Origin of the sequence: Serratia sp. CY71090 (assembly GCF_052166845.1) — a bacterium.
In the GTDB taxonomy this organism is placed as follows: Bacteria; Pseudomonadota; Gammaproteobacteria; order Enterobacterales; family Enterobacteriaceae; genus Serratia; species Serratia nematodiphila.
The window spans coordinates 1-222604 of the sequence record NZ_JBJNOA010000006.1 but is presented as its reverse complement, the minus strand read 5'-3'; the positions used below and the strand labels follow the sequence as shown (position 1 = coordinate 222604).

Sequence of the window (222604 nt, the reverse complement as noted above, 5' to 3'; positions counted from 1 at the left end):
GACCTATTTATGTTCGAGTTTAGAGTTAAGCAGTTCCTCCAAAAACGTTATCATCCGATTCCGCTTCAAAGACGAACCTTCTAAGTACCTCCCATAAGTAATGTTTCTGAAATGGCCGCAATTGCCTCTTATGGCAGGTTTTGTAAATATATTTAAAGGTAAAAGTAATGTCTAAGAAGACGGGTCAAGTTAAGTGGTTCAACGAAAGCAAAGGTTTTGGTTTCATTGAGCAGCACGACGGCGGCAAAGATGTATTCGTACACTTCTCCGCAATCATGACCGACGGTTTCAAGACCCTGGCTGAAGGCCAGCGCGTTGAGTACACCATCCAGGACAGCCCGCGCGGGCCGGCTGCCGCCAACGTAGTTGCTCTGTAAGAAGACAGGGAACGCGTATAAAGAGATCTTAATACAACCATGGTGACGCTTCAGCGCTGAGTCATGCGGAAGATATTAAGTTCAACAAGCCCGCCTTAGTGCGGGTTTTTTATTTTTTTGCTCACGAGAGGTTTGTTACGAAAAACTTTAGGATGGGCTGGTAGCGTCCAGACAATATAAAAAATGACGTTGTCAAGGATGCTCAAGTAAAAGGATATAAGTTATGTTTAAAAATACTGTGTTAAAAATGGGTCGTGTGAAATGGTTTAATCAGGCCGAAGGCTATGGTTTTATTTCACCGGTAGATGGCAGCGACGAAATCTATGTCAACCGCAACGCTATCGCCAACACCAAAAATAAGTCGTTGAACGAAGGTCAGAACGTTGAGTTCTCGATCTATCGCAGCTCGCATGGGCTGTCCGCGGCAGACGTTATCGCGTTCTGATCGCATCCTCCTTCCTCGCCAGTGCCGGTGTCGCCACCCGCAAGCACTGGCGAAGATAAATCCCGCGATATCCACTATTATCAGGCCATTGCCTACTCGCCACGGATATCAGGATGACCACCCCGACCATTTCCCTTACCGCCGCTCGCGCGCTGCACCTTGCCGCCCAGGGGCTGCTTTCTCCGCTTAAACGCCAGGCTCGGCCCGATGATGTCGTGAGCGCGATCCAGCGCATGGGGCTGTTACAAATCGATACCATTAGCGTCGTCGCCCGCAGCCCGTATCTGGTGCTGTTCAGCCGTTTGGGGGCCTATCAGCCGGAGTGGCTGGAGCAGGCGCTCGCCGGCCGCAAGTTGTTCGAGTATTGGGCGCACGAGGCCTGTTTCCTGCCGATCGAAGATTTTGGTCTGCTGCGGCATCGCATGCTGGCGCCGCATGATATGGGCTGGAAATACTCCGCCGACTGGGTGCAGCAGCACCAGGCGGCGATGGACAACCTGCTGCGGCACATCGAACAACAGGGGCCGGTGCGTTCCGCCGATTTCAGCGCCGAGAAGAAAGGCAACAGCGGGTGGTGGGACTGGAAACCGGAGAAACGGCACCTGGAGATCCTGTTTACCGCCGGCAAGCTGATGGTGGCCGAGCGTCGCAACTTCCACCGGGTTTACGATCTGACCGAAAGGCTGCTGCCGGCCTGGGACGATGCGCGTCATGCGCTGCCTGCGGAGCGGGCGCGCCGGCAGATGTTGCATCGCACCTGCCGCTATCTGGGCATTTTCCGCGCCGAGTGGTTGGCGGATTATTATCGGCTGAAACGCGTGGCGCCAAAAGCCTTGCTGGCAGAGCTGCAGGCGCAGGGGGAAATTTCGCCGGTGCAGGTAGAGGGGCTGGAAGGGCAGTTCTATGTGCATGAATCACTGGCGGAACTGCTGCCGCTGGCGGAGCAGGGCAAACTGAAATCGACGGTCACCAGCCTGCTGTCGCCTTTTGATCCGGTGGTGTGGGATCGCCGCCGGGCGCTCGAACTGTTCAACTTTGACTATCGGCTGGAGTGTTACACGCCGAAAGAAAAACGTCGCTATGGTTACTTCACGTTGCCGGTGCTGCATCGGGGCGAGCTGGTGGGGCGGATTGACGCCAAGGCGCACCGTCGCCAGGGCATCTTCGAGATCATCAGTTTCCATGCTGAGGTGCAAGTACGCTTCGGTAAACAGCGAACGCAGGATATCCGGCAGGCCATCGCGCGCACGGCCAAATGGCACGGTGCGCAACGCGTCGCGCTGGGCGACATTCCGGCCGCGTTGGCCGCGGAATGGGGTGCCGGCTGGGAAGTGGGATAACGAGCGACGCCGTCGGTGGGGTAAAACGAAGTGAAGCGTCGCTCGTTACAAAGGGGCTCAGTGGCTGAAGTTTGCGAACAGAGCGATGATTTTATGCAGACGTTTGATCATGTATCACGGCCTTCTTTTGTGATTTGTATCACAAAATTCTACGCCGGGATGCGCCGCAGTTCAAGCTGTCGCGCCGACGCAGTGAGGAAATATCGGCGCCTTGGCGCCGCCGATGATTAACCTGAGGCCGGGCGTTATGCTATCCTCACTGCCTTTCCCAGATGACCTATCCCCTAGCGGAGGATGCATGGACCACCGTTTACTCGAAATCGTTGCCTGCCCGGTATGCAACGGCAAACTCTATTTCAATAAAGAAAACCAGGAACTGGTGTGCAAAGCGGACGGGTTGGCTTACCCGCTGCGCGACGGCATTCCGGTGCTGTTGGAAAATGAAGCGCGTGCGCTGTCGCTGGATGAGAAGCACGCATGAGTTTTATCGCTATTATTCCCGCCCGCTACGCCTCAACCCGTTTGCCGGGCAAACCGCTGGCCGATATTCACGGCAAGCCGATGGTGGTGCATGTGATGGAGCGCGCCCGTGAGTCCGGCGCCAGCCGCGTCATCGTGGCGACCGATCATCCTGAAGTCGCCAAAGCGGTGGAAGCCGCCGGCGGCGAAGTATGCATGACCAGCCCGGATCACCATTCCGGCACCGAGCGTTTGGCGGAAGTGATCGCGCACTACGGCTTTGCCGACGACCAGATCATCGTTAACGTGCAGGGCGATGAGCCGCTGATCCCACCCGTTATCGTGCGGCAGGTGGCGGAAAACCTGGCGGGCAGCCAGGCCGGCATGGCGACGTTGGCGGTGCCGATCGAGAGCGCCGAAGAGGCTTTCAACCCCAACGCGGTGAAGGTGGTGATGGACGCGCAGGGCTACGCGCTCTATTTCTCACGCGCCACCATTCCGTGGGATCGCGAGCGTTTCGCCGCGTCGAAAGAGAGCATCGGCGACAGCCTGCTGCGTCATATCGGCATCTACGCATACCGCGCGGGCTTCGTGCGCCGCTACGTCAGCTGGGCGCCGAGCCAACTGGAGCAGATCGAGCTGTTGGAACAGCTGCGCGTGCTGTGGTACGGTGAAAAGATCCACGTGGCGGTCGCGAAAGCGATCCCGAGCGTGGGGGTCGATACGCCGGAAGACCTCCAGCGCGTGCGCGACAGCATTCAACCCTGAGCCTGATTTCGTCGGCGCGCCGCGCAACGCGCCGATGATGCAATACCCCCATTATTGATCCCCGTTTTGTTGATCTGCGTTGAAGAATTTTTCCGCTCGCCGTTCGATGATGTTACGCATCTCCCCAAATTAGCCTGAGGTGAATGCCTTATGGAGCAGTTACGCGCCGAACTGAGCACTGTGCTGGGTGAGTCCATCAGCCGGCTGGAGCGGGTGAGCGAACAGCCTTATGCGCATATGTATTCGCTGTACGATCGGCAGGGCAACGCGATCCCGCTGATGGCGAAAAGCTTTATCTGTCGGGGCATCGCCCAGCAGGAGGCGTACAAGCTGTCGATGCTGGCGCGCGACGGGGATATTCGCCTGCCTACGGTGTATGGCGTGGTGTGTACCCTCCAGGCGCCGTATACGGAAATCCTGCTGATCGAGCGCCTGCGCGGCGTGTCGGCTGAGGCGCCGACGCGCTCGCCGGATCGCTGGAATATGCTGATGGAGCAGATCGTTGACGGGATATTGGCCTGGCACCGCATCGACAGCCACGGCAGCGTCGGCAGCGTTGACAGCACGCAGGAGAATGATTGGTTCTGCTGGTATCAACAGCGGGTCGAAGTGCTGTGGGCGACGGTGGTCAATCTCACCACCCCGCAGTTGACCATGGCGGATCGGCGTTTGCTGTACCGCACGCGCGAAGCGCTGACCCATTTCTTCGTCGGCTTCGATGATCCCTGTGTTCTGGTGCATGGTAACTTATCGCTGCGCAACATGCTGAAAGATCCCAAAAGCGATCAACTGCTGGCGATGCTCAATCCCGGCGTAGTGCTGTGGGCGCCGCGTGAATACGATCTTTTCCGCCTCTGCGAGGCGGGCATGCCCAGCCAGCTGCTGTTCAGCTATCTGCAGCGGGCGCCGGTCGCCGACGCTTTCCTGGCGCGGCGCTGGCTATATGTGGTGTGGGAAGCGGTAGGGCGTTTGATCCATACCGGCAAGCTGGAGCGGCGGCCGTTCGACTATGCATCGCAACAGCTGCTGCCCTGGCTGGCCGGTTGAACGAGCTTTACTCTGCGCCGGCGCTATCTGCGCCCTTCAGCCATTGCCACAGACTACCCAGCGTTTCATACCAGGCGCGCTCGGTATGGCCGAGGAACATTGACGACGGTGTGGCGCGATCCCAGATATTCAGCGGCGAGTCGATCGCCAACTGGTTGGCCGGCGCCGGGATCGGGTGCAGCCCCTTAGCCTTGAAGAAACGCATGGCGCGCGGCAGATGGTTGGCGGAGGTCACCAGAATGAACGGTTGCTCGCCGACCAACTTGGCGACCTGAGCGGCCTCTTGCTCGGTATCGCGCGGTTCCCCCAAGATCACCATATCACTGCGCGGCACGCCCAGGCTTTCGGCCACCAGCGCCGCAGTGGCGGCGTTGCTTTGCATGGGGCCGGCGGACGCGCCGGTGAACACCATCCTGGCGCCGGGATGTGCAAGGTAGAGCCGCACGCCTTCCGTCACGCGCGGCAAACTGTTGCCGAGCAGGTTTGAACTGGGCGCCCAATCGGGATTGTAGGTATAACCCCCGCCCAACACGACGATGTAGCTGACCGGATCGTTACCGCGATAAGTCTGGTATTCGGCTTCGATCGGCCGCAGCAGTCGGTCGGCCACCGGTTGCAGGCTGAAAAGCAGTAAAAACAACCAGCTCAGCGTGAAAATCGTCTTACCGCTTTTTTGCCAGCGGGTGAACCACAGCAGCAGCAGCGCCAGCCCCATCAGCAGCATCAACAGCGGCAGTGGCATCAGCAGGGCGCCAAAGAACTTTTTCAGGTTGAACAGCATCGAAAATCAGATCCTTTTGGGTGAAAAAGCGGCATCCAGGTATAAACAGGCCGCAAGAAGATACATTCTAAGTCAGTCTGTGCCAAAATAGCAGGTTTGAATGGGCGTGCGCTTTGCCGCCGACAAGAATGAGATCAGCGGAGCCGTTGTCCATGCAGGATCGCAATTTTGACGATATTGCTGAAAAATTTGCGCGTAATATTTACGGCACCACGAAAGGAAAAATCCGCCAGGCGGTGGTTTGGCAGGATCTGACCGGGCTGCTGGCGCAGTTGCCGCAGCGGCCGCTGCGCATTCTCGACGCCGGGGGCGGTGAAGGCCATATGGCCTGCCAACTGGCAGAATTAGGACATCAGGTGTTGTTGTGCGATCTTTCTGGTGAGATGATCCAGCGCGCCGCGCTGCTGGCGGAGCAGAAAGGTGTGAGCCAGAACATGCAATTCGTACAAAGTTCTGCGCAGGATATCGCTCAACATTTGGAACAGCCGGTTGATCTGATATTGTTTCATGCAGTGCTTGAATGGATCGCCGAGCCCGAAGCGGCGCTGCAGGCGTTGTATGACTGCCTGACGCCGGGCGGCGCGCTGTCGCTGATGTTCTTCAACGCCAACGGCCTCTTGATGCGCAACGTGGTGTTGGGTAATTTCCAACTGGTGGATCCCGAGGTCAGACGGCGCCGCAAGCGTTCGCTGTCGCCGCAATATCCGCACGATCCGCTATTGGTCTACGGTTGGTTGGAACAACTGGGCATGCGCATCGGCGGCAAAACCGGCGTGCGGGTGTTCCACGACTATCTGCAGAGCAGACAGCTGCAAACACAAAAATTTGAAGAGTTACTGGCGCTTGAACAGCACTATTGCCGGCAGGAGCCGTACGTGAGTTTGGGGCGCTATATTCACGTCATGGCGCATAAACCAAACCTGAAGGACGAACTATGAGTGAATTTTCCCAGACAGTACCCGAACTGGTCGCCTGGGCACGGAAAAATGATTTCTCTATTTCGCTCCCTACGGAGCGTCTCGCATTTCTGCTCGCCATTGCTACCCTGAACGGCGAACGGCTGGACGGCGAGATGAGCGAAGGTGAGCTGGTTGATGCATTTCGCCATGTCAGCAAGGGTTTTGAACAGACGCATGAAACGGTGGCGATGCGCGCCAACAATGCGATTAACGACATGGTGCGCCAGCGCCTGTTGAACCGTTTTACCAGCGAGCTGGCGGACGGCAACGCGATTTACCGCCTGACGCCGCTGGGTATCGGCATTACCGATTACTATATTCGCCAACGCGAATTCTCCACGCTGCGTTTGTCGATGCAGCTGTCTATCGTGGCGCAGGAACTCAAACGCGCCGCCGATGCCGCCGACGAGGGCGGCGACGATTTCCATTGGCACCGCAACGTGTTCGCGCCGTTGAAATATTCGGTGGCGGAAATCTTCGACAGCATCGACATGACCCAACGCGTGATGGATGAGCAGCAGCAGAGCGTGAAGAACGACATCGCGGCGCTGCTGAGCAAAGATTGGCGGGCGGCGATCTCCAGCTGCGAGATGCTGCTGTCGGAAACCTCGGGCACCCTGCGCGAGCTGCAGGATACGCTGGATGCGGCGGGCGATAAGCTGCAGGCCAACCTGCTGCGCATCCAGGACGCAACCCTCGGCAACGTGGAGCTGGGTTTCGTCGATAAGCTGGTGTTCGATCTGCAAAGCAAGCTGGATCGCATCATCAGCTGGGGGCAGCAGGCGATCGATCTGTGGATCGGCTACGATCGCCACGTGCATAAATTTATCCGTACCGCTATCGATATGGACAAAAACCGCGTGTTCGCCCAGCGCCTGCGCCAGTCGGTGCAAACCTACTTCGACCACCCATGGGCGCTGACCCATGCCAATGCCGATCGTCTGCTGGACATGCGCGACGAAGAACTGGCGCTGCGCAGCGATGAAGTGACCGGGGAACTGCCACCGGATCTGGAGTTTGAAGAGTTCAGCGAGATTCGCGAACAGCTGGCGGCGATGATCGAAGAGGCGCTGAAGGTGTACCAGGAACAGCAGATGCCGCTCAACCTTGCGGCGGTGATGCGCGATTATCTGGCGCAATATCCGCGTGCGCGTCATTTCGACGTGGCACGTTTAGTGGTCGACCAGGCAGTGCGCCTCGGTGTGGCTGAAGCAGATTTCTCAGGGTTGCCGGCTGAATGGCAGGCAATCAATGATTACGGAGCCAAGGTCCAGGCCCATGTCATCGACAAATATTGAACAAGTAATGCCAGTCAAGCTGGCCAAGGCGCTGTCCAACTCGCTGTTTCCGGCATTGGATAGCCAACTGCGCGCGGGTCGTCACATCGGTATCGATGAGCTGGACAACCACGCCTTTTTAATGGATTTCCAGGATGAGCTGGAAGAATTTTACAACCGTTACAGCGTCGAGCTGATTCGGGCGCCGGAAGGTTTCTTCTATTTGCGCCCTCGCTCCACCACGCTGATCCCGCGTTCGGTGCTGTCCGAGCTGGATATGATGGTGGGTAAGATCTTGTGCTACCTGTATCTCAGCCCCGAGCGCCTGGCGCACGAGGGCATTTTCAGCCATCAGGAGCTGTACGACGAGCTGCTGAGCCTGGCCGATGAGAACAAGCTGCTGAAGTTCGTCAACCAGCGATCTACCGGTTCGGATCTCGATCGGCAGAAGCTGCACGAGAAGGTGCGCACCTCGCTGAACCGTCTGCGCCGCCTCGGCATGGTCTATTTCATGGGCAATGACAGCAGCAAGTTCCGCATTACCGAGGCGGTGTTCCGCTTCGGCGCCGACGTGCGCAGCGGCGACGATCCGCGTGAAGCGCAACTGCGCATGATTCGCGACGGCGAGGCGATGCCGGTTGAAACCAGCCTGTCGCTGAACGATGAGAATGACGCTGAGGATCAGCAGGTTGATAACGCTCCTGACGGTGCAGAGGATGAACAGGAATGATTGAACGCGGTAAATTTCGCTCGTTGACGCTGGTTAACTGGAACGGCTTCTTCGCCCGCACCTTTGATCTGGATGAGCTGGTGACCACGCTGTCCGGCGGTAACGGGGCGGGGAAATCCACCACCATGGCGGCCTTCGTCACCGCACTGATCCCCGACCTGACGCTGCTGCACTTCCGTAACACCACCGAAGCGGGCGCCACCAGCGGCTCGCGCGACAAAGGCCTGCACGGCAAGCTGCGCGCCGGCGTGTGTTACTCCACCCTTGACGTCGTCAATTCACGCCACCAGCGCGTGGTGGTTGGCGTGCGTCTGCAGCAGGTGGCGGGGCGCGACCGCAAGGTCGATATCAAACCGTTCACCATTCAGGGGCTGCCGACCGCGGTACAGCCGACTGAATTGCTGACCCAGACCGTGGGTGAGCGCCAGGCGCGCGTGCTGTCGCTGCAAGAGTTGAAAGAGCGCGTGGAAGAGATGGAGGGCGTGCAGTTCAAGCAGTTCAACTCCATCACCGATTACCACTCGCTGATGTTCGATCTGGGCGTGATCCCGAAACGCCTGCGTTCGTCCGCCGATCGCAGCAAGTTCTACCGTCTGATTGAAGCGTCGCTGTACGGCGGCATCTCCAGCGCCATCACCCGCTCGCTGCGCGATTACCTGCTGCCGGAGAACAGCGGCGTACGCAAGGCGTTCCAGGACATGGAAGCGGCGCTGCGCGAGAACCGCATGACGCTGGAAGCGATCCGCGTCACCCAGTCAGATCGCGACCTGTTCAAGCATCTGATCTCCGAGGCCACCTCCTATGTGGCGGCGGACTATATGCGTCATGCCAATGAACGCCGCATCCATCTGGACGGTGCGCTGGCGCTGCGCAGCGATCTGTTGGGCAGCCGCAAGCAGCTGGCCGCCGAACAGTATCGCCATGTGGAAATGGCGCGCGAGCTGAGCGAACAGAGCGGCGCCGAATCCGATCTGGAAACCGATTACCAGGCCGCCAGCGACCACCTGAATCTGGTGCAGACGGCCATGCGTCAGCAGGAGAAGATCGAACGCTATGAAGCCGATCTGGAAGAGCTGACCTACCGTCTGGAAGAGCAGAACGAAGTGGTGGCCGAGGCGAGCGAGCAGCAGGCCGAAAACGAAGCGCGCGCCGAAGCGGCCGAGCTGGAAGTGGATGAGCTGAAGAGCCAGCTGGCCGACTACCAGCAGGCGCTCGATGTGCAGCAGACCCGCGCCATTCAGTACCAGCAGGCGCTGCAGGCGTTGGAGCGCGCACGCGCGCTGTGCCAACTGCCGGACCTGACCGCCGATAATGCCGAACAGTGGCTGGATACCTTCCAGGCCCGCGAGCAGGAGGCGACCGAAGCGCTGCTGATGCTGGAACAGAAGCTGAGCGTGGCCGACGCCGCGCACGGCCAGTTCGAGCAGGCCTATCAGCTGGTGGGTAAAATCGCCGGCCAGGTCAGCCGCAGCGAAGCCTGGCAGTGCGCGCGCGAATTGCTGCGCGACTGGCCTTCGCAGCAACACCTCGCCGAGCGCGTTCAGCCGCTGCGTCTGCGCCTGAGCGAACTGGAACAGCGCCTGCGCTCGCAGCAGGACGCCGAGCGCCTGCTGCAAGAATTTTGCAAACGCCATGGTCAGGAGTACCAGCCGGACGATCTCGACATGCTGCAGCAGGAGCTGGAAGAGCGCCTGGAAGCGCTGTCGCAGAACGTCAGCGAAGCCGGCGAACGCCGCATGGAGATGCGCCAGGAGCTGGAGCAGATCCAGCAGCGCATCCGTGAGCTGACGGCGCGCGCCCCGGTGTGGCTGGCGGCGCAGGACGCCCTGAGCCAGCTCAGCGATCAGAGCGGAGAGCCGCTGGAAAACAGCCAGCAGGTGACCGAATACATGCAGCAGCTGCTGGAGCGCGAGCGTGAAACCACCGTCGAGCGCGACGAAGTGGCGGCCCGCAAGCGCGAAGTGGAAGCGCAGATCGAACGTCTCAGCCAACCGGGCGGCGCGGAAGATCAACGCCTGGTCACTTTGGCCGAACGTTTCGGCGGCGTGCTGCTGTCGGAAATTTACGATGACGTCACCATCGACGACGCACCTTACTTCTCGGCGCTGTACGGCCCTTCGCGCCACGCCATCGTGGTGCCGGATCTGTCGCTGGTGCGCGAGATGCTGGAAGGGCTGGAAGATTGCCCGGAAGACCTTTACCTGATCGAAGGGGATCCGCAGTCGTTTGATGACAGCGTGTTCGCCGTCGAAGAACAGGACAAAGCGGTGGTGGTGAAAATCGCCGATCGCCAGTGGCGTTATTCCCGCTACCCGGAAGTGCCGCTGTTCGGCCGCGCGGCGCGCGAAAACCGCCTGGAAGTGCTGCATGCCGAGCGTGAAACGCTGGCGGAGCGCTATGCCACGCTGTCGTTCGACGTGCAGAAAACTCAGCGCTCGCACCAGGCCTTCAGCCGCTTTATCGGCACCCATCTGGCGGTGGCGTTCGACGCCGATCCGGAAGCGGAGATCCGCGGCCTGAACGCCCGTCGTGGCGAGATCGAGCGTGCGCTGAACAATCACGAAGCGCAGAATCAGCAGCAGCGCCAGCAGTACGATCAGGCCAAAGAGGGCATTTCCGCGCTCAACCGCCTGATGCCGCTGGTGTCGTTGCTGAACGATGAAACGTTGCAGGATCGCGTCGACGAGATCCGCGAAGAGCTGGAAGAAGCGCAGGACGCCGCGCGCCACATTCAACAGCACGGGGTGTCACTGACCAAACTGGAGCCGCTGCTGTCGGTGCTGCAGAGCGATCCGCAGCAGCATGAACAGCTGCAGCAGGACTACGCGCAGGCGCAAAGCGTGCAGCGTCAGGCCAAACAGCAGGCGTTCGCGTTGACAGAAGTGGTGCAGCGTCGCGCACACTTCAGCTATACCGACTCCGCCGGCATGCAGAATGCCAACAACGATCTCAACGACAAGCTGCGCCAGCGTCTGGAACAGGCGGAAGCCGAACGCGCCCGCGCCCGTGAGCAGCTGCGTCAATATCAAACCCAGTTCACCCAATACAGCCAGGTGCTGGCCTCGCTGAAAAGCTCGTATGACGCCAAGCGCGACATGCTGAAAGAGCTGAGCCAGGAGCTGGTGGATATCGGCGTGCAGGCCGACGCCAACGCCGAAGCGCGCGCGCGTCAGCGCCGCGACGAGCTGCATGCGGCGCTGAGCAACAACCGCGCTCGCCGCAATCAGCTGGAGAAACAGCTGACCTTCTGCGAAGCCGAAATGGATGGCCTGCAGAAGAAACTGCGCAAGCTGGAACGCGACTACCATCAGCTGCGCGAGCAGGTGGTGACCGCCAAGGCGGGCTGGTGCGCGGTGATGCGTCTGGTGAAAGACAACGGCGTGGAACGCCGCCTGCATCGCCGCGAGCTGGCGTATATGGATGGGGACGAGCTGCGCTCGATGTCGGATAAGGCGCTCGGCGCGCTGCGTCTGGCGGTGGCGGACAACGAACACCTGCGCGACGTGCTGCGTCTGTCGGAAGATCCGAAGCGGCCGGAGCGTAAGATTCAGTTCTATATCGCGGTGTACCAACACCTGCGCGAGCGTATCCGCCAGGACATCATCCGCACCGACGATCCGGTCGAGGCCATCGAGCAGATGGAGATTGAGCTGGGCCGTCTGACCGAAGAACTGACCGCGCGCGAGCAGAAGCTGGCGATCAGTTCGAAAAGCGTGGCCAACATCATTCGCAAAACCATTCAGCGTGAGCAGAACCGCATTCGCATGCTGAACCAGGGGTTGCAGGCCGTGGCTTTCGGCCAGGTGAAGAGCGTCCGTCTGAACGTCAATGTGCGCGAAGCGCACGCCACTCTGCTGGACGTGCTCTCCGAGCAGCAGGAACAGCATCAGGATCTGTTCAACAGCAACCGCCTGACCTTCTCCGAAGCGTTGGCCAAGCTGTATCAGCGCCTGAATCCGCAGATCGATATGGGGCAGCGCACGCCGCAGACCATCGGTGAGGAGTTGCTGGACTACCGCAACTACCTGGAGATGGAAGTGGAAGTGTACCGTGGCTCTGACGGCTGGCTGCGTGCGGAAAGCGGCGCCTTGTCTACCGGTGAAGCCATCGGTACCGGGATGTCAATTCTGGTGATGGTGGTGCAGAGCTGGGAAGAAGAATCCCGTCGTCTGCGCGGTAAAGACATCTCGCCATGTCGCTTGCTGTTCCTCGATGAAGCGGCGCGTCTGGATGCCAAATCGATCGCCACGCTGTTCGAGTTGTGTGACCGTCTGGAGATGCAGCTGATCATCGCGGCGCCGGAAAACATCAGTCCGGAGAAGGGCACCACCTATAAACTGGTGCGTAAAGTGTTCCAGAACCACGAGCATGTGCACGTGGTGGGGCTGCGCGGTTTCGCTGGCGAGCCGCCGGCGCTGGGCACTGCGCCGGTTGAGACGCCGTAACGCAGAAAAACGCCCTAAAAATCCGAAAATAGCCGCCGCAGGGTGGCTATTTTTTTGTGCGCGTGGATGATAGTCCTGCTTTTTTATCCGTTGAAAAGCGGTTAGTTTAATCAGATAAACAGTAATTCGACGTCCTCAGGGCGAAACGGCCTTTCTGTTTGTATACTGAAACTATATGCAATTTTTGACGTTTTTTTTGTGAGCATACAGGGGGCAAGGGATGTTGCTTAAAAAGGGAAACTCTCTACGACGTTTGGCGCTGAGTGGCGCTATCGCCTGTAGTCTTGTGTCGTCGTTTTCCGCCTTGGCCACCGTAACGGCGTTACCGGTGGCATCAGCAGGCATGTCCGTTGCGCAGAGTCGTTCTGAACTGCTGGCCGCGTTGCCGCGCGGTATGGATCTGCACTACCTTTCCACGCTGGCGCCGCTGTATGCGGCGAATCATATGCAGCCGATGTGGCAGGATCGCGAGGCCGTTCAGCAATTTCAACAGCAGCTGGCCGAACTGGCGATGTCCGGCGTACAGCCGCAGTTCACCCAGTGGGTGAAGATGTTGACCGATCCGGCGCTCAGTGAAGCGGGCCGCGATGCGGTGTTGTCCGATGCGATGCTGGGCTATTTGCAGTTTGTATCCGCCATCGGCGCCAACGGCAACAACTGGCTGTACAGCAATATTCCTTACAAGCTTGGTTTGCCACCCACGGCGGTGATCAATCAATGGCAGCTGGCGGTGCGCCAGGCGCGAACCCTGAGCTACGTGAATTCGCTTGCGCCGCAGCATCCGCAATACGCCAAGATGCATCAGGCGCTGCGTGACATGCTGGCGGACAACCGCCCCTGGCCGCAGGTGGGCAGTGGCCCGAGCCTGCGCCCAGGCCAAATGAGCAACGATATCCCGGCGCTGCGTGAGATCCTGACGCGCACCGGCATGCTGGCCGCCTCGGCGCCGGAAGCGGAGCCGGAACCGGCGGTGGTTTCGGCGAAGAGCAATGAACCCGACGACGGCGGGCTGACGGTAGACGAAGAGAAAAGCCGCGTGACGGTCAGCCCATCGGCGGCGCCGGTGACGGAGTTGACCGCGGAACAGACGCCGCCGCAGATCGGCAGCGTGGTGAGCGACAACCTCTATACCAACGAGCTGGTGGAGGGCGTCAAGCGTTTCCAGAAATGGCAGGGGTTGACGGCGGACGGCGTGATCGGCGTGCGCACCCGCGAGTGGCTCAACGTGTCACCGAAAACCCGCGCCGCGCTGTTGGCGCTGAATATCCAGCGCTTGCGCATCTTGCCGGGGCATGTCGGCACCGGCATTATGGTGAACATTCCCAACTACTCGCTGACCTACTATCAGAACGGCAACGAAGTGTTGTCCTCCCGCGTTATCGTCGGGCGGCCGAGCCGCAAGACGCCGTTGATGAGCAGCGCGTTAAACAACGTGGTGGTCAACCCGCCTTGGAACGTGCCGACTACGCTGGTGCGTGAGGATATCGTGCCGAAGGCGATGCGCGACGGTAACTATTTCCAGAAACACGGCTATACCGTGCTGTCAGGCTGGAGCAACGATGCGGAAGTGATCAACCCGGCGATGATCGACTGGAGCATGGTTTCTGCGCGCAACTTCCCGTATCGCGTCCGTCAGGCGCCGGGGGCCACCAACTCGCTGGGGCGTTTCAAGTTCAATATGCCGAGCTCGGATGCCATCTACCTGCACGATACCCCGAACCACAGCCTGTTCCAGAAAGACATCCGCGCGCTCAGCTCCGGCTGCGTGCGGGTGAACAAGGCTTCCGATTTGGCGAATATGCTGCTGCAGGATGCCGGCTGGAACAATAGCCGCGTTTCCTCCACGCTGAAAGAAGGCAATACCACTTATGTGAATATTCGCCAGCGTATTCCCGTAAAACTGTATTATCTAACCGCCTGGGTTTCGGATGATGGCCAACCGCAATTCCGTACAGATATTTACAATTATGATAATACGGTGAGATCGGGCGCACAAATTTTGGCTCAGGCCAAAAAATTAATGCAGTAAATGCAGTAATTATAAATAAATAACGGTCAGAATGTTTGGCTATACCGCAGGCCCTCGTAGGCGGGGGCCTGTAAACCTAGGCGTATCGCGGGTTGACTCAGCATACGCAGGCGGTTATGGTTCGGACAGTGCGCTGCTTTGTGCATTTATTTTGACATTCTTGCCGGGTTTAACAGAGTCATGGACAAAATTGATCATCATCGCCGTAAATGGCTGGCGCTAGGTGGCGCCGCTATGGGCATAGCGCTGCTTCCAGGGCAGGCATTTGCCAGTCTTTCCACCGCTCGACCGCGTATTTTAGTGCTGAATAACCTGAATACCGGTGAATCTATTAAAGCCGAGTTCTTTGACGGCAAAGGCTACAATAAAGAAGAGTTGGTTCGGCTAAATCATCTGTTCCGCGATTATCGCGCCAACAAGGTTAAATCGATCGATCCCAGCTTGTTTGATCACCTCTATCGCCTGCAGGGGCTGCTGGGTACCAGCAAGCCGGTGCAGCTGATCTCCGGTTACCGTTCCGTAGATACCAATAACGAATTGCGCGCGCACAGCCGTGGTGTGGCCAAGCACAGCTACCATACCAAGGGCCAGGCGATGGATTTCCATATTGAAGGTATCCAATTGAGTAATATCCGTAAAGCGGCGTTAAAAATGCGCGCTGGTGGTGTAGGATATTACCCACGTAGCAACTTCGTGCACATCGATACCGGCCCGGTTCGGAGCTGGTAATCGCGGTGCCCTCAGTGAATAACGCCGCTCCTTGCGGAGGCGGTGTTATTGTCGTTGGAGCCTTATGAAATACCATCTTATTCCCGTTACCGCCTTTAGCCAGAATTGCAGCCTGATCTGGTGTGAAAACACGCAGCAGGCGGCGTTGGTCGATCCCGGCGGCGAAGCGGAAAAAATCAAAGCGGAAGTGGCGAAACAGGGTGTGACAATCACGCAGATTTTGCTGACGCACGGCCATTTGGATCACGTCGGTGCGGCGGCGGAGCTGGCGGAACATTATCAGGTGCCGATTTACGGCCCGGATAAAGAGGACGCTTTTTGGCTGGATGGTTTGCCGGCGCAGAGCCGGATGTTCGGGCTGGAAGAGTGTGCGCCGCTGACCCCGACCCGTTGGTTGTCGGAAGGCGATGAGATGCAGGTGGGCGAGATGACGCTCAAGGTGTTGCATTGCCCTGGGCACACACCGGGCCACATCGTCTTTATCAATGAGCAGGCGCGTTTGGCGCTGGTGGGTGACGTGCTGTTTAACGGCGGCGTGGGACGCAGCGACTTCCCGCGCGGTGATCATCAGGCGCTGATCGCCTCTATTCGCACCAAGCTGCTGCCATTGGGCGACGATATGCGCTTTATTCCCGGCCACGGCCCGATGTCGACCTTTGGCCACGAGCGCCAGACCAATCCGTTCCTGCGCGAAGAGCCGGCGGTGTGGTAACGATTATTTCCCGGCCGAAATAATCAAGGGCGCATAGAGCGCCCTTTTTTTATGATTTATGACCTGCGTCGATGCTTTTAGAGCACGGCGACGATGGCTTCACACAGCGGTGCCATGTTGTCCGGCGTCATGCCGGCCACGTTCACCCGGCCCGAGTTTACGGCGTATACGCCGAACTCTTCACGCAGACGCAGCACCTGTTCTTTGGTCAGGCCGCTGAATGAGAACATGCCGTTCTGCTGGATGATAAAGCTGAAGTCCTGTTGTGCGCCTTTCTCCTGCAGGGTGTTCACGAACAGCTGACGCATGCGGTGAATGCGCTGGCGCATGTCGGTCAGCTCCTGCTCCCACATCGCGCGCAGGGCGTCGTTGCCCAGAATGGTGGCGACAACGGCCGCGCCGTGCGACGGCGGGTTAGAGTAGTTGGCACGAATGGCCGCCTTCACCTGGCTGAAGGCGCGATCGGCGGTTTCGGCATCGGCAGCTACAATGGTGCAAGCGCCGACGCGCTCATTGTACAGGCCGAAGTTTTTCGAGTAGGAGCTGGCGACGATCAGCTCTTGATGTTTGGCGGCGAAAATACGCAGACCCTGCGCATCCTCTTCCAGACCGTTGGCGAAGCCCTGGTAGGCGAAGTCGAACAGCGGCAGCCAGCCATTGGCGGCGGAAAGCTCAGCCAGCTGTGCCCACTGTTCCGCCGTTGGATCGATACCGGTTGGGTTATGGCAGCAGCCGTGGAACAGCACAACATCACCGGCCTGAGCCTGTTTCAGGCTGTTCAGCAGGCCGTCAAAATCCAGCGCGTGGTTGGCAGCGTCGTAGTAGGCGTACTCCAGCACTTCCAGACCAACGGCGCTAAAGACGTTCTTGTGGTTCGGCCAGCTTGGGTTGCTGATCCAGATGCGCTTGGCGCTGGTCTGGTTGGCGATAAAGTCTGCCGCCACGCGCAGGCCGCCGGTGCCGCCTGGCGTCTGTGCGGTGCGCGCGCGACGATCGGTGACGATCGGGCTCTCTTTACCGAACAGCAGCTCTTGCGTGCAGCTGGCAAACGCCGGGATGCCTTCAATGCCGAGATAGTTTTTGGTGGTCTCGTTTTCCAGCAGATACTGTTCAGCTTTTTTTACGCTGGTCAGCACCGGGGTTTTGCCGGTTTCATCTTTATAAACGCCAATGCCTAAATTGATTTTATTCGGGCGGGCGTCGGCGCGGAAAATGTCGGTCAGGCCCAGGATCGGGTCGGCGGGTGCGGCGGTGATTTTTTCAAACATGTCAGGTGCTTCCAAATCTCGGAGTTAAGCAGACAGAAGCATCAGGGTAGCGCCAGTTATCGGCTTTGCCAACCGTTTGCGATAAAAACACCGCGATCTTGTGAACGGGAAGGATTCGACAGAAAAAATGAGGGATAAGGGGAAATCTGCAGGATAAAACGTTACCGGCAGACACAAATAAAAACAGGGCCGAAGCCCTGTTTTTTTAACTTAGCCGACGGTGAACCGCCGTTAAGCGAGACAACTTAGAACTGGTATACCAGACCAACAGCTACGATATCGTCGGTAGCGGTGCCGGTTGCTTTGGTGAACTCGTTGTCATCCAGCAGGTTGATTTTGTAATCAACGTAGGTGGACATGTTCTTGTTGAAGTAATAGGTGGTACCAACAGAAACATATTTAACCAGATCCTGGTCAGAACCCACGCCTGGGACGTTCAGGTTTTTACCTTTAGATTGCAGGTAAGACACTTCTGGACGCAGACCGAAGTCGAACTGGTACTGAGCAGTCACTTCGAAGTTCTGAGTTTTGCTCGCGAAGCCGCCGCACTTGTCATCGGTAGCTGCACAGCCTGCACCGAAGTTACCGCCGCCGAACGGAGTCATGTTACGGGTTTCTGCGTACATCGCCGCCAGGTAAACGTTGTTGGCGTCGTATTTCGCACCCACGGTCCATGCGTCAGCCTTGTCGCCACGCTCGTTGGAACGCAGTTTTTGGTCGTCGGTACGGTTAGAGGATGCGTATGCAGCGCCGAAGCTTATGCCTTCGCCGATGTCATAAGTAGAGGAGATGCCCCAGCCGTCGCCGTTTTGTTTCTTGACGTTACGGCCGTCGTTCTGGTTTTTGCCCTGGTACTGAACGGCGAAGTTCAGACCGTCAACCAGACCGAAGAAGTTGTTGTTACGATAGGTCGCAACGCCGTTGGTACGGCCGGTCATGAAGTTGTCGGTGTAGGTGTAAGTATCGCCACCGAACTCTGGCAGCATATCGGTCCAGCCTTCCACGTCGTACAGTACGCCGTAGTTACGGCCGTAGTCGAAGGAGCCGTAGTCAGCGAATTTCAGACCCGCGAAGCCCAGACGGGTTTTGGTGCCTTCGGTGCCCTGAGATTCGGAGTGGTTAGCCTGGACGTTGTATTCCCACTGGCCGTAACCGGTCAGTTGGTCAGTAATCTGAGTTTCACCTTTGAAGCCGAAACGAACATAGGTCTGATCGCCGTCATTACCTTTGTCGTCGGAGAAGTAGTGCAGACCGTCAACTTTGCCGTACAGATCCAGCTTGTTGCCGTCTTTGTTGTAGATTTCAGCTGCGTTTGCTGCACCAGCAGCCAACAGAGCCGGGATAACCACTGCAAGAATGTTGCGCTTCATCATTATTACCCTCATTGGTGTTATTCGGACACCTTTGCCACTGCCGCCAATAATTCCTTGGGAACTATTGTTGATAGATTGGTGTCGTCCTGTGTCTGAACGCAGTGTTCCATTCACAGGCGGGTTAATCTAGGACGAAAATGATACCAATGTCGCAATGAGGTTGCAAAAGGAAAGTATGTGTAACCAAATGTAATTTTTCGGGAACTTTGTGACGTGCGTCAATATTAAAAAATGCGAAAGGCCAGCGAGGCTGGCCTTTGTTTTGTAACGAAATCGTTTAAAAAACGTGTGATCGTATAAATTAGAAGCTTGCGTTACGTGGGGTGCGTGGGAACGGGATCACATCGCGCACGTTTTGCACGCCGGTGACATAGGCGATTAAACGTTCAAAGCCCAGGCCGAAACCGGAGTGCGGCACGGTGCCGTAACGACGCAGATCGCGATACCACCAGTAGTCTTCCTTATTCAGGCCCATCTCTTCCAGACGCTGATCGAGCACGTCGAGACGTTCTTCACGCTGAGAACCCCCGATGATTTCACCGATGCCCGGCGCCAGCACGTCCATGGCCGCGACGGTTTTGCCGTCTTCGTTCATGCGCATATAGAACGCTTTGATGTCTTTCGGGTAGTTTTTCACCACTACCGGCGCTTGGAAGTGTTTCTCCGCCAGATAACGCTCATGTTCGGAAGAGAGATCGATACCCCAGGAGACCGGGTTTTCGAAGGTTTGGCCAGAGGCCAGCAGGATCTCAATGGCGTCGGTGTAGTCTACCTGGGCGAAATCGGAAGAGACGAAGCGCTCCAGACGCGCGATAGCGTCTTTATCCACGCGCTCGGCGAAGAATTTCAGATCGTCTGCACGCTCATCCAGCACCGCCTGGAACACATACTTCAGCATGCTTTCGGCCAGGCCGGCGACATCGTCCAGCGTCGCGAAGGCCACTTCCGGCTCGATCATCCAGAATTCAGCCAGATGGCGGCTGGTGTTGGAGTTTTCAGCGCGGAAAGTTGGGCCGAAGGTGTATACCTTGGACAGCGCACAGGCGTAGGTTTCGCCGTTCAGCTGGCCGGAAACGGTGAGGAAGGCTTCCTTACCGAAGAAGTCCTGGCTGAAATCGACGGCGCCCTTGTCGGTGCGCGGCAGGTTTTCCAGATCCAGCGTGGATACGCGGAACATCTCGCCGGCGCCTTCGGTGTCGGAGGCGGTGATCAGCGGGGTAGATACCCAGAAATAGCCATTTTCATGGAAGAAGCGGTGGATCGCCTGCGCCAGGGTATGACGCACGCGCGCCACGGCGCCGATCAGGTTGGTGCGCGGGCGCAGGTGGGCCACTTCGCGCAGGTATTCGATGCTGTGACGTTTGGCCGCCATCGGGTAAGTATCCGGATCGTCGACCCAGCCGACCACTTTGATCGCGGTGGCCTGCAGCTCGAAGCTCTGGCCTTCGCCCGGTGAGGCGACGACCTTGCCGGTAACTTCAACCGAACAGCCGGTGGTCAGGTGCAGCACTTCATCTTGATAATTCGGCAGAGAATTATTAACGACGGCCTGTAACGGATCAAAGCAGGAACCGTCATAGACGGCCAGGAAGGAGATACCAGCTTTTGAATCTCTCCGGGTACGTACCCAGCCGCGTACGGTGACTTCACTGTCAACCGCAGCACGACCTTGCAGTACGTCGACTACAGGCACTACGCTCATAGATTTCTCTCTTTAATAATTTGGTTTAGAAATAGCTTACAACCCAAGAATATGGGGGTAATGGCTATGTTACTTGCCGCGGTGCAGAGCACAAGCAGAAATCATCGGATTGGCGCAACATTTATCGCGGCTGACTGAAAAGAGGGCGTTCGGGATAAAAACAAAAAAGCCGGCGCGTGAACCGGGCCGGCTTTCTCTCTTTATATAAAGAAGGCTCAGCTGGCTTTTTTCACCAGCGGCAGATCGAAGGCCTTGCGCAGGGCCCTGACGAACGCCTGGTCCTGGCAGATGGTCTTGCCGGGGCTGTCGGAGAGTTTGGCCACCGGCTTGCCTTTGCACTCGACCAGCTTGATCACGATATTTAACGGCTTAACGCCGGGAATATCGCAGGTCAGGCGCGTGCCGATGCCGAAGCCGAGATTAATGCGCTGATAGAAATGGCGATAGAGCGCCAGCGCTTTTTCCAGATCCAGGTTGTCCGAGAACACCAGCGTTTTGCTCAGTGGGTCGATGCCCAGTTTCTGATAGTGGGCAATGGCCTTTTCACCCCACTCGACGGGATCGCCCGAATCGTGGCGAAGCCCCTGATAACGCTCGGCGAACTGCGGGCCGAAGTCGCGCAGGAAGGCATCCATGGTGATGCAGTCGGTGAGCGCGATGCCAAGCTGGTCCGGATATTCATCCAGCCAGGCCTGCAATGCGGCGCGCTGGCTGTTGGCCAGCACCGGGCTTATCTGCTGATGCGCCTGGAACCACTCATGCGCCTGCGTGCCGATCGGCGCCAGACCCAGCTGGTGCGCCAGATCGTAATTGCTGGTGCCCGACAGGTACGGGAATTCGGCCTGCAAGGTGCTGACGATGGCCTGTTGCACGCCCTGAGAGAAACGGCGGCGGGTGCCGAAGTCCATCAACTTGAAGCGCGAAAGATCCAGATCGCCCGCCAGCGTCTTGAACTGCGCCAGCTTGGTTTGCAGATGCGCCACCGCCTGTTCCGGCGTCGCCAGCGGCGAGCGCCGGCGGTGCACCACTTCGCTGATCACCGCCAGCAATGGGACTTCCCACATGATCACTTCACGCCAGGGGCCGGCGATGCGGATTTGCAGCTTGCCGTCGCGGTTGTCGATGGTGACCTGCTGCGGATCGTAGCGGAACGTTCGCAGCCAGTTCAGGTAATCTTGACGGAAGAAGGGCAGGCCCGAAAGATAAGCGAATTCGGCGTCGGTTAGCGCCAGCCGGCTCATCAGCGCCACCTGCGCGCGGATTTCGTCGGCATATTCGCCCAGCAGTTCGTCGCCGCGGCAGCGGAATTCCGCCGCCACGCTGATCGCGGGATAGCGATGGAACACTGCTTGCTGCATATGAAGCTTATAAGCATCGGTATCAAGCAGTGATGTCAAAATCGGGGAAGCGTATTGAGTCATAGCGCGTTACAGCATCCTCGTCAGGCGCGTGTCCAAATCCGGATAATCATAAAAGTGGGGGTGGAGTATACCCGGATTATCCTGTTATTGAAGCTGCATCACACCATAAATCACCGAAGCGGGTCGAGGATTAAACGTGCCTTTATGGCAGCCGGATAGCGGCGGGGAGGAAAAAAAGCCAGATATGCCTGTAAGGTGAATGACTTAGCCTAATTAGTCATAAAAATTATAATGTTAATTATTTTAAACAGCGAATCAGATAAAGCCGGCCTGGGTATGCACGCTGACCCGATCCTTGCCGTTCTTTTTGCAAAAGTAGAGCGCTTCGTCCGCCTGTTTGATCGCCGCCTGCAGCGCGGTGAACGCGCTGACTGGCGCAATGCCGCAGCTGGTGGTGAAACGCACTTGCCGTCCGTCGGCCAGATTTAGCGTCAGGCGATGAGTACGGGCGCGCAATTGCTCCATGATGTCCCGCGCGTTGTCCAACGAACAGTTGCCCAGCAGCACCGCGAACTCTTCGCCGCCATAGCGGCAGAAGATGTCGCTGGCGCGGAACGCGCGTTGCAGCAGGTGGCCGAAGGCCACCAGCGCCCGGTCACCCACGTCGTGGCCGTAGCTGTCGTTGAGTTGTTTGAAATTATCGATGTCGATCAGGCAAAAGGCCTGTGGGTAGCTGGCGTTGCCCAGCAGTTGACATTCAAGGAAGAATTTACGGCGGTTGTAGATATTGGTGAGCGGATCGAGGAAGGAAGAGGCCTCGAGCTCTTTAATCAGCAGTTGTTTCTCGCTCTCCAGCGAGACCTTGTCCAGCTGGTATTGCCTGAGCTGCTGAATGGCGTCGCTGATGGCGATCAATTCCTGGCTGTAGAAGGCGTCGTTGCGATCGATATTCATCTCACCGCGCGACAGCCGCACGATATTGTTGTGGGTCTTGGTCAGCCAGCGGTTGATGCTGGTGCAGAACACCAACGCCGGCAAAATGAACAGCAAAACCACCAGGCCGGCGAGTGCGATCATGCCGTAAATGGTCGTCTGGCTGTCGTAAATCTTGTGGCGCGAGGCGAGGGTTTCCAATTCGAAACTGCGTTGATACAGCGCCTGCGAAAGCCCGCTCACATCGTCGACATAGCGCGAAATAAGCGCTGTGGGGTAGGGCTTATGGGTATCGATAGCGGTATACAGCCCATTGGTAATCTGCTGGAGGCGTTCAGCGGACACCTGGGCGAGCAACGCATTGACGATGTTGGTGATTTGTCCATCGTCGTAGTTGATCTTCATGAAGATCAATCGGGTGCTCAGCGCGTTCAGCACGCCGGTTAGCTGAATGGACTTCAGATAGGCGTCTTTGCGAACGAGCTGGCTGACGTTGACGTCGATAATCTGATCGCTCAATTCCGTCAATGACATATTTAGCCGGTTATTGAGGCGGATGGCCTCGAGAAACATAAAGGAGTCGGTATCCACCATCCGGGTATCGTAGGTGTAGCGGTAATAACTCTTGCTGGTTTGCGAGATGTAATAGGCGCTGTTGATGTTGAACAGATTGGCGTTGGTGTTATTGACCTGCGAAAGCTGCAGGTTGTCATTATCCAGCAGCTGTTCCATTAAAGCGATCATCGACAGCGCGGCGATTTTTTGCCGAACCCCGAGCTGTCTGGCGACCTCATCGTCCAGATGTTCGCGGATCCGGGTGATTCTCTCACGCGCCACCCGATCGGCGGCCAAACATTGCGCACGGGTGATTTGCGGATCGATCAGGCTCAATCGTTTGAGGCGATGAGCCAGCAACGCAGCCTGAAAAGCTTCGGAAATTTCTTTGGCGCGATCAATTTTGTACAGGTTTAGCTGGTTGTCGCGGTAGTCGGTATGGGCTTCGAGCAGCTCATCGACGATGAACAGAGAGAAGGAAGTCATCAGGCACAGGGTAAAAAAATAGATTGCGTATTTAATTTTCATAGTGCGAGTCATCCCTGAGCCTGATGCCGCAATTATACCACCATGCCGTCGGTGTCGCCTCAACTATGCCGGCGCGCCGCGATGGCGGTTTTTTAGCATTAAATGCTGATTTTTATTTGGCCATTGGTCACCCGCACTGCCGCCTGCCGGGCGATTTATGATTTGCCTCTGATTTCTCTCTCCTGGTCGCCCTGTGGCTCTGGGCTTTTCGGCCAGCTGTGATACAGTTTATTCACAATTCAGGCTCACCGCGCGCCGCAGGGGAACATACCGGCTGCGGTACGAAGGAGAAGAGCGGCCTGGCACCTATAACTCACTGAGACGTTTAAGGGTTTTTATGACACAACAGCCACAGGCAAAATACCGCCACGATTATCGCGCGCCCGATTACACCACGACCGATATCGATTTGGACTTCAGTCTGGACGCGGAAACCACGCGCGTGACCGCCGTCAGCAAAATCAAACGTCAGGGGGCGGCCGGCGCACCGCTGGTGCTGGATGGCGAAGATTTGACGCTGGTGAGCATTCAGGTGGACGGCCAACCGTGGAGCGCCTACCGTCAGCAGGATAACCAGCTGATCATCGAAGAGTTGCCGGCACAATTCACTCTTACCATTGTCAACGATATTCACCCGGCGAAGAACACCGCGCTGGAAGGGCTGTACCTGTCCGGCGATGCGCTGTGCACGCAATGCGAAGCCGAAGGCTTCCACCACATTACCTATTACCAGGATCGCCCGGACGTGCTGGCGCGCTTTACCACCCGCATCGTGGCCGACAAGACGCGCTATCCGTTCCTGCTGTCGAACGGCAACCGCATCGGCCAGGGCGAATTGGCCGATGGCCGCCACTGGGTGCAATGGCAGGATCCGTTCCCGAAACCTTGCTACCTGTTCGCGCTGGTGGCGGGGGATTTCGACGTGCTGCGCGACAGCTTCACCACCCGTTCCGGCCGTAAGGTCGCACTGGAGCTGTTCGTCGATCGCGGCAACCTGGATCGCGCCGATTGGGCAATGACTTCGTTGAAGAACTCGATGAAGTGGGACGAGACCCGCTTCGGCCTGGAATATGATCTCGACATTTATATGATTGTGGCGGTCGATTTCTTCAATATGGGCGCGATGGAGAACAAAGGGTTAAATATCTTTAACTCCAAATATGTGCTGGCGAAGGCGGAAACCGCGACCGACAAGGATTACCTGAACATCGAAGCGGTGATCGGCCACGAATACTTCCACAACTGGACCGGTAACCGCGTGACCTGCCGCGACTGGTTCCAGCTCAGTCTGAAAGAGGGGCTGACGGTGTTCCGCGATCAGGAATTCAGTTCCGACCTGGGATCGCGTTCGGTCAACCGCATCGACAATGTGCGCGTGATGCGCGGCGCGCAGTTTGCCGAAGACGCCAGCCCGATGGCGCACGCCATCCGCCCGGACAAAGTCATCGAGATGAACAACTTCTACACCCTCACGGTGTATGAAAAGGGTTCCGAGGTGATCCGCATGATGCATACCCTGTTGGGGGAGGAGAACTTCCAGAAAGGGATGCAGCTCTATTTCGAACGCCACGACGGCAGCGCCGCTACCTGCGACGATTTCGTTCAGGCGATGGAGGATGCGTCTAACGTCGATCTGTCGCGCTTCCGCCGTTGGTATAGCCAGTCCGGTACGCCGCTGTTGACGGTGCGCGACGAGTACGATGCGGAAACTCAGCAATATCGCCTGCATGTCAGCCAGAAAACCGCGCCGACCGCCGATCAGCCGGAGAAGTTGCCGCTGCATATTCCGCTGGATATCGAACTGTACGACAGCGAAGGCAATGTCATTCCATTGCAAAAAGGCGGCCTGCCGGTCAACAACGTGCTGAACGTCACCGAAGCGGAGCAGACCTTCGTGTTCGACGGCGTGGCGCACAAGCCGGTACCGTCGCTGCTGCGCGAATTCTCCGCGCCGGTGAAACTGGACTATCCGTACAGCGATCAGCAACTGACCTTCCTGATGCAGCACGCACGCAATGAATTTGCACGTTGGGATGCGGCGCAGAGCCTGCTGGCGACCTATATCAAGCTGAACGTGGCGCGGCACCAGCAGAAGCAGCCACTGTCGCTGCCGCTGCACGTGGCCGATGCGTTCCGTGCGGTGCTGCTGGACGAAAAACTGGATCCGGCGCTGGCGGCGCAGATCCTGACGCTGCCGTCGGAGAACGAAATCGCCGAGCTGTTCGCCACTATCGATCCGGAAGCGATCGCCGCGGTGCACGAAGCGATCGTACGCTGCCTGGCGCGGGAGTTGGCCGATGAGTGGCTGGCGGTGTATCACGCCAACAAGACCGACGGCTACCGCGTGGAGCATGCCGAGATCGCCAAGCGCGCCTTGCGCAATGTGTGCCTGGGCTATCTGGCGTTCGGCGAAGATGTGGCGCTGGCGGATCAGCTGGTGAGCGAACAGTATCGCCAGGCGGACAACATGACAGACGCGCTGGCGGCGCTGTCTGCTGCGGTCGCGGCCCAGCTGCCGTGCCGCGATGCGCTGCTGGCGGCGTTCGACGAACGCTGGCATCAGGATGGCCTGGTGATGGACAAATGGTTCGTGCTGCAGGGCAGCAGCCCGGCGGCAGACGTGTTGAGCAAGGTGCGTGCGCTGCTGCAACACCGCTCGTTCAGCCTGAGCAACCCGAACCGCACCCGCTCGCTGATCGGCGGCTTCGCTTCCGGCAACCCGGCGGCGTTCCATGCCGCGGACGGCAGCGGCTATCAGTTCCTGGCGGAGATCCTCAGCGATCTCAACCAGCGCAACCCGCAGATCGCCGCGCGCCTGATTGAACCGCTGATTCGCCTTAAGCGTTACGACGCGGGCCGTCAGGCGCTGATGCGCAAGGCGTTGGAACAGCTGAAAGGGTTGGAAAACCTGTCCGGCGATCTGTACGAGAAGATCAGCAAGGCGCTCGACGCCTGATCTTTTCGCGCTGAATAGATAAGGGGGACGGCCTGCGCCGTCCCCTTTTTCATCCGTTCAGTTCACCGCCCGGCGGGGACTGGCCGCTGCGGCCGGCGGCGATAACACCCGTTCCAGCACTTCGGCCTCCAGTTCCGCCAGCCTGGCCGAGCCTTTGCGGCGCGGCCGCGGCAGATCGATGCTCAGATCCAGCCCGATATGCCCCTCTTCGATCAGGATCACCCGATCCGCCAGCGCGATGGCTTCGCTGACGTCATGTGTGACCAGCAGTACGGTAAAACCGTGTTGTAGCCACAGCGTTTCTATCAGCCCTTGCATCTCGATGCGCGTCAGGGCATCCAGCGCTCCGAGCGGTTCGTCCAGCAGCAGCAGGCGGGGGCGGTGGATCAGCGCGCGCGCCAGGGCGACCCGCTGTTTTTGTCCGCCGGACAGCGCCGCCGGCCAATCGCGGGCGCGATCCGCCAAACCGACCGCTTCCAGCGCCTGCAGCGCCGCATCGCGCCACTGGCCGCGCAGCCCCAGACCCACGTTGTCGATCACCGTTTTCCACGGCAACAGGCGCGCATCCTGAAACATCAACCGGGTATCCTCTTTAGCGGCGGTAAGCGGCGCGTTGCCGCTGAGCAGCGCGCCGCTGCTGGCCTGTTCCAGGCCGGCCAACAGGCGCAGCAGGGTGCTCTTGCCGCAGCCGCTGCGGCCAACCACCGCCACGAACTGCCCGGCGGAAATGCGCAGTTGAATGTTATCCAACACAGTGCGGTTGCCGTAACGTTTGCCGATAGACTCCAGCGTCACCGGCGTGCCTTGCGCAAGGCGAGCGGGAAGGGTCATAGCGCTTCTCCCTGTTTCAGTTGATAGGCCGGATGCCAGCGCAACCAGACGCGCTCCAGCAGTTGCGCGCCCACGTCCGCCAGCTTGCCGAGCAGGGCGTACAGTACGATCGCCACCACCACCACGTCGGTTTGCAGAAATTCACGCGCGTTCATCGCCAGGTAGCCGATGCCCGAATTGGCCGAGATGGTTTCGGCGACGATCAGCGTCAGCCACATGAAGCCGAGAGCGAAACGCACGCCGACCATAATCGACGGCAGCGCGCCCGGCAGCACCACCTGCGTGAACAGGCGGAAACCGCTCAGGCCGTAGCTGCGCGCCATCTCCAGCAGGCCGCGATCGATGTTTTTGATGCCGTGATAGGTATTGAGATAAATCGGGAACAGCGTGCCGAGCGCCACCAGAAAGATCTTGGCGGATTCATCGATGCCGAACCACAGGATCACCAACGGGATCAGCGCCAGGTGCGGCACGTTGCGGATCATTTGCACTGAACTGTCCAGCAGGCGTTCGCCCCAGCGTGACAGCCCGGTAATAAAGCCGAGTATCAGTCCGATGCTGCCGCCGATGCCAAAGCCTAACAACGCGCGCTGGCTGCTGATGCTCAGGTGCTGCCACAGTTCGCCGCTTTGGCTCAGGCGCCAGAAGGCGGCCAGCACCGCACTCGGCGCCGGCAAAATGCGGTTGGAGAGCCAGCCGGTTTCGACGGCGATTTGCCAGATGATCACCAGCGCCAACGGCAGCGCCCAGGGGGCCAGCCGATACAGGATGCGTTGTACGTTATTTGCCATCGGGGCGCTCCTCAGCTCTGCGATACTTTTTGCGGAACATAGATGTTGGCCACCACTTCGCCCTGCGGACGCACCGGCTGAAGGCGAGCGGGCGTTTCCTCCTGCGCCAGATCGAGGTGCGGGAACAGCAGTTCGCCGACGCGGTAGGCCTCTTCCAGATGCGGATAGCCGGAGAGAATAAAGGTGTCGATGCCCAGATCGGCATATTCCTGCATGCGCGCCGCGACCGTCGGGCCATCGCCCACCAGCGCGGTGCCGGCGCCGCCGCGCACCAGGCCGATGCCGGCCCACAGGTTAGGGCTGATCTCCAGGTTATCCTTTTTGCCGCCGTGCAGCGCCGCCATGCGCCGTTGGCCGACGGAGTCGAAGCGCGCAAAGGCCTGCTGCGCGTTGGCGATGGTTTCCTCATCGAGGTGGGCGATCAGCCGGTCAGCGGCGCGCCAGGCTTCTTCGGTGGTTTCCCGCACGATGACGTGCAGCCGGATGCCGAAACGCACCTGGCGGCCTTTCGCCGCCGCTTTGGCGCGCACCTCTTCGATCTTCTCTTTGACCTGCGCCGGCGGCTCTCCCCAGGTGAGGTACATTTCTACCTGCTCGGCGGCCAGATCCTGCGCGGCGGCGGAGGATCCGCCGAAATAGAGCGGCGGGCGCGGTTGCTGCACCGGCGGGAACAGCAGTTTGGCGCCTTTCACCTGAATATGCTTGCCGTGGAAATCGACGGTTTCCCCTTCCAGCACCCGGCGCCAGATGTGGGTGAACTCGGTCGAGGCTTCGTAACGCTCTTCATGACTGAGATGTAACCCCTCGGCCGCCAGCTCTTCCGGATCGCCGCCGGTGACCAGATTGAACAGCGCGCGCCCGTTGGACAGGCGATCCAGCGTCGCCGCCTGGCGCGCCGCAAGCGTAGGGGAGATGATGCCCGGCCGCAGCGCGACCAAAAATTTCAGCCGCTGGGTGACCGGGATCAGCGAGGCGGCCACCAGCCAGGAGTCTTCGCAGGAGCGGCCGGTGGGGATCAGCACGCCGCCGAATCCCAGCCGATCCGCCGCCTGGGCGATCTGCTGCAAGTAACCGTGATCGACGCTGCGCGCCCCTTGTGCGCTGCCAAGATAGTGGCCGTCGCCGTGGGTGGGTAAAAACCAGAAAACGTTCAGGCTCATCGTCAATGCTCTCCCGTATTTATTGCGCGCTTGGGCGCCAGATGCGTTGCGAGATGTCGACCTTCACCGGCACCAGCCGGTTGGCGTAAAACAGGTCGGCGGTTTGCTGCTGCGCGGCGATCGTATGCGCATCGAGCGGTGTGATGGCGGTCGGGGGGCGGTGATCCAGATAGCTGGCGATCACCGGTTCCGGCAGCCCCATGGCGTTGGCCAGCAAGGTCACGCTTTGCGCCCGGTCGCTGCGGGTGAGCGCATCGGCCTGGGTCAGCACCGTCAGGACCTGGCTGATAAAGTCGCCGTTGGCTTCGACATAAGGGCGCGCCGCCAGATAGAAGGAGCCGGTCTGGTTCAGATCGGTGCCGTCGCCGAGCACCCGCACGCCGCCCTGCAGCAGCGCGGCGGAATAATAAGGATCCCAGATAGCCCAGGCATCGACGTTGCCTTGCTGGAATGCGGCGCGCGCATCGGCGGGGGTCAGGTAGGCGGGATGGATATCCGTAAATTTCAGGCCGGCCTTTTGCAGCGATCGCAGCAGCAGGTTGTGTGAGCTGGATCCTTTCTGAAATGCGACCTTATGGCCTTTCAGATCGGCGACGGTTTTGATCGGGCTGTTTTCCGGCACCAGGATCACTTCCGCCTTCGGTTTGGGCGGCTCAACGCCGACATACAGCAGGTCCGCCCCGGCGGCCTGCGCGAAGATCGGCGGAATATCACCGGTGCTGCCCAGATCGATGCTGCCGACGTTCAAGGCTTCCAGCATCTGCGGGCCGGCGGGAAATTCAATCCAGCTGATGCGGGTGGCGGGGAAGCGCTCCTCCAGCAACCGGTGGCTTTTCGCCAGCACCAGACTCACCGATCCTTTCTGGTAACCGATGCGAAATTGCGCCGGATCCTGCGCGACGGCGGCGTTGGCCCAGACCAGCGACAGCAGGCCAGTGAAGGCGGCGGCGCTCAGCCAACGCCGCAAAGCGTTGCGTTGTTTCATTCAGGCTCTCCTTTTCCAGGCGTTTCAGGCGGTTTGACGCGCCGTCAGCGGCGAGGCGACGCGCAGCGCGGGCGGTTTGCGGCGCCCAAGCGCCAGATAGAAACTGGCGAGCGCTTCTTCCAACCGGGCGGCCACGGCATCGGTGAGCGTGGCGCTTTCGCCGGTCAGCTGGATCTGACTGTCGTCGGCGAACACGCCGTGCAGCACCTCTTGCGCTTTGAGCGCCGCCAGCACCGGTTTCAGCGCATAGTCCACCGCCAGCATGTGACCGGCAGAACCGCCGGTCGCCAGCGGCAGCACCACTTTATGGTCCAGCGCGCGTTCCGGCAGCAGGTCCAGCAGGGTTTTCAGCGCGCCGGAGAACGACGCTTTATAAACCGGTGTGGAAATCAGCAGGCCGTCGGCCTGCGCCAGCTGGTCGGCAAACGCCTTGATCGCCGGACTGTTGAAGTTGGCGTACAGCAGATCTTCGGCATCGAAGTCGTGCAGGGTATAGGCCGTCACCTCCACCCCTTGTTGCCGCAGCCAGTTCTGACTCAGCGAGAGCAGCGCGGCGGAACGTGATGGGATGCGTGGGCTACCGGCCAGTGATATAACGCGCATTGCCACTCCTTATAACTAAAAGTTAGGTTTAATTAGAAAATTAATGGGAAGTGTTTTAAACCTACCAGCAACCGGGCGCGTTTTTTAAATCTCATTTTTTGATTTGGATATGCGTAAAAGCGGATTGGCGCCGATTTGGCGATGAAGAGGGAAAACGATTGCGTAAAAACGGCTTTTTTTGCCTTTAATCAATTCCAATTAGGCGGGGGATACCGGATAATACGCCCCCGGTTTGCAACCGGGAAATCAGGAGAGTCCATGTACTACCCCCTCATCAGGAAAGCGTTGTTCCAGCTCGATCCGGAGCGCGCGCACGAAGTGACCTTTCGTCAGCTCAGCCGTATTACCGGCACCCCATTAGCGTTTCTTGTCCGTCAGTCCGTGCCGACCAAACCGGTCAACTGCATGGGGCTGTCGTTTAAAAACCCGCTGGGATTGGCCGCCGGTCTGGATAAAAACGGCGAATGCATCGATGCGTTCGGCGCGATGGGCTTCGGCCATGTGGAGGTCGGCACCGTGACGCCGCGTCCGCAACCGGGCAACGACAAGCCGCGCTTGTTCCGCGTGGTTGAGGCGGAAGGCCTGATTAACCGCATGGGGTTCAATAACCATGGCGTGGACAATCTGGTTGAAAACGTTAAGAAATCCCATTTCGGCGGCATTCTTGGGATCAATATCGGCAAGAATAAAGACACGCCGGTCGAGCAGGGCAAAGACGATTATTTGATCTGCATGGATAAAGTTTATCCGTATGCCGGATATATCGCGATTAACATCTCTTCACCGAATACGCCGGGGTTACGATCCTTACAGTATGGCGAAGCGCTGGACGATCTTTTGGCTGCGATTAAAAATAAGCAGCAGGAATTACATGCGCGTCATCACAAATATGTGCCGGTGGCGGTAAAGATCGCGCCGGATCTTTCAGAAGAAGAATTGATCCAAATTGCCGATAGCCTGGTGCGACATAATATCGATGGCGTGATCGCCACCAATACCACGTTGGATCGAAAATTGATCCAAGGGCTGAATTACTGCGAACAAGCGGGCGGGTTAAGCGGGCGTCCGTTGCAATCACGCAGCACCGAAGTTATCCGTCGTCTCTCCACCGAACTGCAGGGGCGCCTGCCGATTATCGGCGTAGGCGGCATCGATTCGCTGACTGCGGCGCGCGAAAAAATGGAGGCCGGCGCGAGCCTGCTGCAAATTTATTCCGGATTTATCTATCACGGCCCGCGTTTGATTAAAGATATCGTTACCCATATCTAATATTTTTCCTCTCATTTTATTCCGGGGGTTTATTTCTGCCCCCGGCTCGTCTATATTTTGTTCGTTAGCTTAAATATCGTTCGCGGAATTATCCGATGTTTAAGCGATTTCATCGGTGATAAAATCGCCTTTTAGGGTGAGTGCGGCGTTGGCATAGGCAGCGAGAAGGATACGAAATGAAGATAAAACCTGACGATAATTGGCGTTGGTATTTTGATGCCGAACACGATCGGCTAATGCTGGATTTAGCTAATGGTATGATCTTTCGTTCACGTTTCCCGGCCAAAATGTTAACGCCGGACGCCTTTGATGAATGTGCTTTTTGCGTGGATGACGCCGCCCTTTATTTCACCTATGAAGAACAGTGCAAGCAGGTCAAGCTTAGCCATGAACAGCGCGCCGAGCTGGTGCTGAATGCGCTGGTCGCCTATCGCTTCCTGAAACCGCTGATGCCGAAGAGCTGGCATTTCTCGCAGCAGCATTACCCGCTGCAGCCGAAAAACGGCGAGCTGGCGGCGGTGAAAGTGATGGAGAGCGGCGCGGAAGCGCGCTTGCTGGTGGTGGAGGCCGGGGATAACGCCAGCCTGTGCCTGCTGGCGCAAAATCAGCTGACGGTCGCTGGCCGTACCATGGTCTTGGGCGACGCCATCAAGGTGATGCACGATCGGCTGAAACCCTGCGCGCAGGATGAAAGCGCCGCCCCGGCTTACGACAGGGCGGTATAAGGCGGATTACGCCAGGGTCAAATCACTTTTCGGGATGCAGCTGCAGCACAGGATGGTGCCGTTGTCGCCCAGCGCGCTTTTCTTCAGGGGCGCGACCTCACCGCTCAGCAACGTAATGCGGCAACTGCCGCAAATCCCGGCGCGGCAGGAGTAAGGTACGCGGATGCCTTGCTGTTCCAACTGTTCGAGCAAGATCTGCTGGTTGTTGCCGGTAAACACCTTTCCTTCATATTCGATCGTGACGCTGTGCGCGCTGTCTTGCGGCGCCTGCACGCTCTCCACCACTTTGCCTGCGCCATAAGGGCGCGGCGGCTTGGTCGACAGCACTTCCACCGTATCGCCCACGCGGATGATGCCGCTGTTGCGGGCGATCATATTCTGGCCGAAATCGATATCGCCGTTGTCGGCGGAGCGGAATTTTTGCAGCGTGCTGAGCGGCTCGCCGCTCGGGTGCTTGCGGCCGCGCTCGGTGCTTACGGTGGTGAGCACGCAGCGGCTGCAGGGTTTCACCAGATCGAACATCACGTCGCCGACGCGGATCACCTGCCAGCCGTCCTCGGCCCAGGCGGTGGCGCCGCTCACCACCAGATTGGGGCGGAACTGCTCCAGCTTGATGCTGCCGGGGCAACGCTGCTGCAGATCGTTAAACGAAGCCTGGTTAATCAGCAGATAAGGATAGCCGTCGGCAAACGTCAGCGGGATTTCGGGGTGCTTCTTCACCCGGCGGGTCAGCTCCGGCCCCAGCCAGCGCAGCTGCACGTCGCGCTGGAAATAGCCGCTCAGCCAGCGGTTGATCTCATCCGGCGCGATCAGCGCGGTGAAATGGTTGCCCCACACCTCAGTCGGCTGCGGCGCGGCGGCGAAGTCGCTGAAGCGAATGGCGGCGCTTTCGCCGTCCGGCGCGGTCAGAAACAGCCCGTCCGGCAACAGCGCCGGCGTGAACAGCACCATCTGCGGATATTGGCGCGCGGTAATAAAGGTGCCGTCCGGTTCGGTGATCATAAAGTTGCGGTCGAAGGCCAGACCGCTGCTGCCGACCTGGGCGTAGGAAAGCTGCAGGCCGCGCAGTGATTTAACCGGATGGACGTAGAGTCTGGAAAGCGTGATCACCCTTATCTCCGTGCGATGATTAAATAGAAGGGAGCAACTTTATGACAAGCGGTGCGGATTAGCTATAATGCGCAACAATTTTCTTTTTGGTGATAAGTACGATATGAACTCTCTGTTTGCCAGCACGGCGCGTGGATTGGAAGAACTGTTAAAAAGCGAGCTGGAAACGCTTGGCGCTCACGACTGCAAAGTGGTGCAGGGCGGGGTACATTTTCAGGGTGACGATCGTGTTCTGTACCAAAGCCTGCTGTGGAGCCGCCTGGCTTCGCGCATTCTGTTGCCGCTGAACGAATTCCGCGTGCACAGCGATCTGGATCTGTACCTCGGGGTGCAGGCGATCGACTGGCCGAGCATTTTTGGCGTGGATAAAACCTTTGCCGTGCATTTCAGCGGTGTGAACGAAGAGATCCGCAACAGCCAATATGGCGCGCTGAAGGTGAAAGACGCCATCGTTGACAGCTTCACCCGTAAGCTCGACCAACGCCCGACGGTTGCCAAACAGCAGCCGGACATTCGCGTTAACGTCTTCCTGCAACGCGATATGGCCAGCGTGGCGCTCGATCTGAGCGGCGAAGGCCTGCACCAGCGCGGCTACCGCGATCTCACCGGCCAGGCGCCGCTGAAGGAAAACCTGGCGGCCGCCATCGTGTTGCGTTCCGGCTGGCAGCCGGGCACGCCGATGCTTGATCCGATGTGCGGCTCCGGCACGCTGTTGATCGAAGCGGCGATGATCGCCGCCGATCGCGCGCCGGGCCTGCACCGTCAACACTGGGGCTTCAGCGCCTGGAATGGCCACAACGCCGACCTGTGGCGTGAAGTCACCACCGAAGCGCAGGTGCGCGCGCGCCGCGGCCTGCAGGAAACCGCCTCTCGCTTCTTCGGCTCCGATATCGATCGCCGGGTGATTGAGATGGCGCGCGGCAACGCCCGCCGCGCCGGCGTCGCCGAGCTGATTACCTTCAACGTCGGCGACGTGGCGCGCTTGACCAACCCGCTGCCGGAAGGCCCGCACGGCACGGTGATCAGCAACCCGCCGTACGGCGAGCGTCTGGAAAGCGAACCGGCGCTGATCGCGCTGCACAACATGCTGGGCCGCGTGATGAAAAGCGCCTTCGGCGGCTGGCAGCTGTCGCTGTTCAGCGCCTCGCCGGAGCTGTTGAGCTGCCTGCAGCTGCGCGCCGAGCGCCAGTTCAAGGCGAAGAACGGCCCGCTGGAGTGCGTGCAGAAAAACTATCAGCTGGCGGCAAGCCCGGCCGGCACCGCTACCGGCGGCGTGCAGGTGGCGGAAGATTTCGCCAACCGTCTGCGCAAGAATTTGAAGAAGCTCGATAAGTGGGCGAAGCAGCAGGGCATTGAATGCTACCGCCTGTACGATGCCGATCTGCCAGAATATAACGTCGCGGTGGACCGTTACGGCAGCAAGGTGGTGGTGCAGGAGTATGCGCCGCCGAAAACCGTCGATGCGCAGAAGGCGCGTCAGCGCCTGTTCGATGTGATCAACGCGACGCTGGCGGTGCTGGAATTGCCGTCGAATCAGCTGATCCTGAAAACCCGCGAGCGGCAGAAGGGCAAAAACCAGTACGAGAAGCTGGCGCAGAAGGGCGAGTTCCTGCTGGTGGAAGAGTATAACGCCAAACTGTGGGTCAACCTGACCGACTATCTCGATACCGGCCTGTTCCTCGATCACCGCATCGCGCGCCGTATGCTGGGCGAGATGAGCGGCGGCAAGGACTTCCTCAACCTGTTCGCCTATACCGGCACCGCCAGCGTGCACGCCGGGCTGGGCGGCGCGCGCAGCACCACCACGGTGGACATGTCGCGCACCTACCTGGAATGGGCGGAGAAGAACCTGCGCGCCAACGGCCTGACCGGCCGTCAGCATCGGCTGATCCAGGCCGACTGCCTGTCGTGGCTGAGCAATGCCAATGAACAGTTCGACGTGATCTTCATCGATCCGCCGACGTTCTCCAACTCCAAGCGGATGGAGAACACCTTTGACGTGCAGCGCGATCATCTGGCGCTGATGAAAGATTTGAAACGGTTGCTGCGCCGCAACGGGACCATCATGTTCTCGAACAACAAGCGCGGTTTCCAAATGGATATGGCAGGGCTGAGCGCGTTGGGTCTGGAGGCGAAAGAGATCACCGCCAAGACGCTGTCGCAGGATTTTGCCCGTAACCGTCAGATCCACAACTGCTGGCTGGTGACTCACGCCGGCGAAGGAAAATAATTACTATGTCGTTAATCAGCATGTCCGGCGCCTGGCTCTCTTTCAGCGATGCGCCACTGTTAGACAACACCGAAATTCATATTGAAGACAACGAGCGCGTGTGTCTGGTCGGGCGCAATGGCGCCGGCAAATCCACGCTGCTGAAGATCCTCGGCAAAGAGATCCCGCTGGACGACGGCCGGGTGATCTACGAACAGGATCTGATCGTGGCGCGTCTGCAACAGGATCCGCCGCGCAATATCGGCGGCAGCGTGTTCGACTTCGTGGCGGAAGGCGTTGCGGAGCAGGCAGAACACCTGAAGGCCTATCACGCGATCTCCCACCTGGTGGAAAGCGACCCGAGCGAGAAAAACCTGGCGCGCATGGCGCAAATCATGGAGATCCTCGATCACCAGGGGCTGTGGCAGCTCGACAGCCGCATCAGCGAAGTGCTGCTGCAGCTGGGGCTGAACGGCGACGCCGAGCTTTCCTCACTGTCCGGCGGCTGGCTGCGTAAAGCGGCGCTGGGCCGCGCGCTGGTGAGCTCGCCGCGCGTGTTGTTGCTCGACGAACCGACCAACCACCTGGATATCGAAACCATCGACTGGCTCGAAGGTTTCCTGAAAGAGTTCGACGGCAGCATCGTCTTCATCTCGCACGACCGTTCGTTTATCCGCAACATGGCGACGCGCATCGTCGATCTGGATCGCGGCAAGCTGGTTTCCTGGCCGGGCAACTACGATCTCTATCTGCAGAGCAAAGAAGAAGCGCTGCGGGTGGAAGAGCTGCAAAACGCCGAGTTCGACCGCAAGCTGGCGCAGGAAGAGGTCTGGATCCGGCAGGGCATCAAGGCGCGCCGCACCCGCAACGAGGGCCGCGTGCGCGCGCTGAAGGCGCTGCGCGTCGAGCGCTCGCAGCGCCGCGAAGTGATGGGTACCGCCAAGATGCAGGTGGAAGAGGCGACCCGCTCAGGCAAAATCGTGTTCGAGCTGGAAGACGTCAATTATCAGGTTGGCGAAAAAGTGCTGGTGCGCGGTTTCTCCGCCCAGGTGCAGCGCGGCGACAAGATTGCGCTGGTGGGGCCGAACGGCTGCGGTAAAACCACGCTGCTGAAACTGATGCTCGGTCAGCTGAAAGCCGACAGCGGCCGCGTGCACTGCGGCACCAAGCTGGAAGTGGCCTATTTCGACCAGCACCGCGCCGATCTCGATCCTGAACGCACGGTGATGGACAACCTGGCGGAAGGCAAGCAGGAAGTGATGGTCAACGGCCGTCCTCGCCACGTATTGGGCTATCTGCAGGACTTCCTGTTCCACCCGAAACGCGCGATGACGCCGGTGAAGGCGCTGTCGGGCGGTGAGCGTAACCGCCTGCTGTTGGCTAAGCTGTTTCTGAAACCGAGCAATCTGCTGATCCTCGATGAACCAACCAACGATCTCGACGTCGAAACGCTGGAGCTGCTGGAAGAGCTGATCGACGGCTATCAGGGCACCGTGCTGCTGGTCAGCCACGATCGTCAGTTCGTTGACAACTCGGTGACCGAGTGCTGGATCTTCGAAGGCAACGGCGTGATCAATGCCTTCGTCGGCGGTTACTACGATGCGCATCATCAGCGCGCGACGGCGAAACCGATTCGTCAGGCGGCGCCGAGCGCGAGCAAACCGGCGGCGGAGAAAAAGGCCGAACAGCCGAAGAAAACGGCGGCCAAGCTGAGTTACAACCTGCTGCGTGAGCTGGAACAGTTGCCGCAGCGGCTCGAACAGCTGGAAGCGGAAATCGAAGCGCTGCAGGCGCAGATGAGCGACGCCGACTTCTTCACGCGGCCGCACAGCGAAACGCAAGAAGTGCTGAAGGCGCTGGCTGATGCCGAGCAAGCGCTGGAACAGGCTTTCGCCCGTTGGGAAGAGCTGGAAGCGATGAAAAACGGCTGACCGTTGCGATGCCGCCCGCGCGCTGCTGCGGGCGGCATCGACGTGCCGGTGAGCGACGTTATTTAGGAGGAATATGGTGTGTTCCCACAACAATCATCAGCAGCATAGTCATTCCGCACCCTCGGCGGCGCAGCAGGATAACCTGATGCTGTGTCCGCAGTGCGACATGCTGGTAGCGCTGCCGCCGCTGGCCTATGGCAGCAAAGCGGTATGCCCGCGCTGCAAAACCACGCTCAGCGCCCGCTGGGACGAGCCGCGCAAGCGGCCGATCGGTTACGCGCTCAGCGCCTTGTTCATGCTGGTGCTGGCCAACATTTTCCCGTTTATCAACATGCGCGTCGCCGGCCTCGGCAACGAAATCCGGCTGATCCAAATCCCGGAAGTGATGGTGGCGGAAGACTACGCCAGCATGGCCACCTTGTTTATGGTGTTCGTGCAGCTAATCCCGGCGTTTTGCATGGTGGCGATTATCCTGCTGTGCGCCAGAGTGCGCTTGCCGCTGGGGCTCAAAGAGTGGATGGCCCGGGTGCTGTTCCAGTTCAAGACCTGGTGCATGGTGGAAATTTTCCTCGCCGGGGTGCTGGTCAGCTTCGTCAAGCTGATGGCCTACGGCGATATCGGCATCGGCAGTAGCTTCGTGCCTTACTGCCTGTTCTGCCTGCTGCAGGTGCGCGCCTTCCAGTGCGTGGATCGGCGCTGGTTGTGGCAGGATATCGAACCGGCGCCGCGACTTCATCGCCCGCTGACGGTGGGGCGCACCGGCATGCGCCAGGGCGTGCGATCTTGCGCGTGCTGCACGGCGATCCTGCCGGCCGACCAGGTGCGCTGTCCGCGCTGTCACACCAAGGGCTACGTGCGGCGTCGTCACAGCCTGCAGTGGACGCTGGCGCTGCTGGTGACCTCTGTCATGCTGTATATTCCGGCCAACCTGATGCCGATCATGGTGACCGAGGCGCTGGGCAACAAGATGAACTCCACCATCATGGCGGGGGTGATCCTGCTGTGGGGGGACGGCTCTTATCCGGTGGCGATGGTGATTTTCATCGCCAGTATCATGGTGCCGTCGCTGAAAATGTTGGCGATCGGCTGGCTGTGCTGGGATGCGAACGGCAGGAAGAAACCGCGCGCCGACAGCGAGCGTATGCATCTGATTTATGAAGTGGTCGAATTCGTTGGTCGTTGGTCAATGATCGACGTCTTTGTGATCGCCGTGCTGTCGGCGCTGGTGCGAATGGGGCAGTTGATGAGCATTTATCCCGCGACGGGCGCCGTGCTGTTCGCATTGGTGGTGATCCTCACCATGTTCGCCGCCATGACATTTGATCCCCGGCTGACCTGGGATCGCGCAAGTGAAACAATCAACAAGGAGCCGCAAGGTGACGGAAAATAATCATAGCGTCGCGGACGTCGAGAAGATCAAACGCTGGTCGCCGGTGTGGATCATTCCCATCGTGACCGCGCTGATCGGCGCCTGGATCCTGTTTTACCACTTCAGCCATCAGGGGCCGGTGGTGACGCTGGTGACCACGACGGCGGAAGGGCTGGAAGCGGGTAAAACCAAAATCAAAAGCCGCAGCGTTGACGTCGGGGTGGTGGAAACCGTCACGCTGAGCGATGACCTGAGCAAGGTAATGGTACAGGCGCGTCTCAATTCCGGCATGGAGAAATTGCTGCGCCAGGATTCCGCCTTCTGGGTGGTGAAGCCGCAGATCGGCCGTGAAGGCGTCTCCGGGCTGGGCACGCTGCTCTCCGGCGCCTATATCGAACTGCAGCCGGGCAACAAAGGCAAAGACGGCAAAGACAACTATCAGCTGCTCGATGCGCCGCCGCTGGCTTCCCCGGATGCCAAAGGGTTGCGCATCGTGCTGGACAGCGAGAAATCAGGCCAGCTCAACGCCGGCGATCCGGTGCTGTTCCGCGGTTATCGCGTCGGGTCGGTGGAAACCAGCTACTTCGATCCTAAAGAACGCGCCATGCGCTATCAGCTGTTCATCACCGCGCCTTACGATCAGTTGGTCACCACCAACGTGCGCTTCTGGAAAGACAGCGGCGTGGCGTTCGATATGTCGGCACAGGGCATGCGGGTGGAGATGGGCTCGTTGACCACGCTGTTCAGCGGCGGGGTCAGTTTTGACGTGCCGGACGGCTGGGATCGCGGCGATCAGGCGAAAGAGAAGGCGGAATATCAGCTGTTCGACAACCAGCGCAGCACGCAGGATTCACTGTATACCGTGCATAAGGATTACCTGCTGTTCTTCTCCGACTCGGTACGCGGCCTGCAGCCGGGCGCGCCGGTCGAGTTCCGCGGCATCCGTCTGGGTACGGTGGCGCAGGTGCCGTTCTATAAAGACGGCATGGCGCAGCGTCTGGATAACGATTACCGCATTCCGGTGCTGATCCGCATCGAGCCGGATCGCTTCCAGAAACAGCTGGGCGGCAACTTCGATATTGAAGGGCACCTGAAAGATGCGGAGTCTCGCGGCATGCGCGCCTCGATGAAGTCCGCCAACCTGCTGACCGGTTCGCTGTACATCGATCTCGACTTCTATCCGCAGGAAAAACCGTGGAAAGGGCCGCGCGAGCTGTTCGGTTATCCGCTGATGCCGACCACCAGCGGCGGTCTGGCGCAGATCCAGCAGAAACTGATGCAGACGTTGGATAAGATTAATTCGATGCCGATCAATCCGATGATCAACGAAGCGACTAAGACGCTGGCGGAAAGTCAGAAAACCATGAAGTCGACGCAGCAGACCATGAAGTCGCTGAACGACATCATCGCCAGCAAAGAGATGCAGGCGCTGCCGCAGGACATGCAGAAAACGCTGCTTGAGCTGAACCGCAGCATGAAAGGGTTCCAGCCTGGTTCACCGGCTTACAACAAGATGGTGGGCGACATGCAGCGCCTCGATCAGGTATTGCGTGAGCTGCAACCGGTGCTGCGCACCCTGAATGAGAAGAGCAACGCGCTGGTGTTTGAAGCCGCCGGCAGCACTGACCCTCAGCCGAAGAAGGCCACGAAATGATGAAATGGATCCCGGTAGCCCTGGCGCTGTTGCTCAGCGCCTGCAGCAGTTCACCACAGAAGACTTACTATCAGTTGCCGGCGCTGGGTGCGCCTGCTGCGGCCAGCAGCAGCGGCGCTTCCACGCGCCAGCTGTGGCTGGAACACGTGAGCGTGGCGGATTATCTGGCGCAGAGCGGCGTGGTGTATCAGACCAACGACGTACAGTATGTGATAGCCCAGAACAACCTGTGGGCCAGCCCGCTCGACCAGCAGCTGCAGCAAACGCTGGTCACCAACCTGAGCAGCGCGCTGCCGGGCTGGGTGGTCTCTTCACAGCCGATGAGCAGCGATCAGGATGTGCTGAACGTGACCATCAGCGGCTTCCACGGCCGTTTTGACGGCAAGGCGATCATTCGCGGCGAGTGGGTGCTGAACCGCCAGGGACATTTGATCAAAAGGCCTTTCAACCTGGAGCTGAAACAGGGTGAAGACGGCTATGATGCCCTGGTGCGCACTCTGGCGCAGGGATGGCAGCAGGAAGCTCAGGCTATCGCAGCACAGATGGGCGGCATTTAGTCATAATTTGGTCTAAAATCGTCTAATCCCTGTCGGCGTGAAAATCCGTTTTTTCTCGCTGGCAGGGATTTATATTTCATTTCAAACAGTTAACCCCTTTTCCAGCAGATCAGCCACTTAGCACTTTCCTCGGGCGTAGCTCACAAATATGACATTGGCGTGAATTTTGCGCATTGATCTTCTCTTCTTTTAGCGCTATTGATTACTCGTGGCTGCGCAAAAAGCAGCCATTGTTTTCTTTCCACCAGACCAAAATGAGGGAAACGAGGCATGAAGAGACAGAAACGCGATCGTCTGGAAAGGGCGCATTCGAGAGGGTATCAGGCAGGTATTTTAGGGCGTTCCAGGGAACATTGTCCCTACCAATCATCGGTGGACGCCCGGTCTCAATGGCTGGGAGGTTGGCGAGAAGCCATGGAAGACAGGGCTGTGACCGCTTAAGCGGCTCCCTGTCAAATAAAAGGAATAACCTCCGCCCTTGGCGGAGGTTTTTGTTTGTGCCGTTTACTCGTCCTGCCAGCGTTTCAGTAGAATACTCGCATTCACGCCGCCAAAGCCGAAGCCGTTCGATAAGGCGTAGGTTATGCTCATCGGTTCAGCCCGTTTCGCGACCAGGTGTAAACCTGCCGCCGCCGGATCGGGATTGTCCAGATTCAGCGTCGCGGGGGCGATCTGATCGCGCAGCGCCAAGGCGGCAAAGATGGTTTCCAGCCCGCCGGCGGCGCCGAGCAGGTGCCCGGTGGCGGATTTTGTCGAGGTTACCGCGACGCTTCCTGTCGTGCCAAACAGGTGTTTGATGGCATTGATTTCGCCCAGATCGCCCACGGGCGTTGAGGTCGCGTGTGCGTTTAAATGCTGAACCTCTTCTGGGGCGACGTTCGCCTGCTTCAACGCGATTTTCATCGCCCGATAAGCACCGTTGCCGTCTTCGGCACCGGAGGTCATGTGGTAGGCGTCGGCGCTGGTGCCATAACCGACGATTTCCGCGAGCGGTGTGGCACCGCGCGCCCGCGCGTGTTCCAGCGTTTCAATCACCAGCATGCCGGCACCTTCCCCCATGACAAATCCGTCCCGCGCACTGTCGAAAGGCCGGGAAGCCTGCCTTGCCAACTCGGCCGGTACGGTGGACATAGCGCGCGCGGCGGCGAATCCGCCCAGGCTGACGGTGTCGATAGCGGCTTCGGTACCGCCGCACAGCGCGATATCGGCCTCATCATTGCGGATCAGACGCACAGCGTCGCCAATGGCTTGCACGCCGGCCGCACAGGCGGTGACCGGTGCGCCAATCGGGCCTTTGAAGTGATGCTTGATGGAAACATGGCCGGCCGCCAGATTGACCAGAAAAGAGGGGATGGTGAAGGGCGACAGGCGCTTGGCGCCGCGGTTGTCGGTGGTGCGTACCGCCTGGGCAATCGCCGGGAAGCCGCCAATGCCCGAGGCGATGACGGTGGCGGTGCGCTCTTGTTTTTCCTCCGTATCGGCTATCCAGCCGGCCTGACGAACGGCTTCATCCGCCGCCGCCATGGCAAACAGGATAAAGCGATCCATTTTCTTTTGGTCCTTGGGGGCGACGGAAGCGTCGGGGTTGAAGCCCGCTTCAGCATCCTGCGCCAGCGCCGGAACCTGACCTCCGACCTTGATCGGTAAATCTGCAACGATCTCGTCAGGCAAAGCCCGAATGCCGGACTCTCCTTTTAACAAACGTTGCCAGATGGTCTCCACGCCGCACCCTAACGGTGAAACGGCGCCCATGCCGGTAATAACGATACGACGATTGCTCATGACTACTCCTTGGTAAGTTCGGATAAATCGGCGAGGCGCCGTTGCCGCATCAGTGCGGCGCGTTGATGTATGCCTTCATTTGCCGCAGGCCCTGGTGCCAGCGTAATAAACTGCGGCGGCACCTGCTGTTGGGTATCGACATTGACCAATTGGACCTGGATCGGCCGATCGGTGCGGCCGTCGACTAACAAGGCGCTGATGTCACCGTCGATCAAATGGCGATTGCCCCATTCTGAGAGAGCTGCCAGCACGGGGAGAAAATCGTTGCCGCGTTCGGTGAGCAGATACTGATAGCGAACCGGCCGCGTTTGATAACGTTGCTTATGCAGAATGCCGTGGGCTACCAAATCCTTCAGTCGCCGAGCCAGGAGAGTCGGTGACATCCCCAGACTTTGTTGGAATTCGTCGAATTTGGATAACCCCTGAAAGGCATCACGCAGGATCAGGATGCTCCACCATTCTCCGACACGATCTAATGAACGTGCGACGGGGCAAGGTGCATCGCTAAAGCGGGTTTTTTGCATATCGGCCCTTGGTTGGTACATTTATTGTAGTTACATGGGTGGCTATACTAGGTGATTTTAAGGGGCAAGAAAATAACCGGATGCAAAAAACGCTATCGTGTCGATAGCTGGCTGTGGGGAGGGTGCGCTCAAACTGGCCTGTGGCTTTGACCGTTTCGGGTAGGAAAAGGGTAGAGACAGGAGGGATAAATCGGTTCGGTAGCGGGCGATTAAAGGAGGTGGGTAGTCTTTAAACGGTAAGAGAAAGAAATGCCATCACGCTGGGCGTGATGGCATGCGAAGAGCATTAGCAAAGAAGACGATGGCCGCCCTCTCGTCTGCGTGATTAGAACGCAGTGGTATCCTTGAACAGACCCACTTTCAGATCGGTGGCGGTATAGATCACTTCGCCGTCAACCAGTACTTCGCCATCGGCGACGCCCATGATCAGCTTACGGGTGATGACGCGTTTGAAGTTAATACGGTAGGTCACTTTTTTCGCGGTTGGCAGCACCTGGCCGGTAAACTTGACTTCACCAACGCCCAGCGCGCGGCCTTTGCCTTCGCCACCCAGCCAACCGAGGTAGAAACCGACCAACTGCCACATCGCATCCAGGCCCAGACAGCCTGGCATGACCGGATCGCCGATAAAGTGGCAACCGAAGAACCATAGGTCCGGATTAATATCCAGCTCCGCTTCCACATAACCTTTGTTGTGAGTCCCGCCGTCTTCGGTCATCTTGACCACGCGGTCCATCATCAACATGTTACCTGCCGGCAACGGTGGGCCACCGGCGCCGAACAGCTCGCCACGGCCGGATGCTTCGAGGTCTTCTTTCGTATAGGAATCGCGTTTATCTACCATGTTCTCAGTAAGCCTTATTTTAATGAAGGACGCAGGTTAGCTAACACGTGTACGCTGAACAAGTCCGATCAGCCGTGGTTGAACCAGTTGAGCCAGCGCAGCGGCCACGGACGACGGCGTTCCTGCAGGCTCACCTGCGCAATCCGTTCCTGAATGGCCGCCAACAAATTCGGCTGTTGTTCGTCAGAGTAGAGGCAACCTGTGAGCAAAGGCAAGGCTTCCGCCGCGCTCTCTACCGCCCACAGATGGAACTGCCCCTCTCGCACCGCATCGACGATATCCTGGCGCAGACACAGATGGCGCACGTTGGTCACGGGCAATACGACACCCTGTTTGCCGGTCAGGCCGCGGCGTACGCAAACCTCGAAGAAGCCTTCGATCTTTTCGTTAACGCCACCTATCGGCTGTACGTTGCCGAATTGGTCGACGGAGCCGGTGACGGCGATCTGCTGGGTGATAGGTTGCTGTGACAGGGCGCTGACCAATGCGCATAGCTCAGCCAGCGAGGCGCTGTCACCATCCACTTCACCATAAGATTGCTCAAAGACGATGGAAGCGGAGAAGGGCAGCTGCTGATCAAGATCCAGTTCGGCGATCAGAAACGCCTGCATGATCATCATGCCTTTAGCGTGCAGGTTGCCGCCCAGTTCGGCTTTGCGCTCGACGTCGGTGAACTCGCCGTCGCCGAGATGCACAACGCAACTAATGCGCGACGGTTCGCCAAAGCTGCGTGGATGACCGGGATAATCCAGGACTGACAGACCGTTGATCTGTCCGACCACTTCACCCTCGGTCTCAATCAGGATCTGACCCAACTCAATCTCATCCTGCATACGCTCGGCCAGATAGCTTTCGCGCCATTCTCGGGCATTTAACGCCGCCTCGAACGCTTTGGCCGTAATGCGATCTTCTTCGGCATACAGTGCGGCTTCGGATAGCTGCTGGCCAAGCCAAACCGGCGAGAGTGGCAGAATGCCCTGATCGCCACTGTAACGCACAGCCTGGACGATCAGCGGCGGCCAGGCGTCGTTCGCCAGCATCGGCAATTGCTGGTCGGCAATCACGCCGTTGACGTAACCGCACCACTGCGCCATATCATCAACTTCAGTCAGCTGCAGATCGTCTTCGAATTCACCGTAGATCGCTTGTTCACTCAGTTCCGGCTCGATATCGTGAAAATCGGCCAGGCCGTGACGGTCGCCGACTACAATCAGCCGCAGATCCAGCGGCATCGGTGGAATGGCTACCGGCAGCGGGCGGGTTTCGTCAGGCGAAACCCAGTGGAACTGGCGCTGGCCGATCATTTGCTTCAGCCGCAGCCATAGCAACGGCTGAGCAAGCAGCGCCCGCGCCGACAGAATCAGAATGCCGCCGTTGGCCTGGTGCACCAGACCCGGTTGCAGGGTAATGTCGCCATTGTGGATCCGTACGCAGCCAAACAGCTGTTCCGGCTCAATCCACTCCTGGAACAGACAAGCGCCGCCGGCGGCAAAAGGTTCATCGCCACGGCTGGCAGGCTCGACGCTGACCTTGCCATCCTGAATGACATAGTGGCTGCCGCGGCATGCCGTATTTTTCGGCAGCAGTGGTTTGACGGCGTGAGCGATCAGTTCCAGATACTCACGCGTTTCTTGCGCTTTCAACAGCATGAAACGCGGTGGCGATTGGGGGTGGCAAAATAGCGTCAGGGCATTTTCCAGCCGAGGCTGAATGGCGGAAAAGGGCACGGGTGCCAACTGAGCGGCGGTATCAAATATCGCCTTATAAGGCGTTACGTCCGGCAATAAAGATTGCCATTCAAGTCGGTTATTGGTCAAAGTGTTAGATGCAATCGTTAAAAAGGGAAAGGGCGATTATACAAGAATAACGGCGGCTTGATACATGCGGAGTGCCAGTTGGCATCAGGGAGTTTGACATCGCGCGGTGACTGTGCAAAAAACAGTCTAAAAGACGGTTTAATTGCCGGGGAAATTCGGCGCAAAGCTGTTATGCTTATTTGAAGTTACGCGGTCACTGAAGAGCTCAAGATGAAATATCAGCAACTGGAAAATCTGGAGAGCGGTTGGAAATGGAAGTACCTGGTGAAAAAGCATCGGGAAGGGGAACTCATTACCCGCTACATTGAAAACAGCGCTGCTCAGGAGGCGGTTAACGAGCTGCTGAAGCTGGAAAATGAGCCGGTAAGGGTACTTGCATGGATTGCCGCTCATATGAATCCGGAACTGGATAACCGGATGAAACAAACGATCCGCGCCCGCCGCAAACGTCATTTTAACGCAGAACATCAGCATACGCGTAAAAAATCTATCGATCTGGAGTTTTTGGTTTGGCAACGATTGGCTGCCCTGGCGCGCCGCCGTGGCGTTACGCTGTCGGAAACCGTCGTGCAGCTTATCGAAGACGCTGAACGCAAAGAAAAGTATGCGAACCAGATGTCGTCGTTGAAAGAAGACTTGAAGGCGATTCTTGGCAAAGATCCCAAGTAAGCGCGTGAGAACGCCCCTATGGCGCCAGGCATTGAATGTTCTGGCAACAAGAGGACGAAAAAAAACCCCGCATTGGCGGGGTTTTTTATTAGGCGAGTAAACTTAGCCCTGAGGCTGAGTTACAACGTCTTTGATACCTTTAACTTCGATCTCTACGCGACGATCTGGTGCCAGGCAAGCGATCTGAGCTTTGGTAGCGCGGCCAGATTTGTAGCCACAGGTGTTGCCTGTAACTGCATCTGCTTCACCCATACCACGTGCAGAGATTTTGTCTGACGGGATGCCTTTGGAGACCAGGTAGTCAACAACGCTCTGTGCGCGTTGTTCAGACAGTTTCTGGTTGTACTGGTCAGAACCAACGGCGTCGGTGTAACCCAGAACAACTACGGAGCCGTCTTTAGGATCCATGGAGCTCAGCTGGGTGTACAGCTGATCCAGAGCCTGCTGGCCTTCTGCTTTCAGAGTAGATTTGTTGAAGTTGAACAGCACGTCAGACTTCAGAGTGAAACGCTTGGTTTCAACAACTGGAGCTGGAGCCGGAGCTGGTGCTGGAGCAACTACGTCATCCTGACCAAAGCGGTAAGAAACGCCCAGGCTCAGCATGGTGTTGTCTGGACGTGCGCCAACGGTACCTGCGTCACCGATGTTGCTTACGAACTGGTAATCCAGGCGAGTAGCCCAGTTTTTGGTCAGTGCGTATTCAACACCAACAGCAGCCAGCGGAGAAACGCCGGTGTCGTGGTCGCTCAGACGCTGACCAGTACGGCCGTAGTTAGCTTTGGAGTCTGCACGCCATACCATACCACCCAGACGAGTGTAGATGTCCAGATCGTCAGCAATTGGGTAGCTCAGTTTAGCGGCCAGTTGAACGCCCTGCGCTTTGAAAGCACCGTTGTTCACGCTGCCTTTGTAAGGCATGCGGCCGAGCCAGTCATAGCCCAGCTCGAAGCCCAGGTATTGGTTTGCCTGGTAGCCCAGGAACGCGCCGGCACCCAGCTGATCTTTATGGGTTGGGCCGTTGCCGATACCGTTCTGGTAACCGTTGCCGTAGAAACCAGTGTCATGGTACTGGGACCAGCCCAGTTTAGCACCGGTGTACCAGGTGTTATCTTTTGGAGCGGCTTGCGCTACGGTAGCGAAACCTGCCAGTGCCACTGCTAATGCGATAGCTGTCTTTTTCATTTTGCGCCTCGTTATCATCCAAATAGGCAATGAGCTTTAAAGCTGTTTAAGCCCTTGGTTAAATTCCTTCGCCAAGGTTTAAGCCCTCGTTTGTTACTCGCCAGTTTTTCTGACGTTATAGAGCAACCTTGGCGATGTAAAGTCTACAACGTGGCGCGAAAGTTACAAGTGTGATGTGATAAGGCTCTAAAAAAAAACGCGGAATCGTACATATTTGCTAACATTCTTAGCCTAAAAAAGCGGCGATCCATCGAGCGTTTTTACCTGCCAAACCGCAGCCGGACTCGCTTTTTGCCTTCCCCCGCAAAGGTTCCGCTTAGGGGGTGCGAAAATGATGGGAAAAATCCTAAATTTACTTAATGATACAAAGAAGAGTGAATTTTTAGGGTGGAACAGTGTCCGGGAGTCGGGCTAATGTCACGTTGAGGGCGCATGATAAACCCATAGGCATTACCCAATTCTGCCGCACGTCTTAATTTTAGACGATCCTCCTCCGTTAGCTCGGGCAACCAGCCGAGAACTACGCTGTAATTTCCCGTTTGCAGCGCTTTTTCCATAGCCTCGACCGTATTCACCGGGCTGATCTGGCTCAATTGCACCATTTTATCTACAGGCAGGCCGGATTGCTGCAGCCATTGCTTGCTTAATTTTTGCTGCGGCGTCAGCCACAGAAGCCAGCGAGACTGCTTGCCCAATTGCAGCAGCAGGGGCAACAGTAATTGGGCCACTGCGGGCTGGCGCTCGTTGTAAACAAGTTCACTGATCAAGCCATTCTCTTTGCCGATATCCGTGTTCTTCGCAACATTGCGCGTTGTATAAGAGCCATGGCCGAAATGAGGTTGGTAGAGTGATTGAGTACGCATAAAGTTCCCGCCCGTCGTGTTACTGTATGTTTATACAGTATCTCTGATTTAGGATAAGATCAACCCAAATTTTCGTAGCGGCTCGCATAATTGCGATCATTTTTTGTACTGGCGGTTTTTGTGATTGGCAGGCGGGCGGATAGTGCGTATTTTTCTAATTAGTTGTTCACGTTACTTTTTTCATTGATGAGAGAAATAATACGGCCAGAACCTAAAAAGGAGGAACGCTATGAAAAGGATGTCGACGAGAAGGATCGCGCAGGCTAAAAATTGCTTTGCGGCGCTGGGCGCTATCACAACACGATCACAGTTTGGCGGCTATGGGCTGCTGGCTGAAGGGATAATGTTTGCGGTAGTAGCGGAAGGGGAATTGTACTTGCGGGCTACGGCGAGCATGGAACCGGCCTTTCGCGCCCGGGGCATGGTCAATATGGTCTATTCCAAGCGCGGTGTGCCCATCACCTTGCGCTATTACTGGGTTGACGAGTCGCTGTGGCGGGAACGCAACGAGCTGGTAGGGTTGGCCTGGCAGGCCATCAGGGAAGCGCGCCGAGAGCAGCGGCTCAAGGCCGGCGATCACGGCAGATTGAAGGCGTTGCCAAATATAGATGTCAACATGGAGCGCTTGCTATGGCGAGCGGGTATCCGCAATGCCTATGACCTGCGGCTGCATGGCGCCAAACGTAGCTATCTTCGCCTGCTGCAACAGCAGACCAATCTGGGGTTGCGCGTGCTGCTGTCGCTGGGCGGCGCGCTAGCCGGCTATCATCAGGCGGCATTGCCGACCGAATTGCGCAACGAACTGGTACGCTGGTTCGATCATACGATGGCTATGCGCCGCCATGGGCATGAGCCAGTAGTTCAGGGCCCATCGAGCGGGCCCTGAATAATTAGGTTGCCTTATTGATTTGGGTATGGAGTGCGGTGAGTTCCGGCAGCAGCTCGAGCATTAGCCCCACCTGCTGCAAAACCAACTGTTCTTTGCTTTCAGGTTCCGGAACGGCTGCGCGAATGCGCTCCGCCAGCTGTTCCAGCGCTTGCGCAATACGCTGGCTGTTCCGTTCTTCCTGATGCAAGGCGCCGTCCACGTAACACACGGCATCATTGAGCAGATCGAGTGTGGCAGGGGTATTCAACCGCTCGCGGTGCGCCCCCAACGCCGAGATATAACTCAGGAGAGTGTGGTTCAGGCAGAGCAGACGGAAGGCGGCTTCCTGCAACTCCTTGTCGGCCTTGGGATCGGCGGACATGTTGGAGATGACCGAAGCCAGTTCTGCATCGCTGTTGTGGGCATCTCGCCGCGCGATGCGGTAAGCGAGCCCGTTATCCTTACCCTGATGATATTGCACCAGAATGGCGTCCAGATAGCGACAGTTGGCATTCAGCGTTTTGTCCACCACCGCCGGCAGCTGGCGGAATTTCCAGTCCGGCCAGATAAAGCTGACCGCCGCCCAGGCGATGGCGCAACCCAACAAGGTATCGTAAACGCGCGGGGCTGCTACTTCGAAACCTTCACCCAACAGGTTAAAGCACAGCAATACAAGCAGCGTGATGAACATCGTTGCATGGGCATACTGTACGGTGCGAAAAGCGAAGAACAGGACACCGGTGATGACGATCAACACCAGTTGTCCTTCTACGGAAGGCACGAAATAGAGGATTGGCAGGCCGATCAGGATACCGGCCAGAGTGCCGATGATGCGCAGCGCCAGGCGCCGGCGGGTCGCGTTGTAGTTCGGTTGGCAGACGAACAGGCTGGTCAACAGGATCCAGTAACCGTGTTGCATGCCGGTGAACTGGATGAAGGCGTAACCCACGCACAGCACTACCGACATGCGGATCGCATGGCGGAACAGGGCAGACTGCGGCGTCAAATGGCGGCTGATGCGCAGTCGGATGTCGCTCCAGCCGGTTAAGCGATCGTCGGCCAGGCTGTTCTCTTCCGCCTGCCCGCTGGCCAGCGTCTGCTCTGACTCGATATTGGCCAGCTGCGCATCGATCGCATGCAGGTTTTTCAGCAGGTGCGCCAGCGCTTTGGTTTGCTCTGAATTGCCCTGGGTTTCGGTTATGCGTGCCAAGGCCTCCTGAATGCGGCTGAAGGCTGGCTCAAAACGCGGGTTGTGCTGGTATTTTTGCCGCAGCAGGATCGATTGTGCCAGCTGGCGGCAGGCGCGCGCCTGCATGCTCAGCAAACGCTGGAAGCGGAATAAAATATCGCTGTGACGGAATTGCCGGCTGAGCGCGTGGTACTGAACATGGGAAGAGCTGGCGCGTTCGTGGATATCCTGCGCGACAAAATAGTAGTGCAAGGTGCGGCGGGTGCCGCGTTGGCCGCGATCGCCTTTCAGGCGCGTCAGCAGCGAGGCTTTGGTCTGGTTCAGCAACGCGACCAACGCGCTGTTGGCCATCGCGACATCCATCCATGGCAGGTCGGCGTCGCGTTCGGCGTCGGGATCGAACAGGTTGGCCTTGGCATCCAGATAGTTGGCCAGTTGCTCGTAGCAGCGCGCCAGGTTCTCTTGCAGCGGGCGGATAGGGAACAGCAGGTGGCCCGCCAGCGTCAGCAGGTTATACCACAGCGCGCCGATCACCAACAGCAGCGGTTGCTGATACCAGGCATCGTACATGGCGGTGCCGAGCATGGTGTAAACCGCGATCAGCAGCGCGCCGAAGGCGATGGTGGCGTAACGTTGCCCTAAGGCGCCCAGCAGGATAAAACCGCAGGTTGAGGTGGTTAAGCCAAGGGCGAACAACCAGGGATAGGGAAACAGCAGCTCGATTGAAGCGGAGGCGACAAAGAAGCACACCAACGTGATCAGCAGGTTGCGTAACCTGCCGGCCAGGCGGTCGTCCAAATCGGTCAGTGCCGCCGCCACCACGCCCAGCGTCAGCGGGATAGTCAGCTTGGGAATGCCCAGCCACCAGGGAACGGCGGTGGTGCCGATCAGCGCAATAAGAATGCGCAGGTGGTACAGCAGATTGCTGTTGTAGGTATAACGACGTACTGCGGGTGCAAAAGAGAGCACAAACAACTCCTCAAACGGAGAAAAAATTAACGCTGATGATAGTGGCGGCGAGCATTCTCAATACGCGCTTGCTGAGCCATTTCTACCGAGACGACGCGGCGCCCCACCGGCCATAGCGCGATGGCGGCTATTTTGAAATTGGCGATACCGACCGGAATGCCGATGATTGAAACGCATTGCACGATACCGGCGGCGATGTGTGACAGGCACAGCCACCAGCCGAACAGCACCAGCCAGATAATGTTGAGCAGTGAGCCGCCGGCGGAGAGCAGCGCATTGCTTTTCTCCGGGTACAGTTCATCGACATGTATCGCCTCGTTGCCGAACGGCACCAGCGACAGCTTGGTGATTTCCCAGCAGGAGCGAGTGAGCGGCAGCGTGATGACCAGCAGCACGCTGAACACCGTAGCAATGAGCCAGCCTAGCGTGGTGAAGAAACCGCCCAACACAAAATTAAGAATATTCAGTACAGTACGCATAGACGTCATTCTGCTCTAATGATAGCCAAACCGCGATGCGGGCGTATTCACGATAAAAACGCAAAATCTATTCTACCCTTTTTTTAGCGCTAGAGTGCCACTGCTTATCGCAGGTAAACTGGCAGATATCCGTTATTTACTCTCAACATAGTCATGGCGCGACGATATGGAACTTAAAGCGACATCGCTGGGGAAACACCTGGCTCAGCACCCTTATAACCGCGTGCGGTTGCTGCACGCCGGCGTTGAGGTGAGCGGGGAAAAACATGAATACCTGATCCCCTTCAATCAACTGATTCAGGTCAGGTGCAAGCGCGGCATCGTCTGGGGCGAGCTGGAATTTGAATTGCCGGACGAAAAAGTGGTGCGGCTGCACGGCACTGAATGGCAGGAAACGCAGCGTTTTTATCACTATCTGCAGCAGGCGTGGCAGCACTGGAGCGCCGAAATGAGTGAGGTCAGCGCCGGCGTGCTGCAACAGCAGGTGGCGCAGATTCAGCGCATTGAGCAGCAAGATAAATGGTTCAAAAAGTCTGAGCTGGGCAAGCTGCAGCAGCAAATTCGTGAGGCTTTCTCCGCGCTGCCGATGCCGGTAGCGCGCCTGGATGAATTCGATAACTGCCGGGCCGATTACCATCTGTGTCTGCAATGGCTGCAGCAGGGGCAACGCAGCGTTGAACAACGCAACCGGCAGTGGACCGATCGCATGCTGGAGCAACATCACGACTTCTTCCAGACCGTCGAGAGCTCGCCGCTCAACGACGCCCAGAGCCGGGCGGTGGTCAATGGCGAGGATTCCGTGCTGGTGTTGGCCGGCGCCGGCAGCGGCAAAACGTCGGTGCTGGTGGCGCGCGCCGGCTGGCTGCTGCGCCGTCAGGAGGCGGAGCCGGGGCAAATCTTGCTGTTGGCGTTCGGCCGCCAGGCCGCCGGCGAGATGAACGACCGCATCAAAGAACGTTTGGGCGATGTCGGTATTCAGGCCAAGACCTTCCATGCCTTGGCGCTGCAAATCATTCAACAAGGCAGCCGCAAAGCGCCGGCCATCAGCCGGTTGGAAACCGATGCCAACGCGCGCAAAGCGCTGCTGATCACCCATTGGCGCCAACAGTGCTCGGAGAAGAAAGCCCAGGCCAAGGGGTGGCGTCAATGGTTGACCGAAGAGCTGGAATGGGAAGTGCCGGAAGGCGACTTCTGGCAGGATAAGCGCCTGGCGGATCGCATGGCAAGCCGGTTGGAACGCTGGTTGGGGCTGATGCGCATGCACGGCGGCAGCCAGGCGGAAATGATTGAGCAGGCGGATGAAGACATCCGCGATCTATTTTCGAAACGCATCCGGCTGATGGCGCCGCTGCTGAAAGCCTGGAAAAGCGCCTTGAAAGAGGAAGGGGCGGTAGACTTCTCCGGCCTGATCCATCAGGCAGTCAACATTCTCGACAAGGGGCGCTTCGTCAGCCCGTGGAAACATATTCTGGTCGACGAATTTCAGGATATCTCACCGCAGCGTGCGTTATTGCTGGCGGCATTGCGCCGACAGAACAAGCAGACCTGCCTGTTTGCGGTGGGGGATGACTGGCAGGCGATTTATCGCTTCAGTGGCGCAGAGTTGACGTTAACCACGGCTTTTGCCACCCACTTCGGCGAAGGGGCGCAGTGCGCGCTGGACACGACTTATCGCTTCAACGAACGTATCGGCGAGGTGGCCAACCGGTTCGTGCAGCAGAATCCGCACCAGCTGAAAAAACCGCTCAACAGCCTGAGCAAGGGCAATAAAAAGTCGGTGGCGATCCTGCCGCACGAGCAGTTGGAACCCTTACTGGACAAGCTGAGCGGCTACGCCAAGCCGGATGAACGCATTCTGGTGCTGGCGCGTTACCATCATCTGAAACCGGAAGCGTTGGCGAAAGCGGCCACCCGCTGGCCTAAACTGAATCTGGAGTTTATGACCATCCACGCCAGCAAGGGGCAACAGGCGGAATACGTCATCATTGCCGGTTTGCATGAGGGGCGTGACGGTTTCCCCGCCGTGGCGCGCGAGTCGGTGTTGGAAGAGGTGCTACTGCCGCGGCCGGAGGATTTCCCGGATGCCGAAGAACGCCGTCTGCTGTATGTCGCGTTAACTCGCTCTAAACATCAGGTATGGCTGTTGCAGGATCGTGAGCACCCTTCGGTATTCGTTGAACACCTGCAGGATCTTGGCGTACCGGTGCAGAAAAAACCGTGAGCTCGGGCCTGGCGGCAGCCAGGCCGTGAGGACTACTGCAGGCGGTCTTGCAGGTAGCGCTGATAGTCGGGAATAGCGATCTCCACCTCGCTTTTGAACAGCGGAGAGTCGATCAGAAAGTCCGCGGTCGAGCGGTTGGTGGCCACCGGAATATTCCATACGGTCGCCAGCCGTAGCAGCGCCTTCACGTCCGGATCGTGCGGCACCGCGTTCAACGGATCCCAGAAGAAGATCAGCATGTCTATCTTGCCTTCCGCAATCAGTGCGCCAACCTGCTGATCGCCGCCCATCGGGCCACTCAGCATGCTGGTGACGGGAATGCCGCTGGCGCGCTGGATCAGGTTGCCGGTCGTACCGGTGGCGTAAAGCTGATGCTGCGTCAGAATAGCCTTGTGGCTTTCTACCCACTCCAACAGGGCCTGTTTGCGGTGATCGTGCGCCACCAGCGCAATGTGTTTGCGCGCGGCGATAGTGCGGGTAGTCAATTCCATCTCGGTGTCCTTCGCTAATCGGGGGGATGTGCGACAGATTACTGAAACTGTTTTTCACTGCCTAGCGTTTGCGCCTGAAAATGCGAAGAAAAGGCGCCTTTGCGGGGAAAGACGCCGGGAGGGATCAGCGAATCGGTTGTTTATTGGCCCAGCGCAGGAAGCGCTTCTGTGTTTCCTTGTCGGCCTGTTGGAACCAGTATTGCAACATCTGTTCCGACACGTTTTCACCTTTCAACGTCACCGTCGGGGCATTCAGCGGCGCGCCGGCCAACGCGGGGGTTGAGGGATTGCCTGCGTTCGCCTGCACAAAGGCCGGAACGGAGGCCGGGCGGTTCTGGCGGTTGTAATCGGTCATCACCTTTTCCAAATCGGTATTGAAGGTGACGCTGTCGGGATGCAGCGCATCATGCCGGAATGGCAAGGCGTTGCCGTCTTTATCGACCACCAGATAATTTAACGTTCTGTCAAAGCGTTGCGCATCACGATCGTTCTCGATGCGCGGCAGCTCGATCGCCACTTGGCTGATCTTTTGCGTATTGAAGCTGGCAACCAGCGGCAGGGAGGTATAGGCCTGTGTATGCTGGCCGGAACGTACGGTTTTGGTCACTTTAAACAGCAACTGGTGCTGCCCGCCATCCAGTTCAAGGCTGTCGGCACCTTTTAACAACGAACCTGTCATTTTCTTGCCGTCGACCACCAGCAGGTCGATGTCCGGGGAGAGTTTCAGGGTCGTAGCCGCGGCAGGCATACTGATGCTGAGCAACGCCGCAACCACCAGACCAAATTTCATCATTATCTCCTTATAAAGTGACGTCGCTCTAAGTGTTGAACACGGCATAGGTTGTGTCAAAATTTTTCAATCGGGTATTTTGTTTACATTTTTACATATTTTATCGCGATTAGACACGACCGTGCGCAGCTGAACCGCGACAGCCTCTGACCATAAGATTGCGGTGAAGTTTCCTTCGCATTAGCGTTTAACCGAGCGAATGCCGATCGGTTACACTCGAAATGGAAAGTGACGCAGTGATAAACGGGAGTTGAAGATGCAAGATCAAGAGATTGTTGAGCTGTTGCAGCAGGTGAAAACCATCGCGCTGGTCGGCGCCAGCGATAACCCGTCGCGGCCCAGCTATGGTGTGATGGCATATCTGTTGGCACAAGGGTATCAGGTGATCCCGGTCAGCCCAAAACTGGCGGGGCAGACGCTGCTGGGGCAGCAGGTTTACCCTACGCTGGCCGCTATCCCACAGCCGGTGGATATGGTTGATGTGTTTCGCAATTCGGAGGCGGCTTACGGCGTGGCGCAAGAGGCGATAGCGATCGGCGCCAGGGCGCTGTGGTTGCAGATAGGGGTGATCAACGATCAGGCGGCAGCGCTGGCGCAACAGGCTGGGCTGCGCGTAGTGATGGATCGCTGCCCAAAAATAGAAATCCCGCGTTTAGGGCTGGAGCGCTAAATAAAAAAAGGGCCTGGCGCGATGCCGGGCCCTCTCGGGGTTTCTCAGGTCTTGGCGCGGTCAATTGCGCAAACGTGGCGCCTGTAACTGGTGACGGATGGATTCCGCCAGTTCATCCAGCGATGGCTGCTCGGGATGTGCTTCCTGGGGCTCACCATCCAGCTGCGCTTCCGCCAGATAGGTGTGCACCGGTTGGCCTTCCTCGTCTTCCATCACCACGTGGTACCAAGGGGCGGAACGCAGTTCGTCGTTCGCCGCTATCTCGTCAGCTTTGGGTTGTTCTAAAGAGTATTCCGGGTCGATATCGATAACGACCCCCAAATACCCCAGCAGTTTATGCCTAACCTGTTGTCCGATACCGAATTTGCTGGCAATCATGATGACCTCCTGAGAAACAATGCCTTGCTCATATATGGGGGCAAGGCAGCGCATTTCAAGTTACATCACCCGACAAGCGAAGCCTTTCAGATACAGCCCCTCAGGATACGTGGCGATCACCGGGTGATCGGCAGCCTGGCGGAACTGCTCTATAAATTGTACATCACGTCCGGCATCTACAGCGGCATCGGCCAAAATTTTCTGGAATAGGTCGGTCGGCATCAGGCCGGAGCAGGAGAAGCTGAGCAGAATGCCGCCTGGATTCAGCAACTGCAGCGCCAGCATGTTGATGTCTTTGTAGCCGCGGCAGGCGCTGGCCAGCTGATTCTTGTTCTCGACGAACTTAGGCGGATCCATGATGATCAGATCGAATTTTTCGCCTTGAGCGCGGTAGTTGCGCAGCAGCTGGAACACGTCATCGCGAACGAACTCCGCCTTGTTCAGATCCAGCTTGTTGAGTTCGACGTTCTGTTTGGCGATGTCCAGCGCCGCCTGCGAGGTATCCACGCTGATCACCTGCGCGCAGCCGCCCATCAGAGCGGAAACGGCGAAGGCGCCGGTGTAGGAGAAGCAGTTCAGCACTCGGCGGCCGGCAGAGTAGTTCCGCGCCGCCAGGCGGCTGTCGCGTTGGTCGAGGTAGAAACCGGTCTTGTGCCCTTGCTGAATGTCCACCAGCAGCTTCATGCCGTGCTCGGTAATAGGCAGCAGTTCCGGCGGCAGATCGCCCAGCACCGGGCCCTGCGCCAGCGGCAGGCCTTCTTTTTTACGCACCGCAACGTCGGAGCGATCGTAAATCGAACATTCCGGGTAGCAATGCTGCAGGGCGGAAAGCAGGGCCGGGCGCTGGTATTCGGCACCGGCGGACAGCAGCTGCAGCACCAGGAAATTCTGGAAGCGATCGATAGTGATGCCCGGCAGGCCGTCGGACTCGCCGGCGATCAGGCGGTATCCGTCCAGACCGTCACGCTGCGCGACCCAGTCACGCCAGCTTTGCGCTTGCTGCAGGCGGCGAATGAAGAAATCGATGTTAATCTCTTCATCCTGTTGGAAAGTCCAGACGCGTGCGCGGATCTGCGACTCGGGCGAATAGGCGCCGCGCGCCAGCCACTTGCCCTGGCTGTCGAGGATATCGATGGTTTCACCGGAGAGGGCTTTACCCTCAACACGTTGAACGGCGCCGGAGAACACCCAAGGGTGGCGACGGAGTAAGGACTTTTCACGTCCTTTGGCGAGAAACAGGCGTACGGTCATAATTAATAATGCTGCCAGCTAGGATAGAAAGAGTGACATGGCGGTGCAAAGGCACGGCAATGCCATAATGAAAACTGAATTAAGGGGGCGATTATGACACAAGTTTGTATTGCTGCGTATGTGTATGGCGTGGTACAGGGGGTAGGGTTCCGCTATTCCACTCAGCGGCAGGCCGAGGCGTTGGGGGTGACCGGCTATGCGCGCAATCTCGATGACGGCAGCGTTCAGGTGGTGGCCTGCGGCACACAGGCGCAGGTGGATAAGCTGGTGGAGTGGTTGAAACAGGGCGGCCCGCGCAGCGCGCGCGTTGAACGCGTGCTGGTGGAGCCGCAGGGGGGGGCCGATTACGCCGGGTTTGGCATTCGCTATTGAATGCTCGCCTGCAGCGACGCTGCGGGCAGAACGGTCAGATGCATTTCACCGGTTTCGGCAAGCCGGCGATTTTGGTGGCTTGTTTGGCCGGCCCTTTCGGGAACAGGCGATACAGATAGCGGCTGTTGCCTTTTTCTTCGCCGTATTTCTGCGCCATGGCTTTGACCAGCATGCGAATAGCCGGCGACGTATTGAATTCCTGATAGAAGTCGCGCACGAAGCGCACCACTTCCCAGTGTGCTTCGGTGAGCACGATCTCTTCCTGCGCGGCCAGCAGCGGCGCCAGGCCCTCATGCCAGTCGGCGCTGTTTTTCAGATAGCCCTGCGCGTCAGTGTCGATAACCTGACCTTCAAACTCCAACATACTGCCTCGATAACGGATAATTCGGAACGGCCGCCAGTTTAGCAAATTTTTTCGGCCGCAAAAAACAAAGCCCCGCCGGAGCGGGGCCTGGAAGGCATGCGTAACGCGCGATCAGTTGCTGCGGGCGAAGCCCAGAATGCTCAACAGGCTGATGAACATGTTATAGAGCGACACGTACAGGCTAACGGTGGCGCGAATGTAGTTGGTCTCGCCGCCGTGAATGATGTTGCTGGTTTCCCACAGGATCGCGCCGGCGGAGAACAGGATGAACAGCGCGCTGATAGCCAGGTGCAGAGCAGGGATCTGCAGGAACAGGTTGGCGATCACCGCCACCAGCAGCACCACAAAACCGGCCATCATCATGCCGGACAGGAACGACATGTCTTTACGGGTGGTCAGCACATACGCCGAGCAGCAGAAGAACACCGCGGCGGTGCCGCCCAGCGCCAGCATGATCAGATCGCCCGCGCCGGCGTTCAGGAACGAACTGAGGATCGGGCCGAGGGCGTATCCCATGAAACCGGTCAGCGCGAAAGCCGCCAGAATGCCCGCCGGGCTGTTGGCCAGTTTATGGGTCAGGAACATCAGGCCGTAGAAACCGACCAGCATCAGCAGCAAGCCTGGCGCAGGCAGACCCAACATTGTACTGGCGGTCGCGGTCAGGGCTGAGAAAGCCAGGGTCAGGGATAACAGGAAATAGGTGTTGCGCAGGACTTTATGCGTGCTGAGCAGCGAGTCGCGCGAAGAAGATGAGACGACAATGCGGTCCATAATGCTCTCTCTTATCAGGCCATCACAAAATAATCCCGATGATAGGCAGCGCAAGGGCTTGATTAAAGTTTGTTTACCAATCTTTACCCTTAGTTATCATTATGGCAACAGCGGGGCGGGTGTTCGTTTGATCGCCGCTTGCTTTGCCTGCGGCGATTTTTCGCGCGGTTGAACGCGTTCGGGCTTTACAAGCGAATAAGGTCTGTTTATAGTGCGCGTCGTTGCGGAGGGGTGGCCGAGTGGCTGAAGGCAACGGTCTTGAAAACCGTCGACGGGAAACCGTTCCAGAGTTCGAATCTCTGCTCCTCCGCCATACATTCTGACCCCGTGCTCTCTGAGCACGGGGTTTTTTGCTTTTGCGTGCGGATAAACCGGGGCGCTTCTGCAGGAAACGCGATCGGCTATTGATAAGGGCCATGCGTCGGTGAGATTATGCACCTATCAAGGCCGGCCGCTCGGATGCCTGCTGTTGCCAGGCGTTACCGCTGCGACAAGCAACGCCGCCTTATCAATTTTGCTTAATGCTCTTATGGAGACAGAGATGAACTGGTATCAAGTCGCCTTATGGACCATGATCTTTTTGAAGTCCGGCGCTTTCCTGGTGTTCGTATGGTGGTGGATGTTCAAACGCGCGACCAAACCTTATGTCCGCCCGCAAGACGTCGTGGTGGACGATACGCCGTACGATGAGAACCTCACCATGGAAGAGGTGATGAAAAACCATGGCATCGTCCGCACGGATATGTCGGTAAAATAGTCCTCCCGCCTCCCCAACCGCCATCTGGGGCGTGTTTGCCAAGAGCGCGCCCCCTTATGCTTCTTCGCTGTCTCTCTATAGCATTCTGCTATGGCATATCGTGATCGGGAAAAGCACGCCATGAACGATGTACGCATCCTGTCGCACTTTACGCATCGAAAAAACGCCATTCTTAATGAGGAGAGAGAGCATGGGGATTTCTTTGATCAGTTCATGCGGCGCGTTATCGTCGGGATCTTTGCTGATTTCTCGGTGGGTGGTCATGTAAAACCCGTGATCCAACCTCTTTATATCAAAGTTTATTTTTCTATCCAGTTTGTAGGTTTTTCCTTCCAAGGTAATGTCCCCACGTTGAGCGATCATGGCGTGATGTTCGTCATAGATGAATAAACTGCCCGTCATTTTTAGTTCCAGGTCATCGCCTGAAGCTAATCGTTTTTTTGCGATCGTTTCGGCTTGGCAATTGATATATACAGGTGCGGCGGGTGTTAAAACACGAAGCAGGATAATGAAGAGGATCACTGCCAAAAATCCGATAATCAGTATTTTTGGGTTGCGCAATGCGGCCATTTATTTTCCATTGAGAATTTTGTAGGTAACACAGTGGTTATATCGATCTTGCGAGCCGAGATAACACACACCGAGGAAGGTGTTAGAAGTCAACGTATATTTTTCGGAAGAAAAATAGATATCCACCTTACTGGCTAGACAATCCACACCGCTGCCTTCTAATGCCTGGTTGACCATGCGCTTTTCCAGTTCGTCATCAATATGTTTATCTGCATCCAGAGAATATAAGGTGCAATTGTCTTTTTTTCCTAACGCAACTAAATTTTCCCAAGGTTGATCAGCAGGTTCGATAGGATAAAGCGTCGCTACGATCAACAGAGGAATAAATACGCAGCAGACAGTGGCAACAGCGCTAACCTTTACCTTTTTCTGCGGCGGCACGTGGTGTGGTTCGGCAACAGGAGCCAGGGGCGAAAGCGGCTCTGAAGCATAAGAAGGCGGCGTTTCGCTGACGGTTACCTGCGGTGGCGGATAAATTTCAATCATAGCGGTGAAACAAAACCCGACTTTCGCCAGGGTCTTTATTGGGGAAGTTTCTCTACCCAGAAGTTTGAATGCTTTTCTTATTTCACTGACGGCTACATTTAGACTGATCGATGAGCCTGAAAAACCATACTCTTCCCATACCTTTTTTATCAACATCTCACGTTTCAATGGGATATTGGGATGAGTCAGCATTTCAATTAACAGGCGCGAAGCCGGGTTGGATATCCGTATTGATGACTCATCATTATCAATGAGTTGGAGACTACACGCGTTTGCGTCATAGATCACGCAGAGATCGATAATATATTTCATGTATTCAGGTTTTTATAATGATATAGGCCTGTAGTTCACTGCTAGTATTTATTGAAACTTCAGATAGGTCAAGATTCTGGGCGAAAAAATAAATAATCAAGGGCGTTTTTTATTCCTGGTTTAAAACCATGTCCTGTGGGCGTGGTTATCGGCTCGGTCTTGGCTCTGCCTGTAAAAATCTACTCATGCCAAAATCCCCATCCATTGTCCATATAAATTATAAGGAAATTAAACATGAGCAGGTTTCAAAGAGCCTCTCACGTACTGCGGCATCGTCAATATCATATAGTCTGGACGCCTAAGTGCCGTTCAGAATTTTCAAAGGCAATGTTGGGAAAGAAGTGTACCGACAGATATGGATACTCAGTGAGCAACTGAAGATCCAAATTATTGAATTAAATGTTCAGTTAGAGCATGTGCATCTTTTGGTGAAGATACCGCCGAAGTTGCCAGTATCAGAGGTGATGGGTTACTTGAAGGGTAGGACAGCAATAAGGCCCTTCAGCAAATTTCCCTATTTACGCAAGCATAGGCTATGAGGAAATACCTTCTGGGCAAAGGGATACGGCGTAGACACCGTAGGTGTGAATACAAAAATGATCCGTAAATACGTCAAGTATCAAGAAAAGCATGAAGCGGATGATAAACAGTTATCGCTACATGAAGTGTGAAGAGAGGGCTCTATGAGTCCGAACTTAGAACGCTCCTCTGGGGCGTAGCCAAAGCCGCCTTCAATGAAGGCGGCTTTTTACTTTCTCGGCTAACTTAAAATGCATTCCATTGCCGTTTTTTATGTTATTTTTGGTGTTAAATTCTTAAAAAATTTGTTTTTTTAGATTATTATAATTATTAATTTGGTTAATAAAAACAATGTTTCTGTATTTTATGGTTTGATGCAGAATTATCTTCGTGTTTACGGCGCTTGTTTATGTGCCAATCGCTTATTGTTCGCTCACGAACGGTAATGTGAACTTTCCAAGAAAAGATAGGTATTAAGTGCAAAGTATCGACGTTGTCCTTGGCTATGGATGGAGTAAGTATGCTCAGTATCGGTATCGTATCTGAAAACATTTTTTTCAGAGAGGCGATAAAAAGAATAATATTGATGCCAAGTGTTTTTCATAAAGATCACGTTATTGCCTACTATGACGATCTGCCTTTGGCTATGGGGCGAAATTGCCACGATATTCTGATCGTCGATGATGCGGTAAAAAGCATGTCGCGCTTCAGTATGGCTGTGGCATTATTGTCGGCTATTCATGGCGTAAAGATTTTTTTGACGACGGAAGAGAAACGCCGTCTGTTATTTCGCTCTGTCTCGCATGATGTCGTCGTGCTCGATAAAAAAGGCAGTGTCCCCGGCATCAGTAAAGAGCTGTCTTTTCTGGTGGATAATATCTCGCAGCGCCCTGCAGTGAATGGAAGCGTTGAGAGAGGCGTGGGCCGCCATACGAAAAGTTGTGTGACGAAAAGTGAAGTGGAAACGCTCCTTTTGCTTTCCTTCGGCTATACGGTGACTCAGGTTTCCAGGATTCTTGATAAAAGCGTAAAAACGGTCAGTACGCAGAAATGCAGTGCATTACGCAAAATAGGATTGAAGAATCGGGTGCACAACTTACTGGAAATCTCATCCGGTTTCTCGGAGGTTCTCTAGAGATTCGTTATTTTCATCGTTTTTATTTTCGGGTGATTAATAACGCTATTGCTTGATCTTATAAAAACAGGAATGTGTTCATCCTTTTGCCTCTGTATTACGGGGAGGGATTATTTTATCCCGCCGGCAGCGGCTGATTTTTATTTATTCTTTTAAACCAAACTGTTATGGAGTTTTATCTCATGATGAAGAAGATGTTTTCTGTTGCAATCATGGCGGCAGCGGTCGCTGCCCCTACGGCTTTTGCTGAAAACAATGCCGCCGGTGGCATCATTAACTTTACCGGTGCCATTACCGACACCACCTGTACGATTAACGGCGGAAAAAGCGCGGATTTCACCGTCGCGCTGAGCCCGATCTCGGTGACCGACGCGGGTAACGCCGTTGGGCCAATCACCAAGAACAAGAAGTCCTTCTCGCTGACCTTCTCCGGCTGTTCGCCGGCGGCCGGCACTGCAGGCACCCCGCTGAAAATCTACTTCTCCTCCGCGGATAACATCTCCACCGACGGCAAATATTTGCTGAACAACTCGGTCAACGAGAACGACGCTTCCGTTGCGAAGAACGTGGGCTTCTCTCTGGCTAAAACCGGTTCTTCCACCCCGATCCAGCTGAACGTGCCTTATGTCACCGACATCATGGGCGATAAAGCGGCACCGGATTCAGAAACCCTGACGCTGGACGCGTACTACTACAAAACCAACGCCGAAGCGGCAAAAGTGGGCGCTCTGAGCTCCAACGTGACTTACACCATTTCTTACCTGTAATCGCGCTGAAAGCCAGGCCCTTGATGGGCCTGGCTACCCGGGGGAACGATGAAAAAATATATGATGATAGCGGCGCTGTTGCTCGGTGCCGTTGGCGCGCAGGCCAATGTGGTGGTTAACGGTACGCGGGTGATCTACCCGGCAAACAACAAGGATGTGATTGTCCAACTGCTGAATAACGGTGCCGATCCCTCATTGGTTCAGGCCTGGATCGACGACGGCGACATCAATTCCACCCCGGAAACCGCCAACGTACCGTTTTTGCTGTCGCCACCGGTGGTGAAAGTGAACGGCAACAGCGGGCAGCAGCTGCGCATTCAGAAAGTCGGCGCCGCGTTGGCGGCGGATCGTGAATCGGTGTTCTATCTCAACGTGCTGGATATCCCGCCGACGCCGGAAAACCTGCAGGGTACCAATACGCTGCAACTGGCGATCAAATCGCGCATCAAGCTGTTCTACCGCCCGCAGGCTTTAATCCGCGGCGTAGAAAACGCATTGGAAAAACTGACGCTGCAAGCCAATGGCAAGGGGTTCAACGTCATCAACAACAGCCCGTATTTCATCACGGTAGCGAATATCGGCCAGGGTGAGGACAAGCATCTGCTGGTTGATTCGCTGATGGTTGCGCCGTTTTCCACCCAGTTTGCCGCCAGCAAACGATCGGTCAGTAAAAACGCGCGTTATGACCTGATGTATATCGACGATCTGGGGGCTTACAAGTCTAAAGCCATCACCGCACACTAACCTGAAAGAACAACAATGAAGCTGAATAAAAAAGTCCTCTCGCTGCTGACCGCCTCTTCATTCTTGTTGCCGGATGCGGCCTGGGCGGTGACGTTCGATACTTCGCTGTTGGCCGGCGAATCGCGCGATTCCGATCTTTCGCGTTTTTACCTCAACAATGACATGCCGGCCGGCCGGCAGGAGATCGATGTGTATGTCAATCATGACTGGAAAGGGCGCTACGCGCTGCTGTTTGGCACGCAACGCGACGATATTCAAATTGCCTACCAGGATGCGCAGCGGTTGGGCATCGATCTGAGTCAATTGCCGACACCTCAGGCGCCCCAGACGACGCTGTCGATCGCCGCGCTGGTACAGGGCGGGCGGTTCGATATGGACGTTGGCGCGCTGAGCCTGCGGTTGACGGTGCCGCAGGCGCGGGTCAACCGATCGGAAGCAGGGTACGTGGATCCGGCTTTCTGGAATCGTGGCATCTCCGCGTTGACGCTGGCCTACAACGCGACCTACTACCACGCCGAGGCGCGCGGCGAAGGCAATCGCAGCAACAATGACGATTTTTATACCGGGCTGGAGTCCGGGATCAATCTGGCCGGCTGGCAATTTCGCGACAGCAGCAGCTTTCGCCACGGCAGCGGGCGGGGGAGCCAGTGGCAGAACAACACGCGTTATCTGCAGCGCGGGTTCGCCGACATCAAATCCAACCTGACCGCCGGTGATTTTTATTCGCCGGGGGAGCTGTTCGACTCGGTACGCATTCGCGGGGTGGCGCTGGCGTCGGATATCAGCATGCGGCCCAACTCGCAGCAGGGTTTTTCACCGATTGTGCGTGGCGTGGCGCAATCCAACGCCTTGGTGAAAGTGGTGCAGAACGGCAACGTGATCTACCAGGAAAACGTGCCGCCGGGCGCCTTTACCCTCGACAGCATTCAGCCGACCGGTTCGGCGGGCGATCTGTGGGTGACGGTCAAAGAGGCTGACGGGCGCGAGCAGTCGTTCAGCGTGCCGTTTTCAGCCGTACCCAACATGTTGAAACAGGGTGTCAGCCAATACAGTGTACTGGCCGGCAAGGTAAACGAAAGCAATACCGATTATGAACCCGGCTTTGTACAGGGCACCCTGCAGTACGGTTTCAACAATCTGGTAACGGGGTATGCCGGCAGCATTTTGAGCGACGACTATCAGGCCTGGCTGCTCGGCAGCGGCTGGAACCTGCCGATAGGGGCGGTGTCCATTGATCTGACGCATGCCGATACTCGCCTGAAAAACCGCCGTGAAAGCGGGCAGAGCTTCCGTATCGCCTACAGTAAATTTCTCGATGTCACCGCGACCAACTTCACGCTGGCTGCCTATCGCTACTCCACCCGCGGTTACTACAGCTTTACCGACGCCATTTACTCCAATGACGGCTATCGCCAGCTGGAGCGTCAGTTTGATCGCTGGCGCGACGAGGAGGGCGTGTCCGAACTGGATATGAACACCTGGGATGCGCTGCGTTCGGCTCGGCCGAAAAATACCTTTACGCTCAACCTGAACCAGCGTCTTAACGAAGGGGGGGGCACGCTGTTCTTCTCCGGCTCCCAGCGTGATTACTGGACGGCCAATGCGAAAAGCCACGAATACCAGCTGGGGTACTCCAACAATCTGGGGCGCGTCAGCTACTCCGTTTCAGCCAGCCGGGTGCGCAACAGCCAGCATGAGGAAGAGACGCGCTATTACCTGTCGTTCAGCCTGCCGCTGTCGGTGTTCGATAACAACGCCTACCTCAGCACCGGCCTGTCTGCGACAGACTCCCACTATCAGCAAAGCACGGTCAGCCTGAGCGGCAATGCGCTGGAGTCCAACCGCCTGAGCTACTCGCTGAGCGGCAGCAATCGCAGCGGCGGTGACAATATGGCCAGCGTCAATGCGGCCTATCGCGCTCGCGCCTCGACGCTGGGCGTCTCCTACAGCGAAGGCAACGATTATCGTCAGAGCGGCCTCAGCGCGCGCGGCAGCCTGGTGGCGATCCCCTGGCATCTGCTGGCGTCGAACGAGATCGGCAACACCATGACGGTGGTCGAGGCGCCGCAGGCCGAAGGGCTGATGGTCAACGGCGACGAAAGCATCGTGACCAATGCGCAGGGTTTGGCGCTGGTGCCTTATGCCACGCCGTACCGGCAAAACTCGGTCACGCTATCGGATACCGGCCACAGCAGCGGGGCGGAAATCAGCGGCAACGTCGCCAACCATGTGCCTTACTACGGCGCGGTCAGCTACCTGAAATTCGAGACCGATCAACGTCGGCCATTCCAGCTGCGGGCGCAGCGCGCCGATGGTGCGCCGCTGCCGTTCGGCGCCGAAGTGATGGATGAAAACGATCGGTCGGTAGGTTTTGTCGGCCAGGCCAGCGTGTTGTACCTGCGCGCCGAACAGCCGCCAACGGCGTTGACGGTGCAATTGCGCGACGGCAGTTGCCACATCGCTAAACCAACTCTGGCGCTGGATGCGTCGCCCGGCGTTTGCCGCTAATACAGGATAACCGAACCTATGATCAGGCTGATTTTTTTGCTGCTGCTGTCCGGGCTGTTCAGCGGCTATAGCTATGCCACCTGTTTTGGCAAAGGGATCTCATTTGCACCGGCTTTGAATGTCGATCTCTCCGATAAGCTGAATGCCAACACCCCGGTGTGGGAGGAGCAATACAGCACCCAATATGTCGGCACTTTCGACTGCGGTTCTTCAACGAGCCAATTTACCTATACGCTCAAGCTGTCGCCCGATAATAAGAATGCGGCTATTTTTGGTTTTAACAACGGCACGCAGTGGATACGCGCGCAAATCGTCAATAAGATTGGCGATCGTGAACTGTCAAAGCGCGGCGAACATTCCGCCGCCGAGTTAAATACGCCGATGACCGTGCGCTACTCGTTAGAATCGAAGCCCAAAAATGGTCGTGTGGTGCCGGGGGATACGCTGATGCTGGATGACGCGCTGATGGTCTCGGACATTACCGGCATAAAGATATGGGAATTGCCGATTTGGCTGTTGCAGCAAGTCGGGAAAATACTCAGTTGGCTCCTGACCGGCAACTGGCCTTATGACGAACGCGATATGTACGGCCAGCCGATGAACATCAAATACGCGCCCAAAACCACCACCTGTCGTTTCGACAATGCCGGCCTGACGGTCAGGTTGCCCAAAATGGGCGTGGCGCAGGTGCTGAATAACAATCAACCCGGCTACACGCCGTTCTCGCTGAACATCAGCTGCCAGAACATGCAGCAGGAAGGCATCGCCGATCGCGCCGTTGAGATGTTCCTGTCCAGCAATAACCTGCTGGCCTCCGACGCCAGCGTGTTGACCAATGCCAATGCGGGTGGTGCGCAAGGGGTGGGGCTGCGCCTGGTCAAGCGCGACATGCCGAGCTCGCCGGTGGTATTGTCGCCTTCCAACGTCGATCGCGGCAGCGCCACCTCGCTGTTTCATGTCGCCGCCGGCGGCAGCCTGAACAGTCATTTCATCATCGGCATGGGCGCTTATTATTACCCTTATCAGCGCGATGGCGTCACGCAGGGGGAACTCAACACCTCGGCCACGTTGAACATTATTTATCCCTGATGAATGGGGAGGCAAAAAAACCGGCAGCTGCCGCTGCCGGAGAGGGTTATTGATAAGTCATTGCGTTGGCGTGCAGCTTGTTATTGCCTACGATCGCGATGATTTTGTAGTAACGGGCACCGGTCTTGTCGGTTTTGTCTGCCAACATCTTTTCCGCATCGCTCAGATTCGCGGCACCGCTAACGGTAATCACTTGGCGCGGCGTCAGGGCGTCCGCCTGTTGACTATTGATTTGCGTTGCCGCGATTGTTGCGCCTGAAAAGACAAAAGCGCCCAGCAGCATCGTTTTAAACATGACGTTCTTCATGATGTTCTCCTCAATCGCAATACGCTTGTTCTTTGCTATGGTTGAATCTTTTTGTTTCGTTATGCTAAAGGATAAGCAGCGGGGTGCCGGCGCGGTAGTGCCTGAAAGCGTAATGCATCGTTTCCAAACTGGAAACGATAAGGAGGGGGCATGCAGGATTTGAACGATCTTCAACTGTTTGCTTTGGTGGTGAGACATGGCGGTTTCGCCGCCGCGGAGCGGGCGAGCGGCGAGGCCAAATCCAAACTCAGCAAACGCGTGGCTCGTCTGGAGGCGAGTTACGGTGCGCGGTTAATCGAACGTTCGACGCGCAGTTTCCGCGTCACGGATATTGGCCGCGATGTGTATCGGCAGTGTGAGGCGATTATCGAGCGATTGGAGGCGGCCGATGCCATTGTCGCCCGTGCGCGTGCCGAAGTGAGCGGCTGCCTGCGCATCAGTTCACCGCCCGGTTTGATGCAGTATTATAATTCCCATCTGCTGTTGGATTTTATGGCGCGTTATCCGGACGTGCGCGTGCAACTGTTGATCCATGAGCGCCATGTGGATCTGATCAATGAAAAGATCGATGTGGCGTTTCGCATTACGAGCCATTTCGACCAGGATCAATCATTGATTAAACGCGATCTTGGCGTGCGGCAACGCATTTTGGTCGCCGGCGCGCAGCTGGTGGAGAAAGCCGGCGGCTTGCCGCAGTCGTTCGAACAGCTGGCCAGTTTGCCGACGTTGTCGATGGGAGAATGGCTGGATCGCGATCGCTGGGAATTCGAGGACAATGCAGGCAATCAACGTACGTTCGTACATGTACCCCGGATGTGTTGCGGGGATTACAGTACGTTGCATAGTGCGGCGATTGCCGGGATCGGCGTAGCGTTTTTGCCGATCCATTTGTGTGCCAACGAATTGCGGACGGGTCAACTGCTGCGCCTGCTGCCGCAGTGGCGTGCGCCGAACAGCATTGTTCACCTGGTGTTCACCAGCGGCAAAGGCCTGTTGCCGCCGGTGCGGGCATTTATCGATCACAGCGTCGCGGTATTCGCCGAAGCCAATCGCCGCCTTTCCATGATGCCGGTTGCCTAGCCGCTTATCATTGCCCATCCGGGTGTTCGAAAATATGCGCGCCGGCCCCTTGCCGGCCCAATATATCGTTCGGGTTGCGCAGCGGGCAGTCGGTGAGCGACAGGCAGCCGCAGCCGATGCAGCTGTCGAGATGGTCGCGCAGCACCGTTAGCCGTTGAATACGCTCATCCAGCGTTTTGCGCCAGGCGGAGGACAGCACTCCCCATTGTTCTGAGGTCAGCTTGCTGCCGATGGGGAAGCGGCTTAGTGCGGCGCGGATTTCTTCCAGCGGAAGGCCCGCGCGCTGCGCGATCTTGATCACCGCGATATAGCGTAATACCACCGACGGATAACGCCGCTGATTGCCGGCGTTGCGCGTCGCCTGAATCAACCCTTTACTCTCGTAGAAGTGCAGTGCGGATACCGCCACGCCGCTGCGTTTCACCACTTCCCCGACGGTCAATAGCCGATTGGCGTCAATCGGTTCATTTCTTGCCATTTTATCTTTCCTCAACTTGACCTCAAGTTAACCTGAGGTTTTATAGTTCAGCCTGCCGGGCTTGGCAACCGGCATCTCTCAAGACCTGCCCCCGTCTTATCGGGGAGAAGGATGGCTCGGCTGTAAAATCAGGAAGAAACCGTTATGCAACGCTTTATCAACACCGCTCTGGACAGTTATTGGCTTTGGCTGCTCGCACGTCTGTGCTTGATGGTGATTTTCATCTCGTCGGGGCTCGCCAAGCTGTTCGACATCGAAGGGAGCCTGGCGGAGATGCGCGCCGCCGGTTTGCATCCGGCCTGGCTGTTCAACCTGGCGTCGGCGTCGGTGCTGCTGACAGGTTCGGTATTGATCTTGCTGAACCGCTGGGTGTGGCTGGGCGCCGGCATGCTGTCGGCGTTCCTGATCCTGACTATCGTGATCGTACACACCTTCTGGAATATGTCCGCTCCCAACATGCAGATCTCCCTCTACTTCGCGCTGGAACACATCACGGTGATCGGCGGGCTGTGGGTGACGGCCATCGCCAGCCGTTTGCGTCAACGGCTGGCCAACACGCGTGAGGCTGCATGATGAAACGATACCTCATTATTGCCGCGCTGCTGGCGGCGCTCGCCGTCGCTGCGGTAGCGATGCGATCCACCGCGCGGCAAAGCGAAGGCGCGCCGGCCTATCCGCCGGTGAAAGTGGCGCTGGCGCCCGCCCTGCGTGAACAGGCGGCGCGCAGTTACGCCGGCGTAGGCGAGCTGGAGGCGGCCAGTCAGGTGGAAGTGGCGGCAGAGACCAGCGGCCGCATTACGCGCATCCTGTTCGAATCCGGCCAAACGGTACGGCAGGGGCAACTGCTGGTGCAGCTCAACGATGCGGTCGAGCAGGCTGAGCTGGTGCGCCTGCAGGCGCAACTGCGCAATGCCGATCTGCTGCTGGCGCGCATGCGCAAGCTGATGAACCTCAACGCCACCGCGAGGCAACAGCTGGACGATGCGCTGGCCGAACGGGATATGGCGTTCGGGGCGGTGCAGGAAACGCAGGCCAAAATCGCGCAAAAGGCGATTCGCGCGCCGTTCTCCGGCACCATCGGCATTCGTCGCGTGCATGAAGGGCAATACCTCAACGCCGCCGAGGCGGTGGCCAACCTGGTGGACGCCGATACGCTGCGCGTCAACTTCTCGCTGGACGAACAAAGCAGCGCCGGACTGGCGTTGGGGCAGGCGGTGTCGGTGCAGGTCGGCGCCTATCCCGAGCGCGCTTTCCCCGCCGCCATTACCGCTATCGATCCGATGATCGGCAAATCCCGCACCGTGCAGGTGCAGGCGACGTTGACTAACCGCCAGGGATTGCTGAAGGCCGGCATGTACGCCGGCATTCGCGTCACGCAGCAGCAGCGCGTGGCGGTGCTGACGGTGCCGGAAACGGCGCTGACCTATACGGCGTACGGCGATACCGTGTTTCTGGCCCAGCAGGGTGAAAAGGGCATGACGGTCAAGCGCGTCTCAGTCACCGTAGGTGAGCGCAACGACGGGCGTGTCGAGATCGTCAACGGCCTGCAGGAAGGCGACCGGGTGGTGACTTCGGGCCAGCTCAAGCTGAGCGACGGCATGGCGGCCGAGCCGGTAGCGCAGGATGCTCTGAACGCCGCCCAGGCCGGTTCCTGAGGAGAGACCGATGACATTTACCGATCTGTTCGTGCGCCGGCCGGTGCTGGCGCTGGTGGTCAGCACCTTGATTCTGCTGTTCGGCGCGCTGGCGCTCAGCAAACTGCCGATCCGCCAATACCCGCTGCTGGAAAACTCTACCATCACCATCAGCACCGACTATCCCGGCGCGTCGTCCGAGCTGATGCAGGGCTTTGTTACGCAGCCGATCGCTCAGGCGGTGTCGTCCGTCGAGGGCGTTGACTACCTTTCTTCCTCCTCGGTGCAGGGGCGCAGCGTGGTGACGGTGCGCATGGCGCTGAACCGCGACTCCACCCAGGCGCTGACCGAAGTGATGGCCAAGGTCAACCAGGTGCGCTATAAGCTGCCGGAGCAGGCTTACGATCCGGTGATTGAGCGCTCAGCCGGTGAAGCCACCGCCGTGGCCTATGTCGGTTTTTCCAGTAAAACGCTGTCCACGCCGGCGCTGAGCGAATACCTGACGCGGGTGGTGGAACCGATGTTCACCACCATCGACGGCGTCGCCAAGGTTGAAGTGTTCGGCGGGCAAAAAATGGCGATGCGCCTGTGGCTGGACAGCGATCGGCTGGCCGGCCGCGGTCTGACCGCTGCCGACGTGGCCGATGCGGTGCGGCGCAACAACTACCAGGCGGCGCCGGGCAAGGTGAAAGGGCAGTATGTGGTTGCCAACGTGCGGGTGAATACCGATCTCACCAGCGTAGAGGAGTTTCGCAATCTGGTGGTGCGCAACGACGGCAACGGTCTGGTGCGCTTGAAAGACGTCGGCACCGTGGAGCTGGGCGCCGCTGCCACGGAAACCAGCGCCTTGATGGATGGCGAACCGGCGGTGTTCCTCGGCGTCTTCCCCACGCCGACCGGCAATCCGCTGGTGATCGTCGACGGCATCCGCCACCTGATGCCGGCGATCGACAAGATGCAGCCGCCGGGCGTGAAGATGGCGCTGGCGTTCGAGACCGCGCGCTTTATTCAGGCCTCGATCGATGAAGTGGTGCATACCCTGCTCGAAGCGCTGGCGATCGTTGTGGCGGTGATCTACCTGTGTCTGGGGTCGCTGCGCACCGTGTTGATCCCGGTGGTGACCATTCCGCTGTCGATACTTGGCGCTGCCGGGCTGATGCTGGCCTTTGGCTTCAGCGTCAATTTGCTGACGCTGCTGGCGATGGTTCTGGCGATCGGTTTGGTGGTGGACGACGCCATCGTGGTGGTGGAAAACGTGCATCGCCATATCGAAGAGGGGAAAACGCCGCTGGCGGCGGCGATGATCGGCGCACGCGAGGTGGCCGGTCCGGTGATCGCCATGACCCTGACGCTGGCGGCGGTCTATGCGCCGATCGGCCTGATGGGCGGGCTGACCGGCGCGCTGTTTCGCGAATTCGCGCTGACGCTGGCCGGGGCGGTGGTGGTGTCCGGCGTGGTGGCGCTGACGTTGTCGCCGGTGATGAGCTCGCTCCTGCTGCCGGCCAAACAGAGCGAAGGGCGCGTGGCGCACGCCGCCGAATGGTTCTTCGGCGGCCTGACGCGGCGCTATGCGCGCGCGCTGGATTTCTCGCTGCACCACCGTTGGCTGACCGGCACGCTGGCGCTGCTGGTGATGATCAGCCTGCCGCTATTGTACCTGATGCCGCAGCGCGAGCTGGCGCCGACCGAGGATCAGGCTATCGTACTGACCGCCATCAAGGCGCCGCAGCAGGCCAACCTGAACTATGTCGAACGCTTTGCCTACAAGCTGGACGAGGTTTACAACCGCATGCCGGAAACCGAAAGCCGCTGGATCATCAACGGCAGCGACGGCACGGCGTCCGGCATCGGCGGCATCAACCTGACGCTGTGGCAGGCGCGCCAGCGCTCGGCGTCGGCGGTGCAGGCCGATCTGCAACGGGCGGTGAACGATGTTGAAGGCACCAGCATTTTCGCCTTCCAGCTGCCCGCCTTGCCAGGCTCCACCGGAGGGCTGCCGGTGCAGATGGTGCTGCGTACGCCGCAGGACTACCCGCAGCTGTACCGCACCCTGGAGGAGGTGAAGCAGAACGCCAGAAACAGCGGCCTGTTTATGGTGGTGGACAGCGATTTGGACTACAACAACCCGCTGGCGGAGGTGCACATCGATCGCGCCAAGGCCAACAGTCTGGGGATACGCATGAGCGACATCGGTGAATCGTTGGCGGTGCTGGTGGGAGAGAACTACCTCAACCGCTTCGGGATGGACGGGCGCGCTTATGACGTTATCCCGCAGAGCCTGCGCGAACAACGGCTGACGCCGCAGGCGCTGGCGCGGCAATATGTTCGCGCCCAGGACAATACGCTGGTGCCGCTCTCCACCGTGGTATCGGTGGCCGTTAAGGTCGAACCGAACAAGCTGACCCAGTTCAACCAGCAGAACGCCGCCACTCTGCAGGCGATTCCCGCGCCCGGCGTTTCGATGGGCGAAGCGGTGGCTTTCCTCGAACGGCAGGCCAATGCGCTGCCGGCCGAATTTAGCCACGACTGGCAGGGGGATTCGCGCCAATACACCCAGGAGGGCAGCGCGCTGGCGTTCGCGTTCCTGGCGGCGTTGGTGATCATTTACCTGGTGCTGGCGGCGCAGTACGAGAGCCTGAAAGATCCGCTGATTATCCTTATCACCGTGCCGCTGTCGATCTGCGGCGCCTTGCTGCCGCTGGCGCTGGGCTACGCCACGATGAATATCTATACCCAGGTCGGTCTGGTGACCCTGATCGGGCTCATCAGCAAGCACGGCATTCTGATGGTGGAGTTCGCCAACGAGCTGCAGATGCATCAGGGGCTGACGCGGCGCGCCGCGATTTTGCAGGCGGCGCAAATTCGTCTGCGGCCGGTGCTGATGACCACCGGGGCGATGGTGTTCGGTTTGATCCCGCTGCTGTTCGCCAGCGGCGCCGGGGCTGCCAGTCGCTTCGGCCTGGGGCTGGTGATCGTCTCCGGCATGCTGGTGGGCACGCTGTTTACCCTGTTTGTGTTGCCGACGGTGTATACGCTGTTGGCGCGCGATCACGCGGTAGCCTCACCTCGTCAGCGTGAGTTGGCCGCCGCGCAAAAGGCGCTGACGGAATAATCCGCCGGCGCCCGCGTGAAGAATAAACCCGCTTCGGCGGGTTTTTCCGTCAGTTTTTGCAGCCCATCAACTCCGGCAGAACGCCGGGTTTGCTCTTCAGCGAAGCCTGCACGTCGTCCGGCAGACCGGCCCAGATGATCAGGCCGGTGCGTTTCTCGATCTCGTCCACCGTCACGCGGAATTGGCAGAAATCGGCGCCCTTCGGCGTATTCTGATCGAACAGGAAAGCGGCATAGTGGTTCACTGCCGGGCTGTTGTTGATGAAAATCACCTTCCAGTAGGCGCTGGGGATGGTGTGCGCTTTCTGGGTGCCCGGCAGTTTGCCCATATCGCGCTCATACAGCGGCCCGGTTACGGTATAGACCGAGGAGATATCGGCGCGATCGATCAGCTTGCGTTCCTGATCTTCCAGCCGCGCCCAGGCGCCCTGGTTCAGATCGGACTTTTGCGGCGTGATGTTGGACAGGTAGTTCAACGATTCCCAGTCGGAAACGCCCGCCAGCGAGGCCAGCGGCGCCTGATGACCGCGATCGACCTTCAGCGCGGCGTTGGCGCCGGTGTAATCGGCGGGCGCCAGGGTGTCCGCCGGGTTGAGCGCCGGATCGGTTTTCCAGTTGCGCGTCTTGCCGCTGGCCGGCGTGTCTTTGGTGATGTGATAGGCCACCCAGTTGGCGAACTTGGTGGTGCTGTTGTTGTTCAACGTATAAGCATGACGCACGATAGACACGTTGCTGCTGCCGCCGGTCGGGCAGCCGACCGCGCAGTTGTCGATGGATTCGAGCGTGTCGGCCGACGCCTGCGCGGCGAACAGCAGGGCGGCCAAGGCCAACATCTTGTTGTTAAAGCGCATATTCATATCCTCAATAAGTTAAAAAATACTGTATATATTTACAGTAAAATAAACTTATCGCAGTGAAACGAATACAACAATGCAACATATTCATGTTGTGAATGTGTCAGTCATGGCAAAACGAAACGGCATCCTGCGCATTGTTAGGCGGATCAAAAACGCCAAAATGCGCGTGAACAAAGGATCAACATCGGGTAGATCTCGAGGCGCCCGAGCAGCATGGCGGCGCACATCAGCCATTTTGCCGCATCATTTAGCGTGCCGAAACCCGCGGCGGTTTCCCCGTATCCCAGCCCCATATTATTGATGCAGGCGGCGACGGTGGCGAAGGCGGTGACCAGATCATAGCCCATTAGATTCAGCAGCCAGATAAACAGGCAGGTGAACAGCACGTAGAGAAAGAAAAAGCTCCAAACGGAGCGCAGCACCCGATCCTGGATCGGCGCATTACCGACCTTGATGGTATATATGGCGTTGGGATGCACCAGTTGATTGATCTCAAGCCGGCTTTGCTTGTACATGATCAGAAAACGCAGCGCTTTAATGCCGCCGCAGGTAGAGCCGACGCAGCCGCCGAAGAAACTCGCCGCCAGCAGCAGCATGATGGTATGGGACGGGATCTTGATGTAATCGGCGATCGCCAGGCCGTTGTCGGTCATCATAGAACTGGTGAGGAAAAAGCCATGTACGAAGGCGTCTTTGACGCTGTACATGCCCGAACGGTAAAGCTCGATACACACGATCGCGACGACGATGGACAGAATCAACAGGAAAAAGCGCAGCTCTGGGTTACGGTACAGCGGTTTCACGCTGCGGCGGCCGATGGCGACGAAATAGAGCGTGAAGTTCACCGCCGCCAGAATAGAGAAAATGCCGCCGACCATTTCCACCGCTGAGCTGTCGTAGTATCCCAGACTTTCATTGCGGGTGGAAAATCCGCCGAGTGAGACGGTAGAGATGCCGTGGCACAACGCATCGAACCACGGCATGCCCGCCAGGCGAAAGGCGACGGTGCAGGCCAACCCCAGTCCAAGGTAAATCAACCACAGATTTTTCGACGTATCGGCCAAGCGTGGCGTCAGCCGTTCTTCTTTGAATGGGCCGGGCATTTCCGACTGATAAAGTTTGGCGCCGCCGATGCCCAGCAGCGGTAGCACGGCCACCGCCAACACGATAACCCCCAGACCGCCGATAAAATTAAGCTGCGAACGATAGTAGAGGAATGATTTGGGCACGCTGGAAACGTCGTTCAGCACCGAGGCGCCGGTGGTGGTGATGCCGGAGACACCTTCAAACATCGCGTCAACCAGCCGGACGTTCAGCGTGTCATCCAGCCACAGCGGCAGGGCGCTGATCGCGGAAAACAACAGCCAGAACATCACGATAATCAGAAAGCCGTCCTGGGTGCGCAACTGCACTTTTGACTGCCGGGTGCCGAGCCAGCCTAATCCGCCGAGCGTGGCGGCGAGCACCAGAGTATAGAAAAACGAGAAGGCGCTTTTTTCTTTATACAGCAGGCCCATCAGCAGGGGCGGGATCATTGAAAGGCTGTAAAGAAGGACTAAAAAGCTGCAAAGATGAATAACGACCAGTATTTGTTTGGTTTTGACCATGCTGTTGCTCGGAGTGCCCGCCGACGATGCGTCAATTTTTTGAAGTGTATCAAGCATAAAACAGGCGATATAAAAATAACGTAAAAATTCATATCGCCGAATAAGCATGGCGTGGAGGGGCGGGGAGAACGCTATTCCAGCAGGTCGTTGACCGTGCGGCGAACGTAGTGCGTCATCTGCGCCAGATCGCCCGGTGACACCGGGCCGCCGCCGGCGCGCACCACCTGCTGTTCGATCTGGGCGATCTCTTGCTCGACCTTGTTGGCGATCTGCACTTTGACTATTTTGTCCACCGAAGACAGCAGCACCTTTAAGACGACTTTCAGCGCGATGTTTTCGCAGAACGAGTCGTAGTGATGAACCGGCGGCGGCGGGGCCGGAGCCGGCTCGGGCGCGCGCGGAGCCAGAGCCTTGAAGCTGTCTACATTTTCAATAATAAGATCCATGTCTCTTATTAGTTCATCAAAATCTTTAGACACTGACTTATTCCCTTCGCTGTGCGCAAAAAACAGAACGCCCGTCCTCGGGCTGAAAGCGGATGAGTGACGGGCAGAACGAATTCGGGCCTGGCCTTCAGACGCTGAATGGCCGGGGGAGGGGCATTCTAACCTTGCGGCGGGTCGGCAACAAGATGGGGCCGTGCGAATGCGCGGCCCTTTGGATCACGAGGCTGGAGGGCGCTTAACTTTTCAGCTTGGCGGTGATTTTGGCCACGTGTTCGCCCTGATAACGGGCAATGGTCAGCTCTTCGTTGCTCGGCTGCCGCGAACCGTCGGCGCCGGCGATGGTGGTGGCGCCATACGGGGTGCCGCCGCGCACCTGTGAAACGTCAAACAGCTCCTGCGTCGCATAGCCGATCGGCACGATGATGAAACCGTGGTGTGCCAGCGTGGTCCAGGTCGAACTGATGGTCTGTTCCTGGCCACCGCCGGTGCCGGTGGAGGAGAAGACGCTGCCTACCTTGCCGTACAGCGCGCCGGACGCCCACAGGCCGCCGGTCTGATCGAGGAAGGTGCGCATTTGCCCGGCCATATTGCCGAAGCGGGTCGGCGTACCGAAGATGATGCCGTCATAGTCCGCCAGCTCTTGCGGGGTGGCGACCGGCGCCTGCTGGTGTTGCTTGCCCCCGGCCTTGGCGAAGGCTTCCGGCGTCATGGTTTCCGGCACGCGTTTGACCGTCACGTCCACGTTATCGACCCGATTCGCCCCTTCGGCCACCGCCTGCGCCAGGCGTTCGATGTGGCCGTACATTGAGTAATAAAGCACCAACAGTTTCGTCATGTTCCGTACCCCGCTCAGATGATTAACAAAAACCCCTGATAAGCATAGAAGCGAATGACGAACTTGGCGTTGCGGCGTTACTTGATGCCGGCGATCGCCAGCAGGGCGCCAAAGGCGATCAGCAGCCCGCCAAAGGTACGATCGATGCCGCGGCGCAAACGTAAAAAGCGCGCATTGACGCCCGGTGCGGAAAATAGCAGCGCGACGGCGGCAAACCAGAAGATATGGACGGCGGCGATAAAAAGACCATAGCCGATTTGCACGCCGAGCGGGGTGTGCGGAGAAACCACCTGCATGAACAGGCTGACGATGAAGATGGTGGTTTTCGGGTTTAACGCGTTGGTGAAAAAACCGGTTTTCAAGGCGGCGAAATCGCTGATGGCCGCCGGCGCTGTTGTGGGGGCTGCGTCATGATGCGCCGCGTTGCGCAGCAGCGTAATGCCGAGGTAGATCAGGTAGGCGGCACCGATGGCTTTAAGCAGGTTAAACAACCAGGGCGACTGTTGAATCAACACGCCGACGCCAATCAGCGTATAGCTGACATGGACCAGCACCCCGGCGCCAATGCCGCAGGCGGTCAAGACGCCGGCGCGGCGCGAAAGCAACAGGCTATTGCGCGAGACCATGGCAAAGTCCGGCCCCGGGCTTATCACGGCGAGTAAAGTAATGGTGACGACAGCGATGAGTTCAGTCATAGTTATCCTTGCGGTGTTTATCAATAGAGTGACTGATTTATAAGAGTAATTTTTCTCGGTGACAAACGATGAATAGTGACAATATCGGTGAGAAAAACTCACGCAAAACCGGCAGGCCGTTGCCGTTGGGCGGGCTGCGTTGCTTCGAGGCCGCCGCGCGGCTGGAAAGTTTTACGCAGGCGGCGCAGGGGCTGAATTTGACGCACGGCGCCGTCAGCCGGGCGGTGCGGGCGCTGGAAGAGGAACTGGGCGTGGCGTTGTTTGAGCGCCGCCATCGGCGGGTACTGCTCACGGCGGCGGGGCGCAAGCTGTTTCAGGCGACGCAGCAGGCTTTCGGCATTCTGGATCATACCGCGCTGGAACTGCGCCAGCAGGCGCTCGATGCGCCGCTGGTCTTGTCCTGTGAACCGACCTTGTTGATGCGTTGGCTGATCCCGCGTCTGCCGGCTTTTCAGCAGGCGCACCCGGATATCAACTTACAGCTGGTGGCCGGTGGCGGGCCGTTTTCGTTCCATGACGGCATTACGGCGGCGATCAGGCGCAATGACTTCGATTGGGGAAAGCAGGTGCATAGCCTGGCGCTGTTCAGTGAAAAGGTTGGGCCGGTGTGCCAACCCGAGGCGTTGGCAAGGATGACGATCGCCGAGGGCAGCCTGCGGAGTTTGCGGCCCGGCACTAAACTGCTGCATTCCGCCACCCGGCCGGATGCCTGGCGGCACTGGGCGCAGCAGCAGGGGATGACGTTGGCAGGGCATTCGGAGCAGCGCTTTGATCATTTCTATTTCAGCCTGCAGGCGGCGGTCGCCGGTCTTGGCATTGCGATCGGCCCGTGGTTGCAAGTACGAGACGATCTGGCCGCCGGTTTGTTGAGTGCGCCGTTCGGTTTTACGCCCGACGGCAGCGGCTATTATCTGCTGTCGCCGCAGGCGATCGTGCCGGGCAGCGCGTTGGCCCGGCTGGCCGAGTGGCTAACGCTCACGGCAGGCGCCTGAGTTTTTGCGCCAGCCGCTGTTCCTGCCAGCGGCTGAAGACGTTGCGCAGCAGCAGAGTGCGCACCGCCCGCATGATCAGCGCGAGGCTCATGCCGCCGATCGCCCACAGCGACCAGAGATAGTGCGGGTGGGTAAACCAATTAATGGCGAACAACATCACGCCAATCACGGCGAAACGCACCGCCATGCTCAGCAGTTTGCCTTCTGCCGCGACCTGGCGACGAATGCGCTGTTCGTCAGGCTCCTCCTCCTCCATTGTCTGTTGCGGCTGTGCGTTGAGATCGCGGACCTGCACGCCCAGCGCGGCGGCGATCGCGGTCAAGGTTTCCAGGCTGGCCTGTTCGCCGTTTTCAATCCGCTGTACGGTGCGGGTGCTGAGGCCGGCGATGGTCGCCAGCTGCTCCTGCGACCAGCCTTTTTCCAGACGTAACGGCCTGATGCGGTACTTTTGCATGATGCACTCCCGAGTTCGCTGTCACTGTCATCCAGTGTAGGAGGCGCGGGGTGGCGGCGCCACGACAGCGGCACGACAGCGACACGACATCCGCCGCCGGCGCGGGCTGGCGGGCAGTCAGAAGGCGACGTTGCGGATAAAGCGCAGCGGGAGATCGCCGTGGTTGGCGTAAGCGTAACGTTGATCGCTGTTGAAGGTTTGCGCAGCGCCGGCGCTGAGCGTCAGCGTGCCTTGTTCCAGTTCCAACGTCAGGGTGCCGGCAATCACGTAGATCATTTCACTCCAGCCTTCGGCGTCCGGCGCCGAGTCATAGCGCTCGCCCGGCATCAGCGTCCATTCCCACAGCTCGGCCCGTTGGCGCGCCGGCACGCTGGCGGCGAACAGCGCCTGGCTGCCCGGCTGTGCGCCTTGCCAGGCCAACTCTCCCACCAGGTGGCTGCCGCGCGCTTCCGGCGCCTGAATCAGATCGGTAAAGGAAATCGCCAGGGCGGCGGCGATCTTGTCGAGCACCGCCAGGCTGACGTTGCGATCGCCGGCCTCGATGCCCGCCAGCATGCGGCGGCTGACGCCGGAAAGCTCGGCCAGCGCCATCTGGCTCAGGCCCGCCTGTTGGCGGTAGCCGCGCAGATTGCTGCTCAGGTACTGCAGCACTTTGGGGGGATCGGTTTTCGCGTTATGCGCCGTATTGCTCATCGCCGGACTTTATCTCATACTGGCAGGATCTGTGCATTATATTGCACTCAGCAGGAAGGGCAAGCCGGTGTCAGCAGCAAAAAAATCCTTTATTTCCGCCGTGGTTCCGCAGATCAGGCTGCCGGAAGCGGTGTTGATTTTCATCACTATGATCTGGGGCGGCACCTTTTTGGCGGTGCACCACGCGATGCAAGTCAGCGGGCCGTTCTTTTTTGTCGGCCTGCGTTTCGCCACCGCCACGCTGGCGTTGACGCTGTTTTCGCTGCGCGTGCTGCGCGGCCTGACCCTGTATGAACTGAAGGCGGGCGTGCTGATCGGGCTGGCGATCATGTTCGGCTACAGCATGCAAACTGTCGGCCTGCAGACCATCACCAGCAGCCAATCGGCGTTTATCACCGCCATGTACGTGCCGATCGTGCCGCTGTTGCAATGGCTGGTGCTGGGGCGGTTCCCCGGCATCATGTCGTGGATCGGTATTCTGCTGGCCTTTACCGGCCTGATGCTGCTGGCGGCGCCGAGCAGCACCGACATGACGCTGAGCCTCGGCGAAATTCTGACGCTGGCCGGCACGCTGGGCATGGCGGCAGAGATCATCCTCATCGGCGCTTTCGCCGGCAAGGTGAATATCCGCCGGGTGACCATCGTGCAGCTGGCGACCGCCTCGCTGGCCTCATTTTTGATGATGGCGCCGACCGGCGAGTCGCCGCCGCCGTATTCGGATTACCTGCTGTACAGCGCCATAGGGCTGGGGCTGGCCAGCGCGTTGATTCAGCTGACCATGAACTGGGCGCAGCGCAGCGTTTCACCCACGCGCGCTACGGTGATCTACGCCGGTGAACCGGTCTGGGCGGGCATCGTCGGGCGGCTCGCCGGTGAGCGTTTACCGGGCGTGGCGCTATTGGGGGGCGCGTTGATCGTGATTGGGGTGGTGGTCAGCGAGCTGCGCGTGCGGCGCAAGGATAAAGCGGCGGTGGCGACGGAAGCGGATTAGCCCAGAGGCGTAAAGAAAGGGGCGGAGAGATCCGCCCCTTTTTGCATCACGCGGTTTTCTTCTTGCGCAGGAACACGTAAGACAGGCCGAGCACGATGAACCACAGCGGGGTGACGATCAGCGCCTGACGGGTGTCTTCGCGCAGCGACAGCAGCACCAGCACGAACACGAAGAACGCCATGCACACCCAGCACATCAGTTTGCCGGCAGGCATTTTGTAGATCGATTTCTGGTGCAGCGCCGGGCGTCGTTTACGGTAGACCAGGTACGAGCACAGAATGATGGTCCAGACGAACATGAACAGAATCGCCGATACGGTGGTCACCAGAGTGAAGACCGTCATCACGTTCGGGATCAGGTAAATCAGCACCACGCCGCCCAGCAGGCAGATACAGGAGAAGGTGAGGCCGTTGGCCGGTACCGCGCGCTTGGACAGGTTGGCGAACGATTTCGGCGCGTCGCCTTCCTGCGCCAGCCCGAACAGCATGCGGCTGGTGGAGAACACACCGCTGTTGGCGGAGGAGGCGGCGGAGGTTAGCACCACGAAGTTGATTACGCTGGCCGCGGCCGGCAGGCCGATCAGCACGAACAGTTCAACGAACGGGCTCTTGTCAGGCACCACGGAGTTCCATGGCGTCACCGACATGATAACGATCAGGGCGAACACGTAGAACATGATGATTCGGATCGGAATCGAGTTGATGGCGCGCGGCAACGACTTCTCCGGATCCTTGGTTTCCGCGGCGGTGGTGCCCACCAGTTCAATGCCGACGAAGGCGAATACCGCGATCTGGAAGCCGGCGAAGAAGCCGCTGGTGCCTTTCGGGAACATGCCGCCGTCATTCCACAGATGGGTGAATGAGGCCACGGTGCCGGTCGGCGACTGGAACTGCATGGCGATCATCACCAGCCCGGCGACAATCAGCCCAACGATGGCGACGATTTTAATCATCGCAAACCAAAACTCCATTTCGCCGAACATTTTCACCGTCGCCAGATTAAGGCCGAGCAGCAACAGCACGCACAGCAGTGAAGCGATCCACTGCGACAGCTCGGGGAACCAGAACTGAGCGTAGGCGGTGATCGCCACGACGTCGGCGATGCCGGTGACCACCCAGCAGAACCAGTAGGTCCAGCCGGTGAAGAAACCGGCCCACGGGCCGAGCAGATCCGCGGCGAAATCGCTGAACGATTTGTATTCCAGATTGGACAGCAGCAGCTCGCCCATGGCGCGCATCACGAAGAACAGCATAAAGCCGATGATCATGTACACGAAGATGATCGAGGGGCCGGCCAGGCTGATGGTTTTACCGGAGCCCATAAACAGACCGGTGCCGATGGCGCCGCCGATGGCGATCAGTTGAATATGTCGGTTAGTGAGGTTTCGCCGTAGATGATCTTCTGAAGCGGGCGTCGCGTCAGTCGCTATTTTAGAGTGATCTACCATCTGATGATGTCCTGTTTTACCTGTCATTAGTGAAGTCGTGAGCTCTGAAGTGGCTCTTTTTTATACATTTATCCGGTTGATCCGGCTTTAGTAAGGTAGTGCAATAACGCCACCTTTGTGCAACATGTTTACAACATTTATACGCGGGATAAAAGTCGATCACTCTTTACACGGAGGAGGCAAATCGGACGTTCAGGGAGCGGAAGATTACTCTTCAAAAGAGGGGATTAATAGACCTTATGCGGCTTATCTCGTTGATTAAACAAAGGGTTGTAAAATTCACATGAGAAAAAGTAATGAGTGTAAGCGTTTGACAGCGCCGCCGACGAGGAGGACAATTTACCGCGTTGGGTCGTTAGCTCAGTCGGTAGAGCCGTTGACTCTTAATCAATTGGTTGCAGGTTCGAACCCTGTACGACCCACCAACCAAATCAGCGTGTTACGCTCAGGCTTTTCTCTGCTTGTTTCCTCATTGCGCCGTTTTAAGCGCGCTTTTTGCAAAAAAATTCGCATTTTTCGACTGATGTTCAGAAAGGTGATCTGGCGCAAACTGCGGTGTCGCACCGCAGTTTATACGGCAAGAGAGGCTGTGCGCTGGCGCAACCTCGGCGGAGGGGAGAGCCATTTGCCCAAGAATCTTTCAGGTCAGGAAACGGGGAATAAATGCGCCGCCGACATCAAGAGCAGCGCCCAGACGGCGGCCGAGAGCGCGGCGGTGGCATAGACGCGCCGCGCTGGCAGTTGCAGCATGCCGGCCATCAGCGGCACGGTGTAACGCATCACCGCCAGAAAACGCGAGGCGAACAGCAGCGGCAGCCCGCGCTTTTGCAAGGAACGTTGCGCTTTGCGTAGCGGAGCGTGAAAGCGTGCCGGCAGCCGGCGGCCAAGATCTCGGCGGTGCAGCCGTGCGCCGCAGTGGAACGACAAGATTGATCCCAACGCGGCGCCGAGGGCGATGGCCGCCCAAACCGCGCCGAGGGGCAGCGCATGCTTGCCTGCAACGATGCCCATCAGCAGCGTCACCGAGGCGGGCGGCAGGGCGGAAGACACCACGATCACCGACTTTCCCAGTGCGAACAGGAAAATCAGCAGCAGCAACATCTCCGGTTCCGGACTGTATTTGGCGATAATGTGCGTCAATTCATCCATTTAACACCTGCGAGCGAGAGGGCTGAGTGCCAGTGTCCCATCCGCAGGTTCAATAAGGGTTAAATAACGCGCCGCTATCCGGCGATCTCCGCGTCTTGCTTGCTCACGTCGGTGCACCGGTTTCTGAGCGCCCACAACAGCGTGGCGCACAGCAGCGAAAAGGCGGCCAGCACCAACGGCCCGGCATGCGGGCTGTGAAAACGCTCTTCCGCCTCGGTGCGGATCAGCGGGGCTAAAAAGCTGAATGCGGCGCCAAGCGTAGTGCAAAAACCGATGCCGGCCGCCAGCGCCGGGCCGGTGAGCACCTGCGCGGGAAACGTCCAGAAAATCGGCTGTACCGCCAGGAAACTGACTGCGCAGCAGCTCAGGGCGACGATGGCGAGCAGAGGGCCGGCATAGGAAGACACCACCAACCCCAGCGCCGCCGCGACCATGCACCCGACGGCGATCGGTAATCTTCTGGCGGTGTTTCTGTCGGCATAGCGCGGCAGGAAATAGACGCCCAGCGCGGAGAACGCCCAGGGGATGGCGGCCACCAGCGAGGCCTTGAAGCCGAGATGGGTGCCCATCAGCGAGGCGACCTGCGACGGCAGGAAAAACATCAGGCCGTAGACGCCAATCTGCAGGGTGCCGTAGATCAACGCCAGATGCCAAACGGTGCCGCTGCTCATCGCCGCTTTGACGCTGCTGGTTTCGGTCTGCTGCTGTTCATCGGCCAATTGTGTCACCAGCGCCGTGCGTTCTTCCTCGGTCAGAAAGCGGGCCTGCCGTGGGTTATCGTCGAGATAGAAAAAGGCGAAGACGCCGAGGGCGACGGCCGGCAGCCCTTCCAGCACGAACATCCAGAACCAGCCGGGCTTGCCCAACACGCCGTGCATCTCCAGCAATGCCCCCGACAGCGGTGAGCCGAGCGTCAGGGCCGCCGGCACGCCAAGCACGAAGATGCCAATAACCGAGGCGCGCACCTTATTGGGAAAATAGATCGACGCCAGCAGCAGGATGCCGGGGTAAAAGCCGGCTTCGGCGATCCCCAGCAGAAACCGCAGAACGATAAATTGCTGTTCATTGGTCACCAGCCCGGTGCAGGCTGACAGCGCCCCCCACAGCGCGGTGGTGGCGCTGAGCCAGCGTTTGGCCCCCCAGCGGTTCATCAGCAGGTTGGCCGGGATGCCAAACAGCGCATAGGCGGCAAAAAATATTCCGGCGCCCAGTGCAAAGGCGGATTGCGACAGCGCGATATCGATGGCCATCGCGTCCTTGGCAAAGCCGACGTTAACCCTATCGATAAACGCGATGAAGTACATGGCGAACATCAAGGGCACCAGTCTGCGCCAGGTTTTGCGAATGGCTGCGTTGAGCGCAGGAACGGCATAGGTGGCGTGATTCACTGGCGGTAACCTCTCTTCTGAGAATGACAAGCGTCGGTCATAAGGACCGTCCTGGCGCCGTTGCCCTCAACACGACGGTAACAGCGGACTTTCTTCGTGAGCCTTAAAGGTCTAATGGTCAGGCCTTTAAGGGCGAAAAAAATGCCGCATATCGGGTCGGCAGGTTAATGCAGACATCACCATGGTGAATGGTGTGTTGCTTTTTTGTTAATCAGACGTTCACACAGGGCCAGGGCGCGTTCAAGCGCTTTGATCGAGATCTGTGTGCGCTATCACCGAATTGGCAACCCGGGGATAGACCTGGAGTATGGCGCTTTCATCTCGGGAGTGAGGGCGATAAGGTGAGGCACGGCAAAACAGAATGCAGGAGCGCAACATGCTGAAGGTCATCGCTGAAGATTTTATCCACCCGGAACACATTGACACCGTTATGCCGTGGTATCGCGAGCTGGTGGAGAAAACCCGTCAAGAGCCGCTGAACATCAGTTATGAACTGTGCATCGACCAGCAGGATCCTGGGCATTTTATTTTTATCGAAAGCTGGCCGGATCGCGCCGCCCTGGACGCGCATTGTCAGACCGAGCATTTCACCCGGCTGGTGCCGCAGATCAATCAGTATCAACGCAAGCCTTGCACCTTCCTGTTTATGCAGGCATTTCCTGAAACAGGTGATAAATAGGCGAAAAAATCCCCGCAGGGGGCGGGGTTAATGGCTTCTCACACTATCTTGTTGTGATTAAAAAATAGGCTGATAATGATTTTCATTCTCTAAGAATGCTCTTAAATTAATCAACCCTGTGAATGATTCACCGCCTGCTTTTCGCTGGCGGTTTTAATGGCGCGCAACATACGGCGCCGTATCAACCCGCTCACCAGGCGAATAGCATACCAATAGGGGGTAAACCGCCGCCGGCTGGCGTCGTCGGGGCAGAAGATGCGCGTTTCCGTCACCAGACGACAGCGCCCACCCTCGGGGGGACTCACGATATAACCCAGCGCCAGTTTGGCGACGCCGGGCTGAGCGAAGGCCAGAAAGCCCGCCCCGTCGGCGACCTGCTCCAGACCGTATTCAGCCTGCCAAAAGCGGCCGATCAGGCCATAGACCAACGCGCTGTCATCCTGCTCAAGCAGGCAAAAGTTATGCAGGCCAAACGGCGGCGGGGTGGGCGTTCGGCGCGGCATTAGCCGCGCAGGCAATTCGCGCAGCGCTATCATGCTGCGGAAGAAACGATCGTGCCTGGGATCATAAGCGGCCACGGCCTCCAGGATCCGCGCCTGCGGCGCGGCGATGGCGATCGCATGCCGTTCCGAGAACTGGTATTGCCCAAGGTATTTATTCAGCAACGTCATGCCTTGCATTCTCCCGCCATTCACTTTGCAGCAGGGCGAAACCGAATTCGTCGCCCCATGCGCCTTTGAAAAACACGTTTTGCCGCCAATAGGCCTCGCGCCGAAAACCCAGTTTGCCGAACAGCGTGGCGGCGGCAAGATTACGCGCGTCCACCACCGCAGTAATACGGTGCTTCGCCAGCGGCCCGAACAGCAGAGCGATGACGGCGGTCATCGCTTCGCGCGCCAGTCCTTGACGCTGGTGGCTGGGCGCGAAGGTCACGCCCAGTTCAGCCTGGCGCCCCTCATCGAAGAAATGCACCGCGATATCGCCGAGCAACGCGCCGTCCTCGCGGCGTTCGACCGCCAGTTGAAACCAGCTGTCGTCACGGTTGAATTCGAGCCGCCGTTGCTGTGCGAAAAAGGCCTGTGCCTCGGCGGTGCTGTAGTCGCTCCAGCTTTGATAGCGCGCCACGTCAGGGTGGCTGCGGTAGGCGGTAAAGTGGGGCAGATCGTCGGCGGTGAACGGGCGCAGGATCAGTCTGGGGGTCAGCAGAGGCAAGTGGCGCATTGTTTTTCCTTATCAGCGCATTAGGGCTACCGGCAGTGTAGCCCAGCGCCGAGAGGCGGGCTGCGTAAAATGAGCGGTGGAGGACAAACGGGAAATGCCGGTTCAGGCGAACCGGCTGGGGCATTATCGACGGGCGGCAGCCTGACGCAGGCGCTCGACCGGGCCTTGTTGAAAATCGAATGAGGGGGCTTCTTGCCGCGCCAGCCCCTGACGCACGATGGCCTTAACCGCCTGGCTGGCGGCAAGATCTTTTCCGGCGATCTGCTCGGCGATGCGCAACGCTTCTTCCCGGGCCGAACTTGCGCTGATGCGGGAAATGGCGCCGTGTGACAACGCTTCCTGTGCGCCGACGGTTCTGCCGGTCAGCAGCCAGTCGAGCGCGACATAGGGGGAAATACGCGCCGGCAAGCGCGCGCACCCGCCTTGTGCGGCGACTAACCCGAGCCCGGTTTCGGGGAAGCTGAAGCGTGCGTTCTGGCCGGCGACGATCAGATCGCACGCCAGGGCCAGCTCAAATCCGCCCCCGTACGCGATGCCGTCAACGGCGGCGATGATCACCTTGGCGATCTGTGCATGGATCAGCCCGCCAAACCCCTCCGGCGTGACGATGGGCAGTTCACCCTGATGAAAGGCGTTGATATCCATGCCGGCGGAAAATACCGCCGGTTGACCGGCCAGGACGATCGCTCGCACCGAGTCATCGTTATCTGCCTGCCGCAGGTAGGTGCGGATCAGCTCGGCCATCTGCAGGTTGATGGCGTTCTTTTTTTCCGGCCGATTGAGGGTGATGACCGCAACCTGCTCGCCATGGCGTTCGTAAAGCACCGGCGGTGATTCACTCATTGCTGGTCTCTCCCCGGAAAAACAGCAGCGTCAGCAGCAGGGCGATGGCGCCGAGCGGCAGCGAAAACAGCGGCAGGTAATAGGCCGGCAGCGCGTAGAGCGCCAGGCCGCCCAGCATGCCGCCCGCCGCGATGCCGGCGTACAGCACCGAGCTGTTGAGCGATACGGTCAGCGCGCCAAAGCGTTTCGATAGCGACAACAGGTGATGCTGGATCGGCACCAGATACATCCAGCCGGTAATACCCCAGACCAGAAAGATGGCCAGTACCCACCAGGGGGAAGTGACATAGAAGGCCAGCAGAAACAGGGACAGCGTCTGGATCGCCACGGAAAACAGCAGCACGAACTTGCTGCCGAGGGCATCGGTTAACGCGCCGGAGGCAAAATTGCCGATCACCGCGCCAATGCCGAATACCAGCAGCGCGAGGGGCAGGATCGCCTGCGGGCCGAACTGGGTGTTTTTCAGCAACACGCTGACGTAGCTATAGACGATGTGTTCCGAACAAACGGCAAAAAAGGTGATCAGTAGCGTGGTCAGCACCGCCTTTTGTTTCAGCGGGGCGAGCCGCTCTTTCAGCGAATGCTTGCCCGGTGGCGCAATGGCCCGCAGCGCCAGCGACAGGCCCAGCAGCGCAATTGCCCCCAGCAGGGCGATGAACAGGAAAATTTCACGCCAGCCGATCAGTTTGGCGAGAAAGGTGCCGAACGGAATACCGAGCGCAATAGCCAACGTCATGCCCCCATAGACGATGGAAATGGCCAGACCGCGGCGTTTTTCCGCCACCAGCCCCACCGCGGCGGCGGCGGCCTGCGGCGTGTAACAAGCCGCCCCCAATGCCGCCAGCACTCTGCCGAACGAGATCTGCAGGTAGCTGGTGGCCCAGGCGCAGGCCAGGTTGCCGGCGATGAACAGCACCAGCGCCAACTGCAGGATATGCTTGCGGTTGACGTTGCCCAGCAGCCAGGCGGTGAGAGGGGCGAACAGCATATAAGCCAGCGCGAATACCGATATCAACTGCCCCGCTTGCGCGGGGCTGACGGCAAAGGTATCGGAAATGTCGCTGAGCACGCCGGCGACGATAAAGGCGTCGGTGCCGATGGCGAACGTGCCGGTCGCCATCAGACAGAGCGTGATCAGATGGCCGTTATAATCCGCTAACTTCATCCCGCCCTCCGCAGATCGTTCGCCGCCCAGACTCGTCCCAGCGCCGCCAGGAAGGTCTCCACGTCGGCATGGGAGTGCGCCGAGGTCGGCGTCACCCGCAGCCGCTCGCTGCCTGCGGGCACCGTCGGTGCATTGACCGGTTGCACGTAAATATCGTGCTCATCGAGCAGCACTTTACTGATGTGTTTGTTGCGGTGCGGATCGCCGACCAGCAGCGGCAGGATATGGCTGTCTGCCGACACCAGCGGGATGCCGGCGGCGCGCAGGCCGGTTTTCAGGTGATCGACGATCGCCAGCAGGTGTTTGCGTTGGGTGTCATGCTCGAGGTTGTATTTAAAACTGGCCAGCGCGGCGGCCACCACCGGCGCCGGCGACGAGGTGCTGAAGACGAATGCCGGGGCCCAACTGCGCACCGCCTCCACCACCGAACGGGGCGCGGCGATATAGCCGCCCGCCGCACCGTAAGATTTGCCGAACCCGCCCTGAATAATGGTGATTTTATCCAGCAGGCCCAGTTGTTCGGCGTAGCCCAGCCCCCGTTCGCCATAGACGCCGGCGGAGTGGATCTCGTCGAGATAGGTCAGCGCCTGATACTGCTCCGCCAGCGCCACGATCTGCGCCAGGGGGGCGAAGTCACCGTCCATGGAATACAGCGACTCGAAAGCGATCAGCTTTGGCCGCGCCGGATCGGCGGCCTGCAGCAGCTCGGCGAGGTGTGCCACATCGTTGTGGCGGAAGATTTTTTTCTCCGCTTTGCTGTAGCGGATACCGTAAATCATTGAGGCGTGATTCAGCTCGTCGGAGAACACGATCAGATCGGGAATGGCGTCGCACAGGGTGGATAAGGTGGCATCGTTGGCGCCGAAACCGGTGGTGAACAGCAGCGCCGACTCTTTGCCGTAGGCGCTGGCCAGCAGCGTTTCCAGCTCGCTGTGGTAGACCGAGGTGCCGGAAATGCTGCGGGCGCCGCAGGTGCCCAGCCCGACCCGATTAACCGCATCGGTGGTGGCCAGCAGCACTTTGGGGTGGTGGCTCATCGCCAGATAGTCGTTCGAGCACCAGACGTTGAGACGGCGCTCACCGTGATGGCCGTGGCTGGTGGCCCAGGGTTTGTCCTGCACGCCGCGTTCAAGGTTGAGGAACTCGCGAAAACGCCCCTGTTTTTTGGTTTCCGCCAGCTTTTCTTCAAGAATGTTCAGTACGCTCATCGTATGTTCCTTGTGTTAAACGGCTTTAAGGTTTAATGACAGCCCCTGACCGACGCCAACGCACATCGTCACCAATGCGTTGTTCGCCTGTTGGTCGCGTAATTCCAGCGCTGCCGACAGCACCAGACGCGCGCCGGACATCCCCAGCGGATGACCGAGTGCGATGGCGCCGCCGTTTGGGTTGACCCGCGCGTCGTTGGCGCCGATACGCCAGTGTTTCAGCGCCGCCAGAACCTGTGAGGCGAACGCTTCGTTAATCTCGATGATGTCGAAGTCGTTCAAGGTGAAGCCGCCGCGCTGCAGCAAGCGCTCGGTGGAGGCGATCGGCCCCAGCCCCATCAGCGCCGGTTCCACGCCGGCGGCCGCGCTGTCGCCGATCTCCGCCAGCGGTTGCCACCCCTGGCGCTTCACGTAGCGACCGGAAGCCAATAGCAGCGCGGCGGCGCCGTCGTTGATGCCGGAAGCGTTGCCTGCCGTGACCGAACCGCCGGCGGAGAACGCCGGTTTCAGCGCCTGTAGCTGTTGCAGCGTGCTGAGCCGGGGAAATTCATCCTGCGCGAATGTGCGGGTCGTTTTACGATCGGCCGGCACGTCCACGGGCGTGATTTCCCGCGCCAGCCGGCCGCTTTCGATCGCCCGGCGGGCCTTCTGCTGCGAGGCCAGCGCGAACAGGTCCTGTTCCTCGCGTGAGATATGTTGCCGTTGGGCTACGTTTTCCGCCGTGATGCCCAGCGGATCGCTGCCGTAGCGCTCCGCCAGCCGCGGGTTGACAAAGCGCCACCCCAGCGTGGTGTCGTACAGCTTCACGCCTTTGTCGAACGGCGTTTCGCCTTTGCTCAGCACATAGGGCGCGCGGCTCATGCTTTCCACACCGCCGGCCAGAATCAGTTCGCTGAGGCCGCTGCGGATTTTCGCCGCGGCGTAGATCACCGCATCCAACCCGGAGGCGCAAAGGCGGTTGAGGGTGATGGCAGGCACCGACGGATCCAACCCGGAAAGCAGCGCCGCCATGCGGGCGACGTTGCGGTTGTCTTCGCCGGACTGGTTGGCGCAGCCCAGGACCACTTCGTCCAGATCGGCTTCCGCCGCCGGATGGCGCTGCAGCAGGCCGCGAATGATCGTCGCCGCCATGTCGTCGGGGCGGGTATGCGCCAGGCTGCCGCCATAGGCGCCGATCGCCGTGCGCGTGCCGTCGATCAGATAAACGCCGTCATCTTTAATGCTCATCATGGATCCTTAAGGCGTGGTCGTCAGCGCCGGTTGCGCGGCGTGCAGAAGGGTGTAATGCGGCGCATAGCGCGCCGCGTGCAGCAGCTGCGCCAGATTGCTCAGCGTCGTCCTGACGTTTTTCTCCCCCAGTTTGCCGAGCCAGTCGAAAATGCCGCCGGCGTAGTTAACGCCCGCGACGGCGGCGACATCGATGTCTTCCCGGCTGCAGACGCCGCTTTCCACCATGATCACCGACTCATTGATCAGGCTGCTGAGGACGCGGGCGACGATAAGCGCCGGAGAGTCCTTGATAAATTCAACCTGCGGGATTGCCGTGTGCAGCAGGCGTAAAAACAGCGCCTTATTGGCCGCAGAAGCGTGGCGGCTGTGCGCCGCCACCAGATACGTGGTGTCGGCGTAGTTCAGGGCGACATCGACCACAAAGGCATCCGCTGCCGTCTGCTCGGCCAGTTGGCTCGCCGTGCGGCCATCGGTGATGCTGACGGTGAAAGCGTCATTGATCTGGACGGCCGCTCCCAGCCCCGGTAATGCCGGCCGTTGTTCCACGCGCAGCTGTGGCCACTGAAGCGCGGCTCGCTGCTGCAACAGGGTAAAAAAAGGGTGCTCGCCGTAAACGCGCAGCGTCTCGACGTCTGCATTGTTGGCGGCCGTCACCGGCGGGGCGGTTTCTTCGGCGGCAAAATAGGAGCGGCCGTTCTTTTTCCCCAACAGACCGGCATCGACCAGTGAACGCTGCAGATGACCAGGGGTATAGCGCGGGTCGTATTGCATGTCCTGCCAGATTTGCCGGCTGACCTGATAGTTGATGTCTTGGCCGATAAAATCGGTCAGCTCGAGCGGCCCCATGCGGAAGCGCCCGCCAGCCTTGAGGGCGCGGTCGATCTGCGCCGCGCGCGCCACATGTTCTTCCAACAGGCGGAACCCTTCCAGGTAGTAGGGGCGGGCCATGCGATTGACGATGAACCCCGGCGTGGCCTGGCAGACGACATCGCGTTTCCCCAACGCCGCCACCAGTTGGCGGCAGCGTTCCGTGGTGGCGTGCGCGGTAAAGTAGGCCGGAATGATTTCAATCAGCTTCATCAGCGGCGCGGGGTTGAAAAAATGCAAACCGATAAAGCGTTCGCTGTGCGTTACCGCCGTTGCCAGCTTGTTGAGCGACAGTGAGGAGGTATTGGTGGCGATCAGCGTGTCGGGCTTGACCACTGCGGCGATGGCCGCCAGCACCTCAAGTTTGGTTTGTTCTTGCTCGGCGATGGTTTCTATCACCAGCTCGCTGTCGGCGATGGCCTCAAACACGGAAGTGAACATCAGATTGGCCAGCACCGCGTCTTTATCCCGCAGCGCGATCTTGCCCTGTTCGACTTTCTTGTTCAGGTCTTGCGCGATATATTCGCGAGCTTGATTGAGGGTATTGCCGTTGCGATTATAAAGCATCGTGGGAATGCCTTTTTGCGCGAAAAGATAAGCGATGCCTCTGCCCATCGTTCCCGCGCCGATAATCGCAGCCGATTGAATTGCCGCATTACTTTCTGCCATAGAAAATCCCCGTCACTGTATGCCATGCGAAATTCGCAAATGCTTATTATCTCTTTGGATTTACGGCGGCACTGGGTGCCTGTCTGGAAAGTAATTGGTGGTGTCCTGGCTGTCTAACGGTAGAAATGACAGGTTTACGTGTCGAGGAGAGTATGCTATTCGCGTAGTTTTCCTGTTCGGCGCAATAAAAAGGCTTATTTTAAGGGGAATAGCTGTTTTCGTTATAGCGTTGGTATTTTTTATTATATGAAACGGCTACTGGCGCCGGGCGGCGATATTCTATAGTGAATCTGACCTATCGATAAATCGGCATCGCTATCTGGAGAATCTGCGTTATGGATACCCGCACTCAACGGCTCATGGCGGAGGTGATTGGCAGCCTGGCCGATCGCGAATGCTTTCTGACGCAGCTGGGGCCCTGCGCCGAGGCGTTGGGGTTTGATTATTTCTCCTACATCGTGTTTTCCTGTTATCCGGCCAGCAGCCCCAAGATGCTGATCGAAGGGAATATTTCAACGAACTATCTCGAGGATTATCGGCGGCAGCGGGTATATTTGCAGGATCCGGTTATTGAGCGTGCTCACCATTCCACGCTGCAGTTTCAGTGGGACGAAAGCTTTTATCATGAGCGGCCGACGCTTTGGCGGCGTATGGCGCAATTCGGCTTGTGCGCCGGTTGGTCGCAGTCGGTCAAGGATTGCTATGGCAGGTTGGGGATCCTGACGTTTGCCGGTAAAGCGCTACCTGAGCAAACGCCGCAAGCGCGTGCGGCAAATGAAACTTTTTTCCTTTGGCTGGCGCAAACCGCCCATAAAACGCTGCGGGAGGCCTTGATATCGGTGAATGATGACGCGATAAAAGATGTGTTGACGCTGCGCGAAAAAGACATTTTACGCTGGAGCAGCGAAGGGAAAACGGCGGAAGAGATCGCGTTGTTGATGGGGGTGAGCGAGCGCACGATCAATTTCCACATCGGCAACTCGATTAAAAAGCTTTCTGTCGCCAATAAGACCGCCGCTACCGCCAAAGCGGTTTATTTACAGCTAATTTAATCTCGAGTAATAAATAATTAATCGCCTATCCGTTATCGGTGTAATGTTTATATTTTGTTAAATTAAAAACTATCCTTGTCAGTATTTACCCCTCGATCACAAAAGCGTGATAAAGCGATTCACCGCGCCCGTGCGCGGCAGTATTCTGTTGGCACCCGGTTTACATAGAAAGGACGTGATATGTACAAGACTATTTTAGTGCCGATCGATATTGAAGAGGATCTGTTGACCGAGCATGCGCTGAAGCATGTGGAATATTTGGCGAAGATGTCCGGCGCTAAAGTGCATTTCTTCCATGCGCTGCCGGATGCCTCGGCTTTTGTTACTGCCTATTCGTTCGGCCTCAAGGAGTTTGAGAATCAGGCGGAGGTGAAGGCGGTGGATAGACTGAAGAAAATCATGTCGGAAATCGATCTGCCGTTGGATCGCCTCAATTACACCGTCAGCTTCGGTTCTGCACGCGATCAGGTGTTGGAACTGGCGGAAGAGATCGACGCCGATCTGATCATCATCGGTTCGCGTCGCCCGAGCGTGAAAACCTATCTGCTGGGGTCCAATGCCGCCGCTATCGTTCGCCATGCCAATATTTCGGTGATGGTGGTCAGATAATTCATCTTAAACTCACCGTTTTCGGGCACGTTCTGCGGTTACCGGCCGGCTGCAGAGCGTGCTTTGCGTTTTATTGCCATCCCAGTCTGAACTGCTACGATTTTAGCTGACGTTTTTATGCCAACCGGGCCACCGGCCTTGCGCATATTTTTCATTTCAGCCAGAAGAGGGGCAGCTATGCCATTAGAAGTCGATGGGATTATCAGAGGCGATCGGGGCAGTGAACCGAGCCGTTGGCAACATGCGTCAACCAAACCGCTTATCACGCTAACCTGGCACCACACCATTCCCTGGAACTGTTTGCGTAATGTCTGGAATGGTTTGGTGGCGGGGCAGCATTGGAACGCGCTGGACGAGTTTATGAATCTGATCGGTGTGCCAAACCGCGCCGCGGTGCTCAAACAGATCCAGAATAAAAACCTGCAGGATCGCGATGGATTACACACTCTGGTGACCTGGCAAGGATGGAATATCGTCGAGGGGCCAGGTAATGAGTATCGCGCGCAGGGGGACGATCCCGGTGAAAACTTCGACGGTTGGTCGGGTAAGGGGATGAGCACTAATCAGCAAGCGACGCTGCAGCAGGTCAACGTGTTGTATCAGGTGATGGCGCCGCTGGGAAGCCGTGCGCTGGACGCCGCCAGACAGGCGCCGCCCATTACTGCGGAAGAAGCAGACGTCTTGCAACGGACGATTAAACAGACCCGCCCAACGTTGCGAGGAAAGGAACCGATCCGGTGGCAAGAAGACATGTGGCATCAGGTGCAGCCGGGTAAAGAGGCGAAACACTTCGCACGCTGGGACACCAAACCGGTATGGCGCAAGCGCCTGCACAGCGACATGGCTCAGGCTGGATAAGCCTCTCCCCGCGCCGGGTTGCCGGCGCGGGGCATAAATCCAGCGTTAATCGCACAGCGCCACTATTTCGTCGTACAACGCCTTGGGGATTTCCACGCCGTATTGCTCGCTCTGGCGCCGTTGCCGATAACGGCGTTCGCCGGGGATGCGGGCGCCTTGCGCCTGCATATCGGCAAACATCGCCTCCGCTCCGGCGAAATATTTCGCCTTATCCGCACCGAGAAAACGCTCGGGATCCAACGCGATGACCAGCTCACCACCGTAAGGCGACGAACCGGTGCCATCGTCATAGGCCAGCGATTCCTTGCTGGTCATATCGCCGATCAGCGGCCCTGCCAGCAATTCAACCATTGCCGCCAGCGCCGAGCCCTTATGTCCGCCGAAGGTCAGCATCGCGCCCTCCAACACGCTGGCGGCATCGGTGGACGGATTGCCTGCCTTATCAATGCCCCAGCCTTCAGGCAGCGGGGTGCCGGCGCGGCGGTGTAATTCGATTTCGCCGCGCGCCGCCGCGCTGGTGGCCATGTCGAACAAAAACGGCGGCCGATCCGGACGCGGCCAGCCGAAGGCGATGGGGTTGGTGCCGAAGAGCGGTCGCGAACCGCCGGCCGGCGTCACCCAGGCGTGGCTGGGCGTGCAGGCCAAGGCCACCAACCCCTGCTCGGTCAGCGGTTCGATATCGGCCCACAGCGCGGAGAAATGCACGCAGCGGTTGATCGCCAGCGCGGCGACACCGTTGGCGCGCACTTTCTAGATAAAGGCCGGCAGAGCGGTGCGGTAGGCCAGCAGGGAAAACGCGCCGCCGGCGTCGGCACGCAAGATGGCCGGCGCCTGGTCGAGCAACCTGGGCATCGCATCGGCAGAGACCTTGCCTGCCCGCAGCGATCGTACGCAGCCCAACAGCCGGTACAGCCCGTGAGAAGCGCAGCCGTCGCGTTCGCCCTGGGTGACATTTTGCGCCACCGCCTCGGCATGCGCCTGATTGAAACCGTTGCTGCGCAGCGTACGCAACGCCAGTTGATAAGCCTGTTCCAGCGACAGCACATGCATGGATGTCATTTCGATGTCCTCCCTGGGTTCATTCTTCTTCATCGCCGATAAAATTGGCCTGGGGTAAACAGGTATAGGCGCCCCAGTAGTAAATCGCCAGCGCAATCACCGCCATGGTGAGGGTGTCCCATGGATGAGCAATAGCGCCGATGCCGCCGAAGCTGCTGAGGTAGGAAAGCCCGATCACCAGCGCATAGAAGACGATCAGCCACAGCGAGGACCAAATTTGCTGCCTGAGGCTAACGGCGTGGGTCGGCACCTGATTCTTGAACAGGATGTAGATGAAGAACATCAGGATCTGCAAGCCGAGCAGCCAGGAGACGGTGTCCCAGCCGGACCAGAAGACGATCAGCGCCGAAATGATAAACGACAGCGGGCCGAGCACGCAGAAACCGCGGACCCGGAACGGACGCGGCATATCGGGCGCATTGCGCCGCAGCCCGGCGGCGGTGACCGGGGCGATGGCGTAGCTCAGCACCAGTGCGGCGGACACCACGCCGATCAGTTTTTCCCAGGATGGGAACGGCAGCGTCCAGAATACCGAGAGAGCGAAGGTCAGCCACAGCGCCGGGCGAGGAATACCTGACTCGGCGTCCACTCGGGTGAACAGTTTGAAGAAGGTGCCGGCGCGCGCCCAACCGTAGATCACGCGGGGCGTGGCGTTCATATAGATATTGCCGGTGCCGCTCGGCGAAACGATCGCGTCGCTGACCACCAGAAACGCCAGCCATCCCATGCCCAGCGTGATGGCGATGTCGCGGAACGGCAGGGAGAACTGTTGGCTGATGCCGGCCCAGCCACCGCTCAGCATCTCGCTGGGGATACTGCCGAGAAACGCTATCTGCAGCAGCACATAGATGATGGTGGACAGCACCACCGACAGGATCAGCGCGATGGGAATGGTGCGCTGCGGCCGTTGCACCTCGCTGGCGACCGAAATGATCGGCGTCAGGCCGAGGTAGGCGAAGATGATGCCGCCGGCGGAAATGGCGGCCTCAACGCCGGCGGAACCGAAGGGAGCAAAGCCCTGGCTGTGCAGGTTTTCCGGTTTGAAAAAGCTGAACAACACCACGATCACCAACAGCGGCACCAGAAACTTCAGCACGCTGATCAGGTTATTGGATTTGGCGAAGGTTTTGACGCTGTAATAGTTGAGCGCGAAGAAAAAGCACAGCAGCGCCAGCTGCACCAGCCAGCCGATCGCGGTTGGATCGCCGGAACCCGGCTGACTGAGGAACGGGAACCAGGCGGCGGCGTACTGCCGGGCGGCGACGACTTCGATGGCGATCAGGCTGGAGAAGGCGATCAGCGTGATAAACCCCAGCAGATAACCCATCAGTTCGCCGTGCGAGAATACCGGATAGCGAATGATGCCGCCGGCGCGCGGCAGGGCGGCGCCCAGCTCGCAGTAGACGATGCCGAGCAGCAGCACCGCCAGGCCGCCGATCAGCCAGGAATAGATGCCGGCCGGGCCGGCGATGGAGGAGACATGGCTGGCGGCGAACAGCCAACCGGAGCCGAAGATGGCGCCCAGACCGATGAACGTCAGGTCGGTGAGCGTAAGCTGCTTCTTGAATTTGCCTTGGGTTGTCATGGTATTACCCTTTTGTTATTGAGTGGCAGGCAGATGCGGCCGGGCTAATTTGGGGCAGGTGAAACCAGGGGGGCTCGGGTGTAAACGCCGTTCACCAGCCGCAGCAGGTTGAGCGGGTTGGCGTCCTGCAGCGCCGGCGGCAACAGCGCCGCAGGGGTGTTTTGCAAACAAACCGGCCGCAGGAAACGCTCGATGGCCAGCGTGCCTACCGAGGTGCCGCGTGCATCGCTGGTGGCCGGGTAAGGGCCGCCGTGCACCATGGCGTCGCACACTTCCACCCCGGTCGGATACCCGTTGAACAGCACCCGACCGGCTTTGCGCGCCAACAGTGTCGTCAGACCGGCGGCCACATCGAGATCGTCGTCGTCCGCCAGCAGCGTGGCGGTCAACTGACCTTGCAATGCCGCCAGCGTCGCATGCAGCTGCGCTTCGTTATCCACCGCCACCAGGATGCTGACCGGGCCGAAGACCTCTTGTTGCAGCAGCGGGTCAGCCTGCAGCAACAGCGCCTCTTCCGCCTGATAAAGCTGCGCCGCCGCCCGAAGCGTGGGCGTTTCGCTTCGGCCTGCGAGACGCCGCATACCTGGATGGGCATCGAGGGCTGCCAGCCCGTGACGGTAGTGCTCCAGCGTGCCGGCATTCAGCATCGGCTGCGGCTCGGCGGCGTTAACCAGGGCGCTCATCGTTTCGGTTAACCGATCGAAGGCGGCGCCGCGCAGCGCGACGATCACGCCGGGCTTGGTGCAGAACTGACCGCAGCCGAGTGTGAAGGAAGAGACCAGTTCCTGCGCAATGCGCTGCCCGCGCCGCGCCAACGCCTTGGGCAGGATCACTACCGGATTGATGCTCGACATTTCTGCGAAGACCGGTATAGGTTGAGGGCGTTGCATCGCCAGATCGAAGAGCGCCCGGCCGCCTTGCAGCGAGCCGGTGAATCCCACTGCCTGAATCGCCGGATGTTGTACCAAATCGGCCCCCACGCGATTGCCGAAGATCATGTTGAAGACGCCGGCGGGCATCCTTGTGCGTTCCCGAGCGCGCTCGATCGCCTGAGCGGTCAGCTCGGCGGTGATCATATGGCCGCTGTGCGCCTTGAACACGACCGGGCAGCCGGCGGCGAGCGCGGCGGCGGTATCACCGCCCGCGGTGGAAAACGCCAGCGGGAAGTTGCTGGCGCCGAAGACCGCCACCGGGCCGAGCGCCGTGCGGTATTGACGCAGATCGGGGCGCGGCAGGGGGGAACGCAGCGGCAGCGCGCAGTCGATGCGCACGCCCTCGACGTCGCCGCGCCGCAGCAGCGTGGCGAACAGCCGCATCTGGCCGCTGGTTCTGGCGCGTTCGCCGCTCAACCGCGCAGACGGCAAGGCCGATTCCTGCATGGCGAAGGTGAAGAAAACATCATCCAATGCGTCTAACTCTTCGGCGATGGCGTCGAGAAAGTTCGCGCGTTGTTCTGCACTGAGCTGTGAATAGGGCGCAAAGGCTGCTGCGGCGGCTTCTGCGGCGGCGGCGGTTTCTGCCGCCGTGGCCTGGTGGAAGCGGTAGCCGGTTGGCTGACCGTCGTCGGCGCGCAGGCTACACAGCGACGCTTCCCCTTCGGCGCGGCGTTGGCCGCCGATAAATTGTTGGCCGCTGATGGCGGCGTAGCGATCGTTGGGCATCGGTTCCCCCGGTGGATAAAGCATGACGCCCGGCATGGCCGGGCGATGAAGGCGTCACAGGCCGACGTTCGGCAGCGCAGGGCGGGTGGCCAGCGCTTTATCGATCACGGCGTTGATCTCGGTGAGCGTTTCTCCCTGCAGCGCCAGGCGCGGAGGGCGAGTGACAGCGCTGCCGCGGCCGACCCGCTGTTCGCAGAGTTTGATGCACTGCACCAGATCGGGGCGGGCATCGAGGTGCAGTAGTGGCATAAACCAGCTGTATAGCGCCAACGCTTCCTCATAGCGTCTTTCCTTCGCCAGCCGGAACAGGGTTTCCCCTTCGCGCGGGAAGGCATTGGACATGCCGGAGATCCAGCCTTGCGCGCCGACGGCGATGCTTTCCAGCACCACATCGTCCAACCCGGCGAACAGCACGAAGCGATCGCCGACTTCATTGCGCAGGTCGATAAAGCGGCGGGTATCGCCCGACGAGTCTTTGAAGCACACGATGTTCTCGCAGTCGACCAGCGAGGTCAGAATGTCGGGCGTGACGTCATTTTTGTAAATGGGAGGGTTGTTGTAGACCATTATCGGCAGATCGGTCGCGCCAGCGACGCTGCGGAAGTGCGCGGCGGTTTCGTGCGGTTTGGCGGAGTAGACCAGCGCCGGCATCACCATAATCCCGTCGACGCCGGCCTTTTGCGCTTCACGCGCCATGTTCTGCGCGAAGGCGGTGGTGAACTCGGCGATGCCGGCGATCACCGGCACTTTACCGTCGGCGGCGTCTTTCGCCACCTCGATCACCGCCAGCTTCTCCTGCACTGTCATCGAGGTATTTTCACCGACGGTGCCGCACACCACCAGGCCGGAGACGCCGTCGCGCACCAGGTTTTTGATCACCGTATGGGTGGCGTCGAGATCCAGAGAGAAATCGTTGCGAAATTGGGTCGTCACCGCCGGGAATACGCCGCTCCAGCTTAGAGTTTTATGGCTCATCGTGTTTGTCCTGTCGTCCGAAAGTGTTAATGAAAAGTGAATCTTTGGTAAGGCTCACCGACAGATTGACCGGTATTGCGCAGGGAGGCTTGACGCTTTTCGCCGATTGCCGCGACGAAATTGGCACAATCGCGGCGGAAAACGGGCGTGAAAAATCGGGCGTCGGTACGCCGTGAGAAGAGAGGGTTAACGGGGTAAATCAGCGCGTTAAGCGGAAAGCGTCAGGCGAAAATCGCGCGGCGTGGAGCCGGTCATCGCTTTGAACTGACGGCTGAAGGCGCTGTGATCGGTATAGCCGCACTGCAGCGCGATGTCCGTGATCGGCAGATCGCCGGCCAGGAGTTCCGTGGCCTTTTCCAGCCGCACTTTGTGGATCATCTGGCGCGGGGTGAGGTGGAAGATACGTTTGCAGTAGCGTTCGATCTGCGCCACCGATAACCCGGTCAGCGCCGTCAGCTCTTCAAGCGCGATCGGTCTGGCGTAGTGGCGGCGGATATGCACGTCGATCGCCGCCAGCCGCTGGTAGGCCGGGTGATTGGCTCTGGCCTCCTGCAGATCGTGAGAAATACCCGCCATACCGATGATTTTTCCCTGCGCGTCATACAGCGCCAGCTTTTGCGTCAGGCACCAGCCGGTTTCTCGGCCGTTGTACAGGTGCATTTCCAGCTGATCCTGGATCAGCACGCCGTGGCGCAATACCCGCAGATCCTGCTCGGTATAGCCGGATCCGAGCTGAGCGGGAAAAACGTCGGCGGAGGTTTTGCCCAGCAGCGGCGTGACGGTTTTGAAACCGCAGCGCCTGGCCAGCGTCAGGTTGGCCAGCAGGTAGCGAGCCTGGGCGTCTTTGATAAAGAACACCACGTTGGGGATCGCGTTCAGCAACGGCGCGATCAGCGCCAGCGTATTCAGCAGATCGCGCAGGTTGTTCGGGCGCTGCTGCGCCAGTCCGTCGCACAGGCGCGACAGATGTTCGACGGCAAAAACGTCCTCCTGCTCCGGCAGCCCCACAAGCGAAGGCGGCGAGAGAGAAACCGGAGGCGGGTAGTCTGAAGTGGATCGCATAACAGTCCCTTTTCGGTCGTTAGCCGGAAAAACAGGCGGGCCAGGTTGGCGCTTTCGCATCAATATTAACTTTTTTGTAACGAAGCAAGCGCTATTTCCGGCGGGCTGCCAAATATGCGGATTGCCGCATACTTTTGCCGGACGGTGTTTGGCGGTTGCTTGAAAACTGCGGCGTTTCTCGCTACGCAAGGGTTTAGCATGAAAATAACGACATGATAAATAAGTCATTATTATGACAACCGTTAAACTCATACCCGCGACGCGTCAGGCCTGACGTTTGTCACTGTGCTGATTTCTTCATTCGCTGCGCCGAAACGCATCAAGCCGTCATGCTCACATTCGTTCAGGCTAATGCCATTGGTAACATCTCATTAACCCAGGAGACGCCGATGGCACTTTCTGCGCATATCACCGCTTTGCGGGCGATCGATTCTCATACCGGCGGAGAGCCGACCCGCCTGATCGTGGAAGGTTTTCCCGATCTCGGCGAGGGTAGCATGGCGGAACGGCGGGCGCGTTTCGCACAACATTATGACGATTGGCGCTGCGCGGTGATGCTCGAACCGCGTGGCAATGACGTGCTGGTGGGGGCGTTGCTGTGCCGCCCCTGCTCGCCACAGGCCACCGCCGGGGTGATCTTCTTTAACAACAGCGGCTATCTGGGCATGTGCGGGCACGGCACTATCGGGCTGATCGCTTCGCTGGCTCATCTGGGGCGCATCCACGCCGGGCGCCACCTGATCGAGACCCCGGTCGGACCGGTAAGCGCCACGCTGCATGATGACGGCAGCGTCACGGTGGAGAACGTGGCGGCTTATCGCTATCGCCGCCAGGTGCGGCTTGAGGTTGCCGGTCACGGGGCAGTGACGGGTGACATCGCCTGGGGGGGCAACTGGTTCTTCCTGATCGGCGAGTCACCGTCGCCCATCGATAAACACAATCTGGAGGCCTTGACCGCGTTCACCTGGGCGGTGCGGCAAACGCTGGAACAGGCGGGCATCCGCGGTGAAGACGGCGGTGCGATAGACCATATCGAACTGTTCGGTGACGATCCGCAGGCCGACAGCCGCAGCTTCGTGCTGTGCCCCGGCAAAGCCTATGACCGTTCTCCGTGCGGTACCGGCACCAGCGCCAAACTGGCGTGTCTGGCGGCGGACGGCAAACTGCCGCCGGACACGCAGTGGCGGCAGGCCAGCGTGATCGGCAGCGAATTCCAGGCCTATTATCGTTGGAACGGCGATCGCATTGCCCCCTTTATTCGCGGGCAGGCCTATGTGTGCGCCGATAGCCAACTGCTGCTCGACGAACGCGATCCCTTCGTCTGGGGGATACGCTGATGGGCGCCGAGCGGGGAGCCGATGTCATCGTGGTCGGTGCCGGTATCATCGGCGCCGCTTGCGCCTGGCGGCTGGCGCGGGAAGGGTATCGTGTCTCGGTGGTGGACGATCGCCGCGCCGGCGCCACCGCCGCCGGTATGGGGCATCTGGTTTGCATGGACGATAATCCTGCCGAGCTGGCGTTGAGCGCTTATTCGCTGCGGTTGTGGCGCGAAGTGACGGGGCGCATGCCGGAAGCCTGCGCCTGGCGTGGCTGCGGTACGCTGTGGTTGGCGGATCAAGCGGATGAAATGGCCATCGCCGAGCAAAAGCGGGCGCGGCTGGCGGAGCAGGGCGTGGCCGCGGAACTGCTGACGGCAGAGCAGATCGCCGTCATGGAGCCGATGCTGCGGCACGGCCTGGCCGGCGGACTGCGGGTGCCGGGCGATGGCATTCTGTATGCGCCGTTCGCGGCTCGCTGGCTGTTGGCCGACCGTGGTGCGGCAATTGACGTGGTGCATGGTGAAGCGACAGCGTTGGAAGAGGAAGCCGTGCGGCTGGCGGACGGCAGACGTCTGGCCGCGCCGGTGGTGGTCCTGGCCTGCGGCCTTAGGGCCAATAGCCTATTACCGCAGACTTTGCTTCACGCCAAGAAGGGCCAGCTGGCGATCACCGATCGCTACCCGCCGCGGGTGCGGCATCAACTGGTGGAGCTGGGGTATGGCGCCAGCGCGCATGCCAGTAACGGCACGTCGGTGGCTTTCAATGTGCAGGCGCGGCCCACCGGACAATGGCTGATCGGCTCTTCCCGCCAGTTCGACGCCGTCGATTCGGCGTTGGACATGCCGCTGTTGGCGGCAATGCTTACGCGTGCGCAGCATTTCTTGCCCGCACTGGCGCAGATGAACATCATTCGCTGCTGGACCGGGTTGCGCGCCGCCTCTGCCGACGGGCTGCCGCTGTTGGGCGTGCATCCGCGGCATTCCTGGCTGTGGCTGGCTTTGGGGCATGAGGGATTGGGCGTCACGACTGCGCTCGGCAGCGCTGCGCTGATTACTGCGCAGATTGGCCGGCAAACGCCGGAGATTGACGATTCCCCGTATTTGGCTGCGCGGGCGTTTGCCGCCGAGGAATTGCCTGTATGAATGAAAGACAAAATACGATCGCGTTGAGCATCGATGGAGAACACCGGCGGGTGCCGGTTGGTCTCAGCGTTGCTGCGGCGCTCAGCCTGTGCGGCGACGATCGTTGTCGGTTATCTGTTTCACACCAACCGCGGGCTCCCTTTTGTGGCATGGGCGTTTGTCAGGAGTGCCGGGTGACCATTAACGGCCTGCGTCGGCTGGCGTGCCAAACGCTGTGCCAAGCCGGCATGCGCATAGAGAGGAACGATGATGAGTAACTTCAATTGTGAGGTGCTGATCGTCGGTGCCGGGCCGGCCGGCATGGCGGCTGCGCTGGCCGCTGCGGAAAGTGGTGGCCAGGTGCGAATGATTGATGATAATCCGCATCCCGGCGGGCAAATCTGGCGCGACGGGATGCAGGTGGCTTTACCTGAAACGGCGAACCGCTATCGGCAGGCGGTGGCGGCGCGGGAAAATATTGCGCTGCAGTCTGGCTGCAAGCTGGTGGCGCAGTGTGGCGCTAACCGATTGGCATATGAAGACGCCGAGGGCTGCGGCGTGATTCGCTATCAAAAGCTGATTTTATGCAATGGCGCGCGTGAACTGTTGTTGCCGTTTCCCGGCTGGACGCTGCCGGGGGTGACCGGCGCCGGTGGTCTACAGGCGCAAATCAAGCAGGGGTTGGCGATCCGTGGCGAGCGAGTGGTGATCGCCGGCAGTGGTCCGCTGCTGTTGGCGGTGGCCGACAGCGTGAAACAGGCCGGCGGAGAGGTGGTCATGTTGGCGGAGCAGGCGCCGCTGTGGCGGTTGGCGGCTTTCGCCGGCGGCCTGTGGCGCTGGCCGGCCAAGCTGCGTCAGGCTTTCTCTCTGATGCCAAGCCATTATCGTGCCGGTAGCCGGGTGCTGGCGGCCTTGGGGCAAGAGCGCTTGGCGTCGGTGCGTGTCAATAACGGCGGGCGGGAAAGTACGGTGGCCTGCGACAGGCTGGCCTGCGGTTTTGGTCTGGTGGCGAACATTGAGCTGGCGATGCTGTTGGGGTGTCGGATAAGGCATGACGCCGTAGCGGTGAATCATTGGCAGCAAACCAGTCAGGTGCAAATTTTTGCTGCCGGGGAGTGTACCGGCATCGGCGGCAGTGAATTGGCGCTCACTGAAGGCGCCATTGCCGGTTATGCCGCCACCGGGCAGCGGGAAAAGGCAGAGCGCCTGGCGGCGCAGCGGCGGCGGTGGCGGCGTTTCGCCACGGCGGCGGCAAATGCCTTCGCACTCGATGAGCGCTTGAATTCGCTGGCCAATCCGCAAACGTTACTGTGCCGCTGCGAAGACGTTACGTTGGAACAGGTACGCCATCAGCCGGATTGGAACACGGCTAAGATGAGCAGCCGCTGTGGTATGGGGGCATGCCAGGGTAAAGTCTGCGCAACGGCGGCGAGGCAGCTTTTGGGCTGGCCTTTACCGTCGCCGCGTGTGCCTTTAACGCCGGTCAGGACGGAAACGCTGGTTGCGCTGGGGCTGAACCGATGTGATGACGATGGTTGAATGGGTTAGCGGCATCTCGCCCCAGGCAAACGCCGCTACATTACCATTGCGGCCAATAGTAGGTTTTCTCCCGCCAGCCTTTGCCGTACATACAGGCTTCGATGGTGGCGTCTCGGGCGGACTGATTGCGATCGGTCTGCACTGTTTTAATCGACGGCTCCTTGTCGTAGCGGTATCCCGACGGACAGTCTTTCTTATTCTTCTCGCAAGGAATGTATTTGTTTTCGTAGCTGAACTCCACGTCCCGCACCACGTCCGGGGGGAAGCGATCGTATCCGCGGCTGCGGCATTCGGCATATTCGGCATTCCGGGTACTCTCAACCGCGCCAGGCCTTTCCCATTGGGTGCAGGCGGTCAACATCAATAACGGCAAAACAATCAAACAACGGCAATTCTTCATGGTGTCCCTAACTCTTTCTCTATCCTGAGGCTCGCAGCCTAGGAATGTTCCTAACTGACGAGGTAGGAAAGTGTAATAAACTGGCGGAACAATTGGAAATGATAATGGTTATTGTTTAGGTGTGATTGAGGAAGTGTCGCGTTGAGAGAGGATGTGGCGCATTGAGGGCAGTCTGTAAGGATCCGCGACCTCACGGCGAGGGCTGGACGATGTGGTATTGATTTTATTCATTCTCTTTATGCCGCAATGATCCGACCGCAATTGCATCGTTTTAATGAGGGGAAATAATATGCAAGCTAAGTATTTTATTATCCGGTATGACTATTATTTTTATTTAGGATATTTACCCATGTCAAGGATTTAATGCTCAGTATTAATACCTTATTTTTTTATTTCTGTTTTTTTATTGGGGTTTTATTTTCAGGTTTTTTCTGGGGAAGACTTTTTAGTTACAGGGAATTCATTTGCATTTTAAATTTGGATTTTTTAAATTAATTTTAGAGGAAGGATAACCGTACGCGACAGAGTCAAAAAAGGAGTTTATTTTGTCTGGGATAAAGAAAACGCCTGAAAGTCATGACGGTTTACCTTCACCATCAGAGGATTATGATACTTTTAAGCACCTCTCCGATGTTGGCGCCGTGTTGGGATATGGGCGAACCCGCTTTTATCAGTGGTGCCGTGGGCGCGGATTTCTAACCCCGATGAACGTTCCGTCCCATGAAATGATCAGCCTGGGATATATGGTGGCGGTGTTATCAGAGACCGGTCATACCCGGGTTTATGTCACGCAGGATGGTTTCAGTTACGTCAGTGGTGCTTTTGCGGCAGATATCCAACGTGGCATGATCAAGTTTTAAATCTGCAAGAATCGCCTTTATTTCAATGGCTTTAATGCAGAATCTTCTTATCCCTGCAGGTCCGTGAGAGGAGTGGGAAGTTATCCGATTTTTTCGTCTCTGCGGTATGAAGGCTACTGGAGACAGCTATTCTCTTGCTACGATAAGCATTATTTTCTTCAGGAGCCAAGGATGAAGCATTACGCCGCGTTGTTATTTGCCTCTGCACTGCTGACGGGGTGTGCGACTCAAGCCGTACCGCCGCAACAGGCTGAGTTGCCCCCCCCAAGCCGTCTGATGCTCTATCAGAATATCCCGGATACGCCTTACGCTACGGTGGTCGTGGTGCGCGACAGCGGAATGCTGGCGGGCAGCTGCCGCACTGGCGTCTATGTGAATGGGGAGTTTGCCGCTTCACTCGAGGCAAAAGAAAAAGCAGAGTTTCGCGTGCCGCCAGGCAATATTTCGGTCAGTATCGGGCAAGATATGATCGAGAACTCTCTATGTATTTGGCGTGAAACCAGCGGCAGCGTGCCGATGACGCTGCGCGCCGGTGAAAGCCGCTATCTGCGCATCGCCGGCGATCGGCAGCGAGGCTTCGTGTTGCAGGCAGGGCGGCCGTAACAGCCCAGGCAAGGGCGTTAACGCCCTTGCCACCATCCCCACAGCGTAATTAATAGCCACGCCGCCGCAATCCAGCACAATACCGCCGCACCCAGCGCTAACGACAGCCGCAGACTGTTAATCAGGAAATACAGCGAAATCAAATATACCAGGTAGGGCAATACCGCCCACATGCCGAAAATCAGCGTCGTTTTCAGTGCCGCAATTGAACGTTCGCTGCCGACAATGTAATGCGCAATCAGGGCGAAAGTGGGAAAGAGCGGGACTAAACCGGCGATATAATAGTTGCGCGTTTTGGCCAACAGGCCGATTAGAACCACGACCAGCGCGCCGATCAGCGCTTTGACAAGGATGCCCATAACGGTCTCGGGTGTGGGGGGAAAAGTCAACACACTGCTCGAAAGCGCGTGCAAGATCAATGGGGTGTGGCGTAGCGTGGTGAAAAGCAGACCCACAAGAAGTGCGGGTCTGGGGCGCAACGCTTACTGACGGTAAGCGTGCTTGATTTGCTGAATGCTGTTCTTGAAGATTTCTGCCTGAGTCGGATCTTCAATCTGCGCGATGAAACGTTCCATGTTGATGATGACTTTCCCGGCGTCGGCCTGGCCGATCGATTTCAAGATCAGCGTCAGCGTAGCTTTGAGGCAGGCAACCTCGGTCGCCAAGATTTCCGGGTTTGCAGACGTAGTGAAATCAACGTTGCTCATTTTCTCTCCTGATTTTTTGAGGCCGTAGCCTGATACAAGCTGCTTTGGCGCACCGCGCGCGGGCTAAAAAGTAGCCCCGGGCGCGGCGGCGAATTTAACTGGGCGCGGAGTATAGCATAGCATGAGTCTGTCATCTGCACCGGGCTTGCTCAGGTCTCGCGGGTGGGCAACGTTCGCTCGTTGCCTGTCTGAATCATCTACTCTCGGCAAGTTATTTCGAGGTGGTTAACAAGTATTTTTCCGGTACGTTATTGTTGAACAATCGGGGTTATTATAATTACTGGGGGGCGGAGGCGCCGATTTTACCGGCGTTTGCCGGGAATAATAGTTTCGACCGAGGGTTGCCGGACCCACGTTGGCCGCGGATTTTGTTACGCCTTTAAATATCAAATGATTACAAACAGCCAACAGCCGTGTTAATATTATTCATGTCGTGATTGCTTACACAGATTTCTCCCTCGCGGCATGATTGTCGCGCTATCCTGTGTCAGACGCAGCGCGACGAAATTATTTTCGTCGCCCGATCTTTTCCGACGTGACGATTTATCGGCGGCATAGACGGCTAAAATTGAAAAATCAGCTCTGCTCCGCAAAGTTATTCGGAAGTATGTATTAATCTGTGTTCATTCTTGTCTGAAAAACAAGTAATATCTCTGGCGAAAACAGAGGCCGATTGCGTTACTCCCTTTTTTTGGAGATTTTTCCTTGATTAGCGTTCTTCTTGTTGATGACCACGAACTGGTGCGCGCAGGGATACGACGCATTCTTGAAGATATCAAAGGTATAAAAGTTGTCGGTGAGGCTCAGTGCGGTGAAGACGCCGTAAAATGGTGCCGCGGCAACGCTGTCGATATCGTGCTGATGGACATGAATATGCCGGGCATTGGCGGGCTGGAAGCCACGCGCAAGATTGTGCGTTATGCACCCGACGTCAAAGTCATCATGTTGACCATCCATACTGAAAATCCTTTGCCCGCGAAGGTGATGCAGGCGGGTGCCGCCGGTTACCTGAGCAAGGGCGCCGCGCCGCAGGAAGTGATTAACGCCTTGCGTTCCGTGCATGCCGGGCAGCGCTATATCGCGTCTGATATCGCACAGCAGATGGCCCTGAGTCAGTTGGAACCGCAGGCTGAAACGCCGTTCAGCTGCTTGTCTGAACGCGAGTTACAGATCATGTTGATGATCACCAAAGGCAAAAAAGTGAATGAGATCTCGGAGCAACTGAGTCTCAGCCCGAAAACGGTGAACAGCTACCGTTACCGCATGTTCAGCAAACTGAATATCAGCGGCGACGTCGAATTGACTCACCTGGCCATCCGACATGGATTGTTCAATGCGGAGACGTTGTTAAGCAGTGAATGACCGTTTTGATGCCAAAGCCTTCCTGAGTACCGTCACCAGCCAGCCCGGCGTCTACCGTATGTATGACGCCACGGGTACGGTGATCTACGTCGGTAAAGCCAAAGACCTGAAAAAGCGTCTCGCCAGCTATTTTCGGCAGCAGGTCAGCAGCCGTAAAACCGAGACGCTGGTTAAAAATATCGCGCAAATAGACGTAACGGTTACCCACACCGAGACAGAAGCGCTGCTGTTGGAACATAACTACATTAAATTGTACCAACCGCGATATAATGTTCTTTTGCGAGACGATAAATCCTACCCGCTGATTTTTCTCAGTGCGGATACCCATCCCCGTTTGGCTGTGCATCGCGGCGCCAAACACGCCAAAGGCGAATATTTCGGGCCTTTCCCCAACTCTTACGCCGTGCGCGAGACGCTGGCGCTGCTGCAGAAGCTGTTCCCAATCCGCCAGTGCGAAAACAGCGTGTATCGCAACCGTTCGCGTCCGTGCCTGCAGTATCAGATCGGCCGCTGTTTGGGGCCTTGTGTTGCCGGGCTGGTGAGCGAAGACGAGTACCGGCAGCAGGTGGATTACGTGCGGCTGTTTCTTTCTGGCAAAGATCAGCAGGTATTGCACCAGCTGATTGAGCGTATGGAAGAAGCCAGCAAACTGCTTAATTTCGAAGAAGCGGCGCGCATTCGCGATCAAATTCAGGCTGTGCGCCGCGTTACCGAACGGCAGTTCGTGTCGGGCGACAGCGACGATCTGGACGTGATCGGCGTGGCGTTCGATGCCGGTATGGCGTGCCTGCACGTGCTGTTCATCCGTCAGGGCAAGGTGCTGGGCAGCCGCAGCTATTTCCCTAAAGTGCCGGGCGGCACGGATATGGGTGAGGTGGTGCAGACCTTTGTCGGCCAGTTCTATCTGCAAGGCAGCCAGGCGCGTACGCTGCCCGGCGAGATCCTGCTGGATTTCAGCCTGCCGGAAAAAGACCTGCTTGCGGAATCGCTCTCCGAGTTGGCGGGGCGCAAGATCCAAATTCAAAGCAAACCGCGCGGCGATCGCGCCCGTTATCTGAAACTGGCGCGCACCAACGCGGCAACGGCGTTGACCACCAGGCTGTCGCAACAGTCGACGATCCATCAGCGGCTGGCGGAATTGGCCAAAGTGCTGAACCTGACGGAAATCAACCGTATGGAGTGCTTCGATATCAGCCATACCATGGGTGAGCAGACAGTGGCTTCGTGCGTGGTGTTCGACGGAAACGGCCCCGTGCGAGCGGAGTATCGGCGTTACAATATCAGCGGCATTACTCCTGGCGATGACTACGCGGCGATGACGCAGGTGCTGAAGCGCCGTTACGGCAAGGCGCTGGAAGAGAAAAAGATCCCGGATGTCATCTTCATCGACGGCGGTAAAGGGCAGCTCGGCATGGCGATCGACGTATTCAAATCGCTGAATGTTACCTGGGACAAGAATAAGCCGCTGTTGATCGGCATCGCCAAAGGCGCCGACCGCAAGGCAGGGTTAGAAACGTTGTTCTTCGTGCCGGAAGGTGAAGGGATTTCTCTGCCGCCGGATTCGCCGGCGCTGCATGTGATCCAACACATCCGCGACGATTCGCACAATCATGCCATTACCGGTCACCGGCAGAGAAGGGCGAAAGTCAGGAATACCAGCGCATTGGAGCTGATTGAAGGCGTAGGGCCGAAACGGCGCCAGGTGCTGTTGAAGTATATGGGCGGACTGCAACCTTTGTTGAACGCCAGCGTGGAGGAAATTGCAAAAGTGCCGGGTATTTCACAAGCATTGGCAGAAAAGATCTACAATGCATTGAAACACTGAGGGCAATGTAGCAACATACTCTTAATTTCCACTCTAGCCAGATAGTTACCGTAGCATTATGCAATTGAATATACCGACTTGGCTTACCCTGTTTCGCGTAGTTCTGATCCCATTCTTTGTGCTGGCGTTTTATCTGCCGTTCAACTGGGCTCCGATGGTTTGCGCCGTTATCTTTGTGTTTGCCGCCGTCACCGACTGGTTTGACGGCTTCCTGGCACGTCGCTGGAAACAAACGACGCGCTTCGGGGCGTTTTTGGATCCGGTCGCGGACAAAGTGATGGTGGCGGTGGCGCTGGTGCTGGTGGCGGAGCACTACCACAGCTGGTGGATCACGCTGCCGGCGGCCACCATGATCGCCCGTGAAATCATCATTTCGTCGCTGCGCGAGTGGATGGCGGAAATTGGCAAACGCAGCAGCGTGGCGGTGTCCTGGATCGGCAAAGTGAAAACCATGGCGCAGATGATGTCGCTGGTGGGCTTGCTGTGGCGGCCGGATCGTTCCGTAGAGTATGTGGCGATTGGCTTGTTGTATATCGCGGCGGTGCTGACTTTCTGGTCGATGTTCCAATATTTGAACGCGGCACGCAACGATTTGCTGGAACCGTGATCGATACGCTGCAAAAAGCGGCAAACGATCGTGGTGTGCCAACAATTTTATTGACTCATCACGTCAGGTAAGTAGAATGCATCGCATCAGACGACAACGATGAATTGCCGAAAGATAGCAAAGAAATCAGTCAGTTCTGGTAATGCGGGAATAGCTCAGTTGGTAGAGCGCAACCTTGCCAAGGTTGAGGTCGCGAGTTCGAGCCTCGTTTCCCGCTCCAAACATTAGCCTGTTGAATCTTCATGATTCGGCAGGTAAGAAAAAGGGGCTTAGGCCCCTTTTTCGTTTTGTCCTCCGGTAGCCGTCGTGCCCCCTTTTTCAATACGATTTCAATCATTTGATTGACTCTGCAACATTTTGCCGATTGTCATTCCAACTGCTTGCCTTTGATTTCAGGTAACAACAGGATTATCAGTAGCACTGCGCCGCAGGAACATGCCTATAGCGGCGCCCAGGGCCGCTGCTTTGGCCCAGATAGCCGACCAATCCCGGAAATAAAGCACCGCTCCCGTGCCTGAAACTGTAGGGGAGTCTTTACCTGATGGTGCGTGCGTTCCGCTGATGGGGGCGCTCGGTAGAAATGCCTGAAGGCAAGGTGAATATCAGCTGGCGCTGCCTGTCGCGGCCAATAAAATCTCTGCGCGGTCGACGATGGTACTCAGGATGGATTCATCGTATGGTAGCCAAAAGATCGGCGACTTGCCGCCCGATTTTGGGGTTGACGGTAATTCCGCCGGTGCGCCGGCGCGGGTGACTCGGCCCGTCGCCAGATGCAACGCATAGTCGGCGATGCGCAGATGATTTGTTTCTACGGTGAGCCTGCCTGCGGCGATGGGCTGGTGGAAAATGTGGCGTAGCGTTTCACGGCGCAGGTTAGCGATGTTAGAGGTTTCCGTCAGATAACTCAGGTGACGCGCCCGCTGTTGCGGTGAAGCGCCGGAGGCCAAGGCATCGCCCTCCGCTAACGCCGTGCGGCTGATTAGCAGATCTGCGGCGCGGCACATCTCCGAATACGTGATTGCCGGCAGAGCCTCGGGGGCGATACGCTCCCACTGCCCGTTGATTTGCCGATTGACCGTCAATGCACCTGACGCTCCCCAGCCATCGGCTCCAGGATAGAGTTTGGCATTCACGGCGAACAGCGCCTGATACTCACCGAAGCGGCGCGCAAGGCCCACGCCGCCGGCGCCGATATGCCATCCTTGCTGCCGGGCAAGGCCCAACAGTGGGCGAAGTGCCAGTAAATACCCGGAAAAATCGGCGGAGCGGAAGTAATACTCGCGGTAGGCCTGACGGAACGGCTGGGCGATGCGACGTGAGATAATGAATGTGCGCCACGCCTGCCGTTCACCTTCATCCGCCATCAACGGATGCCACAGCAGAATCTCGGCGTCATTCGGCAAGTCCAGGGGCTGCCCGTGAGCGTCCAGAGCGCCGTCCAGCGGCACAAATACGCGATCGGGCTGGCCCGGGCAGCGAGCCAGCCAAATCAGAGAATGCGCTAACGGCGCGCCGGCCGGAGAGTTGTGCAACTGTGAATGCCAGTCATGATAGGTGAACTCACTGCCTAGCCACATACTGGCCTCGAGGCAAGATGCGAGCATGGCGGTTTGCTTTTTCCCGGCGGGCAGTTGGCCGCTTAATTTCAGCGCCATATCGGGGCGTTCGGCCAGGTTGCGTTCTGCGGGTTTTACATTGCGCCCCAGTTTCTTTTTAATCCCGGCATGACGAACCGACTCTAGCGTATAGCGCAGTGCCTTGACACCTTCCGGCGTGGGTGCCGCCTGAATTGAATGTCCCAGGGCGATGGCCAGTGCCTGAGAGGGCGCGGTCTTGGCCATGGTGGGCGCAACGGCAACCTGCGGCAATAGCTGTTCGATCAACGGACCGAACCAGCGCTCATCTCGCCACGCTGTAATGCGAGCCGCCCGGGCAATAATATGCGCGTCATCGACTGAGAAGGCGCAGTCGGCCTTATAGGGTAGCTCGGCCCGCCGGATGGCTTCGAGGTGCCTGAGCGCCTGTTCCAACGCGGTCCGGGCGAAATCCATATAGGCAGGCTCGTCGCTCAGAATCTGCATGTCGTTCCTGTCGTCGTAGAGCGACTGAGGTTGATAGTAGGCGGTTTGCGACTGGCAGAGCGTCAGGGCGCCGGCGAGGCTGAGGCGAGAGAGCACGGCGAACTCACTTAACACATACGGGTCCTGGGCGTGCTGCGTCATCACGGCCTGCTGCAGGCGCGAGCGAATCTCATCATCGGTATATCTGGTCAATACGTGGGCTTCGTAACGCCGTAACGCCCAGAAGGCCGGCTCCTTTTGTTGCGGGGCGCCCGTAGTCAGGATCCGGCGCAGCTCTGTGGCCAGCGCTGGCGATGGCGATGCCGTCAAGCCGGCAATGCAAAGTACCGCGTCTTCCCAACAAACAAGGTTGCGCAAAACGTCAATGGCGGTAGCGTTATCAAAGGCGGGAACCTTGCCTAACGTTTTGGTTTGTTGCCTGATATGGTACGCCAGCGTCCTGAACTCCGGATGCTCGACATCGTTCGCCAGACGGTGAATGTCCGCCCACAGTTTTCCAAGTTCTTGCGGGGGGAAAGGGCTGATGTCCGGCGGCTCACCCAACCGCGCTTTTAACTGAGCTAATAAGGTTGCGTGCGGCATGATGAAATCCTTTTTATCGTAGAGGCGATCGCAGGCTAACTGTACCGCCACATTTAATAAAGCGGCGGTGCGATAAAATGCCCTTCAACTTACCACAACGATTGGGATCAGACTGCGGTTTGAGGCGCGGTGGGTACCGCCACCGCATCGATTTCGACCAGCACATCTTGTCGGAACAGAGTTTCTACGCCGATCAAGGCGCTGGCGGGTTCATGCCCTTTGAGCCAACGATCGCGGATCTTGCGAATTGTGGCCAACTGTTCGGGACGATAATTGCGCACGTACAGCGTCATTCTGACAATATTTTCGGGTGAACTGCCTGCATGCTGCAGCGTGTCGTTCAAATTCTTGAATGCCAATTCCAATTGCTTCTCCAGCCCTAAAGGGACTTTGTTGTCAGCGGTTACTGGGACATGGCCACTGAGAAACAGCAGGCCACTCTGTGTTTGCGCAGCGCCGGAGACGCCGGGGATTTTCTGGCCTGGAGCCGTCAGCAGACGCAGCGATTGTGCGGGCTCCGGGGAGTTGGTGGATCTCGCTTTCAGCGCTGTCTGATCGCCGAAAGACAGAGTTTCGATAAACGCTTGTGTCATCATGGCCCAGCCAAAATGATGCACTACGTCGTTCAGAACGTGTTGCTGTTGCTGAGCGGTGAAAGCGGCCGTCGCATCGCTGAGGATCACTGGCTCATAGCCCAGATCGTGTGCGGCGCGTAATGTGGACTCGATGCAGACGTGGGTGGCGTAACCGGCCAGGTACAGCCGGGTAATGCCTTGCCCGCGCAGATAGTTGTCCAAATCGGAGGCGGCGAATGCGCTGGCACCCGCACGCCCGCTGATGACAAACTCATTTGATCGCGGAGCGAATGATGGATAGAACTGCCAGCCTTTATCCTGTTTTTGCCAGGTGCCGGCTTTGGGGATGGCGCCGCGTAGCCCAAATGGTTTGCGCCCGAGTTCACGGTAGTCTGGCGACAGTTGCAGCGTAGCGTGAATGACCGGCATCCCCGCCTGGCGAGCAGCCTCCAGGGCGCGTTTGCCCGCTTCCTGGGAACGGGCGAGCGATCGCTTGTCCTGGATCAAACCATGCAACTTACCTTGCGGATCCAGCCACTCATTGACGAACTCGATCATGACCAGCGCCGCACGCTCTTCTTTCGGCTGTTGTTGCGGTATTAAGTTAGTCGCAGCTGCTGCGGCTTGGCTTGCCGTTACAGCCATAGTAGAAAGCAAACATAGTCGCGAAAACAGACCGTTGGTAAATTTCAACATGTTGTATCCCTCATCAGTTAGTGGAGGAATAACTATATGGATGATGAACAGGAATGATAATGCCTTTATAATCAAAGTTACTGTGAATTAAGGGAATAATAAGAATGGATCCATTCAGTGATATCAGCACCTTTGTCAGAGCCGCCGAAGCCGGTAACTTCACGCGCGCTGCACGTGTGCTGCGTATTACGCCTTCTGCGGTGAGCAAGTCGGTGGCGCGTCTGGAAGCAGAACTTGGCGTGAAATTATTCCACCGCTCACCGCGGCAGATCACATTGACCGGCGATGGTGAAGTTTTCTTCGACGTTTGTCGGCAAGGCATGACGGCCATTGAGGACGCACGCAGTCTGCTGGGGGGGAGCGCCCAACCGTGGCGCGGAAAACTGCGGATTTGTGTACCGGTGAGTTTTGGTCAATGCGTGGTTGCGCCGGCACTCAGCGAGTGGCTGGCTGCCCATCCGGGACTAGATATCGAGCTGACATTGACCGACCGACATGTTGACATGACGGCCGAACGTTTCGATCTGGCTGTTATGTTGGGCGAAGTGCCGGATTCTCGTCTGGTTGCACGCGCTTTGCCGCCACATCGTTTCCAGACCGTTGCGGCGCCGGTTTATCTGCAGCAGCATGGTGCACCCAGTTTCCCCGGCGATCTTGGCGAACATGCTTGCCTACGCTATATCATGGCCAATAGCGGCCAGTTTCGTACCTGGACATTCTCCCGATCCGGGGAAGCATATCGCCACTTTCCTATCGGACCACTGGCCAGCGATCACGTCGCCGTGCTGCTGGCATTGGCTGAAGGTGGGCAGGGCATTCTTCAGGCGCCGCATTACGTTGTGGCACCGGCGTTAGCTGCAGGCAGGCTTGTCACCGTTCTGAACGAGTTTGACAGCGTTGGCGCGCCGTTGTCTGTTGTGTATGAAAAGGCGCGTCATGCTTCTGCCCGAAACAGACTGGCTGTTGATTTCTTACTCGAACTCGGTAGCCGGCTTTAGCCGGCTTGATGTATCGGCCGAACGATGCGGCAATCGCTGTCAGGGGCGAGGGATTGCGGTCAGGGAAAGCAGAAGGTGTGACGGGGCAGATAATCTGTCTCACCGTTGCCGGCGACTCTATGCGTGTGCATCGAAGATTACGCGATGTCCCCATGATGATGCTTTGCCCGGTACCCCATCATCATAAGCAAATGAAAAGCCGGGGAGGGCACGGGTAAGCGATTCCTGTCGAGAAAAAAGATCCGATTTGCCCGTGAATCCCTGAGCCAATGCATATAAAATCAACATTCCGCTTGCCTTTCCGTTGGCATTGTGAACAGTGCGCCCACAAAATAAGCAGTTGAAAGCGTTAGAGAACTTTTTGCTATTTCGGGGGGTTGCCAAGGTGGGGGGTTTAGTCCATAATGCAGTCCATCGATTCGGCGGTAACGAAATAAATTACTTAAGAATCAGATGATTAAGATAAGCGATTTCAACATCGCGATTGAAAAGAACAAAACGAAGTGGGTGAGTCACCGGCTTTGGCCTGAAAAGGCAAACAGAATAAAGGCGCGTTAACAAAGCGGTTATGTAGCGGATTGCAAATCCGTCCAGTCCGGTTCGACTCCGGAACGCGCCTCCAACTTTCCCGAGCCCGGGTGGTGAAATCGGTAGACACAAGGGATTTAAAATCCCTCGGCTTATGGCTGTGCGGGTTCAAGTCCCGCCCCGGGTACCAGGGAATAAAAATACCGAATAATCAAAGCAATAAGTAGTAATGTCGTAGACCGCCGAGAGGCGGTTTTTTTGTTTTTGTAATTCGCATTCCCCCCGCATTCCTTCCTGTCTTGTCATGCCTTATACCCATGGATTGTCATCCTGTTTGCAGGGAGCCCCGCAGGGCTCCGAAGTACAACTCATAAGAAACCGAACGCCGCAGCGAGGATCCAGCCGAAGACGCAGGAGACGCTGACGCCGATCAGGCCTGGCAGAATAAAGCTGTGGTTGATCACGAAGCGGCCGATGCGGGTGGTGCCGGAGCGATCGAACTGGATTGCCGCCAGATCGCTGGGGTAGGTTGGCAGAATGTAATAGCCGTAACAGGCCGGCGCCGAAGCGACGATATAGGCGGGGTTAACCCCGATCGCCAGCGCCACCGGCACCAGCGCCGCCAGTGCGGCGGCCTGCGAGTTGACGAATTTCGACACCAGCAGCAGGATCAGCGCATAGGCCCAAGGGTACTCTTTCACCAACACACCCAGTGTGGCCTCGATCTGCGCCAGGTGCGCGCCGAACATGGTTTCCGCCATCCAGGCGACGCCATACACCGCCACGATGGCGATCATGCCGGAACGGAACACCTCGTTTTTAGAGATAGACGCCGGGTTGGTGCGGGTAATGATAACGATCAACGCCCCGGCCATCAGCATGCACATCTGGATCACCAGAACCATGGAGAGCGGCTTGCCGCCGAAGCTGGGCCGCAGGCCGGAAAAGGCCCCCAGCACCGCCACCAGGGCGATGGTGGCGAGGAAAATCCACATGGCGATCCAGTTGCTGCGCGGCAATACCCGATCCAGCAGGGTAGCGGCGTCGCCGTAGACATAGCGATGGTTCTCCGGCACCGAGATGAACTTCTGGAACTCCGGGTCTTTGTCCAGGTCTTTGCCGCGGAACCAGCTGAAGATGCCGATCGCCAGAATGCCGCACAGCGTCGAAGGGATGGTGATAGACAGCAGATCGAGGAATTCCAGATGGCGGCCATTGAAGGTGTAGCTGCTGAGCATTGCCACCAGTGACACCACCGCCACCGAGACCGGGCTGGCGATAATGCCCATCTGCGCGCCGATCGAACTGGCCGCCATCGGCCGTTCCGGGCGGATATTATTTTTGATCGCCACGTCATAGATGATCGGCAAGATGGTGTACACCACATGGCCGGTGCCGCACAGGATAGTGAGAATACAGGTGACGAAGGGGGCGATGATCGAGACATAACGCGGGTTGCGCCGCAGCATCCGCTCGGCGATCTGCAGCATGACGTCCAACCCGCCTGAGGCCTGCAGGGTGGCGGAGGCCGCCACCACCGCGATGATCACCAGCATCACGTCTACCGGCGGTTTGCCGGGCTGCAGGTGAAAGCCAAACACCAGGATCATCAAACCGATACCGCCCAGTAACCCCAGCGCAATGCCGCCCTTACGCGCCCCATACAGCAGGCATGCCAATATAACCGCTAATTGCAGAAAGAAATCCATGATAGATACGCCTTAATAATGTTGAACTTAACTGCGTTCAGTTTCCGGCGGTGTTTACAGTAGAAAGTTGTTTTAAATCTAAAGGCGCTAAAAAATTGTGGTTATTAGCTCTAAAGAGTGATGACGGTCACGTTCAGAGAATCTGAAGAGCAGGCGGCTGACGACATCAGCACGAAAAAGCAAGTTAAGAGGTCAGACCTCTCTTATATAACCGGTTTACCACCAGAGGAGAGAGCAATGGATCCGACAAACATGACCGGGCTGGCGTTATTACAGGCTGCGATGGCTGGCAAGATCCCACCGGCCTCGATCGCTGAAACCGTGCCCATGAAACCGGTCGCGGTGGAAAAGGGGTATATTCGCATCGCGGCGCGGGCCGACGGGCGCCATCTGAATCCACTGGGGGGCGTACATGGCGGTTTCGCCGCCACGGTTTTGGACTCCGTGACCGGTTGCGCGGTACACAGTACGCTGGGCGCGGGGATTGGCTATGGCACCGTCGATCTGCAGGTTAAAATGTTGCGCCCTGTGCCGAAAGAAACTGATCTGATCGCCGAGGGGCGTCTGGTCTATGCGGCGAAGAACGTCGCATTCGCTGAAGGCACGCTAAAAACGGCGGAAGGGAAGCTGCTGGCTTCGGCAACCGCCACTTGTTTTATTATTCGCCCCACCGAACAAGCACCGCAATAACCTGCTTTTTATCGGGCTTCGGGCTATCAACCCGGAGCCGGATGCACTTATCTTCGGCTGCATGCCTTGCTGCGCTACGATGGCAGGCGCGATACGCCATTGTGGTCTAGTATTCTTGGGTGAAAATTTATCGGGGTGATTATGCAGCCGTATAAAGAGGTTGAGTTTGATCATGAGCTTTGTCTGGCGATCGGCAAAGCCGTATTAGACGTGGTGGCGCAGGGGGAAGAAACCAGCGCTCCGGCGGTGATGAGCGCGATTGAGCGGTTGGTGGAGCAGGGGCTGAATGATGATGAAACCGCCATCGCCGACGACGCCCTGGATGTGATGGCTCGTCTCATCCACGGCTTCAGATTCATTAATCTCGCGGGTGAAGAGGATACTCCCCATGCATTGGTTGAATTTCAAGCGCTACAAGAGTGACGTTGCCAAACAGGCCGTGCCGCCGCATTTGAATGCGGCTGAGTTTGCGCGGCATTACGCCGACAAGCCGCAAGCTGATACGGAAGAGTACCTTTCGTTGAGCGGGGAGATGTGCTGGGATGCGGTGGTGCTTTGCGCCCACCGTTCAGGCGCGCTCAGCAAGGCGAAATACAAGCAGCTGTGGCTGACGGTGTTCGATAAGCAATATAAACATTTCGTCAGCCCCGATGATACCGAGATCCGCACCATGGCGGATATGCTGCGCGCGCCGCAGGGATGTTTTATCGGTATATTTTCCATGCGCGACGCGGCGGCGCCCCGATTGCTGCATGCCATGATCGGCACCGGTGCGGGATTTGCCGCGGGCAATAAAAATCTTTGCATCGGCGTGGGCGGCGCGGTCGGTTGGGAAAATCTCAATCTGGCGCGCGATCTGCGCTGGCAGCCGGAAGGCGGTTTTTCACGCCAGGGCGACAACGAAGTGCTGCGCATTTTTTATCGGCCTTTCCCCGCCTGAACCACCGGCCGCAGGCTTTTTAGGATAAAAAACCGCCGCCCGGCGGTTTTTTGTTGCTTACTTAAACCCGCCGTTGCGTATGAACTCGAGACCGGCGGTGGTGATCCGCGTTTGGTGCGGATCGATATCATAGTTGTTCTCGTCGATGTCGCTCATCACATAGGCTTGTATCAGCCCCTTGGTTTTAAGATAGGCGAAGGGATCGGCGAAGGCGTGCGGGCTGGTGGCGTCCTGCTTCCACAGTTCGTAGGTTTTTTCATCCAGCGTGCCGGGGTGATTGGCGGCCAGGCGGGTCAGGATCTGATTGTAGAACTCATAGTCGGTCATGATGCGGTCCTCTTTATCGCGAGCGACAGTCTCGGAAAATGGCGTAACGTCTATCAATCATAGCCGAAGTTTCCCACCGCCTGCGGCGTCGTCGGGTTAGCCGCGTTGGCTTTCAATCCAGTGAAACAGACGTGAAATGCTGAAGGTGATATCGCCAATGTTGAAAAGCGCGCCGAGCCACAGGGTCAGCATCACCAGGATACCGATGATGATGGGAAGGTTCATTTTGCTCATGATCATGTTCTTCATCAATAAAGAGTGTGCGGCAAAACGTACCACCAATCCTGATTGTCATAAAAATGCGCTGCGCATTATTTCTTTTGAAATCAAAGTAAAAAAGCCACCCAAACGGGTGGCTTTCAGCGGCGATCAGTCCAGCTTGGGGTGCTGGTCTATCAGGATCTGCTTTTTCTTTTCCAGCTCGGCGATCTGCGCGTTGATGTCCTCGACTTTCTGTTCGATGTTGTCGTAGGTCTCCTGCAGCAGTTCTTTCGCTTCGGTACGGTCAGAAGCGGCCGGTGTCGCGCCGCGCAGCGGCTTGTTGGCGGTCTCTTTCATGTACAGACCGGTGATAAGACCGATCACCGCCACAACCATCAGGTAGTAGGCCGGCATGTACAGGTTGCCGGTCGCTTCGACCAGCCAGGCAGCGACGGTCGGTGTTGCACCGGCGATCAGTACCGAAATGTTGAACGAAATCGCCAGCGCGCTGTAGCGGATGTGCGTCGGGAACATTGCCGGCAGAATCGAGGCCATCACCCCGGTGAAGGAGTTGAGCAGGACCGCCAGCACCAGCAGACCGACGAAGATCAGGCCGATGACGTTGCTGTTGATCAAAATGAAGCACGGGATCGCCAGCGCCAACAGGCCGATGCTGCCGCCGATGATGAACGGCTTACGGCCGATACGGTCGCTGGTCAGGCCGATCACCGGCTGCACGAACAGCATGCCGATCATGATGGCGATGATGATCAGAACGCCGTGATCCTCCGAGTAGTGCAGGTTATGCGACAGGTAACTCGGCATGTAGGTCAACAGCATGTAATAGGTCACGTTGGTGGAAATCACGATACCGACGCACACCAGCAAACTTTTCCAGTGTTTGGCCGCGATCTCTTTGAACGAGGTTTTCGGCGGATTTTCGATGGCGTTGCGATCCTCTTTCTCCATCTTATCCACGTGCTGCTGGAACGCCGGGGTTTCTTCCAGCGCATGGCGCAGATAGAGACCGATCAGGCCCAGCGGCGCGGCGATGAAGAACGGAATGCGCCAGCCCCAGTCGAGGAAGTTGGCTTCGCCGACGATGCTGGAGATCAGCACCACTACGCCTGCGCCCATCACAAAGCCGGCGATGGAGCCGAAATCCAGCCAGCTCCCCATAAACCCGCGTTTGCGGTCCGGCGAGTACTCGGCGACGAAGATCGCCGCGCCGGAATATTCACCGCCGACGGAGAAGCCCTGCGCCAGTTTGGCCAGCAGCAGCAGGATCGGGGCCCAGATGCCGATCGACGCATAGGATGGGATCAGGCCGATACAGAAGGTGCTGACCGCCATGATGATAATGGTGACCGAGAGAACTTTTTGCCGGCCGAACTTGTCGCCCATAGCGCCGAAGAACAGGCCGCCGAGCGGACGCACAAGGAAGGGCACGGAGAAGGTCGCCAGCGCGGCGATCATTTGCACGCCGGGAGAGGCGCCGGGGAAGAAGACCTGGCCAAGCGCATAGGCGACAAAGCCGTATACGCCGAAGTCGAACCACTCCATCGCGTTGCCCAGGGCCGCCGCGGTGATCGCCTTCTTGAGTTTGCTGTCATCGATGATGGTGATGTCGTTAATGTGCATCGGTTTATGTCGTTTTTTTCTTAACTTCATATAATCATCCCTTAATGAATTATTCGTTGTTCGTGAAAGCGTCATCTCCGTTCACTGTTGTTTTCGAGTTATCAAATCGGCTAATCGAATCGCGATTCAAAACGATTCATTATCCACATTTAAGTTGGGATGTGGATCACAAAATATCGTCGTTTATGCCAAGGTTATGTCATTCAGGTGACTAATTATTTTGCATCTATAGCTTAACGTTATATCTTGCGGCGATCAAATTCAGCAGTTTAACTTAAGTATTTGCACCGATTTGGTGCGAGAATAGTCTAATAATTGTTCTATTTGACGGTTTTTCGTCTGATTGATGATGTTTCAAGTATAGAGAGTACGGGAGATAAAACAGGAAAAATTGATGTGTTCGTCGCTAAAAAAACGCCTGACCAACTGGCCAGGCAGTTTGGATTAGGGCGCCGACGAACCGCCGAACTCCAGATAGATTTTCGCCAGGTTCTGGTACTGCGCGAAGCGGTTTTCGTCTACCGCCAGTTCCGCCTGACGGCGTTGCTCCTGAGCGTTTAGCCAGTCGGTAATGGTGACGGCACCCTGCCGGTAGCGCACCTCGTTCAGCCGCTCCGATTTGCGCGCCAGCGCCAATGAAGCGCGCAACTGCGTCTCCTGCGCCAGCAGCTGCGTACGCAATGACAGGGCGTTGTTCACATCGCCCATCGCCTTGTACAGCGCCTGTTTGAACGCCAGCACCTGCTGTTCATAATCGTTGCGGGCGATCTTGATCTCCACGCCCATTTGCCGCCACTGCAGGAACGGCAGCGTCAGGCCGGCGCCGAGGCTGCCCGTCGGGTTGCGCAGGAATTCCAGCAGCGCGCTGCTGCTGGCACCCAGCGAGCCGGTCAGGCTGAACGCGGGATAGTATTGCAGCCGTTTCTCGTCGACGTTGGCCAGGGCGGCGCGCAACCGCAGCTCTTTAGCGCTGAGATCCGGGCGGCGGCTCAAGACGCTGGCGGGAATGCCGGTGTTGATCTGCGGCATCGCCGCCGTCGGCAGGCGTGCGGGCGCGATAGTGGCCTGGCCCGAAGGCGCACCCAGCAGCACCGCCTGTTCGTTCTGCGCCTGTTGGCGTTCGTGCTGCAACGCCAGCAGTCGGCTTTCCTGCGTCAGCAAGCTTTGCTCCGCGTTCACCACGTCCAGCGCCGAGATGCTGCCGGCCTGATAACGGGCGTTGGCCAGCCGTAGCGTCGTTTTGGCATAGGCGATGCTCGCCCGGCTGACGTCGATCTGCTGATTGAGGAAGCCGATGCGCCAGTAATTCGTGGCGGCGTCGGCCAGCAGCGTCAGGCGCGCCGTTTGCAGATCCTGCTCGGAAGCCTGGCTGGCCCACTCGGCGGCATCGCGCTGGCGCGCCAGTTTACCCCACAGATCGACTTCATAGCTCGTAGAGAGCGTCGCGCCGCTGGTTTTATTCCAGGCGGAGGATGCCGACAGCGGGCGATTGATGCCGCTGTTCAACGAGGCGCTGACGTCAGGCGCGGTGCTGATGCCGACGCGTTCCGCCTCGAGCCGCGCGCGGTAGACGCGCAGCACGGCGGTGGCCAGATCGTTGTTGCTGGCCATCACCTGTTGCAGCCAGCGCTCGAGTTCAGGATCGTGGAAATCACGCCAGTCGAACGGCGTCGGCGTGGCGTTTTCAGCGGTGTGCTGCCACCCTGCAGGATAGTTGATCTGCGGCGCCCGGTAGTCGCTTTTCAGGGCGTTGCCGCAGCCGGTGGTGAGCAGGGCGGCGAGGCTTAACGCCAGGGGAGAGAGAATTTTCATGGGTTACTCGCTGGCCAATGAAACGACCGGATCCATCCTTGCCGCTTTACGGGCGGGGAGATAACCGAAGATCATGCCGATTAAGGTTGAACAGAAAAACGCCGTCGCGGCGGCTTGCCAGGAATAGATGGCGGTGAACATGCCGCCCGCCAGCGTGGTGAACAGCGAACCGGCGGCGAACGACAGCGCGATGCCCAAAATGCCGCCGATCAGACAGACCAGCACCGCCTCGATCATGAACTGTTGCATGATATCGCCGCGCCGCGCGCCGACCGCCATGCGCACGCCGATCTCGTGGGTGCGCTCGGTTACCGAGACCAGCATGATGTTCATCACGCCCAGGCTGCCGATCACCAGCGAGATCGAGGCCACCATCAGGATCAGCAGGCTGAGCGTCATCGAGGTGCGCTCGATCGATTTACGGAACTGATCGCGGTTGAACGTCATGAAATCCTTGACGCCATGGCGTTGGGTCAGCAACTGCGTGATGGCGCTGACGGCGGCTTCGCTGGCGACGTCGTCCTTCAGGCGCACGGTGATGCCGCCGAGCGTGGTCTTGCCGACCATACGGTACATCACCGTGCTGTAGGGCATCCAGACGCTGATGCGGTTAGGCGCATAGTTGCGTTCGCTTTTGGCGACGCCGACCACCCGCGCCGGCACCGAGCCGAGAAACACGATCTGGCCGAGCGGCTCGACGCCAAAATCGCCGAACAGCGCCTGGCGCGCGTTGTCGTCGATGATCACTTCCTGCAGCGCGTTGCGATCGTCGCGGAAGGTGGCGCCTTGCACCAGCGTGATGCCGTTGACGCGGAAATAGTCGCGCCCGACGCCGGTGATCGAGGCGGTGGCGGATTTGCTGCGAAAACGGATGCTGTCGGACGCGCTGACCTCCGGGCTGACGCTGTCGACGAAGCTTTGTTGCGCCAGGGCGTCGGCGTCGGCCGGCACCAGGGTGCGGATGCTGTCGATGGCGTCGTCGAAGAAGTCGCGCCCCGGATAGATGCTCACCACGTTGGTGCCGAGCCCCTTGATATTCTCCAGCGTGCGCTGCTTGGCGCCTTCGCCCAGCGCCACCACCGTAACCACGGCGGCGATGCCGAAGATAATCCCGGTCATGGTCAGCGCGGTGCGCAGGCGGTGGGCGTTCATCGCTTTTAGCGCCATGTGCAGCGATTCGCGGGTGCGGTCAATCAGGCTTTGCCAGCCGCTTTGCCGACTGCGGTTCGGCGGCGACAGCGCGGCGGCGGGCGCCGATTGGCGGCCGCTGTCAGCGATGATCTCGCCGTCTCGCAGCTCGATGACGCGGTGCGCATGCTGCGCCACGTTCATATCGTGGGTCACGATAACCACGGTGTGGCCGCGCTGATTCAGCTCGCTCAGGATCGCCAGCACTTCCTGGCCGGATTGGGTGTCCAGCGCGCCGGTCGGTTCGTCCGCCAGGATAATTTCGCCGCCGTTGATCAGCGAGCGGGCGATGCTGACGCGCTGCTGCTGGCCGCCGGAAAGCTGGCCGGGCTTGTGGTCTTCGCGACCCTCCAGGCCTAACCGCGCCAGCAGTTGCGCCGCCCGCAGCCGCCGCTGATCGCGCCGGGCGTTGGCGTAGATGGCCGGAATTTCGACGTTGCCCAGCGCGCTGAGATCGGGCATCAGGTGGTAACGCTGGAAGATAAAGCCGATATGCTCGCGGCGCAGGCGGGCCAGTTCGTCCGGCGACAGGTGGGCGGCGTTCTGGCCGCTGATGTAGTAGTCGCCGCGATCCGGCACGTCGAGGCAGCCCATGATGTTCATCAGCGTCGATTTGCCGGAACCCGAGGCGCCGATGATCGCCACCAGCTCGCCGGCGGCGATGGTCAAATCGATGTCTTTCAACACCGTCAGCGCCTGACCGCCGTTGGTGTAGGTTCGACTGATGCCTTTTAGCTCGATGATCGCGTTCACAGGAAGATGCCATCCTCAGCCGACTTGGCGGCGGGCTGCGACAGCACCACGGTTTCACCGGCTTTCAGGCCGCTGAGGATCTGAATATCGACGTTGTTGGTGATGCCGGTGGTCACTTCGCGCGTTTCCAGCCGCTGATCCGGAGTCAGCACCTGCACCTGCTGCACTTTTCCTTCGGTTTTATGCACCGCCTGGATCGGCACCAGCAGGGTGTTCTTCGCGTCGCCGAGCAGTAAGGAAACCTGCGCGGTCATGGCGATGCGCAGGCGGTTCTCCGGGTTGGGTACGTCCAGCAGCGCGTTGTAATAAACCGAGGCGTTCGAGGTGCCGGAACCAGACGCGGAGCTGGTGCCGGCGAGCGAGTCGTCTTTCATCACCGATTCCGGCGCCAGCTCGATGGTGCGCAGCGTGGCGTCGTACCGTTTATCCGGATCGGAGAAAATCGTGAAGTACGCCTTTTGCCCCGGTGAAATGCGGGTGATGTCGGCTTCGGAGATCTGCGCCTTGATGGTCATCATATCCAACCGCGCCAGCTTGACGATGGTCGGCGCGCTTTGGCTGGAGTTGACCGTTTGCCCCTGCTGCGTCACCACGGCGATGACGATGCCGTCCATCGGCGCGACCACGCGGGTATAGCCCAGATCGATTTTTTTCTTGTCGACTTCGATCTGCGATTGCACCAACTGCGCATTGAGCGCCTGCAGATCGGCGCGAGTGGTGGCGAGTGAGGCTTCGGCGGTTTCGAAGTCTTCCCGCGAACTGGCTTCGTCGTTCAGCATGCGGCGCTGGCGTTTGAAACGCGACTCCGCCTGTTTCAGCAAGGCCTGTTTGGCTAACATATTGGCTTTGACTACGTTCAGCGCCGCCTCGGCGTTGCGCAGATCGTTGCGCTGTTGCTGATCGTCGATGTCGGCGATCGGTTGCCCTTTGGTGACGCGATCGCCCAGCTTGACCTTCAGCGATTTGACTTCGCCGGAGACGCGGGCGCCGACGTTGACGCGTTCGATGGCATCCAGCCGCCCGGTGGCCAGCACGGCGTTTTCGATATCGCCCAGGCGGGCCGGCGCGGTAACGTAATCCTGCTGCGGCGGGCGTTGCCAAAAGATGGCCAGCGCGACGGCGACGGCGATGAAAACGATGGCGGCGATCAACGCCAGACGGCGGGAGGGGAGTTTCAGTGATGACATACCCAGGTTTTCCATAACGATAAAAGCGGCGGTTCCAGTCTGCCATCATGGCAGCGCCAGCTTGAACTGGCGCTAAACGTGAGGCGCTTTCCCGCTGGAAAGGGGATAGTAAAGGCTTTCCCGCTAAAGATCACGGTGAGTTATTATCCGCCGGGTGTGCAACCGGCTGCGTTGGGCGTTATACTGGGTAAAAAACCAGTGCTCATTCATCAGCAGGATAATACCACCGCCATGATGCCAAACCGCCTCGAGCCGGAACTCGACATTTATCAATACCCGGAGCACCTGCGCGCCTGCCTGGCACCGTTGCCCAAGGGCCCCGGCGTCTATATGTTCCACGGCGAGAGCGAAAGCCTGCCGCTTTACATCGGTAAAAGCGTCAATATACGCAGCCGGGTGATGGCGCATTTTCGCGCGCAGGAGGAGGCAAAAATGCTGCGCCAAACCCGGCGTATCAGCTTTGTCGAGACCGCCGGCGAGTTGGGGGCACTGCTGCTGGAGGCGCAGTTGATCAAACAACAACAGCCGCTGTTCAACAAACGCCTGCGGCGCTCGAAGCAGCTGTGCGCGTTGCGTTTACAGGCTGATGCGGTGACGATTGCTCACGCCAAAGAGATCGACTTCGCCGTCACGCCCGATCTCTACGGGCTGTTTGCCAATCGCCACGCCGCGCTGGAAAAGCTGCGCGCCATCGCCGACGAGCATCGATTGTGTTACGGCAAGCTGGGGATCGACAAGCTGCCCGCCGGGCGAGCCTGTTTCCGTTACAGCCTGCGCAAGTGCGCCGGCGCCTGCTGTGGCCTGGAGTCGGCGCAGGAACATGCTCTGCGGCTCAGCGCGGCGCTTGAGCAGTTGCGCATCGCCTGTTGGCCGTTCGCCGGGCGTGTGGCGCTGGAGGAGCAGGGCGAGACGCTGCGTCAGTACCATGTGATACACAATTGGTTTTATCTGGGCTCGGTCGGCAATCTGGCGCAGGCGCAGCGGCTCCAGAGTGCGGCCAGCCATTTTGATAGCGATGGCTACAAGATTTTGTGCAAGCCGCTCATGGCCGGCGATTATCGGATTATTGAGCTGCCGTAATGCCATAACGCTATCGATAACCTAAGACTTATCTGTAAATTCAGGGCATTATGCTGAAAAAGCTTGAGTCCATAATGTTGTTATGGATAATGGCGCCCCGAAGCGAAGGAACGCGCTATTAACTCAGTTGGCAGAGTGATTGGTTTTATAATGGCTTGTTTTGGCTTGAAAATTGATAGACGCGGGTTCGAGTCCTGCATAGCGCGCCAGCTTTCTTTCCTTCATCTCACCGCGCTTATCGTAAAGCGCACCCGGGTTGATTTGCACTATCGGCTCCTCGTTGGGATTTTCGGGTGTGCTTTACCGTAACCGCTGGCTTTCCTTCCTCTTTCTCTTTCGATCCTTTGCTAAACTGTAATCAGGCAGGCTTGCTGCCCGGCAACAGGAGGTCGATATGTCTCACTCCGAGCAACTGCAGGAGCTCTTGCAACGCGTCGCCGCCCTTGAGGCGAGAGAGAAAGCGCTGAGCGCCGCGTCCAACGCTTACCAGGCGATTATCACCACCATGTTGGGCAATATGGAGAAGACCGAGCGTGACCGGATCATCGCGATGATCGATCAGGCCCATGAAATCGCTTACGCCCGCGCCATTCAACGCAGCAACGAACCGCAAAAGCAAAAAATCAAACAGGCCGACGACGTCGCCCAGCGCATGTTCATGTTTGCGCAAGGCAAAGCCGCCCAGCCGCGCTGAAGCCGAACTATAACAGTTGCCGCCATTAAGTTGGCTAACTGATCTACCCGGCAAAACTGTACTTGTGTTACTTTTAGCGGTGAGATTTGATGGCAATGCTGTTTCCAGCATAAGGTTGTAACGATGGACGCGATTAAAAGCATCTTGGTTAAAGAGATTGAACAGATCAATCGGCGTGAAGGGCGGGACGGCAAGCCGCGCTTCAACAGCGAATTCGCCCGCACTCACCGCTATCTGTGCCTTGCCATGTTTGCCGGTTATTTCGCGGTGATCGCCGTGATGTATCAGGTGCCGTACATGGGGATGTATGCCTTCCTGGGCTTCACCGCTTTCGTGCTGTTCATGTTCGCCATGCTGCTGATCGAGATCCGGCCGGTGTACCGCTTCGAGGACATCGGGGTGCTGGATCTGCGAGTTTGCTACAACGGCGAGTGGTACTTCACCCGTGCGCTGTCGCCTTATGCGGTGCAGCAACTGCTGGATGAGCCCTCTATCGGCGCCGCGCTGAAACAGAAGATGCGGGTTATCATCGGTAACAAGGGCGAAATCGACTTCTACGACGTGTACGACATGGCCTACGGAAAAAAGCCGCAGGATGAGACACCTCAGTTGGCGGCGGCAAACTGAAAGGTTTCCGGCCGGCGGCTTGTCGATTATACTCAGCGTTTGAACGCGAAGCAGAACGAGGACCAAGCGATGAGTGATGATATTTTCGATTTTGATATCGATGCCGAACTGGCGAAAGCCGAAGAAAAAGCGGCGCAGAAGGTAAAAGAGGTCCCCGAGTTCCTCGAAGACGAAGCGGACTGCGAAGGTTGCAAGATCTGATCGCCTGACCCATAAAAAAAACCGCCGCGGCGGTTTTTTTTTATGTCTGAGCGTCGCGCGGCGTCAATCCAGCACGAATCCCCAGATCAGGAACGCCGCCACCAGAATCAGGCAAAGCGCGGACACCGTCACCAGTATTTTCCCCAGAATGTCTTTTTCTTGTTCCTGCTGCGTCACGTTGAAATTATCCAATTAAAAGTCTATGGACCAAACCGGCGATGCTGAGATCGGCTGCCGCTACGCCCAGCGCCATGAGCATCATCACCGAAAGAAATCGAGTCTTGCCGTTCACATCCTTAATCCCTGTGGACGCCGCTGTTAGGTTTTTATATCAAAGGGATATCGTTCAGCGACGCGCTATTTCATGCATCATGATAGTGATTAAGAACGTTCTTAAGGCCAGAAGTTCCCTCATCGTGTAAAGCCGCCCGCGGTAGCGTCAGTCGGTTACGATTCGGACGCCTATCTTGCTGACTTGATTGCCGTCCATTTCGGCAATGGTCCAGGTCAGGCCGTCCCATTCCACCTGGTCGCCGATCACCGGTTCACCGCCGATCAGCTGAATGACGAACTGCCCCAGTGTCTGCTGCTCGTCGACGTCGTCTTGCAGATTGAGACCATAAACCTGCGAGATGTCGCTTAAACGGGCGTCGGATTGCAGGATAAAGTCGCCGAAGAAGCGTTCGTCGAGCGTCACGGCCGGCGCCTGGCTGAACAGCTTGCCGAGGATCGGCAGATCGTGCTCATGGCCAATAACGCACAGAATATCGTTCTCTCGCAGCCGGGTGCTGCCGCTCGGGTGCAGCAACTCTTTGCCACGGAACAGGGCGGCGATGCGGGTATTGGGCGGCATTTTCAGCTCGCGCAGCGCCGCGCCGACGCACCAGTTTTCCGCCGAAAGCTGATACACGAACTGTTCCCATTGGTTTTCCGGGTGCACGTCCAGCCCAACGCGGGAGATCGGCGTCAGCGCCGGCGGCACGATCACCTTGGCTTTTTTGGCGGCGAACGACAGTGTGGTGCCCTGCAGCAGCAGGGAGACCAGCACCACGAAGAACGCCACGTTGAAGAACAGCTGGGCGTTGGGCAGCCCGGCCATCATCGGGAACACCGCCAGGATCACCGGCACCGCGCCGCGCAGGCCGACCCAGGAAATAAAGCCGCGCTCGCGCAGGGTAAAGCTGCGGAACGGCAGCAGGCCGATAAACACCGACAGCGGGCGGGCGAACAGGATCATCCACAGCGACAGCAGCAGGGCAGGGATGGCGATCGGCAGCAGCTCGTGCGGGTTGAGCAGCAGCCCGAGCACCAGGAACATGCCGATCTGGCTGAGCCAGGCGAGGCCATCGAAGGTTTGTACGATGCCGTGACGGTTGCGGATCGGCCGGTTGCCCAGCAGCAGGCCGCACAGATACACCGCCAGAATGCCGCTGCCGTCCAGCGCGGTGGTCAGCGCGAAAATAAGAATACCGCCGCTTACCGCCAGCAGCGGATAGAGGCCGTCCGCCAGTTTGATGTGGTTGATCAGCGTCAGCAGCAGCCAGCCGCCGCCCAGACCGAAGACGATGCCCATGCCGAACTGCTGCATCAGATGCAGCGGGAAGGTCCAGCTCAGTGCGGTTTCCCCGGCGGCGATCATCGCAATCAGCGTGATGGTGAGAAACACTGCCATCGGATCGTTGCTGCCGGATTCGATCTCCAGCGTGGCGCTGACGCGTTCGTTCAAACCTTTGCCCCCCAAAAGAGAGAAGACCGCGGCGGCGTCGGTGGAACCGATGATGGCGCCGATCAGCAGCCCCTGCAGCAGATCGAGATTGAACAGCCAGGCGGCGGCCATGCCGGTCAGGCCGGCGGTGATCACTACGCCGACGGTGGCGAGAGAGAGTGCCGGCCACAGGGCGACGCGGAAAGAGCTGACCCGGGTACGCATGCCGCCGTCGAGCAGGATCACCGCCAACGCGAGGTTGCTGACCAGATAAGCGACCGGGTAATTGCTGAAGACGATGCCGCCGGGGCCATCGACGCCGGCCAGCATGCCGATCGCCAGGAAGATCACCAGGATCGGAATGCCGAGCCGGGAAGAAAATGAGCTGAGCAGAATGCTTGCTCCCACCAGCACGGCACCGATGACGAACAAGCTGTTAATGGTGCTGGCATCCAAAATATTGCTCTCCTGAGGCTGGGGGATAGGGGGCACTGCGCGTGTTTCGATGATAACGTGTTTAGTGGGTAAAACGCCAAGGCTGATTGCGAAAACAATCGATCAATTATTGCCCGTTGGTGCGATTAAACTAAGAAAGTGAGGGGAAGAGGGGAAATTCTGCCTTTTATCCAACATTATCAGGCTGCTGTATTTCGGTTTTGGCAATAATGCCGGGTTTGCACGGTGGGAAAAACCATTAAGCCCGCGCAGGCAGGCTTAATGGTTTGCAGGCGCGGTAGGATTAATGATCGAGCGATTCCAGCGCCCGTTTGATCAGCTCGGTGGCCAGCTTGCTTTCCGCTTCAGAAATGCCGTCGAGATTGAAGTTGGAAAGCTCAGCGACCAAAACGCTGCGTTCTTTGCCGCTGATCGAAGCGTCCAGCGCGGACAGCAACCTGCCGAGGATCTTCAGCAGGGTGGCGTTTTCCGTTACGGCTTCTTGAGCCGGGGTGTTCTTATCGGTCATTCAAAATCCTCTCTGTCGTGACGGAAGGGAGATGCAGCTAACGCCATCGAATAAATTAAACGATCGCGCAGCCCTTCGGGGGTGTTGAGCCCAATCACTACCGTAAGGCAGGGATCCGGATTTCTACTTATGCATTGCAGTTATAACGGCTAGGTTATCTATGCAGCCGTATCACTTTGCCCTAACGGGCGACGCCAGGCTGAGCAATGCGTGCTCTGCATGCAAACGACCAGTATAGGCTTTTTACGCGGCGGCAATATGACAGAAGCCCCCCTGCAAACAGGGGGCAAGGTTATTGCGGTTTGCCGGAGAACAGGAAGCGCAGCGCCGGAATGCGCTTGTGCAGTTCATATAGCGCGAAGGCCAGAGAGAACACAAACAGCAGGCCCAGCAAGAATCCCAACAGGTTGTTGCCGATATACGGCGTCACGAAAGCGCCATATATCAGGGTCAGCGGATGGTGCACCAGATATATAAACAGCGAGGCGTTGACCAGATAGGTGATGCGCGGAGAGTGATAATTCAGCAGGTTATGCCCGAAAGAGAACACGACGTTGGTCATCAGGATCCCCATTAGGGTTTTGATCACCACTTCCAGCTCGAACATATAGCTGCTGTGCGCCAACAGCTTTTGGTTCAGCATATATGCGATAAACAGCAGCAGCGAACCGAGCAGCGCCAGCGGCGAGCGGCGCAGAAAAATCTCCTTAAGCCACACATACTTAAACGCATAGGCGCCGAGGAGAAAGAACGGCAGGTAGAACATCGTCTCCATCACCACGAAATTGAACAGGCCGTTGGATAATAGCTGCGGGGCGAAAATTAAAATAATGCGGTGCGCGGCCGAGTAGCATACCGCATAAATAAAGAAATACAGTGAGATGTTTCCTAATCCACGCATTCTGTTTATTAGCGTTGGAATATGTTCACGGGTTTGCCGCTTGATTTTACGGAACAGATAAAAACAGGCGCAGGTTAACAATGACAGCGTCAATAAGAACCACAGATGAGAAACCAATTCCCAAACTGTTACATTTATTTTCTGATAGAGAGAAAATTCATCCCAGCCGTTTAATTTGTCGGTGAAATATTTCAGCATGAAAAACTGCGGCACCGTGATCAGCGGGATGGAGCTCAACAGCGGGATCGCCACCCGCTCCAGCCTGACCTTCAGCCACTGGTGGCGCTCGTAGCGCTCGTAAAGCATGTAGGAGAAGTAGCCGGATATCACGAAGAACACCTGCATGCGGAAGGCGTGGATGAAGTCGTTCAGCACCGTGAGCGAAAAGGAGGGCGACGCGCTGTTCACCGCCCAGGCGTGGCTGGAATAAATGAGGGAGAGGTGAAACGGAATGCCGAGCAACATCAAATAGGCTCTGATGGAGTCGAGGAAAAACTCGCGCTGTTTGCTGCCTTTAGTCATAGATTACCGCTGGTGATTTAATCGGGTGCTCATTAACACGCTTAATAAGTCGTCAAACGTTAAATTGTTATCCGGAACCCTACTATAGCCCCCCGCATTTTTCCATAGCGTCTTGTTGCGCGGCTTGCTACGCTGGTGTTCCATCAGCTGCTTAAACAATGAGCCGTAAACATGAACCATCCATTTATCATGTTGTCGGAAAGCTGAGTAATCCATTAATATGGATTTAAATGCTTTGAGCACACGAATAGGGGGGGATGTGCTAGTTAATATATTATCCGGACAACCACGCGCCGCGAGCGTTCGTTGGTTAGGTGCGACCGTATTGTTCACGCTGTTCAGTTCGCCGGCTTGGGCCTTTTCTATTGATGATGTCGCCAAGCAGGCGCAGGATCTGGCGGCGAAAGGTTTCGAAGCCCCGAAGAGCAACCTTCCTTCTCAGTTCCGCGAGATGAAGTTCGCAGACTATCAGCAGATTCAGTTCAATCACGATAAAGCCTATTGGAGCAAGCTGAAAACCCCTTTCAAGCTTGAGTTTTATCATCAGGGGATGTACTTCGATACGCCGGTGAAAATCAACGAAGTCACCTCCACCAGCGTAAAACAGATCAAGTACAGCCCGGATTACTTCAACTTCGGTTCGGTCAAACACGACCCTGAATCGGTGAAAAACCTCGGCTTTGCCGGTTTTAAGGTGCTTTATCCGATCAACAGCGCCGACAAAAACGATGAGATCATGAGCCTGCTGGGCGCGAGCTATTTCCGCGTGGTGGGTAAAGGACAGGTTTACGGGCTTTCCGCTCGCGGCCTGGCTATCGACACCGCTTTGCCGTCCGGCGAAGAGTTCCCGCGTTTCCGCGAATTCTGGGTTGAGCGTCCGAAGCAGGGCGACAAGCACCTGGTGATCTATGCGCTGCTGGATTCCCCGCGCGCCACCGGCGCTTACCGTTTCACGGTGATCCCGGGCCGCGACACCACCGTGGACGTCGAGTCTAAAGTGTTCCTGCGCGACAAGGTGGGTAAACTGGGCCTGGCGCCGCTGACCAGCATGTACCTGTTCGGGCCGAACCAGCCGTCGCCGACGCTGAACTACCGCCCGGCGTTGCACGATTCCAACGGTCTGTCTATCCACGCCGGCAACGGCGAGTGGATCTGGCGTCCGCTGAACAATCCTAAACACCTGTCCGTCAGCACCTATACCGTCGAGAATCCGAAAGGCTTCGGTCTGCTGCAGCGCGGCCGCAACTTCAAGGATTACGAAGATCTGGACGATCGCTACGATCTGCGTCCGAGCGCCTGGATCGAACCGAAGGGCGACTGGGGCAAAGGCAAGGTCGAACTGGTGGAGATCCCGACGGCGGATGAAACCAACGACAACATCGTCGCGTTCTGGACGCCGGATACCTTGCCGGAAGCCAAAAAGCCGCTGACGCTGAGCTACCGTTTGAACTTCACCCGCGATGAAGACAAACTGCATTCGCAAGATATCGCCTATGTGGCCCGTACCATGCGTTCGACCGGCGACGTGAAGCAGTCCAACCTGATCCGCGAGCCAGACGGCAGCGTGGCCTTCCTGGTCGACTTCGTTGGCCCGGTGCTGAAAGGGCTGGACGCCAATACCCCGGTCGCCTCTCAGATCAGCATCGGCGACAACGGTGAGATGGTAGAAAACAACGTCCGCTATAACCCAGTGACCAAAGGCTGGCGCCTGACGGTGCGTCTGAAAGTGAAAGACGACAAGAAGCCGGTAGAAATGCGTGCGGCGCTGGTCAATGGCGATAAGACACTGTCGGAAACCTGGAGCTATCAGCTACCTGCCAATGAATAAGCCTACTCAACCCGCCCAGGATTATCTTGCGGCGCTGCCTCTGACCGCCGAGCGGTCGGAGGCGCTCAACCCTCAAACGGCGGATGACGCTCAGGCACTGGAGGCGCTCCATCGGCAGATGGGCGCCGCCGACGCTAACGTCAATAGCCTGTCGGCGGATGACGTGGCGCTGGCCTCGGTCAAACCGCGTATCGAAAACGCCTGGCCGGATGCGGTCAGCGATGACGACTTCGATACCGACGCCGAAGGGCGCGCCATTCTGAAGGCGACGCCGCCGATCAAACGCACCACCATGTTCCCGGAAGCCTGGCGCACCAACCCGGTGGCGCGCTTCTGGGATTCTCTGCTGGGGCGGTCGCCGCACAATCGGCACGCCACCAAAGAGGAGGCCGAGGCCGAGAACCGCTGGCGTACCGTCGGCTCCATGCGCCGCTATGTGCTGCTGGTGCTGATGCTGGTGCAAACCGGCATCGCCACCTGGTACATGAAAACCATCTTGCCTTACCAGGGCTGGGCGCTGATCGATCCTATCGCCATGCTGGATCAGGATCTGATGCAGTCGGTGTTGCAGCTGCTGCCGTATGTGCTGCAAACCGGCATTCTGATCCTGTTCGCCGTACTGTTCTGCTGGGTCTCGGCCGGTTTCTGGACCGCGCTGATGGGCTTCCTGCAGCTGCTGATCGGCAAGGACAAATACAGCATTTCCTCCACCATCAAGGGCGATGAGCCGATCAACCCGGCGCACCGCACTGCGCTGATCATGCCGATCTGCAACGAAGACGTCGAACGCGTGTTCGCCGGCCTGCGTGCGACCTATGAGTCCGTCGCCGCGACCGGTCAGCTGGAACACTTCGATATCTACGTGCTGAGCGACAGCTACGATCCGGACATCTGCGTGGCCGAGCAAAAGGCGTGGATGGAGCTGTGCCGCGATGTCGATGGCCACGGCCGCATCTTCTATCGCCGCCGCCGCCGCCGCGTCAAACGCAAGAGTGGCAACATCGACGACTTCTGCCGTCGCTGGGGCGGTGAGTACAGCTACATGGTGATCCTGGATGCCGACAGCGTGATGAGCGGCGAATGCCTCACCGGGCTGGTGCGCCTGATGGAAGCCAACCCGAACGCCGGCATCATCCAGTCGGCGCCGAAGGCGTCCGGTATGGATACCCTGTATGCGCGCGTGCAGCAGTTCGCCACCCGCGTTTACGGGCCGTTGTTCACCGCCGGCCTGCATTTCTGGCAGCTGGGCGAGTCGCACTACTGGGGGCACAACGCCATCATCCGCGTGAAGCCGTTTATCGAGCACTGTGCGCTGGCGCCGCTGCCGGGCGAGGGCTCTTTCGCCGGGTCTATCCTGTCGCACGACTTCGTTGAAGCGGCGCTGATGCGCCGCGCCGGCTGGGGCGTGTGGATCGCTTACGATCTGCCGGGCAGTTATGAAGAGCTGCCGCCAAACCTGCTGGACGAGCTGAAGCGCGACCGTCGCTGGTGTCACGGCAACCTGATGAACTTCCGCCTGTTCCTGGTGAAAGGCATGCACCCGGTGCACCGCGCGGTGTTCCTTACCGGTGTCATGTCCTACCTGTCGGCGCCGCTGTGGTTTATGTTCCTGGCGCTCTCCACCGCATTGCAGGTGGTGCATACGCTGATGGAGCCGCAATACTTCCTGCAGCCACGGCAGCTGTTCCCGGTCTGGCCGCAGTGGCGGCCCGAGCTGGCGATAGCGCTGTTCTCCACCACGCTGGTGCTGCTGTTCCTGCCGAAGTTGCTCAGTATTGTGCTGATCTGGGCCAAGGGCGCGAAAGAATACGGCGGGGCGTTCCGTCTGTTCATTTCGATGCTGATGGAAATGCTGTTCTCGGTGCTGCTGGCACCGGTGCGCATGCTGTTCCATACCGTGTTCGTGGTGAGCGCCTTCCTCGGTTGGGAAGTGGTGTGGAATTCGCCGCAGCGTGACGATGATGATACGCCGTGGGGCGAAGCGTTCCGCCGCCATGGCTCGCAGATGTTGCTGGGCCTGGTGTGGGCCGGTGGCATGGCGTGGCTGGATCTGCGCTTCCTGTGGTGGTTGGCGCCGATCGTGTTCTCGCTGATCCTGTCGCCGTTTGTGTCGGTGTTGTCGAGCCGCGCAACGCTGGGCATGAAAAGCAAACGCGCCAAGCTGTTCCTGATCCCGGAAGAGTACAATCCGCCGCGTGAGCTGTTGGCGACGGAAGAATATCTGCATCTCAACCGCAACCGCGCGCTGACCAACGGCTTTATGCATGCGGTGGTCAATCCATCCTTCAATGCGCTGGCGACGGCGTTGGCGACGGCGCGTCACCATCTGCGCGCGACGCTCGATCGCAATCGTGAGGAGCGGGTGAACGAAGCGCTGCAGTTGGGGCCTGAGAAGCTGGTGAAGGGCAAACGCCTGGAGCTGCTGAGCGATCCGGTCACGCTGGCTCGTTTGCATCAGCGCGTCTGGCTGTTGCCGGAAGGCGCCGCCTGGCGTGAGCATTATCAGCAGTTGCCGCACAACCCGCTGGCGCACCCTACGGGCCGGCGTTAATTGCTAATCGGCAACGCTCAGACGGGGAATGCGCATGGCGCATTCCCCGTTTTTTTTACCTTTCGCTTACGTGCGCCGGTGCCGGTGGAGAAAGGGAACTGTGATAGACTGCGGCCGATGCGTTGTTCACTCGCGAAACAACCCCTTGCTCAGAGTCAATGTCGTGAAGCTCTCTTCCTATCTTCGGCTGGCCTGCGTGGCGGCCGGTGTGATGGCACTCACCGGCTGCGGCAGCATTATCAGCCGCACCGTGCCCGGTGCGGGGCATGGCCACCAGTACTATCCCGGCGTGCAGTGGGATCTGCGTGACACGCCCTGGCGCTACGTCACGGTGATAGACGTCCCGCTGTCGATGGTGGTGGACACCTTTATGCTGCCGTTTGATGCGCAGCATGGCCCCTACGAGTAATTTCGTTTAGCGGGTGGCGAACACCACCAGCTGATAGCCTTGCTGCCCGCAATGGAAAGGCGCCAGCGCCGTCATCCCCAACCCTTGCACGTGAGCGGCCAACGAATGCGGATTGTCGTCGTCGATAAACAACGCGCCCACGTCATAGTCATGGCAGGTATGCGCTTTGACCGCGGCGTAGATGCGCTTCAGCACGCCTTTGCCGCGCCAGGCGGCGGCGAGGCAGACGGGGCCGTAGAGAAACACCCGCTGCTCACTCAGCGGCCGTCCGGCGAAGGATTGCGTGGCGAGCGTCACCAGCATCGCCTCCACCACCGGCGGGCGCGGTTGCACGTCGGCGGGCATCAGGCAAACGAACCCCGCCAGTTGGTTCTCCTGTTCGGCCACCCATATGCCGATGCCGCGGTTGATCGCCGCCAGCTGCGCCTCATTCATGCGCGATACGATAAATCCCTGCCGTTTTTGGCGCTCGTCGAGCGCTTCCGGCACGTTTTCCCCCTGTAGCTGCAAAATGGCGGGGTAGTCGGTAGGGCGTGCCCGGCGAATAATCATGCGGCCTCCTTGGCGATGAAAGCGTGGTGCGGGTTAACGTTCATCCCACTCATCGGCTGCGGCCTGGCCTTCTTCGGTATCCAGCGGCGGTTCGAGCTGAAAGTCGCCTTCCTCCCATTCGTACAGGGTGTTTTCATCTATCCATTCGGCGGTAATTTCCACCTCGTCGTAGTCACCGTCGAAGATCGCCTGCGCCGCCGCACCGCTGCGCAGCGTCAGACATTCTACCGCCTCTCCTTCTTCTTCGAAGAACTCCGCCTGCCACATCGTGTCGCCATCCTGCATCACGTACTTTTGCAGATTGAACTGCTGGGGCACCGGCGGTTCGTCACCGCTGCCGCCTTCGGCGGTGTCGATAAACTCTTCGCGTGCGGCCTCGATGGCTTCTTCCAGGGTTGCATACAGGCTCATGTTCGCCTCCGTTGACAATGAGAGTAAAGCGTCCGGCGCATTGCCGGCGCGGTGGGGGAAAACGTCAAAACTAATTGTTGTCTCACTGGCGCAGGATGCAAATTTTTTTGTTGTCCGCTTTGCGACGATGGTTGTCCGCAAAGCGGGAGAAGAGGAGGCGATGGCGGGAAATAATGACGCTATCGTTCACTCTGGCGTCAGGAGAAGCCCATGTTAATCGACCCTTCAAGCAAATACCGACCGTTCCCGCCGGTGGCGTTGCCGGACCGCCAATGGCCTGCGCGTACGCTGCGGCAGGCGCCGCGCTGGTGCTCCAGCGATCTGCGCGACGGCAACCAGGCGCTGGCGGAGCCGATGGATAACGCGCGCAAGCGCGAATTCTATCAATTGTTGTTGCAGTGTGGTTTCAAAGAGATCGAGGTGGCGTTCCCTTCGGCGTCGCAAACGGATTTCGACTTTGTACGCACGCTGATCGACGAGCGGCTGATCCCGGACGACGTCACGATCCAGGTGCTGACGCAGTCGCGCGACGATCTGATCGATCGCACCTTCGAGGCGCTGCAGGGGGCGCCGCGGGCTATCGTGCATCTGTATAACGCCACGGCGCCGATGTTTCGCGACATCGTGTTCCGCCAGGATAAGGCGGCGACCGTGGCGCTGGCGGTGAACGGCGCGCGGCGCATTCGCCGGCAGTGCGAGGCGCAGCCCGATACCGCCTGGTGCTTCGAATATTCGCCGGAAACCTTCTGTTTTACTGAGTTAGAGTTTGCGCTGGAGATCTGCGAAGCGGTGGCGGAGGTTTGGCAGCCGGGGCCGCAGCGGCCGATGATCATCAACCTGCCGGCGACGGTGGAAGTGAGCACGCCCAACGTGTATGCCGATCAGATCGAATGGTTCTGCCGTCACTTCAGCCGTCGCGCCGATGTGGCGATCAGCGTGCATCCGCATAACGATCGCGGCACCGGCGTGGCCTGCGCGGAGCTGGCCTTGCTGGCCGGCGCCGATCGGGTCGAAGGCTGCCTGTTCGGCAACGGAGAGCGCACCGGCAACGTCGATCTGGTCACGCTGGCGTTGAATCTCTATACCCAGGGCGTGGCGCCGGGTCTCGACTTCAGCCGCCTGAAGCAGGTGGTGGAGGTGGTGGAACAGTGCAATCAGCTGCCGGTGCATCCTCGCCATCCTTATGCCGGCGAGTTGGTGTTTACCGCCTTCTCCGGTTCGCATCAGGATGCGATCAAGAAAGGTTTCGCCGCACAGCGGCAGCGGCAAGATGGCCGCTGGCAGGTGCCATACCTGCCGCTCGATCCCGCCGATGTCGGTTGCAGCTATGAGGCGGTGATCCGGGTCAACAGCCAGTCCGGCAAAAGCGGCGCCGCCTGGCTGTTGGAGCAGAATCATGGGCTGGCGTTGCCGCGCGGTTTGCAGATTGATTTCAGCCAGGTGGTGCAGCGCGCGACCGACGGCAGCGGCAAAGAAATGAGCGGCGCGCAGCTGTGGCGCTTATTCCGCGATACTTACGGGCTGGTGGAGCAGCCGCGTTTGCAGCTGTTAAGCTACCAGACGGAAAGCCATGGCGCAGAGGCATACAGCTTCAACGCGCGAGTTGCCTGCGAGGGAGAGCCGCTGCGCCTGCAGGGGGCCGGCAACGGTCTGCTGTCCAGCGCGGTGGATGCGCTGCGTCAGCGCTTCGGCTTGCCGCTGGCGATCGAGGATTACCACGAGCATACCTTGGGGCATCAGAGCGATAGCCGAGCGGTGGCTTATATTCGCTGTACGCTGCCGCAAGGTGAGGCGACTTATGGCGTTGGCATCGACGTCGACTCCGCCAGCGCCTCGCTGCAGGCGCTGTTCAACGTCGCCGGGCGCTATCTGGCGCCAACGTCGGCGCAGTCCGGCTGAAATAGTCGCTGGGTGCTACTCCCAGCAGCCGGCGGAACATGGCGCTGAACGCGCTGGGGCTGTCATAGCCGAGATCCAGCGCCACTTCCAACACCGAGCGGCCGGTCGCCAGCGCGTTTAATGCCGCCAGCAAACGGGCGCGTCGCACCCAGTCGCTAAAATGTAGCCCGGTTTCTCGCAGGAAGCGCCGCGACAGGGTGCGTCCGCTGACGCTGAGATGAGCGGCAGCCTGTTCCAGCGTCCAGGGCTGCGCCAGCGTGGCCTGGATATGGCGGCACAGGGCGAGCAGCGAGGCTTCGCGAGGTTCCGGCAGGTGCAGCGGCAGGATCGGCAGCATTCGCAACTCATCCAGAATCAGTTCCATCACGCGCTCATCGCGCCCGCCGCTGGGGTAGCCGGGCGCAATCTCCATCGCACAGATAATCAACTCGCGCAGCAGCGGGGAAACCTGCACTACCTGGCATTGGGCCGGCAGATCGGCGCGCGCCAACGGATCGACGAACAACGTCCTGGCCGCCACCTGGCCGGTGATACGCAGGCTGTGCACCACTTTCGCCGGCACCCAGACGCCGCGGCCGGGCGGCACCACCCAGCTGCCGAGCCGGGTCGTGACCTGCACCACGCCGCTCAGGCTGTGGATCAGCTGCGCGCAGTTATGGTAGTGGTCCGGCTCGCTGTCGCCATGATGATAATCCCTGGCTAACGGCCGGACAGGCCGATCGGGCGGCAGAACGTCGTGAAAAAACAGCATCGTAAGCAGGCTCCGCGCGGCAAAAGGATAAGATCAAACAGCATGCCATGCGTCGCTGTTTCACACCAGTCTGTGGCGCGGCACGGTAAAATGGTTTATAAAATTATATTATATAATTTTATAAACTGATGGAGAGGCAATGGATATTGATGCGATGCGCAAGGCGGCGGCGCAGGCCGGTGCGATGCTGCGTACCCTGGGCAACGAAGATCGGCTGCTGCTGCTGTGCCGGCTCAGTCAGGGCGAGATGGCGGTGAGCGAACTGGCGCAGGCGCTGGATATCCGCCAGCCGACGCTGTCCCAACAGCTTGGCGTGCTGCGCGAGGAGGGGTTGGTCTCCACCCGGCGAGCCGGCAAGCAGATTTACTATGCGGTGGCCGATGCCAAAGCGCTGGCGCTGCTCGCGACCCTGTATCAACTGTATTGCCCACAGCCGGAGAACCGCGATGACCATTGACTGGCAGCACTTCACGCCGTATTCCGCGTTGGCGGGCGGGGCCATTATCGGCGGCGCGGTAGCGCTGCTGCTGTTGTTCAACGGCCGGATCGCCGGTATCAGTGGCATTACCGGCGGTTTATTGAGCGCGGGCGGCCGGGAGCGGGGCTGGCGCGCCGCATTTATTGGCGGGTTGCTGCTCTCCCCCTGGCTATATGCTGCCGCTGCGGCGTTGCCATCCGGTGAGATCTCGGTTGGCAACGGCTGGCTGGCGGCCGCAGGGCTGTTGGTGGGCTTGGGCACTCGATTGGGCAGCGGTTGCACCAGCGGGCACGGCGTGTGCGGCGTCGCGCGGTTGGCGCCGCGTTCACTGGCCGCCACGGCGTTGTTTATGCTGCTGGGCTTTATGACCGTGTGGCTGATGCGCCACACGTTGGGGGGGTGAAAATGCTTAAAACGCTGTTGGCGCTGCTGAGCGGCGTGATTTTCGGTCTGGGGTTAATTATTGCCGGCATGGCCAATCCGGCCAAGGTATTGGCGTTTCTCGACGTTACCGGCACGTGGGATCCCTCGTTGGCGCTGGTGATGGCTGGGGCGATCGCGGTGGCGGCGCCGGCCTTCCTGTGGGCGCGGCGACGCGAGCGGAGCCTGTTGGGCGAGCCGCTGCAGATCCCGGCCACCGGGCGTGTGGATCGCCGTTTGCTGGCGGGCAGCGCGCTGTTTGGCATCGGCTGGGGCATCGCGGGGATTTGCCCCGGCCCGGCCTGGGTGTTGGCGGGGGCGGAGATGCAGCGGGTGTGGCCGTTCCTGTTGGCGATGCTGGCGGGTATGGCGCTGTATGAAATTATCATGAGGCGGAGGCGTACATGTCGATAGCCAAAGCGGTGTTGCGCATCGCGCGCCCGACAGATCGGTTGCAAGAGATTGCCGCGCTGTATTGCCGTGGGCTGGGGTTCGAAAGGCTGGGCGAGTTTGTCGATCATCTGGGCTTTGACGGCATGATGATCGGGCATCCGCAGCATGCTTACCATCTGGAGTTCACGCAGCATCGTGGGGTGCAGGTTGGACAAGCGCCGACGCAGGATCACCTGCTGGTGTTTTATCTGCCGGATGAGAACGAATGGCGAGCCGCGTGTGAGCGGATGCGGGCGGCGGGGTTCTTAGCGGTCGCCGCCTATAACCCCTATTGGGATCGGGCGGGGCAAACCTTTGAAGATCCTGATGGCTACCGGGTGGTATTGCAACACCAGGCCTGGCAGGCATAAAAAAACCGGCGCATCGAGCGCCGGTTTGCGAGATAAAACGGGCTATCCGTCAGGCGCTGGTCGCCGGCTTTTGTGCGCTCTTGGACTGGGTATTTTCCAGCATGCGGCGAATCGGCACGATCAGCACGATAAGCACGGCGGCGCAGATCAGCAACGCGACTGAGCAGCGGGCGAACAGATCCGGCAGCATATCCAGTTGGTCGGCCTTGACGTGACCGCCGATCAGACCGGCCGCCAGGTTGCCCAACGCGCTGGCGCAGAACCACAGCCCCATCATCTGACCGCGCATTCTCTCCGGCGCCAGCAGCGTCATGGTGGCCAGCCCGATCGGGCTCAGGCACAGCTCACCCAGCGTCAGCATCAGGATACTGCCTACCAGCCACATCGGCGATACGCCGGCGCCGCCGTTGCTCAGCACATTCTGCGCGGCCAACATCATCAGGCCGAAACCGCCGGCGGCGCACAGGATACCGATCACGAACTTGGTGATGCTGCTCGGACGCACGTTATTGCGTGCCAGCGCAGGCCAGGCCCAGCTGAACACCGGCGCCAGCAGGATGATGAACAGGGCGTTGATCGACTGGAACCACACCGCCGGGATCTCGAAGCCGCCAATCATGCGATTGGTGTAATCGTTGGCGAACAGATTGAACGAGGTCGGTTTTTGCTCAAACGCCGACCAGAAGAACGCAGCGGAGATCAGCAGGATGAAGCACACCAGCAGGCGTGCGCGCTCTTTGCGGCTCAGGCCGGCAAAGGCGAACAGATAGATGAAGTACAGGGTGACCGACGCAGCGATCACGTACACCAGCACGCTGGCCACTTCGACCGGATTGATGACGATGGTGCCCTGAGCGATCAGCACGATGACGGCCACCAGGATGACCGCCAGCGCCAGCAACCAGGCGCCGACGCCTTTTTTCTTCGCTACCGGGCTGTTCCAGGTGGAGTCCAGGCCCACTTCGCGGTCATAGCGTTTCATCGCCGGGACGGCGAACACCCGGAAGATCACCAGCGCCACCAGCATTCCGATACCGCCGATGCCGAAGCCCCAGTGCCAGCCGTGTGACTTGATCAGCCAACCGGAGATCAGCGGAGCGATGAACGAGCCGATGTTGATGCCCATGTAGAACAGCGAGAAACCGCCATCGCGGCGCGCATCGCCTTTCTTGTAAAGCGTGCCGACCATCACCGAGATACAGGTCTTGAACAGGCCGGAACCGAGCACGATGAACATCAGGCCGATGAAGAACAGGTTGGTGCCCATCACCGCGGACAGGGCGATCGACAGGTGGCCGAGCGCGATCAGGATCGAACCGTACCAGACGGCCTTGCGTTGGCCGAGCCAGTTGTCCGCCAGCCAGCCGCCCGGCAGTGCCGCCAGGTACATGCTGCCGGCGAAGATGCCGACGATCGCCGACGCGTTCTCGCGCGCGAGACCCAGGCCGCCGTCGTACACGGTGGCGGCCATAAACAGGATCAGCAGCGGACGGATGCCGTAGAACGAGAAACGCTCCCACATTTCGGTGAAGAACAGAGAACCCAGCGGATAGGGATGGCCGAAGAAGGTCCGGCTTTCTGACTTATTGACAGAGGATTGCATAACGATTTCCCAATAAAAGGCGCTGCAAGGCTGCAGCCCGTACTGTGGTATGTATGTGTATTTAATAAAGGCGATCCGCCCAATGCGGATTACCCGACAAACACCGTGGCTGCAACGCTGATAAACCGTGGAAAGCGTGCTGACCTTTTCTTCACTTGGCCGATGTTTCACATCTGGCGTGATATTATTTAACCATTTGATAACTGGTCGTTGGTTTTGTCTAGTACCTGTATCCCATTTTTTAGACGAAAAGTCGACAAGCATCTCCTTTTCTGGTTTTTCTGTTGGTTGTGACAGGAATATGATTGACAGCGGGTTTTATGCGCTGAAAGTTAATTAATTGTTGATAAACAAAGTGTTGAGATAAGAAAATTCTGGGTGGGACGAAAATTCGCCAGCCCGAAGGAGGCATTATTAAAAGTGGGGGAAATGCGCCGTTGATCCGGCCAACGGAGGAAGCTGGCGATAAATGCAGCTATTGTTCTTCCTGCAGCGTGTCTTTCCGCAAATAGCCCGGCCGCTGCCGCAGACACCACCAGGAATAACCGGCGTTGAACAGCACCACTAAAGCGGTGACGGCGAAGACCGCGCGAAAACCGTAGCCGGCGGAGACCGCAGCGCCGAGCAGCGGACCGCTGACGTTGCCGACGTCGCGGAACGATTGGTTATAGCTGAAGATTCGGCCGGCTACCTGATTGGTGCAGTTATAAATCAACAGCGTCTGTACCGCCGGCAGCAGCGCGCCGTCGGCCGCTCCCAGCAGAAAACGCAGTACCCCAAGCTGCCACGGCGTTTGCACGAACGCCATCGGGATCAGCAGCAGCACCGAGACGATCAGCATAAACACCAGAATGCGCTCCGGGCCGATGCGATCGCCCAGCTTGCCCAACCGTGGGGCGCTCATCAAGGCCGCGACGCCGGGCACCGAGGCAATCAGCCCGCTGATAAACGCCAGGTTATGGGTGGCGCCGGCCAGATCGCGCACATACAGCGTCAGGATCGGCGCAATCGAGCCGGTGGCGATCTGAATGATCATGGTGGTCACGAACAGGCTGAGCACCAGCTTCGGGTTCTTCAGCGAGGCGAACACCTGTTTTGCGTGCAACATGTCGCGCTTTTGCACCGGGGTGAATTGCTCTTTGACATACAGCAGCGTCAGCACAAAGCAGACGAACAGCACCGCGGCGGTGATATAAAACACCGGGCGCAGCCCGTACAGATCGGCCAACAGGCCACCGATCAGCGGGCCGATCAGCGCACCGCCGACGCCGCCGGTAGACAGGGTGCCGAGCGCCCAGCCGCTGCGGTTGCGCGGCACCTGGGTGGCGATCAGCGCGTTGGCGTTGGGGATGAACCCGCCGAGCAGCCCCAGCACCGCGCGCAGCGCGAGAAATTGCCAGACCGTTTGCGCCATGCCCATCAGCACCATGACGATCGCCATGCCCAGGGCGGAGCGCAGCAGCATCAGTTTACGGCCGCGTCGGTCGGCCAGGGCGCCCCAAAACGGCGCGGCGATAGCGGAAAACAGGAAGGTGATGCTGAACAGCAGACCGGACCACATGTTGAGCGCCTGATGGCCGGTTACGCCCAGCGTCTCTACGTACAGCGGAAGAAACGGCATCACCAGGCTGAAGGCGGCGCCGGTGAGAAAACACCCGACCCAGGCGACGAAAAGGTTGCGTTTCCAGTTAACGGGTTCTGCTGCCGAAGCCATAAATGTCCACTGCCGAAAGGTGACGCGCTTTGCCGGCGGCATGATGAAGGGGCAAAACGTGAAAGTTAGCCTGATAAGTATGCGCCGCCTGCGTGGCAACGGCAAACCAGAGGACGGAAATAGGGTGAAAAATGAAATAAAGTTTTAAAAATGGTGTTTAAACCTTATTCCGCGCTTAGCGCGCGGAATTTACAGCGTTTTATAAGCCGGCCAGCGTCTCGAAACCGGCGGCGGTGGTGGTAGCGCTAAAGTCGATGACCTCGTAGTGGGCCACGGCGTTGAACGGATCTTCGGCCAGGATGGCGTCCAGCTGCGCACGCTCAATGCCCTTGGCCAGGATCACGCCGCCGGTGCGGGGATTCTTGCGGCCGGAAGCGACGAAGGTGCCGTCCTGAAAATATTTCTTAAGCCAGGCGATGTGCCCGTCAAGGTGGCTGTCGACGTCGGCGATCGGGCGATGGTAGGTCAGGCTGACAATGTACATAGCGGCTCCTGGGGTGTCGGCAAAGGCATTACCATCCCACCCTCGCCGGCGATTCTCAAGAGGCACGCAATAAAAAACCCGCCGGCGGCGGGTTGGTTTTATCAGTAAAGCGAAGGCTCGCCTTCCGGGCGGGTCTTGAAGCGGCGATGCAGCCACATGTATTGGTCCGGCGCCATCAGGATCTCTTTTTCCACCACTTTATTCATGAAGGCGGCGGCGTCGAGTTCATTATCCAGCGGGAAGTTTTCCACCGCCGGCTGCATGATCAGCTCATACCCTTTGCCGTCCGGCAGGCGACGCGGGGTGAACGGAATGATCGCCGGTTTACCCATTCGCACCAGCACATAGCTGCCGGTGGTGGTGGCGGCTTTATCCACGGCGAACAGCGGCACGAAAACGCTGCTGCGCGGGCCGTAGTCGTGATCCGGCGCATACCAGATGATATCGCCCTGTTTCAGGGCACGGATCATGCCTTTGACGTCCTTGCGATCCAGCATCGACTTGTTGGAACGCATGCGCCCCCAGGTTTGCAGCCAGTCCATCAGCTTGTTGTCGTGCGGGCGGTAAACGCCGATGCCCGGGTTGTGAATGCCGAAGATGCGCGCGCCCAGCTCCAGCGTCAAAAAGTGCAGGCCAATCAGCAGCACGCCCTGCTGGTTGTCGCGCGCTTTTTGGATATGCTCCAGGCCGCTGACCTTGAACCAGCGCTCGATGCGCCAGTTGGGCCAGAACCACGCCATGCCGGTTTCAAACAGCCCCATGCCGACCGATTCGAAATTCTTTACCACCAGCGCATCGCGTTCGGCCTGCGGCATGTCGGGAAAACAGAGCTCGAGGTTGCGTTGGGCGATAGCGACGCGCCGCTTGAGAAAGCGCATGGAAACTCGCCCAATCGAGGTGCCGAGCCAGTAGATGACGGGGTAAGGCAGCAACACCAGCAGATACAGCAAGCCGATGCCGACCCAGGTCAGCCAGTAGCGCGGGTGCAATAAGGAGCGATTGAAAGTAGGAACTTGAGTCATGGGTTCTCTGTTTGAATACGGTTGTTTAAGTGTAATGACAGCGTCATCGCACGGTCTGGCAGCCGGGTGAACTCGGCGGCAAGGTTCGTTTCTGCCGTTTGTTTGCGACTATTGTGGCATTTTTCTGGCGATCCGGGAAAACACAACGCATTAAAATCCTTTTTGGGGCGTTAAATATGCATTGAATGCCGAATTTTTCCACAATCTTTCCTGCCAAAGATAATGGCGATATTATTGTCGGTAATTATTTAGAGGGTAAATATGTTGGCATCATGGATCAGTGCGGGGCTGCTGGTGTTGGGGGCGGCGGTCGGCAGCGTCGGCGCACATCTGCAGATGAACGCGATATTGGCGCTTGCCGGCGTGATGATGGCGCTCGGTATGGTGGCTTCCGCGTTTACCGAAGGCGGCGGACGCTGAACGGGGCGCTTGCGCCAGGGCTGCGCGGCGGCGGTTTTTCGGGTATGATGTGCGCCGCGCGTGGGCCTGCTGGCTGCGCGCGGTAATCAGTCACCTCCCGAAAGACAGGAAAGTACACCATGCCAGTGTTACATAACCGAATTTCTAATGAGGAACTGAAGGCGCGCATGCTGGCGGAAACCGAGCCGCGCACCACAGTTTCTTTTTACAAATACTTCTCCATCGACGATCCCAAGGCGTTTCGCGACAGCCTGTACGTTCAGTTTGAAAAACTGAAGGTGTTTGGCCGCATCTACGTGGCGAAAGAGGGCATCAACGCGCAGATCAGCGTGCCGCAGCATAACTTCGACGCGTTCAAAGCCGCGCTGTTCGCCTCGCACCCGGCGCTGGATCAGGTACGCCTGAATATCGCGCTCGAAGACGACGGCAAATCCTTCTGGGTGCTGCGCCTCAAGGTGCGTGAGCGTATCGTGGCCGACGGCATCGATGACGAAAGTTTCGATCCGAGCAACGTCGGCGAGTATCTGCAGGCCGAGCGCGTCAATCAGATGATCGACGATCCGAATACGGTATTTGTCGATATGCGCAACCACTATGAGTACGAAGTCGGCCACTTCGAAAACGCCATCGAGGTGCCGTCGGATACCTTCCGCGATCAGTTGCCGATGGCGGTGGAGATGCTGCAGGACAGCAAAGACAAGAATATCGTCATGTACTGTACCGGCGGCATTCGCTGTGAAAAAGCCAGCGCCTATATGCTGCACAACGGTTTTAAAAACATCTACCACGTGGAAGGCGGGATCATCGAATACACCCGCAAAGCGAAAGAACAGGGGTTGCCGCTGAAGTTTATCGGCAAAAACTTCGTGTTCGATGAGCGCATGGGCGAGCGCATCTCCGACGATGTGATCGCCAACTGCCACCAGTGCGGCGCGCCGTGCGATACCCATACCAACTGCAAGAACGACGGCTGCCATCTGCTGTTCATTCAGTGCCCGAGCTGCGCCGCCAAGTTTGAAGGATGCTGCAGCGAGATTTGCCGCGAAGAGCTGAAGCTGCCGCGCGAAGAACAGCGCGCGCGCCGTGCCGGCCGTGAAAATGGCGTCAAGATCTTCAATAAGTCGAAAGGCTTGCTGCAGACCACGATGCACATTCCGGCACCGGAAGAAGAAGGCCCAGCCCGCTGAGCCTGAGGAAATGAGAAGCCCGGCCGCCAAGCCGGGCTTTTTTTTATTTCTCGCGCACGCCTTCTACGGAGATGATCAGCTCAACGTCTTGCGACGCCGGGCCCAGATCGGTGGTGATGCCGAAATCTTTCAGCTTGATCTTGCCGTTGGCTTCAAAGCCGGCGCGGTAGCCGCCCCACGGATCGTTGCCCTGGCCAATCAGTTTGGCGTCCAGCGTAACCGGTTTGGTGACGCCGTTCAGCGTCAGGTTGCCGACCACCGCATAACCGTCGCCGTTTTTCTTCACTTCGGTGGATTCAAACTTGGCCTGCTTGTTCTTCTCCACGTTGAGGAATTCGGCGCTGCGCAGGTGCTTGTCGCGCTCGGCATGGTTGGTGTCGACGCTGGCGGTATTGATGGTCACGTTGACCTTGTCCTTCGAAGGATCTTTTTCGTCGAAGGTGAAGCCGCCGTCGAAGTCTTTAAAGCTGCCGTACAGCCAGCTGTAGCCCAGATGCTGGATGCGGAACTCGATAAAGGCGTGCTGGCCCTGTTTGTCGATCTTGTAGTCCGCCGCCAGTGCGGAACCGGCGCTCAGCAGCAGGGCGCCTGCGGTCAGGCCCAATACGGTCTTTTTCAACATAGCAATCTCCATAAATCCAAAGGTTAATCGGCGCTGCTACCCAGCATCCGTTTCAAAGTGACATCACGATCGATAAAGTGATGTTTAAGCGCGGCCAGCCCGTGCAGTACCGAGAGCACTACCACGGCCCAGGCCAGGTAAAGGTGTATGGCACCGGCGGTGTCGGCTTGTTCCGCCATGCCGGTCACGATGGCGGGCACGTCGAACCAGCCGAAGACGCTGATCGGTTGACCGTCGGCGGTGGAGATCAGATAGCCGCTGATCAGAATGCCGAACAGCACGGCGTACAGCGCCAGATGCGCGAGGATGGCGCTGACGCGAGTGAGGCGGCCATAGCTGGCCAGAGGTTTGGGCGGCGGTGAGACAAAGCGCCAGATCACGCGGATCACCATCACGATGAACAGCAGCGTGCCGATGCTTTTGTGGATCTCCGGCGCCTGGTGATACCAGACGTCGTAATAGCCCAGCGTGACCATCCACAGGCCGAGCGCGAACATGCCGTACACCGTCAACGCCACCAGCCAGTGGATCAACACTGACACATGGCCGAAACGATCGGCGGTATTTTTCCAGAGCATCCTGTTTCCTTCGATTACCGATTGGCTGGCTGCAATAATTAAACTTTAGGAAACATAAAATCAATAATAAATTTAACTATGTTACTTCTTAGAAATATTAGTCAGTGAATTTGTTTGAGATGTTCGGGAACCTTCAGATAAATCGTTGAAGATGATATTGTTTCTCTCGCCCGGCGATTGTGCTAGTTGTTGAAAATTAGGCTTATTATCTATTAATGTCAGCTTTTGTCATTTTACGTAAACCTCGCGTGAGTTGCCCGGTGAGATTATTTGTTGGCAAAGGTTATGCCTATTTTTGGCGGCGCAGAGCAGGGCGGAAAGATTAACGTTGTCGAACGGTTTCGCTAAATCCCTGCGGTGCAGCGGCGGATTTTGCTACCATTAGCGCCAAGAGACGGCCCCATGAGGCCGGTTAACCCAGTGAAATAACAAGGAAACGTCATGGGCCGAACCCACGTGACCGACAGCAGCCTGCGTCTGGCCGTCCTGCTGGCGATGTTGGTGATCATTCTGGCCGGGGTGAAAGCCGCCGCCGACATCGTGGTGCCGTTTTTACTGGCGGTGTTTCTCGCCATGGTGCTGAACCCGCTGGTGGCGATGCTGGAACGCAAGCGGGTGCCGCGTATCGTCGGGGTGACGCTGCTGCTGACGGCGGTGATCGTGGTCGTGATGCTGTTTATCGGCATGTTGGGCGCTTCGCTCAATGAGTTCGCCCGCTCGCTGCCGCAGTATCGCGGCATGATGATCGAGAAGCTGCGCGAGCTGCAGCATTACGCCGATCGCTTCAATATCAGCCTCTCCAGCGAAGCGATGCTGCAGTATGTCGATCCCAGCGCGGCGATGAATCTGGTCACTCGCATGCTGGGGCACCTGTCTGGCGCCATGACCAACGTCTTCCTGCTGCTGATGACCGTGGTGTTTATGCTGTTCGAAGTGCAGCTGCTGCCTTACAAGCTGCAGCAGGCGCTGGATAAGCCGAACGAGGGGCTCGCCGCGATGCGGCGGGCGCTGGACGGCGTGACGCGCTATCTGGTGATTAAAACCATCATCAGCCTGGCCACCGGGGTGATCGTCTGGATCTTCCTGGCGGCGGTCGGCGTGCGCTTCGCCTTTATCTGGGGGCTGCTGGCGTTTCTGCTCAACTATATTCCCAATATCGGCTCGGTGTTGGCCGCCATTCCGCCGCTGATTCAGGCGCTGTTGTTCAACGGATTGGGGGATGCGCTGGTGGTGGCGGGCGGCTTTATCGCTGTCAACATGGTGATCGGTAATATCCTCGAACCGCGGGTGATGGGGCGCGGGCTGGGACTGTCGACGCTGGTGGTGTTCCTGTCGCTGATCTTCTGGGGCTGGCTGCTCGGCCCGGTGGGCATGTTGCTGTCGGTGCCACTGACGATCGTGGCGCGCATCGCGCTGGAGACCACCGAGGGCGGCTATTGGCTGGCGGTTATCCTGGGGGACGGCCGCCCGCCGCGCCAGCCTCCGGCGGCGCCGGAGTGAGGCGAGTTTTATTGCCACGTTGGGGCGCGTGTTGTTAAGGCGTTTTGAATAGGCCACCCAATGGTGGCTTGACGCTTCTACTGTTAGTGCATACTGGGAACATTGGCTATTCAGCAAAAAAACTACAACCACTTAGACCACTTTACATAGGCGACACAAACGACAATGCCCCAGATGAGGGTGAGATAAAAACCAAAGTTTGGGAACACTGAAACAAAAATGACCCCGCCGACTATAATGAGTACGATAGGGATTAGGTAAGCGAATGAGTTACCCAGCCATTCAATCAACCACTTCATTTTGTGAGAATCTTATTCATTAGAAAAATGATTTCCTCTTCGTCACTAGCACCTGAATTAGTCAGGTAGATGATTTTGTTCATTTCTGGTTCGATCATAAAGTACAGCAATTCTAGGTTTTCTTTGTAGAGAGCAGAGTAATAGTTAGGATCTGAAAATTGAAGTTTTCTTGCAGAAAGGGCGGCTGTTTGCATTTTTCCATAGAAACTTAAAACGCTTACGGCAACTAAACTACTTTTATTGATGATGTTAATATGTGATGCTTTGAAATCGTGGGATTCGGTAATCAGTTTTGCGATTGTATAAGCAATTGACAATTTAGAAAACTTATCTGACGCGTGGCTAGCGAGCTTTTCAGAAATGGTTCGTATAATATTATGCTGACCTGGAACACTGATCCTACTGAGCTTGATCTTAAAATAGATTTCCACCATATCAAGTACTACATCTTTTCGCTGGTATACCTGGCGGATCGATAACAACATGCGGGTATCTTCTTGTCTCAACTGCTTACATACGTCTTTGTAGTCATCAAACAGACAGGAACCATACCAACTTGCTCGCTCGGCACCAGACCTAACACTCTGTACAGTACTGGTAGTGTCTTTCTTGAGTTGTACAAGGGACCTCTCAATACTTAGGGCAATGGCTCGGTCTGCTTGCATCTTTAACTTGAGATAGGACATGCGTTATCATTTCCTTTGATGTAGAATCCATTAGGCGATTGTATATTGAACAGTAAATAATGCAAGGATGACCAATGAAGAGAGCAATTGCATATATCGTATTGACTCTGATCTACTTTGTCGTACTGGCTGAAGTCGTTTTCAGAGGTCTATCAGAGGATACATACTTAAAGGTGGCGAAGATCTCAAACCCATTAGGTTTAATGAGTTCATCATTTGACTCTCTAATTGTCATGCTCATTTTACTATCGATCGTTATTTCCTGGATAACAATGCGTCTTATCTCAAAATTTAGAGATTGATAGCATAATAATATCCGGTGCGCTAATAAAAGGGCATTTTACCACTAATAAGTTAGTATTACCGGAAAAGTCGTCTTTTCCTCCATTAGATTTTATTTATTGGAAGCCCCATTGAATAATGGTTCATCCATCGCAATCGTCTCCGATGCCGCCGCAGTGAGAAAAATCTTGCCGCTCACGCCGGGTTGTGCGGCATGCTGCAGCGCCGCTGCGTACTGATGCAAAGGATAAATCGCGGCGGGTGGGCGCAGCGCCAGCTGGCCGCGCCGCAGCAGCTGGAACAACTGATAAAACGCCATCTGCCATTGCGCCGGCGCCGCCTGTGCGTTCCATTTGCGCAGGTGGAACAGCGAAGCGCGCAGCTTTAACTCTTCCGCCACGCGCCGCCAGTCTACCTGGCGGCCGCTCAGCAGGCCCAGCGCTACAAAATCGCCGCCGTAGCGCACCGCCCGCGCCAATTGCAATCCGTCTTCTCCACCGATGCAGTCGATGGCCGCACGGGCGCCAAAATTCGTCATTTCCACCAGCTGCGGCGCTTCGATAACGCGCCAGGCGCCGGCGGCCAGTAAAGCCTGGCGATGAGCGACGTTGCGCGCCACGACCGCCAGACGAATGCCGCGCAGCGCCGTCAGCTGCGCCAGCAGCAGGCTGACAGCGGAGCCGCCGCCGTTGAGCAGCAGTACGTCGCCGGCGTTGAGCGGCAGCCATTGCGTCAACAGCACCCAGCAGGTGAGCGGGTTGATATAGATTTGCGCTGCGCCAGCGTCGTCGATGTCGTCCGGCACCCAGACCACCCGATCCTCAGGCAGCGTGACGAAGGTTTGCCAACTGCCGTTACCCGCTACCGCCAGTGCGCGTCGGCCCGTTGAATGTCCATTCTGCGGATTGAGGATGATGCCTACGCCTTCATATCCCGGCACCTGCGGCAGGGCGATGCGGTGCGCGTATTGGCCGTGGATCGGGATCAGATCGGAAGGATTGATCGGGGCATAGCGCATCTGCAATAACCGCTGCCCGGGGCGCAGCAGCGGTCTGCTCATCTGCTGCAATTCCAGCACCTGGGTGGGATCGCCGAAGCGGCTGAAGCTCAATCGGGGAAATAACGGCGGCATGGCTTACATGACGAAGAAGAAATAGACATCCAACGCCAGCAGCACCAGCCACAGACAAAGGTAAAGCACCAGGTGCTCACGCACGTTGTTGACGATAGCCGCCAGTATTCGGTTTAACATTTCAGCCGCCTGAAGAGAAGGACCCTTGATTATAGTCCTTTTCTCGGCGTCTTTTACAGCGCGCCGCGCGTGAGTGCTGGAGGAGCGGCGATAAAAAAGCCTGCGTTATCGCAGGCTTGATGTTATACCGCCAGCAGCGCCAGCGGCGTCGAATTGGTTGGCGCGCTCGGCGGGTAGAAATAGCGCAGCACGTTATACAGCGAGTAGAACTCCAGCCGGTTGCGCGCGTTGATCTTCTCCGTGATGTGACGCTTGTGCACGTACACCGTATGCGAGCTGATCTGCAGCTTTTTCGCGATGCGGTAGTTCGGCATCTCCGCCATCCAATATTTCATTACCGTCAGTTCCTGTGGGCTGAACAGGGAACGCTCTTCGCCGTCATCGGCCAGCGCCAGCGGATTTTCGCGCAGCGTGCGTAAGGTGAGCGGCAGAATACTTTTATTGAACAGAAAGGCATTATCGGCAATGCGCATTGGCGCTTCGCTGTAAGGGTAAGGTGTATCGAGATAGATAAACAGCAAGGCGGACTGGCTGGCTTCCATAAATGCCTGCAGCTGTGCGTCCGCTTCGTTATAGCGGCATTGGTTGCTGAGGTTCACCAGAATGTGGCTCGGCTGAAAGCTGGCCAACAGCGGCGTAGCGTATTCAATGCTGTGGCAGCACTTGATCGTCGTAATCCCACTATCAGCAAAGTAGCTGGCTATACCGACCCGGGTGAAGCAGCATTCGTCCACGACAAGTAGTTTCATGGTGACGTCCTTGTTGAAAGCCGATGGAGCATATCTTCTGTAAAATAGGACTTACACTGCAAGTGTTCAATTCGGAAATTCAAATGCTGAATGCAAGAAATTTCCGTTATCAGAATTTTTACTTGGTATTTAAAAGAGTTAGCAGGTTAATAAATTGTAACCGGCAGATTTCGCTGTCCAGGGCGCGACGGGAACGTGGACAGCGAAATCCTTCGCTTAGCTGAATCGCTTCAGACCAAAGCTGGAGAGGTCAACCGGCGGCGCTTTGTCCTGCGCGAACAGCGCGGCGATCTCGCCCAGTGCGCTGGCGAACTTGAAGCCGTGGCCGCTCAAGCCGCTGATGACCATCAGGCGATCGCAATTCGGCAGGGTATCGATAATAAAATCTTCGTCGGGGCTCATATCATAACTGCAGGCTTCGCCGTGTAAACATACGCCTACACCCGGCAAAAATTGCCGCAGGAAGGAGAAAACTTCCGTGCCGTCGCTGGCGTAGCTGCCGAAGGGTTTGCGCTGTTCGGGGGCATCCATCGGCTGGCCGCCGTCGTGTTTGCCCACTTTCAGGCCATCGTTATCCGCCGGGAAGCCGTAATAGTGCGTGCCGTCCTGCGCTTCGACGGTGAAGGCCGGGAAGCGATTGTTCACGCTGTAGCGGCCGTCCGCCTGATGCCAGGAGAATACCTTGCGCAATGGCGCGATAGGCAGCTGCGGCAACAGCGCTTTCACCCAGGTGCCTGCGGTGACCACCGCTTTTCGCGCCGTGAAACGCCCTTCGCCGGTGACGATCTCAACACCGCCATCAATGGGGTTCACCGCGCTGACCGGGCAGTTGAACAGCTGGCTGCAGCCGGCCTCTTTCGCCAGTTTGATCAGGCTGGCAACCGCCAGTTCGGAGCGCAGAAAGCCGGCGTCCGGCTCGAAGACGCCGACATAACCTTCCGGCGCGCGGAATTCCGGCCAGCGTTGAGCGATCTGTTCGGCGCTGAGGGTTTGCGCATTCAGGCGAAACTTTTGCGCGCTCTGCTGAGCATTGCGAATGAATTCGGAGTGCTGCGGCCCCAGGTTGAGCACGCCGCACGACTGGAACAGTTCTTCACCGGATTGTTGAATCAGCGCATTCCACAGCGCCTGTGCGCGCAGCACCAGCGGCACGTACTTTTCACCTTCGCCGTAAGCGTGACGAATGATGCGGGTATCGCCGTGATGGCTGCCGTTGCGATGTGGAGGAATGGCGCTGTCGATCATCAGCGCTTTCAAGCCGGCCCGGGTAGCGTAATACCCTGCCGCCGCGCCGACTGAACCGCTGCCCACCACGATCAAATCATATTCCACGTGCCCACCCTCTCTGATAGCAATTGCTTATCGCCCCATGATAAAAGGTTGGCGAGCGCAATGCACTGATTGAACGGTGAAAGGCAAAGAAAAAGGCGCCGGGAACGGTCACGGCGCCTTAGGGTTAGGGGACGATGAATCAATGTTTTCTGCGATCAAGATCCTGGTAATCCGTAGCTTCAATCTTGGCGATGCCGGCCTCTAAAATATTGATTAATTGACGGGCGACATCTGTAGTCAGCCAAAGCGTTCGGTCTACTTGGGCTTCTTCGGGCGTTTGGTCTAGTGAAGACAGGTAATGAAGGCGTATCATCATGGCGTCGTAAACGTCGACAGTACTGATATCCCAACCGACAAGCGGGTGCGTCTGAATTACTTCATCATTTCTGTCCATAAAGACCCCTTATTGAGTAGTAACTACCGTGAGTGACTAACGAGGATCAATGCGGCTCATCATCATGAGAGCAATTACAGTATACGCATCCGCTTTCATCGGTGGAGAGGGTTGTCACCGAAATTTGCAAAATAAATATTTATTTGAACAATTATTCTACAAATTTGTATGTGCAGCAGTGGATGAGCAGAGCGCAGCGCGTTATTCCGCGTCGGCAGGTGGCGATGCACCATGCAGACATTTTTCCAGCTCTTCGGCCAAATGGGCGAAATGTTTTTGCGTTTCGGCATCGCGATTCTGGCTGTGCGATTCCAGCTTCAGGCTGTGGATCAGCCGTTGGTTGGCTTTGTCATCCAGGCTGAAGGCCAGATAAGAAAAAGCCACTTCCAGTACGTTCAAGCGCCTTTTCTGATCGGCTATCAGCGCCAGCAGTTCGCCAAACGTCATTGCGTCTTCGGATTTCACCTTGTCCGGGGCCATGCTTACTCCTTTGCGTTAAATACAGCGCTGAGGCGGATTTTGTTCCAGAGTAAGGGTAAGCGATGAATGGGCAGGGCGCCAGAAACAAAAAAGCCGGAGAGCGACCCCCGGCAAAAACAGCATTGCAGTGTTATTCTGCGCTAAACCATTCGTCTGCGCTTTCCCAGGTTTCCTGAAGGATTTCCTCGATCAGATCCCGGTCGGTTTTGGCGCCCCCCAGCACGGAGAGCCCGTTGGCGCCGGCATAACGTACGTGCACGACGGCGTCTGGAAACTGGCGGTTGACCCGCTTGCCCAGTTCTCCGGTCAGCGCCTCAATGGCGCCCGCCGGCAGCGGCCGGGTTTTATCTATAGTGACTTCAACACGCATAATTGCCCCCGAAGCGATTTACTGTTTATTTATACAGTTAACCGAGTGCGGGGGCAAGAGGGCGAAGCAAAAATATCAGTCTTTCAGCGACCAGTTCAGGGTTTCACCCGCCAGGAAGGGGATCACGGATTCATTGCCGAGGGCGATCTCTTCCGGCTGGGTGGTTGGCACGCGCTGCAGTTCGATGAAGTCTTCGTTGAGCGGCAGGCCATAGAAGCGCGGGCCGTTGAGCGAGCAGAAGGCTTCAAAGTGCTCCAACGCGCCGAGTTGTTCGAACACGGCGGCGTAAGCCGGGATGGCATTCGGCGCGTTGAAGCAACCGGCGCAGCCACAGCTGGACTCTTTACGGTGCTTGAGGTGCGGCGCGGAGTCGGTGCCAAGGAAGAAGCGGTCCGAGCCGCTGGCCACCGCCTGACGCAGCGCTTCCTGGTGGACATTGCGCTTAAGGATCGGCAAGCAGAACAGGTGAGGGCGAATGCCACCGACCAGCATGTGGTTGCGGTTGAACATCAGGTGCTGCGGCGTGATAGTGGCGCCGAGGAAACGATTGCCTGCCTGCACATATTGCGCCGCTTCCTTGGTGGTGATGTGCTCGAAGACGATCTTCAGCTCAGGGAAATGCTGACGAATCGGTTCCATCACCTGTTCGATAAAGCGCGCCTCGCGGTCGAAGATATCGACGGCGGGATCGGTCACTTCGCCGTGGATCAGCAAAGGCATGCCGATTTTTTGCATCTGTTCGAACAGCGGGTAAATACCGGTCACGTCGCTCACGCCGTGGCTGGAGTTGGTGGTGGCGTTAGCCGGATACAGCTTGGCGGCAGTAAACACCCCTTGCTCGAAGCCGTTGACCAGTTCACTGGCCGCCAGGGAGTTGGTCAGGTAGCAGGTCATCAGCGGAGTGAAGTTGTGCCCCTGCGGGACCGCCGCCAGAATGCGATCGCGGTAGGCGCGCGCGGCGGCTACGGTCGTTACGGGCGGAACCAGGTTCGGCATCACGATCGCCCGGCCAAATACCTGACTGGTATAGGGCACCACCGTTTTCAGCATTTCATCGTCACGCAGGTGGATATGCCAGTCGTCTGGGCGGCGGATTTTCAGAACTTGAGGTTGTGCGGTCATCTAGCTAGGCTCCGGCGGTCAAATACGTCTAATGAAAAGCGAATAATGGGTTTATTCACGCCGGGGTGTAAGGATAAGCGGAAAGTGCCGCAGATGCATCTGTTTGTTGCCGACAAGTTGAAATCAATAGCGCGGCGGGCGCATAGTAACCGGGATTTCAACGATGCCGACGCCAATACCGTCGACCTTCATCAAGTGGAAAGGGAGAAAGCAATGGAAGTACGCATTATCGCCACCCTGCAAGCGAAAGCGGGATTTGAAGCCGCCGTCAGCGAAGCGGTGCACGACATTATCGAGCCGAGCCGCCAGGAGTTGGGCAACCTGCAATATGACTTGCATCGCGATCTGGAAAAGCCGGGTGTTTTCGTGTTCTTTGAGCGTTGGGCCAGCAGCGAAGCGCTGGATAAGCATAATGAGACGGCGCATTTTCAGCAGTTCGTCAGCCGGCTTGACGGCAAGTTGGATGTTCTGGACATCAAAAAACTGAAGAAGATCGCCTGAGTATTTTACAGGCAAGAAAAAACCCGCCGATGGCGGGTTTTTTTAGGGTTGCAGATTAACTTATTCGTTAACCGGCTGCGGTTTGGTGGCCGGCGCGGTCGCCTGGCTTACCGCCGAATGGCCGCCTGCGGAGCCTTTGCCTTCGAAGTTGAAGGAAGGGCGCTGCCAGTCGCTGTGCTTGCGTTCTTCCGGCACATAGGCTGGTGCCGGCGCTTTGGTCATCGGCGCAGTGGCGATGTGTTTGTACAGCACGTTCTGCACGGCTTTCACCGGCGCCGGCTGCTGAGCAACCACTGGCGCAGGGGCTGTTTCCACCGGAGCGGCTTCCACGGCTGCCGCCGCAGGTGCAGCTTCTACCACTGGCGTTTCTTCCGCCGGCTCGGCTTCTACCGGCGCAGTTTCGACCACAGGCTCGTCCTCCACCGACTTAGCTTCAACTACAGGCTCTGCAGCAACGGTTTCAACTACCGGCTCGGATTCCACTGCCGGGGCAGTCTCTTCCACTTTCGGCTCTTCAACCGCGGCTTCCGCCGGCGCCGGGGTTTCCTCGGCCGGGATAGCAACGACAGGCGCTACGGCTGCAGCTTCTTCCGTGACGGTAACGGCGGCAGTTTCAACGGCGGCTTCTGGTGCCGGTTCGTTGACGCTGGCCGCGGCCTGGGTTTCTTCCACGGCAACGTTGTGTTGTTCAACCGCTGCGGCGACAACCGGCGCCTGCTCTACGGCTTCTGTCTGCACTTCGGCTTCTTCAACCTGAGCGACCGGGTAGCTTACCCAGACTTTGCCCGATGCCATTTCCGGCGAAGCGAAGGCACCCGCCAGCGGCATTGGAGATTGCAGCGGGTAACGCTCATCGCGGTAACGACGGCGGCGCTGGCCGCTGACGCGCAGGTGGCGCGGTGAACGGCGGGAACGGCGCGGCATGCCTTCGCCGTTGCCGCGGCTTTCGCCCTGGGCATCGTCTTCCGGCTGTGCGGCAACGGTTTCCGGCAGCAGCTTGACGCTGTCGTCGGCGGTCGGCTGCACGTCTTCGGCTTTCGCTACCGGCGCTTTCGGCGCCAACAGCTCTTCCGCTGCGCGCTGCAGCTCTTCTTCGGCAGACAGGATACGCACTTTCTGCGTCAGCGTGCGGCGCTGACGGCGCTGCATGTTCTGCTGCTGACGTTCTTCCTGCTCTTCGTCGGTGCTCTCGACCGCTTCAACGCTTTCCAGCGCTTTCACTTCCTGCTGAGCCTGACGTTTCTCTTCCTGACGGCGACGCTGGCGTTCAGCGCGCTGCTCACGGCGTTGCTGCTGATCTTCGCGCGGCGCTTTAGCGCTTTCTTCCGAAGCGGTTTCCTCCGCTACCGGCGCGTTCTGCTGCTGGTTGCGGCGGTTACGGCGCTGCTCATCGCGGGACTCACGCGATTCACGGCCTTCACGGTTTTCACGCGGTTCACGGTTGTCGCGCTCGCGATTGTCACGGCCTTCACCGCGCTCTTTACGCTCGCCGCGTTCCGGACGTTCGCCACGCTCACCGCGCTCTTTACGGCCGGTGCCTTGGCGGCGCTGACCGCGACGATCCTGACGACGGTTTTCACCGTTGCCTTCCGCTTTCGGCGTTTCGGCCGGTTTGGCTTCTTCGACGGCAGGTTGTTCTTCACCGGCGAACAGGCTCTTCAGACCACCGAACAGGCGGCCCAGGAAGCCCGGCTTGGCGGCGACCGGCGCTGCGGCTTTCGCCTTGGCGGCGGCAGCGACAGGTTTGGCCACGGCGACGGGCTCTTCAGCCGGCGGCGGCGCATCGGCGGACAGCGAGAAGGAAGCCAGGGCCGGTTGCTCCGGACGCTTGCGTTCCATCGGCGCATCTTCCAGCGGGCGCTCCATGTCTTCTTCGTGCAGCTTCGGCAGCAGGTAGCTGAGGGTAGAGGTTTCCTCGCCCTTGCGTACGCGCAGCACAGAGTAGTGTGGAGTTTGCATCTGATCGTTCGGCACGATGACGGCTTTCACGCCGCCCTGGCGTTTTTCGATCGCGCTGACGGATTCGCGCTTTTCGTTCAGCAGGTACGAAGCGACCTGAACCGGCACGATAGCGTGAACTTCTTTGGTGTTTTCCTTCAGCGCTTCTTCTTCAATCAGGCGCAGAATGGACAGCGCCAGCGATTCGTTGTCGCGAATGGTGCCGGTGCCGTTACAGCGTGGGCATACGTGGTGGCTGGACTCGCCCAGCGACGGGCTGAGGCGCTGACGTGACATTTCCAACAGGCCGAAGCGGGAGATGCGGCCGATTTGGATGCGCGCGCGGTCTTGGCGCACGGCGTCACGCAGGCGGTTTTCCACTTCGCGCTGGTGGCGTACCGGCGTCATGTCGATGAAGTCGATGACGATCAGGCCGCCGAGGTCGCGCAGGCGCAGCTGGCGAGCGATCTCGTCCGCCGCTTCCAGGTTGGTGTTGAACGCCGTTTCTTCGATGTCGCCGCCGCGGGTTGCGCGTGCGGAGTTGATGTCGATGGCGGTCAGCGCTTCGGTGCTGTCGATGACGATCGAGCCGCCGGACGGCAGGCGCACTTCGCGCTGGAAGGCGGATTCGATCTGCGATTCGATCTGGTAGTGGCTGAACAGGGGAATTTCACCGCTGTACAGTTTGATTTTGCTGCTGAAATCCGGGCGGCCCAGCGCAGCGATGTGCTCTTTGGCCAGATCGAGAATTTTCGGGTTGTCGATCAGGATTTCGCCGATGTCCGGGCGCAGGTAGTCGCGGAAGGCGCGCACGATAACGTTGCTTTCCTGGTGGATCAGGAACGGCGCAGGGCGGCCTTCGGCGGCTTTTTTAATCGCTTCCCAGTGCTTCAGACGGAAGGAAAGATCCCACTGCAGCGCGTCGGCAGATTTGCCTACGCCCGCGGTGCGAACGATCAGGCCCATGCCGTCCGGCAGCTGCAGCGAAGAGAGCGCTTCTTTCAGCTCGGTGCGATCGTCACCCTCGATGCGGCGAGAAATACCGCCGGCGCGCGGGTTGTTCGGCATCAACACCAGATAGCTGCCCGCCAGGCTGATGAAGGTGGTCAAGGCGGCGCCTTTGTTGCCACGTTCTTCTTTGTCTACCTGAACAATGACTTCCTGGCCTTCGCGCAGCACATCTTTGATGTTCGGGCGACCATGGGAAGAGTAATTGCTAGGGAAGTATTCGCGGGCGATTTCTTTAAGGGGGAGGAAACCATGTCGTTCTGCGCCGTAATCCACGAACGCTGCTTCAAGACTTGGTTCAATGCGGGTGATTTTGCCTTTGTAAATATTCGCTTTTTTTTGCTCATGACCCGGACTTTCGATATCCAAATCATACAGCCGCTGTCCATCTACGAGGGCAACACGCAACTCTTCCTGCTGAGTTGCGTTAATCAACATTCTTTTCATCTTAACTTACTCGTTATTTTTACATTATCGACAAAGCTGCGGGCAAAATAACCTCATGGCCGGAGTTAAACCGAAAGCCCCGTGTCTTCTCGCAAAGTCGTCAACCTCACGGTTGTCGCCTGCATAGGGGCGCATTATCTCGGTAAGCCTGCTTTTCTTTGTGAAAGACAGCACTTTTACTATGGGAATAGCCTCTGATTTACGTCGACAGATCTGATTCCATTTGCCGGCCAAGCTGCAACCCGCAGCCCGCTAATTGTTTGATTTCGCATTACGTCTTACGCCATTGCTGCGTTTTTGCGCGATCAGACAAATTTTATAATTCCACCGTTTTCCCTGTTTAACGAGAATCAACGCGGAAAGTGACTGCATTATTCCACTGCTGATGCCGTTATAGCAAGGTGACTTTTCCTTAACTGCGGAAGAAATCGCAAACGTTCAAATCGGCTTGCTGCCTTATTGTCCGCTGGGGTTTCGCCCGCCGTCAGAGAGACAGTTAAGCACAGAAAAAGATGTGGCGCTATTCACGCGCTCTATTTAGAATCCCGCACCATGAAAACGAACAATCCAGCAGTACAATTCATCACGATTTCCGACGACGAAGCCGGTCAGAGAATCGACAACTTTCTGCTCGCTCGCCTGAAAGGCGTGCCGAAGAGCATGATTTATCGCATCGTGCGTAAAGGTGAGGTGCGGGTCAATAAAGGGCGCATCAAGGTCGAATACAAATTGGCGGCCGGCGACGTGGTGCGCGTGCCGCCGGTGCGGGTGGCCGAGCGCGAAGAGACGCCGGTGTCGGCCAAGCTGGATAAGGTGGCGGCGCTGGCCGACTGCATTCTGTATGAAGATGACCACCTGCTGATCCTCAACAAGCCTTCCGGCACCGCGGTGCACGGCGGCAGCGGCCTGAGCTTCGGCGTGATTGAAGGGCTGCGGGCGCTGCGCCCGGAAGCCCGTTTCCTGGAGCTGGTGCATCGGCTCGATCGCGATACCTCCGGCGTGCTGTTGGTGGCCAAGAAGCGTTCCGCGCTGCGTTCGCTGCATGAGCAACTGCGGCTGAAGGGCATGCAGAAGGATTATCTGGCGCTGGTGCGCGGCCAGTGGCAATCGCACTGCAAGGCCGTACAGGCGCCGCTGCTGAAAAATATTCTGCAAAGCGGCGAACGTATCGTGCGCGTCAACAGCGAAGGCAAGCCTTCGGAAACCCGCTTCAAGGTAGAAGAGCGTTACGAATTCGCCACCCTGGTGAAGGCCAGCCCGATCACCGGGCGTACTCACCAGATCCGCGTGCACACTCTGCATGCCGGGCACCCGATCGCTTTTGACGATCGCTATGGCGATCGCGAGTTCGATCGTCAACTGGCGGGCACCGGCCTGAAGCGGCTGTTCCTGCACGCTGCGGCGCTGCGCTTTGAGCATCCTGCCACCGGCGAAACGATGCGCATCGAAGCGCCGATGGACGAAGAACTGCGCCACTGCCTGCAGGTGCTGCGCCGGCAGGCGGCCAAGTAATCTGCGTCACACCAGCGGGTTGATGCCTTCAGCCCGCAACATGTCCAACAGCGCGATCAACGGCAGGCCGATCAGGGCGTTCGGATCCCGGCCTTCCAGCCTGTCGAACAGCGCGATCCCCAATCCCTCGCTCTTGAAACTGCCTGCGCAGTTCAGCGGTTGCTCCAGACGCACATAGGCGGCTATCTCCGCTTCGCTTAGCGCGCGAAAATGCACGTGAAACGGCTCGCACAAGGCTTGCAGCTGCTTGCTGCGGCCGTTGTACAGCGCCAGGCCGGTATAGAAAGTCACGGCCTGGCCGCTGGCCTGCCGCAGCTGCGCGCGGGCGTTTTGCTCGGTATGGGGCTTGCCGGTGATGTCGCCATCGATCACACAGACCTGATCGGAGCCGATGATCAGATGCTCGGGATAGGCGAGGGCCAACGCCTGAGCCTTCGCCGCCGCCAGGCGCAGCACCAGCGCTTCGGCGCTTTCGCCGGGCAAGGGGGTTTCATCCACCTCCGGCGCGGCGCAGTCGAACGGCAGCTGCAGCTTCTCCAGCAGCATTTTTCGATAGGGGGAGGTGGAGGCTAAAAGCAATCTCTGCATAATTTTTTTCGCAAACCGTAGCGTAAATGGGTACGGCATTTTAAACTGTCGGCCGCTGTGGAAGCGAATATTGGTGAAAGGAGCCGTTTTACGGCCTTTTTCTTTGACTCTATGTCGTTACAAAGTTAATATGCGCGCCCTATGCAAAAGGTAAAATTACCCTTGACCATTGATGCGGTACGTACCGCTCAGAAACGCCTGGACTATGCTGGTGTCTATGCGCCTGAGCAGGTTACTCGTGTTGCCGACTCCGTGGTCAGTGTGGACAGTGATGTCGAGGTGTCGTTGTCGTTCAATATCGACAATCAACGCCTCGCGGTGATAACAGGGCATGCGGACGTCACGGTAACGTTGATGTGCCAACGCTGTGGAGTCCCGTTCGAACATCAGGTTCACACAACATATTGTTTTAGCCCGGTCGTCAATGATGAGCAGGCTGAGGCATTACCGGAAGCGTACGAACCGATCGAAGTTGACGAGTTTGGCGAAGTCGATCTGTTGGCAATGATTGAAGACGAAATTATTCTTTCACTGCCTGTCGTTCCGGTACATGAATCTGAACACTGTGAAGTGTCCGAAGCGGACATGGTATTTGGCCAACTGCCTCCCGAGGCGGAGAAACCGAATCCGTTTGCCGTATTAGCCAGTTTAAAGCGTAAGTAATTGAGGAGTAAGGTCCATGGCCGTACAACAGAATAAACCAACCCGTTCCAAGCGTGGCATGCGTCGTTCTCACGATGCTCTGACCACGACTACTCTGTCTGTAGACAAAGTATCCGGTGAAACTCACCGTCGTCACCACATCACTGCCGACGGTTTCTACCGCGGTCGCAAGGTTATCGGCTAAGTAGCGATACCTTGACTCGTCTAACCCTGGCGTTAGATGCAATGGGCGGGGACTTCGGTCCCTGCGTCACAGTGCCTGCTTCGTTGCAGGCACTGGCCTCTAATTTACAGCTTCATCTCCTGCTGGTCGGCAATCCCGACGTCATCTCTCCCTTGCTTGCCCACGCCGATCCGGTTCTTCTGGAGCGTCTGCAAGTCGTGCCCGCCGAGTCCGTGATCGCCGGCGACGCCAAACCTTCACAAGCGATACGCGCCAGCCGCGGTACGTCGATGCGCATTGCGCTCGAGCAACTCAGCAGCGGAAACGCGCAGGGGTGCGTCAGCGCCGGCAATACCGGTGCGCTGATGGGATTGGCGAAGCTGTTGGTCAAGCCGCTGGAAGGCATCGAGCGCCCGGCGCTGATGACGGCGATCCCGAACCAGCAACGCAGCAAAACCGTGGTGCTGGATTTGGGCGCCAACGTTGAGTGCGACAGCACCATGCTGGTGCAGTTTGCCGTGATGGGTGCGGTGATGGCGGAAGAGGTGATCGGCATTGCGCAACCGCGGGTGGCGCTGCTGAATATTGGCGAAGAAGAGACCAAAGGCCTGGATAATATCCGCGAAGCGGCCGCTGTGCTAAAAAATACTCCGGCAATCAACTATATTGGTTACCTGGAAGGAAACGAACTGCTCACCGGCAAGACCGACGTGTTGGTTTGTGATGGCTTCGTGGGCAACGTCACCCTGAAAACCATGGAAGGGGTGGTCAGGGTGTTCTTATCGCTGCTGAAATCGTCCGGCGACGGAAACAAGCGAGCGTGGTGGCTGAAATTGTTGGGCCGTTGGTTGCAAAAACGGGTGGTTAAGCGGTTCGGCCACCTGAACCCCGACCAGTATAATGGCGCATGTCTGTTAGGATTGCGCAGCACCGTAGTCAAGAGCCACGGCGCTGCGAACCCTCACGCGTTTGCAGTCGCAATCGAACAGGCTGTGCAGGCGGTGCAGCGGCAAGTCCCGGAAAGGATTGCTGCGCGCCTTGAGGCTGTATTACCTAAGAGTGACTGATCGTACATGTATACAAAGATTCTCGGTACGGGGAGTTATTTGCCCGTACAAGTGCGCACCAATGCTGATTTGGAAAAAATGGTGGATACCTCTGACGAGTGGATCGTCACGCGTACCGGTATCCGCGAACGTCGCATCGCCGCCGCGGATGAAACCGTTGCGACGATGAGCTTCCAGGCCGCTGAAAAAGCGCTGGAAATGGCAGGTGTGGCTAAAGAAGACATCGGGTTGATCGTGGTGGCCACCACCACGAATACGCACGCGTTCCCGAGCGCGGCGTGCCTGGTGCAAGACATGCTGGGTATCAAAGACTGCGCGGCGTTCGATCTGGCTGCGGCCTGCGCCGGCTTTACTTACGCGCTCAGCGTGGCCGATCAGTACGTGAAAAACGGCGCGGTCAAACATGCGTTGGTGATCGGCGCAGATCTGTTGTCACGCACGCTGGATCCTGAAGATCGCGGCACCATCATTCTGTTTGGTGATGGCGCGGGTGCGGTGGTGCTGGGGGCGTCTGAAGAGCCGGGCATTCTGTCTACTCATCTGCATGCCGACGGCAGCTACGGCAACCTGCTGACGCTGCCTTACAAGGATCGTCAGAATCAAGACAAGCCGGCCTATGTCACCATGGCGGGCAACGAAGTCTTCAAGGTTGCGGTCACCGAGCTGGCGCGCATCGTCGACGAGACGCTGCAGGCCAACAACATGGATCGCAGCGAGCTGGATTGGCTGGTGCCTCACCAGGCCAACCTGCGCATCATCAGCGCAACGGCGAAAAAACTGGGCATGGGGATGGAGAAAGTGGTGGTGACGCTCGATCGTCACGGCAACACTTCTGCCGCCTCGGTGCCTTCCGCACTGGACGAAGCCGTGCGCGACGGGCGAATTCAGCGTGGTCAACTGGTGCTGTTGGAAGCTTTCGGCGGCGGCTTTACCTGGGGCTCGGCGCTGGTTCGTTTCTGATTTGGACAGGAAGAAAAAATGACGCAATTTGCTTTTGTTTTCCCGGGCCAGGGGTCGCAGACCGTTGGCATGCTGGCCGAGTTGGCCGCACAGTTCCCGATCGTCGAAGAAACCTTCGGCGAGGCTTCTTCCGCCCTGGGTTACGACCTGTGGCAGCTGGTGCAGCAAGGTCCGGCGGAAGAACTGAACAAAACCTGGCAGACCCAACCGGCTCTGTTGGCCGCCTCGGTGGCGATTTTCCGCGTTTGGCAGCAGCAGGGCGGTAAAGTGCCTGCGCTGATGGCGGGCCACAGCCTGGGCGAGTACTCGGCGCTGGTCTGCGCCGGCGTGCTGGACTTCAAGGCGGCGATCCGTCTGGTCGAGCTGCGCGGCAAGCTGATGCAGGAAGCGGTGCCGGAAGGCACCGGCGCGATGTACGCCATCATCGGTCTGGACAACGACGCGATCGCCAAGGCGTGTGAAGAGTCCGCGCAGGGGCAGGTGGTTTCTCCGGTCAACTTCAACTCGCCGGGCCAGGTGGTCATCGCCGGCAACAAAGAAGCGGTTGAACGTGCGGGCGCCGCCTGTAAAGCCGCGGGCGCCAAACGTGCGCTGCCGCTGCCGGTGAGCGTGCCTTCGCACTGCGCGCTGATGAAACCGGCCGCCGACAAGCTGGCCGTGGCGCTGCAGGACATCACCTTCAACGCGCCTCAGGTGCCGGTGGTGAACAACGTCGACGTACGCACCGAAAACGATCCTGAAGCGATCCGCAGCGCGCTGGTGCGTCAGCTGTACAGCCCGGTGCGTTGGACCGAGAGCGTAGAATTTATCGCAGCACAGGGAGTGACGTCGCTGCTGGAAGTGGGGCCGGGCAAAGTGCTGACCGGTCTGACTAAACGTATTGTTGACACCCTGACGGCTGCGGCGGTGAACGACACCGCCAGCCTGTCGGCGGCGCTTGAACAATAAAGAGGAAAATGATGAGCTTCGAAGGTAAAATCGTTCTGGTCACCGGCGCGAGCCGCGGTATTGGCCGAGCCATTGCAGAAACGTTTGTAGCACGCGGCGCCAAAGTGATCGGCACCGCGACCAGCGAGAGCGGCGCTGAGGCGATCAGCGGCTACCTGGGCGCAAACGGCAAAGGGTTTATGTTGAACGTTGTTGATGCGCAATCTATCGACAGCGTGTTGGCATCGATTCGCGCCGAATTTGGCGAAATCGACATTTTAGTGAATAATGCCGGCATCACGCGTGATAACCTGCTGATGCGTATGAAGGATGATGAGTGGGAGGATATCCTCGACACCAACCTGACTTCCGTATTCCGCCTGTCAAAAGCGGTAATGCGCGCTATGATGAAAAAGCGGTTTGGCCGTATCATCACCATCGGTTCCGTTGTCGGCACCATGGGGAACGCAGGGCAGGCGAACTACGCGGCGGCTAAAGCCGGTCTGATTGGTTTTAGCAAATCTTTGGCACGTGAAGTTGCTTCGCGTGGCATTACGGTCAACGTCGTGGCACCTGGCTTTATTGAGACGGACATGACACGGGCGTTGACAGATGATCAACGCGCAGGCATTTTGTCATCAGTTCCAGCCAACCGGCTGGGCGATGCTAAAGAAATCGCCAGCGCTGTTGCATTTTTGGCCTCTGATGAGGCCGGCTATATCACCGGTGAAACGTTACATGTCAATGGCGGCATGTACATGATTTAAAAAATGTGAAAACCATTTGCGTTATTTGAGGCAAAAACCGCAAAATAGCGTAAAATCGTGGTTTGACCAGCCGGGATTTAGTTGCATCTTTTTCAGCATTTTATACACTACGAAAACCATCGCGAAAGCGAGTTTTGATAGGAAATTTAAGAGTATGAGCACTATCGAAGAACGCGTTAAGAAAATCATTGTTGAGCAACTGGGTGTTAAACAGGAAGAAGTTTTGAACAACGCTTCTTTCGTTGAAGATCTGGGCGCTGATTCTCTTGACACCGTTGAGCTGGTAATGGCACTGGAAGAAGAATTCGACACCGAGATTCCAGACGAAGAAGCTGAGAAGATCACTACTGTTCAGGCAGCTATTGATTTCATCAACGCTAGCCAGCAGTAAGAGAACATATCTAGGCGGTCGTTCGACCGCCTAAGTTTTTTCTATCCCTAGTGTCATATTTTTCCCTCCCTGGAGGACAAACGTGTCTAAGCGTCGAGTAGTTGTGACCGGACTGGGCATGTTGTCTCCTGTCGGCAATACGGTAGAGTCCACGTGGAACGCTCTTCTTGCCGGTCAGAGTGGCATCAGCCTGATCGACCATTTCGATACCACTGCCTATGCGACCAAGTTTGCTGGCCTGGTAAAGAATTTTAATTCTGAGGATTTCATCTCTCGCAAAGATGCGCGCAAGATGGACGCCTTTATCCAGTACGGTATCGCTGCCGGCATGCAAGCCATGCAGGATGCAGGTCTGGACATCACCGAGGCTAACGCCAGCCGCATTGGAGCCGCGATCGGTTCCGGCATCGGCGGCCTGGGTTTGATTGAAGAAAACCACAGTTCACTGGTTAACGGTGGCCCACGGAAAATCAGTCCGTTCTTCGTGCCTTCCACCATTGTGAATATGATTGCAGGTCACCTGACAATCATGTACGGCATGCGTGGCCCAAGCATTTCCATCGCCACCGCCTGTACTTCAGGTGTGCACAATATCGGCCATGCGGCGCGCATCATTGCCTACAATGATGCGGACGTGATGCTGGCCGGTGGGGCAGAGAAAGCCAGCACCCCATTGGGCGTCGGCGGCTTTGGCGCAGCGCGCGCCCTGTCCACCCGTAATGACAATCCGCAGGCGGCGAGCCGTCCGTGGGATAAAGACCGCGACGGCTTCGTGCTGGGCGACGGCGCCGGCATGATGGTGCTCGAAGAGTACGAACACGCGAAAAAACGCGGCGCGAAAATCTACGCCGAAGTGGTTGGCTTTGGGATGAGCAGCGATGCTTATCACATGACGTCACCACCGGAAAACGGCGCTGGCGCTGCGCTGGCGATGGAAAATGCCCTGCTTGACGCCGGTGTGACCCCGTCACAAATCGGTTACATCAACGCACACGGCACTTCTACGCCGGCGGGCGACCAGGCGGAAGCGCAGGCGGTGAAATCCGTGTTCGGCGCCGATGCAGAGCGCGTGCTGGTGAGCTCGACCAAATCGATGACCGGCCACCTGTTGGGTGCGGCGGGCGCGATCGAGTCCATCTTTACCGTGCTGGCGCTGCGCGATCAGGCGGTACCGCCAACCATCAACCTGGATAACCCGGATGAAGGTTGCGATCTGGACTTCGTGCCTCACGAAGCGCGCCAGGTCAGCGATATGGAGTACACCCTGTGTAACTCCTTCGGCTTCGGCGGCACCAACGGCTCGCTGATCTTCCGCCGAGTGTAACTCGCGCTGTCGAACGCTGATGAAAGCCCGGTTTTTTAACCGGGCTTTTTTACGCCTGGCGTCCGGCCGTCAGCAGGGCTGCGTATTGCCTCGCCGCCTGCTATTCTGCGAGCGTAATGAAATAACCCGGCAACAGGAGGAAGCATGTACTGGATTAACGGACAACGCCACGACGCGCTGGCGCCGAGCGATCGCGGCCTGCAGTTCGGCGATGGCTGTTTTACGACTGCCCGGGTTATCGACGGTAAAATCGAGCTTTTGCCCTGGCATCTGGAGCGGCTGAAGCAAGCGGCGCAGAGGCTGATGCTGCCCGCCACCGATTGGGCGGCTTTCGAGCGCGAGATGGCGCTGGCGGCCGAATCAATTCCGCTCGGCGTGGTCAAAGCGATACTGACGCGCGGCAGCGGTGGGCGGGGTTACAGCCCGACCGGGTGCGAGAACCCGACGCGCATTGTTGCCCGCAGCAGCTACCCTGCGCACTATTTGCAGTGGCGCGAGCAGGGCATTACGCTTGCGCTCAGCCCGGTGGCGCTGGCGCGCAATCCGCTGCTGGCGGGGTTGAAGCATTTGAACCGCCTGGAGCAGGTGCTGATCCGCGCGCATCTTGACCAGACGGGCGCCGACGAGGCGCTGGTGCTTGACACTGCCGGTATGCTGGTGGAATGCTGTGCGGCTAATTTGTTCTGGCGTAAGGGAAAAGCGGTATTTACCCCGGATCTGAGCCAGGCGGGCGTCGCGGGCCTGATGCGGCGGCGAGTGATCGCGCTGCTGGCGGGCTCGGAATACCGTCTGCATTGCGTCAGTGAACCGCTGGAGACGCTGGCCGATGCCGACGAAGTTCTGGTGAGCAATGCACTGATGCCGTTGCTGCCGGTAAACGCTGCACAATCATGGCGTTATGCTTCGCGTCAGCTGTATGATTTTTTGCGTCCACACTGTTAACCATGGCTAATTGATGAAGAAAAGAAAGCTGAAGGTCCTGTCTGTTATTGTTGTTCTGGCATTGGCGCTGCTGTTTTGGGGCTATCAGAAGATCGAACGCTTTGCCGATACGCCGCTGGCCATCCAGCAAGAGACCATCTTCAAACTGCCGGCCGGCACTGGCCGGGTAGCGCTCGAAGGGTTACTGGTGCGCGACAAATTGGTGCACAATGGCCGCTGGTTCCAGTGGCTGCTGAAGCTGGAGCCGGAGCTGGCGGAATTTAAAGCCGGTACCTACCGGTTCACGCCGGGCATGACGGTGCGTCAGATGCTGAAACTGTTGGCCAGCGGCAAAGAGGCACAGTTCACCGCACGCTTTATCGAAGGCTCACGCCTGCGTGACTGGCAGCAGGTGTTGCAGCAGTCCAAATACCTGAAACACACCCTGGCGGGCAAGAGCGAAGCGGAGATCGCCGCTGCGCTCGGCATTCCTGCGGGCGAAACCCCGGAAGGGCATTTGTACCCGGATACCTATCAGTATACCGCCGGCATGAGCGACATCGCGCTGCTCAAACGCGCGCACGTGCGCATGAACAAAGCGCTGCAGGCCGCCTGGGCCGGCCGCGACACCAGCCTGCCGTACAAAACGCCGGAGGAGCTGCTGACCATGGCTTCGATCGTCGAGAAAGAGACCGCGGTCCCGGAAGAGCGCAGCAAGGTGGCGTCGGTGTTCGTCAACCGCTTGCGCATCGGCATGCGTCTGCAGACCGATCCGACGGTGATCTACGGCATGGGCGAAAGCTATAATGGCAGCATCACGCGCAAGGATCTGGAGACGCCGACGCCTTACAACACCTATGTGATCGCCGGCCTGCCGCCAACGCCGATCGCCATGCCGGGTGAGGCCTCGTTGCAGGCGGCCGCCAATCCGGCCAAAACGCCATATCTCTATTTTGTCGCCGACGGCAAGGGTGGGCATACCTTCACCACCAATCTGGCGAGTCATAACCAGGCGGTGCGCGTGTACCGTCAGGCGTTAAAGGAAAAGAATGAAAAGTAAATTCGTTGTTATCGAAGGGCTGGAAGGCGCGGGCAAGACCACCGCGCGCGATACGGTGGTCAATGTGTTGCGCGAACACGGCGTCAGCGACATCGTCTTCACCCGTGAACCCGGCGGCACGCCGCTGGCGGAGAAACTGCGCGATCTGTTCAAGCGCGGCATCGACGGCGAATTGCCGACCATCAAGGCCGAAGTATTGATGCTGTACGCCGCGCGCGTGCAGCTGGTGGAAACAGTGATTAAACCGGCTCTGGCGCGCGGCGCCTGGGTGGTGGGCGATCGCCACGATCTCTCTTCACAGGCTTACCAGGGCGGTGGCCGTGGCGTAGATCCGCAGCTGATGGCCTCGCTGCGCGACACCGTGCTGGGGGATTTCCGCCCGGATCTGACGGTTTATCTCGATCTGCCGCCGCTGGTCGGCCTGCAACGCGCACAGGCGCGCGGCCAGCTGGATCGCATTGAACAGGAGGCGCTGCCGTTCTTCGAACGCACCCGCGCGCGCTATCTCGAGCTGGCGGCGCAGGATGAAACCATCGTCACCGTTAACGCTGCCCAGCCGCTGGAGCAGGTGACGGCGGCGATCCGCGACTGCGTCGGCCACTGGTTGCGGCAGCAGGAAGGCGCATAATGAACTGGTATCCGTGGCTGAATGGCCCTTATCGCCAGCTGATTGGGCAGTACGCCGAGGGGCGCGGCCATCATGCGCTGCTGCTGCACGCGGCGCCGGGCAATGGTGACGATGCGCTGACCTATGGCCTGAGCCGTTGGTTGATCTGTCAGCAGCGCAACGGCGAAAAAAGCTGCGGCGAGTGTCACAGCTGTCGGCTGATGCTGGCGGGCAACCACCCGGATTATCACGTGCTGGCGCCGGAAAAGGGCAAGAGCAGCCTGGGCATCGAACCGATCCGCCAGGTGATTGAAACGCTGTATGCCCACGCGCAGCAGGGCGGCGCCAAGGTGATTTGGCTGCCGCAGGCGGAACAGCTGACCGAGGCGGCGGCCAACGCGCTGCTTAAAACGCTGGAAGAGCCGCCGGAGAAAACCTATTTCCTGCTGGGTTGCCGTGAGCCGTCGCGGCTGATGGCGACGCTGCGCAGCCGCTGCCTGTACTGGCATTTGGCCAGCCCGGAGGAGCACCTAAGCCTGCAGTGGCTGGGCCGGCAGGCGGCCGGCTCTCAGACGGACCGCCTCACGGCGCTGCGCATGCACGACGGCGCGCCGCTGGCCGCCGAACAGCTGTTGCAGCCGCAGCAGTGGCAGCAGCGCAGCGCGCTGTGCGCCGCGTTGAGCGCCGCGCTGCCGCAGCGCGATATGCTGTCGCTGCTGCCGGTGCTGAACCATGAAGACGTCGCTGAGCGCCTGCACTGGCTGTGCGCGCTGCTGGTGGACGCCATGAAGTGGCAGCAAGGCGCGCATCACTATGTATTGAATCAGGATCAGCAACCGCTGGTGCATCAGCTGGCCAGCCTGCTGAGCAGCGCCTCGCTGCAGCAGATCGTGCAGCAGTGGCTGAACTGCCGTCACCAGCTGCTCAGCGTAGTGGGCGTTAACCGCGAGCTGCTGCTGACCGAACAGTTACTTCGCTGGGAACAGATGCTCGGCGCCGCCGGCTATTCCCACCCTCACTCGCTGTAAAGTTAAAGAGTTAAAAATTATGTTGTTAGTCGATTCTCATTGCCACCTTGACAGTCTGGATTATCAGACGCTGCACCAGAATGTGGACGACGCGCTGGCCAAGGCCAAAGCGCGCGACGTCGGCTATGTGCTGGCGGTCGCCACCACGTTGCCGGGCTACCGTTCCATGACCGAACTGATCGGCGAGCGTAACGACGTGGCCTTCTCGTGCGGGGTGCATCCGCTCAATCTGGAAGAGGGCTATGATTACGCCGAGCTGCGTCGCCTGGCGGCGGCGAAGCAGGTGGTGGCGCTGGGGGAGACCGGGCTCGATTACTTCTACCAGAAGGATAATCTTGAGCTGCAACAGGACTCTTTCCGCGAGCATATCCGTATCGGCCGGGATCTGAACAAGCCGGTGATCGTCCACACCCGCGACGCGCGCGCGGACACGCTGGCGATCCTGCGTGAAGAGAATGCACAGGACTGCGGCGGCGTGCTGCACTGCTTCACCGAAGATCTGGCCACGGCCGAAGCCTTGCTGGATCTGGGCTTCTACATCTCTTTCTCCGGCATCGTGACCTTCCGCAATGCTGAACAGCTGCGCGAAGTGGCACGTTACGTGCCGCTGGATCGCATTCTGGTGGAAACCGACTCGCCTTACCTGGCGCCGGTGCCGCATCGCGGCAAAGAAAACCAACCCGCCTATGTGCGCGATGTGGCTGAATACATGGCGGTATTGAAGGGCGTTAGCCTGGAACAGCTGGCCGAAGCCACCACCGCCAACTTTTCACGCTTATTTCACCTCGATCTGTGATCTTTGACCTAGGCTATAGCTGTAGGTCATTGTCTGCGTAATTTTTTTTAAGCTCGTAATTAATCACTGAAACGGGTAAGGTTCCCTCCCGTTTCAAGGTGGTTGGTGCGCGTTTTTTGCTCTGTTTTGTCAAAAAAACGCCGGTTTATGCAAAGTTGCCGCGGCTCGATCATCGAAACGTGATTGTCATCAAACATTGCGCAGGCTATTTATTTTACTCTGCGTAATAAATTCAAGGGGTGCTCAGACACCCTGAATTGCAGGGGTTTTTCTCCCCCCCTTGCAGCGCGACGTATCGCGACAAGAAGTAGCAAAGCATTATTACTCAGGAGCACACTCAACTATGTTCAAGAACGCATTTGCAAACCTGCAAAAAGTAGGTAAATCGCTCATGCTGCCGGTGTCCGTGTTGCCTATCGCAGGTATCCTGCTGGGCGTCGGCTCCGCCAACTTTAGCTGGCTACCTGCGGTAGTCTCCCACGTGATGGCGGAAGCGGGCGGTTCGGTCTTCGCCAACATGCCGCTGATTTTCGCCATCGGCGTCGCCTTGGGCTTCACCAACAACGACGGCGTTTCCGCGCTGGCGGCGGTGGTGGCCTACGGCATCATGGTGAAAACCATGGCGGTGGTTGCGCCGCTGGTGCTGCACCTGCCGGCTGAAGAGATTGCGGCCAAACACCTGGCGGATACCGGCGTGCTCGGGGGGATTATCTCCGGCGCCATCGCGGCCTATATGTTCAACCGCTTCTTCCGCATTCAACTGCCGGAATACCTGGGCTTCTTTGCCGGTAAGCGTTTCGTGCCGATCATTTCCGGTCTGGCGGCGATCGTTCTGGGCGTAGTGCTGTCCTTCATCTGGCCGCCGATCGGTACGGCTATCCAGACCTTCTCGCAATGGGCGGCTTACCAGAACCCGGTTGTAGCCTTCGGCATTTACGGCGTGGTTGAGCGTGCTCTGGTGCCGTTCGGTCTGCACCACATCTGGAACGTACCGTTCCAAATGCAGATTGGTGAATTCACCAACGCGGCGGGCCAGGTGTTCCACGGCGACATCCCTCGCTATATGGCGGGTGACCCAACCGCGGGCAAACTGTCCGGCGGCTTCCTGTTCAAAATGTACGGTCTGCCTGCTGCGGCCATCGCCATCTGGCACTCGGCCAAGCCGGAAAACCGCGCGAAAGTCGGCGGCATCATGATCTCCGCCGCGCTGACCTCGTTCCTGACCGGTATCACCGAGCCGATCGAGTTCTCCTTCATGTTCGTCGCGCCGATCCTGTACGTGATCCACGCTATCCTGGCCGGTCTGGCGTTCCCAATCTGCATCCTGTTGGGCATGCGTGACGGCACCAGCTTCTCGCACGGCCTGATCGACTTTATCGTACTGAGCGGCAATAGCAGCAAAATCTGGCTGTTCCCAATCGTCGGCATCGTCTACGGTCTGGTGTACTACACCATCTTCCGCGTGCTGATCGCCAAGCTGGATCTGAAAACGCCGGGCCGTGAAGACACCGCTGCCGAGCAGTCTGCGCAGGGCGGTTCCGAAATGTCCGCGGCGCTGGTTCAGGCCTTCGGCGGCAAAGAAAACATCACTAACCTGGATGCTTGCATCACCCGTCTGCGCGTCAGCGTGGCCGACGTGTCCAAAGTTGACCAGGCGGGCCTGAAGAAACTGGGCGCAGCCGGCGTAGTCGTCGCTGGCTCCGGCGTGCAGGCCATCTTCGGCACCAAGTCCGACAACCTGAAAACCGATATGGACGAATACATCCGTAATCACTGATTCAGGCAGGGGAGTTACCAAGGGAGGCGAAAGCCTCCCTTTTTTATTGCCCGTCGTCAGGCGCCAAGGCGCTGATTTAGTTCAGCGAGAGAAGGGAGGAACCAGACCTGTTCGCCGCGATTGGCTTCACGCACAAAATCTTGTAGCGCGTTGCTTTGTGCCAGCCAGGGAGTGATATCGCCCAGCAGCGCCACGCGCAGGCGGTAGTTGATGAATTTCTGCAATACGGCGCCGGCCACGCCGCTCCTCAGCTGGAAGAAGGCGGCGTCGAGGCGGTTGACGGGGAGGGCAATCATCCCGGCCTCGTGTTCAAAGGCGGGCGCGATAAACAGGCTGACGTCGTTTTCGTCTTTCAACATCGGCCCGGCCTCGGCGAAAACCACCAGGCGCAGATCATGACTTTGCTGCACGGCGTAGCTCATCGGCGCTCCGGGGCTCAGGGTTTGGCGTGCTTTTGCAGGTAATGCTCGAACACCGCCAGCGTTTCGTCCGAGATATGGTGTTCAATCCCTTCGCTGTCCAGCTCGGCGGTTTCGCTCGGCACCCCGAGGCACATCAGCAGATCGACCACGATGCGGTGGCGGCGGCGCACCTTCTGCGCCAGCTGCTCGCCTTCCTCGGTTAAAAACACCCCGCGATAAGGGCGCGATTCCACCAGCCCAGCGCTTTTGAGCCGCGCGATATTTTTGATCGCCGTCGGGTGAGACACGCCGAAGCGGCGTGCGATATCGGTGGTTCTGGCTTCACGGGTGCTTTGCAGCAAATCAGCGATCAGCTCAACGTAATCTTCGATCAGCGCATTGGACTGCGCTTCGCGGGCGCGGCTAAAACGCAGGGCGTGCTCGGCCTCGTCCGGCATATCGGTCTGGGCGTGGCGGTCGGCGTTATCTGGCGCGCGGGTAACCATAGCGTGGGGCGTCCTGTAAGCATAAAAATGGCGTCTCCCGGCAATGCGGGAGGGTTGCCCTAAGTTAGTCCAAATAGCACACATTATCAATTCGATGCCATGCATTGTGGTAGTTAGAAATATCTCTACACAAAGCCCATTAATTTCGCCTGTTGCATAAAGTGTAGCCGATGCTACATTGTCAGCATGAACGGTGGAAAAATAACCAGTAAAAGATTAAGGGTACTTCATGCGAGACGCGGCACCCCCCTCATCGTTAACCGAACGGACCAACATCGCGATTGGCGCCGCCCTTGCCGGGCGCAAGCGCGGCGCCTTCACGCCGCTGCTGTTCGCCGGCCCGGCGGTGATTGCCTCTATCGCCTATATGGATCCCGGTAATTTCGCCACCAACATTCAGGCCGGGGCGAAATACGGCTACAGCCTGCTGTGGGTGGTGGTGATGGCCAACCTGATCGCCATGCTGTTCCAGGCGCTGTCGGCCAAACTGGGCATCGTCACCAACCGCAATCTGGCGGAGATGTGCCGCGACCAGTTTTCACGGCCGGTGGTGATCGGCATGTGGCTGCTCAGCGAAGTGGCGGCGATGGCCACCGATCTGGCGGAGTTTCTCGGCGGGGCGATCGCGCTGGCGCTGCTGTTCCACATGCCGCTGCTGGCGGGGATGGGGGTGACGGCGGTGATCACTTATGCGCTGTTGATGGTGGAAAAGAAAGGTTTCCGCCCGGTCGAGCTGATGATTGGCGGCCTGGTGGGCATCATTGCGCTGTGCTACCTGGTGGAGATGTTCATCGTGCCGGTGGACTGGCAGGCGGCCGGCCTCGGCATGGTGACGCCGCAGTTGCCGGACGCACAGGCGCTGACCATCGCCGTCGGCATTATCGGCGCCACCGTGATGCCGCACGCCATTTTCCTGCACTCGGGATTGACTCAGCACCGCAGCCCGGCCAGCGACAACGGCGAGCGGCGCAAGCTGCTGCGTTTTTCCAATATTGAAGTGGTGATCGCGCTGGCGCTTGCCGGGCTGGTGAATATTGCGATGGTGATCATGGCCTCGAGCGCCTTCCACGCCGGTAACAGCGACGTGGCCGAAATCGGCACCGCCTACCATACCCTGACGCCGCTGTTCGGCGCGGCGGCGGCCGGCATCTTCCTGGCTTCGCTGATCGCCTCCGGCATTTCCAGCTCGGTGGTGGGCACCATGGCCGGGCAAATGATCATGCAGGGCTTCGTCGGCTTCCGCATCCCGGTGTGGGTACGCCGCCTGGTGACCATGGTACCGGCGTTTATCGTGGTGGCGATGGGCGTCAACGCCACCGACGCGCTGGTCTACAGTCAGGTGATATTGAGCCTGGCGCTGCCGGCGCCGATGATCGCGCTGGTGATGTTCACCCGCCGCCGCGACATCATGGGCGAGTTCGCCAACGGCCGCTGGACCAGTCTGGCGGCGGTGGTCGGCACGGTGGTGATCGTGCTGCTCAACGTGGTGTTGCTGCTGCAGACTTTCGGCGTCGATATCCCTGGACTGGGGTGATCTTGCGGGCCGCGCGGGGCGCGGCCGCGTCGCTAAATTATAAATTCCCCACGCCGCCGTCCATTTGCAGCTCCGCGCCGACCATAAAGGCCGACTCGTCCGCCGCCAGAAACACCGCCGCTTTGGCCAGCTCCAGCGCGCTGCCCATGCGGCCGATCGGCACCAGCGCGCGGATATCGTCGCGCAAGGCCCGCTCGTCCGCTTCCGCCAACCCCAGTTTACCCAATGCCGGGGTTTCGGTCGGTCCGGGGCTGAGGCCGTTGACGCGAATGCCGCGCGCGTGCAGCTCGCCGGAGAGCGTTCTGGCCAGCGATAACAAACCGGCTTTGCTGGCGGCGTAGGCGCTGCTCTGCGGCAGGCCGATATGGGCGCTGACCGAACCGCACAGGATCACCGAAGAAGGGTTGGCCAGCAGCGGCAGCAGCGCCTGGATCAGAAAGAACGGCCCCTTCAGGTTGATGTCCATCAGCCGCTGATAGCTTTGCTCATCCCACTCCTGCAGCGGGCGATGCGTGACGTCGCCGGCGTTGATGTACAGCACGTCCAGCCGCGGCCACCGCTGCTCCAACTGCTGCGCCAGCGCGCGCTGCTGTGGGATGTCGCCGGCGTCGCTCAGCAGCAACAGCGCCTTGCCCGCCAATGCCTGGCCCGCCGCGTCCAGGGCGCGTTGGCTGCGGCCGGTGATCGCAACCAAAGCGCCCTCGGCGATGAACTGGCGAGCGGTTTCCAGCCCGATGCCGCTGGTGCCGCCGGTAATCAATGCGTATTTGCCTTGCAGTCGTGACATAACCGATTCCTCTTTAGCGTCTGTTGCGGCATTATTTGCGCTATAGTTCCTTTTGCATAGTAGGCACCTTTTGGATACTAAAGGACGAGGAGGGATGAAATGACGGCGCAAGCGCCCTTAGCGGCGGAAAATAATTTGGCGGCGTTGCCGACGGCGGGCGAACCCTGCCCGATGGTGGACTTCGTCAATCTGGTGTCGGGTAAATGGGCGATACCGATCTTGTACCGGCTGATCATGATCGACGGCCCGGTGCGATTCAGCGAGCTGCAGCGGGCGGTGGCGCCCATTGCGCAGAAGGAGCTGACGCGCCAGCTGCGGCTGTTCGAACAGCGCGGCCTGGTGACGCGGCAGGTGTTTCCCGAAGTGCCGCCGCGGGTAGAGTATCAGGTCACCGCGCTGGGCAAATCGCTGCGGCCAACGTTGGATTCGCTGGCCGAGTGGATGCAGTTCTATGATTCTAGTTTATAGAATTATAGATGGTATTTCGGTGTGATTTAGCTGGATATTGACATGAAAAGATTTTATTATTTATATATTATCGTTGGTTGACATCTTTTATTTATCTGAGATATGGACATGGCAAAGATACCGTTTACGTTAAGAGAGTTAACAAATGCTTGGCGAGAAGCAAGTAGAGTTGCAAATATAACGCCGAGATCTAACCCTCATAAGTTATTGCTCTTTTATGCTGTCGAGTGTGGTTTAAAAGCAGTTTATCTTAAAAGTAAAGGTCAGGATGTGATTGATGAAAATATCGCCGGAAATCTACAGCATAACATCAATAAGATAGCAACTTTGGTTAATTTGAGTTCTGCGCACCATATTCCTAGTGATTTAACTCTAAGTGTCTGCAAAATAAAAAATCAAGACATTATAAGAAAATGTGGAGTAGGTGAGTTAAATCAGGTTTGGCGTTATGGCGGTAAATTGCTTGATACTGGTGGATCTAGTGATGCCATAGTTGAAAGTAAATTGTTAAATATGAATCAATGGATTAGTAAGGAGCTGCGATAATGTCAGTATTTCATGCGTGTAAATTGATAACGTGGCTGGATGTTGAAAGGCTTATAAAGAATAGAACGAAAAACAAAACGGATATGCCTAGTTTTATTAAAAATATATTCCATTATCATGATTGTATGGAGGTAGAGTATCATTGTGAGGTGAATGATGTATTAACATGGCTAGGTTCGCTATTTGGAAGGAGTTTTGTAAGTGATACTGGATGTTATATAAAATTAGATATTGGTGGAAGAAAATATTATGTATCTCTGAATTATACGGATGCAAATGATAATGACTCTGTCGATATAAATTATCCTCTGTGGAAAGAGCAGGTTTATAGTCCAGTTAATAAAGTTGGATATCCTGACTTGTGGAGTGGTGGGCCAAAAGTTGTGGCTTTCCATTCTTTCAAGGGGGGGGTGGGTAGAACAACTTCTTTGATGACTTACGCAACTGCCGTTTTAAATTCAAAGGATAAGGCTAAGATACTTCTTGTTGATGCTGATATGGAAGCCCCTGGCATAAGTTTCTGGTTAGATAATGAAACGCCCCCAACAGTATCTTTCTTGAGTTTTATAGAGGCACTACACTATTCTAATGAGAAAGAAGAAGATGAGACAATTGACTATTTTTGCAATGAGCTGAAGAAGACATCAATTAATGTTGGTGGGGCCAATAAAGAAATATTTATATTGCCGGCTGCACTGGATGTTTCAGCGGTGATGGACATGCCAGTAACTCCTGAGCATATTTCAAAGAACTTAAGTAATCCGCTAGTGTTGAGTGATAGCTTGAAGTTTTTGGGAGAGCGTTTAGGTGTTGATGTTGTCTTTATTGATTTAAGGGCAGGAATGAGTGAGTTAGCCAGTCCTGTGCTTTTTGATCCCAGAATAGAACATTTTTTTGTAACTACTGTGGCTCCACAGTCAGTTAAGGGGATGTCAGAAATTCTAAAGCGCGTACATTCTTCGCATGAGTTTCTGCCAGACTCTTTACGTGAAATAGCAAAACCATCAGTGATAATTAGCTTGTTGACCAATCAATTAAGACAATTGCCTGTCTATACACAAGCAACAGAGTGTCTCAACAATGCATATCCAGCTCATGAAAGTGATATGTTGACCTCTGGAATTGAGTTGTTAGAGGCTGATTTTAACCAGTCGTTGATGAGTATTAATTCTGTAAGGCATGCATTAGAACAATTATCTTCTTCATCTTTATATGATGTGGCGGTATCTTGGGCTAATTCTTATAATAATAGCTTGGTGCCTGATTTCTTATCAGAAAGTAAAGGTGGCAATGCGGGTGATACAAGTAATGCTTTAGAACTATATAATACTTGTTATAAATTCCAGTTTGCAGAAAATGCGAATACCAATGATATGCTCGTAACTGATCCTCTAAGAAATTTAGCCAAAAACTATACTGAAGAGTTGCCAAATATAGTTTCAATAGGTGCTAAAGGAGCTGGTAAAACATTTACCTACTTACAAGTTTGCATGACGAGAACATGGTCTGCATTTTTAAAAAAAATAAATAATAATATTTCGGTTTCAGCTGATGCGATTATTTATCCGTGGTTGTGTTCAGTTAATATTAATGATGTCATGAGCAAAGAGATCCGGAACGCCAGAAAGGATTGCATGGATAGTCTTGCCATAGATGGTCAGCAAGGCTTGAATCTCTCAGCTTCTGGTATTAAAAATGCCCTTGGTGAACCAAAAACTGATTGGGATAATTTCTGGACAGAACTCCTGTTGTCAGAGTTTGGAGGCGAGTTTTCATCATTAGCAGTCTTGAATGAGTGGTTAGTTAAAGAGAATAAATCTATAGTTTTACTTATAGATGGTATTGAGGATTTATTTGATAGTCCGGAAAATGACGAATCGCAAAGGAATGCAATTAGAGCTTTATTGCATTTCCCTAATATACTTGCGGATCTTAATGATCGGAAGATCGGGTTTATATGTTTCATTCGTGCAGACTATGTTCAAGCTGTTATAAAACAAAATGTAGCTCAATATGTTTCCAGATTTCAACAGTTTAGATTGGAGTGGACTCCGGAGTCGTTCCTTCGCCTAGCTTATTGGATTTGTGGCAAAGCCGGCCTGATAGGAGCAAATGCTGATGAGGCTGAAACTCATAATTTAGATTATTTACTTTCTAAGCTTGAATTACTTTGGGGAAAAAAACTGGGGAGAGATACCTCAAAGGAAGCACATACTGCTAGATGGGTTTTTGCAGCGTTGTGCGACCTAAATGGACGTTTGCAAGCCAGGGACTTGGTTAGATTTCTTAAGTTTTCTGCGGACATAATGATTAAGGCTCAAAGTCATGGTATCAAAGTTGACTTGTGGCCCGACCGAGTTTTAGCTCCTGAGGCTATAAGAAAGTCATTGCCAGCTTGTAGCGATGAAAAAGTTAGCGAGGCTGCTAACGAAATTAAAATACTTAATCTTTGGAAAGAGAGTTTGGACTCTATTCCGCAGGAGTATAAAAAAGTTCCATTTAATCCGATTGAAGTAGGGCTTAATTTGGAATTGTTGAACTCCCTTAGAGAGCTTGGAGTTATTTATGAGGATGTTGATCAGTTATCAGAAGATAGATATTTTCTGCCTGAAATATACCGCTGGGGATTGAAGTTTGTTTCAGCTGGCGGTGGACGTCCAAGGGTTCAGGCATTGCTGAAGCGAAACTTAGGTGGAATGCCATTTTAATAATTATTCTTTAACTAGGCCACTGGGATGGCCTAGTTACTATAGTTAGTGCGACAGCTTTAATGTATTTTTCAATTCTATCTTGGCTAGTCGCCGATGCCCGGCGGGTTGATGGTTGAACGCTCGACCTTTTCGTCGCCCTCGCCCCAGCGTTCCAGCACCTGCGCATATTCGCCGCTGACGATCGCGCCATTGATCGCGGCGTTGACGGCGTTCACCAGCCCGTTGCCTTTTTTGGTGGTGACCGCGACATAGGCCACGTTGGGGCCGATGCCGACCATTTTGGTTTTGCCGGTCAGCGCCGCCTTGTAGGCGCCGGTGGAGTGGGGGCCGAAGAACGCATCGGCGCGCCCGGACTGAATGCTGAGGTTGGTGGCGGCGTCGTCGGTCACGTAGATCGGCTGTACCGGCGGCAGCCCGGCGGCGCGATTTTGCTTATCCCATCCCAGCAGAATGTTTTCCTGATTGGTGCCGGATCCGACGATGATCCGCAGCCCGGCGACGTCCTGCGGCCGGTTGATCGCGGTGATGTGGCTGGTGGATTTGACGTAAAAGCCCAGAGTGTCCACTCGGTAAGTGGCGAAGTCGAATTTGGTTTTACGCTGTTTGGTGACGGCGATGTTGAAGATTGCCGCATCGTATTTGCCCGTGCTGATGCCCAGCGGCCAATCTTCCCAGGAGGTGGGCACCAGATTCAGTTCCAGTCCGAGGCTATCGGCCACCAGGCGGGCGATGTCCGGATCGCTGCCGATCAGCGTTTTATTGTCTTCGGCGAACAGCGCCAGCGGCGGGGAGTTCTCGAATGCCACCGCCACCGTCAGCTTGCCTGGCACCGCGAAGTGAAAGTTCGCCGGGATCAGCGCGATAGCGGCGGGATTCTTCTCTGCGTGTATCGGTTGTCGGTTAGCCTGCAGGTCGATACCGCCCGACGGGGCCGCCTGCACGGCGGCGCTCAGCAACAGCGCGCACAGCGCCGAAATTCTCGGTAACATAACGCCCTCTATCCTTTGTTAATCATGGAGTTACTATTGGCGGCGGCGCGGGGCAAGTAAAGCAACAATAGTGAATAACCAAAGTGAAAAGATGCACAAGCGGGGGGCCGGGCTGCGCGAATCTGCAGCACTCGACGTGGAAAGTGCGCAATCAGGTTGAAAGCAGTAGAATTTGTCACTCATACTGCGTACAGCTAATTGTGTAAAACAAGGAACGCCAGATGGCCGAAGAAACGATTTTCAGTAAAATTATCCGCCGTGAAATCCCTGCTGATGTGGTTTACCAGGATGAACTGGTGACCGCTTTCCGTGACATCTCCCCCCAGGCGCCCACCCATGTGCTGATCGTTCCCAACGTGCTGATCCCAACCGTCAACGACGTGACCGTGGAGCACGAAGCCGCGCTGGGCCGCATGATCACCGCCGCGGCGAAAATCGCCGAACAGGAAGGCATCGCCGAGGACGGCTACCGCCTGATCGTCAACTGCAACCGCCACGCCGGTCAGGAGGTCTATCATATTCATATGCACCTGGTCGGTGGCCGCTCGCTGGGGCCGCTGCTGTCACGTTAAGCGAGGAAATCATGCGCGGTAAAAAAACTCTGCGTGGTCTGATGGCGTTGGCGCTGCCCGCCGCGTTGTTGATGGGATGCAGCTCACCGCCCGGCATCGCGGTCAACCAAGGGCAGACGGTGGTGATGGATCCCTCGGTGCTGACCGCCGGTATTCTGGCCGACACGCCCTCGATTTCGAACGCTTCCGGGCGGGTGATGGCAACCTCGGTGCTCAATAACAGTCAGCCGACGCCGGTCACCGTACATTACCGTTTCTATTGGTACGACGCGCAGGGGCTGGATATTCGCCCCTTCGAGAAACCGCGTGAGATCGTGGTGGCGCCCGACTCGGACGCCAAAATCTACTCGATTAACGGCAATCTGGACGCTAAAAGCGCGCGTCTGTATCTGTACCTGTAAGCGCTTGCCAGGTTTGGAGAAAAAGCATGAAAAAGCACGTCTTAGTGGCGCTGGCCGCATTAACCCTGAGCGGCTGTCTGTCGCGCCCGCCTGAGCCGGAACAACCGTTGCCGCCGGTCACCGTCGAGCCGGATCAGCCGACGCCGCCGATCGAGCAGCCGCAGCCGCCAACTACCGAGCCGGTGCCGCAGCCGCCGAAAATCCAGCAGCTCGACTGGCTGGGCAGCGTGCAGCCGCTGGTGGGGCAGATGTTGAAGGCCGATGGCGTCACGGCCGGCAGCGTGCTGCTGCTGGACAGCGTCAAGAACAACACCAACGGCTCGCTGCAGATGGGCAAAGCCACCGCGGCACTGTACAAGGCGTTGGCGTCGAACTCCACTTTCAGCGTGGTGCCGGAAGCGAAGCTGACCAGCGCCAGACAAACGCTGGGCCTGTCGGCGGATGACAGCTTCGGCTCGCGCAGTAAGGCGATTGGCCTGGCGCGCATCGTCGGCGCGCAGTACGTGCTGTACAGCGATGTCAGCGGCGACGTGAAGTCACCGGCGCTGGATATGCAGCTGATGCTGGTGCAAACCGGCGAGATCGTCTGGTCGGGCAATGGCGCCGTTAAACGCTGAGGCCGCGCTGCGACGATTGATGGAAACCAGACTGCCGGCGGTGAATACCGCCGGTTGTCATTTCAGCCCGGTGCAGGGGCTGACCGGCGAGAGCTGGCGCATCGACGGTTCGGGCGTCACGCTGCTGGCGCGGCAACATAGCGCGGAGAAACGCGCGCTGGGCGTGAGCAGGCGGCGGGAAGCGCAGGTTCTGCGTCGCTGTGCGCCGGGGCTGGGGCCACGGGTTTTCGCACAGAATAATCAGTGGCTTATCCTCGAATGGCTTGAAGGTGACGTCGTCACAAATGCCGAATTTGACGCGCTGAATCAGCGCGGCGAGCTGGCGGCGATGGTGGCGACGCTGCATCGGCGGCCGCTCAGCGGTTACCGGCTGGATCTGCGGCGGCAATTCCTCCGCTACTGGCAGCTGCTGGATACGCGGCGTTTAACCCCCGCCTGGCTGCGCCTGCAGCGTCATTTTTTACGCAGCGCCTTGCCACGGCCGCTGCGCCTGGCGCCGCTGCACATGGATATCCATCCGGGCAATCTGCTCACCACGGGCGAAGAGCTGCGGCTGATCGACTGGGAGTATGCCGCCGACGGCGACATAGCGCTGGATATCGCCGCGTTGTTTCGCAGCAACGGCTGGTCGGCCGAACAGCAGCAGCGCTTTTTGCAGCACTACGCGCATCAGGGCTATCGCGACGTCGCCCGGTTGCAGGCGCAGGTGCGCCGTTGGCTGCCGTGGGTGGATTATCTGATGCTGCTGTGGTTTGAAGTGCGCTGGCAGCAGAGCGGCGACGTTGAATTTTTGCGCTGGGGCGCTGCGGTGCGCCGGCGATTCTGTTTATCATCATCCGAATTCTGAACGAACAAAATGAAGTGAGGTGCCCGTGGGCCCAGTAATGCTAGATGTCGCCGGCTACGAGCTGGATGCAGAGGAACGCGAGATTTTGAAACACCCGCTGGTTGGCGGATTGATCCTGTTTACCCGTAACTTCCACGATGCGGAGCAACTGCGTGAGCTGGTGCGCCAGATCCGCGCCGCCTCGCACGATCGGCTGGTGGTGGCGGTAGACCAAGAGGGCGGGCGTGTGCAGCGCTTCCGCGAGGGTTTCACCCGTTTGCCGGCGGCGCAGTCGTTCGCCGCGTTGCACGATGCGCAGGAAGGCGGCCGTCTGGCGCAGGAGGCCGGCTGGCTGATGGCGGCGGAGATGATCGCGCAGGATATCGACATCAGCTTCGCGCCGGTGCTGGACATCGGCCACGGCAGCGCGGCGATCGGCGAGCGTTCGTTCCACAGCGATCCGCCGCAGGCGCTGGCGATGGCGGAGCGCTTTATCCTCGGCATGCACAGCGCCGGCATGAAAACCACCGGCAAACACTTCCCGGGGCACGGCGCCGTCAGCGCCGATTCGCACAAGGAAACCCCGCGCGATCCGCGGCCGCTGGCGCAGATCCGCGAGCACGACATGGCGATCTTCCGCGAGCTGATCAACCGCCAGCTGCTGGACGCCGTCATGCCGGCCCACGTCATCTATACTGAAGCGGACCCGCGTCCGGCCAGCGGCTCGCCTTACTGGCTGCAGCAGATCCTGCGTCAGGAGCTGGGCTTCGACGGCGTGATCTTCTCCGACGATCTGTCGATGGAAGGCGCCGCCATCATGGGCAGCTACGCCGAGCGCGGCCAGGCGGCGCTGGATGCCGGATGCGACATGATCCTGGTGTGCAACAACCGCGCCGGTGCGGTCAGCGTGTTGGATAACCTGTCCCCGGTCAAAGCAGAGAAGGTGAAGCGGTTATATCATCGCGGTCAGTTCACCCGTCAGGAACTGCGCGACTCCGAGCGCTGGCAGCAGGCGCACAAGGCGCTCAGCGCGTTGAGCGAGCGTTGGGAGGAGCACAAGCAGCGTTCGCAAGGGTGAATCCAGGTGCCGCATCGCGGCGCAGAGCGGAAATGATGAGGGCCGCGCCCGCGGCCCTTGGCTTGTTGCGAGGATCCACATGATTATCTATTTGCACGGCTTCGATTCCACCAGTCCCGGCAATCATGAAAAGGTATTACAGCTGCAGTTTATCGATCCGGACGTGCGCTTTATCAGCTACAGCACGCTGCATCCGCGTCACGACATGCAGCATCTGTTGAAAGAGGTGGACAAGGCGGTGCAGCAGGGCGGCGATGCGCACCCGTTGATCTGCGGGGTTGGCCTCGGCGGCTTCTGGGCGGAGCGCATCGGCTTCCTGTGCGGCATTCGCCAGGCGATGTTCAATCCCAACCTGTACCCGGAAGAGCACATGCACGGCAAGATAGACCGGCCGGAAGAGTATCGCGATATCGCCACCAAGTGCGTGGAGGATTTCCGCGAGAAAAACCGCGATCGCTGTCTGGTGGTGCTGTCGCGCCACGACGAGGTGCTGGATAACCGGCGCAGCGCCGAATTGCTGCATCACTACTACGAGATCGTGTGGGATGAACAGCAGACGCACAAGTTCAAAAACATCTCTCCGCATCTGCAGCGGCTCAAGGCGTTCAAGGCGCTGGGTTAACAGTTTCATAACGCTGCCGCGAGCCGCGCGCCCCGTTTTTCACCGGCGGAAAGTGCGGCTTTTTTGTACGCCAAAGCAAGATTCTGTGTGGCAATCGGCAAAATTTAAAACTGTGACTCAGCGCTAACTATTTGAATCACAATCCCCAAAAAATCCCCGCGTCCAGCCTTTAACCAAAAAAATTTGATGTACGTCAATTTTGGTATGACCAAATAACCTCACATGCTATTCTGGCTGCAGAGAGCCGATTTATTTTAAGCGAACCCTATGTATTCTAAGGATATTATTTATTTACCCTGGGATAACAAATGGTTCACATTTAGGGGGTTATTTTGACAACGCCAAAGAAGAAAATCGTTATTGTTGGCGGCGGCGCCGGTGGTCTGGAGCTGGCGACCAGCCTGGGCCATAAACTTGGCCGCAAGAACAAAGCCGAGATCACGTTGGTGGATCGCAACCACAGCCATTTGTGGAAACCGCTGTTGCACGAAGTGGCGACCGGTTCCCTCGATGACGGCGTAGATGCGCTCAGCTACCTGGCGCACGCGCGCAATCACCATTTCAGCTTCCAGCTGGGGTCGTTGACCAACATCAACCGTGAGACGCAAACGTTGCAGCTGGCGCAGATCTGCGACGAGCAGGGCGGCGAGCTGGTGCCGGCGCGCGAATTGCCGTACGACATTCTGGTGATGGCGCTGGGCAGCACCTCGAACGATTTCGGTACGCCAGGCGTGAAAGAGCACTGCATCTTCCTGGATAACCCCCATCAGGCTCGTCGTTTCCACAACGAAATGCTCAACCTGTTCCTGAAGTTCTCGGCGCAGCCGGGGCAAAAAGAGCGGGTCAACATCGCTATCGTCGGCGGCGGCGCCACCGGCGTTGAACTGTCCGCCGAACTGCATAACGCGGTGAAGCAGTTGCACAGCTACGGCTTTGAAGGCCTGGACAACAGCGCGCTCAACGTGACGCTGGTGGAAGCCGGCGAGCGCATCCTGCCGGCGCTGCCGCCGCGTATTTCCGCCGCCGCGCACCAGGAGCTGATCAAACTGGGCGTGCGCGTGCTGACCAACACCATGGTGACCAGCGCCGATGCCAAAGGCCTGAACACCAAGGGCGGCGAGTTCATCGACGCCGATCTGATGGTGTGGGCGGCCGGCATCAAGGCGCCGGACTTTATGAAGGACATCGGCGGCCTGGAAACCAACCGCATCAACCAGCTGGTGGTGGAGCCGACGCTGCAGACCACGCGCGATCCGAACATCTTCGCCATCGGCGACTGCGCTTCCTGTCCGAAAGAGGGCGGCGGTTTCGTGCCGCCGCGCGCGCAGTCGGCGCACCAGATGGCTTCGCGTTGCGCCACCAATATTCTGGCGCTGATGAACGGCCAGACGCTGAAGCCTTACGTGTATAAAGATCACGGCTCGCTGGTGTCGCTGTCGCGCTTCAGCACCGTCGGCAGCCTGATGGGCAACCTGATGCGCGGTTCGATGATGGTGGAAGGGCGCATCGCGCGCTTCGTCTACATCTCGCTGTACCGCATGCATCAGGTCGCGTTGCATGGCTACATCAAAACCGGCCTGATGATGCTGGTGGGCGGCATTAACCGGGTGATCCGTCCGCGTCTGAAGATGCACTGATCCCGCCTTTGTCGACCAACCCGCGCCGGTTCGCCCGCGCGGGTTTTTTTATGGCGGCGCGAGGCGATCGGCGGCGGTTGCTTGATTCTTCAGCATAAGCTGTCGCCGATATGGGTAAAATTCTTAAGATTCCTCCTAAACAACGGGAAAACGGCCGTTTTCCCGCATTTTTGGTCCCCTTGTCTTATTGCGGGCCTTCAGATCATTGTGCAGACTTTACCTCGTTTACAGACGGCGCGTCGCGCACGCCGTAAACCGGGATACCGCCAGCCGCCCATGCGCAAAATAATAAGCGCGGTGCCAGCCGGTAACAGACCCCGGAAAAAATGCGTGGTAACACTTTCAGGAGGTTTCCTGTGAACAAGTCAATGTTAGCCGGTGTTGGAATTGGTATCGCTGCCGCTCTGGGGATTGCCGCGGTAGCCAGCCTGGACGTCTTTTCTGCCGGTCCGCAATATGCGCAGGTGCTCGCCGCCACACCGATTAAAGAAACCATCAAAACGCCGCGTCAGGAATGCCGCAACGTCACCGTCACGCACCGTGCACCGGTGCAGGATGAAAACCGCATCGCCGGCTCTGTGCTGGGCGCAGTGGCGGGCGGCGTGATTGGCCACCAGTTCGGCGGCGGTCGCGGGCGCGACGTGGCGACCGTGGTGGGCGCGCTGGGCGGCGGCTACGCCGGCAACCAGGTGCAAGGGGCGATGCAGAACAACGACGTCACCACCAGCGTTCAGCAGCGTTGCAAAACGGTCTACGACAAGTCCCAGAAAATGCTGGGCTATGACGTGACCTACAAGATCGGCAATCAGCAGGGCAAGATCCGCATGGATCACGATCCGGGCACGCAAATTCCGTTGGACAAAAACGGCCAGCTGGTGCTGAACAGAGCCTGATCGCCACATTCGAATTAAACCCGCGGGCAGTGTTAGTTCTGATCGTTTAACCCGGTTAAGCGAGCGGCGTTAACATTGACGCGGGTTTCTGTTTTCTGCCTGCCCAAAAGTTTGCGATCGTTCTAATGTCTGCGTGCGATATCGCTGGGCGAAACTTCAAAAAAGCCCCTGCGTTTGTTATATTATTGTGCAATTAAGCGGTGTTATCGGCGCCAATCGCCACACCGGCCAAACCCGAGTATTTCGTCTCGCAGAGATAACGACATGTTAGATTTTCGCTTTCCGACAGCGTTGCAAATGGTCCTTAGCGTCGCCGTAGCTGAGAAGCAGGGCATGCGTTCGACGAGCGCCACCCTCGCCGCCGCTCTGGAAGCCAACCCCAGCTTTATCCGCAAACTGATGGTGCCGCTGACCAAAGACGGCATCATCGTTTCCACCCTGGGCCGAAACGGCTCTATCCACCTCGGCCGCCCGGCGGAAGAGATCACCCTGCGGGACATCTATCTGGCGGTGATCGACGACAAGCGCATCTGGGCTTCCCGCCCTGAAGTGCCGGCTCGTTGCCTGGTGAGCGCCAACGCCTGCTGGTATTTCAAATCGGTGGTGAACGAGGCCGAGCAGGCTTCGCTCGCGGTGCTGGCGCGCCACACCGTGGCCGACTCGCTGGCCGAGCTGGAGCGGGGCGACAAGCGCGCCTGCGCGGAATACGCCGCCGAGCAAGAGGCTGAAGCCGCCGGTAAATAATGCCGGATGGAGCGCATAAAAAAGGTCGGGCATTGCCCGACCTTTTTGCATTTCAGGATGATGATTACGCCGTCTGCGGCTGCGCTTTGCGCGCCACCAGGCGCCGCAAGGTGACGTAGAACACCGGCGTCAGGAACAGCCCGAACAGGGTGACCCCCAGCATGCCGGAGAACACCGTGATGCCGGTGACGCCGCGCACTTCGGCGCCGGCGCCATGGCCAAGGATCAGCGGGATGGTGCCGGCGATGAAGGCGATGGAGGTCATCACGATCGGCCGCAGCCGCAGGCGGCAGGCCTCCAGCGCCGCTTCGACGATGCCTTTGCCCTGCATTTCCAGTTCGCGGGCGAACTCGACGATCAGAATGGCGTTTTTGCAGGCCAGCCCCATCAGGACGACCAGCCCGACCTGAACGAACACGTTGTTGTCGCCGCCGGTCAGCCACACGCCGAACAGCGCCGACAGCATGGTCATCGGCACGATCAGGATCACCGCCAGCGGCAGCGTCCAGCTTTCGTACAGCGCCGCCAGCGCGAGGAACGCCAGCAGCACCGCGACCGGGAACACCACCAGCGCGGCGTTACCCTGGGTCGATTGCTGGTAACTCAGATCGGTCCACTGGATATTCATGCCGTTCGGCAACAGCTTGCCGGCCATCTGCGTCAGCGCGCCCATCGCCTGGGTAGAGGAGAGCACGCGCGGATCGGCGTCGCCGATCAGATCCGCTGCCGGGAAACCGTTGTAACGGATCACCGGATCCGGGCCGTAGGTAGTGCCGATGCTGACCATACTGCCGATCGGCACCATTTCGCCCTTATCGTTGCGGGTGCGCAGGTTGGCGATGTCTTCCACGCTGTCGCGGAATTGGCCGTCGGCCTGCGCCATCACCTTCCAGGTGCGGCCGTAACGATTGAAGTCGTTAATGTAAGACGAACCGAGGTAGGTCTGCAGCGTGCTGAACAGCGCGTTGAGCGGCACCCCCTGCGCCTTGGCCTTGTCGCGATCGATTTTGGCGTCCAGCTGCGGCACGTTGGCCTGATAGGAGGAGATCGGGAACCCCATGCCCGGCGTTTGCATAATGGCGCCGGACATCGTGTTGATCGCGGTCTGCAGCGCGCCGTAACCCAGCCCTGCGCGATCTTGCACGTACAGCGAATAGCCGGAACCCTGGCCGATGCCGAGGATCGGCGGCGGCATGATCGAGAAGGCGAAGCCTTCCTGGATCTGCGAAATGCGCGCGTTGATCTCGGCGTTGATCTGCGCCGCGGTGCGGGTACGGGTGCTCAATGACTCCAGCGCGAAGAACACCGTGCCGGTATTCGGCGTATTGGTGAACTGCAGCGCGTTCAGGCCGGGGAAGGCCACCGCATCGGTGACGCCGTCCACGCTCAGGCCGATGGCGCTCATCTTGCGGATCACCGCATCGGTGCGTTCCAGCGAGGCGCCTTCCGGCATCTTCACGCCGCCAATCAGATACAGCTTGTCCTGCGTCGGGATAAACCCGCCGGGCACGGTCTTGAACATCACGCCGGCGGCGGCCAGCAGCAGCAGGTAGACGACGAACACTGCGCCGCGCCGGCCCAGCACGCGGGAGACGCCCTGTTGGTAGCGTTGCGAACCGCTGGCGAAGAAGCGGTTGAACGGCCGGAACAGCCAGCCGAACAGCCGGTCGATCAGGCGCGACGGCAGGTCTTTCGGCGCGCCGTGCGGCTTCAGCAAGCGCGCCGCCAGCGCCGGTGACAGGGTCAGCGAGTTGATGGCGGAGATCACCGTCGAGATGGCGATGGTGACGGCGAACTGCTTGTAGAACTGGCCGGTGACGCCGGAAAGGAACGCCATCGGCACGAACACCGCGCACAGCACCACGGCGATGGCGATGATCGGGCCGGAGACCTCGCGCATCGCCTGGTGCGCCGCCGCCAGCGGCGACAGCCCCTCTTCGATATTACGCTCGACGTTTTCCACCACCACGATGGCGTCATCCACCACGATGCCGATCGCCAGCACCAGCCCGAACAGGCTGAGGGTGTTGAGCGAGAAGCCCAGCAGATACAGCGCGGCGAAGGTGCCGACCACGGAGATCGGCACCGCCAGCAGCGGAATGATCGAGGCGCGCCAGGTCTGCAGGAACAGAATGACCACCAGCACCACCAGGATCACCGCTTCCAGCAGGGTATCTACCACCGCGCGGATCGAGTCGCGCACGAATACCGTCGGGTCGTATGGCGACTTCCAGCTCATGCCGTCCGGGAAGCGGGTCGCCAGCTCGGCCATCTTGCCGCGCACCGCGTCCGACAGCTCGATGGCGTTGGCGCCCGGCGACTGGAAGATGCCGATGCCGACCGCATCCTTGTTATTGAGCTGGGCGCGCAGCGCGTAGCTGCCGGAGCCCATTTCGATGCGCGCCACGTCGCGCAGCCGCACGATCTCGCCGTTATCACCGCTCTTGAGAATGATGTTGCCGAACTCTTCTTCGGTTTGCAGGCGCCCCTGGGCGTTGATCGACAGCAGATAGTCGCTGCGCGTCGGCATCGGCTCCGCGCCGAGCTGGCCGGCGGAGACCTGCACGTTCTGCTCCTGCATGGCGCTCACCACGTCGGAGGCGGTCAGCCCGCGCGCGGCGACCTTGTTCGGATCGAGCCAGATGCGCATCGCGTATTCGCCGGCGCCAAAGATCTGCACCTGGCCGACGCCCGGCAGACGGGCCAGCTCATCCTTGACCTTCAGGGTGGCGTAGTTGCGCAGGTACAGCGAGTCGTACTTGCCGGAAGGCGATACCAGATGCACCACCAGCGTCAGCGCCGGAGACTGTTTCTGGGTGGTGATGCCCTGGCGGCGCACGTCTTCCGGCAGGCGCGCTTCGGCCTGCGCCACGCGGTTTTGCACCTGCACCTGCGCCTGATCGGGATCGGTGCCCGGGCGGAAGGTGACGGTGGTCACCAGCACGCCGTCGGAACCGGCGACCGATTTCATGTACATCATGTTTTCGACGCCGTTGATCGCTTCTTCCAGCGGCGTGGCCACCGTTTCAGCGATCTCTTTCGGGTTGGCGCCCGGGTATTCTGCACGCACCTGCACGCTGGGCGGCACCACGTCCGGGTACTCGCTGATCGGCAGCAGCGGGATGGCTATCACCCCGGCGACAAAAATCAGTATCGACAGCACCGCGGCGAAGATCGGCCGGTCGATGAAAAAGCGGGAAAAGTCCATGGGTCAGAAGTCTCTGCTGGGAGCTTAGTTAAGCGTGGAGGCGATAGGGTTCATGGCGACGGCTTTCGCGTCGACCGGCATGCCCGGCATAAACACTTTCTGCATGCCGTCGACGATCACCCGATCGCCGTTTGCCAACCCTTTCTGCACGATGCGCAATCCTTCGGCCATGCGGCCCACGTCAATGTCGCGGCGCTGCGCCTTGCCGTCTTTATCGACGATGTAAACGAACTTGCGGTTCTGGTCGGTCATCACCGCTTTGTCGTCGATCAGCATGGCGTTGAACTCGGCGCTGCCGGGCATCTGTACCCGGGCGAACAGCCCCGGCGTGAAGCGGCGATCGCGGTTGTCGAGCAGGGCGCGCATGCGGATGGTGCCGGTCCCGGCGTTCAGTTGGTTATCGGTGAAGTCCACCAGCCCCTGATGCGGAGTGCCGTCTTCGCCTACCAGGCCGACTTTCACCGGCAGGCGGGCATCGTGCCGGCCTTGCTGCTGATAGCGCAGGAAGGTGGCTTCATCCACGTCGAAATAGACGTAGACCTTGTCGAGCGACACCAGCGTCGTCAGCACGCTGGCGCTGTCGCCGGCGGTGACCAGGTTGCCGGCGGTGATCATCGCGCGGCTGGCGCGCCCGTCAATCGGCGCGGTAACGCGGGTAAAATCGAGATTCAGCTGCGCCATATCGAGCTGGGCCTGCGCCGCCAGCACGTTGCTTTGCGCCTGCGCGGCGGACGACCGGCGCTGCTCCCACACTTCCTGAGAGATGGCCTGAGTGCCGATCAGTTTCTCGGTGCGCGAGGATTCGCTGCGCGCCAGGGCGGCCTGGTTGCGCGCCCGCACCAGCTCTGCCTGCGCCTGTTCGCGCGCGGCGCGGTAGGTGCGATCGTCGATGGTGAACAGCACCTGGCCTTTTTTCACCTCGTCGCCTTCGGTGTAGTTGACCCGCTCGATGTAACCAGAGACCCGTGGGCGCAGTTGCACGCTCTGCACCGCCTCGACGCGGCCGTTGAAGGCATCCCACTGTCTGATCGGCTTGACCACCACGCTGGCGGCGCTGACCACCGGCGGCGGCGGCGGGGCATTGTGCGCGACGCTGTTGTCGCATCCGGCGAGCAGGGCGGCCAGCAGCGCCACCCCGGAGAGCCGCTGACCCAGAGCGACGGCGCGCGTGCGGCCGCCGGCGTTGAACGATGAGTTTGGTTGATTTGCCATTATTTTTATTCCGATAAGTAAGCGCGGTCAGGCCCCATACCCGGCCCTGTTCTCCGGGATTCGCCCCCGCGCCGGCGTGCGGTGAGGGGGCGGCTGCGCAACGTTAGGTTTTGAAACACATTGGTGTCACATTAATGTATCAATATCGGTTACATTAATTGGGTGGAGTATAGTGGCGGCTTTCCAATAAATGCAATAATAAAAATTGCATTTAAGGCGAAACTGTTGCAACGTATGTGCATCGGGCAGAGGGTGACCCTGCCGAATGATGGGAGCATCTGCATGAACACTACGGGCTTTATTACCGATTTGAAGGCGTGGATCGACAACAATCTGGAAGAGAAACTGGATATCAACACCGTGGCGGACCGCGCGGGCTATTCCAAATGGCATCTGCAGCGCATGTTCAAACGCCAGACCGGCTACGCGCTGGGTGAGTATATCCGCATGCAAAAACTGAAAGTGTCGGCGGAGCGCCTGGCCAACAGCGGCGAGCCTATCGTCAGCGTGGCGATCTCGCTCGGCTTCGACTCACAGCAGTCGTTCAACCGCAGCTTCAAACGCCAATTCGGCCAAACGCCGGGCGACTGGCGCCGCGCGCTGGCGCAGCCGGCGTCAATGGGGCGCACGCACCACTGAGCGGTTGGGGGGGATAAAAAAGCCTGAATTTGCGTTCGGGCTTTTTTGTATGGCGGTGAGGGAGGGATAGATTCGCTGCGCTCACCCTGCGGGCCGCCGTTGGCGGTCCAAAACGCAAGCGTTTTGTCGAACCCTGTCGAGGGTTCTCACCCTCCCGGTCGGTGCGCTATGCATGCAAAAAAGCCTGAACTTTCGCTCAGGCTTTCTCGTTAGAATGTGGCGGTGAGGGAGGGATAGATTCGCTGCGCTCACCCTGCGGGCCGCCGTTGGCGGTCCAAAACGCAGGCGTTTTGTCGAACCCTGTCGAGGGTTCTTACCCTCCCGGTCGGTGCGCTATGCATACAAAAAAGCCTGAACGTGAGCTCAGGCTTCTTCGTAGAATATGGCGGTGAGGGAGGGATTCGAACCCTCGATACACTTTCGCGTATACACACTTTCCAGGCGTGCTCCTTCAGCCACTCGGACACCTCACCATATTTTTTTTGTTGCGAAATCATCGCTGCAACGGGGCGCTACTATAGGGAGTGGGGCCGATCCGGTCAAGAATAATTTCTGTGTTTTTGTTCGTCCGCTCAAGCCGTGTTCACTTTGCTGAAAACTGCGGCGAACGGCAGGGCAGAAGCTATGAAAGAGCGAGAACATCAGGGGTAAGGTTCGTGGATAACCGGTGGAAATGGGAATTACGGGCGCGGGCTGTGGGCTTGATTCGCTGCGCTCACCCTACGGGCCGCCGTTGGCTGTCCAAAACGCAGGCGTTTTGTCGAACCCTGTCGAGGCTTCTCACCCCTCTCGGCGGTGCATCATGCAAAAAAAAGCCTGGACGTTAATCCAGGCTTTCTCTTTGAATTTGGCGGTGAGAGAGGGGTTCGAACCCTCGATACACTTTCGCGTATACACACTTTCCAGGCGTGCTCCTTCAGCCACTCAGACACCTCACCGTTTTGTTGTCGAAAACGCTTTGCGCTGTCGACGGGCGCTAATGTAGGAGAATCTGATCTCAGCGTCAACCCTCTTATTTCATTCTCATGACTGTTTAGCCAAACTTGCAGCAATTTGCTGATTTACCGAACGATATTCCCACTCTTGGCCACCGGCGGGCAGGGCGGACTATGTTCAAAACGCGTGAAAGATGATTGTTTGACCTTTTTCTGTACGGGTAGCTCAATATATCGCCAATGAGATTAGTCTATTTGATGTTATATGCATTAATACTGGATTATTAGTCAAATGTGTCGCTAAATGGAATTATGTCGGCGCGGCGTTATTGGCAAGGAACATCACGGCGCCGCGCAGATTGCCGGGAGACAGGCCGGCGATATCGCAGACAGGGACAGACTCATTACATAATAATGCAGTAGAGGTTCGTTTTGACTCCTTCAGATGCCATGCCGGCGCCGCAAGCGCGCCATGCCATTCCCCCCGGTGCGGGGGCGCTGTTCTTCATCCAGATCTTCGCCACACTGGGCTTCGCCGTGCTTTACTCCACGCTGGTGCTGTACGCCACCAAGCGATTGGGCTTCAACGAAAGCAGCGCCAACGCCATGATGGGCGTGTTCGGCGCCTTCAACTATGGTCTGCACATGTTCGGCGGCTACCTCGGCGGCCGTTTCCTCAGCAACCGCAACCTGTTCGTGCTGGGCATGGTGCTGCAGGTGATCGGCTGCGCGCTGATTGCCGTCGCGGGCGTGTGGGGGCTGTACTGGGGGCTGGCGATGTTCCTGACCGGCAGCGGCCTTAACGTGACCTGCATTAATATGATGCTCACCCAGCGTTTCAAACCGGACGATGACCGGCGCGAATCGGCATTCCTGTGGAACTACGCCGGCATGAACCTTGGGTTCTTCGTTGGCTTTACCGTCGCCGGGTATTTCCAACTGACGGAAAACTATCGCGCGCTGTTCCTGTTCGCCACGCTGGGCAATGCGGCGGCGATCATCGTCGCCGTCTGCCGCTGGCGGATTCTGGCGGATCTCAATACGCCGCTGCACGATGCCAGCCGCAGTCAATACCGTTGGCGCATGCTGGTCGGGCTGGCGGTGCTGGTGGCGCTGGTGCCGATTATCCGCGTGATGCTGACCCACGCCGAGTTCAGCGGCCATTTCGTGATCGTGCTCGGCGCGCTGATCTTCCTGATGCTGTGCGTGGTCACGCTGCGCCACCATCCGCGCGATGAGCGCCGTAGAATGGCGGCCTATCTGATCCTGGCGCTGGGGTCGCTGGTGTTCTGGGCGCTGTATCAGCTGGCGCCGATGGGGCTGATGCTGTTCTCCGAGCACAACATCAACCTGAACGTTTACGGCATTCAGGTGGCGCCGCAGTGGATCCAGAATATCAACACGCTGGTGATCGTGGTGGGCGGCCCGCTGCTGGCCTGGTGGTTCAACCGCCTGCGCGCCCGCGGTTGCAACATCGACATTCCGCTGCAGTTCTCCGGATCGCTGTTCTGCATCGGGCTTGGCATGCTGGTGCTGCCGCTGGGCATCAGCATGGCCGGCGGCGACGGGCTGGTGGCGTTTAAATGGATCGTCATCAGCTATGTGCTGCAAAGCGTCGGTGAATTGATGATCTCGCCGATCGGTTACGCGATGATCGGCAAGCTGGCGCCGCCGCGCTATCAGGGCGTGATGATGGGCTGCTGGATGATGGTGACCGGCGTCGCCTCGGTGCTGGCGGGCTACGTCTCCGGCCTGATGCCGGAAAACAGCGGCAGTACGCCGCTGCAAACCAATCCCGGCTACAGCGAAATCTTCAGCGCACTGGGCTGGGGGGCGACGGGCGTCGGCGTGGCGATGCTGATCCTCATTCCGCTGTTGCGGCGCCTTATCCGGCGCGACGGTCCGTCTGCCGCCTGATTTGGCGAGAATACACAGCAGCCCCACTGGTCGGGGCTGTTTTTATTTTGGGCTTTAACGCTTGCATCCGGCGGCGAATCGCGGAAGGCTGAAGGAAAACCAATAAAAACAAACCGGAGCCCGCAGTATGAACATCATCTATTACCACCCCTTGTTTAACGCCCAGGAATGGCTGACCGGCATCAAGCAACGCCTGCCGCAGGCCGAGATCCGCGAATGGCAGCGCGGCGACGAGCGGCCGGCGGATTACGCGCTGGTATGGCGCCCGCCGCACGAAATGTTAGCCAACCGCCGCGATCTGAAAGCGGTGTTCGCCCTCGGCGCCGGCGTCGACGCCATTCTCGATCAGGAGCGCAAACACCCCGGCACACTGCTCGCCGGCGTGCCGCTGCTGCGGCTGGAGGATACCGGCATGGCGCAGCAGATGCAGGAATATGCGCTGAGCTATGTGCTGCGCTATTTCCGCCGTTTCGACGAGTATCAGGCGTTGCAGCAGCGGCAGGAATGGCAACCGCTCGATCCGCACTCGCTGGATGATTTCACTATCGGCATCCTCGGCGCCGGCGTGCTGGGGCAGAGCGTGGCGCGCAAGCTGACCGAGTTTGGCTTCAGCGTACGCTGCTGGAGCCGCAGCGCCAAACAGATCGACGGCGTGCAAAGCTTCGCCGGAGAGGCGCAGCGCGGCGCCTTTCTCGACGGCGTCAAACTGCTGATCAACCTGCTGCCCAATACGCCGGAGACCGTCGGCATTCTCAACCGCGAGCTGTTCGCGCAACTGCGGCCGGGCGCTTACCTCATCAACATCGCGCGCGGCGCGCATCTGGTGGAGGCCGATCTGCTGGCGGCGCTGGAGCAGGGGCAACTGGCCGCCGCCACGCTGGATGTGTTCGCCCGCGAGCCGCTGCCGCAGGATCACCCGTTCTGGCGTCATCCGCGTGTCACCATTACCCCGCATATTGCTGCCATCACGTTGCCGCAGCAGGCGATGGATCAGATCGCCGCCAACATCCGCGCGCTGGAGGCGGGGCATGCCCCGGCCGGCGTGGTCGACAGGCAACGGGGTTACTGAGCCTTCAGCCGCCGTTCGGTAACTGATAAGCTGTTATCGTCATCGCGCCTGCCCGTACCTTTGCGGGCGGGCCCTCTGGAAGGAGAAACAATGTACCCCGTTGATTTGCATATGCACACCGTCGCCAGCACCCACGCTTACAGCACGCTGCACGATTACATCGCCGAAGCCCAGCAGAAGGGCATCAAGCTGTTCGCCATCACCGATCACGGCCCGGACATGGCCGATGCGCCGCACTACTGGCACTTCATGAACATGCACGTGTGGCCGCGCCGGGTGAACGGCGTGGGCATTTTGCGCGGTATCGAAGCCAACATCAAAAACCTGCAGGGCGATATCGACTGCACCGGCCCGATGCTGACGGCCACCGACGTGATCATCGCCGGTTTCCATGAGCCGGTGTTTGCGCCGCAGGATAAAGCGTCCAATACTGAAGCGATGATCGCCGCGATGGCGCAGGGGGACGTGCATATCATCAGCCACCCCGGCAACCCGCGTTACCCGATCGACATTCCCGCCGTCGCGGCGGCGGCGGCCAAATACGAGGTGGCGCTGGAGCTGAATAACTCGTCGTTCACCCACTCCCGCAAGGGCAGCGAGGCCAACTGCCGGGCGATCGCCGCCGCGGTGCGCGACGCCGGCGGCTGGCTGGCGCTGGGTTCGGATTCGCACGTCGCTTTTTCACTGGGTAATTTCGAGCACTGCGAGCGCATCATCGAAGAGGTGGGCTTCCCGCAGGAGCGCATTCTCAACGTCAGCCCGCGCCGGTTGCTGGATTTTCTCGAGCGGCGCGGCAAGCCGGCGATTGCGGAATTGGCCGATTTGTGACATCGTCCCGGCAAAATTTTCCGTATTGTATAAGGCATTATCATGAATGAGTTTTCCATTGTCTGCCGCGTGCTGGGTACGCTGTTCTACCGCCAGCCGCAGGATCCGCTGCTGGTGCCGCTGTTCGCGCTGATCAAAGAGGGCAAGCTGCAACAGCACTGGCCGCTGGAGCAGGATGACCTGCTGAAGCGCCTGCAGCAGGGCTGCGACGTCAACCAGCTGGCGACCGACTTCAACGCGATGTTCGTCGGCAGCGAATGCAGCGTGTCGCCGTTCCGCTCCGACTATGTCGAAGGCGCCAGCGAAGCGGAAGTGCGCGCCTTCCTGCAGCAGCGCGGCATGCCGCTGGCGGAGGCGCCGGCCGACCATTTCGGCCAACTGCTGCTGGCCGCTTCCTGGCTGGAGGATCAGTCGCAGGAGGATGAAGCGCAGGCGCAGATCGCGCTGTTCGACGAGTTTCTGCTGCCGTGGTGCGGCCGCTTCCTCGGCAAAGTGGAAGCGCACGCCACCACCGGTTTCTACCGCACGCTGGCGCTGATGACCCGCGACGCCATCCAGGCGATGCGCGACGAGCTGGCGGAGTACGAGCAGGACGACGAAGCGGGCGACGAAGACGCGTAACGCCGCAGCCATCCAGGCGGGCCGCCCGGTCCGCCGATCCGCTAAACACAGGTTTGCATCCCCCAGACGTAAATTGACAAAAGATCCCCTAATCTGGCGGTTTACCGTCGGTTCGGCCGCGCCTGCGCGCCGCGCTTTTTCACGCAAGGGGTAGATGATGAAAAGTAACTGGATGCAGCAGATTCAAACGTTGATCGGGCAGAAGGCCGGCGCGATGGGCGGGGCGGAAGGCATCGGCAAGCTGCTGGCGCCCACGGCGCTGGGCGGTTTGGTCGGTGTGCTGTTGGCCAACAAATCCTCGCGCAAGCTGGTGGGCAAGTTCGGCAAGAATGCGCTGATTATCGGCGGCAGCGCGGCGGTGGGCGCGGTGCTGTGGAACAAGTATAAGCAGCGGGTGAAAGAGACCCATCAGGACGAACCGCAGTTCGGTTTGCAAACCACGCCGGTGGATCTGCGCGCCAAGCGTTTGGTGCAGGCGTTGGTGTTCGCCGCCAAGAGCGACGGCCATATCGATGCCGACGAGCAGCGCGCCATCGATCACAGCCTGTCGCAGCTGCAGGTGGGGGAAGAGGCGCAGGGCTGGGTGCAGGAGGCGCTCGATCAGCCGCTCAACCCGGAATTGATCGCCCGCAGCGTGCAAAATGAAGACGAGGCGCTGGAGGTTTACTACCTGAGCTGTCTGGTGATCGACGTCGATCACTTTATGGAGCGCGGCTACCTCGATGCGCTGGCGCAGGCGCTGAAGATCCCGGCGGACGTCAAGCAGGGCATCGAGAGCGACGTCAACGAGAAAAAGCGCGAGCTGGCGTAGCGCCGCTTGGCAAGCCGGGGGGAATCGTGTCACTCTTGCCGCAATCTATGTAAGCGGATGATTTAGCAATGATGACCCCACCGAAAGCGGAAAAACGTCCTTATCCCATCACCATCCACGGCGACACGCGCGTGGATGACTACTACTGGCTGCGCGACGACGAGCGCGCAGACCGCCAGGTGCTGGACTACCTGCAGGCGGAGAACGCCTACACCGATGCGATGCTGAAGCCGCAGCAGGCGCTGCGCGAAACCCTGTACGAAGAGATGGTGGCGCGCATTCCGCAGCAGGAACATTCGGTGCCTTACGTGCGCCACGGCTATCGCTATCAGACGCGCTACGAGCCGGGCAACGAATACGCGATTTATGTGCGCCAGCCGCAGGCCGAGAGCGAGCACTGGGAAGTGCTTATCGACGGCAACCAGCGCGCCGAGAACCACGAGTTTTACACCCTGGGCGGGCTGGACGTCAGCCCCGACAATCAGCGTCTGGGGGTGGCGGAGGATTTCCTGTCGCGCCGCCAGTATGACATTCGTTTCAAGAACCTGGCCGACGGCAGCTGGGCCGACGAAGTGCTGGAAAACACCTCCGGCAGCTTCGAGTGGGCCAACGACTCCTCGACGGTGTACTACGTGCGCAAGCACGCCAAGACGCTGTTGCCGTATCAGGTCTATCGCCACGTGGTGGGCAGCGATCCGCAACAGGATGAGCTGATTTACGAAGAGCTGGACGATACCTTTTACGTCGGGCTGGAGAAGACCACCTCCGAGCGTTTTATCCTGATCCACCTGAGCAGCACCACCACCTCGGAGATCCTGCTGCTGGACGCCGATCGTGCGGACGCCAAGCCGCAGCTGTTCGTGCCGCGCCGCAAGGATCACGAGTACGCCATCGATCACTATCACCAGCATTTCTATATTCGCTCCAATAAGGACGGCAAGAACTTCGGCCTGTACCAGAGCGAGCAGGCGGACGAAGCGCAGTGGCAGACGCTGATCGCCCCGCGCGCCGACGTGATGCTGGAGGGCTTCAGCCTGTTCCGTGATTGGCTGGTGGTGGAAGAGCGCAATGCCGGCCTGACGCTGCTGCGCCAGATCCACTGGCAGACGGGCGAAGAGAAACGCATCGCCTTCGACGATCCGACCTACACCACTTGGCTGGCGTATAACCCGGATCCGGAAACCGCGCTGCTGCGCTACGGCTATTCGTCGATGACCACCCCGACCACGCTGTACGAACTGAACATGGACAGCGGTGAGCGGACGATGCTCAAACAGCAGGAAGTGAAGAACTTCACGCCGGAAAACTACCGCAGCGAGCGGGTGTGGGTGAAGGCGCGCGACGGCGTCGAGGTGCCGGTCTCGCTGGTGTATCGCCAGGACAGCTTCCAGCGCGGCGCCAACCCGCTGATGGTGTACGGCTACGGCTCTTACGGCAGCAGCATGGATCCGGCGTTCAGCGCCAGCCGCCTGAGCCTGCTGGATCGCGGTGTCGTGTTCGCGCTGGCGCACATTCGCGGCGGCGGCGAGCTGGGGCAGCTGTGGTATGAAGACGGCAAACTGTTCAACAAGCAGAACACCTTCAACGACTTTATCGACGTGACCGAAACGCTGATCGCCCAGGGGTACGGCGACGGCAAGCGGATGTTCGCCATGGGCGGCAGCGCCGGCGGTCTGCTGATGGGCGCGGTGATCAACCAGGCGCCGCAGCTGTTCCACGGCGTGGTGGCGCAGGTGCCGTTCGTCGATGTGGTGACCACCATGCTGGACGAGTCGATCCCGCTGACCACCGGCGAATACGACGAGTGGGGCAACCCGAACGAGCAGGCCTATTACGACTACATCAAACAGTACAGCCCGTACGATCAGGTGAAGGCGCAGGCATACCCGCATCTGCTGGTGACCACCGGCCTGCACGATTCGCAGGTGCAGTATTGGGAGCCGGCCAAGTGGGTGGCCAAGCTGCGCGAGCTGAAAACCGACGATCGGCAGCTGCTGCTGTATACCGACATGGATGCCGGCCACGGCGGCAAATCCGGCCGCTTCAAGGCCTATGAGGATATTGCGCTGGAGTATGCCTTCATTCTGGCGCTGGCGGAGTAACGGCGAACAGCGGGCGGCCTGCGCCGCCCGCTGTGCTAGCCAATCAGATAGTATTTCAGCGTGTGTTTCATGTCCGGGCTCAGATCGTCGATGGATTTCAGCATCCAGCGCAGATAGCCGGGATCTTCCTGGGCGATGCGATCGATTTCTTGCCCGCGATACTTGCCGAATTTGAACTTCTTCAGCAGTACCGGCTGTTCGGTGATCTGCACCATTTGCTCCGGCGTCCAGCCCGAATCCTTGATGATGCGCTGCAGCAGCGCGGCGGTGACGTAGCAGTCGTACAGCGCGCGGTGCGGGTACAGCGTGGCGTCTGCCGGCAGTTGCACGTCCAGGTTCAGCGCGTAGCGCAGATACTGGTTGCCGTACTTGATGTCCGGATACAGCGTGCGCGCCAGCTTGAGGGTGCAGATCCAGGCGCCGTTCATCTCCGGCAATACCCCGCGATCAAAGGCGGCGTTGTGCGCCACATAGTAGGGGCTGCCCTGATAGCGGCCGATCGCCACCGCAATACGCGGTTTGCCTTCCACCATCTGTTCGGTGATGTGGTGAATAGCCATCGCGTCGAGGCTGATGGGGCGGTCCGGGCTGACCAGATCGCTCATCGGATTGGTTAACTGGCCGTCGAGCAGATCGAGGGAGGCCACTTCCACCACGCCGCCGTCCAGCCCGCAGGTCTCGGTATCTATTACGCGTAACGTCATGCTTTCCTCCGCGTTGCCGTCAGGCTTCAGCTTAACCGGCACAGGCGACCGTGCCAACCGTCGGAAGTCTTGCCGGCGATGATCAGCCCAGGAGCGTCATCCGGCGCGGCAACCAAAAGCGCTCCCGTTTCATCCCAGATGGCGCTGCGGCCTGCCGGGATCCAGCCGCCGGTCGGCGCCGCATGGTTGGCCATCAGCGTGACCATGCCATAACGCCGGGCATAGCCTGCCAGCGCGGCGCTGTCTTTCGCGTAACCGGCTTCAGATACCAGCACGCCGGCAGCATAAATCTGCGCGCCCGCCTGTGCGGCGGCGCTCGCGTGGCCGGGCTCCGAAGTATCGGCGCAGATAGCCAGCGCGATGCGTTGCCGATGTATTTCCAGCAGCGTGCCGCCATTACCGGGCAAGAACCGTTGCTGTTCCGCGCCGTGCAGATGCTGCTTGGTATAGGGCGTCAATGTGCCATTGGGGTGAAAGATCAAGGCGGCGATATGCAGCGCCTGGCCGCTGCGTAAGGGCGCGCCGACGATGATCGTCATCTGATGCGATTGCGCCGCCGCAGCGAGCGGTTGCAGACGCGGATCGCCCAGCGTCAGCGCCAGTTCGGCTGCATCGGCCAGTTCATAGCCGCTTAGCGACAGTTCGGGAAACACCAGCAGTTGCACCTGCTGTTGGGCTGCCTGCGCGACAAATTCAAGGTGACGTTCAAGGTTGCAGGCGATATCGGCCGCAGCGGCGGGGTATTGGGCGGCGGCGAGGGTGAAGCAGGACATCGGCCATCTCTCCTGTGAGGCAATAAAAAACCCGCCTTGGCGGGTTTAATGACGGATGGAAGGACGCTTACTCACCAGACGGATGCGCTTTTTTGGCGCGTTTCTCCGCACGTTTCTCTGCTGGGGTTTTCAACGGCTTCTTCTTCGCATTTTTTTTGCTATCCATTCCCTTACTCATGATGGCCTCTCGTTACCTATGATTGGGTGGCTTGCTCAGCCATTAACCGCCTAAAGCCGGCAGGATGCAAGCGACAAAGTGCAAATTGCACTTAACCGGCTGTTTGCACGTGAAATTTTGTTTTTGGATGACCGGGTGTTAAAAATAAATATTATGTTATAATATTACACTTTCAATATTCGGAGAACGCAATGACTGTGATGGCATTACCGGATGCGCAGCAACTGCTGGCCATGCCGGATTCTGATTATATGAACTCGGTTCAACGGGCGTTTTTCCGTCAGCTGCTGCAGGATGAGCGGCAAAAGCTGCTGCTGCACATCGATGAGCTGAAAAAAGAGATCGATGGCGGCGAAGCGACGGGCGATGAGGCCGATAAGGCGGCGCGCGAAGAGGATTTGCGCCTGTTGTTCCGCCAACTGGATCGCGAAAGCCGCCTATTGCCGAAAATCGATGCGGCGCTGGCGCGATTGCAGAACGGCGAGTACGGCTACTGCCGTGAAACCGGCGAACCCATCGGGCTGGCGCGTCTGCTGCTGCGCCCGACGGCGGAGCTGAGCATCGAGGCGAAAACCGCACAGGAGATGCGTGAGCCGCATATGCGTAAAGGCGGGTAAGGTCTCAGCCGCCGAGCGTATCCACCAACAGATCGAGAAAGCGCCTGACGCGTGGTTCCAGCAGGCGCTTATTCGGATAGAGCGCCACAATCCTGACTTCTTCACCCGCCACGGCGCGCAACACCTGCCGCAGACGGCCGGCGGCCAGGTCCTCCGCAATCATAAACTCCGGCAGATACGCGATGCCCAACCCGGACAGAGCGGCGTCGCGTAACGCTTCCCCACTGTCCAGCCGCAGGCGGCCGCGCACCGGGGCCTTGACCCATTCGCCGCGCTCGTCGCGCAGCCGCCAGGGCTGTTTTTGGTTGCGACTGCTGAACAGCAGAGCCTCATGCCCGGCGAGCGACTCGACGGTTTGCGGTTCGCCACGGGCGGCGAGGTAGGCGGGGGAGGCGCACAGCAGGGCGCGATACCTGGCGAGGGTTCTGGACACCAGCCGGGTATCCGGCGCCGTGACGCCGATCCGCACCGCCAAATCAAATCCTTCTTCCACGATATCCGCCAGGCGATCGGAAAAACTGATCTCCACCTGCACCTCTGGCCAGGCGACGAGAAATTTCGGCACCAGCGGCAACAGGATCCGTCTGCCGAAGGCGGCGGGAGCGGTCAACCGCAGCACCCCGCGTGCGGTGCCTTTGTCGCCGGCCACGCTGGCCTCGGCGTCATCGACCGAAGCGAGGATCTGCAGACCGCGCCGATAAAACTCTCGCCCCTCGTCGGTCAGGCCAAGCGAACGCGTGGTGCGATGCAACAGCCGCACGCTCAGCCGCTGCTCCAGACGCGCGATGGCTTTGCCCGCCGCCGAGCGCGATAGCCCCATCGTCTGTCCGCCGGCGACAAAACTGCCGGCGTCGACGACGGCCATGAAAACCTGAATGTCATTGAGATTCGCCCGCAGCATGCCGCCCCCCGAGAGCCGGTGATAAGATAATTAATTTAACATATTCAATTAATTAACTGCATAATGAATGTCGTTTCAGTGACGACGTCCATTCGCCAATCAAACGATTATAGTCGTCATGGAAACGATAAACGGTTGGAGAAGCAGCATGAAAAACGGCATCACGCACTACCATCACGGGGTCATTTGGGAAGAGGAGAATGGCGTGTCCCAAGGCATTCGCGTCAAAGACACCCTCTATATTTCGGGGCAGTTTTCCCATGATATGCAGGGTGAGTTTATCGGCGCGGGCGATATCGAACGGCAAACCCGGCAGACGTTGGACAACCTGGATCGGGTATTGGCGGGATTCGGCGCCGAACGTTCGAACCTGGCGTATGTGGAGATCTATCTGACTGACGTACAGGCGCATTTTGAACCCTGCGTTGCGTTGTTCAAGCGCTATGTCGGCGATCACCGGCCCGCTGGTTCGCTGATCGGCGTCACTGGGCTGGCTTCGCCCGAGCAGTTGGTGGAGATCAGCGCGATTGCGCACCTGAACTGATCGGGCCTGTGGGCGTTTTGCAAGCAGGTCGTTGTGATTTTGAGCAAACGCGCGCCGAGTTCCCGGCGCGCGTTCGAGTTTTCGGGTTTTACCGTTGACCTGCCGGGCGGCTTCCGCTTTGATGAAAGCATGACTCACAGAGAGACGGAAAGCGCCATGGAACAATTACGAGGTTTGTACCCGCCGTTAGCGGCATACGACAGCGGTTGGCTGGACACTGGGGATGGCCACCGGATCTACTGGGAGCTGAGCGGTAACCCGAACGGTAAGCCGGCGGTTTTCATTCACGGCGGGCCGGGCGGCGGCATCTCCCCGCATCATCGTCAGCTGTTCGATCCCGAACGCTACAAGGTGCTGCTGTTCGATCAGCGCGGCTGTGGCCGCTCCCGTCCGCATGCCAGCCTGGACAACAACACCACCTGGCATTTGGTGGCCGATATCGAGCGGCTGCGCGAAATGGCCGGCGTCGAACAGTGGCTGGTGTTCGGCGGTTCCTGGGGCTCCACGCTGGCGCTCGCCTATGCGCAGACCCACCCGGAGCGCGTCAGTGAAATGGTGCTGCGCGGCATCTTCACCCTGCGCAAGCAGGAACTGCATTGGTATTACCAGGACGGCGCTTCGCGCTTCTTCCCGGAAAAATGGGAGCGCGTGCTGTCCATCCTCTCGGATGACGAGCGTAAAGATGTGATCGCCGCCTACCGGCAGCGGCTGACCTCGGCCGATCCGCAGGTGCAGCTTGAAGCGGCCAAGCTGTGGAGCGTGTGGGAAGGGGAGACGGTCACGCTGCTGCCGAGCCGCGAATCCGCTTCGTTCGGCGAGGATGATTTCGCGCTGGCGTTCGCCCGCATTGAAAACCACTACTTCACCCATCTGGGGTTCCTGGAAAGCGACGACCAACTGCTGCGCAACGTGCCGCTGATCCGCCATATTCCGGCGGTGATCGTCCACGGCCGTTATGACATGGCCTGCCAGGTGCAGAATGCCTGGGACCTGGCCAAGGCCTGGCCGGAGGCGGAGCTGCATATCGTGGAAGGGGCGGGGCATTCGTATGATGAGCCGGGCATTTTGCACCAGCTGATGATCGCTACCGACCGCTTTGCCGGCAAGTGACGCAAAAAACCCGCCGTAACGGCGGGTTTTTCTATTTAGCCTTCGGCTCGTACGGCAGGCGCGAAAACTTGTGGGATTCCGCGCGGTAGTGCGCCACGCGCTCGCGAAAATAGTCGCGCAGCGCTTCCGGTTGCTCGCGCTCCACCACTTCCGGGATCACCGGCATGTTGTAGCGCTCTTTGTACGCCACGCCTGAGGCGGCGAGATCCACATTCACCCTGTCCATTTCCTCTTTGGACAGCTCGGCCAGATTGTAACCCACGCTATGCTCCTTACTTACTTTGCCGCATTGAATCTGCGCAGAAGGTAATCCACCCGGCGGCGCTTGGCAAGCCCATTACGCCGTTGCCGGGAGCGATATTTATCCGAGAGTAATGCAATCTATTTATTCTTTTAAATAAGAATGATTCGCTTTTTGATTAAAATAAAAGATGAAAATAATTATCATGTGAATTCTCAATGTGGGTTGAATATTTTAATTTGTTGATATTTATGGTTTTTATAATTAATGTTTGCTTGGTGTGAATAATGTGTTTTTATTTTTACGGCAGCAAGGCATAATGCGCGGAAATTAAATTCATGACCTGCAAAATAAAAGGAATCATTATGCTGACGCAAGAAATGACTCAAAAGCTGAATGAGCAACTGAATCTGGAGTTCTACTCCGCCAACCTGTATCTGCAGATGAGCGCATGGTGCAGCGATAAAGGCTTTGAAGGCGCCGCCGCATTTCTTAAAGAGCATTCTCAGGAAGAGATGCAGCATATGCAACGTTTGTTCGACTATCTGAGCGACACCGGCTCTCTGCCGCTGCTGGGCACCATCGCCGCGCCGCCGGTGGCGTTTGAGTCGCTGGCGGACGTGTTCCAGCAGACCTACGAACACGAACAGCTGATCACTCGTCAGATCAACGAACTGGCGCACGCCGCCATGACCGCACACGATTACTCCACCTTCAACTTCCTGCAGTGGTACGTGGCGGAGCAGCATGAAGAAGAGAAACTGTTCAAATCCGTGCTGGACAAGCTGGCGCTGGTGGGCACCAGCGGCAAGGGCCTGTTCTTCATCGACAAAGATCTGAAGAAAATGGGCGCGATGGGCCAGGGCGGCAACGACCAGGCCTGATCTGCATCAGAACATCGAAAAACCGCGCGCGGGCGAGCCTGATGCGCGGTTTTTTTTACCCTGCGTTTATCGCGGTTATGCGGCGATACGTGCTGCCGGATCGCAAAATGCCAGTGATGAGCTCGACTTGCCGCGGCGTGGTCGTTATGATTTACCGCGATACGCTACAGGGATGGTAGAGTCAAAACAGCGGGTTAACCGATACAACCCGTTTTTCTGTTTACCCGTGGCGCAATCATTGCGGTGGGTTGGGGTCGCTGATACATCGCCTTGGCTGTGACCTTAACCCTTATGACCCTCTTTATATTGTTAAGGGATACCACTGTGATCGGTAAAATTCGTTCCTCCTGTCGCCTGCTTTCCACCGTTTTCGTTCTGTTCGTCGGCCTGTCTTCGCAGCAAGCGCTGGCGCACGCCCACCTGAAAGTGGAAACGCCGAAGGCCGACGCCAGCGTCAGCCCGGCGCCGAAGGCGCTGACCCTCAGCTTCTCCGAAGGTATCGAGCCAAACTTCAGCGGCGTGAAAATCACCGGCCCGGACAACGCCGTGGTGAAAACCGGCAAGCTGCAGCTCGATCCGAACAACAACACTCAGGTCAACGTGCCGATTGAAGGCGAGCTGAGCGCGGGCAAATACAACGTCAGCTGGCATGTGGTGTCGGTCGACGGGCATAAAACCAAAGGCCAGTACAGCTTCACCGTAAACTGATCGTGACTCTGGCGACCCTGTTCGTTCTGTGTCGCTTGGTGCACTTTGCGGCGGTGATGCTGATGTTCGGCATCAGTCTGTTCACCGCCTTATTGTCACCGCAGCGCCTCTCCCCGATCCTCTCCCGCGATGTGCGTCCGCTGCTGTTTGCCGGCACCTGGATTGCCGGGCTTTCCGCCGTGGCGCTGTTGGCCATTCAGGCCGGGCAGATGGGCGACGGTTGGCAAGATGCCTGGCGGCTGGAGGTCTGGTGGGCGGTGCTCGGCACCACCTTCGGCGAAGTGTGGCGCTGGCATCTGGGCCTGTCGCTGCTGGCGATCCTGGGCCTGCCGCTGCCGGAACGGCCGCGCGCGCAGGCGTTGGCGCTGTGCTCAGCGCTGCTGCTGATGAGCCTGGCGTTCATCGGCCATGCGGCGATGCATGAAGGCGCGTTGGGCGCGCTGCACCGCGCCAACCATGCGGCGCACCTGCTGGCCGCCGGCTACTGGTTCGGCAGCCTGGCGCCGTTGCTGGTTTGCCTGCGTTACCTGCAGCCGCCGCAGTGGCGCAGCGATGCCATCACCACGCTGATCCGTTTCTCGCGCTGGGGGCACCTGGCGGTGGCGGCGGTGATCGTCACCGGCATCGTCAACAGCCTTATCATACTCGGCGGTTGGCCGCTCAACCTCGGCTCGCCTTATCAGCGCCTGTTGCTGATCAAAACCGCGCTGGTGGCGCTGATGGTGATGGTGGCGCTGGCCAATCGCTACGCCATCGTGCCGGCGATGAGCCGCGTACCGGCGCTGGCGCAGCGCGGCGTGGTGCTGGCCTGCTGGCTCGAAGTCGGGTTGGGGATGGCGGTGCTGCTGCTGGTCAGTTTATTTGCAACCTATGCGCCGGTATGACATTTCAGCTTGCCGCAACCGGCCAAGCTGCGGGAAAATCGGCGCGAATAGCAACCTTAAGGCCATCACATGAAATCGGTATTACTCGGCATTACGCTGCTGGCAACCGCGACCGGCGCGCTGGCGGCAGACAAACTGGTGAACATCACCAAACTGGAGTACGGCAAACAGTGGGCGTTCACAAAGGAAGAAGTGACGCTGCAGTGCCGCAGCGGCGGCGCGCTGTTTGTGCTGAATAACAGCACCCTGATGCAATATCCGCTCAACGACGTTGCGGAGCAGCAGGTGAAGAAGGGCCATCAGCGCGCGCAGCCGCTGGAGGTGATCCTGCTGGACGACCCTGCCGAACCGGGGAAAAAAATGAGCATGGCGCCGTTTATCGAGCGCGCCGAGAAGCTGTGCGTTGACTAACCGCTTGTTTGCCAACGCCTTGCCCAGCGTGCGCAGATTGATGCGCATTTGCCGCATAGTTATTTCGTCACGAAACTATCACGCGGCCGCCGGGCGGCTGGCAAAACTGGCGCGGTAGGCTACTCTTAAAGTGCACGGCTGAACAAGCCCTGCATTAAATGCCAACTTTTAGCGCACGGCTCTCTCCCAAGAGCCATTTCCCTAGACCGAATATAGGAATCGTATTCGGTCTTTTTTTGTGTGATTGATTTATAAGAAAATTCCACTTAAGACGCCAATAAAATTCTGGTTTCTCTTTCCAGTCGTAACACCTCAGCCCGATCTCCGGCTCCACACACCACCCGCACCTATTGCTAATTTAGCCGCACCAAAAGTCATTACGTCATTTATGGCGTTGATAAGCTTCGGCCATTGCTTCAATCAACGGTTTAACGAGAGTGTCATTATGGGAAATATCCCGGCATCAGGCGCTATAAAAGGTAACCCGCAGTGAACGAGCAACTGAGTCAATTAAAGATGATGTTGCCCGGCTATCTCAATGCGTGGCGTGAGGGGGCCTTACCCTCTGACTGGGGGCTGGTGGCTAACCCTGAAGTGGTTGCCGCCCTGTTGGCGGAGTGGGAGGCGCTAAGCGAGTTGGCGTCTCGGTTCGAAACCGCCACTGAAGCCCCCTCCGAACCGGCCGCGTTTTGGCAGGCGCGCGCCGAGCTGATGGCGCAGCGCAATCGTGAGCTTATGGCCCAACTGGCGACGCCAATCCGTTTGCCCAGCGCACGGGTGGCCTTTTTTGGCTATGTGAAAACGGCCGTGATGGACGCCAGGCAGGTTAAGGCGGCGATTCGCGATGCCGGTTTTATCGTTGCGGGCGGCGCCCCCAACGAGAACACGGCTTAACGCGGTTTCTTCTCAAATTTCTCGGCAAAAAAGAACCGCAGCAATTTATGGGTCCACAGCAGGATGGCGCCAACCACCACCAGCGAGACGACGAAATGCGACAGATTTTTAGGCGCGGCGTAGCCGTGGGTAAAGGAGACCCCCGCGCCGCTGAGCAGCAGGGTGGCGATCCAGAAGCCGAGCAGCAGGCATAAGGTACGAAACAGTTTAAACATGGTTATCACCAAAAATACGGAAAGCGCCGACCGAACGGAGAGGCTCAGCCGGAGCTTTGATTAATTAAAACCGCTTAGCGCGAACAGGTATTGCCGCCTTTACTGCTATTGTTATTGCAGCTGCTGCCGCTGTTTTTGTTGCCGCCTTTCCCCATGCCGACGTTGCCGCCGCCTTTGCTGCCTTCCTTGAAGCAGCCGCCGTTGAGCGCGCCCACCGCCAGGCCGCCAAGGCCGCCCAGAGAACCGGTGATCACGCCGTTAACGCAATCCGGCGAGGTGTGCTTGCCGTAGAATCCCTGATTGGATGACCCGCCTCCGTTCTTGTTGCCGCCGTTGTTGTTGACGCGGCCATTGCTGCTGCGGTTGTCGCCAAAGTTACCGGCGCCGGCGATCAGGTGAAAGTGTTTGGCATCGATCTCTTGCATAAAATTCCCTCTTTATCGATTCAGTTAGATTCAGTAAAGCTTGCGCAAGCCAGCTGTTTTTAACAGAAAAAATAGCGGGGGTAATTACCGGTTCGGATAAGAACAGGGGGTTTATTTTGCGATATTTTCCAGACTGATAGAGCACAGAGGAATGATATTTGGGGCGTGTGGAACCGTAGCGCTATCTGTTCTCTTGGGTCGGTTAATTTGTTAGCATGGCGCCCCTGGATGACTATTGGTGCAGTACATTGAAAATTAAAGCGTTGTTATTTGTTGCGTTGGCCGCGCTGGCCGGCTGCAGCCAGGAGGGAACCTCGATGAATCAGCCCGTAAACGAAAAAGGCGGCCAAACGGAAGTGTTGCTGGTGAACAGCGCGCTGGTAGATTGCGTGGGCGTCGCCCCGATGAAGTGCATGCAGGTGCGCCGCTCCGCGCAGCAGCCGTGGGAGTTGTTCTATACCGGCATCGAGGGCTTCACCTTCGAACCGGGCTATCAGTATCGATTGAAAGTGCGCGTCACCCCGGTGGAGAACGTACCGGCCGATGCCTCATCGCTGCGTTACACGCTGATCGAGCAGCTGGAAAAGCACAAGGCATAATGGATCTACCCCATCATCACCAAATGGTGTTTCATTTGGTGATGATTTCCTCAGGAAAGTTTGTCTTTTTTCTTTCTTTTGGATGCTTCGAAAGTGGCGAAGGCATGTGCAAGAGCAAACCCCAGCGCACAGTTCCGTAGAGGCCAATTTGCTTTGGCCCAAGTTTCAGAACCAGCAATAAACATCGCGTTGCCGTTGGCAAAAAGGGTAAATTGCCAGCAAAGGATTAGAAAACATATCGCAACCAGAACGACATAACCCTTGGAACCCAGAGACGGTCTGAAGACGTATTTCACGGCCAGACAGGCCGCGGCAGCGAGAGTAGAAAAAATATAATATAAAGTCGGTTCCATCACTGTTCCTGGTGATTTTATCTTCCCTGATATTCGACCGAAAAACAGCCACACCATAACGTAACGCCAGAAGCTTGATCAACTTTCGCTGATTTGAAGAGGGAAAGCTTGAACGCGTTGAGGGGGCGAGGCGTGGCGCGTGAAGGCATCACGATGCGGAGTTGGGCAACCCTGAACCATCGACTAAACTGGTCTGTTCACTGCGCTTGTTTTCGCACTTTCTTAAGTATATCGAGAAAATCAGGTATATTGTCCTTCGGTTTTTAGCTACCAAGAAAAAATTACTATGATTATCAAACCTAAAATTCGTGGTTTTATCTGCACCACCGCTCACCCGGCAGGCTGTGAAGCCAACGTCCGTGAGCAAATCGCCTACGTTAAGTCACGCGGCGAACTGAAAAACGGGCCTAAAAAGGTGCTGGTCATTGGTGCATCCACCGGTTACGGTCTGGCCTCGCGCATCAATGCCGCTTTCGGCAGCGGTGCGGCCACCATCGGCGTATTTTTCGAGAAGCCTGGCAGCGAAGGCAAAACCGGTTCCGCCGGTTGGTACAACTCCGCCGGTTTCGACAAGGCAGCTAAAGAAGAAGGCCTGTACGCGAAAAGCATCAACGGCGACGCATTCTCCAACGAGTGCCGTCAGACCGTGATCGATCTGATCAAAAAAGACCTGGGTCAGGTTGACCTGGTGGTTTACTCGTTGGCTTCGCCGGTGCGTAAGATGCCGGAAACCGGCGAAGTGGTGCGTTCCGCACTGAAGCCGATCGGCGAGCCATACAAATCCGTCGCGCTGGACACCAACAAAGACGTGCTGGTTGAAGCCGTGGTCGAGCCGGCCAACGAGCAAGAAATCGCCGACACCGTGAAGGTGATGGGCGGCCAGGACTGGCAGCTGTGGATGGACGCGCTGGACGAAGCGGGCGTGCTGGCGGATAACGCGCAGTCGGTCGCTTACTCCTACATCGGTACCGATCTGACCTGGCCAATTTACTGGCACGGTACGCTGGGCAAGGCGAAAGAAGATCTGGATCGCGCGGCGCACGCCATCAACCAGAAGCTGCAGGCCAAAGGCGGCGCGGCTTACGTTGCGGTGCTCAAGTCGGTAGTGACTCAGGCTTCCTCCGCCATTCCGGTGATGCCGCTGTATATCTCCATCGTGTTCAAAATCATGAAGGAGCAGGGCATTCACGAAGGCTGCATCGAGCAGATCCAGCGTCTGTTCGCCACCAAGCTGTACAGCGGTGCGGCGCCGGACACCGACGAGAAGCACCGTCTGCGTCTGGATGACTGGGAACTGCGCGACGAAGTGCAGGAAACCTGTCGTGAAATCTGGCGGCAGCTGAACGACAACAACATCAACGAGCTGACCGATTACCAGGGCTACAAGGCGGAATTCCTGCGCCTGTTCGGCTTCGGTCTGCAGGGCGTTGACTACGACGCCGATCTGAGCGGCGAAGCCAATTTCGATGTGATCGAGCTGGTCTAAGCGCATCGAGCGGTCAAACAAGGTCGGGTTAGCCCGGCCTTTTTTATTGTAAGCCTTAAACCACCTCCTAAGGAGGTGGTGATTGAACCTGTGAGGCTCTAGCCTGAAGGAAACCCATGCCGGAATATTCCAGCTTACTCACCACAAGTAAGAAGGAAA

218 protein-coding genes, 8 tRNA genes, 2 other RNA genes and 3 pseudogenes are annotated in these 222604 nt (G+C 58.3%); 125 read left to right on the top strand and 106 right to left on the bottom strand.

Translation table 11 applies throughout. From position 1 onward, the window contains the following. Nucleotides 1-167 precede the first annotated feature (167 nt). The 6 genes from cspE (at nucleotide 168) to ACJ8OK_RS13480 (ending at nucleotide 4436) form a co-directional block, all read left to right on the top strand. The gene (gene cspE, locus ACJ8OK_RS13505) at nucleotides 168-377 is read left to right on the top strand and encodes a transcription antiterminator/RNA stability regulator CspE (protein WP_004928244.1); all 210 of its coding nucleotides are present in this window, start codon (nucleotides 168-170) and stop codon (nucleotides 375-377) included. 223 nt (nucleotides 378-600) lie between these two features. Next, a complete protein-coding gene (locus ACJ8OK_RS13500; RefSeq protein ID WP_004928241.1) occupies nucleotides 601-822 on the top strand; it encodes a cold-shock protein in 222 nt (73 codons plus the stop codon). A gap of 113 nt (nucleotides 823-935) precedes the next feature. Beyond that, nucleotides 936-2162 carry a winged helix-turn-helix domain-containing protein gene (locus ACJ8OK_RS13495; RefSeq protein WP_442530636.1) on the top strand — a complete coding sequence of 409 codons (1227 nt, stop codon included), beginning with the start codon at nucleotides 936-938 and terminating at the stop codon, nucleotides 2160-2162. A 298-nt stretch (nucleotides 2163-2460) separates the two neighbouring features. Continuing rightward, nucleotides 2461-2643, top strand: a complete 183-nt coding sequence (locus ACJ8OK_RS13490; RefSeq protein ID WP_004928237.1) for a Trm112 family protein — start codon at nucleotides 2461-2463, stop codon at nucleotides 2641-2643. Continuing rightward, nucleotides 2640-3389, top strand: coding sequence for a 3-deoxy-manno-octulosonate cytidylyltransferase (gene kdsB, locus ACJ8OK_RS13485; RefSeq protein WP_004928235.1), 750 nt, complete (start codon nucleotides 2640-2642; stop codon nucleotides 3387-3389). The genes ACJ8OK_RS13490 and kdsB overlap by 4 nt, the downstream gene beginning before the upstream one ends. A gap of 150 nt (nucleotides 3390-3539) precedes the next feature. Continuing rightward, on the top strand, nucleotides 3540-4436 hold the full coding sequence (locus tag ACJ8OK_RS13480; protein WP_260952848.1) for a YcbJ family phosphotransferase: 897 nt from the start codon (nucleotides 3540-3542) through the stop codon (nucleotides 4434-4436). A gap of 7 nt (nucleotides 4437-4443) precedes the next feature. Here ACJ8OK_RS13480 and elyC read toward each other — a convergent pair whose 3' ends face one another. Then, entirely contained in the window at nucleotides 4444-5217 is a 774-nt protein-coding gene (gene elyC / locus ACJ8OK_RS13475; RefSeq protein ID WP_015377333.1) for an envelope biogenesis factor ElyC, read from the bottom strand. Between the two features lie 152 nt (nucleotides 5218-5369). Between elyC and cmoM the strand changes: the two genes are divergently transcribed. From cmoM to ACJ8OK_RS13440, 7 genes are all read left to right on the top strand, one after another. Beyond that, nucleotides 5370-6155 carry a tRNA uridine 5-oxyacetic acid(34) methyltransferase CmoM gene (gene cmoM / locus ACJ8OK_RS13470; protein WP_004928230.1) on the top strand — a complete coding sequence of 262 codons (786 nt, stop codon included), beginning with the start codon at nucleotides 5370-5372 and terminating at the stop codon, nucleotides 6153-6155. Next, nucleotides 6152-7474 (top strand): chromosome partition protein MukF, encoded by a 1323-nt coding sequence (gene mukF / locus ACJ8OK_RS13465; protein ID WP_015377335.1) that lies wholly within the window; start codon nucleotides 6152-6154, stop codon nucleotides 7472-7474. The genes cmoM and mukF overlap by 4 nt, the downstream gene beginning before the upstream one ends. Continuing rightward, entirely contained in the window at nucleotides 7455-8183 is a 729-nt protein-coding gene (mukE, locus tag ACJ8OK_RS13460) for a chromosome partition protein MukE (protein WP_004928226.1), read from the top strand. The genes mukF and mukE overlap by 20 nt, the downstream gene beginning before the upstream one ends. After that, nucleotides 8180-12628 carry a chromosome partition protein MukB gene (gene mukB, locus ACJ8OK_RS13455; protein ID WP_004928222.1) on the top strand — a complete coding sequence of 1483 codons (4449 nt, stop codon included), beginning with the start codon at nucleotides 8180-8182 and terminating at the stop codon, nucleotides 12626-12628. Before mukE ends, mukB begins: the two co-directional genes overlap by 4 nt. Before the next feature lie 220 nt (nucleotides 12629-12848). Next, on the top strand, nucleotides 12849-14657 hold the full coding sequence (gene ldtD / locus ACJ8OK_RS13450; RefSeq protein ID WP_072062299.1) for a L,D-transpeptidase: 1809 nt from the start codon (nucleotides 12849-12851) through the stop codon (nucleotides 14655-14657). A 180-nt stretch (nucleotides 14658-14837) separates the two neighbouring features. After that, nucleotides 14838-15386 carry a YcbK family protein gene (locus tag ACJ8OK_RS13445; RefSeq protein WP_004928217.1) on the top strand — a complete coding sequence of 183 codons (549 nt, stop codon included), beginning with the start codon at nucleotides 14838-14840 and terminating at the stop codon, nucleotides 15384-15386. A 64-nt stretch (nucleotides 15387-15450) separates the two neighbouring features. Beyond that, entirely contained in the window at nucleotides 15451-16098 is a 648-nt protein-coding gene (locus ACJ8OK_RS13440) for an MBL fold metallo-hydrolase (protein WP_015377338.1), read from the top strand. A gap of 77 nt (nucleotides 16099-16175) precedes the next feature. Here the strand turns inward: ACJ8OK_RS13440 and ACJ8OK_RS13435 are convergent, their stop codons facing one another. The 5 genes from ACJ8OK_RS13435 to ACJ8OK_RS13415 form a co-directional block, all read right to left on the bottom strand. Next, nucleotides 16176-17366: an amino acid aminotransferase gene (locus ACJ8OK_RS13435; RefSeq protein WP_004928210.1), complete on the bottom strand. Its 1191-nt coding sequence runs from the start codon at nucleotides 17364-17366 to the stop codon at nucleotides 16176-16178. Between the two features lie 245 nt (nucleotides 17367-17611). After that, entirely contained in the window at nucleotides 17612-18739 is a 1128-nt protein-coding gene (gene ompC, locus ACJ8OK_RS13430; RefSeq protein WP_442530635.1) for a porin OmpC, read from the bottom strand. Nucleotides 18740-19040: 301 nt separating this feature from the next. Further along, nucleotides 19041-20441: an asparagine--tRNA ligase gene (asnS, locus tag ACJ8OK_RS13425; protein ID WP_015377341.1), complete on the bottom strand. Its 1401-nt coding sequence runs from the start codon at nucleotides 20439-20441 to the stop codon at nucleotides 19041-19043. Nucleotides 20442-20656: 215 nt separating this feature from the next. After that, nucleotides 20657-21862 carry a nicotinate phosphoribosyltransferase gene (gene pncB, locus ACJ8OK_RS13420; RefSeq protein WP_442530634.1) on the bottom strand — a complete coding sequence of 402 codons (1206 nt, stop codon included), beginning with the start codon at nucleotides 21860-21862 and terminating at the stop codon, nucleotides 20657-20659. A 255-nt stretch (nucleotides 21863-22117) separates the two neighbouring features. Continuing rightward, the gene (locus tag ACJ8OK_RS13415) at nucleotides 22118-23818 is read right to left on the bottom strand and encodes a GGDEF domain-containing protein (RefSeq protein ID WP_049278213.1); all 1701 of its coding nucleotides are present in this window, start codon (nucleotides 23816-23818) and stop codon (nucleotides 22118-22120) included. Between the two features lie 337 nt (nucleotides 23819-24155). Between ACJ8OK_RS13415 and pepN the strand changes: the two genes are divergently transcribed. Further along, nucleotides 24156-26774 carry an aminopeptidase N gene (gene pepN, locus ACJ8OK_RS13410; protein WP_048322754.1) on the top strand — a complete coding sequence of 873 codons (2619 nt, stop codon included), beginning with the start codon at nucleotides 24156-24158 and terminating at the stop codon, nucleotides 26772-26774. 57 nt (nucleotides 26775-26831) lie between these two features. On the opposite strand, the gene ssuB is transcribed toward pepN, so the two are convergent. Genes ssuB through ssuE form a run of 5 tightly spaced genes read right to left on the bottom strand, consistent with a single transcriptional unit; the run spans nucleotide 26832 to nucleotide 31144 of the window. Then, on the bottom strand, nucleotides 26832-27605 hold the full coding sequence (gene ssuB, locus ACJ8OK_RS13405; protein WP_033633435.1) for an aliphatic sulfonates ABC transporter ATP-binding protein: 774 nt from the start codon (nucleotides 27603-27605) through the stop codon (nucleotides 26832-26834). Then, nucleotides 27602-28396, bottom strand: coding sequence for an aliphatic sulfonate ABC transporter permease SsuC (gene ssuC, locus ACJ8OK_RS13400; RefSeq protein ID WP_049187509.1), 795 nt, complete (start codon nucleotides 28394-28396; stop codon nucleotides 27602-27604). Before ssuC ends, ssuB begins: the two co-directional genes overlap by 4 nt. Nucleotides 28397-28407: 11 nt before the next feature. After that, on the bottom strand, nucleotides 28408-29556 hold the full coding sequence (gene ssuD, locus ACJ8OK_RS13395; RefSeq protein ID WP_016928301.1) for an FMNH2-dependent alkanesulfonate monooxygenase: 1149 nt from the start codon (nucleotides 29554-29556) through the stop codon (nucleotides 28408-28410). A 19-nt stretch (nucleotides 29557-29575) separates the two neighbouring features. Then, nucleotides 29576-30541 carry a sulfonate ABC transporter substrate-binding protein gene (locus tag ACJ8OK_RS13390; protein ID WP_442530633.1) on the bottom strand — a complete coding sequence of 322 codons (966 nt, stop codon included), beginning with the start codon at nucleotides 30539-30541 and terminating at the stop codon, nucleotides 29576-29578. Between the two features lie 24 nt (nucleotides 30542-30565). After that, nucleotides 30566-31144, bottom strand: coding sequence for an NADPH-dependent FMN reductase (gene ssuE / locus ACJ8OK_RS13385; RefSeq protein ID WP_374930347.1), 579 nt, complete (start codon nucleotides 31142-31144; stop codon nucleotides 30566-30568). 258 nt (nucleotides 31145-31402) lie between these two features. On the opposite strand from ssuE, the gene pyrD reads away from it, so the two are divergent. Together pyrD and ACJ8OK_RS13375 are read left to right on the top strand one after the other, a co-directional pair. Next, nucleotides 31403-32413, top strand: a complete 1011-nt coding sequence (gene pyrD / locus ACJ8OK_RS13380) for a quinone-dependent dihydroorotate dehydrogenase (RefSeq protein WP_015377348.1) — start codon at nucleotides 31403-31405, stop codon at nucleotides 32411-32413. A gap of 176 nt (nucleotides 32414-32589) precedes the next feature. Next, the gene (locus ACJ8OK_RS13375; RefSeq protein WP_004928171.1) at nucleotides 32590-33138 is read left to right on the top strand and encodes a cell division protein ZapC; all 549 of its coding nucleotides are present in this window, start codon (nucleotides 32590-32592) and stop codon (nucleotides 33136-33138) included. 6 nt (nucleotides 33139-33144) lie between these two features. Here ACJ8OK_RS13375 and ACJ8OK_RS13370 read toward each other — a convergent pair whose 3' ends face one another. Further along, nucleotides 33145-34248, bottom strand: a complete 1104-nt coding sequence (locus ACJ8OK_RS13370; protein WP_004928168.1) for a YcbX family protein — start codon at nucleotides 34246-34248, stop codon at nucleotides 33145-33147. A gap of 103 nt (nucleotides 34249-34351) precedes the next feature. Between ACJ8OK_RS13370 and rlmKL the strand changes: the two genes are divergently transcribed. The 6 genes from rlmKL to rmf all read left to right on the top strand — a co-directional run bounded on the left by rlmKL (nucleotide 34352) and on the right by rmf (nucleotide 42409). Next, nucleotides 34352-36478, top strand: a complete 2127-nt coding sequence (rlmKL, locus tag ACJ8OK_RS13365) for a bifunctional 23S rRNA (guanine(2069)-N(7))-methyltransferase RlmK/23S rRNA (guanine(2445)-N(2))-methyltransferase RlmL (protein ID WP_134942524.1) — start codon at nucleotides 34352-34354, stop codon at nucleotides 36476-36478. A gap of 5 nt (nucleotides 36479-36483) precedes the next feature. Then, nucleotides 36484-38388, top strand: a complete 1905-nt coding sequence (locus ACJ8OK_RS13360) for an ABC transporter ATP-binding protein (protein ID WP_048322769.1) — start codon at nucleotides 36484-36486, stop codon at nucleotides 38386-38388. 73 nt (nucleotides 38389-38461) lie between these two features. Further along, nucleotides 38462-39778 (top strand): membrane integrity-associated transporter subunit PqiA, encoded by a 1317-nt coding sequence (gene pqiA / locus ACJ8OK_RS13355; RefSeq protein WP_015377352.1) that lies wholly within the window; start codon nucleotides 38462-38464, stop codon nucleotides 39776-39778. After that, complete coding sequence (pqiB, locus tag ACJ8OK_RS13350; protein ID WP_033633431.1) at nucleotides 39765-41411, top strand: intermembrane transport protein PqiB; 1647 nt, start codon at nucleotides 39765-39767, stop codon at nucleotides 41409-41411. Before pqiA ends, pqiB begins: the two co-directional genes overlap by 14 nt. Then, complete coding sequence (gene pqiC / locus ACJ8OK_RS13345; protein WP_060559149.1) at nucleotides 41408-41968, top strand: membrane integrity-associated transporter subunit PqiC; 561 nt, start codon at nucleotides 41408-41410, stop codon at nucleotides 41966-41968. Before pqiB ends, pqiC begins: the two co-directional genes overlap by 4 nt. Nucleotides 41969-42238: 270 nt before the next feature. Next, the gene (gene rmf, locus ACJ8OK_RS13340) at nucleotides 42239-42409 is read left to right on the top strand and encodes a ribosome modulation factor (protein WP_004928150.1); all 171 of its coding nucleotides are present in this window, start codon (nucleotides 42239-42241) and stop codon (nucleotides 42407-42409) included. A gap of 63 nt (nucleotides 42410-42472) precedes the next feature. Here the strand turns inward: rmf and fabF (ACJ8OK_RS13335) are convergent, their stop codons facing one another. The 4 genes from fabF (ACJ8OK_RS13335) to ACJ8OK_RS13320 all read right to left on the bottom strand — a co-directional run bounded on the left by fabF (ACJ8OK_RS13335) (nucleotide 42473) and on the right by ACJ8OK_RS13320 (nucleotide 46935). Continuing rightward, the gene (gene fabF, locus ACJ8OK_RS13335) at nucleotides 42473-43750 is read right to left on the bottom strand and encodes a beta-ketoacyl-ACP synthase II (protein WP_442530632.1); all 1278 of its coding nucleotides are present in this window, start codon (nucleotides 43748-43750) and stop codon (nucleotides 42473-42475) included. Nucleotides 43751-43752: 2 nt separating this feature from the next. Beyond that, nucleotides 43753-44274: a winged helix-turn-helix transcriptional regulator gene (locus ACJ8OK_RS13330; RefSeq protein WP_033633685.1), complete on the bottom strand. Its 522-nt coding sequence runs from the start codon at nucleotides 44272-44274 to the stop codon at nucleotides 43753-43755. Between the two features lie 325 nt (nucleotides 44275-44599). Beyond that, the gene (gene fabA / locus ACJ8OK_RS13325) at nucleotides 44600-45118 is read right to left on the bottom strand and encodes a bifunctional 3-hydroxydecanoyl-ACP dehydratase/trans-2-decenoyl-ACP isomerase (RefSeq protein ID WP_004928144.1); all 519 of its coding nucleotides are present in this window, start codon (nucleotides 45116-45118) and stop codon (nucleotides 44600-44602) included. A 68-nt stretch (nucleotides 45119-45186) separates the two neighbouring features. Next, nucleotides 45187-46935 (bottom strand): AAA family ATPase, encoded by a 1749-nt coding sequence (locus ACJ8OK_RS13320; protein WP_082996875.1) that lies wholly within the window; start codon nucleotides 46933-46935, stop codon nucleotides 45187-45189. 210 nt (nucleotides 46936-47145) lie between these two features. Here ACJ8OK_RS13320 and matP point away from each other — a divergent pair, with 210 nt between their 5' ends. Then, complete coding sequence (gene matP, locus ACJ8OK_RS13315; RefSeq protein ID WP_082996874.1) at nucleotides 47146-47604, top strand: macrodomain Ter protein MatP; 459 nt, start codon at nucleotides 47146-47148, stop codon at nucleotides 47602-47604. A gap of 102 nt (nucleotides 47605-47706) precedes the next feature. On the opposite strand, the gene ompA is transcribed toward matP, so the two are convergent. Both ompA and sulA read right to left on the bottom strand, forming a co-directional pair. Beyond that, nucleotides 47707-48786: a porin OmpA gene (gene ompA / locus ACJ8OK_RS13310; RefSeq protein WP_015377358.1), complete on the bottom strand. Its 1080-nt coding sequence runs from the start codon at nucleotides 48784-48786 to the stop codon at nucleotides 47707-47709. A 356-nt stretch (nucleotides 48787-49142) separates the two neighbouring features. Beyond that, the gene (sulA, locus tag ACJ8OK_RS13305) at nucleotides 49143-49649 is read right to left on the bottom strand and encodes an SOS-induced cell division inhibitor SulA (RefSeq protein WP_033633427.1); all 507 of its coding nucleotides are present in this window, start codon (nucleotides 49647-49649) and stop codon (nucleotides 49143-49145) included. A 229-nt stretch (nucleotides 49650-49878) separates the two neighbouring features. Here sulA and ACJ8OK_RS13300 point away from each other — a divergent pair, with 229 nt between their 5' ends. Beyond that, nucleotides 49879-50535 (top strand): TfoX/Sxy family DNA transformation protein, encoded by a 657-nt coding sequence (locus ACJ8OK_RS13300; RefSeq protein WP_033633426.1) that lies wholly within the window; start codon nucleotides 49879-49881, stop codon nucleotides 50533-50535. A 4-nt stretch (nucleotides 50536-50539) separates the two neighbouring features. Here the strand turns inward: ACJ8OK_RS13300 and yccS are convergent, their stop codons facing one another. Together yccS and ACJ8OK_RS13290 are read right to left on the bottom strand one after the other, a co-directional pair. Next, nucleotides 50540-52675 carry a YccS family putative transporter gene (gene yccS, locus ACJ8OK_RS13295; RefSeq protein ID WP_033633424.1) on the bottom strand — a complete coding sequence of 712 codons (2136 nt, stop codon included), beginning with the start codon at nucleotides 52673-52675 and terminating at the stop codon, nucleotides 50540-50542. Between the two features lie 26 nt (nucleotides 52676-52701). After that, a complete protein-coding gene (locus ACJ8OK_RS13290) occupies nucleotides 52702-53154 on the bottom strand; it encodes a YccF domain-containing protein (protein ID WP_004928120.1) in 453 nt (150 codons plus the stop codon). A 166-nt stretch (nucleotides 53155-53320) separates the two neighbouring features. Between ACJ8OK_RS13290 and helD the strand changes: the two genes are divergently transcribed. Beyond that, entirely contained in the window at nucleotides 53321-55375 is a 2055-nt protein-coding gene (helD, locus tag ACJ8OK_RS13285) for a DNA helicase IV (protein WP_442530631.1), read from the top strand. 32 nt (nucleotides 55376-55407) lie between these two features. On the opposite strand, the gene ACJ8OK_RS13280 is transcribed toward helD, so the two are convergent. Both ACJ8OK_RS13280 and ACJ8OK_RS13275 read right to left on the bottom strand, forming a co-directional pair. Further along, entirely contained in the window at nucleotides 55408-55866 is a 459-nt protein-coding gene (locus ACJ8OK_RS13280) for a methylglyoxal synthase (protein WP_033633422.1), read from the bottom strand. A 124-nt stretch (nucleotides 55867-55990) separates the two neighbouring features. Further along, the gene (locus ACJ8OK_RS13275) at nucleotides 55991-56656 is read right to left on the bottom strand and encodes a DUF2057 family protein (RefSeq protein ID WP_033633421.1); all 666 of its coding nucleotides are present in this window, start codon (nucleotides 56654-56656) and stop codon (nucleotides 55991-55993) included. Between the two features lie 256 nt (nucleotides 56657-56912). Between ACJ8OK_RS13275 and ACJ8OK_RS13270 the strand changes: the two genes are divergently transcribed. After that, nucleotides 56913-57326 (top strand): CoA-binding protein, encoded by a 414-nt coding sequence (locus ACJ8OK_RS13270; RefSeq protein ID WP_033633420.1) that lies wholly within the window; start codon nucleotides 56913-56915, stop codon nucleotides 57324-57326. A 60-nt stretch (nucleotides 57327-57386) separates the two neighbouring features. Here ACJ8OK_RS13270 and hspQ read toward each other — a convergent pair whose 3' ends face one another. Together hspQ and rlmI are read right to left on the bottom strand one after the other, a co-directional pair. After that, nucleotides 57387-57704 carry a heat shock protein HspQ gene (gene hspQ, locus ACJ8OK_RS13265; protein ID WP_004928104.1) on the bottom strand — a complete coding sequence of 106 codons (318 nt, stop codon included), beginning with the start codon at nucleotides 57702-57704 and terminating at the stop codon, nucleotides 57387-57389. A gap of 60 nt (nucleotides 57705-57764) precedes the next feature. Beyond that, a complete protein-coding gene (rlmI, locus tag ACJ8OK_RS13260; protein WP_031300125.1) occupies nucleotides 57765-58955 on the bottom strand; it encodes a 23S rRNA (cytosine(1962)-C(5))-methyltransferase RlmI in 1191 nt (396 codons plus the stop codon). Between the two features lie 93 nt (nucleotides 58956-59048). Between rlmI and yccX the strand changes: the two genes are divergently transcribed. After that, nucleotides 59049-59327, top strand: a complete 279-nt coding sequence (gene yccX, locus ACJ8OK_RS13255) for an acylphosphatase (RefSeq protein ID WP_049239714.1) — start codon at nucleotides 59049-59051, stop codon at nucleotides 59325-59327. Between the two features lie 34 nt (nucleotides 59328-59361). On the opposite strand, the gene tusE is transcribed toward yccX, so the two are convergent. After that, complete coding sequence (gene tusE / locus ACJ8OK_RS13250) at nucleotides 59362-59691, bottom strand: sulfurtransferase TusE (protein WP_004928095.1); 330 nt, start codon at nucleotides 59689-59691, stop codon at nucleotides 59362-59364. 111 nt (nucleotides 59692-59802) lie between these two features. Beyond that, complete coding sequence (gene yccA, locus ACJ8OK_RS13245; RefSeq protein WP_004928091.1) at nucleotides 59803-60462, bottom strand: FtsH protease modulator YccA; 660 nt, start codon at nucleotides 60460-60462, stop codon at nucleotides 59803-59805. A 225-nt stretch (nucleotides 60463-60687) separates the two neighbouring features. On the opposite strand from yccA, the gene ACJ8OK_RS13240 reads away from it, so the two are divergent. Both ACJ8OK_RS13240 and ACJ8OK_RS13235 read left to right on the top strand, forming a co-directional pair. Beyond that, nucleotides 60688-60775, top strand: a tRNA-Ser gene (locus tag ACJ8OK_RS13240). A gap of 228 nt (nucleotides 60776-61003) precedes the next feature. Then, nucleotides 61004-61219 carry a hypothetical protein gene (locus tag ACJ8OK_RS13235; RefSeq protein ID WP_016928277.1) on the top strand — a complete coding sequence of 72 codons (216 nt, stop codon included), beginning with the start codon at nucleotides 61004-61006 and terminating at the stop codon, nucleotides 61217-61219. 75 nt (nucleotides 61220-61294) lie between these two features. On the opposite strand, the gene ACJ8OK_RS13230 is transcribed toward ACJ8OK_RS13235, so the two are convergent. Next, nucleotides 61295-61789: a hypothetical protein gene (locus tag ACJ8OK_RS13230; RefSeq protein WP_033633419.1), complete on the bottom strand. Its 495-nt coding sequence runs from the start codon at nucleotides 61787-61789 to the stop codon at nucleotides 61295-61297. Further along, nucleotides 61790-62587: a winged helix-turn-helix domain-containing protein gene (locus ACJ8OK_RS13225; RefSeq protein WP_050501263.1), complete on the bottom strand. Its 798-nt coding sequence runs from the start codon at nucleotides 62585-62587 to the stop codon at nucleotides 61790-61792. Nucleotides 62588-62821: 234 nt separating this feature from the next. Here ACJ8OK_RS13225 and tnpA point away from each other — a divergent pair. From tnpA to ACJ8OK_RS13195, 6 genes and pseudogenes are all read left to right on the top strand, one after another. Continuing rightward, nucleotides 62822-63258 (top strand): annotated as a pseudogene (gene tnpA / locus ACJ8OK_RS13220) (IS200/IS605 family transposase). Nucleotides 63259-63626: 368 nt separating this feature from the next. Then, entirely contained in the window at nucleotides 63627-64241 is a 615-nt protein-coding gene (locus ACJ8OK_RS13215) for a LuxR C-terminal-related transcriptional regulator (protein WP_033633418.1), read from the top strand. A gap of 194 nt (nucleotides 64242-64435) precedes the next feature. Further along, nucleotides 64436-65008 carry a fimbrial protein gene (locus ACJ8OK_RS13210; RefSeq protein ID WP_424840203.1) on the top strand — a complete coding sequence of 191 codons (573 nt, stop codon included), beginning with the start codon at nucleotides 64436-64438 and terminating at the stop codon, nucleotides 65006-65008. 48 nt (nucleotides 65009-65056) lie between these two features. Then, a complete protein-coding gene (locus tag ACJ8OK_RS13205; RefSeq protein ID WP_033633417.1) occupies nucleotides 65057-65752 on the top strand; it encodes a fimbrial biogenesis chaperone in 696 nt (231 codons plus the stop codon). Nucleotides 65753-65767: 15 nt separating this feature from the next. Continuing rightward, nucleotides 65768-68260, top strand: coding sequence for a fimbria/pilus outer membrane usher protein (locus ACJ8OK_RS13200; protein WP_442530630.1), 2493 nt, complete (start codon nucleotides 65768-65770; stop codon nucleotides 68258-68260). 18 nt (nucleotides 68261-68278) lie between these two features. Beyond that, nucleotides 68279-69349, top strand: a complete 1071-nt coding sequence (locus ACJ8OK_RS13195) for a fimbrial protein (protein WP_085058607.1) — start codon at nucleotides 68279-68281, stop codon at nucleotides 69347-69349. Between the two features lie 46 nt (nucleotides 69350-69395). Here ACJ8OK_RS13195 and ACJ8OK_RS13190 read toward each other — a convergent pair whose 3' ends face one another. Further along, nucleotides 69396-69656 carry a DUF1471 domain-containing protein gene (locus tag ACJ8OK_RS13190; RefSeq protein ID WP_033633414.1) on the bottom strand — a complete coding sequence of 87 codons (261 nt, stop codon included), beginning with the start codon at nucleotides 69654-69656 and terminating at the stop codon, nucleotides 69396-69398. Nucleotides 69657-69806: 150 nt separating this feature from the next. Here ACJ8OK_RS13190 and ACJ8OK_RS13185 point away from each other — a divergent pair, with 150 nt between their 5' ends. Continuing rightward, the gene (locus ACJ8OK_RS13185) at nucleotides 69807-70736 is read left to right on the top strand and encodes a LysR substrate-binding domain-containing protein (protein WP_033633413.1); all 930 of its coding nucleotides are present in this window, start codon (nucleotides 69807-69809) and stop codon (nucleotides 70734-70736) included. A 7-nt stretch (nucleotides 70737-70743) separates the two neighbouring features. Here the strand turns inward: ACJ8OK_RS13185 and soxR are convergent, their stop codons facing one another. After that, a complete protein-coding gene (gene soxR, locus ACJ8OK_RS13180; RefSeq protein WP_033633412.1) occupies nucleotides 70744-71214 on the bottom strand; it encodes a redox-sensitive transcriptional activator SoxR in 471 nt (156 codons plus the stop codon). A 144-nt stretch (nucleotides 71215-71358) separates the two neighbouring features. Between soxR and ACJ8OK_RS13175 the strand changes: the two genes are divergently transcribed. From ACJ8OK_RS13175 to ACJ8OK_RS13165, 3 genes are read left to right on the top strand one after another with little or no spacing between them, the layout of a single operon-like run. Then, entirely contained in the window at nucleotides 71359-71787 is a 429-nt protein-coding gene (locus ACJ8OK_RS13175; RefSeq protein ID WP_374930343.1) for a DoxX family protein, read from the top strand. Beyond that, a complete protein-coding gene (locus ACJ8OK_RS13170; RefSeq protein ID WP_213929153.1) occupies nucleotides 71784-72869 on the top strand; it encodes an efflux RND transporter periplasmic adaptor subunit in 1086 nt (361 codons plus the stop codon). Before ACJ8OK_RS13175 ends, ACJ8OK_RS13170 begins: the two co-directional genes overlap by 4 nt. Nucleotides 72870-72879: 10 nt before the next feature. Continuing rightward, entirely contained in the window at nucleotides 72880-75960 is a 3081-nt protein-coding gene (locus ACJ8OK_RS13165; protein WP_004928056.1) for a MexW/MexI family multidrug efflux RND transporter permease subunit, read from the top strand. Nucleotides 75961-76009: 49 nt separating this feature from the next. Here the strand turns inward: ACJ8OK_RS13165 and ACJ8OK_RS13160 are convergent, their stop codons facing one another. From ACJ8OK_RS13160 to ACJ8OK_RS13140, 5 genes are all read right to left on the bottom strand, one after another. Then, complete coding sequence (locus ACJ8OK_RS13160) at nucleotides 76010-76810, bottom strand: DNA/RNA non-specific endonuclease (RefSeq protein WP_015377376.1); 801 nt, start codon at nucleotides 76808-76810, stop codon at nucleotides 76010-76012. A 152-nt stretch (nucleotides 76811-76962) separates the two neighbouring features. After that, nucleotides 76963-78423, bottom strand: coding sequence for a TrkH family potassium uptake protein (locus ACJ8OK_RS13155; protein WP_033633682.1), 1461 nt, complete (start codon nucleotides 78421-78423; stop codon nucleotides 76963-76965). Between the two features lie 131 nt (nucleotides 78424-78554). After that, nucleotides 78555-78869, bottom strand: a complete 315-nt coding sequence (locus ACJ8OK_RS13150) for a hypothetical protein (protein ID WP_004928047.1) — start codon at nucleotides 78867-78869, stop codon at nucleotides 78555-78557. A gap of 235 nt (nucleotides 78870-79104) precedes the next feature. Then, nucleotides 79105-79704 carry an NAD(P)H:quinone oxidoreductase gene (gene wrbA, locus ACJ8OK_RS13145; RefSeq protein WP_015377377.1) on the bottom strand — a complete coding sequence of 200 codons (600 nt, stop codon included), beginning with the start codon at nucleotides 79702-79704 and terminating at the stop codon, nucleotides 79105-79107. 77 nt (nucleotides 79705-79781) lie between these two features. Then, the gene (locus ACJ8OK_RS13140; RefSeq protein ID WP_033633409.1) at nucleotides 79782-80399 is read right to left on the bottom strand and encodes a LysE family translocator; all 618 of its coding nucleotides are present in this window, start codon (nucleotides 80397-80399) and stop codon (nucleotides 79782-79784) included. A 68-nt stretch (nucleotides 80400-80467) separates the two neighbouring features. Here ACJ8OK_RS13140 and ACJ8OK_RS13135 point away from each other — a divergent pair, with 68 nt between their 5' ends. Further along, the gene (locus ACJ8OK_RS13135; protein WP_048322809.1) at nucleotides 80468-81391 is read left to right on the top strand and encodes a LysR family transcriptional regulator; all 924 of its coding nucleotides are present in this window, start codon (nucleotides 80468-80470) and stop codon (nucleotides 81389-81391) included. Here ACJ8OK_RS13135 and ACJ8OK_RS13130 read toward each other — a convergent pair. Then, nucleotides 81375-81845 carry a helix-turn-helix domain-containing protein gene (locus tag ACJ8OK_RS13130; protein WP_048322812.1) on the bottom strand — a complete coding sequence of 157 codons (471 nt, stop codon included), beginning with the start codon at nucleotides 81843-81845 and terminating at the stop codon, nucleotides 81375-81377. The genes ACJ8OK_RS13135 and ACJ8OK_RS13130 overlap by 17 nt on opposite strands. A gap of 117 nt (nucleotides 81846-81962) precedes the next feature. Beyond that, nucleotides 81963-82538 (bottom strand): helix-turn-helix domain-containing protein, encoded by a 576-nt coding sequence (locus tag ACJ8OK_RS13125; RefSeq protein ID WP_015377381.1) that lies wholly within the window; start codon nucleotides 82536-82538, stop codon nucleotides 81963-81965. Between the two features lie 67 nt (nucleotides 82539-82605). Between ACJ8OK_RS13125 and ACJ8OK_RS13120 the strand changes: the two genes are divergently transcribed. Further along, on the top strand, nucleotides 82606-83529 hold the full coding sequence (locus tag ACJ8OK_RS13120) for a DMT family transporter (RefSeq protein WP_015377382.1): 924 nt from the start codon (nucleotides 82606-82608) through the stop codon (nucleotides 83527-83529). Between the two features lie 46 nt (nucleotides 83530-83575). Here ACJ8OK_RS13120 and cycA read toward each other — a convergent pair whose 3' ends face one another. Next, entirely contained in the window at nucleotides 83576-84976 is a 1401-nt protein-coding gene (gene cycA / locus ACJ8OK_RS13115) for a D-serine/D-alanine/glycine transporter (protein WP_442530629.1), read from the bottom strand. A gap of 349 nt (nucleotides 84977-85325) precedes the next feature. Here cycA and ACJ8OK_RS13110 point away from each other — a divergent pair. Next, nucleotides 85326-85401 (top strand) — tRNA-Lys (locus ACJ8OK_RS13110). Nucleotides 85402-85621: 220 nt separating this feature from the next. Here the strand turns inward: ACJ8OK_RS13110 and ACJ8OK_RS13105 are convergent. Further along, nucleotides 85622-86125: a DedA family protein gene (locus ACJ8OK_RS13105; RefSeq protein WP_033633405.1), complete on the bottom strand. Its 504-nt coding sequence runs from the start codon at nucleotides 86123-86125 to the stop codon at nucleotides 85622-85624. Nucleotides 86126-86199: 74 nt separating this feature from the next. Next, the gene (locus ACJ8OK_RS13100; RefSeq protein ID WP_442530649.1) at nucleotides 86200-87438 is read right to left on the bottom strand and encodes an MFS transporter; all 1239 of its coding nucleotides are present in this window, start codon (nucleotides 87436-87438) and stop codon (nucleotides 86200-86202) included. 451 nt (nucleotides 87439-87889) lie between these two features. Between ACJ8OK_RS13100 and ACJ8OK_RS13095 the strand changes: the two genes are divergently transcribed. Then, nucleotides 87890-88192, top strand: coding sequence for a putative quinol monooxygenase (locus ACJ8OK_RS13095; RefSeq protein ID WP_048794581.1), 303 nt, complete (start codon nucleotides 87890-87892; stop codon nucleotides 88190-88192). A 110-nt stretch (nucleotides 88193-88302) separates the two neighbouring features. Here ACJ8OK_RS13095 and ACJ8OK_RS13090 read toward each other — a convergent pair whose 3' ends face one another. The 7 genes from ACJ8OK_RS13090 to ACJ8OK_RS13060 all read right to left on the bottom strand — a co-directional run bounded on the left by ACJ8OK_RS13090 (nucleotide 88303) and on the right by ACJ8OK_RS13060 (nucleotide 95395). Then, on the bottom strand, nucleotides 88303-88863 hold the full coding sequence (locus ACJ8OK_RS13090) for a hypothetical protein (protein ID WP_442530628.1): 561 nt from the start codon (nucleotides 88861-88863) through the stop codon (nucleotides 88303-88305). Next, nucleotides 88847-89413, bottom strand: a complete 567-nt coding sequence (locus tag ACJ8OK_RS13085; RefSeq protein WP_442530627.1) for a GNAT family N-acetyltransferase — start codon at nucleotides 89411-89413, stop codon at nucleotides 88847-88849. The genes ACJ8OK_RS13090 and ACJ8OK_RS13085 overlap by 17 nt, the downstream gene beginning before the upstream one ends. A 123-nt stretch (nucleotides 89414-89536) precedes the next feature. Next, nucleotides 89537-90256, bottom strand: coding sequence for an enoyl-CoA hydratase/isomerase family protein (locus ACJ8OK_RS13080; protein ID WP_033633402.1), 720 nt, complete (start codon nucleotides 90254-90256; stop codon nucleotides 89537-89539). Continuing rightward, entirely contained in the window at nucleotides 90249-91421 is a 1173-nt protein-coding gene (locus ACJ8OK_RS13075) for an MFS transporter (protein ID WP_033633401.1), read from the bottom strand. The genes ACJ8OK_RS13080 and ACJ8OK_RS13075 overlap by 8 nt, the downstream gene beginning before the upstream one ends. Next, a complete protein-coding gene (hemA, locus tag ACJ8OK_RS13070) occupies nucleotides 91418-92629 on the bottom strand; it encodes a 5-aminolevulinate synthase (protein ID WP_015377390.1) in 1212 nt (403 codons plus the stop codon). The genes ACJ8OK_RS13075 and hemA overlap by 4 nt, the downstream gene beginning before the upstream one ends. A 15-nt stretch (nucleotides 92630-92644) precedes the next feature. Then, nucleotides 92645-93856, bottom strand: a complete 1212-nt coding sequence (locus ACJ8OK_RS13065) for an acetyl-CoA C-acyltransferase (RefSeq protein WP_033633400.1) — start codon at nucleotides 93854-93856, stop codon at nucleotides 92645-92647. A 9-nt stretch (nucleotides 93857-93865) separates the two neighbouring features. Beyond that, nucleotides 93866-95395, bottom strand: coding sequence for a 3-hydroxyacyl-CoA dehydrogenase NAD-binding domain-containing protein (locus ACJ8OK_RS13060; RefSeq protein ID WP_442530626.1), 1530 nt, complete (start codon nucleotides 95393-95395; stop codon nucleotides 93866-93868). Nucleotides 95396-95730: 335 nt separating this feature from the next. Between ACJ8OK_RS13060 and ACJ8OK_RS13055 the strand changes: the two genes are divergently transcribed. The 3 genes from ACJ8OK_RS13055 (at nucleotide 95731) to ACJ8OK_RS13045 (ending at nucleotide 97914) form a co-directional block, all read left to right on the top strand. Next, a complete protein-coding gene (locus tag ACJ8OK_RS13055; RefSeq protein WP_004927994.1) occupies nucleotides 95731-96447 on the top strand; it encodes a LuxR family transcriptional regulator in 717 nt (238 codons plus the stop codon). 180 nt (nucleotides 96448-96627) lie between these two features. Then, nucleotides 96628-97056 (top strand): universal stress protein, encoded by a 429-nt coding sequence (locus ACJ8OK_RS13050; protein ID WP_004927993.1) that lies wholly within the window; start codon nucleotides 96628-96630, stop codon nucleotides 97054-97056. 177 nt (nucleotides 97057-97233) lie between these two features. Continuing rightward, nucleotides 97234-97914: a hypothetical protein gene (locus ACJ8OK_RS13045; protein WP_004927990.1), complete on the top strand. Its 681-nt coding sequence runs from the start codon at nucleotides 97234-97236 to the stop codon at nucleotides 97912-97914. A 45-nt stretch (nucleotides 97915-97959) separates the two neighbouring features. Here ACJ8OK_RS13045 and ACJ8OK_RS13040 read toward each other — a convergent pair. From ACJ8OK_RS13040 to ACJ8OK_RS13025, 4 genes and pseudogenes are all read right to left on the bottom strand, one after another. Next, nucleotides 97960-98973 (bottom strand): annotated as a pseudogene (locus ACJ8OK_RS13040) (Ldh family oxidoreductase). Nucleotides 98974-98992: 19 nt separating this feature from the next. Beyond that, the gene (locus ACJ8OK_RS13035) at nucleotides 98993-100558 is read right to left on the bottom strand and encodes an APC family permease (protein WP_033633396.1); all 1566 of its coding nucleotides are present in this window, start codon (nucleotides 100556-100558) and stop codon (nucleotides 98993-98995) included. Nucleotides 100559-100602: 44 nt separating this feature from the next. Further along, nucleotides 100603-102219: an aldehyde dehydrogenase (NADP(+)) gene (locus tag ACJ8OK_RS13030; protein ID WP_033633395.1), complete on the bottom strand. Its 1617-nt coding sequence runs from the start codon at nucleotides 102217-102219 to the stop codon at nucleotides 100603-100605. A gap of 54 nt (nucleotides 102220-102273) precedes the next feature. Continuing rightward, nucleotides 102274-103194, bottom strand: a complete 921-nt coding sequence (locus tag ACJ8OK_RS13025) for a dihydrodipicolinate synthase family protein (protein ID WP_033633394.1) — start codon at nucleotides 103192-103194, stop codon at nucleotides 102274-102276. 29 nt (nucleotides 103195-103223) lie between these two features. On the opposite strand from ACJ8OK_RS13025, the gene ACJ8OK_RS13020 reads away from it, so the two are divergent. After that, entirely contained in the window at nucleotides 103224-103370 is a 147-nt protein-coding gene (locus tag ACJ8OK_RS13020; protein ID WP_153303148.1) for a hypothetical protein, read from the top strand. Nucleotides 103371-103401: 31 nt separating this feature from the next. On the opposite strand, the gene ACJ8OK_RS13015 is transcribed toward ACJ8OK_RS13020, so the two are convergent. Beyond that, nucleotides 103402-104256 carry an AraC family transcriptional regulator gene (locus tag ACJ8OK_RS13015; RefSeq protein WP_031300114.1) on the bottom strand — a complete coding sequence of 285 codons (855 nt, stop codon included), beginning with the start codon at nucleotides 104254-104256 and terminating at the stop codon, nucleotides 103402-103404. A gap of 389 nt (nucleotides 104257-104645) precedes the next feature. Between ACJ8OK_RS13015 and ACJ8OK_RS13010 the strand changes: the two genes are divergently transcribed. From ACJ8OK_RS13010 to ACJ8OK_RS12995, 4 genes are read left to right on the top strand one after another with little or no spacing between them, the layout of a single operon-like run. After that, the gene (locus tag ACJ8OK_RS13010) at nucleotides 104646-105593 is read left to right on the top strand and encodes a 4-hydroxyproline epimerase (protein WP_060559180.1); all 948 of its coding nucleotides are present in this window, start codon (nucleotides 104646-104648) and stop codon (nucleotides 105591-105593) included. Next, nucleotides 105593-106717 (top strand): NAD(P)/FAD-dependent oxidoreductase, encoded by a 1125-nt coding sequence (locus ACJ8OK_RS13005; RefSeq protein WP_060559182.1) that lies wholly within the window; start codon nucleotides 105593-105595, stop codon nucleotides 106715-106717. The genes ACJ8OK_RS13010 and ACJ8OK_RS13005 overlap by 1 nt, the downstream gene beginning before the upstream one ends. Then, a complete protein-coding gene (locus ACJ8OK_RS13000; RefSeq protein WP_004927966.1) occupies nucleotides 106714-106974 on the top strand; it encodes a (2Fe-2S)-binding protein in 261 nt (86 codons plus the stop codon). Before ACJ8OK_RS13005 ends, ACJ8OK_RS13000 begins: the two co-directional genes overlap by 4 nt. Next, nucleotides 106967-108235: an FAD-dependent oxidoreductase gene (locus tag ACJ8OK_RS12995; protein ID WP_442530625.1), complete on the top strand. Its 1269-nt coding sequence runs from the start codon at nucleotides 106967-106969 to the stop codon at nucleotides 108233-108235. Before ACJ8OK_RS13000 ends, ACJ8OK_RS12995 begins: the two co-directional genes overlap by 8 nt. Nucleotides 108236-108275: 40 nt before the next feature. Here the strand turns inward: ACJ8OK_RS12995 and ACJ8OK_RS12990 are convergent, their stop codons facing one another. Then, the gene (locus tag ACJ8OK_RS12990) at nucleotides 108276-108635 is read right to left on the bottom strand and encodes a hypothetical protein (protein ID WP_004927961.1); all 360 of its coding nucleotides are present in this window, start codon (nucleotides 108633-108635) and stop codon (nucleotides 108276-108278) included. 545 nt (nucleotides 108636-109180) lie between these two features. Between ACJ8OK_RS12990 and ACJ8OK_RS12985 the strand changes: the two genes are divergently transcribed. Continuing rightward, nucleotides 109181-109495, top strand: a complete 315-nt coding sequence (locus ACJ8OK_RS12985; RefSeq protein ID WP_033633390.1) for a hypothetical protein — start codon at nucleotides 109181-109183, stop codon at nucleotides 109493-109495. 171 nt (nucleotides 109496-109666) lie between these two features. Next, nucleotides 109667-110098, top strand: coding sequence for a hypothetical protein (locus ACJ8OK_RS12980; RefSeq protein ID WP_028128013.1), 432 nt, complete (start codon nucleotides 109667-109669; stop codon nucleotides 110096-110098). A 17-nt stretch (nucleotides 110099-110115) separates the two neighbouring features. On the opposite strand, the gene ACJ8OK_RS12975 is transcribed toward ACJ8OK_RS12980, so the two are convergent. Next, nucleotides 110116-110457, bottom strand: a complete 342-nt coding sequence (locus ACJ8OK_RS12975) for a GlpM family protein (RefSeq protein ID WP_004927953.1) — start codon at nucleotides 110455-110457, stop codon at nucleotides 110116-110118. A 123-nt stretch (nucleotides 110458-110580) separates the two neighbouring features. Further along, nucleotides 110581-110805 (bottom strand): DUF2594 family protein, encoded by a 225-nt coding sequence (locus tag ACJ8OK_RS12970; protein ID WP_004927950.1) that lies wholly within the window; start codon nucleotides 110803-110805, stop codon nucleotides 110581-110583. Nucleotides 110806-111510: 705 nt separating this feature from the next. Here ACJ8OK_RS12970 and uvrY point away from each other — a divergent pair. From uvrY to ACJ8OK_RS12950, 4 genes are all read left to right on the top strand, one after another. Continuing rightward, nucleotides 111511-112167 carry a UvrY/SirA/GacA family response regulator transcription factor gene (gene uvrY, locus ACJ8OK_RS12965; protein WP_004927947.1) on the top strand — a complete coding sequence of 219 codons (657 nt, stop codon included), beginning with the start codon at nucleotides 111511-111513 and terminating at the stop codon, nucleotides 112165-112167. Beyond that, nucleotides 112160-113992 (top strand): excinuclease ABC subunit UvrC, encoded by a 1833-nt coding sequence (gene uvrC / locus ACJ8OK_RS12960; protein WP_033633389.1) that lies wholly within the window; start codon nucleotides 112160-112162, stop codon nucleotides 113990-113992. Before uvrY ends, uvrC begins: the two co-directional genes overlap by 8 nt. Nucleotides 113993-114050: 58 nt before the next feature. Next, nucleotides 114051-114599: a CDP-diacylglycerol--glycerol-3-phosphate 3-phosphatidyltransferase gene (gene pgsA, locus ACJ8OK_RS12955; protein WP_004927937.1), complete on the top strand. Its 549-nt coding sequence runs from the start codon at nucleotides 114051-114053 to the stop codon at nucleotides 114597-114599. 144 nt (nucleotides 114600-114743) lie between these two features. Continuing rightward, nucleotides 114744-114819, top strand: a tRNA-Gly gene (locus ACJ8OK_RS12950). Between the two features lie 147 nt (nucleotides 114820-114966). On the opposite strand, the pseudogene ACJ8OK_RS12945 reads toward ACJ8OK_RS12950, so the two are convergent. The 3 genes and pseudogenes from ACJ8OK_RS12945 to ACJ8OK_RS12935 all read right to left on the bottom strand — a co-directional run. After that, nucleotides 114967-115124: pseudogene (locus tag ACJ8OK_RS12945) on the bottom strand (MFS transporter); the annotation flags it as partial. Between the two features lie 77 nt (nucleotides 115125-115201). Beyond that, nucleotides 115202-117262: a DUF4132 domain-containing protein gene (locus ACJ8OK_RS12940; RefSeq protein WP_033633388.1), complete on the bottom strand. Its 2061-nt coding sequence runs from the start codon at nucleotides 117260-117262 to the stop codon at nucleotides 115202-115204. A 107-nt stretch (nucleotides 117263-117369) separates the two neighbouring features. Next, on the bottom strand, nucleotides 117370-118533 hold the full coding sequence (locus ACJ8OK_RS12935; RefSeq protein ID WP_202963932.1) for an isochorismatase family protein: 1164 nt from the start codon (nucleotides 118531-118533) through the stop codon (nucleotides 117370-117372). Between the two features lie 104 nt (nucleotides 118534-118637). On the opposite strand from ACJ8OK_RS12935, the gene ACJ8OK_RS12930 reads away from it, so the two are divergent. The 3 genes from ACJ8OK_RS12930 (at nucleotide 118638) to ACJ8OK_RS12920 (ending at nucleotide 120249) form a co-directional block, all read left to right on the top strand. Further along, the gene (locus tag ACJ8OK_RS12930; RefSeq protein WP_442530624.1) at nucleotides 118638-119531 is read left to right on the top strand and encodes a LysR family transcriptional regulator; all 894 of its coding nucleotides are present in this window, start codon (nucleotides 118638-118640) and stop codon (nucleotides 119529-119531) included. 548 nt (nucleotides 119532-120079) lie between these two features. Further along, a tRNA-Cys gene (locus ACJ8OK_RS12925) sits at nucleotides 120080-120153 on the top strand. 10 nt (nucleotides 120154-120163) lie between these two features. Next, a tRNA-Leu gene (locus ACJ8OK_RS12920) sits at nucleotides 120164-120249 on the top strand. Between the two features lie 178 nt (nucleotides 120250-120427). On the opposite strand, the gene ACJ8OK_RS12915 is transcribed toward ACJ8OK_RS12920, so the two are convergent. After that, nucleotides 120428-121768, bottom strand: coding sequence for an anaerobic C4-dicarboxylate transporter (locus ACJ8OK_RS12915; RefSeq protein WP_004927934.1), 1341 nt, complete (start codon nucleotides 121766-121768; stop codon nucleotides 120428-120430). Nucleotides 121769-122005: 237 nt separating this feature from the next. Between ACJ8OK_RS12915 and ACJ8OK_RS12910 the strand changes: the two genes are divergently transcribed. The 3 genes from ACJ8OK_RS12910 (at nucleotide 122006) to ACJ8OK_RS12900 (ending at nucleotide 123398) form a co-directional block, all read left to right on the top strand. Beyond that, nucleotides 122006-122458 carry a PaaI family thioesterase gene (locus ACJ8OK_RS12910; RefSeq protein ID WP_442530623.1) on the top strand — a complete coding sequence of 151 codons (453 nt, stop codon included), beginning with the start codon at nucleotides 122006-122008 and terminating at the stop codon, nucleotides 122456-122458. A 141-nt stretch (nucleotides 122459-122599) separates the two neighbouring features. Further along, on the top strand, nucleotides 122600-122881 hold the full coding sequence (locus ACJ8OK_RS12905; RefSeq protein ID WP_442530622.1) for a hypothetical protein: 282 nt from the start codon (nucleotides 122600-122602) through the stop codon (nucleotides 122879-122881). Continuing rightward, a complete protein-coding gene (locus tag ACJ8OK_RS12900; protein ID WP_033633384.1) occupies nucleotides 122847-123398 on the top strand; it encodes a hypothetical protein in 552 nt (183 codons plus the stop codon). The genes ACJ8OK_RS12905 and ACJ8OK_RS12900 overlap by 35 nt, the downstream gene beginning before the upstream one ends. 57 nt (nucleotides 123399-123455) lie before the next feature. Here the strand turns inward: ACJ8OK_RS12900 and ACJ8OK_RS12895 are convergent, their stop codons facing one another. From ACJ8OK_RS12895 to ACJ8OK_RS12870, 6 genes are all read right to left on the bottom strand, one after another. Then, nucleotides 123456-123725, bottom strand: a complete 270-nt coding sequence (locus tag ACJ8OK_RS12895; RefSeq protein ID WP_033633383.1) for a hypothetical protein — start codon at nucleotides 123723-123725, stop codon at nucleotides 123456-123458. A gap of 96 nt (nucleotides 123726-123821) precedes the next feature. Beyond that, entirely contained in the window at nucleotides 123822-123959 is a 138-nt protein-coding gene (locus ACJ8OK_RS12890; protein ID WP_162180462.1) for a hypothetical protein, read from the bottom strand. 135 nt (nucleotides 123960-124094) lie between these two features. Next, nucleotides 124095-125597, bottom strand: coding sequence for a glycine betaine/L-proline transporter ProP (gene proP, locus ACJ8OK_RS12885; protein WP_015377406.1), 1503 nt, complete (start codon nucleotides 125595-125597; stop codon nucleotides 124095-124097). A 414-nt stretch (nucleotides 125598-126011) separates the two neighbouring features. After that, on the bottom strand, nucleotides 126012-127379 hold the full coding sequence (locus ACJ8OK_RS12880) for a TolC family protein (RefSeq protein WP_442530621.1): 1368 nt from the start codon (nucleotides 127377-127379) through the stop codon (nucleotides 126012-126014). 3 nt (nucleotides 127380-127382) lie between these two features. Then, entirely contained in the window at nucleotides 127383-129320 is a 1938-nt protein-coding gene (locus tag ACJ8OK_RS12875; protein WP_048322846.1) for a MacB family efflux pump subunit, read from the bottom strand. Beyond that, entirely contained in the window at nucleotides 129317-130522 is a 1206-nt protein-coding gene (locus tag ACJ8OK_RS12870; RefSeq protein ID WP_261440653.1) for an efflux RND transporter periplasmic adaptor subunit, read from the bottom strand. Before ACJ8OK_RS12870 ends, ACJ8OK_RS12875 begins: the two co-directional genes overlap by 4 nt. 216 nt (nucleotides 130523-130738) lie before the next feature. Between ACJ8OK_RS12870 and cho the strand changes: the two genes are divergently transcribed. The 5 genes from cho to ACJ8OK_RS12845 all read left to right on the top strand — a co-directional run bounded on the left by cho (nucleotide 130739) and on the right by ACJ8OK_RS12845 (nucleotide 133109). Continuing rightward, on the top strand, nucleotides 130739-131587 hold the full coding sequence (gene cho, locus ACJ8OK_RS12865; RefSeq protein WP_033633378.1) for an excinuclease Cho: 849 nt from the start codon (nucleotides 130739-130741) through the stop codon (nucleotides 131585-131587). A gap of 112 nt (nucleotides 131588-131699) precedes the next feature. Beyond that, nucleotides 131700-131796 (top strand) — tRNA-OTHER (locus ACJ8OK_RS12860). 185 nt (nucleotides 131797-131981) lie between these two features. Further along, nucleotides 131982-132281, top strand: a complete 300-nt coding sequence (locus tag ACJ8OK_RS12855; protein ID WP_016928230.1) for a sigma-S stabilization anti-adapter protein IraP — start codon at nucleotides 131982-131984, stop codon at nucleotides 132279-132281. 123 nt (nucleotides 132282-132404) lie between these two features. Further along, nucleotides 132405-132908 (top strand): YlaC family protein, encoded by a 504-nt coding sequence (locus ACJ8OK_RS12850; protein ID WP_048322850.1) that lies wholly within the window; start codon nucleotides 132405-132407, stop codon nucleotides 132906-132908. A 69-nt stretch (nucleotides 132909-132977) separates the two neighbouring features. Continuing rightward, nucleotides 132978-133109 carry a hypothetical protein gene (locus tag ACJ8OK_RS12845; protein ID WP_015377413.1) on the top strand — a complete coding sequence of 44 codons (132 nt, stop codon included), beginning with the start codon at nucleotides 132978-132980 and terminating at the stop codon, nucleotides 133107-133109. Between the two features lie 63 nt (nucleotides 133110-133172). Here the strand turns inward: ACJ8OK_RS12845 and ACJ8OK_RS12840 are convergent, their stop codons facing one another. The 4 genes from ACJ8OK_RS12840 to mdoC form a co-directional block, all read right to left on the bottom strand. After that, the gene (locus tag ACJ8OK_RS12840; protein ID WP_016928228.1) at nucleotides 133173-133301 is read right to left on the bottom strand and encodes a hypothetical protein; all 129 of its coding nucleotides are present in this window, start codon (nucleotides 133299-133301) and stop codon (nucleotides 133173-133175) included. A gap of 247 nt (nucleotides 133302-133548) precedes the next feature. Further along, a complete protein-coding gene (locus tag ACJ8OK_RS12835; RefSeq protein WP_015377414.1) occupies nucleotides 133549-135270 on the bottom strand; it encodes a potassium/proton antiporter in 1722 nt (573 codons plus the stop codon). 283 nt (nucleotides 135271-135553) lie between these two features. Further along, complete coding sequence (locus tag ACJ8OK_RS12830; RefSeq protein ID WP_060559189.1) at nucleotides 135554-135778, bottom strand: hypothetical protein; 225 nt, start codon at nucleotides 135776-135778, stop codon at nucleotides 135554-135556. A gap of 292 nt (nucleotides 135779-136070) precedes the next feature. After that, entirely contained in the window at nucleotides 136071-137201 is a 1131-nt protein-coding gene (gene mdoC / locus ACJ8OK_RS12825; protein ID WP_033633375.1) for a glucans biosynthesis protein MdoC, read from the bottom strand. A 259-nt stretch (nucleotides 137202-137460) separates the two neighbouring features. Here mdoC and mdoG point away from each other — a divergent pair, with 259 nt between their 5' ends. The 3 genes from mdoG to ACJ8OK_RS12810 all read left to right on the top strand — a co-directional run bounded on the left by mdoG (nucleotide 137461) and on the right by ACJ8OK_RS12810 (nucleotide 141989). After that, nucleotides 137461-139029 carry a glucans biosynthesis protein MdoG gene (mdoG, locus tag ACJ8OK_RS12820; RefSeq protein WP_004927882.1) on the top strand — a complete coding sequence of 523 codons (1569 nt, stop codon included), beginning with the start codon at nucleotides 137461-137463 and terminating at the stop codon, nucleotides 139027-139029. Further along, the gene (gene mdoH, locus ACJ8OK_RS12815) at nucleotides 139022-141580 is read left to right on the top strand and encodes a glucans biosynthesis glucosyltransferase MdoH (protein WP_016928223.1); all 2559 of its coding nucleotides are present in this window, start codon (nucleotides 139022-139024) and stop codon (nucleotides 141578-141580) included. The genes mdoG and mdoH overlap by 8 nt, the downstream gene beginning before the upstream one ends. Before the next feature lie 163 nt (nucleotides 141581-141743). After that, a complete protein-coding gene (locus tag ACJ8OK_RS12810) occupies nucleotides 141744-141989 on the top strand; it encodes a YceK/YidQ family lipoprotein (protein WP_015377417.1) in 246 nt (81 codons plus the stop codon). Between the two features lie 6 nt (nucleotides 141990-141995). Here ACJ8OK_RS12810 and ACJ8OK_RS12805 read toward each other — a convergent pair whose 3' ends face one another. Together ACJ8OK_RS12805 and ACJ8OK_RS12800 are read right to left on the bottom strand one after the other, a co-directional pair. Further along, entirely contained in the window at nucleotides 141996-142541 is a 546-nt protein-coding gene (locus tag ACJ8OK_RS12805; RefSeq protein ID WP_442530620.1) for a GNAT family N-acetyltransferase, read from the bottom strand. A 33-nt stretch (nucleotides 142542-142574) separates the two neighbouring features. After that, nucleotides 142575-142952, bottom strand: a complete 378-nt coding sequence (locus tag ACJ8OK_RS12800; protein WP_004927872.1) for a MysB family protein — start codon at nucleotides 142950-142952, stop codon at nucleotides 142575-142577. A 210-nt stretch (nucleotides 142953-143162) separates the two neighbouring features. Here ACJ8OK_RS12800 and leuA point away from each other — a divergent pair, with 210 nt between their 5' ends. After that, nucleotides 143163-144851: a 2-isopropylmalate synthase gene (gene leuA / locus ACJ8OK_RS12795; RefSeq protein ID WP_033633371.1), complete on the top strand. Its 1689-nt coding sequence runs from the start codon at nucleotides 143163-143165 to the stop codon at nucleotides 144849-144851. Here the strand turns inward: leuA and ACJ8OK_RS12790 are convergent. Continuing rightward, nucleotides 144802-145602, bottom strand: coding sequence for an AraC family transcriptional regulator (locus ACJ8OK_RS12790; RefSeq protein WP_442530619.1), 801 nt, complete (start codon nucleotides 145600-145602; stop codon nucleotides 144802-144804). The two genes, leuA and ACJ8OK_RS12790, sit on opposite strands and share 50 nt — an antisense overlap. Before the next feature lie 139 nt (nucleotides 145603-145741). On the opposite strand from ACJ8OK_RS12790, the gene ACJ8OK_RS12785 reads away from it, so the two are divergent. Genes ACJ8OK_RS12785 through ACJ8OK_RS12770 form a run of 4 tightly spaced genes read left to right on the top strand, consistent with a single transcriptional unit; the run spans nucleotide 145742 to nucleotide 147303 of the window. After that, entirely contained in the window at nucleotides 145742-146059 is a 318-nt protein-coding gene (locus ACJ8OK_RS12785; RefSeq protein WP_004927863.1) for an ArsR/SmtB family transcription factor, read from the top strand. Continuing rightward, nucleotides 146049-146483 carry a YeeE/YedE family protein gene (locus tag ACJ8OK_RS12780; protein WP_004927858.1) on the top strand — a complete coding sequence of 145 codons (435 nt, stop codon included), beginning with the start codon at nucleotides 146049-146051 and terminating at the stop codon, nucleotides 146481-146483. Before ACJ8OK_RS12785 ends, ACJ8OK_RS12780 begins: the two co-directional genes overlap by 11 nt. Nucleotides 146484-146485: 2 nt before the next feature. Then, nucleotides 146486-146914, top strand: a complete 429-nt coding sequence (locus tag ACJ8OK_RS12775) for a YeeE/YedE family protein (protein ID WP_085058614.1) — start codon at nucleotides 146486-146488, stop codon at nucleotides 146912-146914. Further along, the gene (locus ACJ8OK_RS12770) at nucleotides 146905-147303 is read left to right on the top strand and encodes a VOC family protein (RefSeq protein ID WP_033633367.1); all 399 of its coding nucleotides are present in this window, start codon (nucleotides 146905-146907) and stop codon (nucleotides 147301-147303) included. The genes ACJ8OK_RS12775 and ACJ8OK_RS12770 overlap by 10 nt, the downstream gene beginning before the upstream one ends. Before the next feature lie 49 nt (nucleotides 147304-147352). Here the strand turns inward: ACJ8OK_RS12770 and ACJ8OK_RS12765 are convergent, their stop codons facing one another. From ACJ8OK_RS12765 to ACJ8OK_RS12750, 4 genes are all read right to left on the bottom strand, one after another. After that, on the bottom strand, nucleotides 147353-148906 hold the full coding sequence (locus tag ACJ8OK_RS12765; protein WP_033633366.1) for a peptide MFS transporter: 1554 nt from the start codon (nucleotides 148904-148906) through the stop codon (nucleotides 147353-147355). Between the two features lie 475 nt (nucleotides 148907-149381). After that, nucleotides 149382-150620: a multidrug efflux MFS transporter MdtG gene (gene mdtG, locus ACJ8OK_RS12760; RefSeq protein ID WP_213929142.1), complete on the bottom strand. Its 1239-nt coding sequence runs from the start codon at nucleotides 150618-150620 to the stop codon at nucleotides 149382-149384. Between the two features lie 199 nt (nucleotides 150621-150819). Next, complete coding sequence (locus tag ACJ8OK_RS12755) at nucleotides 150820-151104, bottom strand: YciI family protein (RefSeq protein ID WP_048322868.1); 285 nt, start codon at nucleotides 151102-151104, stop codon at nucleotides 150820-150822. 101 nt (nucleotides 151105-151205) lie between these two features. Continuing rightward, the gene (locus ACJ8OK_RS12750) at nucleotides 151206-152126 is read right to left on the bottom strand and encodes a Kdo(2)-lipid IV(A) acyltransferase (RefSeq protein ID WP_060559193.1); all 921 of its coding nucleotides are present in this window, start codon (nucleotides 152124-152126) and stop codon (nucleotides 151206-151208) included. A gap of 261 nt (nucleotides 152127-152387) precedes the next feature. Here ACJ8OK_RS12750 and ACJ8OK_RS12745 point away from each other — a divergent pair, with 261 nt between their 5' ends. Both ACJ8OK_RS12745 and trhO read left to right on the top strand, forming a co-directional pair. Continuing rightward, nucleotides 152388-152546 carry a hypothetical protein gene (locus ACJ8OK_RS12745; protein ID WP_015377427.1) on the top strand — a complete coding sequence of 53 codons (159 nt, stop codon included), beginning with the start codon at nucleotides 152388-152390 and terminating at the stop codon, nucleotides 152544-152546. A 119-nt stretch (nucleotides 152547-152665) separates the two neighbouring features. Beyond that, nucleotides 152666-153733, top strand: coding sequence for an oxygen-dependent tRNA uridine(34) hydroxylase TrhO (gene trhO / locus ACJ8OK_RS12740; RefSeq protein ID WP_015377428.1), 1068 nt, complete (start codon nucleotides 152666-152668; stop codon nucleotides 153731-153733). A 43-nt stretch (nucleotides 153734-153776) separates the two neighbouring features. On the opposite strand, the gene ACJ8OK_RS12735 is transcribed toward trhO, so the two are convergent. Then, the gene (locus tag ACJ8OK_RS12735; protein WP_015377429.1) at nucleotides 153777-154355 is read right to left on the bottom strand and encodes a YceI family protein; all 579 of its coding nucleotides are present in this window, start codon (nucleotides 154353-154355) and stop codon (nucleotides 153777-153779) included. Nucleotides 154356-154378: 23 nt separating this feature from the next. Beyond that, complete coding sequence (locus tag ACJ8OK_RS12730) at nucleotides 154379-154933, bottom strand: cytochrome b (RefSeq protein WP_442530618.1); 555 nt, start codon at nucleotides 154931-154933, stop codon at nucleotides 154379-154381. Between the two features lie 441 nt (nucleotides 154934-155374). Here ACJ8OK_RS12730 and ACJ8OK_RS12725 point away from each other — a divergent pair, with 441 nt between their 5' ends. Beyond that, nucleotides 155375-156433: an AI-2E family transporter gene (locus ACJ8OK_RS12725; RefSeq protein ID WP_442530617.1), complete on the top strand. Its 1059-nt coding sequence runs from the start codon at nucleotides 155375-155377 to the stop codon at nucleotides 156431-156433. A gap of 295 nt (nucleotides 156434-156728) precedes the next feature. On the opposite strand, the gene ACJ8OK_RS12720 is transcribed toward ACJ8OK_RS12725, so the two are convergent. The 9 genes from ACJ8OK_RS12720 to pyrC form a co-directional block, all read right to left on the bottom strand. Then, on the bottom strand, nucleotides 156729-157418 hold the full coding sequence (locus ACJ8OK_RS12720) for a hypothetical protein (protein WP_156865490.1): 690 nt from the start codon (nucleotides 157416-157418) through the stop codon (nucleotides 156729-156731). 394 nt (nucleotides 157419-157812) lie between these two features. Further along, the gene (locus ACJ8OK_RS12715; RefSeq protein WP_213929141.1) at nucleotides 157813-158832 is read right to left on the bottom strand and encodes a zinc-dependent alcohol dehydrogenase family protein; all 1020 of its coding nucleotides are present in this window, start codon (nucleotides 158830-158832) and stop codon (nucleotides 157813-157815) included. 3 nt (nucleotides 158833-158835) lie between these two features. Next, nucleotides 158836-158952, bottom strand: a complete 117-nt coding sequence (locus ACJ8OK_RS12710) for a DUF2770 family protein (RefSeq protein ID WP_004927822.1) — start codon at nucleotides 158950-158952, stop codon at nucleotides 158836-158838. A 122-nt stretch (nucleotides 158953-159074) separates the two neighbouring features. Beyond that, nucleotides 159075-159701 (bottom strand): LuxR C-terminal-related transcriptional regulator, encoded by a 627-nt coding sequence (locus tag ACJ8OK_RS12705; protein ID WP_033633361.1) that lies wholly within the window; start codon nucleotides 159699-159701, stop codon nucleotides 159075-159077. A gap of 216 nt (nucleotides 159702-159917) precedes the next feature. Beyond that, on the bottom strand, nucleotides 159918-161033 hold the full coding sequence (solA, locus tag ACJ8OK_RS12700; protein WP_033633360.1) for an N-methyl-L-tryptophan oxidase: 1116 nt from the start codon (nucleotides 161031-161033) through the stop codon (nucleotides 159918-159920). Nucleotides 161034-161172: 139 nt separating this feature from the next. Further along, nucleotides 161173-161427, bottom strand: coding sequence for a biofilm formation regulator BssS (gene bssS, locus ACJ8OK_RS12695; protein WP_004927812.1), 255 nt, complete (start codon nucleotides 161425-161427; stop codon nucleotides 161173-161175). Between the two features lie 201 nt (nucleotides 161428-161628). Next, nucleotides 161629-161907 carry a hypothetical protein gene (locus tag ACJ8OK_RS12690; RefSeq protein WP_004927809.1) on the bottom strand — a complete coding sequence of 93 codons (279 nt, stop codon included), beginning with the start codon at nucleotides 161905-161907 and terminating at the stop codon, nucleotides 161629-161631. Between the two features lie 130 nt (nucleotides 161908-162037). Then, nucleotides 162038-162277 carry a DNA damage-inducible protein I gene (gene dinI / locus ACJ8OK_RS12685; RefSeq protein WP_015377444.1) on the bottom strand — a complete coding sequence of 80 codons (240 nt, stop codon included), beginning with the start codon at nucleotides 162275-162277 and terminating at the stop codon, nucleotides 162038-162040. Nucleotides 162278-162352: 75 nt separating this feature from the next. Continuing rightward, nucleotides 162353-163399 (bottom strand): dihydroorotase, encoded by a 1047-nt coding sequence (gene pyrC, locus ACJ8OK_RS12680; RefSeq protein ID WP_004927803.1) that lies wholly within the window; start codon nucleotides 163397-163399, stop codon nucleotides 162353-162355. A gap of 213 nt (nucleotides 163400-163612) precedes the next feature. On the opposite strand from pyrC, the gene ACJ8OK_RS12675 reads away from it, so the two are divergent. Then, entirely contained in the window at nucleotides 163613-163900 is a 288-nt protein-coding gene (locus ACJ8OK_RS12675) for a putative quinol monooxygenase (protein ID WP_082996851.1), read from the top strand. A gap of 60 nt (nucleotides 163901-163960) precedes the next feature. Here ACJ8OK_RS12675 and rne read toward each other — a convergent pair whose 3' ends face one another. Then, on the bottom strand, nucleotides 163961-167293 hold the full coding sequence (gene rne, locus ACJ8OK_RS12670; protein WP_411750217.1) for a ribonuclease E: 3333 nt from the start codon (nucleotides 167291-167293) through the stop codon (nucleotides 163961-163963). Nucleotides 167294-167845: 552 nt separating this feature from the next. Between rne and rluC the strand changes: the two genes are divergently transcribed. Continuing rightward, nucleotides 167846-168805: a 23S rRNA pseudouridine(955/2504/2580) synthase RluC gene (gene rluC, locus ACJ8OK_RS12665; RefSeq protein WP_015377448.1), complete on the top strand. Its 960-nt coding sequence runs from the start codon at nucleotides 167846-167848 to the stop codon at nucleotides 168803-168805. 6 nt (nucleotides 168806-168811) lie between these two features. On the opposite strand, the gene ACJ8OK_RS12660 is transcribed toward rluC, so the two are convergent. Further along, on the bottom strand, nucleotides 168812-169393 hold the full coding sequence (locus ACJ8OK_RS12660; RefSeq protein ID WP_166729826.1) for a Maf family protein: 582 nt from the start codon (nucleotides 169391-169393) through the stop codon (nucleotides 168812-168814). A gap of 141 nt (nucleotides 169394-169534) precedes the next feature. Between ACJ8OK_RS12660 and yceD the strand changes: the two genes are divergently transcribed. The 14 genes from yceD (at nucleotide 169535) to ptsG (ending at nucleotide 181844) form a co-directional block, all read left to right on the top strand. After that, nucleotides 169535-170056 (top strand): 23S rRNA accumulation protein YceD, encoded by a 522-nt coding sequence (yceD, locus tag ACJ8OK_RS12655; protein ID WP_004927780.1) that lies wholly within the window; start codon nucleotides 169535-169537, stop codon nucleotides 170054-170056. A 16-nt stretch (nucleotides 170057-170072) separates the two neighbouring features. Continuing rightward, entirely contained in the window at nucleotides 170073-170240 is a 168-nt protein-coding gene (gene rpmF, locus ACJ8OK_RS12650; protein ID WP_004927778.1) for a 50S ribosomal protein L32, read from the top strand. Nucleotides 170241-170251: 11 nt separating this feature from the next. Further along, nucleotides 170252-171286 carry a phosphate acyltransferase PlsX gene (gene plsX, locus ACJ8OK_RS12645; RefSeq protein WP_004928717.1) on the top strand — a complete coding sequence of 345 codons (1035 nt, stop codon included), beginning with the start codon at nucleotides 170252-170254 and terminating at the stop codon, nucleotides 171284-171286. A 6-nt stretch (nucleotides 171287-171292) separates the two neighbouring features. Continuing rightward, nucleotides 171293-172246 carry a beta-ketoacyl-ACP synthase III gene (locus tag ACJ8OK_RS12640; RefSeq protein ID WP_033633357.1) on the top strand — a complete coding sequence of 318 codons (954 nt, stop codon included), beginning with the start codon at nucleotides 171293-171295 and terminating at the stop codon, nucleotides 172244-172246. Between the two features lie 18 nt (nucleotides 172247-172264). After that, nucleotides 172265-173194: an ACP S-malonyltransferase gene (gene fabD / locus ACJ8OK_RS12635; protein WP_033633356.1), complete on the top strand. Its 930-nt coding sequence runs from the start codon at nucleotides 172265-172267 to the stop codon at nucleotides 173192-173194. Nucleotides 173195-173205: 11 nt separating this feature from the next. Then, the gene (gene fabG / locus ACJ8OK_RS12630) at nucleotides 173206-173940 is read left to right on the top strand and encodes a 3-oxoacyl-ACP reductase FabG (protein ID WP_004928729.1); all 735 of its coding nucleotides are present in this window, start codon (nucleotides 173206-173208) and stop codon (nucleotides 173938-173940) included. Nucleotides 173941-174094: 154 nt separating this feature from the next. Then, nucleotides 174095-174331 (top strand): acyl carrier protein, encoded by a 237-nt coding sequence (gene acpP, locus ACJ8OK_RS12625; protein WP_004719003.1) that lies wholly within the window; start codon nucleotides 174095-174097, stop codon nucleotides 174329-174331. Nucleotides 174332-174413: 82 nt separating this feature from the next. Beyond that, complete coding sequence (gene fabF / locus ACJ8OK_RS12620) at nucleotides 174414-175655, top strand: beta-ketoacyl-ACP synthase II (RefSeq protein WP_033633355.1); 1242 nt, start codon at nucleotides 174414-174416, stop codon at nucleotides 175653-175655. A gap of 144 nt (nucleotides 175656-175799) precedes the next feature. Next, the gene (pabC, locus tag ACJ8OK_RS12615; RefSeq protein ID WP_033633354.1) at nucleotides 175800-176597 is read left to right on the top strand and encodes an aminodeoxychorismate lyase; all 798 of its coding nucleotides are present in this window, start codon (nucleotides 175800-175802) and stop codon (nucleotides 176595-176597) included. 13 nt (nucleotides 176598-176610) lie between these two features. After that, nucleotides 176611-177636 carry an endolytic transglycosylase MltG gene (mltG, locus tag ACJ8OK_RS12610; RefSeq protein WP_033633353.1) on the top strand — a complete coding sequence of 342 codons (1026 nt, stop codon included), beginning with the start codon at nucleotides 176611-176613 and terminating at the stop codon, nucleotides 177634-177636. Further along, entirely contained in the window at nucleotides 177626-178264 is a 639-nt protein-coding gene (tmk, locus tag ACJ8OK_RS12605) for a dTMP kinase (protein ID WP_033633352.1), read from the top strand. The genes mltG and tmk overlap by 11 nt, the downstream gene beginning before the upstream one ends. After that, complete coding sequence (gene holB, locus ACJ8OK_RS12600) at nucleotides 178264-179271, top strand: DNA polymerase III subunit delta' (RefSeq protein WP_060559208.1); 1008 nt, start codon at nucleotides 178264-178266, stop codon at nucleotides 179269-179271. The genes tmk and holB overlap by 1 nt, the downstream gene beginning before the upstream one ends. A gap of 19 nt (nucleotides 179272-179290) precedes the next feature. Then, the gene (locus ACJ8OK_RS12595; protein ID WP_048322894.1) at nucleotides 179291-180067 is read left to right on the top strand and encodes a metal-dependent hydrolase; all 777 of its coding nucleotides are present in this window, start codon (nucleotides 179291-179293) and stop codon (nucleotides 180065-180067) included. A 343-nt stretch (nucleotides 180068-180410) separates the two neighbouring features. Then, nucleotides 180411-181844: a PTS glucose transporter subunit IIBC gene (gene ptsG / locus ACJ8OK_RS12590; RefSeq protein ID WP_015377458.1), complete on the top strand. Its 1434-nt coding sequence runs from the start codon at nucleotides 180411-180413 to the stop codon at nucleotides 181842-181844. 56 nt (nucleotides 181845-181900) lie between these two features. Here ptsG and ACJ8OK_RS12585 read toward each other — a convergent pair whose 3' ends face one another. After that, the gene (locus tag ACJ8OK_RS12585; RefSeq protein ID WP_442530616.1) at nucleotides 181901-182266 is read right to left on the bottom strand and encodes a DUF4180 domain-containing protein; all 366 of its coding nucleotides are present in this window, start codon (nucleotides 182264-182266) and stop codon (nucleotides 181901-181903) included. 14 nt (nucleotides 182267-182280) lie between these two features. After that, nucleotides 182281-182751, bottom strand: a complete 471-nt coding sequence (mntR, locus tag ACJ8OK_RS12580; RefSeq protein WP_016928182.1) for a manganese-binding transcriptional regulator MntR — start codon at nucleotides 182749-182751, stop codon at nucleotides 182281-182283. A gap of 229 nt (nucleotides 182752-182980) precedes the next feature. Between mntR and ACJ8OK_RS12575 the strand changes: the two genes are divergently transcribed. Beyond that, nucleotides 182981-184285, top strand: a complete 1305-nt coding sequence (locus tag ACJ8OK_RS12575) for an Nramp family divalent metal transporter (protein WP_442530615.1) — start codon at nucleotides 182981-182983, stop codon at nucleotides 184283-184285. 37 nt (nucleotides 184286-184322) lie between these two features. Here the strand turns inward: ACJ8OK_RS12575 and ACJ8OK_RS12570 are convergent, their stop codons facing one another. Beyond that, a complete protein-coding gene (locus ACJ8OK_RS12570) occupies nucleotides 184323-185072 on the bottom strand; it encodes an SDR family oxidoreductase (RefSeq protein ID WP_311266308.1) in 750 nt (249 codons plus the stop codon). Between the two features lie 99 nt (nucleotides 185073-185171). Here ACJ8OK_RS12570 and ACJ8OK_RS12565 point away from each other — a divergent pair, with 99 nt between their 5' ends. From ACJ8OK_RS12565 to ACJ8OK_RS12555, 3 genes are all read left to right on the top strand, one after another. Continuing rightward, on the top strand, nucleotides 185172-185540 hold the full coding sequence (locus ACJ8OK_RS12565; RefSeq protein ID WP_274985362.1) for a winged helix-turn-helix transcriptional regulator: 369 nt from the start codon (nucleotides 185172-185174) through the stop codon (nucleotides 185538-185540). Between the two features lie 108 nt (nucleotides 185541-185648). Beyond that, a complete protein-coding gene (locus tag ACJ8OK_RS12560) occupies nucleotides 185649-186086 on the top strand; it encodes a hypothetical protein (RefSeq protein ID WP_274985363.1) in 438 nt (145 codons plus the stop codon). Further along, entirely contained in the window at nucleotides 186086-188794 is a 2709-nt protein-coding gene (locus ACJ8OK_RS12555; RefSeq protein WP_274985364.1) for a ParA family protein, read from the top strand. Before ACJ8OK_RS12560 ends, ACJ8OK_RS12555 begins: the two co-directional genes overlap by 1 nt. A gap of 86 nt (nucleotides 188795-188880) precedes the next feature. Here the strand turns inward: ACJ8OK_RS12555 and ACJ8OK_RS12550 are convergent, their stop codons facing one another. Then, entirely contained in the window at nucleotides 188881-189786 is a 906-nt protein-coding gene (locus ACJ8OK_RS12550) for a transporter substrate-binding domain-containing protein (protein ID WP_049277620.1), read from the bottom strand. Nucleotides 189787-190007: 221 nt separating this feature from the next. Here ACJ8OK_RS12550 and hinT point away from each other — a divergent pair, with 221 nt between their 5' ends. The 9 genes from hinT (at nucleotide 190008) to ACJ8OK_RS12505 (ending at nucleotide 197176) form a co-directional block, all read left to right on the top strand. Then, nucleotides 190008-190358 carry a purine nucleoside phosphoramidase gene (hinT, locus tag ACJ8OK_RS12545; protein ID WP_004928776.1) on the top strand — a complete coding sequence of 117 codons (351 nt, stop codon included), beginning with the start codon at nucleotides 190008-190010 and terminating at the stop codon, nucleotides 190356-190358. 11 nt (nucleotides 190359-190369) lie between these two features. Next, nucleotides 190370-190759, top strand: coding sequence for a YcfL family protein (locus ACJ8OK_RS12540; RefSeq protein WP_015377465.1), 390 nt, complete (start codon nucleotides 190370-190372; stop codon nucleotides 190757-190759). Between the two features lie 26 nt (nucleotides 190760-190785). Continuing rightward, nucleotides 190786-191376 carry a penicillin-binding protein activator LpoB gene (gene lpoB / locus ACJ8OK_RS12535; protein ID WP_156865495.1) on the top strand — a complete coding sequence of 197 codons (591 nt, stop codon included), beginning with the start codon at nucleotides 190786-190788 and terminating at the stop codon, nucleotides 191374-191376. Next, nucleotides 191357-192223, top strand: a complete 867-nt coding sequence (gene thiK / locus ACJ8OK_RS12530) for a thiamine kinase (protein WP_048322918.1) — start codon at nucleotides 191357-191359, stop codon at nucleotides 192221-192223. Before lpoB ends, thiK begins: the two co-directional genes overlap by 20 nt. A 37-nt stretch (nucleotides 192224-192260) precedes the next feature. Beyond that, nucleotides 192261-193280 carry a beta-N-acetylhexosaminidase gene (gene nagZ / locus ACJ8OK_RS12525; protein ID WP_021504926.1) on the top strand — a complete coding sequence of 340 codons (1020 nt, stop codon included), beginning with the start codon at nucleotides 192261-192263 and terminating at the stop codon, nucleotides 193278-193280. A gap of 79 nt (nucleotides 193281-193359) precedes the next feature. Continuing rightward, nucleotides 193360-193902: an alpha/beta hydrolase YcfP gene (gene ycfP, locus ACJ8OK_RS12520; RefSeq protein ID WP_015377468.1), complete on the top strand. Its 543-nt coding sequence runs from the start codon at nucleotides 193360-193362 to the stop codon at nucleotides 193900-193902. A 332-nt stretch (nucleotides 193903-194234) separates the two neighbouring features. Then, nucleotides 194235-195539 carry an NAD(P)/FAD-dependent oxidoreductase gene (locus tag ACJ8OK_RS12515; protein ID WP_004928794.1) on the top strand — a complete coding sequence of 435 codons (1305 nt, stop codon included), beginning with the start codon at nucleotides 194235-194237 and terminating at the stop codon, nucleotides 195537-195539. Between the two features lie 356 nt (nucleotides 195540-195895). Beyond that, complete coding sequence (locus ACJ8OK_RS12510; RefSeq protein WP_004928798.1) at nucleotides 195896-196432, top strand: glycine zipper 2TM domain-containing protein; 537 nt, start codon at nucleotides 195896-195898, stop codon at nucleotides 196430-196432. 264 nt (nucleotides 196433-196696) lie between these two features. Further along, nucleotides 196697-197176: an RrF2 family transcriptional regulator gene (locus tag ACJ8OK_RS12505; protein WP_015377469.1), complete on the top strand. Its 480-nt coding sequence runs from the start codon at nucleotides 196697-196699 to the stop codon at nucleotides 197174-197176. 64 nt (nucleotides 197177-197240) lie between these two features. On the opposite strand, the gene sdeB is transcribed toward ACJ8OK_RS12505, so the two are convergent. After that, nucleotides 197241-200384 (bottom strand): multidrug efflux RND transporter permease subunit SdeB, encoded by a 3144-nt coding sequence (gene sdeB, locus ACJ8OK_RS12500; RefSeq protein WP_048322921.1) that lies wholly within the window; start codon nucleotides 200382-200384, stop codon nucleotides 197241-197243. 24 nt (nucleotides 200385-200408) lie between these two features. Beyond that, nucleotides 200409-201596, bottom strand: coding sequence for a multidrug efflux RND transporter periplasmic adaptor subunit SdeA (gene sdeA / locus ACJ8OK_RS12495; RefSeq protein ID WP_033633341.1), 1188 nt, complete (start codon nucleotides 201594-201596; stop codon nucleotides 200409-200411). 282 nt (nucleotides 201597-201878) lie between these two features. Here sdeA and ACJ8OK_RS12490 point away from each other — a divergent pair, with 282 nt between their 5' ends. Then, entirely contained in the window at nucleotides 201879-202235 is a 357-nt protein-coding gene (locus tag ACJ8OK_RS12490; protein WP_004928813.1) for a helix-turn-helix domain-containing protein, read from the top strand. A 50-nt stretch (nucleotides 202236-202285) separates the two neighbouring features. Here ACJ8OK_RS12490 and ACJ8OK_RS12485 read toward each other — a convergent pair. The 4 genes from ACJ8OK_RS12485 to ACJ8OK_RS12470 form a co-directional block, all read right to left on the bottom strand. Then, nucleotides 202286-202405, bottom strand: a non-coding RNA gene (locus tag ACJ8OK_RS12485) — RtT sRNA. A gap of 47 nt (nucleotides 202406-202452) precedes the next feature. After that, nucleotides 202453-202572, bottom strand: a non-coding RNA gene (locus ACJ8OK_RS12480) — RtT sRNA. A gap of 46 nt (nucleotides 202573-202618) precedes the next feature. Beyond that, nucleotides 202619-202708 (bottom strand) — tRNA-Ser (locus tag ACJ8OK_RS12475). Between the two features lie 375 nt (nucleotides 202709-203083). Further along, a tRNA-Ser gene (locus ACJ8OK_RS12470) sits at nucleotides 203084-203173 on the bottom strand. Nucleotides 203174-203620: 447 nt separating this feature from the next. Between ACJ8OK_RS12470 and ACJ8OK_RS12465 the strand changes: the two genes are divergently transcribed. The 6 genes from ACJ8OK_RS12465 to ACJ8OK_RS12440 all read left to right on the top strand — a co-directional run bounded on the left by ACJ8OK_RS12465 (nucleotide 203621) and on the right by ACJ8OK_RS12440 (nucleotide 210518). Beyond that, a complete protein-coding gene (locus ACJ8OK_RS12465) occupies nucleotides 203621-205087 on the top strand; it encodes a peptide MFS transporter (protein ID WP_049202801.1) in 1467 nt (488 codons plus the stop codon). Between the two features lie 127 nt (nucleotides 205088-205214). Further along, on the top strand, nucleotides 205215-206156 hold the full coding sequence (gene ghrA, locus ACJ8OK_RS12460; RefSeq protein ID WP_442530614.1) for a glyoxylate/hydroxypyruvate reductase GhrA: 942 nt from the start codon (nucleotides 205215-205217) through the stop codon (nucleotides 206154-206156). Between the two features lie 90 nt (nucleotides 206157-206246). Further along, a complete protein-coding gene (locus ACJ8OK_RS12455) occupies nucleotides 206247-206984 on the top strand; it encodes a phosphatase (RefSeq protein ID WP_004928821.1) in 738 nt (245 codons plus the stop codon). Between the two features lie 42 nt (nucleotides 206985-207026). Then, complete coding sequence (locus tag ACJ8OK_RS12450; protein WP_048322934.1) at nucleotides 207027-207605, top strand: TorD/DmsD family molecular chaperone; 579 nt, start codon at nucleotides 207027-207029, stop codon at nucleotides 207603-207605. Nucleotides 207606-207762: 157 nt separating this feature from the next. Then, nucleotides 207763-208416: a tellurite resistance TerB family protein gene (locus ACJ8OK_RS12445; RefSeq protein WP_033645518.1), complete on the top strand. Its 654-nt coding sequence runs from the start codon at nucleotides 207763-207765 to the stop codon at nucleotides 208414-208416. 68 nt (nucleotides 208417-208484) lie between these two features. After that, nucleotides 208485-210518, top strand: coding sequence for a S9 family peptidase (locus ACJ8OK_RS12440; RefSeq protein WP_442530613.1), 2034 nt, complete (start codon nucleotides 208485-208487; stop codon nucleotides 210516-210518). A 35-nt stretch (nucleotides 210519-210553) separates the two neighbouring features. Here ACJ8OK_RS12440 and exoX read toward each other — a convergent pair whose 3' ends face one another. Further along, nucleotides 210554-211222: an exodeoxyribonuclease X gene (exoX, locus tag ACJ8OK_RS12435; protein WP_004928833.1), complete on the bottom strand. Its 669-nt coding sequence runs from the start codon at nucleotides 211220-211222 to the stop codon at nucleotides 210554-210556. Nucleotides 211223-211248: 26 nt separating this feature from the next. Continuing rightward, complete coding sequence (locus ACJ8OK_RS12430) at nucleotides 211249-211995, bottom strand: carbon-nitrogen hydrolase family protein (protein ID WP_442530612.1); 747 nt, start codon at nucleotides 211993-211995, stop codon at nucleotides 211249-211251. Between the two features lie 369 nt (nucleotides 211996-212364). Between ACJ8OK_RS12430 and dksA the strand changes: the two genes are divergently transcribed. Next, nucleotides 212365-212790 (top strand): RNA polymerase-binding protein DksA, encoded by a 426-nt coding sequence (gene dksA, locus ACJ8OK_RS12425; RefSeq protein ID WP_004928840.1) that lies wholly within the window; start codon nucleotides 212365-212367, stop codon nucleotides 212788-212790. A gap of 4 nt (nucleotides 212791-212794) precedes the next feature. Here the strand turns inward: dksA and ACJ8OK_RS12420 are convergent, their stop codons facing one another. Continuing rightward, on the bottom strand, nucleotides 212795-213691 hold the full coding sequence (locus ACJ8OK_RS12420; protein WP_004928843.1) for a LysR family transcriptional regulator: 897 nt from the start codon (nucleotides 213689-213691) through the stop codon (nucleotides 212795-212797). A gap of 148 nt (nucleotides 213692-213839) precedes the next feature. Between ACJ8OK_RS12420 and ACJ8OK_RS12415 the strand changes: the two genes are divergently transcribed. Both ACJ8OK_RS12415 and pip read left to right on the top strand, forming a co-directional pair. Continuing rightward, a complete protein-coding gene (locus ACJ8OK_RS12415) occupies nucleotides 213840-214235 on the top strand; it encodes a RidA family protein (RefSeq protein ID WP_442530611.1) in 396 nt (131 codons plus the stop codon). Between the two features lie 156 nt (nucleotides 214236-214391). Beyond that, the gene (gene pip, locus ACJ8OK_RS12410; protein WP_004928848.1) at nucleotides 214392-215345 is read left to right on the top strand and encodes a prolyl aminopeptidase; all 954 of its coding nucleotides are present in this window, start codon (nucleotides 214392-214394) and stop codon (nucleotides 215343-215345) included. A gap of 31 nt (nucleotides 215346-215376) precedes the next feature. On the opposite strand, the gene ACJ8OK_RS12405 is transcribed toward pip, so the two are convergent. Beyond that, nucleotides 215377-215607 (bottom strand): DNA polymerase III subunit theta, encoded by a 231-nt coding sequence (locus ACJ8OK_RS12405; protein WP_016928156.1) that lies wholly within the window; start codon nucleotides 215605-215607, stop codon nucleotides 215377-215379. Nucleotides 215608-215951: 344 nt separating this feature from the next. Here ACJ8OK_RS12405 and ftnA point away from each other — a divergent pair, with 344 nt between their 5' ends. The 5 genes from ftnA (at nucleotide 215952) to ACJ8OK_RS12380 (ending at nucleotide 219367) form a co-directional block, all read left to right on the top strand. Further along, a complete protein-coding gene (ftnA, locus tag ACJ8OK_RS12400) occupies nucleotides 215952-216470 on the top strand; it encodes a non-heme ferritin (protein ID WP_015377481.1) in 519 nt (172 codons plus the stop codon). Nucleotides 216471-216794: 324 nt separating this feature from the next. After that, nucleotides 216795-217178, top strand: coding sequence for a CopC domain-containing protein YobA (gene yobA, locus ACJ8OK_RS12395; protein ID WP_004940886.1), 384 nt, complete (start codon nucleotides 216795-216797; stop codon nucleotides 217176-217178). Between the two features lie 2 nt (nucleotides 217179-217180). After that, on the top strand, nucleotides 217181-218062 hold the full coding sequence (gene copD / locus ACJ8OK_RS12390; RefSeq protein ID WP_048322945.1) for a copper homeostasis membrane protein CopD: 882 nt from the start codon (nucleotides 217181-217183) through the stop codon (nucleotides 218060-218062). Between the two features lie 69 nt (nucleotides 218063-218131). Then, nucleotides 218132-218473, top strand: a complete 342-nt coding sequence (locus ACJ8OK_RS12385) for a YebY family protein (protein WP_085336338.1) — start codon at nucleotides 218132-218134, stop codon at nucleotides 218471-218473. A gap of 489 nt (nucleotides 218474-218962) precedes the next feature. Continuing rightward, on the top strand, nucleotides 218963-219367 hold the full coding sequence (locus ACJ8OK_RS12380; RefSeq protein ID WP_033633332.1) for a hypothetical protein: 405 nt from the start codon (nucleotides 218963-218965) through the stop codon (nucleotides 219365-219367). Here the strand turns inward: ACJ8OK_RS12380 and ACJ8OK_RS12375 are convergent. Together ACJ8OK_RS12375 and ACJ8OK_RS12370 are read right to left on the bottom strand one after the other, a co-directional pair. Then, on the bottom strand, nucleotides 219364-219582 hold the full coding sequence (locus ACJ8OK_RS12375) for a hypothetical protein (protein WP_004940942.1): 219 nt from the start codon (nucleotides 219580-219582) through the stop codon (nucleotides 219364-219366). The genes ACJ8OK_RS12380 and ACJ8OK_RS12375 overlap by 4 nt on opposite strands. A 74-nt stretch (nucleotides 219583-219656) precedes the next feature. Beyond that, a complete protein-coding gene (locus ACJ8OK_RS12370; protein ID WP_004940946.1) occupies nucleotides 219657-220007 on the bottom strand; it encodes a hypothetical protein in 351 nt (116 codons plus the stop codon). Nucleotides 220008-220255: 248 nt separating this feature from the next. Here ACJ8OK_RS12370 and ACJ8OK_RS12365 point away from each other — a divergent pair, with 248 nt between their 5' ends. After that, nucleotides 220256-220606 carry a DUF4377 domain-containing protein gene (locus ACJ8OK_RS12365; protein WP_033633331.1) on the top strand — a complete coding sequence of 117 codons (351 nt, stop codon included), beginning with the start codon at nucleotides 220256-220258 and terminating at the stop codon, nucleotides 220604-220606. A gap of 50 nt (nucleotides 220607-220656) precedes the next feature. Here the strand turns inward: ACJ8OK_RS12365 and ACJ8OK_RS12360 are convergent, their stop codons facing one another. Continuing rightward, nucleotides 220657-220959 (bottom strand): hypothetical protein, encoded by a 303-nt coding sequence (locus ACJ8OK_RS12360; protein ID WP_164095000.1) that lies wholly within the window; start codon nucleotides 220957-220959, stop codon nucleotides 220657-220659. 286 nt (nucleotides 220960-221245) lie between these two features. On the opposite strand from ACJ8OK_RS12360, the gene fabV reads away from it, so the two are divergent. Then, a complete protein-coding gene (gene fabV / locus ACJ8OK_RS12355) occupies nucleotides 221246-222445 on the top strand; it encodes an enoyl-ACP reductase FabV (protein WP_016928134.1) in 1200 nt (399 codons plus the stop codon). Nucleotides 222446-222604: the final 159 nt, after the last annotated feature.

Bases quoted from the DNA above. Each gene is read 5' to 3' on its own strand.
- cspE (WP_004928244.1), top strand. From the start codon at position 168: ATGTCTAAGAAGACGGGTCAAGTTAAGTGGTTCAACGAAAGCAAAGGT.
- ACJ8OK_RS13500 (WP_004928241.1), top strand. From the start codon at position 601: ATGTTTAAAAATACTGTGTTAAAAATGGGTCGTGTGAAATGGTTTAAT.
- ACJ8OK_RS13495 (WP_442530636.1), top strand. From the start codon at position 936: ATGACCACCCCGACCATTTCCCTTACCGCCGCTCGCGCGCTGCACCTT.
- ACJ8OK_RS13490 (WP_004928237.1), top strand. From the start codon at position 2,461: ATGGACCACCGTTTACTCGAAATCGTTGCCTGCCCGGTATGCAACGGC.
- kdsB (WP_004928235.1), top strand. From the start codon at position 2,640: ATGAGTTTTATCGCTATTATTCCCGCCCGCTACGCCTCAACCCGTTTG.
- ACJ8OK_RS13480 (WP_260952848.1), top strand. From the start codon at position 3,540: ATGGAGCAGTTACGCGCCGAACTGAGCACTGTGCTGGGTGAGTCCATC.
- elyC (WP_015377333.1), bottom strand. From the start codon at position 5,217: ATGCTGTTCAACCTGAAAAAGTTCTTTGGCGCCCTGCTGATGCCACTG.
- cmoM (WP_004928230.1), top strand. From the start codon at position 5,370: ATGCAGGATCGCAATTTTGACGATATTGCTGAAAAATTTGCGCGTAAT.
- mukF (WP_015377335.1), top strand. From the start codon at position 6,152: ATGAGTGAATTTTCCCAGACAGTACCCGAACTGGTCGCCTGGGCACGG.
- mukE (WP_004928226.1), top strand. From the start codon at position 7,455: ATGTCATCGACAAATATTGAACAAGTAATGCCAGTCAAGCTGGCCAAG.
- mukB (WP_004928222.1), top strand. From the start codon at position 8,180: ATGATTGAACGCGGTAAATTTCGCTCGTTGACGCTGGTTAACTGGAAC.
- ldtD (WP_072062299.1), top strand. From the start codon at position 12,849: ATGTTGCTTAAAAAGGGAAACTCTCTACGACGTTTGGCGCTGAGTGGC.
- ACJ8OK_RS13445 (WP_004928217.1), top strand. From the start codon at position 14,838: ATGGACAAAATTGATCATCATCGCCGTAAATGGCTGGCGCTAGGTGGC.
- ACJ8OK_RS13440 (WP_015377338.1), top strand. From the start codon at position 15,451: ATGAAATACCATCTTATTCCCGTTACCGCCTTTAGCCAGAATTGCAGC.
- ACJ8OK_RS13435 (WP_004928210.1), bottom strand. From the start codon at position 17,366: ATGTTTGAAAAAATCACCGCCGCACCCGCCGACCCGATCCTGGGCCTG.
- ompC (WP_442530635.1), bottom strand. From the start codon at position 18,739: ATGATGAAGCGCAACATTCTTGCAGTGGTTATCCCGGCTCTGTTGGCT.
- asnS (WP_015377341.1), bottom strand. From the start codon at position 20,441: ATGAGCGTAGTGCCTGTAGTCGACGTACTGCAAGGTCGTGCTGCGGTT.
- pncB (WP_442530634.1), bottom strand. From the start codon at position 21,862: ATGACTCAATACGCTTCCCCGATTTTGACATCACTGCTTGATACCGAT.
- ACJ8OK_RS13415 (WP_049278213.1), bottom strand. From the start codon at position 23,818: ATGAAAATTAAATACGCAATCTATTTTTTTACCCTGTGCCTGATGACT.
- pepN (WP_048322754.1), top strand. From the start codon at position 24,156: ATGACACAACAGCCACAGGCAAAATACCGCCACGATTATCGCGCGCCC.
- ssuB (WP_033633435.1), bottom strand. From the start codon at position 27,605: ATGACCCTTCCCGCTCGCCTTGCGCAAGGCACGCCGGTGACGCTGGAG.
- ssuC (WP_049187509.1), bottom strand. From the start codon at position 28,396: ATGGCAAATAACGTACAACGCATCCTGTATCGGCTGGCCCCCTGGGCG.
- ssuD (WP_016928301.1), bottom strand. From the start codon at position 29,556: ATGAGCCTGAACGTTTTCTGGTTTTTACCCACCCACGGCGACGGCCAC.
- ACJ8OK_RS13390 (WP_442530633.1), bottom strand. From the start codon at position 30,541: ATGAAACAACGCAACGCTTTGCGGCGTTGGCTGAGCGCCGCCGCCTTC.
- ssuE (WP_374930347.1), bottom strand. From the start codon at position 31,144: ATGCGCGTTATATCACTGGCCGGTAGCCCACGCATCCCATCACGTTCC.
- pyrD (WP_015377348.1), top strand. From the start codon at position 31,403: ATGTACTACCCCCTCATCAGGAAAGCGTTGTTCCAGCTCGATCCGGAG.
- ACJ8OK_RS13375 (WP_004928171.1), top strand. From the start codon at position 32,590: ATGAAGATAAAACCTGACGATAATTGGCGTTGGTATTTTGATGCCGAA.
- rlmKL (WP_134942524.1), top strand. From the start codon at position 34,352: ATGAACTCTCTGTTTGCCAGCACGGCGCGTGGATTGGAAGAACTGTTA.
- ACJ8OK_RS13360 (WP_048322769.1), top strand. From the start codon at position 36,484: ATGTCGTTAATCAGCATGTCCGGCGCCTGGCTCTCTTTCAGCGATGCG.
- pqiA (WP_015377352.1), top strand. From the start codon at position 38,462: ATGGTGTGTTCCCACAACAATCATCAGCAGCATAGTCATTCCGCACCC.
- pqiC (WP_060559149.1), top strand. From the start codon at position 41,408: ATGATGAAATGGATCCCGGTAGCCCTGGCGCTGTTGCTCAGCGCCTGC.
- rmf (WP_004928150.1), top strand. From the start codon at position 42,239: ATGAAGAGACAGAAACGCGATCGTCTGGAAAGGGCGCATTCGAGAGGG.
- fabF (WP_442530632.1), bottom strand. From the start codon at position 43,750: ATGAGCAATCGTCGTATCGTTATTACCGGCATGGGCGCCGTTTCACCG.
- ACJ8OK_RS13330 (WP_033633685.1), bottom strand. From the start codon at position 44,274: ATGCAAAAAACCCGCTTTAGCGATGCACCTTGCCCCGTCGCACGTTCA.
- fabA (WP_004928144.1), bottom strand. From the start codon at position 45,118: ATGGTAGATAAACGCGATTCCTATACGAAAGAAGACCTCGAAGCATCC.
- matP (WP_082996874.1), top strand. From the start codon at position 47,146: ATGAAATATCAGCAACTGGAAAATCTGGAGAGCGGTTGGAAATGGAAG.
- ompA (WP_015377358.1), bottom strand. From the start codon at position 48,786: ATGAAAAAGACAGCTATCGCATTAGCAGTGGCACTGGCAGGTTTCGCT.
- sulA (WP_033633427.1), bottom strand. From the start codon at position 49,649: ATGCGTACTCAATCACTCTACCAACCTCATTTCGGCCATGGCTCTTAT.
- ACJ8OK_RS13300 (WP_033633426.1), top strand. From the start codon at position 49,879: ATGAAAAGGATGTCGACGAGAAGGATCGCGCAGGCTAAAAATTGCTTT.
- ACJ8OK_RS13290 (WP_004928120.1), bottom strand. From the start codon at position 53,154: ATGCGTACTGTACTGAATATTCTTAATTTTGTGTTGGGCGGTTTCTTC.
- helD (WP_442530631.1), top strand. From the start codon at position 53,321: ATGGAACTTAAAGCGACATCGCTGGGGAAACACCTGGCTCAGCACCCT.
- ACJ8OK_RS13280 (WP_033633422.1), bottom strand. From the start codon at position 55,866: ATGGAATTGACTACCCGCACTATCGCCGCGCGCAAACACATTGCGCTG.
- ACJ8OK_RS13275 (WP_033633421.1), bottom strand. From the start codon at position 56,656: ATGAAATTTGGTCTGGTGGTTGCGGCGTTGCTCAGCATCAGTATGCCT.
- ACJ8OK_RS13270 (WP_033633420.1), top strand. From the start codon at position 56,913: ATGCAAGATCAAGAGATTGTTGAGCTGTTGCAGCAGGTGAAAACCATC.
- hspQ (WP_004928104.1), bottom strand. From the start codon at position 57,704: ATGATTGCCAGCAAATTCGGTATCGGACAACAGGTTAGGCATAAACTG.
- rlmI (WP_031300125.1), bottom strand. From the start codon at position 58,955: ATGACCGTACGCCTGTTTCTCGCCAAAGGACGTGAAAAGTCCTTACTC.
- yccX (WP_049239714.1), top strand. From the start codon at position 59,049: ATGACACAAGTTTGTATTGCTGCGTATGTGTATGGCGTGGTACAGGGG.
- tusE (WP_004928095.1), bottom strand. From the start codon at position 59,691: ATGTTGGAGTTTGAAGGTCAGGTTATCGACACTGACGCGCAGGGCTAT.
- yccA (WP_004928091.1), bottom strand. From the start codon at position 60,462: ATGGACCGCATTGTCGTCTCATCTTCTTCGCGCGACTCGCTGCTCAGC.
- ACJ8OK_RS13235 (WP_016928277.1), top strand. From the start codon at position 61,004: ATGAACTGGTATCAAGTCGCCTTATGGACCATGATCTTTTTGAAGTCC.
- ACJ8OK_RS13230 (WP_033633419.1), bottom strand. From the start codon at position 61,789: ATGGCCGCATTGCGCAACCCAAAAATACTGATTATCGGATTTTTGGCA.
- ACJ8OK_RS13225 (WP_050501263.1), bottom strand. From the start codon at position 62,587: ATGAAATATATTATCGATCTCTGCGTGATCTATGACGCAAACGCGTGT.
- ACJ8OK_RS13215 (WP_033633418.1), top strand. From the start codon at position 63,627: ATGCTCAGTATCGGTATCGTATCTGAAAACATTTTTTTCAGAGAGGCG.
- ACJ8OK_RS13210 (WP_424840203.1), top strand. From the start codon at position 64,436: ATGTTTTCTGTTGCAATCATGGCGGCAGCGGTCGCTGCCCCTACGGCT.
- ACJ8OK_RS13205 (WP_033633417.1), top strand. From the start codon at position 65,057: ATGAAAAAATATATGATGATAGCGGCGCTGTTGCTCGGTGCCGTTGGC.
- ACJ8OK_RS13200 (WP_442530630.1), top strand. From the start codon at position 65,768: ATGAAGCTGAATAAAAAAGTCCTCTCGCTGCTGACCGCCTCTTCATTC.
- ACJ8OK_RS13195 (WP_085058607.1), top strand. From the start codon at position 68,279: ATGATCAGGCTGATTTTTTTGCTGCTGCTGTCCGGGCTGTTCAGCGGC.
- ACJ8OK_RS13190 (WP_033633414.1), bottom strand. From the start codon at position 69,656: ATGAAGAACGTCATGTTTAAAACGATGCTGCTGGGCGCTTTTGTCTTT.
- ACJ8OK_RS13185 (WP_033633413.1), top strand. From the start codon at position 69,807: ATGCAGGATTTGAACGATCTTCAACTGTTTGCTTTGGTGGTGAGACAT.
- soxR (WP_033633412.1), bottom strand. From the start codon at position 71,214: ATGGCAAGAAATGAACCGATTGACGCCAATCGGCTATTGACCGTCGGG.
- ACJ8OK_RS13175 (WP_374930343.1), top strand. From the start codon at position 71,359: ATGCAACGCTTTATCAACACCGCTCTGGACAGTTATTGGCTTTGGCTG.
- ACJ8OK_RS13170 (WP_213929153.1), top strand. From the start codon at position 71,784: ATGATGAAACGATACCTCATTATTGCCGCGCTGCTGGCGGCGCTCGCC.
- ACJ8OK_RS13165 (WP_004928056.1), top strand. From the start codon at position 72,880: ATGACATTTACCGATCTGTTCGTGCGCCGGCCGGTGCTGGCGCTGGTG.
- ACJ8OK_RS13160 (WP_015377376.1), bottom strand. From the start codon at position 76,810: ATGCGCTTTAACAACAAGATGTTGGCCTTGGCCGCCCTGCTGTTCGCC.
- ACJ8OK_RS13155 (WP_033633682.1), bottom strand. From the start codon at position 78,423: ATGGTCAAAACCAAACAAATACTGGTCGTTATTCATCTTTGCAGCTTT.
- ACJ8OK_RS13150 (WP_004928047.1), bottom strand. From the start codon at position 78,869: ATGGATCTTATTATTGAAAATGTAGACAGCTTCAAGGCTCTGGCTCCG.
- wrbA (WP_015377377.1), bottom strand. From the start codon at position 79,704: ATGACGAAACTGTTGGTGCTTTATTACTCAATGTACGGCCACATCGAA.
- ACJ8OK_RS13140 (WP_033633409.1), bottom strand. From the start codon at position 80,399: ATGACTGAACTCATCGCTGTCGTCACCATTACTTTACTCGCCGTGATA.
- ACJ8OK_RS13135 (WP_048322809.1), top strand. From the start codon at position 80,468: ATGAATAGTGACAATATCGGTGAGAAAAACTCACGCAAAACCGGCAGG.
- ACJ8OK_RS13130 (WP_048322812.1), bottom strand. From the start codon at position 81,845: ATGCAAAAGTACCGCATCAGGCCGTTACGTCTGGAAAAAGGCTGGTCG.
- ACJ8OK_RS13125 (WP_015377381.1), bottom strand. From the start codon at position 82,538: ATGAGCAATACGGCGCATAACGCGAAAACCGATCCCCCCAAAGTGCTG.
- cycA (WP_442530629.1), bottom strand. From the start codon at position 84,976: ATGGTAGATCACTCTAAAATAGCGACTGACGCGACGCCCGCTTCAGAA.
- ACJ8OK_RS13105 (WP_033633405.1), bottom strand. From the start codon at position 86,125: ATGGATGAATTGACGCACATTATCGCCAAATACAGTCCGGAACCGGAG.
- ACJ8OK_RS13100 (WP_442530649.1), bottom strand. From the start codon at position 87,438: ATGTTCGCCATGTACTTCATCGCGTTTATCGATAGGGTTAACGTCGGC.
- ACJ8OK_RS13095 (WP_048794581.1), top strand. From the start codon at position 87,890: ATGCTGAAGGTCATCGCTGAAGATTTTATCCACCCGGAACACATTGAC.
- ACJ8OK_RS13090 (WP_442530628.1), bottom strand. From the start codon at position 88,863: ATGACGTTGCTGAATAAATACCTTGGGCAATACCAGTTCTCGGAACGG.
- ACJ8OK_RS13085 (WP_442530627.1), bottom strand. From the start codon at position 89,413: ATGCGCCACTTGCCTCTGCTGACCCCCAGACTGATCCTGCGCCCGTTC.
- ACJ8OK_RS13080 (WP_033633402.1), bottom strand. From the start codon at position 90,256: ATGAGTGAATCACCGCCGGTGCTTTACGAACGCCATGGCGAGCAGGTT.
- ACJ8OK_RS13075 (WP_033633401.1), bottom strand. From the start codon at position 91,421: ATGAAGTTAGCGGATTATAACGGCCATCTGATCACGCTCTGTCTGATG.
- hemA (WP_015377390.1), bottom strand. From the start codon at position 92,629: ATGAGCGTACTGAACATTCTTGAAGAAAAGCTGGCGGAAACCAAAAAA.
- ACJ8OK_RS13065 (WP_033633400.1), bottom strand. From the start codon at position 93,856: ATGAGCATTAAAGATGACGGCGTTTATCTGATCGACGGCACGCGCACG.
- ACJ8OK_RS13060 (WP_442530626.1), bottom strand. From the start codon at position 95,395: ATGGCAGAAAGTAATGCGGCAATTCAATCGGCTGCGATTATCGGCGCG.
- ACJ8OK_RS13055 (WP_004927994.1), top strand. From the start codon at position 95,731: ATGGATACCCGCACTCAACGGCTCATGGCGGAGGTGATTGGCAGCCTG.
- ACJ8OK_RS13050 (WP_004927993.1), top strand. From the start codon at position 96,628: ATGTACAAGACTATTTTAGTGCCGATCGATATTGAAGAGGATCTGTTG.
- ACJ8OK_RS13045 (WP_004927990.1), top strand. From the start codon at position 97,234: ATGCCATTAGAAGTCGATGGGATTATCAGAGGCGATCGGGGCAGTGAA.
- ACJ8OK_RS13035 (WP_033633396.1), bottom strand. From the start codon at position 100,558: ATGACAACCCAAGGCAAATTCAAGAAGCAGCTTACGCTCACCGACCTG.
- ACJ8OK_RS13030 (WP_033633395.1), bottom strand. From the start codon at position 102,219: ATGCCCAACGATCGCTACGCCGCCATCAGCGGCCAACAATTTATCGGC.
- ACJ8OK_RS13025 (WP_033633394.1), bottom strand. From the start codon at position 103,194: ATGAGCCATAAAACTCTAAGCTGGAGCGGCGTATTCCCGGCGGTGACG.
- ACJ8OK_RS13020 (WP_153303148.1), top strand. From the start codon at position 103,224: ATGAAAAGTGAATCTTTGGTAAGGCTCACCGACAGATTGACCGGTATT.
- ACJ8OK_RS13015 (WP_031300114.1), bottom strand. From the start codon at position 104,256: ATGCGATCCACTTCAGACTACCCGCCTCCGGTTTCTCTCTCGCCGCCT.
- ACJ8OK_RS13010 (WP_060559180.1), top strand. From the start codon at position 104,646: ATGGCACTTTCTGCGCATATCACCGCTTTGCGGGCGATCGATTCTCAT.
- ACJ8OK_RS13005 (WP_060559182.1), top strand. From the start codon at position 105,593: ATGGGCGCCGAGCGGGGAGCCGATGTCATCGTGGTCGGTGCCGGTATC.
- ACJ8OK_RS13000 (WP_004927966.1), top strand. From the start codon at position 106,714: ATGAATGAAAGACAAAATACGATCGCGTTGAGCATCGATGGAGAACAC.
- ACJ8OK_RS12995 (WP_442530625.1), top strand. From the start codon at position 106,967: ATGAGTAACTTCAATTGTGAGGTGCTGATCGTCGGTGCCGGGCCGGCC.
- ACJ8OK_RS12990 (WP_004927961.1), bottom strand. From the start codon at position 108,635: ATGAAGAATTGCCGTTGTTTGATTGTTTTGCCGTTATTGATGTTGACC.
- ACJ8OK_RS12980 (WP_028128013.1), top strand. From the start codon at position 109,667: ATGAAGCATTACGCCGCGTTGTTATTTGCCTCTGCACTGCTGACGGGG.
- ACJ8OK_RS12975 (WP_004927953.1), bottom strand. From the start codon at position 110,457: ATGGGCATCCTTGTCAAAGCGCTGATCGGCGCGCTGGTCGTGGTTCTA.
- ACJ8OK_RS12970 (WP_004927950.1), bottom strand. From the start codon at position 110,805: ATGAGCAACGTTGATTTCACTACGTCTGCAAACCCGGAAATCTTGGCG.
- pgsA (WP_004927937.1), top strand. From the start codon at position 114,051: ATGCAATTGAATATACCGACTTGGCTTACCCTGTTTCGCGTAGTTCTG.
- ACJ8OK_RS12940 (WP_033633388.1), bottom strand. From the start codon at position 117,262: ATGCCGCACGCAACCTTATTAGCTCAGTTAAAAGCGCGGTTGGGTGAG.
- ACJ8OK_RS12935 (WP_202963932.1), bottom strand. From the start codon at position 118,533: ATGTTGAAATTTACCAACGGTCTGTTTTCGCGACTATGTTTGCTTTCT.
- ACJ8OK_RS12930 (WP_442530624.1), top strand. From the start codon at position 118,638: ATGGATCCATTCAGTGATATCAGCACCTTTGTCAGAGCCGCCGAAGCC.
- ACJ8OK_RS12915 (WP_004927934.1), bottom strand. From the start codon at position 121,768: ATGGATTTCTTTCTGCAATTAGCGGTTATATTGGCATGCCTGCTGTAT.
- ACJ8OK_RS12910 (WP_442530623.1), top strand. From the start codon at position 122,006: ATGGATCCGACAAACATGACCGGGCTGGCGTTATTACAGGCTGCGATG.
- ACJ8OK_RS12905 (WP_442530622.1), top strand. From the start codon at position 122,600: ATGCAGCCGTATAAAGAGGTTGAGTTTGATCATGAGCTTTGTCTGGCG.
- ACJ8OK_RS12900 (WP_033633384.1), top strand. From the start codon at position 122,847: ATGCATTGGTTGAATTTCAAGCGCTACAAGAGTGACGTTGCCAAACAG.
- ACJ8OK_RS12895 (WP_033633383.1), bottom strand. From the start codon at position 123,725: ATGACCGACTATGAGTTCTACAATCAGATCCTGACCCGCCTGGCCGCC.
- ACJ8OK_RS12890 (WP_162180462.1), bottom strand. From the start codon at position 123,959: ATGAGCAAAATGAACCTTCCCATCATCATCGGTATCCTGGTGATGCTG.
- proP (WP_015377406.1), bottom strand. From the start codon at position 125,597: ATGAAGTTAAGAAAAAAACGACATAAACCGATGCACATTAACGACATC.
- ACJ8OK_RS12880 (WP_442530621.1), bottom strand. From the start codon at position 127,379: ATGAAAATTCTCTCTCCCCTGGCGTTAAGCCTCGCCGCCCTGCTCACC.
- ACJ8OK_RS12870 (WP_261440653.1), bottom strand. From the start codon at position 130,522: ATGGAAAACCTGGGTATGTCATCACTGAAACTCCCCTCCCGCCGTCTG.
- cho (WP_033633378.1), top strand. From the start codon at position 130,739: ATGATGCCAAACCGCCTCGAGCCGGAACTCGACATTTATCAATACCCG.
- ACJ8OK_RS12855 (WP_016928230.1), top strand. From the start codon at position 131,982: ATGTCTCACTCCGAGCAACTGCAGGAGCTCTTGCAACGCGTCGCCGCC.
- ACJ8OK_RS12850 (WP_048322850.1), top strand. From the start codon at position 132,405: ATGGACGCGATTAAAAGCATCTTGGTTAAAGAGATTGAACAGATCAAT.
- ACJ8OK_RS12845 (WP_015377413.1), top strand. From the start codon at position 132,978: ATGAGTGATGATATTTTCGATTTTGATATCGATGCCGAACTGGCGAAA.
- ACJ8OK_RS12830 (WP_060559189.1), bottom strand. From the start codon at position 135,778: ATGACCGATAAGAACACCCCGGCTCAAGAAGCCGTAACGGAAAACGCC.
- mdoC (WP_033633375.1), bottom strand. From the start codon at position 137,201: ATGACTAAAGGCAGCAAACAGCGCGAGTTTTTCCTCGACTCCATCAGA.
- mdoH (WP_016928223.1), top strand. From the start codon at position 139,022: ATGAATAAGCCTACTCAACCCGCCCAGGATTATCTTGCGGCGCTGCCT.
- ACJ8OK_RS12805 (WP_442530620.1), bottom strand. From the start codon at position 142,541: ATGATTATTCGCCGGGCACGCCCTACCGACTACCCCGCCATTTTGCAG.
- ACJ8OK_RS12800 (WP_004927872.1), bottom strand. From the start codon at position 142,952: ATGAGCCTGTATGCAACCCTGGAAGAAGCCATCGAGGCCGCACGCGAA.
- leuA (WP_033633371.1), top strand. From the start codon at position 143,163: ATGTTAATCGACCCTTCAAGCAAATACCGACCGTTCCCGCCGGTGGCG.
- ACJ8OK_RS12790 (WP_442530619.1), bottom strand. From the start codon at position 145,602: ATGCTGTTTTTTCACGACGTTCTGCCGCCCGATCGGCCTGTCCGGCCG.
- ACJ8OK_RS12785 (WP_004927863.1), top strand. From the start codon at position 145,742: ATGGATATTGATGCGATGCGCAAGGCGGCGGCGCAGGCCGGTGCGATG.
- ACJ8OK_RS12780 (WP_004927858.1), top strand. From the start codon at position 146,049: ATGACCATTGACTGGCAGCACTTCACGCCGTATTCCGCGTTGGCGGGC.
- ACJ8OK_RS12775 (WP_085058614.1), top strand. From the start codon at position 146,486: ATGCTTAAAACGCTGTTGGCGCTGCTGAGCGGCGTGATTTTCGGTCTG.
- ACJ8OK_RS12770 (WP_033633367.1), top strand. From the start codon at position 146,905: ATGTCGATAGCCAAAGCGGTGTTGCGCATCGCGCGCCCGACAGATCGG.
- ACJ8OK_RS12765 (WP_033633366.1), bottom strand. From the start codon at position 148,906: ATGCAATCCTCTGTCAATAAGTCAGAAAGCCGGACCTTCTTCGGCCAT.
- mdtG (WP_213929142.1), bottom strand. From the start codon at position 150,620: ATGGCTTCGGCAGCAGAACCCGTTAACTGGAAACGCAACCTTTTCGTC.
- ACJ8OK_RS12755 (WP_048322868.1), bottom strand. From the start codon at position 151,104: ATGTACATTGTCAGCCTGACCTACCATCGCCCGATCGCCGACGTCGAC.
- ACJ8OK_RS12750 (WP_060559193.1), bottom strand. From the start codon at position 152,126: ATGACTCAAGTTCCTACTTTCAATCGCTCCTTATTGCACCCGCGCTAC.
- ACJ8OK_RS12745 (WP_015377427.1), top strand. From the start codon at position 152,388: ATGTTGGCATCATGGATCAGTGCGGGGCTGCTGGTGTTGGGGGCGGCG.
- trhO (WP_015377428.1), top strand. From the start codon at position 152,666: ATGCCAGTGTTACATAACCGAATTTCTAATGAGGAACTGAAGGCGCGC.
- ACJ8OK_RS12735 (WP_015377429.1), bottom strand. From the start codon at position 154,355: ATGTTGAAAAAGACCGTATTGGGCCTGACCGCAGGCGCCCTGCTGCTG.
- ACJ8OK_RS12730 (WP_442530618.1), bottom strand. From the start codon at position 154,933: ATGCTCTGGAAAAATACCGCCGATCGTTTCGGCCATGTGTCAGTGTTG.
- ACJ8OK_RS12725 (WP_442530617.1), top strand. From the start codon at position 155,375: ATGGGCCGAACCCACGTGACCGACAGCAGCCTGCGTCTGGCCGTCCTG.
- ACJ8OK_RS12720 (WP_156865490.1), bottom strand. From the start codon at position 157,418: ATGTCCTATCTCAAGTTAAAGATGCAAGCAGACCGAGCCATTGCCCTA.
- ACJ8OK_RS12715 (WP_213929141.1), bottom strand. From the start codon at position 158,832: ATGCCGCCGTTATTTCCCCGATTGAGCTTCAGCCGCTTCGGCGATCCC.
- ACJ8OK_RS12710 (WP_004927822.1), bottom strand. From the start codon at position 158,952: ATGTTAAACCGAATACTGGCGGCTATCGTCAACAACGTGCGTGAGCAC.
- ACJ8OK_RS12705 (WP_033633361.1), bottom strand. From the start codon at position 159,701: ATGAAACTACTTGTCGTGGACGAATGCTGCTTCACCCGGGTCGGTATA.
- bssS (WP_004927812.1), bottom strand. From the start codon at position 161,427: ATGGACAGAAATGATGAAGTAATTCAGACGCACCCGCTTGTCGGTTGG.
- ACJ8OK_RS12690 (WP_004927809.1), bottom strand. From the start codon at position 161,907: ATGGCCCCGGACAAGGTGAAATCCGAAGACGCAATGACGTTTGGCGAA.
- dinI (WP_015377444.1), bottom strand. From the start codon at position 162,277: ATGCGTGTTGAAGTCACTATAGATAAAACCCGGCCGCTGCCGGCGGGC.
- pyrC (WP_004927803.1), bottom strand. From the start codon at position 163,399: ATGACCGCACAACCTCAAGTTCTGAAAATCCGCCGCCCAGACGACTGG.
- ACJ8OK_RS12675 (WP_082996851.1), top strand. From the start codon at position 163,613: ATGGAAGTACGCATTATCGCCACCCTGCAAGCGAAAGCGGGATTTGAA.
- rne (WP_411750217.1), bottom strand. From the start codon at position 167,293: ATGAAAAGAATGTTGATTAACGCAACTCAGCAGGAAGAGTTGCGTGTT.
- rluC (WP_015377448.1), top strand. From the start codon at position 167,846: ATGAAAACGAACAATCCAGCAGTACAATTCATCACGATTTCCGACGAC.
- ACJ8OK_RS12660 (WP_166729826.1), bottom strand. From the start codon at position 169,393: ATGCAGAGATTGCTTTTAGCCTCCACCTCCCCCTATCGAAAAATGCTG.
- yceD (WP_004927780.1), top strand. From the start codon at position 169,535: ATGCAAAAGGTAAAATTACCCTTGACCATTGATGCGGTACGTACCGCT.
- rpmF (WP_004927778.1), top strand. From the start codon at position 170,073: ATGGCCGTACAACAGAATAAACCAACCCGTTCCAAGCGTGGCATGCGT.
- ACJ8OK_RS12640 (WP_033633357.1), top strand. From the start codon at position 171,293: ATGTATACAAAGATTCTCGGTACGGGGAGTTATTTGCCCGTACAAGTG.
- fabD (WP_033633356.1), top strand. From the start codon at position 172,265: ATGACGCAATTTGCTTTTGTTTTCCCGGGCCAGGGGTCGCAGACCGTT.
- fabG (WP_004928729.1), top strand. From the start codon at position 173,206: ATGAGCTTCGAAGGTAAAATCGTTCTGGTCACCGGCGCGAGCCGCGGT.
- acpP (WP_004719003.1), top strand. From the start codon at position 174,095: ATGAGCACTATCGAAGAACGCGTTAAGAAAATCATTGTTGAGCAACTG.
- pabC (WP_033633354.1), top strand. From the start codon at position 175,800: ATGTACTGGATTAACGGACAACGCCACGACGCGCTGGCGCCGAGCGAT.
- mltG (WP_033633353.1), top strand. From the start codon at position 176,611: ATGAAGAAAAGAAAGCTGAAGGTCCTGTCTGTTATTGTTGTTCTGGCA.
- tmk (WP_033633352.1), top strand. From the start codon at position 177,626: ATGAAAAGTAAATTCGTTGTTATCGAAGGGCTGGAAGGCGCGGGCAAG.
- holB (WP_060559208.1), top strand. From the start codon at position 178,264: ATGAACTGGTATCCGTGGCTGAATGGCCCTTATCGCCAGCTGATTGGG.
- ACJ8OK_RS12595 (WP_048322894.1), top strand. From the start codon at position 179,291: ATGTTGTTAGTCGATTCTCATTGCCACCTTGACAGTCTGGATTATCAG.
- ptsG (WP_015377458.1), top strand. From the start codon at position 180,411: ATGTTCAAGAACGCATTTGCAAACCTGCAAAAAGTAGGTAAATCGCTC.
- ACJ8OK_RS12585 (WP_442530616.1), bottom strand. From the start codon at position 182,266: ATGAGCTACGCCGTGCAGCAAAGTCATGATCTGCGCCTGGTGGTTTTC.
- mntR (WP_016928182.1), bottom strand. From the start codon at position 182,751: ATGGTTACCCGCGCGCCAGATAACGCCGACCGCCACGCCCAGACCGAT.
- ACJ8OK_RS12575 (WP_442530615.1), top strand. From the start codon at position 182,981: ATGCGAGACGCGGCACCCCCCTCATCGTTAACCGAACGGACCAACATC.
- ACJ8OK_RS12570 (WP_311266308.1), bottom strand. From the start codon at position 185,072: ATGTCACGACTGCAAGGCAAATACGCATTGATTACCGGCGGCACCAGC.
- ACJ8OK_RS12565 (WP_274985362.1), top strand. From the start codon at position 185,172: ATGACGGCGCAAGCGCCCTTAGCGGCGGAAAATAATTTGGCGGCGTTG.
- ACJ8OK_RS12560 (WP_274985363.1), top strand. From the start codon at position 185,649: ATGGCAAAGATACCGTTTACGTTAAGAGAGTTAACAAATGCTTGGCGA.
- ACJ8OK_RS12555 (WP_274985364.1), top strand. From the start codon at position 186,086: ATGTCAGTATTTCATGCGTGTAAATTGATAACGTGGCTGGATGTTGAA.
- ACJ8OK_RS12550 (WP_049277620.1), bottom strand. From the start codon at position 189,786: ATGTTACCGAGAATTTCGGCGCTGTGCGCGCTGTTGCTGAGCGCCGCC.
- hinT (WP_004928776.1), top strand. From the start codon at position 190,008: ATGGCCGAAGAAACGATTTTCAGTAAAATTATCCGCCGTGAAATCCCT.
- ACJ8OK_RS12540 (WP_015377465.1), top strand. From the start codon at position 190,370: ATGCGCGGTAAAAAAACTCTGCGTGGTCTGATGGCGTTGGCGCTGCCC.
- lpoB (WP_156865495.1), top strand. From the start codon at position 190,786: ATGAAAAAGCACGTCTTAGTGGCGCTGGCCGCATTAACCCTGAGCGGC.
- thiK (WP_048322918.1), top strand. From the start codon at position 191,357: ATGGCGCCGTTAAACGCTGAGGCCGCGCTGCGACGATTGATGGAAACC.
- nagZ (WP_021504926.1), top strand. From the start codon at position 192,261: ATGCTAGATGTCGCCGGCTACGAGCTGGATGCAGAGGAACGCGAGATT.
- ycfP (WP_015377468.1), top strand. From the start codon at position 193,360: ATGATTATCTATTTGCACGGCTTCGATTCCACCAGTCCCGGCAATCAT.
- ACJ8OK_RS12505 (WP_015377469.1), top strand. From the start codon at position 196,697: ATGTTAGATTTTCGCTTTCCGACAGCGTTGCAAATGGTCCTTAGCGTC.
- sdeB (WP_048322921.1), bottom strand. From the start codon at position 200,384: ATGGACTTTTCCCGCTTTTTCATCGACCGGCCGATCTTCGCCGCGGTG.
- sdeA (WP_033633341.1), bottom strand. From the start codon at position 201,596: ATGGCAAATCAACCAAACTCATCGTTCAACGCCGGCGGCCGCACGCGC.
- ACJ8OK_RS12490 (WP_004928813.1), top strand. From the start codon at position 201,879: ATGAACACTACGGGCTTTATTACCGATTTGAAGGCGTGGATCGACAAC.
- ACJ8OK_RS12465 (WP_049202801.1), top strand. From the start codon at position 203,621: ATGCCGGCGCCGCAAGCGCGCCATGCCATTCCCCCCGGTGCGGGGGCG.
- ghrA (WP_442530614.1), top strand. From the start codon at position 205,215: ATGAACATCATCTATTACCACCCCTTGTTTAACGCCCAGGAATGGCTG.
- ACJ8OK_RS12455 (WP_004928821.1), top strand. From the start codon at position 206,247: ATGTACCCCGTTGATTTGCATATGCACACCGTCGCCAGCACCCACGCT.
- ACJ8OK_RS12450 (WP_048322934.1), top strand. From the start codon at position 207,027: ATGAATGAGTTTTCCATTGTCTGCCGCGTGCTGGGTACGCTGTTCTAC.
- ACJ8OK_RS12445 (WP_033645518.1), top strand. From the start codon at position 207,763: ATGAAAAGTAACTGGATGCAGCAGATTCAAACGTTGATCGGGCAGAAG.
- ACJ8OK_RS12440 (WP_442530613.1), top strand. From the start codon at position 208,485: ATGATGACCCCACCGAAAGCGGAAAAACGTCCTTATCCCATCACCATC.
- exoX (WP_004928833.1), bottom strand. From the start codon at position 211,222: ATGACGTTACGCGTAATAGATACCGAGACCTGCGGGCTGGACGGCGGC.
- ACJ8OK_RS12430 (WP_442530612.1), bottom strand. From the start codon at position 211,995: ATGTCCTGCTTCACCCTCGCCGCCGCCCAATACCCCGCCGCTGCGGCC.
- dksA (WP_004928840.1), top strand. From the start codon at position 212,365: ATGACTGTGATGGCATTACCGGATGCGCAGCAACTGCTGGCCATGCCG.
- ACJ8OK_RS12420 (WP_004928843.1), bottom strand. From the start codon at position 213,691: ATGCTGCGGGCGAATCTCAATGACATTCAGGTTTTCATGGCCGTCGTC.
- ACJ8OK_RS12415 (WP_442530611.1), top strand. From the start codon at position 213,840: ATGAAAAACGGCATCACGCACTACCATCACGGGGTCATTTGGGAAGAG.
- pip (WP_004928848.1), top strand. From the start codon at position 214,392: ATGGAACAATTACGAGGTTTGTACCCGCCGTTAGCGGCATACGACAGC.
- ftnA (WP_015377481.1), top strand. From the start codon at position 215,952: ATGCTGACGCAAGAAATGACTCAAAAGCTGAATGAGCAACTGAATCTG.
- ACJ8OK_RS12385 (WP_085336338.1), top strand. From the start codon at position 218,132: ATGAAATCGGTATTACTCGGCATTACGCTGCTGGCAACCGCGACCGGC.
- ACJ8OK_RS12375 (WP_004940942.1), bottom strand. From the start codon at position 219,582: ATGTTTAAACTGTTTCGTACCTTATGCCTGCTGCTCGGCTTCTGGATC.
- ACJ8OK_RS12370 (WP_004940946.1), bottom strand. From the start codon at position 220,007: ATGCAAGAGATCGATGCCAAACACTTTCACCTGATCGCCGGCGCCGGT.
- ACJ8OK_RS12360 (WP_164095000.1), bottom strand. From the start codon at position 220,959: ATGGAACCGACTTTATATTATATTTTTTCTACTCTCGCTGCCGCGGCC.
- fabV (WP_016928134.1), top strand. From the start codon at position 221,246: ATGATTATCAAACCTAAAATTCGTGGTTTTATCTGCACCACCGCTCAC.